The sequence below is a fragment of the Streptosporangium sp. NPDC053982 genome, assembly GCF_055585205.1.
On the sequence record NZ_JBVJKQ010000002.1, the window covers coordinates 255,077 to 482,760 of the forward strand.

General features: G+C 72.6%; 196 protein-coding genes, 3 tRNA genes, 3 pseudogenes and 2 riboswitches (2 of these 204 running past the window's edge). Of the genes and pseudogenes, 107 read left to right on the top strand and 95 right to left on the bottom strand.

Going from position 1 to position 227,684, the window contains the following annotated elements:
• Window positions 1-544 carry the 3' portion of a TetR/AcrR family transcriptional regulator gene (locus ACZ6W9_RS04010; RefSeq protein WP_389961439.1) on the top strand. It extends 131 nt beyond the left edge of the window, so the window shows 544 of its 675 coding nt (coding positions 132-675); the start codon falls outside the window, past its left edge; the stop codon is at window positions 542-544.
• A gap of 214 nt (window positions 545-758) precedes the next feature.
• Window positions 759-1,532 (top strand): bestrophin-like domain, encoded by a 774-nt coding sequence (locus ACZ6W9_RS04015; protein ID WP_362932593.1) that lies wholly within the window; start codon window positions 759-761, stop codon window positions 1,530-1,532.
• Between the two features lie 79 nt (window positions 1,533-1,611).
• Here the strand turns inward: ACZ6W9_RS04015 and ACZ6W9_RS04020 are convergent, their stop codons facing one another.
• Window positions 1,612-1,851, bottom strand: a complete 240-nt coding sequence (locus ACZ6W9_RS04020) for a hypothetical protein (protein ID WP_362932595.1) — start codon at window positions 1,849-1,851, stop codon at window positions 1,612-1,614.
• An 882-nt stretch (window positions 1,852-2,733) separates the two neighbouring features.
• Between ACZ6W9_RS04020 and ACZ6W9_RS04025 the strand changes: the two genes are divergently transcribed.
• Both ACZ6W9_RS04025 and ACZ6W9_RS04030 read left to right on the top strand, forming a co-directional pair.
• The gene (locus tag ACZ6W9_RS04025) at window positions 2,734-3,678 is read left to right on the top strand and encodes an LLM class F420-dependent oxidoreductase (protein WP_362932597.1); all 945 of its coding nucleotides are present in this window, start codon (window positions 2,734-2,736) and stop codon (window positions 3,676-3,678) included.
• Between the two features lie 243 nt (window positions 3,679-3,921).
• Window positions 3,922-4,293 carry a YkvA family protein gene (locus ACZ6W9_RS04030; RefSeq protein WP_389961436.1) on the top strand — a complete coding sequence of 124 codons (372 nt, stop codon included), beginning with the start codon at window positions 3,922-3,924 and terminating at the stop codon, window positions 4,291-4,293.
• A gap of 122 nt (window positions 4,294-4,415) precedes the next feature.
• On the opposite strand, the gene ACZ6W9_RS04035 is transcribed toward ACZ6W9_RS04030, so the two are convergent.
• A complete protein-coding gene (locus tag ACZ6W9_RS04035; protein WP_389961434.1) occupies window positions 4,416-5,612 on the bottom strand; it encodes an amidohydrolase family protein in 1,197 nt (398 codons plus the stop codon).
• 549 nt (window positions 5,613-6,161) lie between these two features.
• Between ACZ6W9_RS04035 and ACZ6W9_RS04040 the strand changes: the two genes are divergently transcribed.
• Together ACZ6W9_RS04040 and ACZ6W9_RS04045 are read left to right on the top strand one after the other, a co-directional pair.
• Window positions 6,162-6,854, top strand: a complete 693-nt coding sequence (locus ACZ6W9_RS04040; protein ID WP_389961432.1) for a hypothetical protein — start codon at window positions 6,162-6,164, stop codon at window positions 6,852-6,854.
• 39 nt (window positions 6,855-6,893) lie between these two features.
• Window positions 6,894-7,598: a hypothetical protein gene (locus ACZ6W9_RS04045; RefSeq protein ID WP_389961430.1), complete on the top strand. Its 705-nt coding sequence runs from the start codon at window positions 6,894-6,896 to the stop codon at window positions 7,596-7,598.
• Window positions 7,599-7,703: 105 nt separating this feature from the next.
• On the opposite strand, the gene ACZ6W9_RS04050 is transcribed toward ACZ6W9_RS04045, so the two are convergent.
• Window positions 7,704-8,513, bottom strand: a complete 810-nt coding sequence (locus ACZ6W9_RS04050) for an SURF1 family cytochrome oxidase biogenesis protein (protein ID WP_470116685.1) — start codon at window positions 8,511-8,513, stop codon at window positions 7,704-7,706.
• 163 nt (window positions 8,514-8,676) lie between these two features.
• Between ACZ6W9_RS04050 and ACZ6W9_RS04055 the strand changes: the two genes are divergently transcribed.
• Complete coding sequence (locus ACZ6W9_RS04055) at window positions 8,677-9,315, top strand: TetR/AcrR family transcriptional regulator (RefSeq protein ID WP_470116686.1); 639 nt, start codon at window positions 8,677-8,679, stop codon at window positions 9,313-9,315.
• 102 nt (window positions 9,316-9,417) lie between these two features.
• Here the strand turns inward: ACZ6W9_RS04055 and ACZ6W9_RS04060 are convergent, their stop codons facing one another.
• Window positions 9,418-9,747, bottom strand: a complete 330-nt coding sequence (locus ACZ6W9_RS04060; RefSeq protein ID WP_389961424.1) for a hypothetical protein — start codon at window positions 9,745-9,747, stop codon at window positions 9,418-9,420.
• Between the two features lie 228 nt (window positions 9,748-9,975).
• Here ACZ6W9_RS04060 and ACZ6W9_RS04065 point away from each other — a divergent pair, with 228 nt between their 5' ends.
• Window positions 9,976-11,418, top strand: a complete 1,443-nt coding sequence (locus tag ACZ6W9_RS04065) for a DUF7059 domain-containing protein (protein ID WP_470116687.1) — start codon at window positions 9,976-9,978, stop codon at window positions 11,416-11,418.
• A 484-nt stretch (window positions 11,419-11,902) separates the two neighbouring features.
• Here ACZ6W9_RS04065 and ACZ6W9_RS04070 read toward each other — a convergent pair whose 3' ends face one another.
• Window positions 11,903-15,178 carry an AfsR/SARP family transcriptional regulator gene (locus ACZ6W9_RS04070; RefSeq protein ID WP_470116688.1) on the bottom strand — a complete coding sequence of 1,092 codons (3,276 nt, stop codon included), beginning with the start codon at window positions 15,176-15,178 and terminating at the stop codon, window positions 11,903-11,905.
• 316 nt (window positions 15,179-15,494) lie between these two features.
• On the opposite strand from ACZ6W9_RS04070, the gene ACZ6W9_RS04075 reads away from it, so the two are divergent.
• Window positions 15,495-16,013, top strand: coding sequence for a hypothetical protein (locus ACZ6W9_RS04075; RefSeq protein ID WP_389961418.1), 519 nt, complete (start codon window positions 15,495-15,497; stop codon window positions 16,011-16,013).
• A 239-nt stretch (window positions 16,014-16,252) separates the two neighbouring features.
• Here ACZ6W9_RS04075 and ACZ6W9_RS04080 read toward each other — a convergent pair whose 3' ends face one another.
• Window positions 16,253-16,897 (bottom strand): GNAT family N-acetyltransferase, encoded by a 645-nt coding sequence (locus tag ACZ6W9_RS04080; protein ID WP_362932619.1) that lies wholly within the window; start codon window positions 16,895-16,897, stop codon window positions 16,253-16,255.
• 165 nt (window positions 16,898-17,062) lie between these two features.
• A complete protein-coding gene (locus ACZ6W9_RS04085; RefSeq protein WP_470116689.1) occupies window positions 17,063-18,340 on the bottom strand; it encodes a pyridoxal phosphate-dependent aminotransferase in 1,278 nt (425 codons plus the stop codon).
• A 95-nt stretch (window positions 18,341-18,435) separates the two neighbouring features.
• On the opposite strand from ACZ6W9_RS04085, the gene ACZ6W9_RS04090 reads away from it, so the two are divergent.
• Both ACZ6W9_RS04090 and ACZ6W9_RS04095 read left to right on the top strand, forming a co-directional pair.
• On the top strand, window positions 18,436-19,374 hold the full coding sequence (locus tag ACZ6W9_RS04090) for a LysR family transcriptional regulator (RefSeq protein WP_470116690.1): 939 nt from the start codon (window positions 18,436-18,438) through the stop codon (window positions 19,372-19,374).
• A 10-nt stretch (window positions 19,375-19,384) separates the two neighbouring features.
• Window positions 19,385-20,053, top strand: a complete 669-nt coding sequence (locus ACZ6W9_RS04095; RefSeq protein ID WP_362932625.1) for a ribonuclease HII — start codon at window positions 19,385-19,387, stop codon at window positions 20,051-20,053.
• Between the two features lie 44 nt (window positions 20,054-20,097).
• On the opposite strand, the gene ACZ6W9_RS04100 is transcribed toward ACZ6W9_RS04095, so the two are convergent.
• A complete protein-coding gene (locus ACZ6W9_RS04100; protein ID WP_389961412.1) occupies window positions 20,098-20,223 on the bottom strand; it encodes a hypothetical protein in 126 nt (41 codons plus the stop codon).
• Between the two features lie 170 nt (window positions 20,224-20,393).
• Here ACZ6W9_RS04100 and ACZ6W9_RS04105 point away from each other — a divergent pair, with 170 nt between their 5' ends.
• A complete protein-coding gene (locus ACZ6W9_RS04105; RefSeq protein WP_470116691.1) occupies window positions 20,394-21,434 on the top strand; it encodes an LLM class flavin-dependent oxidoreductase in 1,041 nt (346 codons plus the stop codon).
• Here ACZ6W9_RS04105 and ACZ6W9_RS04110 read toward each other — a convergent pair.
• Entirely contained in the window at window positions 21,431-21,817 is a 387-nt protein-coding gene (locus tag ACZ6W9_RS04110) for an SCO5389 family protein (protein ID WP_389961408.1), read from the bottom strand. The genes ACZ6W9_RS04105 and ACZ6W9_RS04110 overlap by 4 nt on opposite strands.
• Window positions 21,818-21,888: 71 nt before the next feature.
• Window positions 21,889-22,854, bottom strand: coding sequence for an ATP-binding protein (locus tag ACZ6W9_RS04115; protein WP_389961406.1), 966 nt, complete (start codon window positions 22,852-22,854; stop codon window positions 21,889-21,891).
• A 105-nt stretch (window positions 22,855-22,959) separates the two neighbouring features.
• Here ACZ6W9_RS04115 and ACZ6W9_RS04120 point away from each other — a divergent pair, with 105 nt between their 5' ends.
• On the top strand, window positions 22,960-23,280 hold the full coding sequence (locus ACZ6W9_RS04120) for a DMT family transporter (RefSeq protein ID WP_389961404.1): 321 nt from the start codon (window positions 22,960-22,962) through the stop codon (window positions 23,278-23,280).
• Between the two features lie 39 nt (window positions 23,281-23,319).
• Here the strand turns inward: ACZ6W9_RS04120 and ACZ6W9_RS04125 are convergent, their stop codons facing one another.
• From ACZ6W9_RS04125 to ACZ6W9_RS04145, 5 genes are all read right to left on the bottom strand, one after another.
• Window positions 23,320-23,796 (bottom strand): RrF2 family transcriptional regulator, encoded by a 477-nt coding sequence (locus ACZ6W9_RS04125; RefSeq protein WP_389961402.1) that lies wholly within the window; start codon window positions 23,794-23,796, stop codon window positions 23,320-23,322.
• Between the two features lie 4 nt (window positions 23,797-23,800).
• A complete protein-coding gene (locus tag ACZ6W9_RS04130) occupies window positions 23,801-24,838 on the bottom strand; it encodes an ABC transporter permease (protein ID WP_470116692.1) in 1,038 nt (345 codons plus the stop codon).
• A complete protein-coding gene (locus ACZ6W9_RS04135) occupies window positions 24,828-25,556 on the bottom strand; it encodes an ABC transporter ATP-binding protein (protein WP_470116766.1) in 729 nt (242 codons plus the stop codon). Before ACZ6W9_RS04135 ends, ACZ6W9_RS04130 begins: the two co-directional genes overlap by 11 nt.
• 260 nt (window positions 25,557-25,816) lie before the next feature.
• Window positions 25,817-26,884, bottom strand: a complete 1,068-nt coding sequence (locus tag ACZ6W9_RS04140; RefSeq protein ID WP_389961398.1) for an ABC transporter substrate-binding protein — start codon at window positions 26,882-26,884, stop codon at window positions 25,817-25,819.
• Window positions 26,885-27,193: 309 nt separating this feature from the next.
• Window positions 27,194-28,537: an LCP family protein gene (locus ACZ6W9_RS04145; protein WP_389961396.1), complete on the bottom strand. Its 1,344-nt coding sequence runs from the start codon at window positions 28,535-28,537 to the stop codon at window positions 27,194-27,196.
• Between the two features lie 287 nt (window positions 28,538-28,824).
• Here ACZ6W9_RS04145 and ACZ6W9_RS04150 point away from each other — a divergent pair, with 287 nt between their 5' ends.
• From ACZ6W9_RS04150 to ACZ6W9_RS04160, 3 genes are all read left to right on the top strand, one after another.
• A complete protein-coding gene (locus ACZ6W9_RS04150; protein WP_470116693.1) occupies window positions 28,825-29,709 on the top strand; it encodes a hypothetical protein in 885 nt (294 codons plus the stop codon).
• Between the two features lie 40 nt (window positions 29,710-29,749).
• Complete coding sequence (locus ACZ6W9_RS04155; protein ID WP_389961392.1) at window positions 29,750-31,207, top strand: MFS transporter; 1,458 nt, start codon at window positions 29,750-29,752, stop codon at window positions 31,205-31,207.
• Between the two features lie 273 nt (window positions 31,208-31,480).
• Entirely contained in the window at window positions 31,481-31,849 is a 369-nt protein-coding gene (locus tag ACZ6W9_RS04160; protein ID WP_362932658.1) for an ArsR/SmtB family transcription factor, read from the top strand.
• Window positions 31,850-32,006: 157 nt separating this feature from the next.
• Here the strand turns inward: ACZ6W9_RS04160 and ACZ6W9_RS04165 are convergent, their stop codons facing one another.
• The 3 genes from ACZ6W9_RS04165 to ACZ6W9_RS04175 all read right to left on the bottom strand — a co-directional run bounded on the left by ACZ6W9_RS04165 (window position 32,007) and on the right by ACZ6W9_RS04175 (window position 37,894).
• A complete protein-coding gene (locus ACZ6W9_RS04165) occupies window positions 32,007-33,437 on the bottom strand; it encodes a sensor histidine kinase (RefSeq protein ID WP_470116694.1) in 1,431 nt (476 codons plus the stop codon).
• A gap of 95 nt (window positions 33,438-33,532) precedes the next feature.
• On the bottom strand, window positions 33,533-36,325 hold the full coding sequence (locus tag ACZ6W9_RS04170; protein ID WP_389961387.1) for a helix-turn-helix transcriptional regulator: 2,793 nt from the start codon (window positions 36,323-36,325) through the stop codon (window positions 33,533-33,535).
• Window positions 36,326-36,457: 132 nt separating this feature from the next.
• Window positions 36,458-37,894, bottom strand: coding sequence for an LCP family protein (locus tag ACZ6W9_RS04175; protein ID WP_470116695.1), 1,437 nt, complete (start codon window positions 37,892-37,894; stop codon window positions 36,458-36,460).
• A 371-nt stretch (window positions 37,895-38,265) separates the two neighbouring features.
• On the opposite strand from ACZ6W9_RS04175, the gene ACZ6W9_RS04180 reads away from it, so the two are divergent.
• Both ACZ6W9_RS04180 and ACZ6W9_RS04185 read left to right on the top strand, forming a co-directional pair.
• On the top strand, window positions 38,266-38,778 hold the full coding sequence (locus ACZ6W9_RS04180; protein WP_362932666.1) for a GNAT family N-acetyltransferase: 513 nt from the start codon (window positions 38,266-38,268) through the stop codon (window positions 38,776-38,778).
• A 123-nt stretch (window positions 38,779-38,901) separates the two neighbouring features.
• The gene (locus tag ACZ6W9_RS04185; RefSeq protein WP_389961382.1) at window positions 38,902-40,662 is read left to right on the top strand and encodes an ABC transporter ATP-binding protein; all 1,761 of its coding nucleotides are present in this window, start codon (window positions 38,902-38,904) and stop codon (window positions 40,660-40,662) included.
• A gap of 192 nt (window positions 40,663-40,854) precedes the next feature.
• On the opposite strand, the gene ACZ6W9_RS04190 is transcribed toward ACZ6W9_RS04185, so the two are convergent.
• From ACZ6W9_RS04190 to ACZ6W9_RS04220, 7 genes are read right to left on the bottom strand one after another with little or no spacing between them, the layout of a single operon-like run.
• Window positions 40,855-41,703 (bottom strand): glycoside hydrolase family 16 protein, encoded by an 849-nt coding sequence (locus ACZ6W9_RS04190; protein WP_470116696.1) that lies wholly within the window; start codon window positions 41,701-41,703, stop codon window positions 40,855-40,857.
• Window positions 41,700-43,565, bottom strand: a complete 1,866-nt coding sequence (locus tag ACZ6W9_RS04195) for a hypothetical protein (RefSeq protein ID WP_470116697.1) — start codon at window positions 43,563-43,565, stop codon at window positions 41,700-41,702. The genes ACZ6W9_RS04190 and ACZ6W9_RS04195 overlap by 4 nt, the downstream gene beginning before the upstream one ends.
• Window positions 43,566-43,611: 46 nt before the next feature.
• Window positions 43,612-44,388 (bottom strand): hypothetical protein, encoded by a 777-nt coding sequence (locus tag ACZ6W9_RS04200; RefSeq protein ID WP_470116698.1) that lies wholly within the window; start codon window positions 44,386-44,388, stop codon window positions 43,612-43,614.
• On the bottom strand, window positions 44,388-45,380 hold the full coding sequence (locus ACZ6W9_RS04205) for a MinD/ParA family ATP-binding protein (protein WP_362932676.1): 993 nt from the start codon (window positions 45,378-45,380) through the stop codon (window positions 44,388-44,390). Before ACZ6W9_RS04205 ends, ACZ6W9_RS04200 begins: the two co-directional genes overlap by 1 nt.
• Window positions 45,381-45,430: 50 nt before the next feature.
• The gene (locus ACZ6W9_RS04210; protein ID WP_470116699.1) at window positions 45,431-47,488 is read right to left on the bottom strand and encodes a hypothetical protein; all 2,058 of its coding nucleotides are present in this window, start codon (window positions 47,486-47,488) and stop codon (window positions 45,431-45,433) included.
• The gene (locus ACZ6W9_RS04215) at window positions 47,485-49,539 is read right to left on the bottom strand and encodes a hypothetical protein (protein WP_470116700.1); all 2,055 of its coding nucleotides are present in this window, start codon (window positions 49,537-49,539) and stop codon (window positions 47,485-47,487) included. The genes ACZ6W9_RS04210 and ACZ6W9_RS04215 overlap by 4 nt, the downstream gene beginning before the upstream one ends.
• Before the next feature lie 30 nt (window positions 49,540-49,569).
• Window positions 49,570-50,511, bottom strand: coding sequence for a DUF8094 domain-containing protein (locus ACZ6W9_RS04220; RefSeq protein ID WP_470116701.1), 942 nt, complete (start codon window positions 50,509-50,511; stop codon window positions 49,570-49,572).
• Between the two features lie 43 nt (window positions 50,512-50,554).
• On the opposite strand from ACZ6W9_RS04220, the gene ACZ6W9_RS04225 reads away from it, so the two are divergent.
• Window positions 50,555-50,917 (top strand): hypothetical protein, encoded by a 363-nt coding sequence (locus ACZ6W9_RS04225; RefSeq protein ID WP_389961368.1) that lies wholly within the window; start codon window positions 50,555-50,557, stop codon window positions 50,915-50,917.
• Window positions 50,918-51,492: 575 nt separating this feature from the next.
• On the opposite strand, the gene ACZ6W9_RS04230 is transcribed toward ACZ6W9_RS04225, so the two are convergent.
• Window positions 51,493-53,061 carry an MFS transporter gene (locus ACZ6W9_RS04230; protein ID WP_470116702.1) on the bottom strand — a complete coding sequence of 523 codons (1,569 nt, stop codon included), beginning with the start codon at window positions 53,059-53,061 and terminating at the stop codon, window positions 51,493-51,495.
• A 162-nt stretch (window positions 53,062-53,223) separates the two neighbouring features.
• Window positions 53,224-56,895 (bottom strand): AfsR/SARP family transcriptional regulator, encoded by a 3,672-nt coding sequence (locus ACZ6W9_RS04235; RefSeq protein ID WP_470116703.1) that lies wholly within the window; start codon window positions 56,893-56,895, stop codon window positions 53,224-53,226.
• Between the two features lie 202 nt (window positions 56,896-57,097).
• On the opposite strand from ACZ6W9_RS04235, the gene ACZ6W9_RS04240 reads away from it, so the two are divergent.
• From ACZ6W9_RS04240 to ACZ6W9_RS04250, 3 genes and pseudogenes are all read left to right on the top strand, one after another.
• On the top strand, window positions 57,098-57,499 hold the full coding sequence (locus ACZ6W9_RS04240) for a DUF7144 family membrane protein (protein ID WP_389961362.1): 402 nt from the start codon (window positions 57,098-57,100) through the stop codon (window positions 57,497-57,499).
• Between the two features lie 171 nt (window positions 57,500-57,670).
• Window positions 57,671-58,621: pseudogene (locus tag ACZ6W9_RS04245) on the top strand (NAD(P)-dependent oxidoreductase); the annotation flags it as partial.
• Between the two features lie 61 nt (window positions 58,622-58,682).
• The gene (locus ACZ6W9_RS04250) at window positions 58,683-59,666 is read left to right on the top strand and encodes a DUF5996 family protein (RefSeq protein WP_362932692.1); all 984 of its coding nucleotides are present in this window, start codon (window positions 58,683-58,685) and stop codon (window positions 59,664-59,666) included.
• Here the strand turns inward: ACZ6W9_RS04250 and ACZ6W9_RS04255 are convergent.
• The 4 genes from ACZ6W9_RS04255 to ACZ6W9_RS04270 form a co-directional block, all read right to left on the bottom strand.
• Window positions 59,650-60,708, bottom strand: a complete 1,059-nt coding sequence (locus ACZ6W9_RS04255; protein ID WP_389961358.1) for a glucose 1-dehydrogenase — start codon at window positions 60,706-60,708, stop codon at window positions 59,650-59,652. The two genes, ACZ6W9_RS04250 and ACZ6W9_RS04255, sit on opposite strands and share 17 nt — an antisense overlap.
• Entirely contained in the window at window positions 60,705-61,352 is a 648-nt protein-coding gene (locus ACZ6W9_RS04260; protein ID WP_470116704.1) for a MarR family winged helix-turn-helix transcriptional regulator, read from the bottom strand. The genes ACZ6W9_RS04255 and ACZ6W9_RS04260 overlap by 4 nt, the downstream gene beginning before the upstream one ends.
• Window positions 61,353-61,506: 154 nt before the next feature.
• Window positions 61,507-64,545 carry an FAD-binding and (Fe-S)-binding domain-containing protein gene (locus ACZ6W9_RS04265; RefSeq protein ID WP_470116705.1) on the bottom strand — a complete coding sequence of 1,013 codons (3,039 nt, stop codon included), beginning with the start codon at window positions 64,543-64,545 and terminating at the stop codon, window positions 61,507-61,509.
• A 5-nt stretch (window positions 64,546-64,550) separates the two neighbouring features.
• Complete coding sequence (locus tag ACZ6W9_RS04270; RefSeq protein WP_470116706.1) at window positions 64,551-66,317, bottom strand: thiamine pyrophosphate-dependent enzyme; 1,767 nt, start codon at window positions 66,315-66,317, stop codon at window positions 64,551-64,553.
• Between the two features lie 243 nt (window positions 66,318-66,560).
• Between ACZ6W9_RS04270 and ACZ6W9_RS04275 the strand changes: the two genes are divergently transcribed.
• On the top strand, window positions 66,561-67,658 hold the full coding sequence (locus tag ACZ6W9_RS04275) for an enolase C-terminal domain-like protein (protein WP_362932700.1): 1,098 nt from the start codon (window positions 66,561-66,563) through the stop codon (window positions 67,656-67,658).
• Window positions 67,659-67,882: 224 nt separating this feature from the next.
• Window positions 67,883-69,682, top strand: a complete 1,800-nt coding sequence (locus ACZ6W9_RS04280; RefSeq protein ID WP_470116707.1) for a glycoside hydrolase family 15 protein — start codon at window positions 67,883-67,885, stop codon at window positions 69,680-69,682.
• A 144-nt stretch (window positions 69,683-69,826) separates the two neighbouring features.
• Here the strand turns inward: ACZ6W9_RS04280 and ACZ6W9_RS04285 are convergent, their stop codons facing one another.
• On the bottom strand, window positions 69,827-70,687 hold the full coding sequence (locus ACZ6W9_RS04285) for a 3-methyladenine DNA glycosylase (protein WP_389961346.1): 861 nt from the start codon (window positions 70,685-70,687) through the stop codon (window positions 69,827-69,829).
• A gap of 296 nt (window positions 70,688-70,983) precedes the next feature.
• On the opposite strand from ACZ6W9_RS04285, the gene ACZ6W9_RS04290 reads away from it, so the two are divergent.
• The gene (locus tag ACZ6W9_RS04290) at window positions 70,984-71,316 is read left to right on the top strand and encodes a hypothetical protein (protein ID WP_389961344.1); all 333 of its coding nucleotides are present in this window, start codon (window positions 70,984-70,986) and stop codon (window positions 71,314-71,316) included.
• A gap of 159 nt (window positions 71,317-71,475) precedes the next feature.
• Here the strand turns inward: ACZ6W9_RS04290 and ACZ6W9_RS04295 are convergent, their stop codons facing one another.
• A complete protein-coding gene (locus ACZ6W9_RS04295; protein ID WP_389961342.1) occupies window positions 71,476-72,492 on the bottom strand; it encodes a YeiH family protein in 1,017 nt (338 codons plus the stop codon).
• A 71-nt stretch (window positions 72,493-72,563) separates the two neighbouring features.
• Here ACZ6W9_RS04295 and ACZ6W9_RS04300 point away from each other — a divergent pair, with 71 nt between their 5' ends.
• The 3 genes from ACZ6W9_RS04300 to ACZ6W9_RS04310 all read left to right on the top strand — a co-directional run bounded on the left by ACZ6W9_RS04300 (window position 72,564) and on the right by ACZ6W9_RS04310 (window position 75,646).
• Entirely contained in the window at window positions 72,564-73,481 is a 918-nt protein-coding gene (locus tag ACZ6W9_RS04300; RefSeq protein WP_389961340.1) for a LysR family transcriptional regulator, read from the top strand.
• 193 nt (window positions 73,482-73,674) lie between these two features.
• Window positions 73,675-74,889 carry an ammonium transporter gene (locus ACZ6W9_RS04305; RefSeq protein ID WP_389961338.1) on the top strand — a complete coding sequence of 405 codons (1,215 nt, stop codon included), beginning with the start codon at window positions 73,675-73,677 and terminating at the stop codon, window positions 74,887-74,889.
• 19 nt (window positions 74,890-74,908) lie between these two features.
• The gene (locus ACZ6W9_RS04310; protein ID WP_470116708.1) at window positions 74,909-75,646 is read left to right on the top strand and encodes a YoaK family protein; all 738 of its coding nucleotides are present in this window, start codon (window positions 74,909-74,911) and stop codon (window positions 75,644-75,646) included.
• 42 nt (window positions 75,647-75,688) lie between these two features.
• Here the strand turns inward: ACZ6W9_RS04310 and crcB are convergent, their stop codons facing one another.
• From crcB to ACZ6W9_RS04360, 10 genes are all read right to left on the bottom strand, one after another.
• A complete protein-coding gene (gene crcB, locus ACZ6W9_RS04315; protein WP_470116709.1) occupies window positions 75,689-76,045 on the bottom strand; it encodes a fluoride efflux transporter CrcB in 357 nt (118 codons plus the stop codon).
• A complete protein-coding gene (locus tag ACZ6W9_RS04320; RefSeq protein ID WP_470116710.1) occupies window positions 76,042-76,557 on the bottom strand; it encodes a FluC/FEX family fluoride channel in 516 nt (171 codons plus the stop codon). The genes crcB and ACZ6W9_RS04320 overlap by 4 nt, the downstream gene beginning before the upstream one ends.
• Window positions 76,558-76,626: 69 nt before the next feature.
• Complete coding sequence (locus ACZ6W9_RS04325) at window positions 76,627-77,592, bottom strand: urease accessory protein UreD (RefSeq protein WP_470116711.1); 966 nt, start codon at window positions 77,590-77,592, stop codon at window positions 76,627-76,629.
• Window positions 77,574-78,209 (bottom strand): urease accessory protein UreG, encoded by a 636-nt coding sequence (ureG, locus tag ACZ6W9_RS04330; protein ID WP_470116712.1) that lies wholly within the window; start codon window positions 78,207-78,209, stop codon window positions 77,574-77,576. Before ureG ends, ACZ6W9_RS04325 begins: the two co-directional genes overlap by 19 nt.
• A gap of 25 nt (window positions 78,210-78,234) precedes the next feature.
• The gene (locus tag ACZ6W9_RS04335; RefSeq protein WP_362932732.1) at window positions 78,235-78,945 is read right to left on the bottom strand and encodes an urease accessory protein UreF; all 711 of its coding nucleotides are present in this window, start codon (window positions 78,943-78,945) and stop codon (window positions 78,235-78,237) included.
• On the bottom strand, window positions 78,942-80,663 hold the full coding sequence (gene ureC / locus ACZ6W9_RS04340) for an urease subunit alpha (protein ID WP_362932734.1): 1,722 nt from the start codon (window positions 80,661-80,663) through the stop codon (window positions 78,942-78,944). Before ureC ends, ACZ6W9_RS04335 begins: the two co-directional genes overlap by 4 nt.
• Before the next feature lie 6 nt (window positions 80,664-80,669).
• On the bottom strand, window positions 80,670-81,110 hold the full coding sequence (gene ureB / locus ACZ6W9_RS04345) for an urease subunit beta (RefSeq protein ID WP_470116713.1): 441 nt from the start codon (window positions 81,108-81,110) through the stop codon (window positions 80,670-80,672).
• Window positions 81,100-81,930, bottom strand: a complete 831-nt coding sequence (locus ACZ6W9_RS04350; protein WP_470116714.1) for a sirohydrochlorin chelatase — start codon at window positions 81,928-81,930, stop codon at window positions 81,100-81,102. The genes ureB and ACZ6W9_RS04350 overlap by 11 nt, the downstream gene beginning before the upstream one ends.
• Window positions 81,927-82,235, bottom strand: coding sequence for an urease subunit gamma (locus ACZ6W9_RS04355; RefSeq protein WP_470116715.1), 309 nt, complete (start codon window positions 82,233-82,235; stop codon window positions 81,927-81,929). The genes ACZ6W9_RS04350 and ACZ6W9_RS04355 overlap by 4 nt, the downstream gene beginning before the upstream one ends.
• Window positions 82,236-82,269: 34 nt before the next feature.
• The gene (locus ACZ6W9_RS04360; protein ID WP_470116716.1) at window positions 82,270-83,253 is read right to left on the bottom strand and encodes an urea transporter; all 984 of its coding nucleotides are present in this window, start codon (window positions 83,251-83,253) and stop codon (window positions 82,270-82,272) included.
• A gap of 365 nt (window positions 83,254-83,618) precedes the next feature.
• Between ACZ6W9_RS04360 and ACZ6W9_RS04365 the strand changes: the two genes are divergently transcribed.
• A complete protein-coding gene (locus tag ACZ6W9_RS04365; RefSeq protein WP_470116717.1) occupies window positions 83,619-85,472 on the top strand; it encodes an APC family permease in 1,854 nt (617 codons plus the stop codon).
• Between the two features lie 208 nt (window positions 85,473-85,680).
• On the opposite strand, the gene ACZ6W9_RS04370 is transcribed toward ACZ6W9_RS04365, so the two are convergent.
• Window positions 85,681-85,766, bottom strand: a tRNA-Leu gene (locus ACZ6W9_RS04370).
• Between the two features lie 164 nt (window positions 85,767-85,930).
• Between ACZ6W9_RS04370 and ACZ6W9_RS04375 the strand changes: the two genes are divergently transcribed.
• The 3 genes from ACZ6W9_RS04375 to ACZ6W9_RS04385 all read left to right on the top strand — a co-directional run bounded on the left by ACZ6W9_RS04375 (window position 85,931) and on the right by ACZ6W9_RS04385 (window position 90,471).
• On the top strand, window positions 85,931-87,238 hold the full coding sequence (locus ACZ6W9_RS04375; RefSeq protein ID WP_389961317.1) for a M20/M25/M40 family metallo-hydrolase: 1,308 nt from the start codon (window positions 85,931-85,933) through the stop codon (window positions 87,236-87,238).
• A gap of 111 nt (window positions 87,239-87,349) precedes the next feature.
• On the top strand, window positions 87,350-87,970 hold the full coding sequence (locus tag ACZ6W9_RS04380; RefSeq protein WP_389961315.1) for a hypothetical protein: 621 nt from the start codon (window positions 87,350-87,352) through the stop codon (window positions 87,968-87,970).
• 239 nt (window positions 87,971-88,209) lie between these two features.
• A complete protein-coding gene (locus ACZ6W9_RS04385) occupies window positions 88,210-90,471 on the top strand; it encodes a chaplin family protein (protein WP_389961313.1) in 2,262 nt (753 codons plus the stop codon).
• 203 nt (window positions 90,472-90,674) lie between these two features.
• On the opposite strand, the gene ACZ6W9_RS04390 is transcribed toward ACZ6W9_RS04385, so the two are convergent.
• Window positions 90,675-90,860, bottom strand: a complete 186-nt coding sequence (locus ACZ6W9_RS04390) for a DUF5703 family protein (protein WP_362932750.1) — start codon at window positions 90,858-90,860, stop codon at window positions 90,675-90,677.
• A gap of 157 nt (window positions 90,861-91,017) precedes the next feature.
• Here ACZ6W9_RS04390 and topA point away from each other — a divergent pair, with 157 nt between their 5' ends.
• The 10 genes from topA to ACZ6W9_RS04440 all read left to right on the top strand — a co-directional run bounded on the left by topA (window position 91,018) and on the right by ACZ6W9_RS04440 (window position 104,821).
• Complete coding sequence (gene topA / locus ACZ6W9_RS04395; RefSeq protein ID WP_389961310.1) at window positions 91,018-93,681, top strand: type I DNA topoisomerase; 2,664 nt, start codon at window positions 91,018-91,020, stop codon at window positions 93,679-93,681.
• Between the two features lie 360 nt (window positions 93,682-94,041).
• A complete protein-coding gene (locus tag ACZ6W9_RS04400) occupies window positions 94,042-95,388 on the top strand; it encodes a metallophosphoesterase (protein ID WP_470116718.1) in 1,347 nt (448 codons plus the stop codon).
• Window positions 95,389-95,655: 267 nt separating this feature from the next.
• Window positions 95,656-97,749 (top strand): dTMP kinase, encoded by a 2,094-nt coding sequence (gene tmk / locus ACZ6W9_RS04405; protein WP_470116719.1) that lies wholly within the window; start codon window positions 95,656-95,658, stop codon window positions 97,747-97,749.
• A 21-nt stretch (window positions 97,750-97,770) separates the two neighbouring features.
• Window positions 97,771-98,952, top strand: coding sequence for a DNA polymerase III subunit delta' (locus ACZ6W9_RS04410; protein WP_389961305.1), 1,182 nt, complete (start codon window positions 97,771-97,773; stop codon window positions 98,950-98,952).
• 780 nt (window positions 98,953-99,732) lie between these two features.
• A complete protein-coding gene (locus tag ACZ6W9_RS04415) occupies window positions 99,733-100,476 on the top strand; it encodes a hypothetical protein (protein WP_389961303.1) in 744 nt (247 codons plus the stop codon).
• Complete coding sequence (locus ACZ6W9_RS04420) at window positions 100,473-101,627, top strand: glycosyltransferase family 4 protein (protein WP_389961301.1); 1,155 nt, start codon at window positions 100,473-100,475, stop codon at window positions 101,625-101,627. The genes ACZ6W9_RS04415 and ACZ6W9_RS04420 overlap by 4 nt, the downstream gene beginning before the upstream one ends.
• Window positions 101,628-101,738: 111 nt before the next feature.
• Window positions 101,739-102,293, top strand: coding sequence for a SigE family RNA polymerase sigma factor (locus ACZ6W9_RS04425; protein ID WP_470116720.1), 555 nt, complete (start codon window positions 101,739-101,741; stop codon window positions 102,291-102,293).
• Window positions 102,290-102,973 (top strand): permease-like cell division protein FtsX, encoded by a 684-nt coding sequence (locus ACZ6W9_RS04430; RefSeq protein WP_389961299.1) that lies wholly within the window; start codon window positions 102,290-102,292, stop codon window positions 102,971-102,973. The genes ACZ6W9_RS04425 and ACZ6W9_RS04430 overlap by 4 nt, the downstream gene beginning before the upstream one ends.
• 153 nt (window positions 102,974-103,126) lie before the next feature.
• A complete protein-coding gene (locus ACZ6W9_RS04435; protein ID WP_389961297.1) occupies window positions 103,127-103,975 on the top strand; it encodes a PSP1 domain-containing protein in 849 nt (282 codons plus the stop codon).
• A gap of 69 nt (window positions 103,976-104,044) precedes the next feature.
• Window positions 104,045-104,821, top strand: a complete 777-nt coding sequence (locus tag ACZ6W9_RS04440; RefSeq protein WP_362932768.1) for a class I SAM-dependent methyltransferase — start codon at window positions 104,045-104,047, stop codon at window positions 104,819-104,821.
• A gap of 70 nt (window positions 104,822-104,891) precedes the next feature.
• Here the strand turns inward: ACZ6W9_RS04440 and ACZ6W9_RS04445 are convergent, their stop codons facing one another.
• Window positions 104,892-106,169 (bottom strand): DUF4407 domain-containing protein, encoded by a 1,278-nt coding sequence (locus tag ACZ6W9_RS04445; RefSeq protein WP_362932770.1) that lies wholly within the window; start codon window positions 106,167-106,169, stop codon window positions 104,892-104,894.
• 494 nt (window positions 106,170-106,663) lie between these two features.
• Here ACZ6W9_RS04445 and ACZ6W9_RS04450 point away from each other — a divergent pair, with 494 nt between their 5' ends.
• The 5 genes from ACZ6W9_RS04450 to ACZ6W9_RS04470 all read left to right on the top strand — a co-directional run bounded on the left by ACZ6W9_RS04450 (window position 106,664) and on the right by ACZ6W9_RS04470 (window position 111,482).
• Window positions 106,664-108,169, top strand: a complete 1,506-nt coding sequence (locus ACZ6W9_RS04450; protein ID WP_389961291.1) for an alpha/beta hydrolase — start codon at window positions 106,664-106,666, stop codon at window positions 108,167-108,169.
• Window positions 108,170-108,300: 131 nt separating this feature from the next.
• Complete coding sequence (locus ACZ6W9_RS04455; protein ID WP_470116721.1) at window positions 108,301-109,395, top strand: NBR1-Ig-like domain-containing protein; 1,095 nt, start codon at window positions 108,301-108,303, stop codon at window positions 109,393-109,395.
• A gap of 258 nt (window positions 109,396-109,653) precedes the next feature.
• Window positions 109,654-109,998 carry a hypothetical protein gene (locus ACZ6W9_RS04460; protein ID WP_362932777.1) on the top strand — a complete coding sequence of 115 codons (345 nt, stop codon included), beginning with the start codon at window positions 109,654-109,656 and terminating at the stop codon, window positions 109,996-109,998.
• A gap of 248 nt (window positions 109,999-110,246) precedes the next feature.
• Window positions 110,247-110,323 (top strand) — tRNA-Thr (locus tag ACZ6W9_RS04465).
• 118 nt (window positions 110,324-110,441) lie between these two features.
• Window positions 110,442-111,482, top strand: a complete 1,041-nt coding sequence (locus tag ACZ6W9_RS04470; RefSeq protein ID WP_389961287.1) for an RDD family protein — start codon at window positions 110,442-110,444, stop codon at window positions 111,480-111,482.
• 466 nt (window positions 111,483-111,948) lie between these two features.
• Here the strand turns inward: ACZ6W9_RS04470 and ACZ6W9_RS04475 are convergent, their stop codons facing one another.
• Entirely contained in the window at window positions 111,949-113,031 is a 1,083-nt protein-coding gene (locus ACZ6W9_RS04475) for a hypothetical protein (RefSeq protein WP_389961285.1), read from the bottom strand.
• A 164-nt stretch (window positions 113,032-113,195) separates the two neighbouring features.
• Here ACZ6W9_RS04475 and ACZ6W9_RS04480 point away from each other — a divergent pair, with 164 nt between their 5' ends.
• Together ACZ6W9_RS04480 and ACZ6W9_RS04485 are read left to right on the top strand one after the other, a co-directional pair.
• A complete protein-coding gene (locus ACZ6W9_RS04480; protein WP_389961283.1) occupies window positions 113,196-114,422 on the top strand; it encodes a sensor histidine kinase in 1,227 nt (408 codons plus the stop codon).
• 172 nt (window positions 114,423-114,594) lie between these two features.
• The gene (locus ACZ6W9_RS04485) at window positions 114,595-115,230 is read left to right on the top strand and encodes a response regulator (RefSeq protein ID WP_470116767.1); all 636 of its coding nucleotides are present in this window, start codon (window positions 114,595-114,597) and stop codon (window positions 115,228-115,230) included.
• A 73-nt stretch (window positions 115,231-115,303) separates the two neighbouring features.
• Here ACZ6W9_RS04485 and ACZ6W9_RS04490 read toward each other — a convergent pair whose 3' ends face one another.
• Window positions 115,304-115,744: a nuclear transport factor 2 family protein gene (locus tag ACZ6W9_RS04490; protein WP_389961281.1), complete on the bottom strand. Its 441-nt coding sequence runs from the start codon at window positions 115,742-115,744 to the stop codon at window positions 115,304-115,306.
• A 206-nt stretch (window positions 115,745-115,950) separates the two neighbouring features.
• Window positions 115,951-116,619: a class I SAM-dependent methyltransferase gene (locus ACZ6W9_RS04495; RefSeq protein WP_389961279.1), complete on the bottom strand. Its 669-nt coding sequence runs from the start codon at window positions 116,617-116,619 to the stop codon at window positions 115,951-115,953.
• A gap of 374 nt (window positions 116,620-116,993) precedes the next feature.
• Here ACZ6W9_RS04495 and ACZ6W9_RS04500 point away from each other — a divergent pair, with 374 nt between their 5' ends.
• Complete coding sequence (locus tag ACZ6W9_RS04500) at window positions 116,994-118,142, top strand: alpha/beta hydrolase family protein (protein ID WP_389961277.1); 1,149 nt, start codon at window positions 116,994-116,996, stop codon at window positions 118,140-118,142.
• Between the two features lie 185 nt (window positions 118,143-118,327).
• Here ACZ6W9_RS04500 and ACZ6W9_RS04505 read toward each other — a convergent pair whose 3' ends face one another.
• Window positions 118,328-119,680 carry an erythromycin esterase family protein gene (locus ACZ6W9_RS04505; protein ID WP_389961275.1) on the bottom strand — a complete coding sequence of 451 codons (1,353 nt, stop codon included), beginning with the start codon at window positions 119,678-119,680 and terminating at the stop codon, window positions 118,328-118,330.
• A 222-nt stretch (window positions 119,681-119,902) separates the two neighbouring features.
• The gene (locus ACZ6W9_RS04510) at window positions 119,903-120,688 is read right to left on the bottom strand and encodes an SDR family oxidoreductase (RefSeq protein ID WP_389961273.1); all 786 of its coding nucleotides are present in this window, start codon (window positions 120,686-120,688) and stop codon (window positions 119,903-119,905) included.
• A 104-nt stretch (window positions 120,689-120,792) separates the two neighbouring features.
• On the opposite strand from ACZ6W9_RS04510, the gene sigJ reads away from it, so the two are divergent.
• Window positions 120,793-121,677, top strand: a complete 885-nt coding sequence (gene sigJ, locus ACZ6W9_RS04515) for an RNA polymerase sigma factor SigJ (RefSeq protein WP_389961271.1) — start codon at window positions 120,793-120,795, stop codon at window positions 121,675-121,677.
• A gap of 50 nt (window positions 121,678-121,727) precedes the next feature.
• On the opposite strand, the gene ACZ6W9_RS04520 is transcribed toward sigJ, so the two are convergent.
• Window positions 121,728-122,504 carry a class I SAM-dependent methyltransferase gene (locus ACZ6W9_RS04520; RefSeq protein WP_389961269.1) on the bottom strand — a complete coding sequence of 259 codons (777 nt, stop codon included), beginning with the start codon at window positions 122,502-122,504 and terminating at the stop codon, window positions 121,728-121,730.
• Between the two features lie 175 nt (window positions 122,505-122,679).
• Between ACZ6W9_RS04520 and ACZ6W9_RS04525 the strand changes: the two genes are divergently transcribed.
• On the top strand, window positions 122,680-123,189 hold the full coding sequence (locus tag ACZ6W9_RS04525) for a COG4315 family predicted lipoprotein (protein WP_389961267.1): 510 nt from the start codon (window positions 122,680-122,682) through the stop codon (window positions 123,187-123,189).
• A 143-nt stretch (window positions 123,190-123,332) separates the two neighbouring features.
• Here ACZ6W9_RS04525 and ACZ6W9_RS04530 read toward each other — a convergent pair whose 3' ends face one another.
• Complete coding sequence (locus tag ACZ6W9_RS04530; RefSeq protein WP_389961265.1) at window positions 123,333-123,905, bottom strand: hypothetical protein; 573 nt, start codon at window positions 123,903-123,905, stop codon at window positions 123,333-123,335.
• Window positions 123,906-124,329: 424 nt separating this feature from the next.
• On the opposite strand from ACZ6W9_RS04530, the gene ACZ6W9_RS04535 reads away from it, so the two are divergent.
• A complete protein-coding gene (locus tag ACZ6W9_RS04535) occupies window positions 124,330-125,547 on the top strand; it encodes a sensor histidine kinase (protein WP_389961264.1) in 1,218 nt (405 codons plus the stop codon).
• Window positions 125,544-126,293 carry a response regulator gene (locus tag ACZ6W9_RS04540; protein ID WP_470116722.1) on the top strand — a complete coding sequence of 250 codons (750 nt, stop codon included), beginning with the start codon at window positions 125,544-125,546 and terminating at the stop codon, window positions 126,291-126,293. Before ACZ6W9_RS04535 ends, ACZ6W9_RS04540 begins: the two co-directional genes overlap by 4 nt.
• Before the next feature lie 177 nt (window positions 126,294-126,470).
• Here the strand turns inward: ACZ6W9_RS04540 and ACZ6W9_RS04545 are convergent, their stop codons facing one another.
• The 6 genes from ACZ6W9_RS04545 to ACZ6W9_RS04570 all read right to left on the bottom strand — a co-directional run bounded on the left by ACZ6W9_RS04545 (window position 126,471) and on the right by ACZ6W9_RS04570 (window position 133,104).
• Entirely contained in the window at window positions 126,471-127,580 is a 1,110-nt protein-coding gene (locus ACZ6W9_RS04545; RefSeq protein ID WP_389961260.1) for a C45 family autoproteolytic acyltransferase/hydolase, read from the bottom strand.
• Window positions 127,577-128,455 (bottom strand): ATP-binding cassette domain-containing protein, encoded by an 879-nt coding sequence (locus ACZ6W9_RS04550; RefSeq protein WP_470116723.1) that lies wholly within the window; start codon window positions 128,453-128,455, stop codon window positions 127,577-127,579. The genes ACZ6W9_RS04545 and ACZ6W9_RS04550 overlap by 4 nt, the downstream gene beginning before the upstream one ends.
• Window positions 128,452-129,453: an ABC transporter ATP-binding protein gene (locus ACZ6W9_RS04555; protein WP_470116724.1), complete on the bottom strand. Its 1,002-nt coding sequence runs from the start codon at window positions 129,451-129,453 to the stop codon at window positions 128,452-128,454. The genes ACZ6W9_RS04550 and ACZ6W9_RS04555 overlap by 4 nt, the downstream gene beginning before the upstream one ends.
• Window positions 129,454-129,523: 70 nt before the next feature.
• Window positions 129,524-130,408 (bottom strand): ABC transporter permease, encoded by an 885-nt coding sequence (locus ACZ6W9_RS04560; RefSeq protein WP_389961254.1) that lies wholly within the window; start codon window positions 130,406-130,408, stop codon window positions 129,524-129,526.
• Between the two features lie 46 nt (window positions 130,409-130,454).
• Window positions 130,455-131,402, bottom strand: a complete 948-nt coding sequence (locus ACZ6W9_RS04565; protein ID WP_389961252.1) for an ABC transporter permease — start codon at window positions 131,400-131,402, stop codon at window positions 130,455-130,457.
• Window positions 131,403-131,457: 55 nt separating this feature from the next.
• Window positions 131,458-133,104, bottom strand: a complete 1,647-nt coding sequence (locus ACZ6W9_RS04570) for an ABC transporter substrate-binding protein (protein ID WP_389961250.1) — start codon at window positions 133,102-133,104, stop codon at window positions 131,458-131,460.
• Between the two features lie 189 nt (window positions 133,105-133,293).
• Here ACZ6W9_RS04570 and ACZ6W9_RS04575 point away from each other — a divergent pair, with 189 nt between their 5' ends.
• On the top strand, window positions 133,294-134,328 hold the full coding sequence (locus tag ACZ6W9_RS04575; RefSeq protein WP_389961248.1) for a LacI family DNA-binding transcriptional regulator: 1,035 nt from the start codon (window positions 133,294-133,296) through the stop codon (window positions 134,326-134,328).
• A 156-nt stretch (window positions 134,329-134,484) separates the two neighbouring features.
• Here ACZ6W9_RS04575 and ACZ6W9_RS04580 read toward each other — a convergent pair whose 3' ends face one another.
• Complete coding sequence (locus ACZ6W9_RS04580; protein WP_470116725.1) at window positions 134,485-136,074, bottom strand: glycosyltransferase family 39 protein; 1,590 nt, start codon at window positions 136,072-136,074, stop codon at window positions 134,485-134,487.
• Window positions 136,075-136,225: 151 nt separating this feature from the next.
• On the opposite strand from ACZ6W9_RS04580, the gene ACZ6W9_RS04585 reads away from it, so the two are divergent.
• A complete protein-coding gene (locus ACZ6W9_RS04585) occupies window positions 136,226-136,558 on the top strand; it encodes a cupin domain-containing protein (RefSeq protein ID WP_362933848.1) in 333 nt (110 codons plus the stop codon).
• A gap of 174 nt (window positions 136,559-136,732) precedes the next feature.
• Here ACZ6W9_RS04585 and ACZ6W9_RS04590 read toward each other — a convergent pair whose 3' ends face one another.
• The 3 genes from ACZ6W9_RS04590 to ACZ6W9_RS04600 all read right to left on the bottom strand — a co-directional run bounded on the left by ACZ6W9_RS04590 (window position 136,733) and on the right by ACZ6W9_RS04600 (window position 138,456).
• Complete coding sequence (locus ACZ6W9_RS04590) at window positions 136,733-137,140, bottom strand: CGNR zinc finger domain-containing protein (protein WP_389961244.1); 408 nt, start codon at window positions 137,138-137,140, stop codon at window positions 136,733-136,735.
• A gap of 29 nt (window positions 137,141-137,169) precedes the next feature.
• The gene (locus ACZ6W9_RS04595) at window positions 137,170-137,595 is read right to left on the bottom strand and encodes an uL11 family ribosomal protein (RefSeq protein WP_389961242.1); all 426 of its coding nucleotides are present in this window, start codon (window positions 137,593-137,595) and stop codon (window positions 137,170-137,172) included.
• Window positions 137,596-137,709: 114 nt separating this feature from the next.
• Window positions 137,710-138,456 (bottom strand): MBL fold metallo-hydrolase, encoded by a 747-nt coding sequence (locus ACZ6W9_RS04600; protein ID WP_389961240.1) that lies wholly within the window; start codon window positions 138,454-138,456, stop codon window positions 137,710-137,712.
• A 364-nt stretch (window positions 138,457-138,820) separates the two neighbouring features.
• Here ACZ6W9_RS04600 and ACZ6W9_RS04605 point away from each other — a divergent pair, with 364 nt between their 5' ends.
• The 5 genes from ACZ6W9_RS04605 (at window position 138,821) to ACZ6W9_RS04625 (ending at window position 146,575) form a co-directional block, all read left to right on the top strand.
• Window positions 138,821-139,786, top strand: a complete 966-nt coding sequence (locus ACZ6W9_RS04605) for a DUF8094 domain-containing protein (protein WP_389961238.1) — start codon at window positions 138,821-138,823, stop codon at window positions 139,784-139,786.
• A 163-nt stretch (window positions 139,787-139,949) separates the two neighbouring features.
• Window positions 139,950-141,560: an ABC-F family ATP-binding cassette domain-containing protein gene (locus ACZ6W9_RS04610; protein ID WP_389961236.1), complete on the top strand. Its 1,611-nt coding sequence runs from the start codon at window positions 139,950-139,952 to the stop codon at window positions 141,558-141,560.
• 84 nt (window positions 141,561-141,644) lie between these two features.
• Window positions 141,645-142,448, top strand: a complete 804-nt coding sequence (locus tag ACZ6W9_RS04615) for a hypothetical protein (protein ID WP_389961234.1) — start codon at window positions 141,645-141,647, stop codon at window positions 142,446-142,448.
• A 224-nt stretch (window positions 142,449-142,672) separates the two neighbouring features.
• Window positions 142,673-144,514 (top strand): RNA polymerase sigma factor, encoded by a 1,842-nt coding sequence (locus ACZ6W9_RS04620; RefSeq protein WP_470116726.1) that lies wholly within the window; start codon window positions 142,673-142,675, stop codon window positions 144,512-144,514.
• A 126-nt stretch (window positions 144,515-144,640) separates the two neighbouring features.
• Window positions 144,641-146,575 carry an NlpC/P60 family protein gene (locus ACZ6W9_RS04625; protein WP_470116727.1) on the top strand — a complete coding sequence of 645 codons (1,935 nt, stop codon included), beginning with the start codon at window positions 144,641-144,643 and terminating at the stop codon, window positions 146,573-146,575.
• Between the two features lie 76 nt (window positions 146,576-146,651).
• Here ACZ6W9_RS04625 and ACZ6W9_RS04630 read toward each other — a convergent pair whose 3' ends face one another.
• Window positions 146,652-147,143 carry an inorganic diphosphatase gene (locus tag ACZ6W9_RS04630; RefSeq protein ID WP_362933445.1) on the bottom strand — a complete coding sequence of 164 codons (492 nt, stop codon included), beginning with the start codon at window positions 147,141-147,143 and terminating at the stop codon, window positions 146,652-146,654.
• Window positions 147,144-147,284: 141 nt separating this feature from the next.
• On the opposite strand from ACZ6W9_RS04630, the gene dacB reads away from it, so the two are divergent.
• The 11 genes and pseudogenes from dacB (at window position 147,285) to ACZ6W9_RS04685 (ending at window position 157,711) form a co-directional block, all read left to right on the top strand.
• Window positions 147,285-148,628, top strand: a complete 1,344-nt coding sequence (dacB, locus tag ACZ6W9_RS04635) for a D-alanyl-D-alanine carboxypeptidase/D-alanyl-D-alanine endopeptidase (RefSeq protein WP_389961227.1) — start codon at window positions 147,285-147,287, stop codon at window positions 148,626-148,628.
• Window positions 148,629-148,819: 191 nt separating this feature from the next.
• Window positions 148,820-149,875, top strand: a pseudogene (locus tag ACZ6W9_RS04640) (zinc-dependent metalloprotease); the annotation flags it as partial.
• Between the two features lie 398 nt (window positions 149,876-150,273).
• A complete protein-coding gene (tilS, locus tag ACZ6W9_RS04645) occupies window positions 150,274-151,287 on the top strand; it encodes a tRNA lysidine(34) synthetase TilS (protein ID WP_470116728.1) in 1,014 nt (337 codons plus the stop codon).
• Window positions 151,288-151,298: 11 nt separating this feature from the next.
• Window positions 151,299-151,856, top strand: coding sequence for a hypoxanthine phosphoribosyltransferase (hpt, locus tag ACZ6W9_RS04650; protein WP_362933454.1), 558 nt, complete (start codon window positions 151,299-151,301; stop codon window positions 151,854-151,856).
• 282 nt (window positions 151,857-152,138) lie between these two features.
• On the top strand, window positions 152,139-154,115 hold the full coding sequence (gene ftsH / locus ACZ6W9_RS04655; RefSeq protein ID WP_389961223.1) for an ATP-dependent zinc metalloprotease FtsH: 1,977 nt from the start codon (window positions 152,139-152,141) through the stop codon (window positions 154,113-154,115).
• A 2-nt stretch (window positions 154,116-154,117) separates the two neighbouring features.
• On the top strand, window positions 154,118-154,702 hold the full coding sequence (gene folE / locus ACZ6W9_RS04660; RefSeq protein WP_389961221.1) for a GTP cyclohydrolase I FolE: 585 nt from the start codon (window positions 154,118-154,120) through the stop codon (window positions 154,700-154,702).
• 382 nt (window positions 154,703-155,084) lie between these two features.
• Entirely contained in the window at window positions 155,085-155,936 is an 852-nt protein-coding gene (gene folP, locus ACZ6W9_RS04665) for a dihydropteroate synthase (RefSeq protein ID WP_389961219.1), read from the top strand.
• A complete protein-coding gene (locus ACZ6W9_RS04670) occupies window positions 155,933-156,373 on the top strand; it encodes a nuclear transport factor 2 family protein (protein WP_362933464.1) in 441 nt (146 codons plus the stop codon). The genes folP and ACZ6W9_RS04670 overlap by 4 nt, the downstream gene beginning before the upstream one ends.
• Window positions 156,370-156,756 (top strand): dihydroneopterin aldolase, encoded by a 387-nt coding sequence (gene folB, locus ACZ6W9_RS04675; RefSeq protein WP_362933467.1) that lies wholly within the window; start codon window positions 156,370-156,372, stop codon window positions 156,754-156,756. Before ACZ6W9_RS04670 ends, folB begins: the two co-directional genes overlap by 4 nt.
• Window positions 156,753-157,250 carry a 2-amino-4-hydroxy-6-hydroxymethyldihydropteridine diphosphokinase gene (gene folK / locus ACZ6W9_RS04680; protein WP_389961217.1) on the top strand — a complete coding sequence of 166 codons (498 nt, stop codon included), beginning with the start codon at window positions 156,753-156,755 and terminating at the stop codon, window positions 157,248-157,250. The genes folB and folK overlap by 4 nt, the downstream gene beginning before the upstream one ends.
• Window positions 157,247-157,711 (top strand): DUF3180 domain-containing protein, encoded by a 465-nt coding sequence (locus ACZ6W9_RS04685; RefSeq protein WP_389961215.1) that lies wholly within the window; start codon window positions 157,247-157,249, stop codon window positions 157,709-157,711. The genes folK and ACZ6W9_RS04685 overlap by 4 nt, the downstream gene beginning before the upstream one ends.
• Window positions 157,712-157,856: 145 nt before the next feature.
• Here the strand turns inward: ACZ6W9_RS04685 and ACZ6W9_RS04690 are convergent, their stop codons facing one another.
• Window positions 157,857-159,083: an NADH-quinone oxidoreductase subunit D gene (locus ACZ6W9_RS04690; RefSeq protein WP_389961213.1), complete on the bottom strand. Its 1,227-nt coding sequence runs from the start codon at window positions 159,081-159,083 to the stop codon at window positions 157,857-157,859.
• 17 nt (window positions 159,084-159,100) lie between these two features.
• Window positions 159,101-160,381, bottom strand: a complete 1,281-nt coding sequence (locus ACZ6W9_RS04695) for an aminotransferase class V-fold PLP-dependent enzyme (RefSeq protein ID WP_389961832.1) — start codon at window positions 160,379-160,381, stop codon at window positions 159,101-159,103.
• 242 nt (window positions 160,382-160,623) lie between these two features.
• Window positions 160,624-160,739: riboswitch (SAM riboswitch) on the bottom strand.
• 123 nt (window positions 160,740-160,862) lie between these two features.
• On the opposite strand from ACZ6W9_RS04695, the gene ACZ6W9_RS04700 reads away from it, so the two are divergent.
• Window positions 160,863-162,062: a cytochrome P450 gene (locus ACZ6W9_RS04700; RefSeq protein WP_389961211.1), complete on the top strand. Its 1,200-nt coding sequence runs from the start codon at window positions 160,863-160,865 to the stop codon at window positions 162,060-162,062.
• Between the two features lie 155 nt (window positions 162,063-162,217).
• Here ACZ6W9_RS04700 and ACZ6W9_RS04705 read toward each other — a convergent pair whose 3' ends face one another.
• Window positions 162,218-162,571, bottom strand: a complete 354-nt coding sequence (locus ACZ6W9_RS04705; protein ID WP_389961209.1) for a hypothetical protein — start codon at window positions 162,569-162,571, stop codon at window positions 162,218-162,220.
• Window positions 162,568-163,038 (bottom strand): hypothetical protein, encoded by a 471-nt coding sequence (locus ACZ6W9_RS04710; protein ID WP_389961207.1) that lies wholly within the window; start codon window positions 163,036-163,038, stop codon window positions 162,568-162,570. Before ACZ6W9_RS04710 ends, ACZ6W9_RS04705 begins: the two co-directional genes overlap by 4 nt.
• A gap of 1,711 nt (window positions 163,039-164,749) precedes the next feature.
• Between ACZ6W9_RS04710 and ACZ6W9_RS04715 the strand changes: the two genes are divergently transcribed.
• The 3 genes from ACZ6W9_RS04715 (at window position 164,750) to ACZ6W9_RS04725 (ending at window position 167,840) form a co-directional block, all read left to right on the top strand.
• Entirely contained in the window at window positions 164,750-165,529 is a 780-nt protein-coding gene (locus ACZ6W9_RS04715; RefSeq protein WP_389961205.1) for a GntR family transcriptional regulator, read from the top strand.
• Window positions 165,530-166,438: 909 nt separating this feature from the next.
• Window positions 166,439-166,942, top strand: a complete 504-nt coding sequence (locus tag ACZ6W9_RS04720) for a hypothetical protein (protein ID WP_389961201.1) — start codon at window positions 166,439-166,441, stop codon at window positions 166,940-166,942.
• A 391-nt stretch (window positions 166,943-167,333) separates the two neighbouring features.
• Entirely contained in the window at window positions 167,334-167,840 is a 507-nt protein-coding gene (locus ACZ6W9_RS04725) for a DinB family protein (RefSeq protein WP_389961199.1), read from the top strand.
• A 26-nt stretch (window positions 167,841-167,866) separates the two neighbouring features.
• On the opposite strand, the gene ACZ6W9_RS04730 is transcribed toward ACZ6W9_RS04725, so the two are convergent.
• Window positions 167,867-168,370 (bottom strand): pyridoxamine 5'-phosphate oxidase family protein, encoded by a 504-nt coding sequence (locus ACZ6W9_RS04730; RefSeq protein WP_389961197.1) that lies wholly within the window; start codon window positions 168,368-168,370, stop codon window positions 167,867-167,869.
• 272 nt (window positions 168,371-168,642) lie between these two features.
• Complete coding sequence (locus ACZ6W9_RS04735; RefSeq protein WP_470116729.1) at window positions 168,643-169,740, bottom strand: SAM-dependent methyltransferase; 1,098 nt, start codon at window positions 169,738-169,740, stop codon at window positions 168,643-168,645.
• Window positions 169,741-169,981: 241 nt separating this feature from the next.
• Here ACZ6W9_RS04735 and ACZ6W9_RS04740 point away from each other — a divergent pair, with 241 nt between their 5' ends.
• The 3 genes from ACZ6W9_RS04740 (at window position 169,982) to panD (ending at window position 172,415) form a co-directional block, all read left to right on the top strand.
• A complete protein-coding gene (locus ACZ6W9_RS04740) occupies window positions 169,982-170,872 on the top strand; it encodes a Rossmann-like and DUF2520 domain-containing protein (RefSeq protein WP_389961193.1) in 891 nt (296 codons plus the stop codon).
• A complete protein-coding gene (gene panC, locus ACZ6W9_RS04745; RefSeq protein ID WP_389961191.1) occupies window positions 170,863-171,720 on the top strand; it encodes a pantoate--beta-alanine ligase in 858 nt (285 codons plus the stop codon). Before ACZ6W9_RS04740 ends, panC begins: the two co-directional genes overlap by 10 nt.
• 257 nt (window positions 171,721-171,977) lie before the next feature.
• Window positions 171,978-172,415 carry an aspartate 1-decarboxylase gene (gene panD, locus ACZ6W9_RS04750; protein ID WP_362933509.1) on the top strand — a complete coding sequence of 146 codons (438 nt, stop codon included), beginning with the start codon at window positions 171,978-171,980 and terminating at the stop codon, window positions 172,413-172,415.
• A 205-nt stretch (window positions 172,416-172,620) separates the two neighbouring features.
• On the opposite strand, the gene ACZ6W9_RS04755 is transcribed toward panD, so the two are convergent.
• The 5 genes from ACZ6W9_RS04755 to ACZ6W9_RS04775 all read right to left on the bottom strand — a co-directional run bounded on the left by ACZ6W9_RS04755 (window position 172,621) and on the right by ACZ6W9_RS04775 (window position 176,331).
• Window positions 172,621-173,178, bottom strand: coding sequence for a TetR/AcrR family transcriptional regulator (locus ACZ6W9_RS04755; protein ID WP_389961189.1), 558 nt, complete (start codon window positions 173,176-173,178; stop codon window positions 172,621-172,623).
• Window positions 173,171-174,034 carry an alpha/beta fold hydrolase gene (locus ACZ6W9_RS04760; RefSeq protein ID WP_389961187.1) on the bottom strand — a complete coding sequence of 288 codons (864 nt, stop codon included), beginning with the start codon at window positions 174,032-174,034 and terminating at the stop codon, window positions 173,171-173,173. The genes ACZ6W9_RS04755 and ACZ6W9_RS04760 overlap by 8 nt, the downstream gene beginning before the upstream one ends.
• A 144-nt stretch (window positions 174,035-174,178) precedes the next feature.
• Complete coding sequence (locus ACZ6W9_RS04765; RefSeq protein WP_389961185.1) at window positions 174,179-174,814, bottom strand: hypothetical protein; 636 nt, start codon at window positions 174,812-174,814, stop codon at window positions 174,179-174,181.
• A gap of 52 nt (window positions 174,815-174,866) precedes the next feature.
• Window positions 174,867-175,490, bottom strand: a complete 624-nt coding sequence (locus ACZ6W9_RS04770; protein ID WP_470116730.1) for an RNA polymerase sigma factor — start codon at window positions 175,488-175,490, stop codon at window positions 174,867-174,869.
• Between the two features lie 112 nt (window positions 175,491-175,602).
• Entirely contained in the window at window positions 175,603-176,331 is a 729-nt protein-coding gene (locus ACZ6W9_RS04775) for an SDR family NAD(P)-dependent oxidoreductase (RefSeq protein ID WP_389961181.1), read from the bottom strand.
• A 207-nt stretch (window positions 176,332-176,538) separates the two neighbouring features.
• Here ACZ6W9_RS04775 and ACZ6W9_RS04780 point away from each other — a divergent pair, with 207 nt between their 5' ends.
• The 4 genes from ACZ6W9_RS04780 to ACZ6W9_RS04795 all read left to right on the top strand — a co-directional run bounded on the left by ACZ6W9_RS04780 (window position 176,539) and on the right by ACZ6W9_RS04795 (window position 182,342).
• Window positions 176,539-179,088, top strand: a complete 2,550-nt coding sequence (locus ACZ6W9_RS04780) for an L-aspartate oxidase (RefSeq protein WP_470116731.1) — start codon at window positions 176,539-176,541, stop codon at window positions 179,086-179,088.
• Between the two features lie 5 nt (window positions 179,089-179,093).
• Window positions 179,094-179,876 (top strand): type III pantothenate kinase, encoded by a 783-nt coding sequence (locus ACZ6W9_RS04785; RefSeq protein ID WP_362933530.1) that lies wholly within the window; start codon window positions 179,094-179,096, stop codon window positions 179,874-179,876.
• Between the two features lie 24 nt (window positions 179,877-179,900).
• On the top strand, window positions 179,901-181,403 hold the full coding sequence (gene lysX / locus ACZ6W9_RS04790; protein WP_470116732.1) for a bifunctional lysylphosphatidylglycerol synthetase/lysine--tRNA ligase LysX: 1,503 nt from the start codon (window positions 179,901-179,903) through the stop codon (window positions 181,401-181,403).
• Window positions 181,404-182,174: 771 nt separating this feature from the next.
• Window positions 182,175-182,342 carry a helix-turn-helix domain-containing protein gene (locus ACZ6W9_RS04795; RefSeq protein WP_362799447.1) on the top strand — a complete coding sequence of 56 codons (168 nt, stop codon included), beginning with the start codon at window positions 182,175-182,177 and terminating at the stop codon, window positions 182,340-182,342.
• 218 nt (window positions 182,343-182,560) lie between these two features.
• Here the strand turns inward: ACZ6W9_RS04795 and ACZ6W9_RS04800 are convergent, their stop codons facing one another.
• On the bottom strand, window positions 182,561-183,610 hold the full coding sequence (locus tag ACZ6W9_RS04800) for a C40 family peptidase (protein ID WP_389961174.1): 1,050 nt from the start codon (window positions 183,608-183,610) through the stop codon (window positions 182,561-182,563).
• A gap of 5 nt (window positions 183,611-183,615) precedes the next feature.
• Window positions 183,616-183,769, bottom strand: a riboswitch (cyclic di-AMP (ydaO/yuaA leader).
• A gap of 337 nt (window positions 183,770-184,106) precedes the next feature.
• Between ACZ6W9_RS04800 and ACZ6W9_RS04805 the strand changes: the two genes are divergently transcribed.
• The 5 genes from ACZ6W9_RS04805 to ACZ6W9_RS04825 all read left to right on the top strand — a co-directional run bounded on the left by ACZ6W9_RS04805 (window position 184,107) and on the right by ACZ6W9_RS04825 (window position 192,078).
• Window positions 184,107-184,751: an amino-acid N-acetyltransferase gene (locus tag ACZ6W9_RS04805; protein WP_389961172.1), complete on the top strand. Its 645-nt coding sequence runs from the start codon at window positions 184,107-184,109 to the stop codon at window positions 184,749-184,751.
• Window positions 184,752-184,839: 88 nt separating this feature from the next.
• The gene (locus ACZ6W9_RS04810) at window positions 184,840-186,237 is read left to right on the top strand and encodes an RDD family protein (protein WP_389961170.1); all 1,398 of its coding nucleotides are present in this window, start codon (window positions 184,840-184,842) and stop codon (window positions 186,235-186,237) included.
• Window positions 186,238-187,580: 1,343 nt separating this feature from the next.
• On the top strand, window positions 187,581-187,910 hold the full coding sequence (locus tag ACZ6W9_RS04815; RefSeq protein ID WP_362933544.1) for a histone-like nucleoid-structuring protein Lsr2: 330 nt from the start codon (window positions 187,581-187,583) through the stop codon (window positions 187,908-187,910).
• Between the two features lie 289 nt (window positions 187,911-188,199).
• The gene (locus tag ACZ6W9_RS04820) at window positions 188,200-190,707 is read left to right on the top strand and encodes an ATP-dependent Clp protease ATP-binding subunit (RefSeq protein ID WP_389961168.1); all 2,508 of its coding nucleotides are present in this window, start codon (window positions 188,200-188,202) and stop codon (window positions 190,705-190,707) included.
• A 420-nt stretch (window positions 190,708-191,127) separates the two neighbouring features.
• Window positions 191,128-192,078 carry a TIM barrel protein gene (locus ACZ6W9_RS04825; RefSeq protein ID WP_389961166.1) on the top strand — a complete coding sequence of 317 codons (951 nt, stop codon included), beginning with the start codon at window positions 191,128-191,130 and terminating at the stop codon, window positions 192,076-192,078.
• Window positions 192,079-192,290: 212 nt separating this feature from the next.
• On the opposite strand, the gene ACZ6W9_RS04830 is transcribed toward ACZ6W9_RS04825, so the two are convergent.
• The gene (locus tag ACZ6W9_RS04830; protein WP_389961164.1) at window positions 192,291-193,166 is read right to left on the bottom strand and encodes an HhH-GPD family protein; all 876 of its coding nucleotides are present in this window, start codon (window positions 193,164-193,166) and stop codon (window positions 192,291-192,293) included.
• Between the two features lie 342 nt (window positions 193,167-193,508).
• On the opposite strand from ACZ6W9_RS04830, the gene ACZ6W9_RS04835 reads away from it, so the two are divergent.
• Window positions 193,509-194,195 (top strand): hypothetical protein, encoded by a 687-nt coding sequence (locus ACZ6W9_RS04835; protein WP_470116733.1) that lies wholly within the window; start codon window positions 193,509-193,511, stop codon window positions 194,193-194,195.
• A gap of 67 nt (window positions 194,196-194,262) precedes the next feature.
• On the opposite strand, the gene disA is transcribed toward ACZ6W9_RS04835, so the two are convergent.
• The 3 genes from disA to ACZ6W9_RS04850 all read right to left on the bottom strand — a co-directional run bounded on the left by disA (window position 194,263) and on the right by ACZ6W9_RS04850 (window position 197,582).
• On the bottom strand, window positions 194,263-195,345 hold the full coding sequence (disA, locus tag ACZ6W9_RS04840) for a DNA integrity scanning diadenylate cyclase DisA (RefSeq protein ID WP_362933559.1): 1,083 nt from the start codon (window positions 195,343-195,345) through the stop codon (window positions 194,263-194,265).
• A 132-nt stretch (window positions 195,346-195,477) separates the two neighbouring features.
• Window positions 195,478-196,878, bottom strand: coding sequence for a DNA repair protein RadA (radA, locus tag ACZ6W9_RS04845; protein WP_389961159.1), 1,401 nt, complete (start codon window positions 196,876-196,878; stop codon window positions 195,478-195,480).
• Window positions 196,879-197,030: 152 nt separating this feature from the next.
• The gene (locus tag ACZ6W9_RS04850; RefSeq protein WP_470116734.1) at window positions 197,031-197,582 is read right to left on the bottom strand and encodes a TetR/AcrR family transcriptional regulator; all 552 of its coding nucleotides are present in this window, start codon (window positions 197,580-197,582) and stop codon (window positions 197,031-197,033) included.
• A 97-nt stretch (window positions 197,583-197,679) separates the two neighbouring features.
• On the opposite strand from ACZ6W9_RS04850, the gene ACZ6W9_RS04855 reads away from it, so the two are divergent.
• Window positions 197,680-198,420 (top strand): SDR family oxidoreductase, encoded by a 741-nt coding sequence (locus tag ACZ6W9_RS04855; protein ID WP_389961155.1) that lies wholly within the window; start codon window positions 197,680-197,682, stop codon window positions 198,418-198,420.
• A gap of 253 nt (window positions 198,421-198,673) precedes the next feature.
• On the top strand, window positions 198,674-200,014 hold the full coding sequence (locus tag ACZ6W9_RS04860; RefSeq protein WP_389961153.1) for a hypothetical protein: 1,341 nt from the start codon (window positions 198,674-198,676) through the stop codon (window positions 200,012-200,014).
• 164 nt (window positions 200,015-200,178) lie between these two features.
• On the opposite strand, the gene trxA is transcribed toward ACZ6W9_RS04860, so the two are convergent.
• From trxA to ACZ6W9_RS04875, 3 genes are all read right to left on the bottom strand, one after another.
• On the bottom strand, window positions 200,179-200,493 hold the full coding sequence (gene trxA, locus ACZ6W9_RS04865) for a thioredoxin (protein WP_362933574.1): 315 nt from the start codon (window positions 200,491-200,493) through the stop codon (window positions 200,179-200,181).
• Entirely contained in the window at window positions 200,490-200,885 is a 396-nt protein-coding gene (locus tag ACZ6W9_RS04870; protein ID WP_362933577.1) for a MerR family transcriptional regulator, read from the bottom strand. Before ACZ6W9_RS04870 ends, trxA begins: the two co-directional genes overlap by 4 nt.
• A gap of 183 nt (window positions 200,886-201,068) precedes the next feature.
• A complete protein-coding gene (locus ACZ6W9_RS04875) occupies window positions 201,069-201,770 on the bottom strand; it encodes a class I SAM-dependent methyltransferase (protein ID WP_389961150.1) in 702 nt (233 codons plus the stop codon).
• A 238-nt stretch (window positions 201,771-202,008) separates the two neighbouring features.
• On the opposite strand from ACZ6W9_RS04875, the gene ACZ6W9_RS04880 reads away from it, so the two are divergent.
• From ACZ6W9_RS04880 to ACZ6W9_RS04905, 6 genes are all read left to right on the top strand, one after another.
• On the top strand, window positions 202,009-202,821 hold the full coding sequence (locus ACZ6W9_RS04880; RefSeq protein WP_470116735.1) for a sugar phosphate isomerase/epimerase family protein: 813 nt from the start codon (window positions 202,009-202,011) through the stop codon (window positions 202,819-202,821).
• Between the two features lie 38 nt (window positions 202,822-202,859).
• Window positions 202,860-203,516, top strand: coding sequence for a TetR/AcrR family transcriptional regulator (locus tag ACZ6W9_RS04885; RefSeq protein WP_389961146.1), 657 nt, complete (start codon window positions 202,860-202,862; stop codon window positions 203,514-203,516).
• A gap of 161 nt (window positions 203,517-203,677) precedes the next feature.
• Window positions 203,678-205,852 (top strand): (Fe-S)-binding protein, encoded by a 2,175-nt coding sequence (locus ACZ6W9_RS04890; protein ID WP_389961144.1) that lies wholly within the window; start codon window positions 203,678-203,680, stop codon window positions 205,850-205,852.
• A 311-nt stretch (window positions 205,853-206,163) separates the two neighbouring features.
• The gene (locus ACZ6W9_RS04895) at window positions 206,164-206,958 is read left to right on the top strand and encodes a hypothetical protein (protein ID WP_470116736.1); all 795 of its coding nucleotides are present in this window, start codon (window positions 206,164-206,166) and stop codon (window positions 206,956-206,958) included.
• Window positions 206,955-208,112, top strand: a complete 1,158-nt coding sequence (locus tag ACZ6W9_RS04900) for a glycosyltransferase (protein WP_470116737.1) — start codon at window positions 206,955-206,957, stop codon at window positions 208,110-208,112. The genes ACZ6W9_RS04895 and ACZ6W9_RS04900 overlap by 4 nt, the downstream gene beginning before the upstream one ends.
• An 18-nt stretch (window positions 208,113-208,130) precedes the next feature.
• The gene (locus tag ACZ6W9_RS04905; RefSeq protein WP_362933598.1) at window positions 208,131-208,412 is read left to right on the top strand and encodes a metal-sensitive transcriptional regulator; all 282 of its coding nucleotides are present in this window, start codon (window positions 208,131-208,133) and stop codon (window positions 208,410-208,412) included.
• A 504-nt stretch (window positions 208,413-208,916) separates the two neighbouring features.
• Here ACZ6W9_RS04905 and ACZ6W9_RS04910 read toward each other — a convergent pair.
• Together ACZ6W9_RS04910 and ACZ6W9_RS04915 are read right to left on the bottom strand one after the other, a co-directional pair.
• Window positions 208,917-210,323, bottom strand: coding sequence for a hypothetical protein (locus ACZ6W9_RS04910; RefSeq protein ID WP_389969751.1), 1,407 nt, complete (start codon window positions 210,321-210,323; stop codon window positions 208,917-208,919).
• A 196-nt stretch (window positions 210,324-210,519) separates the two neighbouring features.
• A complete protein-coding gene (locus ACZ6W9_RS04915) occupies window positions 210,520-211,071 on the bottom strand; it encodes a gamma carbonic anhydrase family protein (protein WP_389969749.1) in 552 nt (183 codons plus the stop codon).
• 138 nt (window positions 211,072-211,209) lie between these two features.
• Between ACZ6W9_RS04915 and ACZ6W9_RS04920 the strand changes: the two genes are divergently transcribed.
• The gene (locus ACZ6W9_RS04920) at window positions 211,210-212,643 is read left to right on the top strand and encodes a hypothetical protein (protein ID WP_389969747.1); all 1,434 of its coding nucleotides are present in this window, start codon (window positions 211,210-211,212) and stop codon (window positions 212,641-212,643) included.
• Window positions 212,644-212,857: 214 nt separating this feature from the next.
• On the opposite strand, the gene ACZ6W9_RS04925 is transcribed toward ACZ6W9_RS04920, so the two are convergent.
• From ACZ6W9_RS04925 to ACZ6W9_RS04940, 4 genes are all read right to left on the bottom strand, one after another.
• A complete protein-coding gene (locus ACZ6W9_RS04925) occupies window positions 212,858-213,076 on the bottom strand; it encodes a hypothetical protein (RefSeq protein ID WP_389969745.1) in 219 nt (72 codons plus the stop codon).
• 126 nt (window positions 213,077-213,202) lie between these two features.
• Entirely contained in the window at window positions 213,203-213,955 is a 753-nt protein-coding gene (locus tag ACZ6W9_RS04930) for a GntR family transcriptional regulator (protein ID WP_470116738.1), read from the bottom strand.
• 150 nt (window positions 213,956-214,105) lie between these two features.
• Complete coding sequence (locus ACZ6W9_RS04935) at window positions 214,106-214,600, bottom strand: VanZ family protein (protein ID WP_389969741.1); 495 nt, start codon at window positions 214,598-214,600, stop codon at window positions 214,106-214,108.
• Window positions 214,601-214,866: 266 nt separating this feature from the next.
• Window positions 214,867-215,565, bottom strand: coding sequence for a dienelactone hydrolase family protein (locus tag ACZ6W9_RS04940; protein ID WP_362933619.1), 699 nt, complete (start codon window positions 215,563-215,565; stop codon window positions 214,867-214,869).
• Window positions 215,566-215,966: 401 nt separating this feature from the next.
• Between ACZ6W9_RS04940 and ACZ6W9_RS04945 the strand changes: the two genes are divergently transcribed.
• Entirely contained in the window at window positions 215,967-216,197 is a 231-nt protein-coding gene (locus ACZ6W9_RS04945; protein ID WP_389969739.1) for a kynureninase/PvdN C-terminal domain-containing protein, read from the top strand.
• Complete coding sequence (locus ACZ6W9_RS04950; protein ID WP_470116768.1) at window positions 216,086-217,843, top strand: kynureninase/PvdN C-terminal domain-containing protein; 1,758 nt, start codon at window positions 216,086-216,088, stop codon at window positions 217,841-217,843. The genes ACZ6W9_RS04945 and ACZ6W9_RS04950 overlap by 112 nt, the downstream gene beginning before the upstream one ends.
• A gap of 262 nt (window positions 217,844-218,105) precedes the next feature.
• On the opposite strand, the gene ACZ6W9_RS04955 is transcribed toward ACZ6W9_RS04950, so the two are convergent.
• Together ACZ6W9_RS04955 and ACZ6W9_RS04960 are read right to left on the bottom strand one after the other, a co-directional pair.
• A complete protein-coding gene (locus tag ACZ6W9_RS04955; RefSeq protein WP_362933628.1) occupies window positions 218,106-218,483 on the bottom strand; it encodes an MmcQ/YjbR family DNA-binding protein in 378 nt (125 codons plus the stop codon).
• Between the two features lie 184 nt (window positions 218,484-218,667).
• Entirely contained in the window at window positions 218,668-220,401 is a 1,734-nt protein-coding gene (locus ACZ6W9_RS04960; protein ID WP_389969735.1) for a pyruvate dehydrogenase, read from the bottom strand.
• A 338-nt stretch (window positions 220,402-220,739) separates the two neighbouring features.
• On the opposite strand from ACZ6W9_RS04960, the gene ACZ6W9_RS04965 reads away from it, so the two are divergent.
• Window positions 220,740-221,087 carry an STAS domain-containing protein gene (locus ACZ6W9_RS04965; RefSeq protein WP_389969733.1) on the top strand — a complete coding sequence of 116 codons (348 nt, stop codon included), beginning with the start codon at window positions 220,740-220,742 and terminating at the stop codon, window positions 221,085-221,087.
• Between the two features lie 109 nt (window positions 221,088-221,196).
• A pseudogene (locus tag ACZ6W9_RS04970) lies at window positions 221,197-221,625 on the top strand (SDR family oxidoreductase); the annotation flags it as partial.
• A gap of 61 nt (window positions 221,626-221,686) precedes the next feature.
• Here ACZ6W9_RS04970 and ACZ6W9_RS04975 read toward each other — a convergent pair.
• The gene (locus ACZ6W9_RS04975; RefSeq protein WP_470116739.1) at window positions 221,687-222,628 is read right to left on the bottom strand and encodes a glycosyltransferase family 2 protein; all 942 of its coding nucleotides are present in this window, start codon (window positions 222,626-222,628) and stop codon (window positions 221,687-221,689) included.
• 179 nt (window positions 222,629-222,807) lie between these two features.
• Between ACZ6W9_RS04975 and ACZ6W9_RS04980 the strand changes: the two genes are divergently transcribed.
• A tRNA-Sec gene (locus ACZ6W9_RS04980) sits at window positions 222,808-222,901 on the top strand.
• 195 nt (window positions 222,902-223,096) lie between these two features.
• Window positions 223,097-223,591, top strand: coding sequence for a GNAT family N-acetyltransferase (locus tag ACZ6W9_RS04985; RefSeq protein WP_389969729.1), 495 nt, complete (start codon window positions 223,097-223,099; stop codon window positions 223,589-223,591).
• A 9-nt stretch (window positions 223,592-223,600) separates the two neighbouring features.
• On the opposite strand, the gene ACZ6W9_RS04990 is transcribed toward ACZ6W9_RS04985, so the two are convergent.
• From ACZ6W9_RS04990 to ACZ6W9_RS05000, 3 genes are all read right to left on the bottom strand, one after another.
• Entirely contained in the window at window positions 223,601-224,005 is a 405-nt protein-coding gene (locus ACZ6W9_RS04990) for a YbaB/EbfC family nucleoid-associated protein (RefSeq protein ID WP_470116740.1), read from the bottom strand.
• 65 nt (window positions 224,006-224,070) lie between these two features.
• A complete protein-coding gene (locus ACZ6W9_RS04995) occupies window positions 224,071-225,069 on the bottom strand; it encodes a hypothetical protein (protein ID WP_389969725.1) in 999 nt (332 codons plus the stop codon).
• Entirely contained in the window at window positions 225,066-225,581 is a 516-nt protein-coding gene (locus tag ACZ6W9_RS05000) for a hypothetical protein (protein ID WP_470116741.1), read from the bottom strand. Before ACZ6W9_RS05000 ends, ACZ6W9_RS04995 begins: the two co-directional genes overlap by 4 nt.
• Window positions 225,582-225,837: 256 nt before the next feature.
• Between ACZ6W9_RS05000 and ACZ6W9_RS05005 the strand changes: the two genes are divergently transcribed.
• The 3 genes from ACZ6W9_RS05005 to ACZ6W9_RS05015 form a co-directional block, all read left to right on the top strand.
• The gene (locus tag ACZ6W9_RS05005; protein ID WP_470116742.1) at window positions 225,838-226,767 is read left to right on the top strand and encodes an SseB family protein; all 930 of its coding nucleotides are present in this window, start codon (window positions 225,838-225,840) and stop codon (window positions 226,765-226,767) included.
• Window positions 226,767-227,153: a hypothetical protein gene (locus ACZ6W9_RS05010; RefSeq protein WP_470116743.1), complete on the top strand. Its 387-nt coding sequence runs from the start codon at window positions 226,767-226,769 to the stop codon at window positions 227,151-227,153. The genes ACZ6W9_RS05005 and ACZ6W9_RS05010 overlap by 1 nt, the downstream gene beginning before the upstream one ends.
• Window positions 227,154-227,596: 443 nt before the next feature.
• On the top strand, window positions 227,597-227,684 hold the 5' end (the start) of the coding sequence (locus tag ACZ6W9_RS05015) for a YbaB/EbfC family nucleoid-associated protein (RefSeq protein WP_389969717.1). The gene runs 320 nt beyond the window's last position; only the first 88 of its 408 coding nucleotides appear in the window; the start codon lies at window positions 227,597-227,599; its stop codon lies off the right edge, out of view.

A 227,684-nucleotide genomic window follows, 5' to 3' on the forward strand; every position in this document is an offset into this window, starting at 1 on the left:
CGTCTCGGTGGGGAACGCCTACTACTACTTCGCCTCCAAGGAGGCCCTCGTCCAGGCGTACTACGACCGGGCACAGGACGAGCACGAGACGGCGTGCGAGGAGGTGCTGCGCCGGGAGAGCGCCTTCGCCGCGCGGCTGAGCGGCGTGCTGCGGGAGTGGGTGCGGGTCTCCGAGCCGTACCACGAGTTCGCGGTGAAGTTCTTCAAGCACGCGGCCGAGCCGAACAACCCCCTCAACCCCTTCAGCGCCGAGACCTCGCCCGCCCGGGACTCCTCGATCGCCGTCTACCGCACGGTGGTGGAGGGTTCGGCCGAGCGCATGGACGCCGAGCTGCGGGCCGAGCTGCCCGAACTGCTGTGGCTGCTGTCGATGGGGGTCGTGCTCTTCTGGGTGCACGACACGTCGGAGGGGTGCCGGAGGACGTACCGGCTCATCGAGCTGGTCGTCCCACTGGTGGACCGGCTGGTCGGGCTCTCCCACCTGCCGGGTCTGCGCGGCGTCGCCCGCGACTTCATCGCGGGGCTCCACGAGCTGCGGGCGTGACCTCGCAGCGGAGGTCCGTGTCCTTCCCGCGGAGCTCTGTCATGGGTCCGCGGCCTTCCCGCGTGATCTCGTCACGGGGTCCGCGGCCCTCTCCTGCGGTCTCGTCGCGGGAATTCACGGATTCCGCGTACGACGGCGGGCCCGAACCCGAGAATTTCGGTAACCGATTCATTACCCTCGGTAGTTATTCTCATGACTACTCCGAGGGGGTCCCATGGCCTGGGTAACCGTCCTGGTGGTCTCGACCACCGCCGTCACGCTGCTCACGCTTCTCGCGCTTCGCCGGAGAGGCAGGCCGGACGAGGAGCGGGGGGCGACCTCGGTCGACTTCTCCGCCAACCTCGCCCTCGCCGTCTATCTCCTCGTGCTGGCCTACGCCGCGGTGCTCTGCCGCGACGCGATCTCCACCTCGCAGGCCGACGTCCAGGCGGAGGCGGAGACCCTGACCGAGATGTACTGGTCGGTGGCCCCGATCCCCGAGGCGGCGCAGATCCGGACCCAGATCCGCGAGTACTCGGCGCAGAGCGCCAACCTCGACTGGCCGTTGATGGCCGAGGGCGAGATGTCCCCCGTCCCGTCGAGGATCCTCGAGGACATGCGTGCCGCGACCCTCCGGCTCCGGCCGGCCGGGAAGGAGGCCGAGAGCCTCCGCCAGGACGCGCTCCTCCGGGCCTCCGAGGTCGCGCACGCGCGCGCCGTACGCGCCGACGACGCCGAGGGCGGTCTGGAGAGCATCTTCGTGATCTCGATGATCGTCTCGGGGGCACTGGTCATCGCGCTGCCCTGGACGCTCGGGATGAGGCCCACGCGTCAGTCCGTGATCAGCGACGCCGTACGGGTGGGCGTGGTGGTCATCGGCATCGGCTTCATCATGCTGATCAGCCATCCCTTCACCGGGATCGGCGCGGTCGGGCCCGACGCCCTGCGGACCGCCCAGCATCAGTACGACCGGATCGACGGACAGTTCCCGCAGCCCTCGCAGGGGTGAGCGAGGCGCCGTCCGGGCTCGCCGCCGGGGTCACGGCCCCGGCGGCGGCCTGTTTCCGTGCGTGCTCCCCGGTGTCCGCTCAGCGGCGGGAGCGGCTCTTCAGCGCGGCGGCGGCGCTCACCGAGATGACACCGGTGAAGACCACCAGGATGACCAGCCTGCGGTCGGTGCCCCGGCGCCGGTCGGCGAAGCGGTCCAGCACCATCGGCCTGCGCGCGGCCAGGGGTGCGAAGGAGGGTACGGCCGGCCGGGGCGTGGCGGACGGCGACGGGGTGGGCTCGGGCGCCTCCGGCGGGACGACGGCCTGGCGGAAGCGCACGGCGGGCTCGACGGGCCGGGGCTCGGGCCGCCGCGGCGGATGGGAGGGCGGGGCGGGGGCCCGCGTCTCCGGTGGCTCCGGCGAGGCCGGTGGCTCCGGTGGGTCCGGCACGGCGGGCATCGCCGGCACCGCCGGCGTCACCGGAGCCACCGGTGTCGGGGCGGGTGGCGTCGGAGGCGCGGGCTCCGGAACCGGAACGGGCGGCTCAGAGGGCCGTACAGGACTCGGAACGGGGTGCGCCGGGACGATGACCGGGGGGCAGGGTTGCGGGCACGCCCCGCATGTCCCCAGGCGTACGCCCAGGATCACCTCCACGAGTCCCGGCCCCACGCTCACCCGTGCCGGGCCGCTCGGGTCGTTTCCCACGCTCACCCGTGCCGGGCCGTTCGGATCGCTCGGGTCGTTTCCCACGCTCACCCGTGCCGGGCCGTTCGGATCGTTCCCGCCGGTCGCATCGAGCGGGCCGGTCGGAGTGTCCCGCCCCGGAACACCCGATCGTGCGGCGGCGGCCGCGCAGTACGGCCGAGCGGCGGTGCCGGGCAGGCCGCCAGGCCGCGCTCCGGCGGCCGCGTCACCGGCCCAGGCCGGCGCGAGGGCCGCCAGGCAGGCCGCGGCGGCCACCGAGACCGCCGCCCGTGGCCCGCGTCCTCGTCTTCCGTGCCGTCTTCCGTGCCACTTCGTCGTCACCATAACGTTCTAACATCTCACTCAGCGTCACGGAGGGGTAAACGGCCACCCCGGGAAGATCTTCTCCGGTCGTCGGCCGTACGGCCGAGGCGGGCGGACGGTTGACGGGGCCCGGGGCCGATGCGGCAAGCTGTTTCAGAACATCGTTCTAGTAACTGCGGAGGCGGCATGATGGCCACGGGCACACGGTGGGGAATGACGCTCCCCTTCTCGGACCGCACACTCGCCGGGTCGCGGGAGCTGGTGGCCGAGCTGCCGAAGCTCGGCTACACCGACGTCTGGTCCGCCGAGGTGAACGGCGCCGACGGCTTCGTGCCGCTGGCGCTGGCCGCCGAGTGGGCCCCCGGCGTACGGCTCGGCAGCGCGATCGTCCCCGTCTCCACCCGTGGGCCCGGCCTGCTGGCGATGTCGGCCGCCACGCTCGCCGATCTCGCCCCGGGGCGGTTCGTCCTGGGCATCGGGGCCTCCTCCCCCGTCATCGTCGAAGGCTGGAACGCCGGAGAGTTCACGAAGCCGTTCGCCAGGACGAGAGACACGCTCCGTTTCCTGAGGGCGGCGTTGTCCGGCGAGAAGGTCACCGAGCGGTACGAGACGTTCGAGGTCAGGGGTTTCCGGCTGGAGCGCGCCCCCGAGACACCGCCGAAGATCGTCCTTGCCGCGCTGCGGCCCCGCATGCTCCGCCTGGCCGCCGCCGAGGCCGACGGCGCGATCACGAACTGGCTCTCGCCGCAGGACGTCCGGAAGGTCAGGGCGGAGATCGGCCCGGACGTCGAGCTGATCGCCCGGCTGTTCGTGTGCGTCAGCGAGGACGCCGCCCGGGTGCGCGAGTTCGCCCGCCGCATGCTCGCCGGATACCTGACCGTCCCGGCCTACGCGGCGTTCCATGAATGGCTGGGGCGCGGTGAGACGCTGCGCCCGATGCGCGAGGCGTGGGCGGCCGGCGACCGGAAGGGGGCACTGCGCGCCATCCCGGACGAGCTCGTGGACGCGCTCGTGGTGCACGGCGACGCGGCGACGTGCCGGGCCAGGATCCGCGAGTACGTGGACAACGGGCTCACCACCCCGGTGCTCGCGCCGATCCCGGTGGGCGGGGTCCCGCTGGAGCGGGCCGTACGGGAGCTGGCGCCGGCCGGGGACTGACGGGACACGATCTCCGTCGCGGAAGCGGAAGCGGAAGCGGAAGCGGGGGTGGGGGTGGGAACGGAGTGGAGGCGAGGGACGGAGGCGGGGCGCCGGATCCCGGGAGCCTGGGCCGGGGAATCGTGAGGTCCGCGTACGGGACGGGACCGCGCGGGAACCGGCCGGAGGAATCACGCGTTATATCGTGTGGCGGCCGGGTAGATGACCCCCGCCAGAAGAGCGTGCTTCCGAGGAGGTTCCCCCATGGCGAAGGCGGCGCGTGCGGCACAGGCGTGGCGGGTCTACAGGCAGGTGTCCGGGCCGGGTTCCCCCGGCGTCGCCACCCGCCTGCGCGCGGTGCCGAAGATGATCGGCGCGGTCATGCGCGGTCAGTATCCGGGCATGACCAAGGGCAAGCTGGCGATGCTGGGTCTCGGCGTCGCCTACATCATCTCTCCCATAGACCTCGTCCCGGACTTCCTGGCGCTCATCGGGGTCGCCGACGACTTCGGCGTCTTCCTGTGGCTGATGGGCTCCCTGCTCGGCGAGAGCGGCCGCTACGTCGACTGGGAGCGGCACGGCGTCAGGGCGTTCCCGTCCGCGACGGGTCCGTTCCCCCACGGACGGCACGACTGAGCCGGCCCGTCACGCGGACCGGAGCCGTTCCGTCCCCAGCCGGGCCCGCGAGGGCGGCGGGTGACAGAGCTTGAAGCTGCGCCGCCCTGAGCCGGGCCCGTGAGGGGGCGGCGGGACAGAGCCTAGAGCTGCTCCATCCTGAGCCAGGCCCGCGAGGGCAGCGGGTGGCCGAACAGGCGGGCGGCGTTGCCGTAGGCCACCCGGGCTATGTCGGCGGGCGGCAGCCTGCCCAGGCTCGTCGCGACGGCCTGCTGGGTGTCGGGCCAGGTGGAGTCGGAGTGCGGGTAGCCGCTCTCCAGCAGCACGTGCTCCAGGCCGACGGCCAGGCGCACCCCCGACAGGGCGTGGTCGTTGAGCGTGCCGAAGTAGAAGTTGCGGCGCAGCACCTCGCTGGGCTTCAGGCCGCCCTCCCACTGCGCCTCGCCCGCCACCGGGTGGTCCAGCGCGTAGTCGGCCCGCTCGGCGAGCATGGGCAGCCAGCCCACGCCGCCCTCCACGATCAGGATGCGCAGGGCCGGGAACCGCAGCGGGACGCCCGACCAGAGCCAGTCGGCGCAGGCGAACATGGCGCTGGCCGGCATCAGCGTGGTGATCGCCTCGATGGGGGTGTCCGGGGACGGCACCGGGGCCCACGAACCGGCCCCGGCGTGCAGGCAGACGACGGTGCCGGTCTCCTCGCACGCCTGGAAGAACGGGTCCCAGTGGTCGCTGTGGACGGACGGCAGGCGCAGCCGGGTGGGGAACTCGGGGAAGAGCACGGCCTTGAAACCTCGGGCCGCGTTGTCGCGGACCTCCTTGGCGGCGATCTCGGGATCGGCCAGCCAGGGGAGCTGCAGGGCGATGATCCGCTCGGGGTAGGTGCCCGCCCAGACCTCCACGTGCCAGTCGTTCCAGGCCCGCGTGACGGCCAGGCCCAGCTCCTGGTCACGGGTCTTGGCGAAGAGCATCCCGGACTGCAGGGCCAGCATGCCGGGGAAGCACAGCGACGCCCAGACCCCGGCGCGGTCCATGTCGTCGATCCTGGCCTCGATGTCATGGCAGCCCGGCCGCATGTGCTCGAAGCGCACCGGGTCGAGCGTCCACTGCTCCCGGGGCAGACCCGCGCCCACGTCGAGACCCGCGCACGGGTAGGTCGCGCCGCCGTACCGCCAGACCTGGTGTCCGGCCTCGGTCTCCACGACCTTGGGGGCGAGCTCGGCGTACTTGCCGGGAAGCCGGCCCTCGAACATGTCCGGCGGCTCGATCAGATGGTCGTCGACCGAGATGATCACATAATCCCGCCGCCTGGGCTCGGGGTCGGGGAGCAGCGGCGTCGTCACGCGGTAAACCGTACGTCCCCGCCATAACACTGGACAAGCCAGAGGGTCACGGTTTGACGCGCGTGGTCCGAAAGCCCGCGCCGGGGTCATGACCTCGCGACTTCGCGGGGCGGCGCGCAGGGGCTCGGCCGGGCCCGGCCGAGCCTTCCGGCCCTCGCGTCCCGGGCCCGGGACCGCCGTCCGGGGGATGGCAGCGGCCCCGGGAGGGCGGGCCCGCCGATGAGGGTGCCACTCGTGGCGGGCCCTGAGAAATGCCCCTACCCGTAGATCGTCGGGATAACGGCATTCCCCGAAAAAGATCCGTTCCGCGCTGAACGGGCGACGAGAACCGGTGGAGCAACGGGTGAGCCTGACAAGCGGGACGGGGCGGGGCCCGGCGGGCCAGGGCGTGGGGACCGGCGGGGTGCCGTGCGGTGAGGCGGGGCCAGGCGGGACGGGGCGAGGTGGGGGCCGGCGGGGCGGGGTGCCATGTGGTGAGGTGGGGCGGGGCGGGGGTGCGGGTCCGCCGGCCGTAACCTGTCCGGCGGGTCCGAGAGCGGGAGGGGCGGCATGCCGACGGTGGTTCCGGCGCGGGACGGTCTGGAGCACGGCGCGCGCCTGGTGCTGCTGTTCGTCCTCGCGCTGTCCTTCGTCGTCGTCCTGGCCGACCAGGACCTGCCGCGCCGTGACGCCGAGGAGCTCATCGCGGACCTGCGCGCGGGGAGGGTCGCCACGGTCGTCTACGACCGTGACTGGCCGGCCTACGGCACCCTGACGTGGTCACGCGGCCCGCTGTCCTGGACCCAGGCCACCCACCGCCAGCCGGACGACGTCTGGGACCACCGGACGGGTGAGCTGGTCCGCCCGGCCCTGGAGCGCCGCCAGGGCGCGTTCCTGGCCCGGGTGCGCGCCGCCGCGGGCCCGTCGGTGGAGATCGTGCGTGGCGGGCCCGCGTGGCTCCGGGCGGGCTCACCGGCCTACGCGCGGTGGTGGCCGCCGTTCGCGCCGTTCGCGGTGGCGGCCGAGGTGCTGGTGTGGATGATGATGCTCACCCGCGGGGACCACCGCCTCGCCGGCCGCCGGGCGTGGTTCTGGATCCTGCTGGCCGGTGGTTCGCCGCTCTACGCGCTGCTGGAGCCGTACCCGCTGTGGCGCCGGCCGTACGAGGTGCTGCCGCCGCGTGCGAGGCTCGGCGGCCCGGCGGCGTTCATCCTCGCCGTGACCGCCATGCTCACCCTGACGATGCTGACCACCCCCGCCTGATCGCCCCCAACGGGCGGGCCGCTGAGGTATGAAGGAAAGGTGACCCCCTTTCCCGCCGAGGTACGGAACGCCTGGCGGATCGCCGGCCTGGCCGTCCGGATCGTGCTGCTGGCGGTCCTCCTCACGGGCGCGCTGGTGGCGGTGCTGAGCTACGCGCCCACCGCGCGGACCCTGACCGATTTCCGCGCCGCCGTGGCGGCGGACCGGGTGTCGGCCGTCCTCTACCGGGAGCACGGCGGCCTGATCAGGGAGGTCAGGTGGTCCGAGGGACTCCTCGTCTGGCACCAGCTCGTCGACCTGCCGGTCTCCCGCGGGAAGCAGGGGTACGCCGCGGCCGAGTTCTGGCCGGAGGTCTCCAGGGTGCCCCCGCGGGCGGTGTCCTCCTTCGGCGACCGGGACGACCCGTCGAGGATCCTCCCCGACTGGCCGTTCCGGGTCCTGCGGTACGGCGGCATCCCCTGGCTCGCGGGCGCCTGGGGGATCTCTTTCCTGATCATGCTCGGCTCGACGCCCCGGCTGGCCAGTCGGTGGGCGTGGATCTGGCTGTTCACCGTGGGACAGGTCGGCGCGATCGGCTTCCTGTTGCTGGAGCCCCGGCCGCTGTGGTTCCGGGGCGACCGGCGGCCCGCGCCGATGAAGAGGATGAACGGCTGGCAGGGCTTGGCGATGTCGATCGGCCTGGCGCTCGTCGCCGTGCTCGTCGCGATGGGCGTCGGCATGCTGGCGAGGCTGCTGCTGGGCTAGGTTCCGTGGGCCGCCTGACCGGCCGCGGCAGGCGAAAAGGTCCACGGAACGGAACCCGGGCCCTGCCCGGGGAGGCGGCCGGGCGCCGATGGGCGTGGGAGCCGGTCAGGCGTCGATCGGTTCGGCGGGCTCCTTCGTGTCCCGCTCCGATCCGTCCGCCGTCCGGCCGGCACGGATGTCGGCGGCCTCGCGGCGGATCAGCAGGATCCAGCCGCCGATCGCGACGGCGATGAACAGCCACCACTGCACGCCGTACGCGAGGTTGAGACCGCCGCCCTCGCCGACGTCCGGCGCGGGCACCGGGACGGGCGCGGCGGCCGCCCGGGGGGACTGGTCGGTCAGCTCCACGAACCCGCCGTAGAGCCGGTACGGCAGGCCGTCGCCGATCCGGCCGGTGTCGATCAGCATGACCTGGCCCGGGGGAAGTCCGGGCCGGTCCTTGATGCCGCTGGTGTCCTCGGTCTCGGCGGGGCGCAGCCGTCCGGTGACGGTCACCCGGCCCGGCGCCGGGGCCGGGACGTCGGGTACGGCGTCGGCCGACGCGCCGGCCTTGACCCAGCCCCGGTTCACCAGCACGGCCTGGCCGTCGCCGGTGACCAGCGGGGTGAGGACGTAGAAGCCGAGTACACCCTCCTGGGGGCGGCGGCGCACCAGGAGCTGGTGGGCCGTGTCGAACGCCCCGGTGGCCGTGACGATGCGGTACTTGTCCTGGGCGCGCACGGCTCCGCCGGGCGTGGTCAGCCGGTCCACGGGCACCGGGCCGGCCGCCAGGTTGGCGGTGGTCTGGTGGCTGGTGGTGGACCGCTCCTCGTAACGCCCGAACTGCCACCGGCCCAGGAACACGAAGGCGGGTATGACCAGCAGCACCACCACGTGCAGGGCGATCCAGCGAGGGGTCAGAAGAAACCGGTACACGCATTCAGGGTAGGCACCGCGGGCACCGCCCCGTCCTTCCGGGTGGGCGGTGACGTGGGACGGCGGCTTGGTGCCGTGAGACGGAGGCGTTAAGATCGGCCGGGCCGGAGCCGTTTCCCGAATCGTTTGCGGAACAAGGTTCTGTTGCCGCACCATGGAATCCGTGAAGACTGCCAAGAGCGGACGTGACGGCCGCTCCCGCATCATCGAGGGCGCCCTGCGGCGGTTCAGCCAGGACGGCGTGTCGGCCACCACTCTGGCCAGCCTCCGCGACGAGAGCGGCGTCAGCGTCGGAAGCTTCTACCACCACTTCGCCAGCAAGGAACACGTCTTCGGCGTGCTCTACGCCGACACCCTGCGCATGTACCAGGAGGCGTTCCTCGCCGAGCTGCGGCGTCACGAGACCGCGCGGGAGGGCATCGAGGCCATCGTCGCGATGCACATGGCCTGGTGCGGCGAGAACCGCGAGCGCGCCCATCTGCTGATCAGTGAGCGGCCGCCCCGGCGCGACGAGCCCGGCGGCACCGAGGTCTCGGAGTCGCGGCGGGCCTTCTTCCGCCAGGTGTCCGACTGGTGGCGCCCGCACATGAAGGAAGGACTGCTCCAGCCGGTCCACCCGACCATGTGTTACGTGCTGTGGCTGGGCCCGGCCACCGAGATGTGCCGCCTGTGGTTCGCCGGCGCCCACCAGCCGACCCAGGACGAGATATCGGGTCTGTGCGACGCCGCCTGGCAGAGCCTGCGCCAGCGGTCCTCCTCGGAGCCCGCGCAGGCGGAGGCCGCGCAGGAGGAGCCCGCGTAGGAAAGGCCCGCGCAGGAAGGGCCGATGGAAGGACCCGCGCAGGAGGAGCCCGCGCAGGGGTCCCGGACGGTGGACCTCGTCCGCCGCGCGGCGCGGCTCTCCTCAGGGCTCGCGAAGAGGCCCCGGAGCCTTCGCCGGCCGCCGTGCACGGGCGGCGACCCGCCAGGTGGTCCCGTCCAGGGTGATGTCCAGCCGCGCGTCGTGCCGCCTGCGGCGCAGGCCGGGGACGGGCACCCGGTCCTCGGCGTCGAACCCGCCGCGCCGGGCGTGGCCGTACACCAGTTCGCCGGTGAAGACCCGCAGCTCGTCCCGGTTGCCGCACCGGGGGCAGGTCCAGGCCACCAGGTCGGCGCGGCGGTCGTAGTCGTGGCAGGCGGGGAAGTACTCGTCGGGCCGGAAAGGGGTGTCGCAGGCGAGGCAGGGGATCGGCATCCAAGTCCTCCAGGGGCCGCTGTGCCGGCCGGTCATGGTCACTCACCGTGATCAACGGCTATCCTGCCGCGCTTGACCTGCACTTTCATGGCGCTTGCCACTCTCCGTGGCCCATCGGCACTTTCCGTTTCCGCCGTTGTCCCGGCCGTACGGCCCGCTCCGCCCGGAACACCGGACCGAAACACCGATCCGTCCGGTACGGCCGGGCCGCGGTGCGAGGATGGGCCGGTGAACGATCTGTTTGACCGGCTCAGGGAGCTGCTGCTCGACGCCGGATACACCATCGACGGCGTCCGGGAGCGCCTCGGCGAGGTCGCCGCCACCGCGCTGTCCCGGGAGGAGACGGTGCCCGCGCTGCGCGCCACCCGCGACGGGGACCCGCTGGGCACACTGATCCGGCTGTGGTGGCTCGGGGTGCCGGTGGACGCCCCGGCGGGCCTGCCGGTGGCCGAGCTGGCCGCCGCGGGCCTGGTGGCCGCCGACGGCGACCGGGTGGTCTCCACGGTCCACCTCCAGCCCTGGGAGACCGGCGGCTACGTCGTCTCCGACCGCAAGGTCCGCCCCGGGGACCCGGCGCTGCGCCCCGACCACGTCGTCGGCGCGGGCGGCGCGTCGGCGAACCTGGCCCAGCTCGTGACCCGCCGCCCGGTGGAGCGCGCCCTCGACCTGGGCACCGGATGCGGGGTCCAGGTGCTGCACCTGGCCGGGCGGGCCCGGGAGATCGTCGCCACCGACGTCAACCCGCGCGCCCTGGAACTGGCCCGGATCAGCTGGGCGCTCTCCGGGGTCCGCGACGTGGACGCCCGCGAGGGGTCGCTGTTCGAGCCGGTCACCGGGGAGCGGTTCGACCTCGTCGTCTCCAACCCGCCGTTCGTGATCTCCCCGGCCGGACGGTTCACCTACCGCGAGTCCGGTTTCGAAGCCGACGGCTTCTGCCGCGAGCTGGTACGGCAGGCCCCCCGGTTCCTGGCGCCCGGCGGCACGTGCCAGCTCCTGGCCAACTGGCTGCACGTCCGGGGCGAGGACTGGCGCGACCGGGTGGGCGGCTGGCTGACCGGCACCGGATGCGACGGCTGGGTGGTCCAGCGCGACGTCCAGGACCCCGCCGAGTACGTGGAGCTGTGGCTGCGGGACGCCGCCGAACAGGGCACCGCCCGCTACCGCGAGCTGTACGACGGCTGGCTCGGGTGGCTGGAGTCCATGGACGTCACCGGGATCGGGTTCGGCTGGATCACCCTGCACGACTCGGGCAGCCTCGACCCGGTCGTGCGGGTGGAGGAGCTCGGCCAGCGGGTCGAGCTGCCGGTGGGCGGCTACGTGGACGAGGTGCTCGGCTCGATCGCGGCGGCGCACCGGTTGTCCGGCGCGGAACTTCCGGGTGTACGGCTCGCGCTGGCGGGGGGCGTGCTGGAGGAGCGGATCGGCCCGCCCGGCGCCGAGGACCCGTCCGGGATCGTGCTCCGGCAGACCCGGGGGCTGCGCCGTACCGCGCGGGTGGGGACGGTGGAGGCGGCGCTCGCCGGGGTGTGCGACGGCGAGTATCCACTGGGCCCGCTGCTGGCGGCGATCGCCGAACTCACCGGCGAGGACGCCGATGACCTGCTGGAGAAGGCGCCGGAGGCCATCCGGCCGCTGGTCGCCGAGGGGTTTTTCCACATATCCACAGGGTGACCGTCCACAGCCTGTGGACATTCCCCGGCGATCGGTTGTTGATCGGATGTTGAACCCGGTGGGAGAGGCTCTGACCACGGACGCGGCACCCGGGGGGAAGGGACCGCGTCCGGTCCGGCCGGTCGCCGGCATGAGGCGGCCGGCCGTCGGGAGACGCGCCGGACAACCGGGCCCCCTATGCGTCCCCGGCGGTCAGCGACCGGCCGGACACCTGCCCTCGCTGTCCGACCGCCCGGTGTCAGGTCCCCGGTGCGGGAACCAAGACGGGAACCCGATGAACAACCACGCCTGGATGACGCGGCTCGACGACGGCCTGTACGACGGGCTGGAGCCGGTGGCCCCGGCGGCGGACGGTCCGGCCCCGGCCGCCTCGGCGGGCGGGAAGGGAGCGCTGACGGACGGCTCGCCGGTCACGGCGGGCGACGCGGCGGTCTCGACGGACGGTCCGGCGGCTTCGGCGGCCCCGGTGGACGGTCCCGCGGTCTCAGCGGGTGGCGGGGTCGCCGTCGGCGGCGGCCCGGTCGAGCAGCGCCCGCAGGTCGGCGGCCTCGGGGGCGCCGAGCCGGGCGAAGACGTCATGGGCGCGCCGGAGGCAGTCGCGGCTGCGGGCGGCGTCCCCGAGGCCTTCGAGGGCCCGGCCGAGCACCCACAGTGACAGCGCCTCGCCGTACGGGTGGCCGATCTCGCGGCTGACCGTCAGCGCCTGCTCGGCGTGCCGGGTCGCGTCGGCGAACCGCCCGGCGGCGATCAGGGTCTCGGCGAGCCGGGAGCACACCCGCTGCTCCCACACCCGCTGCCGGCTCGCCCGGAAGAAGGCCAGGCACTCGGCGTGGTGGTGGACGGCCTCGTTCAGCCGCCCGACGCGCGACAGCACCATCCCCAGGTGGTAGCGGGCCCGTGCGGTGCCGGGACCGGAGCCGATCTCGGTGAAGAGGGCAAGGCCCTGCTCGGCGGCGGCGATCGCCTCCTCGGCCTGGCCGAGGAACAGGTGGTCGCGGGCGGAGTAGCTCAGCGTCAGGGCCTCGCCGCCGCGCGCGCCCGCCTCCCGGAACGCGGCCCGCGCCGCCTCGAACCAGGACAGCGCCTCGGTGTGCCGACGCCGGCGGCCGGTCACCACGGCCAGGGCGTTCATCGTCTCGCCGGTGACGATCCCGTCGCCCGCGCCGGCCAGGTCCAGCGAGGCGCGGAACTCCTCCTCGGCCTCGGCGAGCCGGTTGGCGTTGAACAGCACCCGGCCGAGCACGTAGTGGCAGCGCATCCGGCAGGAGGCGTCCCCGAGCCGCCGGGCGGCGGTCAGCGTCTCCCTGGCCCGCTGCTCGAACTCGCGGACGTGACTGCCCGACTCCAGCAGCGGCTCCATGGCCAGCAGCAGGTCCGCGCCGGGCAGCAGCCCGCAGACGTCCTGACCGCCGGAGACCTGGGCGCCGGACGCCTGGGCGCCGGACGCCTGGGTGATGGCCGCGAACAGCGACTCCGCCTCGGCGGACAGCCAGGCCACGGCCTCGTCGGCGGAGGTGAACGCGTGACCTGGCGCGGCCACCGCGATCCGGTCGGCGACCGTGCTGCCGTCGTAGGCGAGGCGGTGCGCCGACCGCGCGGAGGCCAGGTAGAAGTCGAGCAACCGGCCCAGCGCGGCGGCCCCCGTGCCGGCGGCCCCCGCCTCGGCCTCGGTCCGTTCCGCGATCCGGCGGGCGAAGAGCCTGAGCAGGTCGTGGAAGCGGTAACGGCCTGGCGCCGGGGCCTCCAGCAGGCTGGCGTCCACCAGGGACTCCAGGACGTCCTCGGCGTCGGCCTGACCCAGGCCGAGCAGGGCGGCGGCCGCCCCGACCGAGATGTCGGGTCCGCCGGGCAGGGAGAGCAGCCGGAAGGCGCGGGCCTGATCGGGGCCGAGGTGGCCGTACCCGAGGGCGAAGGTGGCCTCCACCGCGAGGTTGCCGACCCGCATCTCGTCGAGGCGGCGGCGTTCGTCGGCCAGCCGGGGCACCAGCGAGGCGACCGTCCAGGACGGGCGGGCCGCCAGGCGGGCCGCCACGATCCGCACCGCGAGGGGCAGGAATCCGCAGGCGGCGACGACGTCCATGGCCGCGGCGCGTTCGGCCGCCACCCGGTCCGCGCCCGCGACCGTGCCGAACAGGGTGAGCGCCTCGTCGGGCTCCATGACGTCGAGGTCGAACAGCCGGGCCGCCGTCAGGTCGGCCAGCTTGCCGCGGCTGGTCACGATCGCCGCGCAGCCGGGCGTGCCGGGGAGCAGGTGGGCGACCTGCTCGGCGTCCCGGGCGTTGTCCAGCAGCACCAGCATCCGGCGTTCGGCCAGCAGCGAGCGGAACAGCGCCGACCGCTCGGCCAGGCCGTCCGGGATGACGTCGGGCGGCAGTCCCAGCCCGCGCAGGAACGCCGCCAGCGCGGAGTCGGGCGCGACCGGGTCCTCGCCGTAGCCGCGCAGGTCGGCGTAGAGCTGGCCGTCGGGGAACAGTTCCTGGAGGGTGTGCGCGACGTGTACGGCGAGTGTCGTCTTGCCGACGCCGCCGATGCCGGAGATGGCGGCCACCGGGACGCCGTCGGCGCCGTCCCCGGCCGACAGCAGGGCGCGCAGCCGGGAGATGATCCGGTGGCGGCCGGTGAAGTCGTTCACGGCCGCGGGGAGCTGCGCGGGCCGCGGCAGCTCCGGGGGACCCGCCGGGCCCGGCGGGTGCGGCGGCGCGGCCGGATGCGACGAATGCCGTGAGTGCTGGGGGTGCTGTGGGTGCTGCCCGGCGGTCTGCGGCCCGTCGCGGTCCGGGCTCCCGGCGGGTGCGGAACCCGCCGCCCCGGCCGCCGGCGGGTTCGGCCCGGCGGACGAGGCGGACGCCGGGGACACAGTGGGTACGGAGGACGCGGTGGGCCCCGCGGAGCCGGTGGTGGGACCGGCCGGTTCCCCGGCGCCCGGCGGGGCCGGGACCCGTGCCGGGCCCGGGACGGGAACGGGCGGCGGCGGGACCAGGCTCGGGTCGCCGCTGAGGACCCGCCGGTGCAGCGCGGTCAGCTCGGGTCCCGGCTCGATGCCGAGCTCGCCGACCAGCACGGTCCGGGTGTCGGCGAAGACGGCGAGCGCGTCCCCCTGCCGCCCGCACCGGTAGTAGGCCAGCATCAGCTGGGCGCGCAGCCGCTCGCGGAGCGGGTGCTCGGCGGTCAGCGCGATCAGTTCGGAGACGACGTCGGCGTGCCGGCCCAGCTCCAGGTCGAGGTCCAGCAGGGTCTCCAGCACGCTCATCCGGCGTTCGGCGAGCCGGTCGCGCTGGTGCTCGGCGTAGGGACCGACGGCTCCGGCCAGCGGCTCGCCGGTGTGCAGCGCCAGGCTCGCCCGCAGGTGCCCGGCGGCCGCGGCGAGGTCGCCGGAGCCCCGGGCCGCCTCGGCCTGCCGTACTCCGTGTTCGAAACGGGCGAGGTCGAGGGCGTCGTCGGCCAGGCGCAGCGCGTAGCCCCGGCCCACCGAGGTGAGCAGCTCCGGGCGGGTGCGTGGCGACCTGCCCGGTTCCAGCACGGACCGCAGCCGGGAGACGTAGGTGCGCAGCGCCCCCAGCGCGCGGGGCGGGGCCTCCTCGCCCCAGACCCCGTCGATCATCTCGGCCGGGGTCACCGCCCGGTTCCCGCGCAGCAGCAGCATCGCGAGGATGGAACGTTGCAGGGGCGTGCCGAGGTCCAGCTCCCCACCGTCACGCCAGGCTTGGACGGGGCCGAGTACGGCGAAGCGCAACCCGCCCGCGCTGCCCTGATCAGCCATTCCGTGGATCTCCGCCCTAATGGGAAGTTTTATTCGCAAATAATAGATCCTTTATCCCCGATCCACAGGAGAGCGGTGGTTACCCCTCGGTGGCAATCGACATCGTTGATCGGGTATTGATCAACTGTTGAGCCTCGATGTCGATGATTCCCTATGTCGGGCATGGCGCCATACGGGGGCTGCCATGCCCGACATGTCAGTCAATTGCAGGTATGAAGAAAGATGCGGTAAGCGGGGTGCAGGCGGTCCGGCCTATCAATGAGCCATGGCTCCCCGAACGGAGACGGGAGCCACCTCACCCCCTTGGAGAACCGCAATGCGCACCACCGCCCGTACCCTCCTCGGCCTCGCCGCCGCCGCGGCCGTCCTCGCCGCCACCCCGGCGCTGGCCTCCCCCGCCTCGGCCGCCACGCTCGCCTCCGGCACCGCCGCGGCGACCACGGCGACCGCGGTGACGGCCCCGGGCCACGACTACGACGACCGCTGGGGCCCCTACTACTCCAAGTACTTCGGTCACTCCCGTGCCATGGCGGCCAGGGGCGGGGTGTGGACCGACGACTCCGACCGGGTCCACGTCGAGGGCAGGCTCTACGACAGGTACTCGCCGAGCTGGCTCTGCGGGTACGTCCAGGTCAAGTTCGAGGACACCGACGGCGACGAGTCGACCTACTGGGCCAAGAAGTGCGGCTCCAGCGGCTACCGCTCCTTCCACTTCGCCTCCGAGGACGTCGACAGCGCCCAGGTCCGGGTCTGCTACTGGCACCAGGGCGAGGGCCGGACGAAGATGTGCGGCAGGTGGAACTACGTCTACGAGGCCGACGGCGACGACGAGTGACGCCGGGTTCCGCTCCCGGGCGGATGTCCGGTCCGCCGGGTCCCGGACGAACCTCGGGCCCGCCCGTTCCCCGGGCGGGCCCTCCGTTCCTAGAAGATCGTCGAAGTGACGGACGGCGGGGAGGGGTCCCCTCCCCGCGGTTCGGCCGCGCGGCCCCGGCCGGACCGGGCGGGGCGTGCGGCCGTCGTGCTGTCACACGGTCCCGGCCGGACCGGGCCGGGCGTGCGGCCGTCGTGCGGTCAGGCGGCCTCGACCAGACCCAGCCGGGCGTGCAGCCGTTCTCGCACGAGCGGCCACTCGGAGCTGAGGATCGAGTAGTACGCGGTATCTCGGACCGTGTCGTCGGCGCCTCGGGATTCCGCCCGCCGTACACCGTCGAGGTGTGCGCCGAGGGCTTCGATGGCGGTCCGGGAGCGCGCGTTGCGCACGTCGGCCTTGAGGGTGACGCGGTGGACCTGCCACGTCTCGAAGGCGAGGGAGAGCATCAGGTACTTGCTCTCCCGGTTGACACCGGTGCCCTGGGCCGACGCCGCCAGCCAGGTGTAACCGATGTCCGCCACGGACGGGACCTCGCCCACCGCTCCATGTGCGCCCGGTGGCCAGGGCATGGGGCCCTGCCAGTACTCCAGGTTCATGAGACGGGTGGCACCGACGACGCGGTCGGTGTGCAGCCACCGGATGGCGAAGGGCATCGTGCGGCCCTCCGCCTGCTCAGCCAGGGCGGCCTCCACGTAGGAGACCACCTCGCCCCGACCATGGGGCACACGAGTGAAGCCGTAGGTGGAGCGGTCTTCACTCGCCGCGGCGACGAGGTCGTCGACGACCTCGAGGCTGAGCGGCTCCAGGCGCACGAGGCGCCCGGACAGGGTGACGAAAGCGGGCATGAGCACATGATGAGGGCTGCCGACGTGGGCTTTTGCCAAATGATGTGGGGTGTTTCGGTGTCCACCGGGTGAATCACCCTCTATGCCCCGTTTTTCGCGACAAAACCGCAGGTCAGGGACGTGCGGCCCACCCCTGGGGCGGTCGGCTCACAGGTAAATTTTCGGTCAAGCTCCCGCATCGCCGAACGCCCGCGGCGGCCGGCGTCCGGCGGCCGTTCCGGCACCCGCGCGAAGACGGCCCAGAACCTCGGACAGACGGTCCAGGGAGGCGGCGATCCAGGGCAGCTCCAGGGGGTCGGGAGCGGCCAGCGCGGCCAGCCGCCGCTCGGCCGTCCCGCCGTACAGGAGGCTGGTCGCCATCCGCACCCGCAGGGCCCGCGGGTCGTCGCCGAAGGCGTGGCCGGGGAGCACCCCGACGCCGTGCGCGCCGAGCAGGTGCGCGGCCAGTTCGGCGGAGTCGCCGAAGGGCAGCCCCGAGAAGTCGGGGTACAGGTAGAAGCCGCCGCGCGGCGCGCCGGCCGGGACACCCGCCCCGGCGAGCAGCCCGTGAACGGCCCGCGCGACCGCGCCGTGCAGCCGCCGGCTCCGCTCGATCCGCTCGGTGAGCTCGGGGGGCTCGGCGTAGGCGTGGGCCGCCGCCCGCTGGACGGGCGCCGCGGGGCTGGACCAGATCTCGCTCGCCACCGCGAGCAGCCGGTCGCGCAGCTCCCCCGGGGGGAGGCGGGCCACGCCGATCCGCCAGCCGCCCAGGGCGAGGCTTTTGCTGAGCCCGCTGGTGACGATCGTGCGCTCGGGCGCGACGTCGGCCGGGCTGAGGAACTCCGTCGCCGGGTCGTGGACGAGGTCGCGGTAGATCTCGTCGGAGACGATCAGAAGGTCGAGCTCGCGGGCCAGTTCGGCGATCCGCCGGACCGTCGCGGCGCCGGCCAGCGTGCCGGTGGGGTTGTCCGGCAGCGTGACCAGCAGAGCGCTCACCCGGCGTCCCCGGGACCGCGCGTCCAGGACCGCGCCGGCGAGGAGATCGGGATCCGGCACCCCGCCCTCGCCGGGCGGTGACGGGACGGGCAGCGGGCGCGCCCCGGCCAGCTCCGCCTGGGCGGCGTAGCTGACCCAGCTCGGCACGGGCAGCACGATGTCGCCGCCGATCGCCGGCAGCAGGCCGTACAGCAGGGCCTTGCTGCCGGGACCGCAGACGACCGAGTCCGGGTCGGTGGGCAGCCCCCTGCGGCTCCAGTACCCGGCCGCCGCCTCGCGCAGCTCCGGGATCCCGGCGACCGGGCCGTACCCGTTGTGCCCGGCGGCGTCGGCCAGCCGCTCCCGCAGCACCGGGTGGACCGGCAGACCCGCCTCGCCGAAGGCGAGGTTCAGCACGCGCTCCCCGGTGAGCCGCCTGCGTTCGATCTCCTCGTTGGCCGCCAGCGTGGCGGAAAGGGCGATGCCCATGGGTGCCTCCGGTCGTTGCGGAACGCTCCCCAGCATGGTGAGGTGAGTGCCCCGGAACAACCACCGGTCACCGTGGGAAGGCGTAAGGAAAACCGATGCTCGATCTGCGCCGCCTGACGGTGATCTGCGAGTTCGCCCGCCGGGGCAGCATCGCGGCGACCGCCGAGGCCCTCGGCTACAGCCCGTCCGCCGTCTCCCAGCAACTCGCGGTCCTGGAGCGTGAGGCCGGGGCCGCCCTGCTCGACCGGACGGCTCGCAGCGCCGCGCTGACCGACGCCGGCCGCCGCCTCGTCGAGCACGCCGAGCGCATCCTGGCCATGGTGGAGGCCGCGGAGTCCGACCTGTCCGCCCAGGCGGGGACGCCCTCGGGTCACGTCGCCGTCACCGCCTTCCCCACCGCCGCGGTCGCCTTCGCGCCCGCCCTGGCCCGGACGCTGCGCCGGCACACCGAACTGACCATGCGGATGCGGCAGGCGCCCGCCGGACGCGGAATCGGGCAGGTGCGGTCGGGTGAGGCGGACATCGCCCTGGTGGACGACTGGCACGGCGGGACGCGCGAGGAACCGGCCCCGCTGCGGGTCTTCCCGCTGCTGCGCGACCCCCTGGTGCTCGCGGTGCCGCGCCGGCACCGGCTGGCCGACCCGGAGAAGCCGGTCGACCTGCGGGAACTGCGCGACGAACCGTGGATGGCGACCCCCGAGGGGGAGCCGTCCCGCCTGGCCGTGGACCGCCTGCTGGCCGGCGTCGGCGGCGCCCGGCCGGTGCCGTGGGAGTTCGAGGGACTGGGCACCGTCCTCGGCCTGGTCGCCAAGGGCATCGGCATCGCGGCCGTCCCGGCCCTGACCCTGGCCGCCGGAGTGCGCGGCGTCGCCGTACGCGAGCTCCCCGGCTCCCCGACCGTCCGCGAGGTCCACGCCGTGGCGCGGGCCGGGAGCGTTCACCGTCCCGCCGTGGCCGTCACGCTGCGCGCCCTGCACGTCGCCGCGCGCCTGCTGTCCGCCGACCTCGCCCCGGTCCAGCCCGCCGACCGGTAACGTCGGGGCCGTGCCTCCCTCCTACGCGCTCGAACGCCTGCTCGCGGCCGGCGGCTCGAAGACGGTGGCCGGGATCGACGAGGTCGGCCGGGGCGCCTGGGCCGGGCCCGTCGCGGTCTGCGCCGTCGTCACCGACCTGTCGGAGCCGCCCGCGGGGCTGACCGACTCCAAGATGCTCGCCCCCGCCCGCCGCACCGCGATGGCCGCCGAGATCACCGGCTGGGCCGCCGGGATCGGGTACGGCGAGGCGTCGTGCGAGGAGATCGACGAGCTGGGCATGACCGAGGCCCTGCGCCGGGCCGCCCGCCGGGCGCTGGCCGAGCTGCCGGTCCGGCCCGATGTGGTCGTCCTCGACGGCAGGCACGACTACCTCGGCGCACCGTGGCCGGTGCGGTGTGAGGTCAAGGCCGACCTGTCATGCGTCTCGGTGGCCGCGGCGTCGGTGGTCGCGAAGGTCCGCCGCGACGCCCACATGGCCTCACTCGGTTTCGAGGAGTACGGCTTCGCCGACAACGCGGGCTACCCGTCGCCGGTCCACCAGCGGACGCTGGCCGAGCGCGGGCCGACGGAGCACCACCGCCTGTCGTGGTCCTATCTCGACGACCTCCCCCGCTGGCGCCACCTCAAGCGGCACCGCAACCCACTGGCGGGCGAGGGCCAACTGGGGCTCTTCGGCTGAAGGCTCACTGAGGCGGCGTGACGACGCCGGCGAGGTGGAGCCGGTCAAGCCGCGTAGAGGACTCGCGCGTCATGGAGGACCTGGTCCTTGATCGTTTCGTTGAGGTAGCGCTTGGCCACCAGGTCGACGGGGCGGCCGAAGAGGTCTTCCAGCTCCTCCTGGAGAGCCATGAGCTCGAAGAGGCCGAGGGAAGCGCCTTCGGTGTGGACGTACAGGAGATCGTGCCACGCCGTCCGGCTCGTGCCCGGGTGAACGACGATCTCGTCACCGGCCTCCGGGGACCAGAGGTAACGGTGGTCTGGTCTTTCCCGGGCGGGTCCGCTGATCCACAGTGGGCGGCATGCGGATGGGCGTCTTTCTGATCGCGGCGGGCTTTCCCGGACGGGACGCGGGAGAGGTGCTGCGGGACACGGTGGAGGCGGTCGCCGTCGCCGAGGAGGCCGGTTTCGACGACGCGTGGATCGCCGAGCACCACTTCATGTCGTACGGCGTGTGCCCGTCGGCGGCCACCCTGGCCGGGGTGGCGCTGGGCCGTACGTCCCGGATCGGGGTGGGGACGGCGGTGAGCGTGCTGTCGACCCGGCACCCGGTGGACCTGGCCGAGCAGGCGGCGATCCTCGACCGGGTCTCGGGCGGGCGGTTCACGCTCGGGGTGGGGCGGGGCGGCCCGTGGGTGGACCTGGAGGTGTTCGGCACGGGGCTCGCGCGGTTCGAGCGGGGGTTCGGCGAGTCGCTGGACCTGCTGTGCGCGGCCCTGGGCGGGGGGACGGTCTCGGCGGAGGGGGAGTTCTTCCGGTTCCGTCCGGTGCCGGTGGTCCCGCCCGCGCGGCTGCGGCCGGTGGTGGCGTGCACCTCCGCGGCGACCGTCGCGCTCGCCGCGGAGCGGGGACTGCCGATGCTGCTGGGGATGCACGTCGGCGACGCCGAGCGGGCCGCGATGATCGGTTCCTACCGTACGGCGAGCGAGGGCCTGGCCGCGGAGAACGGGGACGATGGTCCGGGGGCCGGAGGCCGGGACGGCGGCGGGGATCCCGGGCACGTGGGGGCGGCCGTCGGGTACGTGGCCGACACCACCGAGCGGGCCGTACGGGAGCTCAGGGAGGCCATGCCCGGGTGGCTGGGGCCGGGGCTGGCCGGTCACGTGGCGGTGGACGGCCGGCCCGGTCCGCGGCGTGACATCGGGGCGTACGTGGACTTCCTGTGCGACACGCACCCGGTCGGCTCGCCGGGACGCTGCGTCGAGATGATCGCGCGTACCGCCGCGGCCACCGGGTTGCGGCACCTGATCCTCATGGTCGAGGGTGCGGGCGACCACGCCCGCACCCTCGACAACATCCGGCGGCTCGGGGAGCAGGTGCTCCCCGAGGTCAGGGACCTTTAGCAGTCGACGAGTTCGGGTGACTGGTTGAGGATCTGGGACCTCGCGGTGACGAACTCGGCGAGGGCGCCGGTGGCCGCCGGGTCGAAGACCGCGACCCGGTGGCAGTTCTGGAAGGCGAGCCTCATGCCGAAGTGGCGCTCCAGGGCGCCGCGCATGGAGTCGCTGGCCAGGCAGCGCAGGAGCTGACCGCGGGCCTGCTCGTCCGGCGGTGGAACGGTGTTGTCGGCGAATTCGGCGCCGGTGCGTTCACGCCTCTCGACCAGCTCGGTGATCACCGACCAGGCGTAGGGCAGGGAGTCTCGGACGCAGGCGACGAACGCCTCGTCGTCGACCTCGCCGGTCCTGGCCTGGTCGAGAAGATCTTTCGAAACGGTCAGCGACATGCTGCGTTCTCCTCTCGCGGATCGCAAAGGGGACGTTTTCCGACACTAGGTCGGCTTGTCTGCCGCTCCACCTAGCGTGGGAGCGACACTCGTGTGGGTCCGAAGACGAACCCGGGGTCGACCTGGGCGGCCAGGTCCTCGCCGGTCGCCCGGTTCGCCCAGGCCCTGGCGTTGCGCAGGTGGAACTCGACCGCCTGCTGCCCGAACTTCCACCAGTCCTTCTCCTGGGCGTCCAGGCGTGCGAGAAGCGTGCCGAGCGCCTTCATGCCGGCCGGTTCCAGCTCGCCGAGGGTGAACGGACGGCCCTGCTCCATGGCCCGGACCGCCGCGGAGTGCTCCAGGCACACCAGCAGGTCGTCGCCCACGTGCTCGCGCAGGAACGCGACGTCGGACGGTCCGTGGATCTTGTTGCCGACCACCGCGACCGGCACGTCGAAGTCGGCGGCGTAGTCGCGGTACTGGCGGTAGACGCCCACCCCCTGCCGGGTGGGTTCGGCCACCAGGAACGTCAGGTCGAAACGGGTGAACAACCCGGAGGCGAAGGAGTCGGCCCCGGCGGTCATGTCGACCACGACGTATTCGCCGGCGCCGTCGACGAGGTGGTTGAGGTACAGCTCCACCGCGCCGACCTTGGAGTGGTAGCAGGCAACCCCCAGGTCGGTCTCCTCGAACGGGCCGGTGACCATCAGGCGCGGCCCGTCGGGTGTGATGGCCGAGAAGCGGGTGTGCACGGGGTCGTCGGGCTCCCCCGGGTGCAGCAGCCGCGACCCGCGGCCGGGCGGGGTGGTCTTGACCATCGCCGCGGCGGAGGAGATGAGCGGGTTGTCGCCGCGGAGGTACTCCTTGATCTCGGTCAGGTGCGCGCCCATCGGGCGTGGCAGCGCGTCCTGCGGCATCCCGAGCGCCATGCCGAGGTGCTGGTTGATGTCGGCGTCGATCGCCACGACGGGCCCGCCCCTGGCGGCGACGTATCTCGCGAACAGCGCCGACAGGGTCGTCTTGCCGCTGCCGCCCTTACCGACGAATGCCACCCTCACGTCGACCGTCCAATCATGATTATGAAAACCGTTTCACTCCGCTGGATCATCATGCCACGGAGGGTGGGTGAGCGGGGGCGGAAACACTGTGAGAGGCTCGGCCAGATGACGTTCGCATGGGTGTTGCTGGTGTTGTCGGGTCTGATGGAGACCGCGTGGGCGGTGGCCCTGGACCGGTCGGACGGGTTCTCCAGGCCGGTGCCCAGCGTCATCTTCGCGATCACGCTGGTGCTGAGCATGGCCGGGCTGGGGTACGCGCTGAAGTCGATCCCGGTCGGTACGGCCTACGCCGTGTGGGTCGGGATCGGCGCGGTCGGCACGGCGGTCGCCGGCATGGTGTGGCTCGGCGACTCCGCGTCCCTGGCGAGGATCGCCTGCCTGCTGCTGGTCGTCGCCGGGGTCGTCGGCCTGAAGGTCTTCCACTGAGCCGCGCGGCCGGTCCGGCGGGCCGGCCGGGAGACCGGGTCACCGGTTCGCGGGACCCCCGGCGGGATCCCCGGCCCACGGGACGGTCGGCTCGCGAGACCCGGCCGCCGGTTCCGCGCGGCCGCCGGGGACGGTGTTCCGGGTGATGTGGGCGATGGTGATCTCGGAGAGCAGGGTCTCCTCGTGCTCGCGCAGCACGCTCCAGACGTGCGCGATGGGCCGGGCGACGCCGGGGTAGTCGTCGTTCCTGAAGTGCTCGGGCCGGCCCTCGATCACCATGATCACATCGGCCAGGGTGATCTCCTCGGGGGGCCGGGCCAGCCAGTAGCCGCCGTCGGGGCCGCGCTGGCTGTGGATCAGACCGGCGCGGCGCAGTTGCAACAGGATGTTGTCCAGGAACCTCCGCGGGATGTTCTGCGCCGCGGCGACCTTCTCCGCGGGCACGGGCCCCGGGCCGGTGGCGGCCAGCTCGGCGACGGCCCGCAGCGCGTACTGGGTCCTGGCGGAGACGCGCATGCCGTCAGGCGCTCGTCCGCGCGAGGCCCCAGCGGCGGCGCAGTGAGGTGTCGGCCGTCTCGAACAGCAGGTCCACCCCGATGCCGATGGCCAGGATCACGATCATCGTGGAGAGCAGGCCGGCCGAGTCGGCGAGTTCGCGGTCGAAGAACAGCCGCTCGCCCAGCGACGACTGGTGAGCGATGATCACCACCAGCTCCCCGGCCATGAGCGACCGCCAGGCGAAGGCCCAGCCCTGCTTCAGCCCGGCCAGGAACGACGGCAGCGACGCCGGCAGGATCACGTGACGGTAGAGCTGCAGGCGGCGGAAGCCGAGCACGTGCCCGGCGCGCAGCAGGATGGGCGGCGTGTAGTCCACCCCGGTGATCAGCCCGTTGGCGATGGACGGCGTCGCGCCGAGGATGACCACGAAGGTGATCGCGCTCTCGGTCAGCCCGAACAGCAGGATGGCCAGTGGGAACCAGGCGATCGACGGCATGGTCTGCAGGCCGGTGATCAGTGAGCCGAAGGCGGCCCGCAGCACCCGGACCCGGGAGACCAGGGCGCCGACGACCAGCCCCACCGCCACCGAGACGGCGAAGCCCGTCACCGCGCGGCGCATCGTCACCCCGATCGCCTCCCAGTACTCGCCGCTGGTCAGCCGGTCGAGCAGGACCGGGGCGACGTCGGCGGGCCCGGCGAAGACGTACTCCGGCCAGAAACCGGCCCACACCACGCTCTGCCACACCGCCAGCACGATGGCCACGGCCAGCGCCATCGGCCACAGGCGGCCCCAGACGCGGGCGGCCGGGCCACCGGACGACTCGCCGCCCAGCTCCAGCGCGTCGAGTCCGGCGAGCTGCCGGGCGTGGGCGTCGGCGGGCACACCGTCCGCGCCGCCGGTGACCGCGGCGGCTCCATCGACCCCGCCGCCTCCGCCGGCCCCGTTGTCTCCGATGTCTCCGGGGCCGGCGGTGCTCCCGGGGCTCCCGGCGGTCGCGGCGGCGGTCGCGGTGTGACCGGCGTCGTCGACGCCGGTGGTGATCCTGGTGTCAGCGGCCATGACGCATGACCTCCTCCCGGAGCCGGCCCGTCACCGCGCCGGCGATCTCCGCCACCTCGGCGGAGTCGGTACGGCGGGGCCGTTCGAGCGTGATGGGGAAATGCTCGACGACCCGCCCCGGACGGCTGCTGAGCAGCACGACGCGGTCGCCGAGCCGTACGGCCTCGCGGACGTTGTGGGTGACGAACAGGACGCTGAGCCGGCGTTCCCGCCAGATCCGCTCCAGCTCGTCGTGGAGCAGGTCGCGGGTCATCGCGTCCAGCGCGCCGAACGGCTCGTCCATCAGCAGGACGTCGGCGTCCTGGGCGAGCGCGCGGGCCAGGGAGACCCGCTGGCGCATGCCCCCGGACAGCTCGTGCGGGCGCTTGCCGCCGAAACCGCCCAGATGGACGGTCTCCAGGAGCGCAGTCGCCCGCTCACGACGTTCCCGGGAGGCCACGCCCTGGACCCGCAGCGCCATCTCGACGTTGGCCGAGACGGTGAGCCAGGGGAACAGGGCCGGCTCCTGGAACATCATGGCGATCTTCCGTCCGCCGGTGCCGATCCGGCCGGCCGTGGGGCTGTCCAGCCCGGCGACCAGGGAGAGCAGCGTGCTCTTGCCGCAGCCGGAGGCGCCGAGCAGGCAGACGAACTCGCCCGGGGCGACGGAGAGCGTGACGTCGTCCAGGGCGTGCAGCCCTTTTCTGCCCTGGCCGTAGACCTTGGAGACGCCGTCCAGCCGGACGGCGGGGCCGGTGTCCCCGGTGTCTCCGGCGTCCCCGGTGGTTCCGGCGGTTCCGGCGTCTCCGGCGATCCCGGAACGGACGGTCCCCGGGGCCGGGGCGGTCCGGCCGTCCGGCGCGTCCCCGCCGCCCCGGGCGTGCGGGCCGTTCCGGTCGCCCCGGTCGTCCCGGGCGCGTTCTCCGAGCGGAGTCCTCACGTCCTCCTCCTTCCGATCTGCGGGTTCTGTGGTTTCGGCGGGTACGGCGGGCCCGGCGCTCACCTGTCGGCGATCTCCGGGCGGCCCTTGGCCTTGTGGATCTGGTTGAGGACCGACAGGTCGTAGATGCCGTTCAGGTCGACGGGCTGGAGCAGGCCGATCTTGATCGCGTGGTCGGCGCTGGCGGTCAGCGAGGAGGCGATGGGGTCGTCGGTGAAGGTGATGTTGGCGAAGGCGCGGTCCAGGACCTCCTGCTTGAGCGGTTTGCCGGTCAGCTCGGCGAGGGCCGCGTTCACGGTCTTCGCGGCGTCGGCCGGGTCGGCCTCGATCGCCGCGTTGGCCTCGACGTGCCCTTCGAGGAGCTGCCGGACCGTCTCGGGGTGCTCGGCGGCGAACTCCTGGCGGACGATGAGGTGGGTGATCACGAACTGCTTGCCCGGCCACAGGTCCCGCTCGTCGACGAGGACCTTGCCCTTGCTCTCCAGGACCAGCCGGCTGGCGAACGGCTCCGGAACCCACGCGCCGTCGATGTCGCCGGTGGCGAAGGTCTGCAGCGTCTGGGAGTTCTCCTGGGGGACGATGCTGACGTCGCCGCCGCCCTTGGTGTCGGCCTTCAGACCCTTCTGCTGCAGCCAGTAACGCAGGGCGACGTCCTGGGTGTTGCCGAGCTGGGGGGTGGCGATCTTCTTGCCCCGCAGATCCTCGACGCTCTTGATCTCGGGCTTGACGACCAGCGAGACGCCGCCCGAGGCCGCCCCGGCGACGATCTTTATGGCCTTGCCCTTGGACTTGGCCCACGCGTTGATGGCGGGGTTGGGACCGATGTAGGTGGCGTCGACCGCGCCCGAGAAGACCGCCTCGATCGCGGCCGGTCCGGCGTTGAAGGTGCTGGTCTTGAGCTTGGTCGAGCCGAGGTGCCTGGCGAAGAGACCCTTCTCCACGCCGACCAGCGCCGTGGCGTGGGTGATGTTGGGGAAGAACCCGAGCCGCACCTCGGCGAGCTTGTCTCCGCCACCGGAGGCGGTCGCGGTGCCCGCCGTCTCCGATCCCCCGCAGGCGGTCGCCAAGGTCGTGAGCACCAGTGCGGCCAGTGCCGCCACCACCCCGCGAGCCCTGCGAGCCTTCATGGCCACTCCTAATTCCTACTAAACAAGTCGGCTATGCGTATATAAAGGCCGAGTCTACCCACCTGTCAAGTAGGAAATTGGCACGAGCTGGTCACGACCCCCTCCGGCGGGCGCCGGGCGCGACGGGTTCCGCGGTGCGCGCTTCGAGGCGGGTCCTGTGCCGCGAGCTTCGAGATGGATGAGGACGGCGGGTCCGCGCGGTGCCCGCCGTCCCGGATCGCTCCCGGAGGGTCCGCGCGGTGCCCGCCGTTTCGGACGGGGCCCCGGGGGGTCCGTGCGGTGCCCGCCGTTCCGGACGCCCCCGGAGGGTCAGCCGCAGACCGTGTCGAGGACCGTCGCGGTGTTCGGACGGAACCGCTGGGAGTCTCCGCGGTGCGTCACGACGGCGGGGGCCGGCCTGGTCAGGGTGGCCTCGATCTTGTGCTTGATCAGGTCGTAGTCGGGGTACGCGGTGTTGATCAGCGGCGGGACGAACTGCAGGGTCCGGATCTTGGACCGCTTCACCTTCTCCGCCAGCTCGACCAGGTTCGGCAGCATCCCCTGCGGGATGTCGGTGGAGACGGCGTGCATCGTGGCGTCGGCCAGCTTCTCGAAGCTCCGGAGGACCGTCACCGGGTTCGCCTGCTTGGCGACGGCGTTCATCAGGCACTTCTGCCGGCCCATCCGGACGTAGTCGTCGCTGTAGGTACGGGCCCTGCCGTACCAGAGGGCCTGCTCGCCGGTCAGCCGGCGGGTGCCGGCGGGGATCAGTCCCTCGTTCTGCCGGCCGTACACGATGGGGTCCCGTACGGTGACCCGCACGCCGCCCATCGCGTCGATGATGTCGGCGAAGCCGAACATGTCGACCATCGCGTAGTAGTGGACCGGCAGGCCGGTGATGCCGCTGACGGTCCGCTTCAGCAGCGTGGGGCCGCGGTGTCCCCGGGGGACGCCCGGGACGACCTCGGGATGGTCCTCGGCGTACTGCCAGACCTCGTTGAGCAGGCCGGGGGTGTAGGGCGGCTCGCCGCCGAAGCCGTAGGGGAAGTGCCGGTGGGCCGGGCCGGGGGGCATCGGGACCTTCTCCAGGTTTCTCGGCAGGCCGAACAGCACGGTGTCGCCGGTGTGGGTGTCCACGCTGGCCACGGTCATGCTGTCGGTGCGCACCCCGACCCGGTTGGCCGCGGCGTCGGCTCCGATCAGCAGGATGTTGATCCGGTCGCGGCCCTGCCAGGGGTCCACCGGGATCGGCGCGCTGTCGGCGGCGAAGACCGAGGTCACGACGTGCTGGGAGACGTAGGCGAGCCGGGCCGCGTACGCCATGGGGGCGATGACCAGGGCGCACAGCACGCCCACGGCGAGGGCCGACAGCAGCCGGGCCGGGCCGGACAGCGACTCCGGCCGGACGAGCTGGTAGGAGCGCACGACCACGGCCACGGTCGCGGCGGCGAACAGCAGTGCGGCCAGCCCGAAGGCCCACAGCCAGGCCGGCTGGACGATCAGGGCGAGCAGCTCGTCCCGGGAGGTGAGGAGGAGGACCGCGACCCCTCCGACGAGGGTGACGTAAGTCCCCATCAGGGCGACGCCGACCGCGCGCCGCCCGGTCCACAGGTGGGCCAGACCCCACAGGACGGCCGACCCCAAGGTGATCGCCAGGCTCGGCCCAATGTTCAAACGACCCCGTTGACCTGCCATCTCTCTAACATCTCCTGTCCGTTGGCCCCAGACGTCACAGGTTAGTAACGGTTTTCGGATGAATGCGCTATGAGGCGATGCGACGCGCGGGGAAGTCCGAGTCAAGGTTCGTTGGGGGGTCCCTGCCGTTTCCGGTAATTGACCACGCTCAAATCACGGCCAAAAGAGCGACATATACGGTTTTCCGCGATGAATTCGGGGATTTCCCGCTAAGGGGCTAGTGAGGGAATCGGTCCGAGGGTGACCGGCGGGCGGTGGGGAGAGCGGTGCGGGGAGCGATAAGCGTCTTTTCGATCATGCTCGGCTGCGCGCTCACCCCGTTCGCGCTCGCCGGTTTCTGGGTGGCGGACGAGATATCCGGCTCCGGCCGCTATGTGGCGGACATCGCGCCGGCGGCGGCCGACCCCGCGGTCCGTGACGCCGTCGCCGACCGCGTCACCGCCGCGTTCTCCCGGCCGCTGCACGGCATGGACCGCCCGGCCACCGCCGACCTCGTCCACAGGTCCGTGAACGCGGTCGTCACCGGCCGAGACTTCCCCGCCGTGTGGGCCGAGCTGAACCGGGCGGCGCACCGGCGGGCGGTCTCCGCGCTGCTCGGCGGCCCCGGGCGGACGGTCCCCGAGCGGGTGGACCTGGACCTCACCCCGGTGTACGGCATGGCCCGGCGGGAGCTGGCCGCGGCCGGGCTGGCGGGCGCCTCACGCCTGCCCGTCCTGCACCCGCGGATCGGGCTGTTCCCCGTGCGGGCGCTGCACGACGCGCGGACGGTCTGCGGCTGGCTGGTCCGGCTGAAATGGGTGCTGCCGCTGCTGCCCGTGCCGCCGCTGGCGGCGGGGATGATCCTCGCGGGCGACCGCGGGGACGCGCTCACCGGCGCCGGGCTCGGGCTGGCCGCGAGCATGGTCGCGCTGACCGCAGGGCTGGCCGCCGTCCGTTCGCTCTGCCTGCCCGCCCTGACGGACGGCGGTCCCCCGTCCCCGGCCGTTTACCCGATCTTCGACGCGCTCGCCCTGTTCCCCAGGGTCGGCCTGCGCGTCGTCTTCGCGGCGGGCCTGGTCACGGCCGGGATCGTCGCCATCGTCCGCGAGCACCGGTCCTCACGTGAGCCGCCGCCGGACCCGGACCGTTCCGAGGCGTTCGCGCTGGTCTAGGGTGGCATGAGATGTTTTTCACGGGGTAGCCGGTGGCGCTATGAGCGACGTTGAGACGGGGACGGTGACCACGAAGGTCCCCGCACGGCTGGACCGGCTGCCATGGTCACGATGGCACTGGATGATCATCATCGGCCTCGGAACCGTCTGGATCCTCGACGGGCTCGAGGTGACCATCATCGGGAACCTCTCCGCGCAGCTCGCCAAGGAGGGAAGCGGCCTGGCGATCACCCAGGCCCAGGTCGCCGGCACGGCGGCGGCCCTCTACGTGGCCGGCGCCTGCGTGGGCGCGCTCTTCTTCGGCTGGCTCACCGACAAGTTCGGCCGCAAGAAGCTGTTCATCATCACGATGGTGGTCTACCTGGTCGCCACCGCGGCGACCGCCTTCTCGTTCTCCGCGTGGTGGTTCTTCCTCTTCCGCTTCCTGACCGGGTTCGGCATCGGCGGAGAGTACGCGGCGATCAACTCCGCCATCGACGAGTTGATCCCCAGCCGGCACCGCGGCCGCATCGACGTCGTCATCAACGGCAGCTACTGGCTCGGCGCCGCCGGCGGCGCGCTGCTGACCGTCCCCCTGCTCAACGACCTCCCGGTCAACATCGGCTGGCGCGTCGCGTTCGGCCTGGGCGTGTTCCTCGGCCTCGCCATCCTCCTCGTCCGGCGGCACGTGCCGGAGAGCCCCCGCTGGCTGTTCATCCACGGCCGGGGCCGGGAGGCGGAGGAACTGGTCGACGGCATCGAGGAGCGCGTCGAGACCGAGAAGGGCGAGCGCCTCTCCGAGCCCTCCTCCTCCATGACCATCCACCAGCGCCGGTCGATCGGGTTCGGCCAGATCGCGCACACGATGGTCGCCCGCTACCCCAAGCGCACCGTTCTCGGCTTCTCGCTCTTCATCGGGCAGGCGTTCCTCTACAACGCCATCACCTTCGGGTACGCCCAGATCCTGTCGACGTTCTTCAAGATCGACACCAACACCGGCTACTTCTTCGCGGTCATCGCGGTCGGCAACTTCCTCGGCCCGCTGCTGCTCGGCCACCTGTTCGACACCGTCGGCCGGGTGCCCATGATCTCCGGCACCTACATAGGGTCCGGGGTGCTGCTGCTCGGTACGGCCTGGCTGTTCAACCAGGGCGTGCTGACCGCCGTCACGCTGACCGCCTGCTGGTGCGTCGTGCTCTTCTTCGCCTCGGCGGGGGCGAGCGCGGCCTACCTGACGGTCAGTGAGATCTTCCCGATGGAGACCCGGGCCATGGCCATCGCCTTCTTCTACGCGATCGGCACCCTCGTCGGCGGCGTCGCCGGGCCCCTGATCTTCTCGAGCCTGGTCGAGAGCGGCCGGCCGGGTGACACGGCCCTGGCCTTCGCCATCGGCGCGGTCCTGATGATCGCGGCCGGGCTGGTCGAGGTGTTCCTCGGGGTGAAGGCCGAGGGCAAGAGCCTTGAGGAGATCGCGGAGCCGCTGAGCAGCGCGTCGGCCAAGAGCACCGCGGCGGCCTGATCCGGCCGAAGGGCACCGCGGTGGCTTGATCCGGCCGAAGGGCACCGCGATGGTCTGATCGGGGCGAAGGGCGCCGCTACGGCCGGATTCAGCCGAAGATCGTCGCAGCGGCCGGATCCGGCCGTTTCCGAGCCCGCCGGGCCTCACCCCGGCGGGCTCGGCCGTTCGCGGACGGAACCCGGCCGGCCCGCCGTGGCCGGCGGAACCGGGGAGACGGTGAAAGGCTTGGTACGATACCCATTATCACTTGAGCAGTTGTTCAGGAGTTTTCTCATGGATGTCCTCGCCGACCCGGACGCCTGCGCCGGCAGGGAGCCGGACGCGGACCGGGTGGCGGCGACGCGCGACCGGCTTCTCAGCGCCGAGGAGGCCACCCGGCTGGCCGAGCTGTTCCGGCTGCTGGGCGACCCGACCCGGGCCCGCCTCCTGTACGCGTTGCTCGACGGCGGCGAGCTGTGCGTCTGCGATCTCACCGAGACGGTGGAGGTCAGTGACACCGCCGTGTCGCACGCTCTGCGGCTGCTGCGGACCTCGGGTGTCGTGGCCGCCCGCCGGGCGGGCCGGATGGTCTACTACCGCCTCGCCGATCTCCACGTGCGGATGCTGCTCGACCTCAGCCGCGAGCACCTGCGCCACGCCTGACCCGCCCGCCCTCCGGCCGTGCCGCCCTCTTCGGCCCGTGCCTGATCCGCCCGTCCCGTCGGCCGTGCCGCCCCCTTCGGCCCGTGCCTGGCCCGCCGTCCCGCCGGCCTGTCCGCCGTACGATGGCGCCCCCTTCATCGGGTTTCGCTGGCTTGGTCTAGTTTTGCCGGACTTCGTCCGGTCTCCCCAGTCGGGGAGCGTCCTCCATGACGCCGGACGGCGCCTTCGTGTCATTGAAGAGCGGCAACTTCAGGACGAACCGGGCGCCCTCTCCCCGCGGCGGGTCCGTCGCGTACAGCGTGCCCCCGTGCGCCGTCGCGATGTCCCTGGCGATGGACAGGCCGAGTCCCGTCCCGCCCGCCTCCCGGCTGCGGGCGGTGTCCAGGCGGGTGAACCGCTGGAAGATCCGTTCCCGGTCGGCCTGCGGGACACCGCGGCCGTCGTCGACGACCTCCAGCACGGCGTCCTCTCCGGTCCGGCAGACGTTGATCTCGATCATGCCCGCGGCGTGCCGTTCGGCGTTGGCCAGCAGGTTGGTCAGGACCCTGCAGAGCTGGAGCCGGTCGCCCCGGACGGTCACGTTCGGATGCAGCCGCAGGAGCACCTCGTGCCGGGACGGCCGCTGCTCCATCTCGCTGGTGACCAGCTCCGCCAGGTCGACGCGATGGTGTTCGAGCCGTGCCCCGGCGTCGAGGCGGGCGAGTGTGAGCAGGTCCTCGATGACGGCCTGGAGCCGCTCGGCGTCCTTCAGCGCCGACCGCATCGCCGTCGCCGGGTCCTCGGCGTCCGGAGCGGCCAGCGCCAGCTCCAGCTTGGTGCGCAGGCCGGTCAGCGGGGTGCGCAGCTCGTGGGAGGCGTCGGAGGCGAAGCGGCGCTCCGTCTCCCTGGCGTGCTCCAGCCGGTCGATGGTCCCGTTGATCGACTCGATGAGCGTGCTCAGCTCGCTGCCGGAGGTGGGCACGGCTATCCGGCGGCTGAGGCCGGACACGGCGATCTCCGCCATCTCGGCGCGCATCCGCCGTACCGGTTCGAGGGCCCTGCCGACCAGCCACCAGGTGCCCCAGCCCACCAGGCCGAGGAGCACGAGGCAGAAGGCGGCCAGCGCGCCCTCCAGGGTGTGGCCGACCAGCAGCGGCGGTTTCCGCTCGGCCGCATAGACCATGACGTCGCCGTATGGGGAGGACCTGTCCTCCATGCCGACGACGACGAAGCACGTCCGCCCGGATCTAGAAACCGTCACGCAGGGGGTGTCCACCACACGGGTGTCATCGGCGCCAGGCCACACCCGGCTGATCGGCGGCCTCCTCTCCAGCATGGGGCTGGCCGCGACGACCCGGCCGGCGCGGTCGACGGCTTGCAGCCGGCTGACGGTGTCAGCAGGGATGACCCCGTCGGGCGCCCCCTGATGGACCTCCCTGACCGCCAGCCGGGCGGCCCGGGCGGCGCTGTCCGTCACGTCGTTCAGCGCTTTGTTCCGCAGGGCCGTCGACGTCGCGAGCGCGCCGATCCCCAGCACGAGGGCGAAGATCAGAACGGTGATGAGCGTCGCCCTCCCCTGCAAGGAGCGCGGGCCTCGCCAAACGGTCACGGACCTCCTCCGGTCTCCTTCCGGTCGGGCACTCACCAAACACTAGGAGCCGGACATTCGGCGGCGGGTAAAGCAGGAAGACCTTTCGCGACTTTTTACGTGAAAAGGACAATATCCGGCAGTTCGCCCCGAGAGGCGACGCCGAGCTTGGGATACGCCTTGTAGAGGTGGTATCCGACCGTGCGGGGGCTGAGGAAGAGCTGGGCGGCGATGTCCCGGTTGGACAGCCCGCGGGCCGCCAGCCGTACGATCTGCAGTTCCTGGGGGGTGAGCCGGGCCAGCACGCCGGGGGCGGGCGCCTCGGGCGCGGCGGACCCGGTCGCGCCCAGCTCCGTGCGGGCCCGCGCGGCCCACGGCGCGGCCTCCAGCCGCTCGAAGGTCTCCAGCGCGGACCGCAGGTGCGGGCGGGCATCCGATTTGCGCCGGGTACGGCGGAGCCACTCGCCGTAGAGCAGCTCCGTCCTGGCCTGCTCGAAGGGCCGCGCTCCGGTCTTCAGCGCCGCGGTGAAGCACTCCTCGGAGTCCTCCAGCAGGGCCCGGCAGCGCAGCACCAGGGCGTGCGCCCAGGGCCGCCCGGTACGGCGGGCCCAGTCGCGGTAACGGGCGAAGGGGCCGGCCGCCCGCTCCGGGTCGCCGAGCCGTACCGCCGCCTCCACCAGGTCGGGCACGCACCGCGTCTCCGACACCTGGTACCCGCCCGCCAGGGGCGCGAGCCGGGTGAGCGCCGCCTCCACGCGGCCGTGGCCCAGGTCGAGCGTGCCCAGCGCCCAGGCCGTCCAGCCCGTCCCGATCACGCCGTCGGCCAGGGCGTCGTTGACGAGCGCGTGGCAGCGCCCGTCGTCGCCCTCGACCGCGGCGAGATAGGCGAGGAAGGCGCTCAGCTGGCCGGCCCACTGCGCCTGGCCGGTGTCCCGGGCGATGCGCAGCCCCTCGTCGGCGGCGGCCAGCGCGTCGCGGTGCCGCCCGTGGAACAGTTCCGTCTCGGCGGAGAAGAACAGCAGCGTCGGCAGCACCCCGATGGTGCCCCGGGTGCGGGCCTCGTCCACCAGGGACCTGGCGACCTCGCCGACCTCGGCGTCCTGCCCGGCCGCCAGCCCGATCCCGCAGACCTGGACCAGGTCGCGCGGGCTGTCGGCGCCCGCCCGGCGGGCCTCGGCGACCACCTCGGTGAGCGGGGGGAGATCATCGGGCCCCGACAGCACCGCCGTGACGAAACCGGCGACCGGGGCCAGCGGGTCGCCCGGGGGCAGGGTCAGCGCGCGCAGCCGCTCCGTGACGCGCGCCACCTCGGGCTCCCCGAGGTACCAGGCGCTGTGGAACGCCTGGATCAGCATCCGGGCCGCCCGCGCGCCGTCCACCGGCGCGGCGCCGTCGAGCAGCGCGTCGTACGCCTCGCGCGGCGCTCCCCGCAGGAAGGCCGCCGTCGCCCGGACGTGCGTGAGCCGGGCCCGCAGCGCCGGGCTCCCGCCGCTCCCGTCGCTCTCGCCGGCCCCATCGCCCTCGCCGTCGTGGCCGGGGCCTCCGGGGTCGTGGTGGCCGTCCGCTCCGTCCGTACGTCCGGCGTCACCGGCGAGCGCGGCGAGCTGCCGGGCGCCCTGCTCGGCGAGCGCCCCGGCCCGGTCCAGCTCACCGGCCCAGATCGCCGCCTCGGCCGCCAGCGTGAGCCGCCGGGCCCGTGTCTCCGGCAGCGCGCTGAGCCGGGCCGCGCGGTCGTAGGCCGAGGTCGCGGCGGCGTACCCGCTGCGCTCGCTCGCCCGTGCGGCGGTGCGCTCCAGTTCCGCGGCCACCTCCTCGTCGGGGCCGGTCGCCGCCATGGCCAGGTGCCAGGCCCGCCGGTCGGCGTCGTCCTCTCCGGTGAGCGCCTCGGCCAGCGCCCGGTGCACGGCCAGCCGCAGGCTGGGCGGGATCCCCTGGTAGACGGCGGCGCGGACCAGGGGGTGGCGGAACACGACGGAACCCGCCTCGACCCGGACCAGCCCCGCGCTCTCCGCCGGGTGCAGGTCCTCCAGGTGGTCCCCGAACCTGGCCGCCGCCGGCAGCACGACGTCCAGGCCGCCGGTCCCGGAGGCCGCGGCCACCGCCAGCAGCCCCTGCGTCGCCTCGGGCAGCCGCCTGAACCGGTCGAGGAAGGCGTCCTGGACCCGCTCGGTGAGCGGCAGCGCCGTACCGTCGTCCGGGTCGCCGGGCGGGACGCCGGGGGTTCCGGCCCGGGAGAGGGCGGCGGGAAGCTCGATCAGCGCGAGCGGGTTGCCCCGGGCCTCGGCGAGCACGCGGTAGCGGACGACCGGGTCGATGGTCTCGCCCGCGACCGACCCCAGCAGCGCCGCGGCGGCGACGGGGTCGATCCCGCCGAGCGTCAGCTCCGCCACGCCCGGCGCGGTGAACGGCTCACGGGCGGCGAGGACCAGCGCGATCCCCTCGGCGTCCAGCCGCCGCGCGGTGAACAGCAGCGCCTCGGCCGACGCCCGGTCCAGCCACTGCGCGTCGTCCACCAGCACCAGCAGCGGGCCGTCCTCGGCCAGTTCGCTCAGCAGCGAGAGCACGGCCAGGCCGACCAGCAGCCGGTCCCCGGGCTCGGCGGCGGCCAGGCCGAACGCCGCGCGCAGCGCCCGTTCCTGCTGCGCGGGCAGCGCCCCCGCCCGGTCGAGCACCGGCCGCAGCAGCAGGTGCAGGCCGGCGAACGGCAGCTCGGACTCCGGCTCCACCCCGGTGCCGCGGATCACCCGCGCGTCCCCGGCGGCCTCGGCCGTCTCGGCGGCGTGGTCGAGCAGCGCGGTCTTGCCGATGCCGGGCTCGCCCCGGACGAGCAGGGCGCCGCTCCGGCCCTCGCGGGCGTCCGCCAGCAACCGGTCGATGACGGACTGTTCGGCCGATCTACCGTGCAACATGGGAGAAACCCTACTCATTCGCCCTGCTGGGCCGTGAAGTGTCATGCGGTCCGGCCGGCGGGGCGGCCACGGTCCCGGATCGGGACGACGGACCCGGCGCGTACCGGGGGCGGCGCCGGCCGGACGGAGAGGTCAGGCGCCCGCGCAGGAGTCGTGGGTGGCGTCGAACCCCTTCAGGCTGTCCGTGTCGTTCTTCCTGATCGGCTTGAGCCCCTTCCAGTCGTCGCCGACGGTCAGGATGAGCCTCGGCGTGGTCGCCCGGGGCACCGCCAGTCCGGTCGAGACGAGCAGGTCGCGGGTGAGCGTGGGGACGCCGGGCTCGCCGTTCGGCGAGTACGCGATCGTGGTCTTCGGGTACGGCTTGCGCGGCGCGTCACCGATCTTGTAGATGTGGTAGCCCCGTTCCTCCAGCTGGACGGCCACCTGCGAGCCCAGGCCGGAGCGGCTCGTCCCGTTGCGGACCTCGACCTGGATCTTCGAGCGGGAGACCTTCGTCTGCCCGCCCTTGATCCCGGAGCCGGCGAGCGTCCTGTCCCGCGCGACCATCTGGAACAGCGCCTTGCTCTGCGGCTGCGTCCACTCCACCCGGCCGGGATAGGTGGCCGAGTATCTCCAGGGCGTGGTGACGAAGCGGATCTGCCCGGCGGCCATGCCCTTGGCGCTCGTCGCCAGGTCCTTGATGACGCCCGTGGTGAGGCCGGAGTCGGTGGTCACCGACTTCGTGGCCGCGTCCAGGAAGCCGAAGAGCCTGGCGGGATCCGTGAGCGTGTCGCCGCTCATCACCTTCTTGACCATGGACGCGACGAACATCTGCTGCCGCTGGATGCGGCCGATGTCGGAACCGTCGCCGAGGCTGTAGCGGACGCGGACGTAGCCGAGGGCCTGCTCGCCCTTGAGGAGCTGCCGTCCGGCGGGGAGGGTGAGCAGGGCCTTCTTGTCGTGGATCGGCTCCGGGATGCAGACCTCGACGCCGCCGACCGCGTCCACCATGCTCTTGAAGCCGGTGAAGTCGACCTTCACGAAGTGGTCGATGCGGATCCCGGTGAGCGACTCGACGGTCTTCCAGGTGCAGCCGATCCCGCCGAAGTTGAACGATTCGTTGATCATGCCGATGTGTGCCCGCTGACCCTGGAGGCCCCCCGTGGCCTTGCAGTCGGGGAGCTGCACCATGGAGTCGCGGGGGAAGCTGATGATCATCGCGTTGTCCCGCTTCGGCGAGATGTGCGCCAGCATGATCGTGTCGGTCCGCTCGCCGACGGCCGGGCCGTACTTGGCGTTCTTGCCGTTGCGCTGGTCGGAGCCGACCACCAGGACGTTCAGCGCCTTGGTAGCGATCTTTGCGGGTCGCGGGCCCAGCTCCTCGGCTCCGACCTCGACCCGCTTGACGTTCCCGTTCAGCTTGACGTAGGCGGCGGCCGCCGTCCCGGCCACCGCCACCACGACGGCGGTGCCGCCGGCCACCGTCCACCGGAGCCACCGGCGGCGACGCGGTACGGCCCGCGCCGGGGGCTTCGCGGGCGCGGGCTGCGCGGGGGGCTCCGCGGGCGCGTCCATCGACCCGTTGCTCACGTGACTCCCAAGGGGACTGGCCGGGGCGCGCGCCCTCGGCTGGGGCCGGATTCCGGCAGAGGGAGTGTACTGATCCCAGGTAAAAGTCAAGTAAGGATTGCGCATATAGCCTTTTGCCCCATAGCTACGCTTTCATGACGCTCTAAGCGTTTCGGCTGGTCGTGGGCCCGGGCGGGACGGGTGCCGGAGGGCGGTCTCCGCGGGCCGGTGCGCCCGGTGAGGGTTCCGGGCGAATGCCGCCCGTGGGGATGCCCGGTGACCGGCTTGCCCACGCGGATTCCGGGTGGGTCGGCGTGCCCATGAGGGGCTTCCCCGTGCGGTGCGCCGATCGGGGGTGAGGCCGGGGAAGCCGGTCTTGTTATGATCCGCCGATGATTATCCGAGTCGGCGGTCTCGCCGATGTCCCGGCGGTGCTGGCGATGTTCGACGGTGCGGTGGCGTGGCTGACCGCGCGGGGCCGTACCGGGCAGTGGGGCAGCGAGCCCTTCTCCACCAATCCCGCCCGCGCCGAGAAGGCCGCCGAATGGGCCGCCTCGGGCGGGATGCGCATCGCCGAGATCGACGGCCGGCCCGCCGGCTGCCTCGTCGTCGGCCCCGCGATGGAGTACGTCCCCCAGGCCGCCGAACCCGAGTTGTACGTGCGGGTCCTGATCAACGACCGGCGGTTCCACGGCCGGGGCGTCGGCTCCGCGCTGCTGGAGCGGGCCGTGACGGAGGCGGCGGAGCTGGGCGTCTCGCTGGTCCGGGTCGACTGCTACGCCGGGGACGACGGCCGGTTGGTGCGCTACTACGAGAGCCAGGGGTTCACCAGGACCGAGACGTTCACGGTGGGCGAGTGGCCCGGTCAGATCCTGGAGCGAAGGCTTCCCGTCACGACGGGCTGACCGAGCGGCCGGGCGCACCCGGGTGCGCCCGCGGGCCGCCGTGTTTCCGCGGCGGGGCGGTCATGCGTAGGAAATATCGACAAGAGAGGATTGGGACTGGGTTTACCGTCTTATGGGGGTTTCGTGAACACTGCTCTCGATCATTCCTATCGGGGCGAACATCCCGTCCGTACCCTCGCCTACCTCTTCAAGGAAGACCGTCTCAAGCTGGTCGCCGCGGTCTTCGCCTTCCTCCTCAAGCACAGCCCCACCTGGCTGTTGCCGCTGATCACCGCCAACGTCATCAACATCGTGGTCGGCCACCGCCCCATCGTCGAGCTGTGGGCCAACACGGCCGTCCTGCTCGCCCTGCTGCTCCTCAACCACCCCTTCCACCTCCTCTACGTCCGCTGGATGCACGGCGCGATCCGGCGGGTGGGCGTCGACCTGCGCTCCGCGCTCTGCCGCCGCATGCAGCAGCTCTCGATCGGCTACCACTCCCGGGTCAGCGCCGCCGTACTCCAGACCAAGGTCATCCGGGACGTCGAGAGCATCGAGCAGACCAGCCAGCAGGCGAGCGACATGGGCCTCTCGGCCCTCACCACGCTGGTCGGCGGCCTCGCGGTGATCGCCTTCCGGGTGCCCGCCGCGATCCCGGTCCTCCTGGTGATCGTGCCGGCCGCCGCCTTCCTGGTGATGCGGCTCCGCACCCGCCTGCGGGAGGACAACGAGAGCTTCCGCCGCGAGGTCGAGACGCTCTCCAGCCGGATCAGCGAGATGACCACCCTCATCCCCATCACCCGGGCGCACGGCCTGGAACGCGACGCCCTGCACCGCGTGGACGGCACGCTGACCAAGGTGCTGAGCAAGGGACTCAGACTCGACCTGCTCAACGGCAGCTTCGGCGCCCTCGCCTGGATCCTGCTCAACGCGCTGGGCGTCGCCTTCCTGACGGGCTCCGCGCTCATCGCCTACTACCAGGTCATCCCGATCACCGCCGGTGACGTGGTCATGCTGACCACCTTCTTCACCACCCTCACCTCCGCCGTCACCTCCCTGCTCAGCCTGACCCCGGTGATCAGCAGGGGACTGGCGTCGGTCCGGTCGATCGGCGAGGTGCTCCAGGCCCCCGACCTGGAGCACAACGAGGGCAAGGTGAAGGTCGACTCGGTGCGCGGAGAGGTGGAGTTCCGCGACGTCGGGTTCTCCTACGGCGAGCCCGGCGAACCCCCCGCGGTCACCGGCCTCACCCTCAGAGCGGTGCCCGGCGAGACGATCGCCCTCGTCGGACCCTCGGGCGCGGGCAAGTCGACCGTGCTCAACCTCGTCATCGGCTTCCTGCGGCCGACCTCCGGACGGATCCTGCTCGACGGCCGCGACATGGAGACGGTGGACATGCGGACCTACCGCCGCTTCATGTCGGTCGTGCCGCAGGAGTCGATCCTGTTCGAGGGCAGCATCAGGGAGAACGTCACCTACGGCCTGGCCGACGTCTCCGAGGAGCGGCTGATGCGGGCCCTGCGGGACGCCAACGCGCTGGAGTTCGTCGAACGGCTGCCCGCCGGGCTCGACACGGTCGTCGGGGAACGCGGGGCCCGGCTGTCCGGCGGCCAGCGGCAGCGGCTGGCCATCGCCCGCGCCCTGATCCGCGACCCGCGCGTGCTGATCCTCGACGAGGCGACCTCCGCCCTGGACTCCCGGTCGGAGGCCCTCATCCAGCAGGCACTGGCCCGGCTGGTCGCCGGCCGTACGGTGTTCGTCGTCGCGCACCGGCTGTCCACGATCCGGAACGCCGACCGCATCGCGGTCATGAGGGACGGCGGCATCGCGGAGGCCGGCACCCACGAGGAGCTGATGCGGCTGCGCGGCGTCTACGCGGGGCTCCAGCAGGCCCAGCTCGCCTGACGCGGCGGAGCCGGGGAGAACGGCCGGGAAGAACGGAGCCTGCAACGGCGGAGCCGGGAACGGAGGGTTCCGGGAGTCCGGAAGAAGGAAGGGCGCGGGACGGTCTCGCCGTCCCGCGCCCTTCGCCGACCGGATCGTCCATCGGCCGGCCCGCCCGGCGGTGAGGTCGTCCGGTGAGGTCACCCGGCGGGATCAGCCCGTGCCGGCGGCGTTCAGCGGATAGATCCGCAGCCAGTCGACCTCCATCCACGCCTCTCCCTCGGTGCCTCCGCCGGGGAACCAGTCGAGCTGCAGGCACGGCTGCATCACACCGGTCGTGTGCCTGGCCGAGCGGAACCACTCCTTGCCGTCGATGTAGCCGACCGTGCCCTGCGGGCTGACCTCGACCGCGTAGGTGTGCCAGGCGGTCACCTCCACGTCGGAGTAGGACTGGTACTCACCCTGCGGGGTCTGCAGGTAGAAGTTGGGACGCCACTTGCCCGGATAGTCGTAGACCCCCAGGAAGTCGATCTCCTCGTTCGTGGTGCTCTGCACGTCGCCCCCGCCGTCGCGCGGCCACAGCAGGGCGAGGGGGCGGTAGGCGGTCGCCCCGCCCTCGTACATCCGGACCCGGGTCTCCCAGCGCCCGTACGCCTGCTCGTGACGCGCGCCGATCCCGGCCGTGGTGCCGTCGGCGCGGCCGTAGAGGTAGAGCGAGCCGTTGCCGATGTAGAGCTGGTCGGGGGAACGGCGGCCCTTGCCGGCATGGCCGGGCGAGTTGTAGACCACCCAGTCGGCCGGGTCGAGGACGCGGTCGAACTCCGCGCACCACGAGGGCGTGCCCCAGCCGAGGGTCCCGGCCGCGCTCGCCTGACCGGCCGCGCTCGTCTGACCGGCCGCGCTCGTCTGACCGGCCGTGTTCGCCTGGCCGGTCAGGGCCGGGCCGCAGACGGCTCTCGCGGCACCGGACGCCGCCTGACCGGGGGCGGCGCCGATCGTGCCCGCCGCCAGCACGGCCACCAGGCCGAGTACGGCCGTCCGCGCCGGTAATCGATGGATCATCGTTGCTCCTTGGAACTGGCACAGAGCGCCGAGGGGCTGAAGCCCCAGCAACCGGCCTTGACCGGGGTCGCGGGCCGCGGGGCGGACCCGCCCGGCGCGAGCGGAACGGAGTATGCGGGTGGTGCGAAGGCCCACCGGGGCGCCCAGGACGGCGCCTGACGGCCGGTGGCCTGCGGTGGCGCGGCAGAGCCGATCGTACGGCCATGCCAGGGCGCGAGACTCCAACATGCCGAATCCCGCCACGACGCGCAGTCACCGGAACCCGCGACCCCCGAGGTGAAGAAGGAACGCGCCAGCGGAGGCAGCGGCAGGACCGGCCTGGTGGCGGGGACTCCGAGGAGAGCCGCGGCCGAGTGGTCACCGGACTCCGTGGCCGGCTGACCGGTGGAGAACGCGGGGTCGGTGGGAGCCACGGCGGTGGGGGTCACGGCGGGGACGGGCGCCGCGGTCGGATCGGCCGTGGGACGTTCCGTACGCGCGGTCGGGGCCGGGTCGGGGACGGCGGGAACGTCGTCGGTGACGCCGGACTCATCGGCGGTCGGGACGGGAGAGGGCTTCGCCACGTCCCTGGGAGCCTTCCTGGGCGTCCTGCCGGACCTGTCCGGGGTGCCGTCCCCTGACGTGGCCTTCTTCGACGACTCCTTGGCGCCCTTCCCGGAGTCCTTCTTCCCGGACTCTTTCCCGGAGGACTCCTTCGTGCCCTTCTCGTCCTTCTTCCGGTCGTCATCCTTCGGAGCGTTCTTACCGGCGTCCTTGTCCTTCTCGTCCTTGCCCTTCTCCCCGGACTTCCCCTTCTCCTCGTCCTTCTTCCCCGAGTCGCCCTTCTCCGGGTCGTCCTTGCCGGTGGGACCCTCGCCGCCCTGGGACGGCTTGGTCTCCGGTCCCCGGGGCTGCTCGGGTGTCTGCGGGGCGGGGGACTCGCCTCCCGAGGACGGGGGCTGCGCCGTGGCCTCGGGTGCGGCGCTGGGCGCCGGAGCGGGGGAGTCCTTCCCGCCCTTGTCATCGGTGCCGGGCGCGTCCTTGGTCGTGACGTCGGGCGTGTCCTTGGTCTTGGAATCGGGTGCGTCCTTGCGCTTGGCGTCGGACCGCGGCGCGTCCTTGACCTTGTCATCGGTGTCGGGCGCGCTCCTGGTTTCGGTGTCGGGCTTGTCCCTGCGCCTGATATCCGGTTTTGGAGTGATTTTTCGGACTGTGGTGCCGGAGGAGTTCTTCCCTTCCCGCCCGGTGTCGCGGTCGGCGTCACGATCGGAGGCGCGGCCGGAGTCGTCCGTCCTCCTCTGGCTGGAGTCGGAGGTGCCGGAGGAGCCCTTCGCTCTTCTCGGCGCGGGCTCGGACCGGTCGGTCGGCTCGGACCGGGGCGCCGAACGGGACTCGGGTGCGGGACGGGACCGTGGCGCCGGGTCGGAGCCGGACCGGGACGCCGTGTCCGACTCGCGGGCCCCGCCTGACCCGCCGCCCTCGCGGGAGCGTGAGGACGTGCCGCTCTCATGGGAGCGCGAGGACGTGCCGCTCTCCGCACCGGAGGAGCCGCCCTCTCCGCCCCTGGGCGCCCTCTCGGCGGTGGGCTCGTCACGGGAGGAGCCGCCTCCTCCGCTCCGGGGCCTCCCCTCCACGGTGGACGACTCGTCGCGGGAGGAGTCGTCCTGAGGCGCGGGCGCGTGCTCCCGGCCGCCGCCGGGAGCGGGTTCACCCGGGGCGATGGCGGAACCGCCGGCCGGGTCGGACGACGAGGCGCCGGTCCACTCCTGGTCGGCCTTGGCGTACCAGGGCTGGGCGACGACCGCGCCGGCCGTCGCGGAGACCCCCGCCAGGAGGAGGCCGGAGACCAGGGTGACGCGGCGAGGTGAGCTGCGTGGGGACATGTGCGGTCTTCCTCGTTCCATGGGCGTTCTACGCGTTCTGCGTGTTCTACGGGGTGGAGTCGGGAGTGGGCGCGGAATCGGGTGCGGACAGGGACTTCCAGCCCGCGGCGGTGAACTCCGGGGTCCCGGGCAGGGCGACGGCGGGCAGGGCGCCGGGGGACGGGTCCGGGACGTTGACCCAGTCGCCCTTCCCGCCGGCCCGCATGTCGGGGTGCCAGGTCATGAGCAGGTTCATGGCGTACGGGCTGGAGTAGATCGGGTCGGTGTCCTGGGTGCCCTTGGTGGCGGTCACCTGCACCAGCACGGACACCTGGATCTGGTCCTGGGCGCGGACCCGCCACTGGACCCCGATCGTCCGCGTCCGCATGGCGGCGCCGTCCGGGAGCGCGCCGGTCTTCGGCAGGCCGAGCGTCTCACGCCAGCTCGCGACGGTGTCCCGGGCGCCGGCGCGGGCCGCCTCCTGCTGGTCGGGCGGGACGTACAGGACCGCGGCCCGCTCGGCCTGGGCGGTGTCCAGCGTCCAGGCCGCCTCCAGGGTGGCCGCCGCCGCCGAGACCGCGCCCAGCTCGGTGCGGGGGAACCCGACGGGGTAGCCGGCCTCGCCCTCGTACCCGGCGGGGGTCGCGAGCACGACGGAGTCGGTGGCGGCGTTCGTCACCCGCACCGTCGGGGGTTCGGCCTCGGGCCGCAGCACGTGCCACACCCAGACCGCCATGAGGATCGCCCCGACGATCGAGACGACCACGATGATCATCCGTCGGGGGGAGCGGGACGGCGGTCCGAGGTCCCAGTCGAGATCGACGTCCTCGGGAACGGGCGGCACTAGCGGCTCCGGTCGGGACGCTGGCCGAAGGACTGGCCGGCCGCCGCCGCCAGGCGCAGGTACGCCCCCCGGGTCGTGGGCCGCAGCCGGGCGAGATCGACCTCCGCGCCCTCCTTGAGATGAGGGTCGTAGGGGATGCGGACCACCGCGCGGCAGCGGGAGGCGAAGTGCCGTTCCAGCAGCGACAGGTCCACGTCGGTCTTCGGCTCCACGGCGTTCAGCACGACGATGGCGTTCCTGACCAGGTCGGCGTGCCCGTGGGCGGTGAGCCAGTCGAGCGTGGCGGCGGCCGAGCTGGCCCCGTCCACCGCGACCAGGGTGACCAGCACGATCTGGTCGGCCAGCTCCAGCGTCGCGTCCATGGCCCCGTGCAGCAGGCCGGTCCCGCAGTCGGTGATGCAGATCGAGTAGTAGCGCTCGATGATCCCGGCCACCGTACGGTAGTCGTCGGCGTTGAACGCCTCGCTCACCGCGGGGTCGGTGTCGGACGCGAGGACCTCCAGCCGGGCCGACGACTGGGAGGTGAAGGCGCGGGCGTCGGCGTAACGGAGGATGTGCGGGGCCTCGGCCAGCATGGTGCGGATGGTCGCGGCCGTCTCCGACTTGACCTTCAGCCCGAGGGTTCCGCGGTCGGGGTTGGCGTCGATGGCGATGACCCGGTCACCGCGCAGCGAGGCGAGCGTGTTGCCGAGGGCCACGGTCGTCGTGGTCTTGCCCACCCCGCCCTTGAGGCTCATGACCGCGATCCGGTGGTGCCCGCTCGCGACGGGGGTCTGGGCCTGGGCCATCAGTGTGCGGCGTTCCAGTTCGGCGGAGGATTCGGACGGGGTGATCCGGCCGCCGGACAGCCGCCAGACGAGCCGCCGCCATCCGCCCGCGGGCTCGGGGCGGCGGTTGGTGAGCAGGTGTTCCGCGGTGAGTGGGATCGCGTCCTGGAACTGTTCGGCCGGGCCGTGCGGCGAACGCTGCGTCCTCGGGGGCGTCTCCGTCATAGCCGGGGTCCTTTCGCGTAGAACTTGCACGAGGCTGGGGGACGGGGCGGTCAGCAGGTACGCCAGCGCACCGTCGTGGTCACCGAGTCGTCGGGGCCGAACACGGTCAGGGGAGCGGAGACGGAGGCGGGGACCCCGCACCACTGGCGGACCCTGAGGGCGCGCAGCACGATCACGCCCGTCTGGCCCTGCCGCAGCGTGCCGCTGGACGGGGTCACGGCCAGCCCGGGAGCCGAGATCCGCCATTCCAGCGGCTCGCCCGTGAGGGTGAGGAGCAGGCTTCCCTGGCCGAACTCGTCCAGTGTCACGACGGGCGGGACGCGCAGCCGGCCGGCGAGTCCGCCCGAGACGGCCGGGGCGGTTCCATCGGCCGTGGGCGGGGCGGTCTCGGGCCCGGTGGCGGCGGACGACTGCAGGGGCCCCGCCGGATCCTCGGTGCCGATGACCGGGCCGAGGAGGCTCATCCCGGCCAGCGTGCCGGCCGTGCCCGCGACCGCGACGATGATGACCTTGATCGTCGTGGTGCGGAACCTCCTCCCGGCCCATGACATCGCCTCGGCGAACCGGACACCGGCTCCGAACCGGATCCCCTCCGGCCCGTCGTCCGGTCCGTCGTGTCCGTCGTGCGTCCCGGAGCCCGTTCCCGCCCGCGCGCCACGCCCGCCCGGCGGGGTCCGGCGGGTGATCGCGGGCATGGAGGGGACGGTGGCCGCCGCGTCCTGTTCGCGGGTCTCCCGCGCCCTCGACTGGGAGAGCAGGGCGTTGTAGAGCGGGGTGTCCTGACCGGGCGTGGGCGGGGGCGGGGAGGGCGGCCGGGCCTTCGGTGGCGACGGCGGTGTGGTCGCCGAGCTGTCCGGGAGAACCGGCCGGTAGGGATTCCTGGAGCGGTCCTGGCGCGCGGGATACGGCGCGGCGCGGTCGGCGCGCGGCGTGGTGCGGTCGGGATACGGCGCGGTGCGGTCGGCGCGCGGTGCGGCGCGGTCGGCCTGCTGCCGTTCGGGGCCGGCCGGCATGTAGGGGGGCCTGGCACGACCCGGCCGGGGACGCCGTACGGCGATGCCGGGCATCGTGTCCTCCTGCGACCTCGACGCCGGGCCGGGGCCGGCGGCATCGGTTCCGGCGGTCTCCGCGGGCGGTGGCGTGGCGGGCGTGCCGGACACGGCCGGTACGGCGGGCGCGGCCGGTGCGGCGGGCGGGGTCGGCGCGGGCATGGGAACGGCGGGCGCCGTGGGCGCCGCGGGTGTCGTGGAGGCCGTGGGTGTCACGCCCGCCGTACCGGTCGTGGACGCCGTGGGTGTCGCGCCCGCCGTGGGCGTCGCGGTCCCTCCGCCCGGTGACGGGGGCGCGGAGGCGGTCCTCGGCGCAGGCGGCCGCGTGGCGGGCCGGAGGGAGTCCAGGAGCCGCTGCCTGACCTCGTCGGTCAGCGGCGTGACCCGGGGATGGGAGATCATCTGCGGGACGGTGTAGCGGATGTTGATCGGTCGCGTGCACACGGTGCACCGCACCATGTGGGACAGCAGGTCCTCGCGGGCCTCCGCGAACTCCGCGGCGGGTGGGACCGTTCCTTCGCCGGGGAACACGCGCTCGGCCAGCGGGGCGAGGTCGCGGCAGGTGGAACGACGATGGGCGAGGGCGTCCAGCCCGCTCACGAGGGTCTCGATCAGGTCCTGGGTGCGGGTCGTGAGCCCGGGGACCTCCTCGACGGAGATCGACAGCGCGTGGGCGAGGTCCTCGGTGGTCAGCTCGTGCCGGTACATCAGCCGGAGCGCCTCCGCGCCCAGCGGATCGACGATCGTCCAGGCGCGCTCGATCAGCCGGCGTTCCGGCATCCCCGGCATGTCGGCTTCCGGCACGTATCCCGCCCGGTAACCGGGCGAGATACGGCACTCCCGCCGGAGGAAGGCCAGCAGGCGTCCCCGGGGCGTCACGCCCCGGGGCGCCGGTCCGCTCCGGCACGCGGCCAGCGCGGACGCCGCCGCCGCCATCGCCCGGGTGGGCGGGAGGTGGCGGGCGGCGTAGTCGATCAGGTGTGCGCCGTGCTCGCCCACCCAGGCCGCGGCCTGGCCGGGACCGAGCACGGCGCGCCCCGCTCCGGGGGACGTGCTCATGAGCCCGAGTACTCGCCCTCACCTGAGCCTTGGTATTCGCCCTGGTCCGAGCCCGGATAATCACGCTGACCCGAGTCCGGGTATCCGCGCCGGCCCGAGCGCTGGTCCGAGTCCGGATACTCGCGCCGATCCGAGCCCTGGTCCGGGTCCGGATACTCGCGCCGATCCGAGCCCTGGTCCGAGCCCTGGTATCCGCCCTTGTCCGAGTTCTGGCCCGAGCTCTGGTCCGAGCTCTGGTCCTGCCCGACCTGACCCGGTTCGGCCTGGCCGGTGGCGGGCGGAGCCTGCCGGACGTCGGACGGATCGCTCACCACGAGCTCCAGGTTGCGTTCGGAGAGGCCGGTGAACTTGGTCCAGTTGCTGGCCTGACCGGGCGCCGGGTCGGCGTACAGCCAGCGGATGAACGCGGGCCACGCGCACGAGTCACGCGGAACGGAGAAGCCTCCCTGGGACGCGCCCAGGTCCGCGAGCTCGTCCTTGGAGTAGTTCCGGCACTCGGGGGTGCCGGGCGGGGCGATGTTGAGGTCCCACACACCGTTCTCGTCGGTGTACCGCATGTTCTTGTCCAGCCCCAGGGCCTCCTGGGCCCGCCGCATGAGCTCCGGGTCACGGAAGATCGGCAGGGTGGAGAGGTCGGGGGTCTCGGCGCGGGGCGCGGACCGGTCCGCCGGGGACTGTTCGGCCGGAGGCTGCGCGTCCTGGCCGGTGGGCGGGAGCGCGTTCTGGTCGACCGGCGGGAGCTGCGTGCCGTCGGCGGACGGAAGCCGGTCCTGGGGAGAGGGCAGGGGAACCGGGGTGATCCGGGCGGAGCTCGTCGGCTGCGGGGCCGGGTTCGCCGGCGCGGACGGGCCCGAGGGAACGAGCGGCTTCATGGTGCTGTTGGGCGCCGCCGGGGTGAGGATGCCGGTCGGCCGCGCGCCGATGGGCGCGTCGGAGGGCCGGGCCGCCGTACGCGGATCGGCCGGCGGCCGGGTCGCCATGCGGCGGTCGGCCGGCGGCTGGGTCTCCGTCCGGGGGGCGCTCGGCGGCTGGGACGCCGTACGGGGGTCCCCCGAGGGCCATGCCTTCACGCGCGGGTCGGCCGACGGCCGGCCGTGCCGCCGGTTCCACCGCGACCGGTCGTCAGGCGTCGGCTGCGCCGTACGGACCGAGTAACCGTCATGCGGGGAACGGGTCCGGTGGTCGTGGTCGCCCTTCCGGGGGGACCGCGGGTACGCCGACGGCGGTGGGGTCCGGGAGCCGTCGGACGGCCGCGCCGCGTCGGGTCCGTTCGAGGGACGGGTGGCGGGCCCGTTCGAGGATTGGGCGCCGGGTCCGTTCGAAGGACGGGCGTCGTTCCTCGGGGAGGGCGGCGGCGGAGGGGGTGCGACGACCTCTTGCTTCTGCTCGGCGGCGGGCTGTTGCTGCTGCTGGATCCGGCTGCCGTTCTCGGAGAGGTCGCGGCCCACCTTCTCCGTCGGGGCGGGTTTGGGAGCCGGCGCCTTGGGAGCGGGGGCCGGAGGCGGGGGAGCCACCTGGCGGGTGTTCGCGGGAGGCTGCTGCACCGGGGCGGCGTCCTGCTGCTGTGCGCGCGGGGCGGCCGGCGGATTCGCGACGGGCTGCGTCTTGGTCTTCTCGCTGGCCTTCGGGGCGGCGTTCTCCTTGGGCGGAGCGGCCGGTGTGTTTCTGGGGTTTCCAGGACGCAACAGGGCTCCGACCGCTCCCGCCACGGCCGGGAGGGCGACGCAGCCGCTCGCCCCACCGGCGATCGCGTGTCCGTCGGTGGTCGCGGCCAGGCAGACCTTCGTGCTGCCGGTGGCGGCGCCCCGGGCGGCCTGGCCGCTCCCGGAGAGCCGGCCCGCGCCGGACGCGCCCAGCGCCGTCCAGGCGCCTACCCGGTCGTCCAGGCGGTACGTGCCCGCGACCAGGCGCATCCCTCCTGCTTCGGGGGAGTCCGCGGAGTTGGACCGAGCGGCGATGACGGCTCCCAGCCCGGCGCCGGCGCCGAACACGCCGATCGCGACACTGGCGGTGACCACCGTCGCGCGTGAGGCCCTACGTGAGGGTGTCATCATGAACGTTCCTCTTCTTTCGGTGCTACGTCAGTCGCCGTGGCTATCCAGGACCTCGCTCCAGTCGCCCAGCACGCGGACGGGATCGGGGGAGCCGGCGGGGGGGATGTAGGTCACGTACAAGCGTCCGTAGGAGGCCGACGCCGAGTGCGCGAAGGATCTGTTGCGGGTGCGCACGGCCGCCGCCCCCTTGAGCCCGACCCGCGCCCCCGGCTGCTCGACCTTGCGCGTGTCGGTCGAGCGGGCCCCGTACCAGACCAGGGCGCCACCGTCGGCGGTCCGCAACGCGCGCACCGGGCCCTCGGGCAGGTACGACAGCGTCAGGCTCCACCCTGCGTCCTCCAACTGGGCGCGCTCCTCCTGCCAGAACAGGGCGACGTCGCTGGTCCAGGGCCCGTCGGCGAACATCGGGTCGGTCTCGGCCCGCTCCATGCTCGCCAGGTGGGCGTCGATGACCTGGCGCGGGGTGGCGACCAGGCCCGAGGCGTTCTCGGACAGGCTCATGGCGTAGCCGTCGTCGTCGGTCGCGATCACGGGGAACCGGTCGGGGGTGGCCCGCGTGTCGGCGGCGGAGGCCACCAGTCGCCAGCCGGCGGGGGTGGAGCTCATCACGTCGATCACCCGGGCCACTCCGGGCTCGGTGGAGACGGCCACGAACCAGTCGGGGCGGCCCTCGACGTGGCGGGGGATCCACACGCGCGGGTTGGGCCATGTCCCCGAGGCCACGGACTCCCCTTGGAGCTGGGCGGTTTTGAAACCGGCCCGTGTCATCTGCACCGCGAGACCGCTCTCCAGCTTGCCCATCGCGACCTGGTCGAGGTCCCGCTGGGCCACCGACAGCCCGCGCTGGTAGTCGCTGTGGATGCGGTACGCCTGTTTGGCGGTGAGCTGGGCCGAGCCTCCCTTGGCCGAGGAGTTCGCCGAGGAGTCGGCGGAGGAGGGAGAGGAGACGGGCGGAGGAGGAGGCACCACCGCCCTGGTCTCCGTCCGCTCACCGGCGCCGGTCCTGGGCGCAGTGGACGGCGGAACCGTGGGTTTCACGTCGGCCTTGCCGGGCTTGTCGTTCTTCTTCGGTTTCTCCGGCGCACCGGACGCGCTGGGAGCGTCCGGCTCCGGGGAGGAGACGGGGGCGGAGGGGGACGAGATGGGAGTGGACGGGGTGGCGGAGACCGAGGCGGAAGCCGAGGGGGACGCCGTCCTCCAGTCCGCGTCGGGTGGCGCGGATGACGGGTCCGCGGCCAGCGCGCCGGGGCTGGGGGCGTTCGAGGTGGTCAACCAGACCCCCGCGCCGATCAAGATCACCAGAATTGCGCTGAACAGAATGAGCTTCCGAGGGTCGAATGCGAGCAGCCGCGGTGGATGCCAGTCCGACAGGTGATCGAATTCGTCTGCCCGGGAAGATCCTGCGGGGTAGGCGGAACCAGCGTTCCTATCTGGGAAATCTGATGCGCGCCATGACATAGGTCCAAATATTAGACTGACCGTGATCCCTAGGGAAGGTAAAGGGGCCGGGTAATCATCACTTATGGTTATTAGGTTTTAATTAGCTTATAATCGCAATAAATGGCTGTCCGAAACCCCGGTCCGCTGGCCTGTTCCATGGATGGCGAGGCCGTCCGAATCCCTGCGGACGGCCTCGGCGGGTGCGTCATCCCCGGGGTCCGGCCTTTCTTGTTATCCAACATTCATCTACGACAGGTTTGACGTTGCTCTTGTGGTGAATTGCCGCTCTTGCGGGGGATCGCCGCGCCGGTGGACGACGTCGCATTCACGGTTCCGGCCTCGGCTCCCCGGCCGGTGGCCGATATGAACGGCCTTCGTATTCCGCTCCGCCGGCTGCGGACCGCCACCGCGCGGAGTCGCGGGGAAGCGGTCCGTCCCGAACCCGTGCGGAGCCGCAGCGGAGGCGGCCCGTCCGGGATCCCTGCGCCGCCGAGCACCTCGGCGGACCCGTCATCCCGCCGTCGCGGCTTTCTCGTGCGCCCCGCCCCGGTCGTCGAGGACCACCTCGGGGATCACCTTCGGGACACCGCGCAGGGCGAAGAGCACCGCCACCGCGAGAAGAGCGAGAAGAGCGGCGCCGGTCAGCACCGTCAGCTGCATGGCGGTGACGAACGTCCTCCGTGCCGCCTCGGCGACGGCTCCGGCCAGCGCCGGAGGCAGGGAGGCCGCCGTCTCCAGTGCCCCGCCGAGCGACTCGCCGATCTGACGCGCGTCCTCCGGCCGCACCCCGGAGGGCAGCTCCAGGCGATCGCGGTAGACGCCGTTCAGCACGCTTCCCAGTACGGCGATGCCCAGCGCGCCGCCCATCTCCTGGGCGGTCTCCGCGATCGCGGACGCCGCGCCCGCCCGCTCCCTGGGCACCGAGGCCAGAACGGTGTCGTTGGTCACCGCGAAGGCGAGACCCGTGCCGGCGGAGGCGACCAGCATCGCGGCCAGCATGTACGCGTAACCGGTGCCGGCGTCCATCCGGCTGTACATGAGGAACCCCGCGGCGGTCATCGCCAGTCCCAGGGCGGTGACCCGGGCCCGGCCGACGGCCATGATCAGGCTGGAGGCCAGGGCGCCGCCCAGCGCCGCCCCCAGGCCGCCGGGGAGGCTCGCCAGCCCGGAGACCAGGGGCGACCAGCCCCGGACGAGCTGGAAGTACTGGGCGAAGGCGAGGGACGACGAGAGCATCGCGAAGATCCCGACCATGTTGGCCCCGATCGCCCCGGAGAAGGCGCGGTGGCGGAAGAGCCGGACGTCGATGAGGGGCTCGGCCAGCCGCGTCTGGCGCCGGGTGAACATGACGAGGGCTGCGACGCCGAACGCCCCCGCCGCCCAGACGCCCGCACCGGTGACGCCGTCGTGGGCGGCGGTCTTCAGCGCGTAGATCACGGCGACGACGCCCACGGCGGACAACGGCACGCTCACCGCGTCGATTCGTCCGGGGCGGGGGTTGCGCGACTCGGGAAGCACGAAGGCGCCGGCCACCACGATCAATACGGCCACCGGAACGTTGATCAGGAAGACCGAGCCCCACCAGAAGTGGTCGAGCAGGAGCCCGCCGGCCAGCGGGCCGACGGCGAACCCCAGCGCCGAGACGCTGCTCCAGACGCCGACGGCGGTGGCTCGTTGCCTCGTGTCGGTGAAGACGTTCCGGATGATCGACAGCGTGGACGGCATGACGGTGGCGCCCGCGACGCCGAGCAGCGCCCGGGCCGCGATGAGCCATCCCGGGGCCGGCGCGTACGCGGTCAGCGCCGAGGCCGCTCCGAAGGCGGTCATGCCGATCAGCAGCAACCGCCGCCTCCCGATCCGGTCACCGATGTTGCCCATGGTGACGAGGAGACCGGCCAGCGCGAAGCCGTACACGTCGGCGATCCACAGGAACTGGGGGGCGGAGGGCCGCATGTCCTCGGCCAGCCTGGGCGCGGCCAGGTGCAGCACCGTGAGATCGATGGACAGAAGCAGTACGGCGAGGCAGGCGATCACCAGCGTGCCCCACCTGCGCGTCGTGGAGATCGTGGGGGAGGTCATGGACGCAGCGTCGCCGTTCTCCCCGACGGTTCGCTGACCGGACGCTGACGAGCTCCCGACGGGCGGTGCGGCTCATCGCCGGGGCGCGGACGCGTGGACGGCCGCCCGGGGACGGTGCGGCTCATCGTCGGGACATGGACGGCTGCCCGGCGCCCGTGCGGCTCATCGTCCGGGCGTGGACGGCTCCCCGGCGCCCGTGCGGATCCGGTCGAGGGCGTCGAGCGCCCGGCCGATGGTGAGGCCGCCTCCCCGCCGGTGGGCCGCCTCGAACACCGCGTCACCGGCCAGGGCGCGGGCTCCGGCTCCGACCCGGGCGACGTCCGGGTCGTCCGGACCGGCCGGTACGGAGACGCCGCGCAGGGCCTCGCCGAGACCCAGCAGGAAGGCGGCTCGTTCACCGTCCCCCTCCAGCAGGGCCACACCCGCCAGACCTTCCGTGGCGAGGGCGGCCAGCGGCGGGTTGCGCCGCCATGCCGTACCGGAGAGCGCCGAGAGGTGCCGGTCCAGTGCCTCGCGGGCGTCACCCTCCATCTCGGCGAGCCTGCCCAGGGCGACGCGCAGCCGCCCGCGCACCTCCTCGGCGAGGTACCCCTCCAGGTCGCATCCGGCGAGAGCGGTCTCGTAACAGGCGCGGGCCCCGGCGAGATCTCCGCGGATCCGGGCGACCTCGCCGAGACCGAGACGGGCGCCGGCCAGCGTCGCCGGATCGCCCGCCCGGCGGGCGAACCCGGCCGCGCGCTCGTACCCGTCCCGGGCGCCGTCCAGATCTCCCGCCCGTACGTCCAGCTCGGCACGGCGGCACAGCAGGTCGGCCAGGTCGGTGGTGGCGTCCAGCTCCTCCGCGAGGGACATGGCCTCGCCGACCAGCCCGGCGGCTCTGCCGTCGTCCCTTCGCCAGATGGCGAGCTCGGCCAGCGAGGTGAGCGCGGTGACCGTTCCCCAGCGGTCGCCGAGGGACCGGAACCTCTTCAGGGACGCCTCGAAGTCGTGTTCGGCCTCCACCGGCCGTCCGTTCGACCACCAGTGGTAGCCGTATCCGAAGTCGAGCAGCGCGCGGGTCCACGGATCCAGGCCGAGCCGGTCCAACCGCCGGATGGACCGCAGGTAGAGGTCCCCCTGCGGCATGCCCAGGACCACCGCCTGGACCACGAGGGTGAAGGGCTGCCGGGGCGGTCCGTCGAGACCGGCGATGATCGCCTCGGCGACCTCGACGTACGGCCTGAGCCGCGGATCATGCCTGCCCGCCGACGCCGCGAGGAACACGCACAGGGCGTACTCCTCCTCCGCGCCGGCCGGAGGGCGAAGGCCGATCCGATCGAGGAGCCGCCGGGCCGGGGCCGCCGCCTCACCCCGCAGCCCCCGCAGCCACCAGTACGGGGTCAGGGCCGACAGCAGCCGCAGCGCGAACACCGGCTCGAAGGGGCCGGAGGAACGCGTGGAACCGGAACCGGAACCGGAGGGGCCGGGGGATCCGAAGGAGCCGGAGTCATGAGCGGGGGTGGAGGGACCGGAAGCGCCGGGGGAACCCGGGGAGCCCGGGGAACCGGGAGATCCCACCGTCCCCGGGACCTCCGCGGGGAGGACGGCCCGGTGCACCGTGGCGCGCAGGTTCTCGTACTCCCGGTCCAGCCGCCGCAACCACTCGAGCTGCTCGGCGTCGCGCAGGTGCGGGTCGGCGGACTCGGCCAGACCGAGGAAGTACTCGCCATGCGCCCGGCGCAGCGCCTCCTCCTCACCCGCGTCGGCGAGTCGTTCGGCACAGAAGGCGCGGATCGTGTCGAGCATCCGGTAGCGGTCGCCCACCACCTCCACCAGCGACTTGTCCACCAGGCCGGCCAGCAGGTCGACCGCGTCCGGCATCCCGGTCACCCGCTCGACGGCCTCCAGCGTGGCGCCGCCCGCGAAGACCGTGAGACGCCCGGCCATCGTCCGTTCGTCCTCGTCGAGCAGGTCCCAGCTCCACTCCACCGCCGCGCGCAGCGTCCGGTGGCGCGGCTGGGCCGTGCGGCTGCCTCGGGACAGCAGCCGGAAACGGTCGTCCAGCCGGGCGGCGACCTCGGCGGCCGTCAGCGACCGCAGACGGGCCGCGGCCAGTTCGATCGCCAGCGGCAGGCCGTCGAGGGCCCGGCAGACGCGCAGGACCGCGTCGGCCTCGGACTCCACCGCGTACCCGGGCCGTACGGCCGCCGCCCGCTCGGCGAACAACCGGACGGCGGGGAAGCCGAGCGCCTCGGCGGCGGGGACATCCGGGGGCGGGAGCGGGAGCGGGGGGACGGGGCACAGCGCCTCACCGGTGATGCCGAGCGGCTCGCGGCTGGTGGCGAGGACGCGCAGCCCGGGGCAGCCGCTCAGGAGCCGGGCGGCCAGCGCGGCGGCGGCCTCGACCACGTGCTCGCAGTTGTCCAGGACGAGCAACGTCCGCCGCTCGGCGAGCGCGGCGACCATCCTCACGACCGGGTCGGGCACGGCTCCGCCCGGGGCGGGCAGCATCCCGGGCTCGTGGAGCCCCAGCGCGCCGAGAACCGCGCGGGGCACGTCGGAGCCGTCGGTGAGCGGCGCCAGCTCGACGAAGCAGACATCGTCGTGACCGTGCGCGGCCGCCTCGGCCGCCAGCCGGGTCTTGCCGGTACCGCCGGGCCCGGTGAGCGTGACGAGGCGGGACCCGGCGAGCAGACCGCCGATCCGCGCCAGTTCGTCCGTCCGGCCTACCAGGGGTGTGAGCTGCGCGGGAACGCCGGCCCGCGCGCTCGCGCCGTCTCCGGAACGCGGGCTCCGGTCCCCGGCCGGTGGGACGTCCGGTCCGGGAACGGGCAGGGTGCCCCGGAGCACCGAAAGGTGGATCGCCCTCAGCTCCGGTGACGGGTCGGCGCCGAGCTCGTCGGCCAGCCGCGCGCGAACGTCCTCGTAGACCGCGAGCGCCTCGGCCTGCCGGTCGCACGCGTACAGCGCGCGCATGAGCTGGCCGCGCAGCCGCTCGCGCAGCGGGTGGGCCGCGACCAGCTCATGAAGATCCGCGACCAGCGTACGGAGGTCCGCGGCCGGCGTACGGAGGTCCGCGGGGGGCGTATGGAGGTCCGCGGGGGGCGTATGGAGGTCCGCGGCCGGCGTATGGAGGTCCGCGGGGGGCGTATGGAGGTCCGCGACCGGTGCCTGGAGGTCCGTGACCAATGCTTGGAGGTCTGCAACGGGTGCTTGGAGGTCCGTGACCGGCATACGGAGGCCCGCGACCGGCTCGCGATGTCGCCCGAGGGCGAGCCGGGCCTCGGCGTGGTCCTCGGCGGCGGCGATCCGCGCCTCCTCCAGGCGGGCGGCCGCGGCGGTGGCGAACGGCGCGTTCAGGACGTCGGCCAGAGCGGGTCCCCGCCACAGGCCCAGCGCCTCGCCGAGCAGTTCCCCGGCCCGCTCATGACGCCCCGATGCCAGGGCGGCGCGGCCCTGCCGGGCGAGCCGTTCGAAACGGTGCGCGTCCACGGCCTCGGGAGGTACGGCGAGCCGGTAGCCCGCAGGATGGCGCGTCACCATTCCGCGGCCACCGTTCGCGCCGCCGCCCGCGGTGTCGTCCGCGTCGCCGTCCGTGCCGCCGCTCGCGGTTCCGGCCGCGCCGGCGGTGTCCAGCAGGTGGCGGAGCCGGGAGACCTGTGCCTGGAGCGCGTTGCCGGCGCCCGCGGGCGGGTCGTCGCCGTACAGGCCCTCGATGAGCCGGGCCGTGGTCACCACCCGGCCGGGGGCGAGGAGCAGGAGTGCCAGCAGCGCGCGCAACCGTGGTCCGCCGACGGGCACCGGACGCCCGTCGGCGGGCCGTACCTCCGTTGGGCCGAGGATGCCGAACCGCACGACTCCGATTCTCCGTCATGAGCGCCCGGACGGGTCGGACGTCAGGGAATCGGAAAGAACCCGACAAAACGGTGAAACGATGAAAAACGGGGGATTATCCCTTAGCAGATGCTGTTCACCGGCATCGACGTCTTCGTTGTGCCGGGGACGGACGCCGCGCGGGAACGGCCCTCACGGGGACCCGCGGGAAACGGGGGTCGGCATGGCATACGGCGCGCGGGCGAGCGGCTGGCTCGGCTGGATATGGTTCGCCGCGGTGATGATGATCCTGGTGGGCGTCTTCAACGTCATCACGGGCCTGTCGGCCATTTTCCGGGGCGCACTCTACGTGCAGACGGGCGACCAGGTGGTGTTCCTCAACCTGCCGGCGTGGGGGTGGATCCACCTGATCCTCGGCATCCTCCTGATCGCGGTGGGCATCGCCCTCGTCACCGGGCAGACGTGGGCCCGCGTCGTGGCGGTCGTGCTCGTCGCGCTGAACGCCATCGAGCACATGCTCTTCATTCCCGCCTATCCCTGGTGGTCCCTGATCGTCATCGCGATCGACGTCCTGGTGATCTACGCCCTGATCGTGCACGGGCACGAGGTGGAGAAGGCGGCCTGACGACCACCGGCGGTCACGGCGGGACGGGACGGCGGAACCCGGGAGCGGTGGCCGCCGGACGACGGAGCGACAGGTGACGGAACGGGCGGAACAGGCGGGACGACCGGACGGCAGGCGACGGAGCAGCGGGACGACCGGACGGCCGCGGAACCGGCGGCCTGGGGGGAGCGGCACATGCGGGTGGCGGTGCTGGGAGTGGGGCGGATGGGCACGGCGCTGGCCCGGCGGCTGCTCGCCCGCGAACACACGGTGCGGGTCTGGAACCGTACCCGGGGCAGGACCGGGGAGCTGGTCCGGGCGGGCGCCGAGGAGACGTCCAGCCCCGAGGCGGCCGCCCGTGACGCCGACGCCGTCCTGATGACGCTCACCGACGACCGGGCGTGCCGCGACGTCCTGACCCGTCTCGCGGCGCACATGGGCCCCGACCCGCCGGTCGTCGTCGACATGAGCACGGTGTCGCCGGACACGGCCCGGGAACTGCGGGAGATGACGCCGGAGCACCGGTTCGTGGCCGCTCCCGTCGTCGGGGGACCGGCCGCGCTCGCCGCCGGACAGGCCATGGGGCTGTTGAGCGGGGACCGGGAGGTCATGGACCGGATCCGGTCCCTGTGGCCCGACGTCTTCTCGGTCCAGTGGTACTGCGGGGAGGACCCGGGCGCCGGCCTGATCTACAAGGTCCTCAACAACCACCTGCTCATGTCCGGCGTCGCGCTGCTCTCCGAGGTGGTCGCCACCGGGCAGGCGGCCGGGCTCGACGAGAGGATGATGCAGGACTTCCTCTACCAGTGGCCGACGGTCGCCCCCGGCGTGCACAACCGGCTCGACGACATCTTCCACGGCGACCACGAGGGCTGGTTCACGACGCGCCTCGGCGCCAAGGACCTGCGGCTCGTGATCGGGCTCGCCCGGTCGCTCGGCCTCGACCTGCCGATCGCCCGGACGGTCGAGCGCCGTTACGAGGAGGCGGCCGCGAGCGGCTGGGGGGACGCCGACATCGGCGCGGTCGTGGAACTGCTCCGCGCGGAGCACGGCCCCGGACGCCCCGGGAACCCGGCCCCCGGCGCAGCGACCCCGGAACCTGGCCCCCCGGAACCCGAACCCCCGGAACCCGAGGCTCGGTGACGCGACCCCGGCGTCCCGGGCATTCGGGGCGGGCGGACGAGAGGAAGAGAGGAACGGTGCGATGGCCGAACGTGGGAACGGCTGGCCGGCGTTGCCGGTGAGCGGATGGCAGCACACCTACGACACGCTGCACATGTACGCGCAGGTGGTCGGGAAGATCTCGCTCGCCCTGCGGCCGATGGTCAACCACTGGTGGCAGGTGGCCTTCCACCTCACGGCCCGGGGCCTTTCCACCGGCCCGATCCCGTACGGCGAGCGCACCTTCGAGATCTGTTTCGACCTGCTCGACCACTCCCTGCACATCGAGACCTCCGACGGCGGGCGCCGCACGATCGCGCTGGGCGGTTCGGTGCGCGACTTCTACGCCGAAGTCCTGCGCTCCCTGGCCCACCTCGGGGTGGACGTCGAGATCCGCACGATGCCGGTCGAGTTCGCCGACCCCGTACGGTTCGACCGGGACGACCGCCACGCCACCTACGAGGCGGCGCAGGTCCAGCGGTTCTGGCAGGTGCTCCTGCGGGTGGAGGAGGTCTTCACCGAGTTCCGGGCCCGGTTCGCCGGCAAGTGCAGCCCGGTGCAGTTCTACTGGGGCGCGTTCGACCTGTCCACGACCCGCTACTCCGGCCGGCCCGCCGAGCCGCCGTCCGGCGCCGATCCCGTCACCAGGCTGAGCTTCAACGCCGAGCAGAGCGACCTCGGCTTCTGGCCGGGCGGGACATGGATCAACGGCGCCCGGATCGACCAGCCGGTGTTCTACTCCTACGCCTACCCCGAGCCTCCCGGCTTCCGTGACCGGCCCGTCCTGCCCGAGGCGGCCCGCTACGACGACGCCTTCGGCGAGTTCGTGCTGCGCTACGACGACGTCAGGAACGCCCCCGACCCTCGCGGGGCGATCCTCGACTTCGCCCAGTCCACCTTCGAGGCCGCGGCGAGCCTGCAGGACTGGCCGGCCGAGGCACTCCAGCGGGTCCAGCCCCCACAGCCCCGCAGGGCCGCGGGCCGGGCGCCCGCCGCCTCGGGTTCGCGGATCAGTCCTCGAAGGTGATGACCACCTTGACGTCCTCGGGTTCGGCGGTGAACGCCTCGGCGAACCGCTCCAGCGGCACCCGCCGGGTGATGAGCCGTCCCAGCCAGTCGCGGTCGGCCTTGGCCAGCGCCTCGGCTGCCGCGGCGTAGTGGCCGAGGTTGGCGTTGACGGACCCGATCACCGCGTCGTTCTCCAGGACGATCTCCCGGTTCAGGCCGCCCGCGTCGACCGTCAGCCGCCGCCCGTACGGGGAGACGCCCGTCAGGCAGACGACGCCGTAGGGCACGGTGGCGGTGATGGCGTCGAAGACGACCTTGCTGACCCCGGTCGCCTCGATCACGATGTCGGGCTTGGCGGCGGCGGCCGCGTCGGAGAGGTCGCCGGAGTGGTAGGTGGCCCCGAGGTCGGCCACGAGCCGCGGCTTGGGTCCCTCGGTGACGACGTCCAGGACGTGGACGTCCAGGCCGCGCTGCACGCCCAGCAGCGCGGCCAGCAGACCGATCGGCCCGGCACCGGTGACCAGCACCGTCTCCGGATCGAACCACGACCGGCCGCCGACCTTCTCGATCTGCTCCCACGCCTTGGCCACCACGCTGGTCGGCTCCATCAGCACGCCGGCCTCGCCGAGCCCCGGATCGAGCCTGACCGCGTAGTCGGCCTCCACGGTCCAGGACCGGCTGCCGTAACCGTCGAGATCCTTGATGCCGCGCTCGGTGTAGCGGCCGTTGCGGCACATGTCGAACTGGCCGCGCGCGCACGCGCCGCAGGGCACCGGGTCGGGGCGCCGCACCACGCCGACCACGAGATCACCCTCGGAGAACCCGCTGCCTTCCGGCGCCCGCCGTACGCGGCCCAGGGACTCGTGCCCGATCACGAGGCGGTCCCGTCCGTCCGGCGCCGTGCCGTAGTCACCTGCGGCGATCTCCCGGTCGGTCCCGCACACCCCGAGGGCGAGCGCGTCCACGAGGAGGTCGTTCTCGCCGGGCTCCGGGTCGGGGACGTCGGTCACCGCCAGCGAGTCCTTCTGCTGCGGTACGACGGTCAGCGCTCGCGTGGTCACTGGTTCCTCCTGGTGGTCCGGTCGGTACGCGTCGGGTCCGAGGCGTACCCGGCGGCGTCCTCGGGTGGCGGAAGCGGGTCCCGCGCGGCCCCGCCGCCGGGGTCCCGCGCGGTTCCGCCGCCGGGGTCCCGCACGGTCCCGTCACCGGGGTCCCGCGCGGTTCCGCCGCCGGGTTCCTCGCCGGTCCGCGCGGCGGCGGTGAACTCGGTGAGGGCTCCGGCGAGCGCCTGCCGGGTGCCGGGCGGCAGGCGGGTCAGCGCGGCGGCGATACGGCGACGGCGGGCGGCGCGCAGACGTCCGATGGCCCGGCGGCCGGCCTCGGTGACGCCGATGCTGATCTCACGGCGGCTGTGCGGGGCCAGCAGGCGGGTGAGCAGCCCGGCGTCGTCGAGCCGGGCGACCAGCCGGCCGGCGGCGGAGACCGACATGGCGAGGTGGGCGGCGAGCGCGCTGAGGTTGAGGGGGCCGTGCCGGTCGACCGCCAGCAGTACACGCAGCTGCGTGACCGACAGGTCGCTGTCCTCGGCGACGGCGTTGAGCGTCATCTCCACCAGGGCGAGCGACGCCTCCTCGACCCGCCAGACCGCCGTGGCCAGGCCGTTCCGGGGTCCGGCGGCGGCGTCGCGGGCTTCGTCGGTGTTCATCGCGCCTTTCTCGGGTGGTCCGCCGGTCGCGGGCGCCGGGGCCTCCCGGCGGATACGGCCCCGGGCGACCGTCCGCGCGGCGCGTTCTCCGCGGTCCCGGGGGCGCGGCCCGTGGCGGTCACTGACGTGGTGCGTTCCCCGTGGTCCACGGTTCTCACCTCCCGCCCCGAACCGGCCGTGTCCCGTCTGCCCGTGTCCCGTCCGGCGGCGTCCCGTCCGCCCGTACCCCCTCCGCCCGGTCCCGGCCCCGGTCCTGATTCCGCTCCCGGTCCCGACCGGCGGCGAGGACCTCCGCCAGGTGCAGCGCCCGGCGGCCGGTTCCGGCCTGTTCGAGCTGGGTCCGGCAGCTGAACCCGTCGGCCAGGATCAGCGTGTCCGGCCCGGCCGCGCGCACGGCGGGAAGCAGCTCCTGCTCGGCGCAGGCCATCGACACCTCGTGGTGGCCGGCGGTGAAACCGAAGTCCCCGGCGAGGCCGCAGCAGCCGCCGACCACGCCGAGGTCGACCCCGGCGCGTTCCAGCAGACGGCGGTCGGTGTCGTAGCCGAGGACCGAGTGGTGGTGGCAGTGCGGCTGGGCGACCGCCGTCCCGCCGATCCGCGGCGGCTCCCACCCCTCGGTCCCCGCGAGCAGCTCGGCCAGCGTGCGGGTCTGCTCGGCCAGCCGGGTCACGTCCCGGTCGTGCGGGAACAGTCCGGCGGCGTCGTCGCGGAACACGGCGGCGCAGCTCGGCTCCAGTGCGACGATCGGCACGCCGCGGCGCAGCAGCGGGGTGAGCGCGCCCACGGTACGGCGCAGCACCCGCCGGGCCACGCCGAGCTGGCCGGTGGAGATCCAGGTCAGCCCGCAGCACAGGGTGCGGGGCGGGACGAGGACGCGGTACCCGGCGTCCTCCAGCACGTCCACCGCGGCGAGGCCGATCCCCGGGGCGAAGTTGTCGGTGAAGGTGTCGGGCCACAGCAGCACCGGCCCGCGCTCCCCGTCGCCGCGCGGGCCGCGCCGCCGGTACCGGTCGCTGAAACGGGTGCCGGCGAAGACCGGCAGGCTCCTGGCCGGCTCCACACCGCCCAGCCGCTTGAGCAGCGCCGCCGTGCCGGGCCCGTGGGCGAGCGCGTTGGCCGCCCGCGGGGCGAGCGCGGCCAGGCGCGCCCACAGCGGCAGCCAGCCCATCGAGTAGTGGGCGGCCGGGCGGAGCCTGCGGGCGTAGTGGTGGGAGAGGAACTCGGCCTTGTAGGTGGCCATGTCGACGTTCATCGGGCAGTCGTGCTTGCAGCCCTTGCACGCCAGGCACAGGTCGAGGGCGTCCCGTACGGCCTCGGAGCGCCAGCCGTCGCCGATCGGCGAGTCGGCGTGGCCGCCGAGCATCTCGAACAGCAGCCGGGCACGGCCCCGGGTGGAGTGCTCCTCCTCGCGGGTGGCGCGGTAGGAGGGGCACATGACGCCGCCGTCGTGACTGCGGCACTTCCCGACGCCGACGCAGCGCATGACGGCGCGCTGGAAGCTTCCGTCGTCGTCGGGGTAGCCGAAGTGGACGCGCGGGTCGGCCGGGGTCCAGCCGGTGCCCAGCCGCAGGTTCTCGTCCACCCGGTAGGGGGCGACGATCTTCCCCGGGTTCATCCGGTCATCGGGGTCGAACACCGCCTTGACCCGGCCGAACGCCGCCATGACCGTGTCGCCGAACATCCTGGGCAGCAGCTGCCCGCGCGCCTGGCCGTCGCCGTGCTCCCCCGACAGCGACCCGCCGTAGGAGACGACCAGGTCGGCGGCCCGGTCGAGGAAGGAGGTGAAGGCGGCGACGCCGTCGGCGGTGACCAGGTCGAACGGGATGCGGGTGTGCACGCAGCCCTGACCGAAGTGCCCGTACAGCGAGGCGGCGCCGTACCCGTGTTCCTCCAGGAGGGCGCGCAGGTCCCGCAGGTAGCCGCCGAGCCGTTCCGGCGGTACGGCGGAGTCCTCCCAGCCCTCCCACGTCTCGTGCATGCCGGGGACGCGCGCGGTGGCTCCCAGGCCGGACTCGCGGAGCTCCCAGAGCTGCTTCTCGGTCTTCTCGTCGTCGAAGAAGGCGATGTGCGGTTCGTGCCCGGTGCCGCTGAGGTCGTCGGTGAGGGCGCGGGCCCGCTCGTCGGCCTCGCGCTGGGAGTCGGCGCCGAAGGACACCATCAGCCAGCCGCCGCCCTCGGGCAGCCGTTTCACCGCCTCGGGGTGCATGCCCTTGCGCCGTTCGTAGTCGATCAGCTTGTCGTCGACGCCCTCAAGCTGGAGCGGACGGTGGGCGGCGATGCGCGGCACCGCGTCGGCGGCGGTGACGATGTCGTGGTAGCCGAGGAGGACGAGGCTCTCGGCGGCCGGGGCGGGCACCAGGAGCAGTTCGGCCCGCAGCACGGTGACCAGCGTGCCCTCGGAGCCGACCAGTGCCCTGGCCATGTTAAAGTCGCCGCCGGGCAGGAGCTGGTCGATGTTGTAGCCCGACACCCGCCGCGGGATGTCGGGGAAGCGGCGGCGGATCTCCCCGGCGTCGGCGGCGACGATCTCCCGCAGCTCGCGGTAGATCTCCGCGCGCCGGCCGCCCCCGGCGAGGATCCGCGCGTACTCCTCCTCGTCGGTCGCGCCGACCCACATCCGGGCGCCGTCGTAGGTGAGGACCTCCAGGCGGCCGACGTTGTCGGCGGTCTTGCCGTACGCCTGCGCGGTCGATCCGCAGGAGTTGTTGCCGATCATCCCGCCGAGCGTGCACTGGGAGTGCGTGGAGGGCCGGGGCCCGAACATCAGCCCCGTCGGCGCGAGCCGCGCGTTGAGGACGTCGAGCACGATGCCCGGTTCGACGACGCAGGTCCGGGCGTCGGCGTCCACGGAGACGAGGCGGTCGCAGTGCTTCGACCAGTCGATCACCACGGCGACGTTGCAGGTCTGCCCGGCCAGGCTGGTGCCGCCGCCCCGAGAGGTGACGGGCGCGCCGTGCTCCCGGCAGACCGCGACCGCCTCGGCGGCGGCCTCGACCGTGCGGGGCACCACCACGCCCAGCGGCACCTGTCGGTAGTTGGACCCGTCGGTGGAGTAGGCGCCGCGGCTGCCGGGGTCGAACCGCACCTCGCCGTCCACCCGGGCGGTCAGGTCGCGCTCCAGGTCGCGCACCCGCACGTACGGCTGGGCCGGGCGGGCCGTGACCGGCGACGGCATCGGGACGACCGGACTCATCGCGCTCACCTCCCCAGCTGGGAGATCTTGTCCTTGAACAGGGTGGTGGCGATCGCCGCCCGGTGCGGCTGCCCCCTGAGGAACGCCTCGGCGAACTTGACCGCCTGGTCGTGGCCGACCTTTCCGGGCATCGGCGGCTCGTTGGGGTTGACGTCCACGTCCACCAGGGCGGGACCGTCGTGCGCGAGCGCCTGCCGTACGGCCTCCTCGACGTCGCCGGGGGCCTTCACCTTGCGGCCGTAGGCCCCGCAGGAACGCGCCCAGGCGGAGAAGTCGGAGGCCGGCTCGGCGAACCGCACGCCGTGCTCCGGGTAGCCGAGCACCATCTGCTCCCACAGGATCTGGCCGAGGGAGTTGTTGTTGTTGACCACGACCTTGATCGGCAGCCGGTGCTGCGCGGCGGTGAGGAACTCGGCCATCAGCATCGCGAAGCCGCCGTCGCCGACGAACGCGATCACCTGCCGCCCGGGGAAGGCGTGCTGCATCGCGATCGCGTACGGCAGGCCGGGCGCCATCGTGGCGAGGTTGCCCGACAGGTAGAAGCGCCGGTCGCCCCGGATCGTCCAGTGCCGCGCCGCCCAGGTGGCGATCGTGCCGGAGTCGCAGGTGAGGATCGCGTCGCCGACGGCGGCCCGGTCCACGCAGCCCATCAGGTACTGCGGGGCGATCGGGTCGCGGTCGGGCGACTCCAGGGCCGCCATGTCGGCGCGCCAGCGGTCCATCGCCCGCCGGTACTTCTCCAGGTGGCTCCGGTCGTCCTTGCGCCTCAGCAGCGGCAGCAGCGCGGCCAGCCCCTCCTTCGCGTCGCCGATCATCGGCACCTGGGTCGGCATGCGCACGCCGGCCCGCGACGGGTCGGCCTCGATCTGCACCACGCGCACCTCGCCCGGCTCGGGCAGGTGCTTGGTGTAGGGGAAGTTGGTGCCGACCATGAGCAGGGTGTCGCAGTCCTCGATGAGGTCCTCCCCGGGCCGGGTGCCCAGCAGGCCGATCCCGCCGACCGAGTAGGGCGAGTCGTCGGGGATGACGGCCTTGCCGGGCAGCGTCTTGATCACCGGGGCGCCCAGGACGTCGGCGGTGGCCAGCACCTCCTCCCGCGCGTGCAGGGCGCCGGCGCCGGCCAGGATCGCGACCCGCTCACCGGCGTCGAGCACCTCCGCGGCGGCCTCCAGGTCCTCGCGGCGGGGCACGCCGGGCGCGGGCAGGTAGATCGGCGCGGTCGCGGGGGGCCGCGCCGGGGCGACGTGCCGGTAGGGGTCGGCGTCGGCCGGGGCCACCTGCACGTCGTTGGGCAGGCACAGGTGGGCCACGCCGCGCCGGGCGTAGGCGGTGCGGATCGCGATGTCCACCACCCCGGGGAGCTGCGCCGGGTTGTCCACGACGAGGTTGTAGTCGGCGACGTCGGCGTACAGCCGGTCGAGGTGGACCTCCTGCTGGTAGCCCGTGCCCAGCACGCTGGTCTCCTGCATGCCGGTGATCGCCAGCACGGGCTGGTGATCGAGTTTGGCGTCGTAGAGGCCGTTGAGCAGGTGGATGCCGCCGGGCCCGGAGGTCGCCAGGCAGACCCCGATCCGGCCGGTCGCCTTGGCGTGGCCGGCGGCCATGAACGCGGCGGCCTCCTCGTGGTGCACGAGGACGAACCGGACCCGGTCGGCGTGGCGGCGCAGCCCTTCCATGATCCCGTTGATGCCGTCGCCGGGTAGCCCGAAGACGGTGTCGACTCCCCATGCGGCCAGCCGCTCGATGAGGACTTCCGAGGCGATGTCGGTCATACCCGCGAGCGTGCGCCGGGTGGGTGCCGCCAAACATTCACCGGATGGAAAATCTCGCTTTTTACTGAAATTTGCCGTTAATCAAATATTCCGGGGATATGGCGGCTCGGTCTCCGGCGGGAGGCTCGGCAGAGAGGGGTCCGCCGCGACGCTCACGAAGGAGGGCGCCCGGCGGAGAGAGCGGCCATCGCGACGCCCACGGAGGAGGACGTCCGGTGGAACGCCCGGCGGAGAGGGGGCACGATGACGGCGATCAAGGAGATACGCGCCGCGGCCTACCGCGTGCCGGCCGACCGCCCCGAGGCGGACGGCACGCTGGCCTGGGACGCGACGACGCTGGTGGTGGTCGAGGCCGGAGCGGAGGGCGCCGTCGGCACCGGGTGGACCTATGCGCCCGCGGCCGCCGCGGCCTTCGTCACCGAGGTCCTGACCGATACGGTGACCGGCTCCGACGCGATGGACATCCCCGCGGCCTGGACGGCGATGACCCGCCGGGTGCGCAACGCCGGCCGTCCCGGGATCGCCGGATACGCGATCTCCGCGGTGGACGTCGCCCTGTGGGATCTCAAGGCCCGGCTGCTGGGCACGCCGCTCACCCGCCTGTTCGGCGCCGCCCGCCCGGACGTGCCGGTCTACGGGTCGGGCGGGTTCACCACCTACGACGACGACACCACCCGCGCCCAGCTCCGGCACTGGACCCACGAGCTGGGCATCCCCCGGGTGAAGATCAAGATCGGCGAGTCCCGAGGTGCCGCTGCGGACCGCGACCTGCACCGCGTCGCCGTCGCCCGGGAGGCCGTCGGCCCCGGAGCCGAGCTGTACGTCGACGCCAACGGCGGCTACACCGCCAAGCAGGCCGTACGGCTGGCCCCGCTCCTCGAGGGCCAGGGCGTGAGCTGGTTCGAGGAGCCGGTCTCCTCCGACGACCTGGCCGGGCTGCGCCTCGTGCGCGAACGGATCGGCGCCGACGTCGCCGCCGGCGAGTACGGGAGCGACCTGACCTACTTCACTCGGATGTGCCAGGCGGGCGCCGTGGACTGCCTGCAGGTCGACGCCACCCGCTGCGGCGGCTACACCGGCTGGTTCGGCGCCGCGGCGATCGCCGCCGGGCACCACCTGGAGGTGTCCGCGCACTGCGCGCCCAACCTGCACCTGCCCGCCGCCGCGGCCACCGCCGGCCTGCGCCACGTCGAGTGGTTCCACGACCACGCGCGCATCGAGGCCGAGCTGTTCGACGGCGCCGCCGACCCCGCGGGCGGGACCGCGCGCCCCCGCGCCGACACGCCCGGCCACGGCCTGACCCTGCGGCCCGGCGCCGCCGCCGGCCACCGTGTCGCCTGACCATCGGAGCCATCGGAGCCATCGGAGCCGTCGGAGCCATTGGAGCCGTCGGAGCCGTCGGAGCCGTCGGAGCCGTCGGAGCCGTCGGAGCCATTGGAGCCGTCGGAGCCGTCGGAGACCGGCTGGAGGCACAGGACGGAGCCGCGGGAGGAACCGGACGAACCGGTAGGACGCACAGAACGGAGCCGCGGGAGGCAGAGAGACGGATCGGTAGGGAGCACGGGATGCGGATCGAGGACTACGCGCTGATCGGCGACATGCACACCGCCGCCCTGGTCGGGCGGGACGGCTCGGTGGACTGGCTGTGCCTGCCGCGGTTCGACTCCGGGGCCTGCTTCGCCGCGCTGCTGGACGGCCCGCGCGCCGGACGCTGGCTGCTGGCGCCGGCCGGCCGGGAGACCTGCACCGGGCGCCGCTACCGTGGCGACACCCTGGTGCTGGAGACGACATGGGACTCCCCGGACGGGTGCGTGCGCGTCCTGGACTTCATGCCGGCCCGCGGCCAGGCGCCCGACCTGGTGCGTATCGTCGAGGGCGTCCACGGCCGGGTCGAGATGCGCACCGAGCTGACGCTGCGCTTCGACTACGGCCACATCGTGCCCTGGCTCCGCCATGAGGGCGGCCGGCTCGCCGTCGTGGCCGGTCCGGACGCCGCCTGGCTCCAGTGTCCCGTCCCGCTGTGCCCCGACAAGGAGGCCCACCGCACCGCCGCCGCCTTCACCGTCTCCGCCGGGGACCGGGTGCCGTTCGTGCTGACCTGGCGGGAGTCGTGGCTGCCCCGCCCCGAGCGGACCGACGCCGAGGAGTCCCTGACCGCCACCGAACGGATGTGGAACCGCTGGCTGACAGGCTGCCGCTACGACGGGGAGTACGGCGAGGCCGTCCGGCGCAGCCTCCTCACCCTCAAGGCGCTGACCTACGCCCCCACCGGGGGCCTGGTCGCCGCCCCCACCACCTCCCTGCCCGAACGGCCCGGCGGCACCCGCAACTGGGACTACCGCTACAGCTGGCTGCGGGACGCGACCTTCACCCTGCAGGCGCTGATGCGCGCCGGGTACGACGACGAGGCCACCGCCTGGCGCGACTGGCTGCTTCGGGCCGTCGCCGGAGAGCCCGCCGACCTCCAGACCATGTACACCCTCGACGGCGGCCGCCGGATCCCGGAGTGGAACCCCGACTGGCTCGCCGGCTACGAGGGGGCGCAGCCGGTGCGGATCGGCAACGCCGCCTCCGCCCAGTTCCAGCTCGACGTCTACGGCGAGATCATGGACTGCCTGGAGCTGGCCCGCGACGCCGGGCTCAGACCGGACGACGACGCGTGGGACCTCCAGCTCGTCCTCATGGACTACCTGGAGGGCGCCTGGCGCAAGCCCGACAACGGGCTGTGGGAGACGCGCGGCCCGCGCCGCGACTTCGTCCACTCCAAGATCCTCGCGTGGGTCGCGGCGGACCGCATGATCTCCGCCGTCGAGAACCATGGCCGCGACGGCCCCGCGGACCGCTGGCGGGCGCTGCGCGAGGAGATCCACCGGGACGTCTGCGAGCGCGGCTACGACCCCGGCCGCAACACCTTCACCCAGTACTACGGCTCGACGGGACTGGACGCCGCTCTCCTGCTCATTCCCAGACTCGGCTTCCTGGCGCCGGGCGACCCCCGCGTCGCCGGGACGGTGGACGCGGTACGGCGCGAGCTGTCCGAGGACGGCTTCGTCCATCGCTACCGCTCCGACGAGGAAGCGGACGGCCTGCCCGGAGGAGAGGGGGCCTTCCTCGCCTGCTCCTTCTGGCTGGCCGACGCCCTGGCACTGATCGGCCGCCGGGAGGAGGCCCGGGAGCTGTTCGACCGGCTGCTCGCGGTCCGCAACGACGTCGGCCTCCTCGCCGAGGAGTACGACGCCGCCCGCCACCGCCAGCTCGGCAACTTCCCGCAGGCCTACAGCCACGTGTCGATCGTCAACACCGCGGCCGCGCTGGCCGGCGACAACCGCACCCGCCGCGCCCGCGGACACCCGGGCCGCTCCTGATCCCCCGGACGGCCCGCTCCGACCGGCGGGCCCCCGCTTTCCGTACGGCCGGCGCCAGCCGTACGGGCACGCGGAGCCGGAGGGCCGGCACGCTCCGCCGCACCGGCTGGAGGCACCGGCCTTACAGGCGCGGAGCCGGAGGAGTCAGGTACGGCCGGCGCCGGACAGCAGCCGCTCGCAGGCGTCCAGCAGCCGGCGGCGCAGCGGCCGGGCCCGCTCGGCGAACCCCCGCTGCTCGGCGGCGTACTCGGCCCGCCCCTCGGCCGTCTCGATCCGGATGGGCCGGTAACCCAGCCGGCCCAGGTCGTACGGGCTGGCACGCATGTCCACGGCGCGCACGTCACGGGCCAGCTCGAAGCAGTCGGCGACCAGTTCCCCGCAGACCAGCGGCGACAGCTTGTAGGACCACTTGTACAGGTCCATGTTGGCGTGCAGGCAGCCCGGCTGCTCCAGCTCCGGCTGCCGCTCCCTCGTCGGCTGCAACGCGTTCAGCGGACGGGCCTCGGGGGTGAAGAAGCGGAACGCGTCGTAGTGGCTGCACCGCACCCCGCGCTGCTCCACGATCCGCGCGATCTCCTCCCCGGGCAGCCGCAGCGGCCAGGCGCCGTGCCGTACCTCCTCCGCCCGGTAGACCATCGCCCACTCGTGCAGGCCGAAGCAGCCGAGGAACGCCGGCCGCGACGCGGTGGCGGACAGCAGCCGCGCGGTCCACTCGACGGAGGAGCCGCGCCGGTCCATCAGCGCCGCCACGTCGAGCGTCGCCCCCTCGGGGGTGTCGACGTAGTCGGGGCCGAGGTCGCGCGCGCCCCTGAGCAGGACGTCCGCGCCCGGGTGCCAGCGGCGCAGCCGTCCGGGCCGGTGCCCGTAGTAGGTGAACAGGAAGTCCTCGACCGGGTGCGCCTCGCCCCGCGACCTGCGCGCCAGGTGCGGCGCCACCCACGCCTCGACGCGCCGCTCGTAGGCCGCCGCCCGCGCCCGCCACTCCTCCGGCTCCAGAACCTCCACCGCTGCATGGTATGCGCGCCCGGACGGCGTCCGGACAGTGCCCGCCGCGCGGCCCCGGGGCCCCACCCGCCGCATGGCCACGGGCTGCGCCCGCCGCGCCGCCCCGGCCGCGTGCCCGCCGTACGCTTCCGGGTTCGCCTCCACCACGGCGCCGGGTCCCGGAGCACCGTCGCGGACATCGTCCATATCGCCGTCATTGATTGCCGGACGTTGACCCGCATGTCCGGCTTCCCGATGAACGGTTCGATAACCTGGCGATTGTCACAGAGAGTGATCATATATGGACAGGAGGTTATATGACCATGATCCGTCAGCTTCTTCTGGCCGGTTCCGTCTGCGCCGCGCTCGCCGTCGCGGCACCGGTCGCCGCTTCGGCGGCCACCGCCGTTCCGGCTCGTCCGGTCGGTCTCACCCAGGCGGGCTTCGTGGCCGGCGGCCCCGGCTGGGGCGGTCCAGGTTGGGGCGGCCCCGGTTGGGGCGTTCCCGGGGGCGGCTTCATCCGGCCCGGTTTCGGTTTCGTCCGTCCGTGGGGCGGCTTCGTCGGCTGGGGCGGCCCGACCTTCGTCGGGGGCGTCGCCTGTACGCTCCCGGCCTTCACCACCTTCACCACCGCCGCCGTGTGCTGCTGATCCGGGATCGGCCCGCGGGTGACCGGGCCCGGAGGCCCGTGTCCCCCGTCCCCTGTCCGCCGGTGATCCTCGCCGGCGGACAGGGGACCCGCCCGGCGCGAGCGGCCTACGGCGACGCGCCGGGCCACCGGTGATGGCGGCGCATCGGCGCCGGGACGATCAGCCCGGGGACGTCAGGATCAGCACGCCGCCCAGCGCCACCAGCGAGACGAGGGCCGTCGACAGCGCGCCGAGCACGACGGCCCGGCGGCCGGTGCGCGTCAGCGCCCGCAGGTCGACCGCGGCCCCCATGGCGAACAACGCGGCGGTGAACAGCAGGGTCTCGGCCGTCCTGAGCGGATCCAGCCAGGCGTCCGGCAGGGCGCCGAGGCTGCGCAGCGCGACCATCCCGAGGAAACCGGCCACGAAGAGAGGGACGAGGGGCGGCTTCCCGCCCGCCTGGGGCCCGGCCGTACGGCGGCGCAGGACGCCGACGCCGGCGATCAGCGGGGCCAGCAGCACGACCCGGGTCAGCTTGACGACCACGGCCGTCGCGAGCGCCGCCGTACCGGCCGTCTGCGCCGTGGCGACCACCTGGGCCACCTCGTGCACGCTCGCCCCGCTCCAGACGCCGAAGCCCTCCGGGGGAAGGCGGAGGAACCCCTGGGCCAGCGGGAGGGCGACGATGCAGAGGGAGCCGAACAGGGTGACCAGGGCGACCGCGGTCACGACGTCCTCCTCGTCGCCGTCGGTGACCCCGTTCATCGCGGCGACCGCGGCCGCGCCGCAGATGGAGAAGCCGGTGGCCGTCAGCAGCGAGAGGTCGCGGCCCAGCCCGAGCCGGCGTCCGAGCCACCACGTGCCGGAGAAGGTGACGGCCACCGTCGCCACCACCAGCAGCACCACCGGCAGCCCGAGGGCGAGGACGTCCCGTACGGCGAGCTGCGCGCCGAGGAGCACGACGCCGAGCCGGAGCAGCCGCCTGGAGGCGAACGAGAGACCGGGCCGCAGGGCCGCCGGGCGCGCTCCGAGGTTCGCCATGAGGGCGCCGAGCACGACCGCCGCCATCAGCGGGCTCACGGCGGGCAGGAGGGCGTTGACCCCGGTGGCCGCCGCGACACCGGCGGCCGACACGACGAGCCCTGGCAGGAGGGAGCGGACGCCGGTGGCCGGCGCCGGCACGGTGGACGGGGTCATGCCAGCATTTCTGCCAGGTGCACGATCGGCCCGGTAGCCACCGATTTCGTAGCAGGTCATACGGTGACCGCATGAGCAACACGCGCTGGCCCGACCTGGCGAGCCTCGAACTCCTGCTCCTCGTCGCCGAGCAGGGCAGCCTCGGCAAGGCGGCCAGGCTGCACGGCATCACCCAGGCGTCCGCCAGCCGCCGGCTCGACACCCTGGAGCGGGAACTGGGCCTGCCCCTGCTGCGCCGCTCGACCACCGGCTCCCGCCTCACCCCGCAGGGCCGGATCGTCGCCGACCAGGCCCGGACGGCACTGGCCGCGGCGGACGGCCTGCTGGCGAGCGTGCGGACCCTGCGCCGGGAAGGCGACGCGCTCGTGCGGGTGGCGGCGAGCATGACGATCGCCGAATACCTCATGCCGGGCTGGCTGGCCGCGCTCCGCCGTACCCTTCCCGGCGTCGAGGTGAGGCCGCGCGTGGTCAACTCGGACATGGTCTGCGGACTGGCGCGGGACGGTGAGATCGACGTGGGCTTCATCGAGTCGCCGTTCCTGCCGCGGGGGCTGAGCACCCGGTACGTCGCCTACGACCGCCTCATCGTGGTCGTGGGACCCCGCCATCCATGGGCGCGCCACCCGGTCCGCCTGCGTTTCGCCGACCTGGCCGCCACCCCGCTGGTGGTACGCGAGCCGGGCTCGGGCACCCGCTCCGCCCTCGACCGCGTCATGGCCGGACGGGTCACCGTTCCGCCCGCCCTGGAGCTGTCGTCCAACGCCGCGGTGAAGGTGGCGGTGGAGGCCGGGGCCGCTCCGGCCGTGCTCAGCGCGCTCGCCGTCGCGGCCGAACTCCGCGAGGGACGGCTGGTCGAGGTCCCCGTCGAGGGCTTCGACCTGCGCCGGCCGCTGCTGGCGGTCTGGCGCAGGCGGACGCGCCTCTCCGGCGCCGCCGCCGAACTCGTCCGCCTCGCCGCGGCCTCCGCCCGCTCCGCCCCGCCCCTCTGACCGTGACTCCCCGGAGTCATCCGAGGGGGAAAGCCCGTGGCCCCATCAAAAGACAAACAAGGCATTCGGGCGATATCGGGAGGGGTAAAGACCCGATGAACGAAGCTTTGTTCGAAACGCTTCGCGAGAATGTTTCATGGGTTCATTGAATGCTCATTTCTAATGGTATCGATCGAATACCAGGAGCTCGGGCATGAAATATGGGCTGAATACCGGAGATTCCGCATGGGTGCTCGTCAGCTTCGCCATGGTGCTGCTCATGACACCGGGCCTCGCCCTCTTCTACGGCGGGATGGCCCGGGCGAAGAACCTCGTCAGCGTTCTGTACATGAGCTTCGTCGCGATCGCGGTGGTGACCGTCATCTGGTTCGTCTACGGGTTCGGCCTGGCGTTCGGCGACGACGTGGGAGGACTCGGCCTGATCGGCTGGGGCGAATGGGAGTTCTTCAGGACCACGCCGTCGGTCCTGCGGGGCGTCATCCCGATGTATGTCTTCTCGCTCTTCCAACTCGTCTTCGCCATCATCACGCTCGCGCTGGTCAGCGGTTCGGTCGCCAACCGCGTCAGGCTCGGCCCCTGGATGGTCTTCGGTGCGGTCTGGGTGACCCTGGTCTACCTGCCGGTCGCCCACTGGGTGTTCTCCAAGGACGGCTGGCTCAACAGGTGGGGGGTGCTGGACTTCGCCGGCGGCCTGGTCGTCGAGCTCAACTCCGGGATCGCCGGCCTGGCGCTGGCACTGGTGCTCGGGCCGAGCCTGTCCTTCCGCAGGGAGGGACCCCCGGAGCCGAAGAACATCCCGCTGGTCATGGCGGGCATGGGGCTGCTGTGGTTCGGCTGGTTCGGTTTCAACGGCGGATCGGCCCTGACGGACGGCGCCCTGGCGGCGAACGCGGTGGTCAACACCATGATGTGCGGCTGCGTCGCGATGCTGGTCTGGATGATGTTCGAACGGATCCGGTTCGGGCGGTTCTCCCGGCTGGGCGGCACGACCGGCGCGCTCGCCGGTCTGGTGGCCATCACCCCGGCCTGCGGGTACGTCAACCTCTTCGGCGCGACGATCATCGGCATCGTCGCCGCCATCGTCTGCACCTACGCCGTTGAGGTCAAGACGACCGTCGGATACGACGACACCCTGGACGTCGTCGGCATCCACGGGGCCGGCGGCATCGTCGGCGTGGTGCTCCTCGGGCTCTTCGCCACCGGCAAGTACGCCAAGCCCATCGCCGGTCTCTTCTACGGCGGCTCGGTCTCCCTGCTGGGCAAGCAGGTGGTCGCCGTCCTCGCCGTCGCCTGCTACACCTTCGTGCTCACCTACCTCATCGGCAAGGCCGTGGAGGCCCTGTGCACCTTCCGCCCGAGCCCCCGGGAGGAGACCGCGGGCCTCGACACCGAGCTGCGGATCGGATGAGACCCGCCGGCGCGAGGCCGTGACCGGCGGAGGCCGGCGGGCCGCCGCCGGCGGCGGGCGGAACTGCGGAACGCGGGGCGGTGGCGGAACGCGGACCGACGGGCCCCTGCCGTACGTGCTCGCCGCGCTCGCCTTCACCACCGGGATGATCGACGCGTCGAGTTTCCTGGACCTCGGCCAGGTCTTCGTCGCCGCCATGACGGGGAACGTCATCATCCTCGGCCTCGGCCTGGCCGGCCACGGCACGCCGTTGCCCTCCGCGCTGTCGCTCGTGTCCTTCGCGACGGGAGCGACCGGCGGTGGCGTCGTCGTCCTGTCGTGGTCCGGGCGCAGGCACCGCGGCCTGCTGCTGGCCGCGGGCACCGCGGTCCAGGCGGCGCTGGTCTGCGGCGCGTCGATCCTGGCCTCCCGGTACGGGTTCGCCGACCTCCGGACGCGGTGGCCGGTCATCATGACGCTCGCCCTCTCCCTGGGCTGGCAGTACGCGGTCGTACGCGGGATCAGGGTGCCCGACCTGAACACCACGGTCGTCACGACCACGCTCACTTCGCTGTTCGCCGAGTCCGTCATGCCCTCCAGGCAGGGCCGGAGACTCGTCTCGATCTGCGCGCTGCTGGCCGGTGCCCTGGTCTCGGGCCTGCTGCGGTGGGCGCTCTTTCCGACGGCCCCGCTGTGGACGGCCGTTCTCATCCTCACCGGATGCACCTTGATCGTGTACGTCGCCGCCAGGCGTCCCGGCGCGGAGCGCTGGCGCTGAGGGCGCCTGCCCGCCGACCGGCGCGGGTCCGCCCGGAAGCCGTCACACCGCCCGGAACACGGTGAACAGGAGCGCGAGGACGGCGAAGCCGAGCACCAGGGAGACGAGCACGTTCGCCGCCGCTCTGGCGTACTTCCCGTCCTGGAGGAGGTGGACGGTCTCCAGCTCGAAGGTGCTGAACGTCGTCAGCGCGCCGCAGAAGCCCGTGCCGGCCAGGGCCTCCGCCCCGATCCCCACGCCCGCTCCGTGCAGCGCCCCCAGAATCCCCGCGCCCAGGAGGTTGACCGTCAGGGTCCCCCACGGGAACGCCTTGCCGAACCGCGCCTTGACCGCCCTGTCGAGGATGTAGCGCAGCACGGCGCCGAACGCCCCTCCGATGAGCACCAGCAGGAGGATCATGACGGCGCACCGCCCTCGGACCCGCCCGCGCGGTGCGGCACCAGCTCCCCGAGCCGGAGCCCCGCCACGATCGCGATCCAGCCGCCCACCACGCTGACCACCGCGTAGGTGACGCTCAGGTCCCAGCTCCCGGCGCGGCCGAGGGCGTGTACCCCGTCGATGAGATGGGAGAACGTGGTGAAACCGCCCAGGTAGCCGGTCACCAGCAGCGGACGGGCGAAAGCATGCGGCCGGCCCTTGAGCAGGTACGTCGTCAGCACCCCTATGAACAGGCAGCCGAGGACGTTCACCAGGAGGGTCCCCCAGGGGAAGCCTCCCTCCGCCCCGGGCATCGCCTCGGTGATCAGATAACGCAGCAGGGCCCCGACCGCTCCTCCGACGGCGATGTCGAGGAGCGCGCCGGGCCGGACCCCCGGATGGCGGGGCGACCCCTCCCCGCGCCGGTCCAGGACGGACGCCTCGGCTCTTTCACGATGGAGCAGATGCCCCTCTGCCCTTCCCGGGGACTCCATGGCCTCCTCCTCCAGGTCTTCTCACCGTCTCCTCCAGGCCTTCTCGCCGTCGAGAGCGCCGGACCGGTGTCAGCGTCCGCGCGGGGCGGACGCTCCCGGCAGCAGCCCGCGGACGGTGTCCAGGGCCTGCCCGAAGGCGCCCTCGACCTCGGGTGACCGCTCCCCGAGGACACGCGCCCAGGCGCCCCGCTCGCCCGGCAGGACGCCGGCCCCGGCCCGCGATCCGGTGCGGGTGAGCACCTCGTGCATCGCGTCGGCCAGGATCCGCGCGGGTCGCGCCCCGGTGACGACGTACAGGGACGCCAGGACCCCGTACCGGTCCATCACCGCCGGTCCCGTCACCGCCCGTTCCTCCGGCACCAGGCGGAGCGGGTCGGCGAACAGCAGCCGACCCGCGGTGTCGTGTACCTCGACGTCGCCGCAGTACGCCGTGTACGCGTGCCGTTCTCCCCGGGCGAGCCGGCCGGCCAGCAACGTCTCGCCCAGCACGACGGTGGAGTCGGGGTGGGCGGTGACGTCGATCCGCTGGTAGTACCGCGTGCCGCCGAACGGGATCGTCTTGTCCGGCAGGTACTCCAGGTGACCGCCGGGCCCCACGGTGAGGCGGACGAGCTGCGTGGCGTAGTCCTGCTCCATCCGGTAGAGCCGGGTGGCGCCCTGGGTGGTCAGGTGCACGGCCGCTCCCGGCCCGCAGGAGACGTCGACGCGGTAGCGGTCCCCCTGGAGGACCCCGCCTCCGGACGACATGATCATGACGTACGGCAGGCCCGGATTCTCGGGGTCGCGGTAGAGCGGCCGGGTGATGTGCAGCGGCGCCTTCTGGTAGTGGCCGGTCAGCTCCGTCCGGTCACCGATCCGCTCGAACTCGAGGTCGAGGATCCCGACCTTGCCGGGGCTGCCGACCGGCAGCATGTCCGGGACGCCGGCGTGCCGCCGCACCGGTTCGGGCACCCAGCCGGGGAGGTACCACTCCGGGGAGAGGCGGTCGCCGGTTCTTCGCGAGCCGTCCACCGTCCCTACGCCGGCGAGGTGCACGCCGCTCCCGCCCGTGCCTCGATGAAGTCGACGACCTGGGGGACCCCGGTGCCGGTGAGGCAGTCGGTCAGCGCGACCGGACCGGCGCCGCGCACCGCCCGCGCGTCCCGTTCCATGACCCTCAGGTCGGTGCGGACGTACCGGGCGATGTCGATCTTGTTGATGATTAGCAGGTCGGAGTCCGTGGTGCCCGGGCCGCGCTTGCGCGGCATCTTCTCGCCCTCGGCCGTGTCCAGGACGAAGATGTACACGTCGGCCAGCACCGGGCTGAAGGTGAGCGTCAGGTTGTCTCCGCCGCTCTCGAACAGCAGCATGTCGAGATCGGGGAAGCGGTCGAGCATCTCGGCCGCCGCCGCCAGGTTCATGGTCGGGTCGTCCCGGACCGCGGTGTGCGGGCAGGCCCCCGTCTCGACACCCACGATCCGCTCGGGATCGAGCGTCCCGGCCAGCGTACGGCGGACGTGCTCGGCGTCCTCCTGGGTGTAGATGTCATTGGTGATCACACCGATGCGGTGCCCCCGGGCCTGCAGGTGGGGGACCAGCGCCTCGATCAGCGCCGTCTTGCCGGATCCGACGGGGCCGCCGATCCCTACCTTGAAGACCTTCTCCAGCTCCATCTCGTTCCTCTCACGTACGAACGGATCAGGTGGCGAACAGGCGGGCCTCCGCCCGCTCGTGCGCGGCTGAGACGATGTCGGCGAGGGGCGCCGCGCCGTGCAGGTCCCGCGGATCCCCGGCGGTGAGCGCCGTCCGCGCGACCCGCGCGAGATCCGGGCGGATCTCGCGCAGCAGCCCCTGCGCGCGGCGGAAGTCGGTACGGCCCAGCCGAACCGCCGCCGCCGTCCAGCTCGCGGCGAAGGCGTACAGGTCGGCGCCGACCGCGTGTGCCACCGGCACTCCGAGCCCCGCGTAGAGCGCGCCGACCACGACCGCGTGATTGCCCGGTGTGGTCTTCTCCGCCACCAGCTCCGCCAGCCGGGCGGCCTCCGGCACCGGGAAGGCGAAGGCCGCCGTGTCGAGGACCTGCCGGCCGGTCCGCACCGAGGCGGCCCGCTGCTCGCGGTTGAGCTTGATCGCGTGCAGCCGCCGGTCGACCTGGACCAGCCGCTCCCAGTCCTCCTCGCCGGCGGCGCGGTGCGCCAGCACCAGGGCCGCCGCGTCCGCCGGGCCCACGGCGTTGTACAGCAGGTCGGTCAGCAGTTCACGCAGGTTCTCCGGACCGGTGATCCGGAGCTGGACGTACCCCTCCAGCCCGTGCGACAACGTGTACATCCCGCTGGGGAAACCGGAGTCGGTGAGCTGGAACTGGGCCAGCAGCGGGTCCAGGTCGCCGGTGCCGGAGGTCGCGCTCATGCCAGGAAGTACAGCCGGTTCAGCGGCAGCTTCTTGGCCGGTTCGATGTGCGCGGGCTCCCCGTCGACGGTCACCCGGTAGGTCTCGGGGTCGACCTCGATCCGGGCGAGCGTCGTGTTGCGGATCATGTGGCGCTTGTCGACGGTCCTGCACTGCCGTACGGGTCGGATCAGCCGCTGCAGCCCGAGTCTCTCCGGCACACCCGCCTCGATCCCGGCGGCGGACATGAAGGTGACGCAGGTGCTCGACAGCGCCCTGCCGAAGGCCCCGTACGTGGGGCGGTAGTAGACCGGCTGCGGTGTCGGCAGGGACGCGTTCGGGTCGCCCATCTGGGCCCAGCTGATCAGGCCGCCCTTGACGACCATGGCGGGCTTGGCCCCGAAGGAGTGGATCGGCCACAGCACGATGTCGGCGAGCTTCCCGTCCTCCAGAGAGCCGATCGTGTCCGCCATCCCGGAGGCACGGGCCGGGTTGATGGTCACCTTGGCCAGGTAGCGCAGCACCCGGAAGTTGTCGTTGCGGGCGGAGTCCTCCGGCAGCGTCCCCCGCTTGTCCTTGTTGTGGTGGGCCACCTGGAAGGCCCGGGTGAACGTCTCGCCCACCCGGCCCATCGCCTGCGAGTCCGACCCGATGATGCTGATGATGCCCAGGTCGTGCAGCACGGTCTCGGCCGAGATGGTCTCGGCGCGCACCCGGCTCTCGGCGAACGCCACGTCCTCGGGCACGTCGTAGCTGAGGTGGTGGCAGACCATCGTCATGTCCAGCAGTTCGTCCACCGAGTCAACGGTGTACGGCAGCGTCGGGTTGGTGGAGGCCGGGAGCACGTTGGGCTCGCCGGTGACCCGCAGGATGTCGGGGGCGTGCCCGCCGCCGGCGCCCTCGGAGTGGTAGGTGTGGATCGTGCGGCCGTTGATCGCGTTGATGGTGTCCTCGACGTAGCCCGCCTCGTTCAGCGTGTCGGTGTGGATGTTGATCTGGATGTCGAGCTCGTCGGCGACCGACAGCGCGCAGTCGATGACGGCGGGGGTGGTGCCCCAGTCCTCGTGCACCTTCAGGCCGGCCGCCCCGGCCCGGATCTGCTCCTCCAGCGGGGCCGGCAGGCTGCTGTTCCCCTTGCCGTACACCGCGATGTTGATCGGGATGGCCTCGTAGGCCTGGAGGATGCGGGAGATGTTCCACGGGCCGGGCGTGGTGGTGCAGCCGCGGGAGCCGTCCGCCGGGCCGGTGCCGCCGCCGACCAGCGTGGTGATCCCGTTGCTCAGCGCGTGCTGGGCCTGCTGGGGGGTGAGGAAGTGGACGTGCGTGTCGATCCCTCCGGGCGTGGCGATGAGGTTCTCGCCGGAGAGCACCTCGGTGCTGGCGCTGACGATCAGGCGCCGGTCGACCCCGTTCTGAGTGTGCGGGTTGCCGGACTTGCCGATCCCGGCGATCTTCCCGTCCTTGACGCCGATGTCGCCCTTGACGATGCCCAGCACCGGGTCGATGATCACCGCGTTGGTGATCACCAGGTCCAGGGCGACCGCGCTGTCCGAGGCCGGATCGGCCGACATCCCGTCCCGGGCGGTCTTGCCGCCGCCGTACTGGGTCTCGTCCCCGTAATGCCCCTCGGTGTAGTCCTTCTCCACCTCGGCGATGAGGTTGGTGTCCCCGAGATGGAGCCTGTCGCCCACCGTCGGCCCGTACATCGTCGCGTACTGTTTGCGGCTCATCGTGGCCATGGCGGTTCAGCCCTTCTTCCCGGAGCTCTGGGATTTCGACTTCCTGGCCGGCTTCTCCTCGGACGTGCCGGACGTGCCGGGCTCGTCGTGGTAGCCGCGTTCGCGCATCCTCTTCAGCGCCTTGCGGTGCGCCTCGCCGGAGCGGACGCTGCCGTTGAGGAGACCGCCGAAGCCCACCAGCCGCTGACCGCCGCCGTACTCGACCAGGGTCACCTGCTTGGTGTCCCCGGGTTCGAACCGGACCGCGGTCCCGGCGGGGATGTCCAGGCGTTTGCCGAACGCCTGGTCGCGGTCGAAGCTCAGCGCCCGGTTGACCTCGAAGAAGTGGAAGTGGGAACCGACTTGAACGGCGCGGTCGCCGGTGTTGTGGACCGTGATGGTCACCCTGGGCTGGCCGGCGTTCAGCTCGATCTGCCCTTCGCCGTACATGTAAACGTCATCCGACATGGGACGCCGCCTCCTTCAGGTTCGCCGTCACCGGCACGGACGGGTTCCGGTGACGATCTGTGTGGTCGTGCTCGTCGCGATGGCCGTGTTCACGGCCGTGTTCGTGTTCGTGGCCGTGGCCGTGGCCGTGGCCGTGGTGGACGGTCGCCAGCCCGTCGTCGCCGTACCGGTCCCACCGGTGTTCCGCCTCGGCCACCCGCTCGCGGACCAGCGTGGCGAGCGAGGCGGGCCCCAGGAGCGGCCCCGCGGTCCGGACGCCGGGCCGCGGGGCCACCGGGACGAACGAGGCGGGCACCAGCACGACGCCGTCGGCCCCCAGCCGCAGGCAACGTTCCACGCCCTCGTCCACGTCCGGGTCACCGCCGATCAGCGCGACCTCCACCCAGCGCACGGAGGTGTACTGCCGCACCAGCCGCGCCACCCTGAACAGTTCCGCGTCAGGCTCGGGCCCGGCCGCCGGCGCCACCAGCAGCACCGCCTGCCGCGGCGGCCCGTCGCGCAGCGCCCGGGTCACCGCACCCCTGATCCAGCCGACCAGATGCCCGGTCGTGCCCAGCGGCCCGGCCAGCAGCAGGTCCCCCGGCGCACGCTCACGAGCCACCCACCTCAGGGTCTGCGCGGCGACGGCCGTCAGTTCCGGATCCCGTCCGAGCGTCATCGGCACCGCCACGATCCGGTCGCGGCCGACGAGCGCGGCGTGCAGGTCGCGGCCCACGGCGCGGACCTCGGGACCGTCCGGCCCCACCAGGCCGGGCAGGCACCGGCCGTCCCGGCTCTCGTGCCCGCCGACCAGCAGGACCCTGCGACGGTCCGGCCTCACTTCCCGCCCACCGGGTCGTGGCAGGAGACCAGCTTGGTGCCGTCGTCGAAGACCGCCTCCACCTGGATCAGCTTCATCATGCCGCGCACACCGGGTAGGACGTCGTCGGGTCCGACGATCTGCTTGCCCAGCTCCATGCACTCCGCGACGGACTTGCCGTCCCGGGCCGCCTCCACGATCGCCGAGCTGATCAGCGCCACCGCCTCGGCGTAGTTGAGCTTCAGGCCCCGATCCCGGCGCTGCTGCGCCATCTGCGCGACGGTGAAAATGATCAGCTTGTCCATCTCTCGCGGTGTGAGGTTCATTGACGGTCCTTTCCGCGCCCGCGGCCATCGACGGTCACCCGGCGCGCTTGATCTTGTTGAGCATCGGGACGGCGGCGAGGAACACCCAGCTCACGAGTACGAACGGCCAGGTGAGAGTGTGGCCTCCGACCACCTGGAACAGATTGCCGACGGCGGCCGTCAGCCCCGCAGCCGACACCGTGCCGATCACGGCGTAGGCGGCGCTCACCGGGGTGACCGCGATGAAGGTGCCGAACAGCGCGAGCCCGGTCAGCACGGAGTTGTAGCCGTACAGTCCCGCTCCCAGGTCCGCGGCCTGCGCGCCCAGCGCCCAGCCGGTGAGCAGACCGATCAGGCTGGACACGAGCGCCACCAGTCCGGTCATCCATCCGCTGACGAACAGCCCGACCAGGAAGATCACGCCGACGTACCACTTGTTCTGGAAGAACACCTGGCCGACGCCGTTGAACGTGCCCTGCCAGAAGTGGTTCCAGGTCATCGCGATGCCGGGAGCGGTGGCGGACGGCGGGGCCGCGCCCGCGTGGCCCGCCCAGATCCGGTGGAAGGACGGCCCTCCGACCACCATCACCGTGGTGATCACACAGAAGGGCGCGGTGAAGGTCGGCAGGCGGTACGGCGCGAGGAGCACGCTCAGCGCCGAGGTGAGCACGCTTCCGGCGATCGCGCCGACGACGACGAGCACGACCGTCATCCACCGGACGTCCAGGTAGAGCACCAGGCTGACACCGATCAGCGTGCCGCAGAAGCCCTCCAGGCCCGGCGAGACCCGGTCCGGCCAGGAGGCGCCGAGCAGGTAGGCGGTGAGCGTGGCGACCACCGTCCCCAGCAGCCCGAAGACACCGAACTGCCAGCCCCCCGCGAACAACGCGACGAGGAACACCAGGCCGGTCCAGAGGTTCGACTGGAAGTCGACCTGTGCGACGCCCCTCGGAACGGTGCGCAGCAGGTCGAGGACTCCTGGCCTCTCCGGGTGGGTCGTCTGCTCCGCCGGATCCGGTGGTGCGGGTGCCGAGGACAAAGACGTCAACCCCTTGGACTCCGACGGTGTGACAGGACGCGGGGACCCTACGCGCTGCGGCGATGATTCCCGCACCCTCGGATCAACAAAAACCATAAAAGGTCATGCTCTGGTCAATGATTTTATTCGTGGCATTGACCGGATATGTGGGCATTAACCACTACTGAGGCCACCGAAGAATTCAAATAATCCGGGCGGACGTCGAAACGTAAGTGGGAAGATGTCAACCAGCGAAAAGCCAGGAACGCCCGTGCCGACGGGAAACGGATGCTCTTCCCGGGCCCCCTCCTCTGCCGCCGGTCCCACGATCAGGAGAACGGCCGGCCGGAGGACGGGCTCCGGGGCGTGCATGAAGGCCGCGTGACATGCCCTCACTGCCGCGGTGGAAACACCAGGACTCCGGGACCCCGGCCGCACACCGCAGGCTCCAACTGCGCCACGGCGAAGGGGACAGGGGGCATCTGACCAGCCTGGAGGGACTGGCCGCGCTGTCGCTGGACGCGCTCAGCTCGGTCGCCTACGGACCCGAGGAGATCGCCCTCGTCCTGGCGGGCGCCGGAGCGCTCGCGGTGGGCGCCACACTGCCGATCACTCTGGTCATCGTGGGACTGCTCATGGTGCTCGTGCTCTCCTACCGCCAGGTGATCGCCGCGCATCCCCAGGGCGGCGGCTCCTACGGGGTGGCCAAGGAGAACCTGGGTGAACGGATGAGCATGCTGGCCGCCGCGGCGCTCATCGTCGACTATGTGCTCACCGTGGCGGTCAGCCTCGCGGCCGGGGCCGCCAGCCTGGCCTCGGCCTTCCCCGTTCTGGCCCCGTACCTCACGGAGACCTGCCTGGCGGGGCTGGCGCTGCTGACGGTCGTCAACCTGTACGGGATCTCCGACAGCGCGCGGGTGCTGATGGCGCCGACCATCCTGTTCGTGGTGTGCATCGTCGGCGTCGTGATATTCGGACTGATCCGCTCCAGTCCGGCGGCGGTGGTGGGAGCGCCCATGACCGTTCCCGTGACCGAGACGCTGGGGGTGCTGCTGATCCTGAAGGCGTTCTCCTCCGGCTGCTCCTCGCTGACCGGCGTCGAGGCCATCGCCAACGGCGTCCCCATGTTCCGCGAGCCCAGGACCGTGCGGGCACGGCGGGCCGAGCTGATCCTCGGACTGCTGCTCGGCTCGATGCTGCTCGGACTGGCGCTGCTCATCCACCGGGACCACGTGCTGCCCCGGGAGGGGGTCACCATCCTCTCCCAGCTCGTGGCCGGCTCCTACGGGACCGGCTGGGCGTACTACGTGACCAATATCGTGGTCACACTCGGCCTCGCCCTGGCCGCGAACACCAGCTTCGGCGGCCTGCCGGTCCTGCTGAGCCTGCTGGCCCGTGACGACCGCCTGCCGCATCTGTTCGCACTGCGGACCGAACGCCCCGTCTACCGTTACGGCGTCGCGGTCGTGGGGGTCCTGGCCGCCGTGCTGCTGATCGCGGTGGGCGGACTGACCCACAAACTCATCCCGATGTTCGCCATCGGGGTGTTCATCGGCTTCACCATCAGCCAGGTCGGCATGGTCGAGCGCTGGTGGCGCCTGCGTCCGCCCCGCTGGCTCGGCAACGCGGTGCTCAACGGCATCGGCGCCCTGCTCACCTGCGTCGCCGCCCTGGTGCTGCTCGTCTCCAAGTTCCGGGAGGGCGCCTGGGTCGTCGTCATCGTCGTCCCCCTGCTCATGCTGCTGTTCACCCGGATTCAGCGCTACTACACCGAGGTCGGCGCCGAACTGGGGACACGCCGGACACCGGCCAAACCCTCCGGACCCGCCGGGACGGCCGGCCCTGAGAAGCTGGTCATCATCCCGGTCGCCGCCGTCACCGCCATGACGGAGCGGGCCCTGAGCGCGGGCCTGGCGTTCGGCGGAGAGGTCGTCGCCGTCACGGTGTGCTTCGACTCCGCGGGCGCGGACCGCATGCGCGAACAGTGGGCGAGGTGGGATCCGGGCGTCCGGCTCGAGACCATCGTGAACCCCCACCGCACGGTGGTGCATCCCGTTCTGGAGTACGTCCGCGCGGCGGACGCCACGGGCAGGCGGGTGATCGTCCTCATCCCTCTCATCGAGCCGAGGCATTTCCGCTACCGGATACTGCACAACCAGCGCGGCCTCTTCATGGCCCTCGTGCTGCGGGAGCACCTCGACGTGGTCGTCGCCCTGCTGCCCTTCCGGCTCAGGATGTGACCGGACGGAGAGCCGGCGGCTTCCCGCCATGAGCCGCCCCTCCCGGTGCGCCCGCCCCGCCGGACGCCGCCGGAAACGCTCCGGGCGGCGGGCCCCGTCGGAAAGACCGTGACCCACGGCATCCCGGGTCCTCGACCGGTTCACGACCCGGGAAAACACGAAACCCTGGTCGCTCTTCCAGCGACCAGGGCTCCTGAGCCATCGAATGTGTCCGAGGGGGGACTTGAACCCCCATGCCCCGCAAAGGGCACTAGCACCTCAAGCTAGCGCGTCTGCCTATTCCGCCACCCGGACGTGGTGCCTGCACGAGAGACCGTCATCGCTCGTCGGCGGACTTAGGTTAGCAAACTCTTGGGCGTGCGTCATATCGGTTGTCCGGCGGCCCTCCCGGTGGTGCCCTGGCGTCCCGGCGGCGGCAGGATGGGGAGGGCAAGCCGTACCAAGCGTAAGGAGCCGACATGACCGTGCTCAATGGTGAGGACGAGGTCGCCGGGCTGTGTCGTGACCTGATCCGGATCGACTCGACCAACACCGGGGACAACACCGGCCCCGGGGAGCGGGACGCCGCCGAGTACGTCGCCGGGAAGCTGGCCGAGGTGGGGCTGGAGCCCCGGATCCTGGAGTCGGACGACCGGCGGGCGAGCGTGATCGCCCGCATCGAGGGGGAGGACCCCTCCCGCGGCGCGCTCCTCCTGCACGGACACCTCGACGTCGTCCCCTTCCACGCCGAAGACTGGACCCACCACCCGCTCAGCGGGGAGATCGCCGACGGCTGCGTCTGGGGACGCGGCGCGGTCGACATGAAGAACATGGACGCGATGATCCTCGCGGTCGTCCGGCAGCGGCTCAGCGAGGGCCGCCGCCCGCCGCGGGACGTGGTGCTGGCGTTCACCGCCGACGAGGAGGCCGGCGGCGCGTACGGCGCGCAGTGGCTGTCCGACGAGCACCCCGAGTTGTTCGAGGGCTGCACCGAGGCGATCGGCGAGGTCGGTGGGTTCAGCGTCTCCATCGACGGCGACCGCAGGCTCTACCTCATCGAGGCGGCGGAGAAGGGCATCGCCTGGATGCGGCTGACCGCCCGCGGCCGGGCCGGTCACGGCTCCATGCTCAGCGCCGAGAACGCGATCACCGAGCTGGCCGAGGCCGTCGGCCGGATCGGCCGCTACGAGTGGCCGGTACGGCTCACGCCCACGGTCGAGACCTTCCTCACCGAGACCTCCCGGGTGCTGGGGGTGGAACTCGACCTCGACGACGCCGAGGCGACCGTGGCCAAGTTCGGACCGCTGGCCCGGATGATCGGCGCGGTGCTGCGCAACACCGCCAACCCGACCATGCTGCAGGGCGGCTACAAGGCCAACGTCATCCCGCAGACCGCGACCGCGCACGTGGACGGGCGCTTCCTGCCCGGCTACGAGGACGAGTTCTTCAAGACGATCGACGAACTGCTCGGCCCCAACGTGACCAGGGAGTTCGTCTACCACGACATCGCCCTGGAGACCGGGTTCGACGGGCCGCTGGTGCGCGCGATGGCCGACGCGCTGGCCGCGGAGGACCCGGGGGCGCTGGCGGTGCCGTACACGCTGTCGGGCGGCACGGACCTGAAGGCGTTCAGCAGGCTGGGCATGCGGGGGTTCGGCTTCGCGCCGCTGAAGCTCCCGGCGGACCTGGACTTCTCCGGGATGTTCCACGGAGTGGACGAGCGGGTGCCGGTCGACTCCCTGCGGTTCGGGGTGCGGGTCCTTGACCGTTTCCTGGACGCCTGCTGATCCGATCCTTGGAAAAGCATTGCGATGACACTGCGTAGTGCTAACGTAGCTTTCCGTTGATGGGGGCGGGCCATGCGGAAAGCAGGCCCACCAGGGCTTCGAGGAGGCTGCGTGGCACGCGTGCCGTATGGGCGGTGGGGGGCGTTCTCGCCCGCCGCCCGGCGCGTGCCCGCGGCCGTCTCCGCCGACGGCGCGGTCTTCGCGCGGGATGACCGGATGGCGCGGTTCGCGGCCGGCTCCCGGCTGATCGTCAGACGATTGCTCTCCATCGGCGGCCTGCTGGCCGCAGGATGGCTGCTCGCGGTCGTCTTCGGACTTCTCGGCGCCGCTCCGGCCGCTGCGGACACCACCGCGGTGGCCGGAGCGGACGGTTCCCCTGCCCCCGTCCCCGCCGCTTCCGGACCGGCCGTCAGGGCCGGTGTCTTCCCCGCGGAGAGCGGCGTGCCGTCGGCGTCGGGTGACGCCGAAGCGATGGCCGGGCGAGGCGTGGACGGGCTCACCAGCCAGTCCGGGCCGGTGTCCCCGGCTCCCGCCGTCGTTGACCACGGCTCAGGTACCGACGGGTTCCTGCCCCAGGGCAATGGTGGCTCCGGCCCCTCCGGGCCGGGCATGGGGGATGTCGCGAGGTTCGTCTACGACCCGCGGCCGATGGCGCGGCGCGCCCCACTGGCGTGCGTGCTTCCCCCTGTCGTCCGCACAGCGGCGGACGATCCCTCCTTCTCTCCTGACTGACGCCGTGTCCCGCGTGCCCGGGTTTCCCCACCGGACACGCTCATTGGTCGCGGAGCGCGTCATGGCCTCCCCCCGGTGGGGAGTCGCTCCGCACGCCGGATGACCGGCGATCTCCAGTTCCTCGTGACGGCCGTCGGGGCTTTCCGCTGCACGCGTTCCCGTCAGGTTCTCGCGCGGCCTCGCATGCCCGCCACGAGACGTCAGGTATTCCCCCCGAACAACCGCAAGGAGCATCAAACATGCGTACGTGGGTTAAGGGCTCGACCCCCGCGGCACTGCTCGCGCTGGGTGTCATGACACTCGGCAGCGGTACGGCCTTCGCGGACACCTCCGGCGACCACTCGATCGGCGGCGGCAACCAGGTCAACCTCCCGATCACCCTGCCGATCGACATCAGCGGCAACGCCGCCGCGGTCGCCGGGAAGTCCCGGGCGGGCTCCATGGGCGGTGCGTCCGCCGGCACCGCGGGCACCCCGGGTTCCGGTTCCGGCGGCGTCCCCGGCGAGACGTCCGGCAGGGGCAGCGTCCTGGGCGGTAACCAGGTCAACGCCCCGATCACCGCGCCGGTCGACGCCTGCGGCAACGCGCTCTCCCTGTTCGGCCGCTCCGAGGCCGGCTGCCGGGGCGGCGCGTCGGTCTCGCACGGTGGTGGCGGTGGTGCGGGTGGCAACCGTACGAACGGTGATCACAGTGTGGCAGGTGGTAACCAGGTGGTCGCGCCGATCACCGCTCCGGTCAACGTGTGCGGCAACTCCGTCGCGGTCGTGGGCAGGGCGGTGTCGGGGTGTCAGGGTGGTGCGTCCGTCCACGGTTCCGGTGGGGCCGGGGGCGCGGGGGGCAATGTGACCTCCGGGCGCGGGTCCGTGCTGGGCGGCAACCAGGTCGTGGCCCCGATCACCGCTCCGATCAACATCTGCGGCAACGCGGTCGCCGTCCTCGGCGGAGCCTTCGCCGGTTGTGCCGGCGGCGCCGAGGTGGGCGGCGGACCCGGCCGTCCCGGTGGTCCCGGTCACCCGGGTCAGCCCGGTGGTCCGGGTCAGCCCGGTGGTCCGGGTCAGCCGGGCGGTCCGGGTCAGCCGGGCGGTCCGGGTCAGCCCGGTGGTCCCGGTCACCCCGGCGGTCCGGGCAAGCCCGGTTACCCGGGTGGGCACGGTGGTCCAGGTAAGCCTGGCGGCCACGGCAAGCCTGGTTACCCGGGTGAGCATGACGGTCCCGGTAAGCCGGGCGGGCACGGCCGTCCCGGTGGTCCGGGTCAGCCCGATGGTCCCGGTCACCCTGGCGGTCCGGGTCAGCCGGGCGGTCCGGGTCAGCCCGGTGGTCCGGGTCGCCCTGGCGGCCCCGGTCAGCCGGGTGGTCCTGGGCGTCCCGGTGAGCCGGGGCTTCCGGGCGGTGACGGCGGCTCCGGTCCGCGTCCGGGTTCCGGCGGTGACCACACCGATGGCCGGTCCGGCGTCGGCGGCGGCAACCAGGTGGTCGCGCCGATCACCGCTCCGATCGAGACCTGCGGCAACGCCGTCGGCAACGCCACGGCCGGTTGCCCGGGAGGGGTGTCCGTCCCCGGCTCCGGTGGGGACCGCGGCACCGGGGGCGCGGGGGGCAACGTGACCTCCGGGCGCGGGTCCGTGCTGGGCGGCAACCAGGTGGTCGCCCCGATCACCGCTCCGGTCAACGTGTGCGGCAACGCGATCGCCGTCATCGGCAGGGCCTTCGCCGGATGCCAGGGCGGCTCCTCCGTCACGGGCGGTGGTGGCGGTGGTGCGGGTGGCAACCGTACGAACGGTGATCACAGTGTGGCAGGTGGTAACCAGGTGGTCGCGCCGATCACCGCTCCGGTCAACGTGTGCGGCAACTCCGTCGCGGTCGTGGGCAGGGCGGTGTCGGGGTGTCAGGGTGGTGCGTCCGTCCACGGTTCCGGTGGGGCCGGGGGCGCGGGGGGCAATGTGACCTCCGGGCGCGGGTCCGTGCTGGGCGGCAACCAGGTCGTGGCCCCGATCACCGCTCCGATCAACATCTGCGGCAACGCGGTCGCCGTCCTCGGTGACGCCGCCGCAGGCTGCCTGGGCGGCTCCCACGCCGGCGGGCCGGGGCGCTCCGCGGCCGTCGCGATGCCGACCGCCGGCCGGGCGGGCCGTACCGCGCTCCTGCCGGAGATCCCGGTCCTGCCGGGCGCCCGCGGGGCCGCGCGTCCGGGCCGCGGGACCGGCCTGAACGCGGGACGCGGGTCCGAGCTGAACACGGGTCGCGAGGTCGCCCAGCACCCGGGCCGCAAGGCCGGTGCTCCGGGCGCGGTCACCTCCGCTCCGGGTGAGGTCACCTCCGCGCCGGTCGGCCGTACGCTGCCCGTCGGCGACCTCGGCCTGATGAGCGCCGCCCGACCGGCGGGCGTGGCCGGCATGAACTCCGGCGCGCTGGCCGCCCTTCTGGTCGGCGCCATGGCCGCCCTCTCCGCCACCCTGTTCGCGGCCACCCGCCGCTTCCGGCTCGGTCGAGCCGACAGGTAATACATCAGTAACTCTTTGGTCATGTCCCCTCGGAGCCACCGGGGGAGACGCGCAGGCGCTCCGCCGCCGGTGAGAGGGACCGCGGGCCCAGGTGGCCCGGGTTCCGGTCGCCGGGCGGAGCGGCAGTGCTCTGCCCGTTCCGGGGGCGCGGCCCGGGGCGGGCAGAGCCATGTCCGTCCACGGCCTTCGCGGGCCGCGGCCGGTCACATCGTCCTGGTCGCACGTATGATCTTGCGACGCAGCCGGACGTCCCTGCGGCCGTCGGGATACAGTCTCAGGCGGTCGAGCTCCCAGCCGCCGTATTCTGCGTGTTCGGTCAGGATCTGGCGGGCCGTGTCCCGGGTCGTACCGCGCGGAAGGTGGAGAACCAAGTAGGAGTAGTCGAGCACAGCGATTAGTCTCCGAGGATGGGCTGGGGGACGTCAGCACTCATAGGGCTTTATTGTGCGTCCTTGCGGCTCTCCTTGGGAGTGCGCCCGATCTGGATCGGGTAACCCGAGGGGAAGTGAACGGGGAACGAATGCGAACAGCGAGGTAGGAAGCAGCGTGCCAGCCAAGAACGGCAACGCCGGCGGAACCCGCCTGGTGATCGTCGAGTCGCCTTCCAAGGCGAAGACCATCGCCGGGTACCTCGGCCGCGGCTACGTCGTGGAGTCCAGCATCGGGCATATTCGCGACCTCCCCGAGAAGGCCGATGACATCCCTGAGAAGTACAAGGGCAAGTCGTGGGCCCGCCTGGGCGTCAACGTGGAGCATGAGTTCGAACCACTCTACGTGGTCAACCCGGATAAGAAGGCCCAGGTCAGCAAGCTCAAGCAGCTGCTCAAGGACGCCGACGAGCTCTACCTCGCCACCGACGAGGACCGGGAGGGCGAGGCGATCGCCTGGCATCTCCGCGAGGTGCTCAACCCCAAGGTCCCTGTGCACCGCATGGTGTTCCACGAGATCACTCCGCGGGCGATCCAGGAGGCCGTGGCCAACCCCAGGACGCTGAACCTCCGGCTGGTCGACGCCCAGGAGACCCGGCGCATCCTCGACCGCCTCTACGGTTACGAGGTCAGCCCCGTCCTGTGGAAGAAGGTCAAGCCCCGCCTGTCCGCCGGGCGGGTGCAGTCCGTGGCGACCCGGCTGGTCGTCGAGCGCGAGCGCGAGCGCCTGGCCTTCACCAGCGCGACCTACTGGGACCTGCAGGCGCTGTTCGGCACCGGCCGCGACGAGTCGCCGAACGAGTTCACCGCCACGCTGACCGGCGTGGACGGCAAGCGCGTCGCCCAGGGGCGTGACTTCGCATCCAACGGCACGCTCAAGAGCGCCGGCGTGGTCCACCTGGACGAGGCCGCCGCCCGCGCCCTGGCCGCGCGGCTGGACGGCGCCGCCTACCGGGTCGGGTCCGTCGAGCGCAAGCCGTACACCCGCAAGCCGTACGCGCCGTTCCGGACGACGACGCTGCAGCAGGAGGCCAGCCGCAAGCTGGGCTTCTCGGCGAAGTCGACCATGCAGATCGCCCAGCGCCTGTACGAGAACGGCTTCATCACCTACATGCGCACCGACAGCATCACGCTGTCGGAGACGGCCGTGGCCGCGGCGCGCAACCAGGCGATCAACCTGTACGGCGCCGCCTACGTCCCCGACAAGCCTCGCGTCTACACCAGCAAGGTCAAGAACGCTCAGGAGGCGCACGAGGCGATCCGCCCCTCCGGCGAGGTGTTCCGCACGCCGGGCGAGACCGGGCTGACCGGTGACATGTTCCGGCTGTACGAGCTGATCTGGCAGCGGACCGTCGCCTCGCAGATGAAGGACGCGGTCGGCGAGTCGGTCACCGTCAAGGTGGGCGGCACGTCCAGCGCGGGCGAGCGGGTGGAGTTCAGCGCCTCCGGCCGGACGATCACCTTCCACGGCTTCCTCAAGGCCTACGTCGAGGGCGCCGACGACCCGGCCGCCGCCCGCGACGACGCCGAGCGGCGCCTGCCCAACCTCACCGAGGGCGACCGTCTCACCGTGGCCGAGCTCAAGGCCCTGACGCACGCCACCAAGCCGCCGGCGCGGTACACCGAGGCCACGCTCGTCAAGGAGCTGGAGGACCGGGAGATCGGCCGGCCCTCGACCTACGCGTCGATCATCGGAACGATCCTGGACCGCGGCTACGTGTTCAAGAAGGGCACGGCGCTGGTGCCGTCCTTCCTGGCGTTCGCCGTGGTCAACCTGCTGGAGCGGCACTTCGGTCACCTCGTCGACTACGACTTCACGGCCGACATGGAGAAGGTCCTCGACGACATCGCCAACGACCGGGCGGAGCGGGTGCCGGAGCTGCGCCGCTTCTACTACGGCGACGGCGGCGAGGGCGACGAGGGGCTCAAGGAGCTGGTCACCGACCTCGGTGAGATCGACGCCAGGGAGATCAGCTCCTTCCCGATCTCCGGCACCGACATCATGATCCGGGTGGGCCGATACGGTCCCTACCTGGACCGCGACGGCGTCCGGGTGAACGTGCCGGAGGACCTGGCGCCCGACGAGCTCACCGCCGAGATGGCCGAGGAGTTCTTCTCCCGCCCGACCGGCGTCCGCGAGCTGGGCCGGGACCCGGTCACCGGCCACCCGATCGTGGCCAAGGACGGCCGGTTCGGACCGTACGTGACGGAGATCCTCCCCGAGGAGCCCCCGGCCGAGGGCGCGAAGAAGCGGACGAAGAAGGCCGACGCTCCCAAGCCGCGCATCGAGTCGCTGTTCAAGACGATGTCCCTCGACACCGTCACCCTCGACGACGCCCTGCGCCTGCTGACGCTGCCCAGACTCGTCGGTGAGCTGGACGGCGAGGAGGTGAGGGCGCACAACGGCAAGTTCGGGCCCTACCTGAAGAAGGGCTCCGACTCGCGGTCGCTGACGTCGGAGGACGACCTGTTCACGGTCACCATCGAGCAGGCCAAGGAGCTGTTCGCCCAGCCGAAGACCAGGGGGCGCCGCGCCGCCGCCGCGCCGCCGCTGCGCGAGCTCGGCGCGGACCCGGTCTCCGGCAAGCCGATCGTGGTCAAGGAGGGGCGGTTCGGCCCCTACGTGACCGACGGCGAGACGAACGCCTCGCTGCGCAAGGGCGACGAGGTCGAGCAGATCACCACCGAGCGGGCCGCCGAGTTGCTGGCGGACCGCCGTGCCCGGGGCCCGGCGCCGAAGAAGCGCCCCGCCGCCCGCCCGAAGGCCAAGACCAAGACCTGACGGCCTGGGTCGCGCCACCGGGGCCGCCGCGTACCTGAGGGGGCTCTCCGCGCCCTCGCTCACCGAGTTCCGCCGCATCGGGGGTCGCCGCTTACCTGAGGGGGTTCTCAGGTAAGCGGGAACGCGCCGCCCGCGCCCGGCGTTCTCGAAAGCACGCCGGGCGCGCCGAGCCGCGGCGCGATCCGGTGCGAACGCGATGGCCGCCCGGGTCGCGGTGCGGTACGGCGCGGGCCCGCCGGGCGTGCCGGTCACGGTGCGGCCCGGCGTGGGCACGGCGGGCGCTGCCGGGACGATGTGACCCGGTGCGGGCACGGCGGAGTACGGCGGCGCGGCGGGCGCGGAGGGCGAGCGGTGGCGGGCGTGGGTTTCATAGCGGTGATCGTGACGGTGGTCGTGCTGGTCCACTACTACCTGTGGCGCCGTCTGGTCAGGGACACCACGACCCCCGGGCGGGCACGCGTCGCACTCACCGCGGTGCTGCTGGGTCTGGCCGCCCTCATCATCGTGATGCGCGCCGGTGAACGGCTGTCGTGGGGCCACCTGCTGGCCTGGCCGGGCTACCTCTGGCTCGCCGTGATGTTCTACCTGTTCGTCTTCCTGGTGGTGCTGGAGATCCCGCGGGCGCTGGCGCTGCTGACCGTACGGCGGGCCGGGCGGAGAGCGCCGGAGCCGGAGCGGGAGCCGGAGCGCGTGGCCGTACCGGCGAGCACGGGGTCCGCGGCCGCGGGGTCCACGGGGTCCGCGGACGTTCGGGACGCTCGGGACGCGTCAGGCCACCCGGGCGCGGCGCGGGAGCCCGGCGCGGCGGGCGTTCCGGATGCCGAGGGGGACGCGGCCGGGGCTCGCGGTCCGGGCGGGGCGCCGGTGGGGCGGAGGCTCTTCATCGGCCGTACCGTCGCCGCCGTCGCCGGGGTGGGCGCGCTGGCCGCCGTCGGAGGCGGCGTCCGCACCGCGCTCGGCGACCCGGTGATCGAGACCGCCGGGGTCGGGCTGCCCCGGCTCGACCCGCGGTTGAGCGGGCTGCGTCTGGCCGTGGTCAGTGACATCCATCTCGGACCGCTCACAGGGGTCGGGCACACCGAACGCATCGTCCGCATGATCAACTCGCTGGAGGCCGACGTGGTCGCCATCGTCGGCGATCTGGTCGACGGGACGGTGGCCGAGCTCGGCCCGCAGGCCAGGCCGTTGCGGAGCCTCGAATCCCGTTACGGCTCCTACTTCGTCACCGGCAACCACGAGTACTACACCGCGAACGGCCCCGGCGAGTGGATCGAGGAGCTCCGGCAGCTCGGCGTCCGGCCGCTGCAGAACGAGCGCGTCGAGATCGCCCACGCGGGGGCCGTACTGGACCTCGCGGGGGTCAACGACGTCTCCGGCGGCCCGGCGTCCGGCGCGTCCGGCGGCCCGGACTTCGAGCGCGCGCTGGGCGGCCGGGACCGCTCCCGTTCCACGATCCTGCTGGCCCACCAGCCGGTCCAGGCGACCGAGGCGGCCCGGTACGGCGTCGACCTCCAGCTGTCCGGTCACACCCACGGCGGGCAGATGGCGCCCTTCAACCTGCTCGTCTCCCTCCAGCAGCCGATCGTCTCCGGGTTCGGCCAGGTGGGCGGCACCCGGGTGTACGTCACCCGGGGCGCGGGCTTCTGGGGGCCGCCGGTCCGGGTGGGAGCGCCGCCGGAGATCACGCTGCTGGAGCTCCGCGCCTGAACGGGCCGCCGGACGGGCGAAAGCGGTCATGCCAGGCGGGACGAAAGCGGTCGCGGCGGGCGGAGTGGAAGCGGGTGGAGCGGGAGCGGTCGCGGCAGGCACGATGAAAGCGGGCGCGGCGGGCGGGACGAGAACGGTCACGCTGCGCGGGACGAAAGCGACCGCGGCGGACGAATGGTGCGTATCGCCCGGCTCATCGCTCAGATGGGCATATCGGCTCGACCGGTGTTCGCCCCAGCCAGGCGGGCGCCTCGATACGCTGGGACCATGACCACCCCTGGCCCGAGCACCGCACGACGCAAGCCGCCTCATGTGCTTGCCCACACGCCGTTCCGAAAGCTGTGGACGGCGATGTCGGTGTGCAGCCTGGGAGACTGGCTCAACATCATCGCGCTGACCGCCCTGGCGGGAAACCTCACCGCCGGGCAGGGGTACACCACGCAGAGCCTGGCCATCGGCGGCGTGTTCGTCGCGAAGATGCTGCCGGCGGTCCTGCTCGGTCCCGTCGCGGGCGCGTTCGCCGACCGGTTCGACCGCCGCCTGACGATGTTCACCTGCGACCTGCTCAGGTTCGCGCTGATCCTGTCGATCCCGCTGGTGCTGTCGCTCACCTCGGTCGGCAACTACCAGTGGGTGCTCATCGCCACCCTCCTCGTCGAGTGCGTCAACCTCTTCTGGGTCCCGGCCAAGGACGCCACGGTCCCCAACCTGGTGCCCAAGGACCGGCTGGAGTCGGCCAACCAGCTCAACCTCCTGGTCACGTACGGCACCGCCCCGGTCGCCGCACTGCTGTTCGCGGTGCTGTCGGTCGCCGACGACGCGCTGGGCCGGTTCATCCCGTACTTCTCCGGCCGTGACACCTACCTGGCGCTGTTCATCAACGCCGTCGCCTACCTGGTGTCGGCCGTCATCGTCTTCACGCTCAAGGAGATCCGGAAGGTCCCCTCCGGGGACATCGTGATCTCCACGCCGTCGGTGCTGCGGCAGATCGTCGAGGGCTGGCGGTTCGTCGGCGGCAACCGGGCCATCCGGGGGCTGATCATCGGCATGCTGGGCGCGTTCGCGGCCGGCGGCGCGGTGGTCGGCGTGGCCAAGATATACGTGGGGGCGCTGGGCGGCGGCGACGCCGCCTACGGCGTGGTGTTCGGCGCGGTCTTCCTCGGCATGGCCGGCGGCATGTTCTTCGGGCCCAGGCTGCTGCGCGAGTTGTCGCGGCCGAGGCTGTTCGGGCTGTCGATCGTCGTCGCGGGGCTGGTGCTCGCCGCGATCGCGGTCGTCCACAACCTGGTGATCGTGGTGCTGCTCACCGTGGTCCTCGGGGCGTGCGCCGGAACCGCCTGGATCATCGGCTACACCATGATCGGGATGGACGTGGAGGACGGCCTGCGGGGCCGTACGTTCTCGTTCCTGCAGTCGCTCGCCCGGGTCACCCTGCTGCTGGTGGTCGCGGTGGCGCCCACCCTGGCCGGCCTGTTCGGCAGGCACGTGGTCCGGGTGCGCGGCGAGACGGTGTACCAGTTCGACGGCTCCAACCTGGTGCTGCTGGTCGGCGGGCTGCTCGCGACGGTCGTCGGGTTCCTCGCGCTGCGCCAGATGGACGACCGCAGGGGCGTCCCGATCCTGACCGACCTGCTGGCGGCGGTGCGCGGCGAGCGGTTCGTCCCCGAGGCCTCCGGGGCCCACGAGCAGCCGCGCGGGATGTTCGTCGCGTTCGAGGGCGGCGAGGGCTCGGGCAAGACCACCCAGTCCCGGCTGCTGGCGATCTGGCTGCGCGACCAGGGCTACGACGTCGTGCAGACTCGCGAGCCCGGTTCCACCAAGGTCGGCATGCGGCTGCGGGCGATCCTGCTGGACGCCGTGCACCAGGGGCTGTCGGCCCGCTCCGAGGCGCTGCTGTACGCGGCGGACCGCGCCGAGCACGTCGAGAAGGTCATCCGCCCGGCCCTCTACCGGGGGTCGATGGTCGTCTGCGACCGCTACGTCGACTCCTCGCTCGCCTACCAGGGCGCCGGGCGGTCCCTGAAGCAGGAGGACGTGGCGAGGGTCAACGAGTGGGCCACCGGCGGGCTGGTCCCCGACCTGACCGTGCTCATCGACACCCCGCCGTCCATCGGGCTGACCCGGCTCGGCGGGGCCGCCGACCGGATCGAGTCGGAGCCTCTGGAGTTCCACGAGCGGGTGCGCCGCGAGTTCCGCGCGCTGGCCGCCGCCCACCCGGACCGCTACCTCGTCGTCGACGGCACCCTCGACCAGAGGATGATCTCCGAGATCGTGCACGACCGGGTGCGTGAGATCCTGCCCGACCCGGTTCCCCGCGAGGCGGAGGACGCCACGAGCACCATCCCGGTCATCCACGACTGACCCCGGCGGTAGGTTGTCCGGGTGGGAGTCTTCGATGACCTGGTGGGCCAGGAGCGGGCGGTCGAGACGCTCCGCAGGGTCGCCGCTTCGGCGGCCGAGGTCCTGACCGGAGGCCGCGGGGCGGGCATGACCCACGCCTGGCTGTTCACCGGTCCGGCCGGGTCCGGCAAGGAGGAGGCCGCGCGGGCGTTCGCCGCCGCGCTGTTCTGCCCCGACCAGGGGTGCGGCCACTGCGACATGTGCCACCAGGTGGCCGTCGGCTCCCATCCGGATCTGGAGGTGGTCCGCCCGCAGGGGCTCTCCTACGGGATCAAGGACACTCGCCGGCTCATCCTCCGCGCGGCCGGCGCCCCGACGCTGGGCCGCTGGCGGGTCGTGCTGTTCGAGGACGCCGACCGTGCCACCGAGGGCGCCTCCAACGCCCTGCTCAAGGCGATCGAGGAGCCGCCGCCGCGGACGGTCTGGCTGCTGTGCGCGCCCTCCCCGGACGACATGATGATCACTATCAGGTCCCGCTGCCGGGTGGTCACGCTCGTCACCCCGCCCACCGCCGCCGTCGCCCACATGCTGGTCACCCGCGAGAACGTGCCGCCGGCGACGGCGGAGTTCGCGGCCAGGGCCGCCCAGGGGCAGATCGACCGGGCCCGCAGGCTGGCCCTGGACGCCGAGGCGCGCGGGCGCCGCGAGGCGGTGCTGTCCATCCCCGCCTCGCTCACCGGCGTGGGAGAGTGCGTGACGGCCGCGGAGCGGCTGGTCAAGACGGCCGAGGAGGAGGCCGCCGCTGTGACCTCGGCGCTGAACGAGTCGGAGACCGCCGAGCTGCGCAAGGCCTACGGCGAGGGCTCCTCGGGCAAGGGGCTCAACAGGGGCCTGATCCGCGGCGGCGCCGGGGCGCTCAAGGATCTGGAGGACCGGCAGAAGTCCCGGGCCACCCGGACCAAGCGCGACGTCATCGACACGGCCCTGCTCGACCTGGTGGTGTTCTACCGCGACGTGCTGGCGTTGCAGCTGGGCGCCCCCGTCGAGCTGGCCAACGACGACCGCCGCGCCGACCTGGAGGGCCAGGCTCGCTCCGCCGCCCCCGAGGACACCCTGCGCAGGATCGACGCGATCATGTTGTGCCGGGAGCGGCTGGCGGCCAACGTCAACCCGCAGATGGCGGTCGAGGCGATGACCCTCTCGCTGCGCCGTCCCGTTCCCTGATCCGGTCCGGGTCTCGAACCGGATCCTGATCCCGGCTCGGGACCGGAGCGGGGTCCTGATCCCTACCCCCGCCCCCATCCGGGTGCCGGTCCCGGGTCTCCGGTTCGGTCGCCGATCCCGCCGCCCGGCGGTCGTCTCAGGAGCGTCTCTCCGTTTTTGACCATATTTCCGGTTTTTCTATCTATGTCGGGCTTGCTCGTTATTTTCGAGCTGAGACGGTTTCGCTGTGATTCAGGCGGTCTCGTCATCGTTTTCGCAGGTCAGCGGCTGGGGCTGATCGTGTGGCCGGGTGACGTCCGTTTCAAGTTCGCCGGGACGTGCAACGTTATGGATGGTTTATGAGTCTTTAAGGGTATGCAGCATGACTTTCCGGGCTTCCCGCCCCGGGAAACCGGGGCCGCGGCCGGCGCGTGCCGTGCCGTGGGGAGCACCCGGCCTCGACGCGAGACGCCCGGCGGCACGGCGCCGCCCCGCGGTGTGCGGCGCGGCGGTGTGCGGCTCCACGGTGTGCGGCCTGGTGGTCCGGGTGCCGCATCCGGGCTTCGGGATTCCGCATCCGGGCTTCGGGGTTCCGCGCAGGCAGGGGACCGGTTCGCGGCGCCGTACTGTTCGACGGCATTTTTTCGCGTCGAATCCCCTCGAAGGGGAAGCATGGATCGTTAGAATTCCCAGCGAATTTATACAGACTTGTTGTCATTTTAATCTCTATGCGTGCTCTACGGGGTGAGCGGGCAAGACGGGGGTTCCTCAGTGGGTACGGGAACACGGGGCGGAGCGGCCTTGGCCGGAGTCAGGAGGGCCGTCACCGGCAGGGTGGACGGCGACGACGTCCTGAGGGTCGAGTGGCCGGGCCCGGACGGCGGACGGTCCGCGGCGGAGGACGGGGACATCGTCCTGCGGCACGCGGAGACCGGTGAGGAGCGTGCCGGCACCGTCCTGGCAGGGCTGGCGCCGGGCATCTGGGTGGCGTCGTACCGGGGGGAGCCCATCGCCACCGACGATCCGGGCTTCTCGCTGGACGGCCTGATGGACTACGCCGCCATGCCCCGCGAACGGGAGGTCCGCGCCTTCCGCACCTCGGTCGGCACGCTCGCGCTGGCCGTCAGGGAGGTCCTGCCGTACGTCGAGGTGACCGGTGTCGTCTCCGACGACGGCGTGGTCGGGGTGACGGGCGTGATCGCCTACGGTGAGCCGGTCGAGGGCCCGGCCCGGCTGGTGGCCGTGCCGAGGAAGGGGGCCGAGCCGGTCTCCGGTCCGGGAGCGTTCCACGGCCGGAGCTTCGAGGGAAGCGTCCGGATCGAGCCGATGGCCGAGGGACAGAGCCGGCGCCGGACCTTCTGGGACCTGTACGCCGAGGCCGGCGGGGCGCGGCTGCCGCTGGCGGCCCGCCTCGACGACGTCACCGACAAGAAGACCAAGGTGCGCTTCCCCGCCCAGCACGTGGAACGGGTGCGGGTGCGGCCGTACTACACCGACACCGACAGCCTGGCCGTGGCCCTGACCATCGAGGAGGAGGAAGCGTGAAGATCTCCTTCCTGATCCTCAACGCCTACGGCATGGGCGGGACCATCCGCGCCACCTTCGACCTCGCCACCGAGCTGTCCCTCCGTCACGACGTCGAGGTGATCAGCGTCTTCCAGCACGCCGACCGGCCCTTCCTGCGGCTCGGCCCGCGGGTGCGGCTGCGCTCGCTGGTGGACCTGCGGGAGGGGGCCAGGGTCCGCTGGCCGTACACGAAACGGGCGGAACGGCTGAGCGGACAGGAGAGCGAGCTGATCCACCCGGAGGAGCGCGCCTACGCCTCCTTCACCGCCTGGAGCGACGACGTGCTCAGGCGCGAGCTGCGCCGGCTCCGCACCGACGTGCTGGTCACCACCCGGGCCGGGCTGAACATCATGGCCGCCAGGTTCGCGCGCCGGAAGGTCGTCACCATCGCCCAGGAGCACCTGCACTTCGAGGCGCACAGACCCGGCATCTTCCAGGAGATCCGGGAGTGGTACCCCAGCCTGGACGCGGTCGTCACCCTCACCGAGGCCGACGAACGGGACTACCGCGACATGCTTGGTGAAGGCCGGACACGGGTGATCACCATCGGCAACGGCCTGCCCGCCGCGCCGCGGCCCCGCTCCCGGCAGGAGAACAGGATCGTGCTGGCCGCTGGGCGGCTGGTTCCGGTCAAGGGCTACGACCGGCTGCTGAAGGCGTTCGCCCAGGTCGTCCAGAAACGGCCCGACTGGAAGCTGCGGATCTACGGCGAGGGCCGCTCCGGCGACAAGCTGGTCCGGCAGTCGGTCAAGCTGCGCCTGCACAACAACGTCACGTTCATGGGGCCGACCGAGGACATCGAGGGAGAGCTCGCCAAGGCGTCGATTCACGCGGTCAGCTCCCGGTTCGAGGGCTTCGGCATGACCATCATCGAGGCGTTCTCCTGCGGGGTGCCGGTGGTCAGCTTCGACTGCCCGAGGGGACCGCGTGAGATCATCACCTCCGGTCACGACGGCCTGCTCGTCCCGCCCGACGACGTCGACGCGCTGGCCGAGGGGCTGCTCCGGATGATCGACGACGAGGAGGGCCGGCACCGCATGGCCCGCAACGCGCTGGAGACGGCCGCGCGCTACGACATGTCCGTGGTCGCCGAACGCTGGGAGCGGGCCTTCGCCGAGCTCACCGGGTGACACGGAGCCGTACGGCGGGCGGTCCGCCGGGGACCCGCCGGGAAGAACGCCGGAGAACGTGCGCCGGACCGAGCAGCAGACGGCTCGGTCCGGCGTCTCTGTGATGTGATCGTGTCATTCTCGGGGACGACCCCTGAACCGAAGATCGAGGCCTCTCCGCACGCGGAGCGCCTGGCGAGGGACCGTGTCGACATCGCGGGACTGTTCGCCGAACACCACCTCGGCCTGGTGAGGCTGGCCCTGCTCATGGTGGGTGACCAGGCCACGGCGGAGGACGTGGTGCAGGAGGCGTTCGCCCGGACGCACGCGGGACGGCGCCGCCTGCGCGACCCCGGGCGCGCGCTGACCTACGTCCGTTCGGCGGTGCTCAACGGGGCCCGTTCCGTGCTGCGGCGCCGGGCGGTGGCGTTCCGGCGGGCCGTGCCGTACGAGCCGCCCGTCTGGTCGGCCGAGCACGCGGCGCTGCTCGGCGAGGAGCGCCGCGAGGTCCTGACGGCGCTGCTCGGGCTGCCGAAGCGGCAGCGCGAGGCGTTGATCCTGCGCTACTACCTCGACCTGCCCGACCAGGAGATCGCGGATGTCATGGACATCCGAGCCGGTACGGCCCGGTCCACCATCGCGCGCGGGCTGGCCGCCCTCGCCCGGACGCTTGGGGAGGAGTCATGACCATGAAGACCACCGAGGAGCGCCTGCGAGGCGCCCTGTCCGCTGCCGGCGACACCGTCACCGACGTCCCCCCGCTGGTCGTTCCCGCCCGCCGGCGCACGCGGCTCCCGCTGCGGGTGAGCGCCGCCGCGCTGGCCGTCGCGGCCGTCGCCGTCGGCGTCACGAACCTCGCCGCTCCCGTTTCCCAGCCGGGGGATGACGTCGTCCTGGCCATGGCCGCGGGCGGCGCCGGGCCGTGGGGGAGGGCCGAGGTCTCGGTCTTCCTGTGCAAGAGGCAGGACCCGTTCCCCTCCTGCGGGGGCAAGGGGATCACCGAGGCGGAGCGGGAGGAACTGCGCCGGACGCTGGCGGGCCGGCCCGAGGTGGAGGGCGTCATCTTCGAGGATCAGCAGAAGGCGTGGGAGAACTTCCGGCGGCAGAACACGAACGACACCGCGCTCATCGACGCGATCCGCCCCGAGGACATGCCGGAGTCCTTCCGGGTCGGGATCAGGGAGGACGCGGACTCCGGAGCCGTGGCCAGGGCCGCGGGGGAAATGCCCGGAGTGTCCAATGCCATCGACCAGCCCTGCCTTCTCAGGAGGACCTCCCGGTGGGAGGCGATCAAGAGCAGGCTTCCGTGGTCGGACGGTCCGCAGCAGTGCTTCTTCCCGGACTCCCCTCCTCTGGGCGGTGGGTGATCGTCCGTCCCGGCTGAACGGAGGAGTACGGCCCGCGCCCCCAAGCCGCTGGCGAGACCGGCGGCGCGGGGGATCCGGGGGTCCGCGGCGGCGGTGCGGCGCGTAGGGTGGCGTGAGTGGGCGCCAGCCGTACCCCCTGCCGTTTGGAGCCACATGAGCATGATCATGGCGGTGAGTTTCACCCGCTACGGCCGTCTTTACTACCTCGACCCCGGCGAGCACAGCCCCAAGATCGGCGACAAGGTGCTCGTGCCGACCGACGCCGGGCCCGAGGTGGCCGAATGCGTGTGGGCTCCGCAGTGGACCAGCGAGGAGATCGGCGACCTGCCGGTGTGCGCGGGCATCGCCGGCGAGGAGCATCTGGCGCGCGACGAGAACAACAGAAGGCGGCGCGCCGAGGTCAGGAGCGTCTCCAAACGGCTCATCAAGCGGCACGCCCTGCCGATGAAGGTCGTCGGCGTCGACTACCTCGACGCCGACAACGTCTACACCGTCTACTTCTCCGCCCCGCACCGCGTCGACTTCCGCGCCCTCGTCCGCGACCTGGCCCGCAACCTGCGCGCCCGGGTCGAGCTGCGGCAGATCGGCCCGCGCGACGAGGCCCGCCTGCAGGGCGGCATCGGCCCGTGCGGCCGCGACCTGTGCTGCGCGACCTTCCTGAAGGACTTCGAGCCCGTCTCGGTGCGGATGGCCAAGGACCAGGGCCTCCCGGTCAACCCGATGCGGATCGCGGGGGCGTGCGGGCGGCTGATGTGCTGCCTGAAGTACGAGCACCCCCTCTACATGGAGGCCAACCGCACGATGCCCCGGGTCGGGTCGAAGGTGGACACCCCCGAGGGGACGGGCACCGTCGTCGGGCGCAACGTCCCCTCCGACTCGGTGACGGTCCGCCTGGACGAGGGCGGCCGCCGCTGCGCCTGCCCGTCGGCCTCGGTCTGCTCACCTCGCAAACAGCACGACGCGATGTACGGCACGGCGGCGGAGCCGGGCTCCGGCGGCTGAGGCGCGTCCCGAAAGCCGGCGCGGGAAATCCGCTGGACGATCCGCCCGGAAGCCTGTCAGCCTCGAACCATGGTTGCGGAGGCGGCGAAGCGGTCGTTCGACGATCTGGTGGCGGAGGCCGAGTCGGTCTCGGTCGACGGCTGGGACTTCTCCTGGCTGGACGGCCGGGCGACCGAGGAACGGCCTTCCTGGGGATATTCGCGGCTGATGGCCGGGCGCATGGCGCGCGCCGACGCCGCGCTGGACCTCCAGACCGGTGGGGGCGAGGTGCTCGCGGGCGTTCCGCGGCTGCCCGCCGTGACGGTCGCCACCGAGTCCTGGCCGCCGAACATCGCCCGCGCCGCGGCGAGGCTGCGCCCGCGCGGGGTCGCGGTCGTCGCCGACGACGACGAGCCGAGGCTCCCGTTCCGGGACGGCGCCTTCGACCTGGTGACGAGCCGCCACCCGGTGACCACCTGGTGGGAGGAGATCGCCCGCGTGCTCCGGCCCGGCGGGACGTACTTCTCCCAGCAGGTCGGTCCGCGGAGCGTCGTGGAGCTGACGGAGTTCTTCCTGGGGCCGCAGCCGCGCGACACCGCCCGCGATCACGAACTGACCCGGGCCCGCGCCGAGGACGCCGGCCTCACGGTGCTCGACCTCCGGCCGGAGCGGCTGCTCACCGTCTTCCACGACGTCGGCGCGGTGATCTACTTCCTCCGCAAGGTGATCTGGATCGTCCCCGGCTTCTCCGTCGACCGCTACCGCGCCGAGCTCCGGCGGCTCCACGACCGCATCCAGGACGAGGGGCCCTTCGTCGCGTACGCGACCCGCTTCCTCATCGAGGCCCGAAAGCCCCTTCCGGCCTGAGGCACGTCCCACCGAGCCGAGCCGGCCGGTCGACCCCGGGACCCGGCATGGAGCCCGAAGGCCGCAGGGGTCAGGGGAGGAGTCCGGCGCGGGTGCCGGCGACGGCGTCCAGTGCGCGGTGCTCCCGGCGGCGCCGGTCCGCGCCGCGTCGCGCGCGCAGCTCCAGCTCCTCCAGGCGCGCCTCGGTGTCGAGCCGGACACGCCTGTTGTAGACCGTCTCCTGAGCCTGGTTCGTCCGGTCCACCATGCGGTCGTAGGCGGTCGTCCCACTCATGATCTTGACGAGGACCGGCAGGCAGTCGACGAGGATCAGGAAGAGACGGAGCAGCCACGTCGCCTGCCTGAGATAGACGTTCGCCGCGGTGACCTCGTGCAGCGCCCGCATGCGCTCCAGCAGGCCGACGGGGTCGTCCTTGCCGGGCATCGCGGCCAGCCGCTCCCCGACGCGCGCGTCCAGCCGCCGCTCGAAGTCGGACTGCCGCTCGGCGAGCGGGCCGCGCAGGGCCGACACCCGGCCCTCCAGTTTCTGGAGCTTCTTCTGGTTCTCCGCCAGCCCGCTGCGGTCCATGAATCGCTTGGCGGCGGCGTCGAGACGCCTGCAGAGCGGTCCCATGCCCTTCCTGCCGCTCAGGCCCTCACCGCTTTCCCCGGCGCACTCGGCCGTCGCCTGGTCCACCAGCCTGTCGTACCGCTTCCGGTCGGCGGCGACCTGCGTCCGCAACGTGTCGGCGTCGCGCTCCAGGTTGCTCAGCCGGGTGAGGTCGGCGTCGGCCGTCGAGGTCAGAAGCCTGGCGTTCGCGCAGTCCCGGCGGCCGGGCGTCCTGCCGGGCACCCGCGAGTTGCACTCCAGCAGCCGGGCGCGCTCCGCGACCAGCGCGGCCTCGCGGCCACTGATCACGTGCTGGACCACGGCCGTCTCGAAGACCCGCAGGACCAGGGGCTCGGCGATGATGAAGCCCAGCACCACGGCGACGAGCAGTCGCGGGACCAGCAGCATCAGCCTGGCCCGCCAGGTGCCGGTGACGGTCGAGACGAGCCAGCGGTCGAGGTTGAGCACGATGAGCGCCCACACCACGACGGGGATGAGCATGGCGACGTGGGCGCCGCCCAGGACCTGGCTCAGCGCGAACCACATCGAGATCCCGGCGACGACCGCGGTTCCCAGGACCACGCCGCCGAGGCCGACGTAACGGGTCCGCTCCAGCGGTATCTGGCTCAGGACGCCCTCGTCCACACCCGCCAGCGTCCGCAGCCGCCGGCCCAGGCCGCGCCGTCCGGGGACCACCTCTTCCGCGGCCCTCGAACCGCCCGGAGTGGCGAGGGGGCGTGTGAAATGGCTGCTTCCCATGGACTCTTTCCGGTTTCCCGCGCGCCGCCGCTGCCTGGTCGGAGTCACCCGGATGGGGTGACGGGCGGGACGCTCCGCGTCAGGGGGAATGTGTCCCGCCGGTTATGAAGAATGAGGCTCAGAATGCATTAGTTCATGTTCGTACCACGGTCATCGTTATCGGCCCAGGGTGACCCGCGTGGCTGGGGAAAACCTTACTTTGGGCCGAACAAGCGCCTCATCGCTCGACAAACAGGGGATCGGCCGGGATACCCGCCGTACGGCGCCGCGTTCGTCGCCGTGGTGGGCTCCGCCCGGCCCGCCGTACGGCGCCCTCTCAAGGGGTGGTCCGGAAGGCGGGTGCGCGGGCGGGTGTTCCATGGCGTCGCGGGCGGGTTAGCGTGGTCCTCGCCGCCCGTCCGGGCGGGTGCGGACGCGGCGCGGCGATCCTCCTTCCCCGAGGGCGGGCGCGGCTCGCCGGGTGACCCGGCGTCCCAGTTCTGGAGGACGAAGCAGTGCGTAGACGCGCCGGGCGCCCGCCCTTCGAGGTTCCAGCCGCCTCCCGCGCCGCCACCGCCGTCGTCGCGGTCCTCACGGCGCTGGCCGTCCTCGCCACCGGCTGCGCCGGGACGACCAGGCCGGACACCGGCCTCGCGTGGAACGACTGCGGCGACGGCTTCGAGTGCGCGAAGCTGCCCGTGCCGCTGGACTACGGAAAGCCGGGCGGCGAGCGCATCGAGATCAGTGTGATCCGGCTCCCCGCCACCGGCCGCCGCATCGGCTCGATCCTCGTCAACCCCGGCGGTCCGGGCGCCTCGGGCGTCGAGTACGCCCGCAGCGCGCGCTCCGTGCTGAGCGACGCGGTCCGCGCCCGGTTCGACGTGGTGGGATTCGACCCGCGCGGGGTCGGCGGTTCCTCACCCGTACGGTGCCTGTCGTCGGGCGACCTCGACGCCTACACCGGCCTGGACGCCTCGCCCGACTCCCCGGCCGAGGTCGCGGCCCTGGAGGAGGGCTCGCGGAAGTTCGCGGCCGGCTGCCGGGCCAGGTCGGGACGGCTCCTGCCGCACGTCGGCACGGCCGACGCGGCCCGCGACATGGACCGCCTGCGCGCGGTACTCGGCGACAGCCGCCTCACCTACCTCGGCAAGTCGTACGGCACGCAGCTCGGCGCGGTCTACGCCGACCTGTTCCCCACCCGGGTCCGCGCCCTGGTGCTGGACGGCGCCGTGGACACCTCGCTGTCCCCGATGGCGATGAGCGCCGCCCAGGCCCACGGCTTCGAGGTCGCCCTCGACGCCTTCCTGGCCGACTGCCTCACCGCCGACGACTGCCCGTTCACCGGTACGGCGGAGTCCGCCCGGCGGGAGGTCGCCGACCTGCTGCACCGCGCCGACCGGCATCCGCTCGCGAACCGGAACGGCGACGACCGCCAGGTCAACGAGGCGTGGGCCGTACTGGGCCTGATCACCCCCCTCTACGACCGGCAGGCGTGGCCGGTGCTCCGCCAGGCGCTGGGCGAGGCGCGCAGGGGTGACGGGAGCCTGCTGCTGCGCATGGCCGATCTGCTGATCGACCGCAAGGAGGACGGCGACTACTCCAACCAGACCGAGGCCAACATGGCCGTCAACTGCGTCGACGCCCGCTACCCCGCCGGTCCGGCCGCGTTCGCCAGGGCGGCGGACCGGGCGGCGGAGAAGGCGCCGCTGTTCGGCCGCTACGTCACGTGGGGGTCGCTGCCCTGCGCCTACTGGCCGGTCAAGGGGAAACCCCTGGACCGGACCGACGCCCCCGGCGCCGCCCCCATCATGGTCATCGGCACCGAGCGCGACCCGGCCACACCGTACGAATGGGCCAGGGCACTGGCCGACGAGCTCTCCTCGGGCGTGCTGGTCGGCTTCGACGGTGACGGGCACACCGCCTACCTGACCGGCTCGTCCTGCGTCGACCGTCTGGTGGACGACTACCTGATCGACCTGAAGGTCCCCCGGGACGGGACGCGCTGCCCGCGGATCGGCTGAACGCGGGAGCGCCCGCCCTCAACCGGTCGGCGGTGATCTGCTGTAGTGCTCTGGAGGCATTCCCCGCCGGGGCGGCCGCAGCCGCGTCGGCGAGTATGGGTGCGGATGGTCGGCGGTGAACGGGGTGGAGCGTGAAGCCGGAGGAACGGAATCAGGGCCGGGGGAAGCGGCGAGGGCGGCAGGCGAGGCGACCGGATCCCGGTGCGGGCGCGGCGGGGGCGTTCGCCGACCGGCTCTGGCGGCTGAGGCGGGAGGCGGGCGACCCCTCCTACGCGGAGATGTCCGCCCGGCTCGGGACGGCGGCTTCGAAGTCGTCGCTGGCCAGCGCCGTACAGGGGCGGAAGCTGCCGAGCTGGGAGACGACCTGGGAGTTCGTGCGGGTCCTCGCGGTCGACCGGCTGGGACGCGACCCCGGAGAGACCGAACGCGAGTGGCGGGAACTCTGGGAGCGCGCACGGGATGCCGACTCCGATGAAGCCGGCGGCACCGGCGGTTCCGGCGCCGATGCCACCGATGACGGCGCCGCCGATGACGCGGCCGGCGCGGAGACGGCTGACGGGCTCGTGAGGGCGGACGGCGGATCCGTGAGGGGGGCGGACGACGGGTTCGCGGAGGACACGAGGGATATGGGGGACGCGGAGGACGTGATGAACGCGGCGGCTCCGGCCGCGTCCACGCGTTCGCCGAGGCTCGCGCGGCGCGGCCGTGTCATCCGGGTCGTGGCCGCGCTCACCGTCGCCGCGGCCGTCGCCGCCGTCGCCTTCGTGATCGACCTGGTGGTCTCCCGGCCGGCGACGAACGGCGGCGACGGCGACCCTCCGCCGGTTCCGACCTCGGCACCGGCCGCGCCGCCGACCATGGTCCCGACGGAGGGCGCGATCGCCGGGGACGACTCCGCGTTCATGGGCGACATCACCTATCCGGACGGCTCGACGGTACGGCGGGGCTCCTACTTCAGGAAGGTGTGGCGGATACGGAACACCGGGCGGATCCCCTGGAAGGGGAGACGCCTGGTGCGGATCAACTCCGGGCCGTGCCGGACCCCGGAGACGGTGGACATGCCGTTCACGGCTCCCGGGCAGAGCGTGGACATCGCGGTGCGGGTGCGGGCCCCGGAGGAGCCGGGAAACTGCCGGATCTACTGGAAGGTGGTCGACGCGCAGGGGCGGGCGCTGTTTCCGGCCAAGCGGCCGATCTTCCTGGATGTCCAGGTGGAGGGCTCCTGACCTGCGGCTTCTTTTGTCCAATGTCCACGGTCCGGTGGCGGGGCCGAATTGGACAAAGATCCTTCCCGTGGGCGGCGGATCGCGTGCCACGATGGTCGGCATCCCGGACCCCAAGGTTTCCGGGATGCCGTGCGACGTGACCCGGAGCGTGCTCCCGGCCGTGCTTCCCGCCGTGTTCCCGGCCGTTCCACCGGTCGTGTGAGATCGAGCGCCTCCGGATCGCAGACGTCGTCATCCGACCACGAAGGAGAATCTGTCATGACCAAGAAGATCCGTTCGCTGGCCGTCGCGGCGGGTGTCATTTCCGTGCTGGTGCCGCTCGGCGGCACCGCCCAGGCCGCGGAGACCGGCGCGTCCACCGCCAGGGCCGCGAAGGTGTCCTGCAACTCCCCCGGGACCGGCAACACCACCGTCTGGGGCAAGTGCAAGAACAAGGGGAACAAGACCGGCAAGGCGCGCCTGGTCTACTGGTGCGTCAACGCGATCGGCAACGGTTCGAAGCAGTACCACACCGGGTGGAAGAGCATTAAGCCCGGCAAGACGGTCAAGTTCGTGGGCGAGTGCACCTTCAAGGCTCGTAACCCCTACTTCCAGATCGGCTGATTCCCCCCGGTTCTCGCGACACATGCCTGTCGCGGCGGCGTCCGGATGCCTCCCACCGCACCCGGACACCGCGCCGGTCCGCCGCGGGCCCACCCCCCGCGCCGGACCGGCGCGGCCGGCGGATCCGCCATCCGTGCCGAACCGGCCCGGACGGTGTCGACGACGCGTGAGAGCCGGCCGAATCGGCGGGCGCGAGAGCTCCGCGAAACCTGTAGACTGTCAAAGGTCATGCGATCCCTGCGTGACATGCCGCCTTAGCTCAGTCGGCCAGAGCACTTCACTCGTAATGAAGGGGTCTCGGGTTCGAATCCCGAAGGCGGCTCCAGGTCAGAGGCCCTCACCGGTATCCGGTGGGGGCCTCTTGCTAATACTGTGGTGCCAGGCCCGGTCACCGTATGTCTGCCGCATCGGTAAGGTGTCGCTCCCAGAGCGAAAGGATCACCTTGCCGCAGTTGTCCCGGCTATCGTGGCCAGCGCTGTCGGCGTGGGTGACGGCTGCCGCCATCGCCGCCTTCCCGACCTGGGAGCTGCGGTCTGAGCGGCTCGAGCTCGAAGAGCTCACTCGGACCCATGAAAACGACATCTACGGGCTCGTGTGCCTGTACAACGGTGGAGCGACGCTGTCGCCGCTTGCTCCGCTGCGCCGTGATCTCGAAGCGGTCATGGAGATCACGGAGGGCTGGGCGTTTCCGGCCCTCGTGATCCTTATCGGCCTCCTCGCGTGTCTGGGCCACAGGGAACCCGGGTTGACGGGCCGGCGGGTCGCGGGGCTCCTCGTCCTGATCGCGGTCATCGAACCTCTCGCCTCGTTGCACAGCGATCGGAGAGGCTGTGATGACACCCCGCTGTTCAGCGCCGACTGGTTCACAGGGGTGGCCGATGGGTGGGGGATCAACCAGCTGTGTCTTCTGGTGGCCGCGGCGCTGGTGTTCGCCGCGTCGCGGACGGTGCGGTCCGTCACCGCGGACGAGCCGGGTGAGTCGCAGGCCGGGACGGTGTGGCGGCGACCGGTGGCGGCCCTGGCCGATTATTTGATCGTTGTCCTGTTCCTCAGCGTCGTCGTGGGGGCGGCCTGGCCCTTGATCGGCATGGGCTTCAAAGCCCATATGGGAGCCGGGCTTCTGGAGCGGGCCGACGCGTACGTGTTCCGGAGCAACCCGAGATCCGCGGAGCTGGCTGTCCTGGCTGGAGTGTTCCTCTATGTCTGGATGCAGCATGCTCTGTGGGGGCGGACGCTCGGAAAGCGACTGCTGGGCCTTCGCGTCGTCGCCGCGCGGACGGGCAGACGGCTGGGTGCGGGCAGAGCTGCGCTCCGCACGCTGGTCTTCCCCCTTCTCGTCTTCGTTCCCGACGTCGGGCTGTGGTGTCTCCTCGCGGTCGGGCTGTGGACGCTCTTCGATCCCGAAGGCCGGGTTCTTCATGACCGCTGGCTGGGCGCCGCGGTGGTGCGCGACCGGGTGAAGGACGCTCAGCCTCAGACCTGACCCGACATCATCTGCGTGACCTTGCTGACGCGGATGCCGACCGCAGGTTTGGACGGCCATGAACCGACAGTCCTCACAGAGCCTGTCCGGCCAGGACCGGAAGACGGCGGTGGACGCTCCCGAACGATCGTGTGCCAACTCGTGATGAAGGGACCTCGGGTTCGAAGCCCGAAGGCGGCTCCAGGCCAGAAGCCCTCCGCGGGATCGCGGGGGGCTTCTGGGCGTTCAGACCCTCTGATCTCATCTCCTGAGGGTCCGACCTCCGGCCATGTGCGCTCTCCCGGGGTACGGGGCCGCACCTGCTTCCCGCTTCCCGCGGACCGGTTCGGTCACCGCCGCGCCGTCCCGGCCGGCCGACGGGGAGATCCCATCCAGGCGTACGCCCTGATCCGGAGCGGGACGCGAGGCCGTGATTGGCGGGGTGGTCGTCACCCGGGGTCCGGGGTGTCCGGCGCCGTCGCAGTGGTCACCGCGTACGCCGGGCGAGCAGGGCCAGCAGGCCGACCATGACGAGTCCCAGCGCGGCCAGCGACACACGGTCGGTGGTGGTCTCGCCGTTGGCGATCACTCCGAACGCGGTGTGCGCCACGAGTGCCCCGGAGGCCAGCGCAAGGCTGTGCCGGTCGCGCCATTCGCCGCGCGCCGTCCATCGACGCAGCAGCACCCCCGCCGCCACCGCCAGGAGCGCCGCCGCCGCCATCGGGACCACCACCCAGCCGCCCTCGGTGAAGGCCGGATGCCGGGCGCCGCCGAAGGGGAACAGCAACGCGAGGTATCCGAACGCCGCCACCCCCGCCAGGCACGCCACGATCGGCGGCGCGGGAACGACCCGGGGCGCGACGGCCGGCGGCGCGGGAACGACCTGGGGCGCGACGGCCGGTGACGCGGGAATCGTCCGGGGTGCGACGGCCGGTGACGCGAAAACCGTCGGAGGCGCGGCGGGCGGCGGGCCCGGCGGGCGGGGGACGAACCGCAGCGCGAGCAGCGTGAGTACCGCGATCGCCAGCGCGAACGCCGCGAGTACCGGCGGCGGCGCCTGATAGCCGGGGTCGATGAAGACCGTCGTCCACCGCAGCAGCAGGGCGCCCAGCACGAACACCGCCCCCGCCACGACCAGTCCGGTACGCCCCAGGTAGGGCCGACGGCGGAGATCCGGGACGACGAGATCCACCAGCAGGATCGGCAGCGCCACGCTGAAGACCGCGTGGTAGGGGATGTTCAGTTCGATGTAGGCGCTGTTGAGGCCGAGGATCCTGGGCGCCCAGCCGGCCACGCCGTAGATGGTGGGGCTGGTGAGCGCCTGCAGCGCCAGCCCTTCCTCCACGATCCCGTACGCCGCCCCGAGCAGCAGGACGGCGGCCCGGCCCCGGCCGGTACGGCGTACCAGCTCGCGGATCAGTACGGTGCCGGCGCCGTAGATCGGCACCCACAGCAGGAGCAGCCACGCCTGGCGGAGGGGCGGATTGCCGAGCGTGAGCTCGGCGACGACCGGGGTGAGCCCGGCCAGCAGGAGTGCGGCCCACCGGCCGCGTGCTCGTGAGGAGACCATGCGTCCACGGTCTCCCGCGGCGGGTACGGCGCGCTGCTGCCGTCAGGCCGGTCCTCGGCCTCTTCGGTCGTTCCCGGACGGTGACTTTGGTTGCCATGACGGGGGCGGCGACGGCGACCTTGGTTGCTTACCAGGCGGAAGGGCGGCGAATACGATCTGCGGTTGTGTTCGCAGCGCAGGGCAGGAATGAGAGCCGCGGCGAGGCCGGGAGCCGCCTGCGCCCGGGGGAGGACTGGCGGCAGGGGCCGGGGCGGTCGCGGCGTGACCTGACGGTCAGGGTCGGCGGCGTGGTGCTCGCCGTGGCCGGGGCCGTCGCGGTGGTGTCGGGAGATCTGACCCCGGGGGCACCCGGCTGGCACCTGTGGGCCGACGTGGCCGGCGGGGTCCTGGCGTGCGCGGGGATATGGCTGTGCCGCCGGTGGCCGGTGGCCGCCCCGCTGGCCGTCATCGCGCTGTCCGTCCCGGCCGCGGCCGCGTCGGTGGCCGCGGGGATCGCCACGATCTTCACGGCGCTGTACCGGCGACCGCCCGCGGCCGTCGCGGTGGGAGCGGCGTGGGTGGCGGCGACGCTGGTCAGGTTCGCCTGGCGGCCACCCGGGCTGGCGCCGTACCCGGTGTGGGCGCTGGTCGGCGTGCTGTTCGGCGGGGCGATCACCGGCTGGGGCATCCTGGCCAGGACCCGGCGGGAACTGCTGGCGTCACTGGCGGAACGGGCCCGCCGCGCCGAGGCCGACCAGCGGCTGCGCGAGGAGGAGGCCCGCCACGCCGAACGCCTCGGCATAGCCCGCGAGATGCACGACGTGCTCGCCCACCGGTTGTCGCTGCTGGCGGTGCACGCCGGGGCACTGGAGTTCAACGCCGGCGCCAGGCCGGACGAGGTCGCCGACGCGGCCGGAGTGATCCGGGCCAGCGCCCACCAGGCCCTACAGGAGCTGCGCGCGGTCATCTCCGTGCTGCGTGGGAGCCCGTCGGCCGAGCTTCCGCTGACCGGGCTCGCACCGCTGGTGGAGGAGTCGCGGCGGGCCGGGATGCGCATCGAGCTGCGCGAACACGACGTACGCTTCGCCGACCTGCCGGAGACGACCCGGCGCACCGCGTACCGCGTCGTGCAGGAGGGGCTGACCAACGCGCGCAAGCACGCGCCCGGCAGGCCCGTCACCGTCGTGGTCTCCGGCGCGGCCGGCGGCGAGCTGACGGTCGAGGTGCGCAACCCGCTGCCCGCCGGATGGGAGGCGGCGGGGCTGGCCGCCACCGGGGCCGGAGCCGGGCTGGCCGGGCTGGAGGAACGGGTCTCGCTGGCGGGCGGGCGCCTGGAACGGGGACGCACCGGCGACGGCGGGTTCCGGCTGGCGGCGCGGTTACCATGGCCACGTGAGCGGCCCCATGAGTGAGCCGGTGAACGGTCCCGCGGTCTCGTCCGGGAGCGGATATGCGAGCGGGTCCGTGGATGAGGTCGCGAGCGGATCCGCCGGTGCGTCCGTGGGTTCGCCCGCGAGCGGATCCGCGGGTGCGTCCTCCGGCGGGCCCGGAGACGGGCCTGGAGGCGAGCCCGCCGCGATCCGGGTGCTCATCGTCGACGACGACGCGCTCGTCCGCGCCGGGCTGGCGCTGATGCTCAGGGGTGCACCCTCCCTCCGGGTGGTGGGCGCGGTGGCCGACGGCGCGCAGGTCCAGGCCGCGGTCGGCGAGCACTCTCCCGACGTGGTGCTGATGGACATCCGGATGGCCGGCGTCGACGGCATCGACGCGACCCGCAGGTTGCGCGCCCGTCAGGACGCGCCGGAGGTCATCATCCTGACCACGTTCGACGCCGACGAGCACGTTTTCCGGGCGCTGCGCGCGGGAGCCAGTGGGTTCCTGCTGAAGGACACGCCGCCCGAGGGGATCGTCGAGGCGATCCGGCGCGTGGTCGCGGGCGAGCCCAGCCTGTCGCCGAGCGTCACCCGGCGGCTGATCGACCGTCTGCTGCCCGAGGAGGACGACCACCGGCGGGCCGACGCCCGGCGGGTGCTGGCGACGCTCAGCGACCGCGAGCGAGAGGTGGCGCTCGCGGTCGGGCAGGGCAAGACCAACGCCGTCATCGCCGGTGAGCTGAACATGAGTGTGGGCACGGTCAAGGGCTACATCTCCCGCATCCTCACCAAGTCGGGCCTGGACAACCGCGTCCAGCTGGCCCTGGTCGTCCACGACGCCTCATAGGATGACCAGCCGCTCATCGCGGCGGTCACGCGGACCGCCGCGATGAGCGGCGGGCCGGGGCGGTGGCCGTCCGCTACGCGGGCGTGTCCGTACGGAGTGCCGCCGCCAGGGCGTCGACGCGACCGCGCGCCCGGGCGGATCGGATCGGGTCGATGTAGTCGCGTGACTCGATGATCTCGCCGTTCCGGACGCGCATGACGAAGACGCAGGGGACCTTGGTCGCCGAGCCGTCGGCCTTCGGGAACTCGTAGGCGAACTCGGCGACGATCACCTCGGGGTCCGCGGTCTCGTGAACGACGACGTCGACGACCCGCCTCTCGGGGAGCGACACTCCGGCCGGGATGGTGAAGTGTTCCCGGAGCGCACTCCGGCTCGTCAACGGCTCGGACTCAGGTGTCGCCATCGGGTGCCGGACGTCGGTGACATCCGCATACAGGTCCGGCAGTTCATCGGAGCGGCCTTCGGCCACACCGTGGACGAGACGGAGGAAGACCTCGCGCGGACTGGGACTCATGAGGGCCTCCCGATCGTGGAACGGTTGGTTCGGTGTGCCGTCCCCAACATGGCAGAACCTGATCCTTTACCCAAACGAGAATTCGGTCCCATGGGCGCCTGGTGCCTGTACGCGGATGAAAGTCATCGTGCGGCTCTGCGCGGGTGAGGGGATGAGGGCCGGAACCCACGCGGCGGAGTCCTTTTCCGGCCCTCCCGCCGGCCGGTTCATGCGGCGGGCCCCGGGTGAGCGATCACGACGTACCTCTCGTCGTCGATCGGCTTGCCCCACAGTGCCGGATCGGTGAGCTGCTCGACGTGGACGACCCGGGCCCGAGGCTCCAGCGTCTCGACCAGCCGTGAGGCGGGGACGCCGCCGAGCCAGGGCAGCGGCGGGGAGTCGGACGCGTAGGGGGCGTCGCCGCCCGAGGCGTTCCAGCGGCCCTCCACGAGGATGAGCCGCCCCCCGGGGGCGAGCAGGCCGAGCCAGCGGTCGAGGGCCTCCCTCGGGTCGGGGAGCGTCCAGACGAGGTGCCGGACGAGGATCGCGTCGAAGGTGTCGTAGGCGGCGACGGGCGGGTTGCCCGCGTCACCGACCATGAAGGGCACGTCGAAGCCCGCCGCGGACAGCTTGCGCCCGGCCTGCTCGATCATCCGGGGCGACAGGTCGACCCCGGTGGGACGGTGCCCCAGCTCGGCGAGGAGCAGGGTCAGCGAGCCGGTCCCGCAGCCCAGGTCGAGGATGTCGGCGGGGCCGTCGGGAAGCCACTCGGCGAGCCGCCGGGTCCACGCGTCACGCACCCGCCGATCCCGGAGACCGTGGTCGGCCTCGTCGTCGAAGGCGTCCGCCACGGTGTCCCAGAAGGCGGCGATGGGTGCGAGGTCTGTCGTCGGCATGGGGAGATCCTCGCAGGCGGCACCGACAGAACCGAGGATTCCGACTCCGGCGGGCGGACGGAACGGCCTCGGGGCGGACGTGCCGCCGTCGGTGCCGGTTCCTGCCCTGGCGGGGGCCGGGGCGCCGGCGGCGGGCCGCCGGAGTGGCGGCGCATGATCCCGGCCGTCCGATCCCTCGGAGGTATACGTCGTTAACCATATGGTGTACGTTGTATACATGGCGGAACCCGGCGTACGGATGTTCCGCTGGAGGCCGCCCTGGCATTGACCTCGGCCACCCAGGGGCTGGTCCGGCTCTACCTCGGGGGGCGCATCGGACCGGACGAGCCCGCCTTCGCAAGACCTGTGCGAGCGGAACATACGGAGGAACCTCAATGGCCTCAGCGTCTAGGAAGGCCCTGGTGTTCAGGGGGGCCCTGGTCGTCGTGCTGGTCCTGGTGGCAGGCGCGGTCGCGTCCGGCGCCTGGTTCGGCAGCGAGGCCGGCGTGAAGGTCGTCCACTACGGCGAGAGCAACACCAGCGTTCTCGCCGTGGGGGACGGAACCGTGGGGGGCGGGACGGTCACGCTGACCGAGACGCACCAGACGACCAAACCCGGCACCTACTGGCTGGAGTGGACGGGCGCGCACACGATGCTGGGCGACATCGTGGCGCGGTCACCCGGGAAGGTCACGCGCCGGGTGCTGCGCGGACCCGTGCCCTCCCTGGGGACGCCGGGATACTTCGGCAACGTCCCACCGGGCGATCCCGAAGTGGCCTGGGGCATCGGCTTCTCCGAGATCATGGTCCCGACCGAGCTGGGCCCCGCCCCCGCCTGGTACGTGCCCGGCAGGGGGACCACCTGGTTCGTCGCCGTGCACGGGCAGAACGGGCGGCGCAAGGCCGAACTGAAGGTCCTTCCCGTCGTGCACGACCTCGGACTGCCCTTCCTGGACATCAGCTACCGCAACGACGAGGGCGCGCCGCCCTCCCCCGACGGGCTCCTCCACCTCGGTGACTCGGAGTGGCGCGACCTGGAGGCCGCGCTGCGCAGGGCGCGGCAGCTGGGGGCCAGGCGGTTCGTGCTGTACGGAACGTCGATGGGCGGACAGATCATCGGCCAGTTCCTGGCCAGGTCGGGACTGGCCGGCCTGGTCAACAAGGTGATCATGGACGCGCCGATGATCGATGTGCGGATGACGGCCGAGCAGGGTGCGAAGAACCACCACCTGCCCGCGTTCGTCGTCCCGCTGTCGAACCAGGTCACCCGGTGGAGGACCGGTGTGGAGGTGGACCGGCTCAGCCTCATCCGCCACCCGCCGAAGGTCAGGCCGCCGCTGCTGCTGATCCACACCACCCCTGACACCGATCACCCGATCGAGGAGGCCCGGGGCCTGGTGGCCACGGGCCGCCGGCTGAACTGGGACATCACCTTCGAGGAGTTCGCGCGGGGCGAGCACACCGAGGCGTGGAACGTCGACCGGGCCCGCTACGACCACGCGGTACGCGCCTACCTGACGGCGGAGCGGCCCGGCAGCGATTGAACGGTCCGGCGACGGTTGAACGGCCCGGCAGTGGTTGAACGGCCCGGTGGAACGGCGCCGGCCGCCGCCCGGCTCCGCCGTGGTCCGAGGCGGTACGGCGGGGCCCGGCCTCCCGCGCCCCCGAAGCGGGAGATCTTCTCCCCGCACGTCAGGAGGGGCCGGACGGCTCATCCGGAAGCGGGCCGTCACGGCTTCGGCTTGTCGGCCTCCCTGACGTCGTGGAGGTGGATGAGGGCGTCGAAGGAGCGGGCGGCCGCGATGTCGACGAGCGGGTAGGGGTACTGCGTGCCGATGTTGCGCGTGGGGCGGGCGACGTCCAGCCAGGCGCGCGCCGCGGCCGGGGCGTCGCGGATGTCGAGGTAGTAGTCCTGGTGACGGACCTTGTCGAGGGTGTACTCGTTCATGCCGGGCTTGGCCGCGCCCACGGTGAACTTCTTCCAGTCGCCGCCGAGAGCGGCGTCCTTCGACAGGAAGGAGCCCCGGCCGAAGGTGAAGCCGACGGAGAGGTACTTCCCGCCCAGTGTGTCGCGCAGGAACGACCCCTGCGTCTTGGGATACAGCTTGGGATCGCCGGCCGCGTATCCGACGTGGTCGTTCTGCGCCGACAGAAGGATCCTGTCGCCGGTGCGCCGCTGCCACCAGATGATGTTCCGGGCCATCACCTGGTCACGGAAACGCTGGGAGGCGGCCACCGAGCCCGGGTCCTTGACGTCCATGGTGAGGAATTCAGCGGTCTGGGCGATGGATCGGGCGTTCTGCTCGGCCCATTCGAACTCGTCCCCGCCGGGGCCCTTCCGGCTGCTGATCAGTTCCAGAGCCCGCTGTGCCCTGGCGGCGAGCCGCTGTCGTTCCGCGAGCGGCTTGCCCAGGTAGGCGAAGACGTCGTCGATCGGGCGCAGGCCGGTGTAGAGCTCGTCGATCCGCGGCAGCGACTCCGGGTGGTGCTTTCGCACGTAGCCGGTCACCCGGCCGAAGAACTCGTCGCCCAGCCTGGGGGCGCCGAGGTCGTCGCCCATGAAGTGGACGGTGCGGCCGGGGTGGCGGCGGTTGTGGTCCCGCATCCACTCGATGAGGCTCACGAACTCCTCCCGGTCCCACGGCGAGCCGGCCAGCGCCTTCTTCGCGATCTCGCGTGCGTTCCCCCTGCCGGTCTGGAGGTAGTCGTCGATCTGGAGTCCCGCTGACCAGCTCAGCTCCAGGGCGAAGGTGGTGAAGCCCTTCTTCTCGACGAGGTAGCGGAAGACCCGCTCCTTCATGGTGAAGAACTCGTGCGAGCCGTGGGTGGCCTCGCCGAGGCCGACCACCTCGGCGTCACCGATCATCGCGCCCAGGGCTCGCAGGTCGGCCGTGTTCCTCCCGGGCTCGGTCGAGCGCAGCGGGTGGGCCGCCCGCTCCAGCGCGCGGACCGGGTCCTGCTGCCCGCCGGCCGTGCCGGCCGGAGCCGCGTGGGCCGCCACGGGGGCGAGGACCGCTCCCATCGCGATCGCGGTCGTGACCAGCAGCCCCCGCCGGCTGACGCGTTTCCGGTTACCTGACATGGTGTTCATCCCTTGACGTATGTGTTCTCGCTTGAGTTCTCAATCGAGGTGGAGCAGACCTCACGGCCGACTCCACACGTCGAAGGTATGGGCGTGCGAGCACGCCTCCCATGACGCTGACCAGCGTCTTTCGATCGGGCGGGCCGGTGCGTCCCGGGTGGGGCAGGCACCACCCCCGGCCGCCGCCCACCTGATCCCGGCCCGACCCCGGCGGGAGCCCGCCTAACCCACCCGCTCCGCCAGGAAGTCCTCCCAGGTGCGGCGGCCGACGGCTCGGTCGGGGGCGAGGTTGGCGCCCTCCCGGTAGGCGGCCGCGGCCTTCCCGGGGGTCCTGACCTCCATGATCAACCGGCGCTTGCCGCTGGCCCGCAGGTAGTCGCGGGCCAGTTCGGCCATGCCGTACACGCGGGGGCCGGCGATGTCGGGCACGAGACCGGAGGGCCGGCCCAGCGCCAGTTCCACCAGCCGGGCCGCCACCTCGCCCGCGTCGACCGGCTGGAACCGGGCGCCGGCCCAGAGCGGCATCACCGGCAGCTTGGCCATCTGCCCCAGCGTCATCAGGATCCAGTCGTGGAACTGGGTGGCGCGCAGCGTGGTCCACGGCACGCCGGACCCGGCCACGACGCGCTCGGCCTCCCGCTTGGCGGCGAAGTAGCCGAACATGGCGCGGTCGAGGCCGCTGACGACCGGGACCCGGTCGGCGCCGACGACCGAGATGTACACCAGGTGCCCGGCGCCGGCCGCGGCCGCCGCCCGCGCCAGGTTCCGGGCCTTGACCTCGTCGCCCTTGGCGCTCCCGGCGCAGTGCACGATGGTCCCGCCCCCCTTCACCGCCGCGTCGAGCCCCTCGCCGGTGCTCACGTCGCCGGTCACGTACTCGACGCCGTCAGCGGGCTCGCGGTCGCGGCGGCTCAGCACCCGCACGTCGCGGCCCGCGTCGCGCAGGAGCGGCACGACGAGGCGTCCGAGCGTGCCGGTGCCGCCGGTGACCAGGATGGGTGACGTCATGATCTCTCCACGTTCGTCCGGTCCGGAAGGCGATCTCCCGGGCGTTTCGGCCCGCTTCCGCGGGTCTACTGTGGTGACACGCCGCGAGGAAGGAATGTGACACGGTGGACGGGCGCGATCTGCTGGCCGAGCGTTTCGAGGAGCATCGGCCCAGGTTGCGGGGGGCCGCCTACCGGATGCTCGGCTCGGTGAGCGAGGCCGACGACGCGGTGCAGGAGGCGTGGCTGCGCCTCGACCGCGACGGCGCCGACGGCGTGGATAACCTCGGCGCGTGGCTGACCACGGTGGTGGCGCGGGTGTGCCTGAACGTGCTGCGCTCACGCGGGCAGCGGCGCGAGGACCCCTTCGAGACGCACATGCCCGACCCGATCGTCGGCCCGGAGTCCGGGACCGATCCCGAACGCGAGGCGGTGCTGGCCGACTCGGTCGGGCTGGCGCTGCTGGTCGTGCTGGAGACGCTGTCACCGGCCGAGCGGCTCGCGTTCGTGCTGCACGACATGTTCGCCGTGCCGTTCGAGGAGATCGCCCCGGTGATCGAGCGGTCTCCGGCCGCGGCGCGGCAGCTCGCGAGCCGGGCCCGCCGCCGGGTGCGCGGGCAGGCCCCGGCGCCCGACCCCGACCTCACCCGGCAACGCGACGTGGTCGACGCGTTCTTCGCGGCCGCCCGCGACGGCGACTTCGACGCGCTCGTCGCCGTGCTGGACCCGGAGGTCGTGTTGCGGTCCGACGGCGGCACGGCACGCACCCGCCACACCGTCACGTTCCGCGGTGCGCGGAACGTGGCCGGGCAGGCGGTCACCTTCGGACGGTTCTCCCCGTTCGTACGGCCGGCGCTGGTCAACGGGGCCGCCGGGGTGGTCGTCGCCGCGAACGGGCGGCCGCTGGCCGTGATGGCGTTCACCGTCACCGGCGGGCGCGTCGCCGCCATCGACGTGCTGTCCGATCCCGACCGGCTGAACCGGCTCGACCTTCCGCTCCTCGGCGGCTGATCCCCCGGATCCCCGGCAGGGACCGTGGCGGCCGGGGACCGCGGGGCGCGTCAGGGCCTGCGGGCGATGAGGACGTTGGTGATGTCCTCATCCTCCCAGTCCGCACCGCCCGGGTTCGCCGCGGCCAGCGCCTCACGCAGCGCCTCGGTGAACGCGGGCAGCCGGTCGCCGAGGAGGGCGGGCGAGGAGTAGGAGAACGACAGCTGCAGGCCCACGACGTCCTCGGTGGAACGGCGGATCACGCGGGTGAAGCACCGGGACTCCATCCGGCGGAACGGAGACCCGCGCAGCACGTCGTCGTGGTGCCGCCCGGTCTGCTCGTACGACTCGCTGTTCGCCCGCCACTCCAGCCCGAAGTCCCGCCGTACGGCCCGCACCACCGGTTCCCAGGAGGGATCCTCCGGGTCGTGGACGGGACCGACGACGACGACCGCGCCGTGCGGGGGCAGGAGCCGGTCGAGGTCGTCGAGCACCCGTTCGCGGTCCATCCAGTGGAAGGAGCGGCCCATGACGACGTGGTCGATCCGGCCGAGCGGCAGCCCGCCGAGCATCGAGGAGTCGCCTCGCACCCAGCGGATCCCGGGGACGCCGTGCCGGGCGCCCTCGGCGAGCATCTCCTCGCTGGGATCGACGGCCACGACCTCGCCGGCCCCGGCCGCGAGGGGGATGGCCAGGGTGCCGGGCCCGCAGCCCAGATCCAGAACCCGCGACGCGGCGTCCAGGGGTAACGCGGCGGCGATGTGGTCGATGACCTCCGGCCCGTAGTCCGTACGGTGTCGCGCGTAGTAGGCGGCGGTACCGGCGAACAACTCAGCCTTGGAGATCATGCATTCAGGGTAGATGCGCAGGCCGCGTGGGTTGCTTGCCGATTGCCGTATCCGCGGGGGAGCGGTGGCGGGGCCGGGCAAAGGCATCGCCAAGCGGTTCGTGTCGCGGCTCCGGAGACGGATGATCACCTGTGTCCTGGCGGGAGTGTCCACCACGCTCTCCTGGAGGCCGGAGATGAAGAGAACACTCCCCATCGGCGTGCTCGCGCTCGGACTGCTCGCGACCGGCTGCGGCGCGGGCGAGGCCGGGGCGACCGGGCCGGACGCCGCGGTACGGGCCGAGGCGTCACCCACCTACGGCGGGCCGTCCGTCTCGCCGGCGACCCGGTCCCTGGTCGGCCTGGGCGACACGAGGCTCGGGAAGGTGCTGACGGATTCCGGGGGCCGCACCCTGTACCTCTTCGAGAAGGACCGGAGGGGCAGGTCCGCCTGCTACGGCGACTGCGCCACGGTGTGGCCGCCGTACCTCACCGGGGACCGGCCGCGGGCCGGAAGCGGAGCCAGGGCGTCGCTGCTCGGCACCGTCCGGCGGACGGACGGCACGCGGCAGGTGACCTACGGAGGTCACCCGCTCTACCGCTACGTCAGGGACCAGAGGCCGGGTGACGTCACCGGTCACGATGTGGAGAGCTTCGGCGACGAATGGTACGCCGTCGGCGTGAACGGCAGGAAGGCGGAGGACTGAGGACGGCCCGAGGTTTCACGTGAAACCTCGGGCCGCGTCCTGCCGGCGGCCCCGCGCCGAGTCCGGGCGGCGGCTCCGCCCCGATTCCTGCCGACGGCTTCACGCCGCGTTCGGGCGGCGACCCTGCCCCGGTCCCCCGCGGATCACCCGGCGGGGACTCCGCGCCGGTCCCGGACGGTCCCTCCGGTGGGCGCGGTCACCCGGTTCCGGTACCAGCGCAGGAACCCCGTGAACGTCAGCGCCGAGGTCACCGCGCCGCCCGCGACCCGTACCCAGTGCCCGGCGACGAACTCGGCGGCGACGGCGCGGAGGTAGCCGGCGGGGTGGGTGCCGACCGGGTCCACGAACATGATCGTGTTGCGCGGCCAGAAGAAGACGGCGGAGAAGACGAACTCCGCGCACACGAACGCCACGGTGGCGCCGATGATCCACCAGCGCACCGCCGGCGTCCGCCAGGTGAGCAGCGACGTCACCACGGCGCCGAGGATGAAGGCCATCCCGAGCGGGGGGAAGAAGTCGGACGGCCCGCCGGCGACGATGAACTCGCGGGCGAGGTCGAGCGAGGCGGGCGGATCGCGGAAGATGTTCGGGTAGAGCATCACCGTCTCGCCGAGGATGCCTCCCCACGAGATCAGCGACGTCCATACGAGGACGAGCAGGATCACCGTCGTGACACGCGGAGGGACGCGTGACAGGAGGTCGAAGAGGCGGGTCATCGGGAGCTCCGTTCGTGGTGTTCGCCTGCGTCTCCGGCACGGGAGGACGCCGGGTCCGGGTCCGTGGGCCGTCCGGCCCGTTCCGTCTGTCACGGCTGGTCAGGCGGGTGGCCCACGGAACAGAACCTAGGCGTCACGGGGCTCGCGGTCGTCCGGCTCGGAGCGTCATCGGGTGTCGTGTCCGGACGGCTCGGAGCGCCGCCGGGTGTCGCCTCCGGGCGGATCGGAACGTCATCGGATGTCGTGCCCGAGCGGGCCGGACGCGACAGCCGGTGTCGCACCCGGACGGCTCGGAGTGCCGCCGGGTGTCGCCTCCGGGCGGCTCCGATCGCCGTCCGATGTCGCCTCCCGGCGTATCCGGCCGGTGCCGGAATACGCCTCCGGACGGCGGCGGCACCCGGAGTGACCTCCATAAACTGCACGCATGGGGAGATCCCGGATGCGCGCGGTCGCCGTCGACGCCGGTATCGGGGCGGCCGTCGCCGCGGTGAACGCCGTCGCGATCAGCGCCGACGTCGGCGGCGAGACGGCGCCGCCCGTGACCGCCTACCTCTTCGCGGTGACGTTCGGCGCGCTGATGTTCGCGCGCCGGCGGTTCCCGGTGGCGGTCCTGCTGGTCACCGCCGCCGGGCTGGTGGCCTACTACGTCCTGCGGTTCCCCCCGGTCGGCCTGGCGCTGCCGCTGGCGGGCGCCCTGTACTCCGCCGCCGAGGACGGCCGGTGGAGGTGGGCGGCCGGGACGGCCGCGGCGGTGACCGCGCTGTCCACCTTCTTCCGGTTCCGCGAGGGAGACGACCCCGCCTACCTGTTCGGGCTGGAACTGGCCTCGACCGTGGCGCTGATGGTCGCGATGATCGCTCTCGGCGACGGCATCAGGGCGCGCCGGCTGCTGCGCGCCGAGATCCGCGACCGGGAGGCGCGGGCCGCCGCGGAACGGGAGCGCGCGGCGGCGCTGCGGGCGGAGGAGGAACGGCTGCGGATCGCCCGTGAACTGCACGACGTCCTCGCCCATACCGTCACGGTCATCTCGGTTCAGGCCGCGGTCGCGGCCGAGGCGCTGGAGGACGACCCGCCCGCGGCGGCCACCGCCCTGGGGGTGATCCGGGAGGCCGGCGGGGAGGCGATGAGGGAACTGCGCGCGACGCTCGGGCTGCTGCGCGGCGACTCCGGAGACGGCCGGGACGGCGGGACGGACGGGAACGGCGTCCTCGCGCCGGTCGGCGGGCTGGCCCAGCTCGACCGGCTGGTCCGTACGGCCGGCGACAGCGGCCTGCCCGTACGGCTGCGGATCGCGGGCGAGCCGGTGGACCTGCCGCGCGTCATCGACACGGCGGCCTACCGTGTCGTACAGGAGGCGCTGACCAACGTGCTGCGCCACGCGGGCGCAGCCTCAGCCGAGGTGCTGGTCCGCTACGGCGCCGAGCTGGTGATAACCGTCACCGACGACGGCCGGGGCGCCACCGGGCACGGGAGCAGGCCCGGGGAGGGCCGCGGGCTGCTCGGCATGGCGGAGCGGGTGGCGGTGCTCGGCGGCGCCCTGCGCACCGGGAACGGCCCGGACGGAGGGTTCCGGGTGGCCGTCACGCTTCCGCTCGCGCCACGGGGACGGATCGGCGCGGACGCCGCCGGGGCCGCCCGATGATCGCCGATCGGGCCGGCGGCGGGCAGACCGGTGATGGGCGGGCCGGTGATGGACGGGCCGGCGGCGGGCGGGCCGGCGGTGGGCAGGTCATCCGGGTCGTGCTCGTCGACGACCAGTACCTCGTCCGCACCGGTCTGAGGGCGCTGCTGGAGCGGGCGCCGGACATCACGGTCGTGGGGGAGGCGGACGACGGCGCGTCCGGCGTGGCGACGGCGCGGGCGCTACGGCCCGACCTCGTGCTGATGGACGTGCGCATGCCCGGTGTGGACGGGATCGAGGCGACCCGGCGGATCGTCGCGGACGACCGGCTGCGCCCGGTCCGGGTGGTCGTGCTCACCACCTTCGACACCGACGAGTACCTGTTCGCGGCGATCCGGGCGGGCGCGGTGGGGTTCCTGCTGAAGGACACCGGCCCCGAGGAACTGCGTGAGGCCGTGCGCACCGTCGCGTCCGGTGACGCGCTCCTGTCCCCGGCGGTGACGCAGCGGGTCCTGAACGCGGTGGCCGAGGCGTCGGGGCGGCTCGATCCGGGCCTGGTCGCGGGGCTGACCGAGCGGGAGCGCGAGGTGCTCGCCGAGATCGCGCTGGGCCGCTCCAACGCCGAGATCGCGGAGGCGCTCTTCATCAGTCCGGCCACGGCCCGTACCTACGTGAGCCGGCTGCTGACCAAGCTGGACGCCCGCGACCGCGCCCAGCTCGTCGTCATCGCCTACCGCAGTGGCCTGGTCCGCCCGGGAAACCCCTGACCGCGCCCCGGCGGAGTCCAGGCGACCGCGTTCCCGCTCGTCCCGCCCCCGCCCGCCTGCTCCCGCCGGATCGGTACGGCTCGTCCGGCGCGATCCGCCGTGCCGATCACCTCGGGACGGCGGCTCGTCCGGCGTGATCCGCCGCACCGATCACCTCGGGACGGGCGGCCGGCCGGATCACCGCGCGGGGACGGCGAGCGTCTCCCATGTCCCGGGTCCCGCCGTGCAGGGGCCGCCGTCGTGCACCTGGAACAGGCCGGCTGCCGGCTCCACCAGCACCGTGGCGAGGGTCGCCCACCGGGTGCCGAGCCGTCCGTCGGCCGGGGCGTGACAGCAGACCTCGGCCCCGTCGCCGGGGTGGACGGTGAGCAGCGCGGCGAGGTCCCCGGGGCCGCCGATCCCGTCGCGCCCGCGGACCCGCTCGCCCAGCACGCGCAGCCGGTCGTAGGTCTCCGGCTCCAGCCGTCCCCGGTGCTCCCCGGCTGCCAGCTCCGGGTCCTGGAAGTGGTTGGTGCGGACCAGCCAGCCCCCGGCGTCCGGACGGACCACCGCGGCGCCCGCCGGGCTGACCTCGACCGACGCGGCCCGGCCGGCGGTCACGACCGTCATCACGGTGGAGGCGGAGACGGGGGCGCCGGTGATGAGGTCGATCGCGTCGTCGAACGACGCCGCGGAGCCGAGCACCCTGCGGGCGACGAGGTGGACGGGCACGCCGCCCGCGCCGTCGCCGGTGTGGCCGAGGATGTTGAACAGCACGCCCACCCCGGCCTCGTTGAGCCCGATCTTCCCCAGGATGCCGTACTCGGTGATGCCGGTGAACGCCAGCGTGCCGCCGTCCGCCGGGTCGCCCGCCGCGCCGCGGACCGACTGCGGGTGCCAGCCGCCGGCCAGCTCCTCGTGCCAGTCCCAGCTCTGCCCGCCTGCGGTGCGGGAGGTCCCCACATGGACCAGCGTGGAGCACTCGCCCGCGCGGACCGCGGCGGCCTCGGACAGGATCTCGGTCCGGGCGTTGAGCGCGGCGACGACCCACAGCGGCACACCCGCGCCCTCGGCCACGCCCTCCATCTCCTCGGCGAGGTCCGGCGCCCACGCGCGGGTGGCCGCGACGCTCGCCAGCGCGAGCGCGGGGACGTCGAGCGACCTGCCGCCGGTCGCGGCGGTCGCGTCGAAGAGGTCGGCGTACGTCCGCCATGTCCGGGCCATCCCGGCGGCGGTCCGGCGTCCCCGCTCCCGGCCGCGGGCACGGGGGCCGGTCTCCTCCAGCAGCGGATGCGGGCGGTGGTTCACGCCTCGACCTCCGTGGCGTCACGCCCCTCCGCGGCGTCGCGTCCGTCCGTGGCGTCGCGTCCGGCGGCGCGGACCGGCCGCCATCCCGGCCGGGGAGCGCTGTCGCGCAGCAGCCTGGTGTAGGGGTGCCGCGGGTCGTCCAGCACCTGGGCCGTGCTCCCGCGTTCCACGATGCGGCCCTGTCGCATGACGACGACCTCCTCGCTCACCTGCCGTACGACGGACAGGTCATGGGTGATGAACAGATAGGTGAGCCGGCGGTCCCGCCGGAGCTCCGACAGGAGGTTCAGGACCTGGGCCTGCACCGACACGTCGAGCGCGGCGACCGCCTCGTCGAGCACGAGGACGCGGGGCTCGGCGGCCAGCGCCCGCGCGATCGCCACCCGCTGCCGCTGGCCGCCGCTCAGCTCGCCGGGCAGGGACCGGGCGTGCGCGGGGCGCAGGCCGACCTGCTCCAGCAGCTCCTCGACGCGGCGGCGCGCCTCGGCGCCGGTGACCCGGTGGTGGGCCGTCAGCACCTCGGCGATCGCCGATCCGGCGGTGCGGCGGCGGTTCAGCGACCCGTTGGGGTCCTGGAACACCATCTGGACGTCCCGGGCGCGGGCCCGCCGTTCCGCCCGGCGCGGCCGCCGGGCCACGGGGCGTCCGGCGAGGACGACCTCTCCCTCGTCCGCCGCCTCCAGCCCGACGAGGATCCGGGCCAGGGTCGTCTTGCCCGACCCCGACTCGCCGACCACCGCCAGGCAGCTTCCGTCGGCCACGGTGAGGCTGACGTCGTCGAGGGCGTCGACCGTACGGCGTCCCGCGCCCCGGCCGGTGGCGAACCGCTTGCGCAGCCCGCTGATCTCGATGACGTTCCCGTCCGAAGCGCTCACGCCGTCGCCTCCGTCCCCGTCGCGTGGGCCAGCTCGCCCGCCAGTTCCTCCTCGCGCGCGCACCGTACGGCGCGGTCGCCGTCCCGGACGAGCGGGATCTCACCGCCGGTGCATCGGGGTTCCGACCAGGGGCAGCGGCCTGCGAACGCGCAGCCCTCGCCTGTTTCGTAGGCGGCGACCGGCCGTCCAGGGATGACCGGGAGCACCGGGGCCCGCGCGGTGAGGCTGGGCCGCGAGTCGAGCAGCAGGCGCGTGTACGGGTGCCGCGGCGCCGCGTGGAGCCGTTCCGGGGTCGAGACCTCGACGATCTCCCCGGCGTACATCACGGCGATCCGGTCGCACACCGCCGAGGCCAGCTCCAGGTCGTGGGTCACGAAGACCATCGACATGCCGTGCTCGCGCCGCTGCTCGTCGAGGATCGCCATGACCTCCGACTGCGTGGTCACGTCGAGCGCGGTCGTCGGCTCGTCGGCGAGCAGCAGCCGCGGCGAGCCCGCCACGGCGGCGGCGATGACGACCCGCTGGAGCATGCCCCCGGACAGCTGGTGGGGGTAGGAGTTCATGCAGCGGTCCACGTCGGTGATCCCGACCTGCGCGAGCAGGTCGCGGGCCAGGCGGGTGGCCGTCCGCTCGTCCTGCCCCCGCGCGTCGCACAGTCCCTCGACGAGGAACCGCGAGACCCGCAGCAGCGGGTTCAGCGCGGCCCGGGGGTCCTGGCTGATCATCGCCATGGACTCGGCGCGCACCCGGCGCAGGTCGGCCGGGCCGAGGCCGCGCACGTCCCGGCCGTCCAGCAGCACCCGGCCGGTGACGCGGGCGCCGCGCGGCTCGGTACGCAGCACGGTCCGCAGCGTCATCGACTTGCCCGAGCCGGACTCGCCGACCAGGCCGAGCGCCTCACCGGGCGCCACCGACAGCGAGACGCCGCGCAGCAGCGTCCGGTCCCCGGAGGGGTGCGGTACGGCGAGACGGACGTCATCGAGTTCGAGAAGGCTCATGCCGCACCTCCCGGGGCGCCGGATGCGGGAACGCGCGTGCCGCGCTCCGCCGTGCCGGGTTCGAGAACGCTCATGCCCTGCCTCCCGCGGCGCGGCCGCCGAGCCGTTCGCCGATGACGCTGAACGCGGCCACCGCGACGACGATGCACGTGCCCGCGAGCAGGCTCTGCTGCGGATGTCCCTGCAGCAGGGAGTCCTGCCCCTGGGAGACCATCAGCCCCCAGTCGGCGGTCGGCGCCTGGACGCCGAGGCCGAGGAACGACAGCGCGGCCAGGTCGATCATCGCGTAGCCGAAGTTGATGGCGGCGCCGGTGAGGATCTGCGGCGCGATGTTGGGCAGCAGGTGCCGCCCGCTCACCGTGACCCCGGACAGACCCTGCAGCTCGGCCGCCTGGACGTAGGGGAGCCGCCGTTCCCGCAGCGCGACGCTGCGCAGTACCCGCGCGGTGTAGGGCACGTACGCCATGGCGAGCGCGACCGTGGCCTGCGCCATGCCGGTGCCGAACACCGCGACGACGATGATCGCCAGCAGCAGGTTGGGGAAGGCGAACAGCAGGTCCAGCACCCGGCCGACGAGGGCGTCCACGCGCCCGCCGAACCAGGTGGCGACGAGCGCCAGCAGGGTGCCGCCGACCCCGGCGATCACCACGACGGCGGCCGCGCCGAGCAGGCTGGTCCGCGCGCCGTACAGCAGCCGGGACAGCAGGTCGCGGCCCGACTGGTCGGTGCCGAGCAGGTGATCGGGACCGGGCGGGAGGTAGCGCTGGACGATGCTGCCGATGTCGGGGTCGTACGGCGCGAGCACCGGCGCGAGCAGCGCGGCCAGCACGAGCAGCGCGGCGACCGCGACCGCGGCGACGCCGAGCGGGCCGAGCCGCCCGGCCGGACCGCCGAGCCGCCTGCCGACCAGGCCGCCGGGCCGCCGGGTGGGTGGGGCGAGGGTCGTGGTCCTCACGCGGCCCCACCTCCGTCGTACGGACCCGGTACGGGGGACACGGCGCTCACGCGCTCTCACCTCCGAGCTGGACGCGCGGGTCGATCACCGCGTAGAGGACGTCGATCACGAGGTTGACCACGCCGAACACCGCGACCAGGACCAGGGCGACGGCCTGGACGACGGCGAAGTCCTTCTGCTGCACGGCGTTGATGAGCAGCGCGCCGACGCCGTCGAGGGTGAAGGCGTGCTCGACGACCGTCGCGCCCGCGACGAGCGCGGCGATGTTCACCCCGACGATCGTCGTCACCGGCAGCATGGCGTTGCGGACGATGTGCCGGCGGGCCACCGTACGCCAGGGGACGCCGCGGGACAGCGCGACGGAGACGTGTTCGGTGTCGCGCTCCTCCACCACGGCGGTGCGGGTGATCCTGGCGACCACCGCCGCCGCGGGCAGCGCGAGCGCCACCGCGGGCAGCGTCAGGTGCAGCACCCGGTCGGAGAGGCCGGAGCCGGCCCCGAAGACCGGGAACCAGCCCAGCGTCACGGAGAAGACGCTCATCAGCAGCAGCGCCGCGAAGAAGGTGGGAATCGCGAAGCCCACGCTGGAGCCCAGCAGCACGGCCGTGTCGGCGAGGCCGCCGCGCAGGCCCGCCACCACCCCGGCCACGACGCCGAACACCACGATCAGCAGGGCGGCGTAGGCGGTGAGCCAGGCGGTCGTGGGGATGCGGGAGGCCAGCAGCGAGGCGACGTCCTGGCGGGTGGTGAGGGACTCGCCGAGGTCGCCGGTGAACACGCCGGTCAGCCAGTGCCAGTAGCGCAGCAGGAAGGGGTCGTCCAGGCCGTACTGGGCGCGGATGGAGGCGAGGACCTCGGGGCTGACCGTCCGGCCCTGGACGAGGAAGCTCTCGGGGGTGCCGGGCGCGAGGTACATCGCACCGTAGATGACGAAACTGGAGAACAGGAGGGTGACGGCCAGCGCACCGAGCCGCCGGATCACGAAGCGTTGCACGAGGACTCCGTTACGGGGGTCCGGGGCGCGCCGCCGCGCCCCGGGCCGGTCGTGGTCAGGCCGCCCCCAGGCTCGCCGCCCAGGGGTAGTAGAGGTAGACGAACGAGGCCGGGACCCCGGTCACCCGCTTGTTGAGGAACAGCTGCACGGCCGGGGCCGCGATCGGGATCCAGGGCGTCTGCTCCATGACCTTCGCCTGGATCTCCGCCGTGATCTTCGCGCGTTCGGTGTCGTCGGCGGTGGCCGCCGCCTTCCCGATGAGGTCCTGCACCTGCGGGTCCTCGTAGCCGTTGAAGTTCTGCGACCCGCCCTTGGCGGCGATCGTGCGCAGGAAGGCGAGCGGGTCGGGGATGTCCATGTAGTTCGTCGTCATGAACCCGTCGTATCCGGCGCGCGCCTTGGCGTCGGAGAAGAAGGCGCCGTACTGCGCGCTCGGCACGCCCTTGGGCTGGATGGTGAGGCCGAGCTCGCGGCCGGCGTTGGCCACCTCCGACAGGATGTCGGCGTAGAACTGGCGCTCGCTGGGGTAGGCGATCGTGATCGGCGCGCCGCCGGTCTTGCCCGCGACGAGCTTCTTCGCCTCCTCGACGTTCTTCTTCGTGTCCGGCAGGGCGTCGTAGGCGGGCCCGAACACCTCGTCGCCGTAGGACCAGCCGCCGCGCGGCACCAGCGAGCGCGACGCCTGGGCGGTCCCGGCGAACACGGTCTGGGCGATCGCCTCGCGGTCGGTGGCCGTCGCCAGCGCACGCCGTACCGCGGGGTCGCCGAGGAGGCCGTTGCCGGTGCTGATGACGGCGACCGTCTGCAGCGACCTGCCGAGGTAGAGCTTTCCGTTCTGCGACGCCGACAGCCGGTCCAGCGCGCCGACGGGCACGTCGTAGGACCCGTCGATGGCGCCGGTGTCAAGCGCGCTCGCGATCGCGCCCGGGTCGACGATGAACCGCAGGTCGAGCTGCTTCGTCCTGGCCTTGCGGGCCGCGTCCCAGTAGGCGTCGTTGCGCTCCAGTGTGATCTTGGAGCCCTTCTCCCAGGAGGCGGCCTTGAACGGGCCGGTGCACATGACCGATCCCTCGGGCGTGCCGTACTTGGAGCCCGCCTTCTCCCGCTGGGCCTTCTCGACGACCACGCCGACGGGCGTGGCCATGTAGGAGTTGAGCGTTGCGTCGGGCTTCTTCAGCCGGATCGTGACCTCGTGCTCGCCGGTCTTGCCGATCGAGTCGATGTTGCCGGTGATCTGGTCGGACGCCCAGTAACTGCCCTCGTCGGGGTCGAGGTGGCGGCGGAGGCTGAACACCACGTCGTCGGCGGTCATGGGCTCGCCGTCCCAGAAGGTCACGCCCTCGCGCAGGGTGTAGACCCAGGTCTTCGGGTCGGGGGTGGCGACCTTCTCGGCGAGGTTGGGCTTCACCGAGTAGTCGGGGTCGAGCCGCATCAGGCCCTCGCAGAGGTTGGCCACGACCGTGTTCTCGGGGTAGTTGAACGCCTTGATCGGGTCGAGCGACGCGGGCTCGCCGAACGGCAGGTTCCACGTGGCCCTGTCCAGTTCGCCCTTCGCCGCGGGGGTGGTGACGATCAGGTCGCCGGTCTTCTGCGCGGCCGCCGGACCGGCGGGGGCGGCCGGGCCGCCGGATCCTCCGCCGCCGCACGCGGTCAGGCCCAGGCCGAGCGTGACGGCGAGGGCCGCCGTCGCACGTATACGCATCCTTGTCCTCCGAACACTTCAAAGGGGGTCTGGCCCCGCGGCGGGACGGCGGGTGACCGTCCGCGCCTCGGGGCGGTGGGTGGCCCCTGCGACGCGATCGGCGGCGGTACCACGCACAAAACGTTTTGGAAACTGGACCGTATCGGAGAAAAACCCCTAGTAAAAGGTTTTGTGTCCTACTCTTTACCTATGTCGAAGGAGGCGCTCCCCGCCGTGCGCGCGACGATCAGAGACGTCGCCCGCGAAGCCGGAGTCTCGGTCACCACGGTCTCCCACGCGCTGAACGGCAAGGGAACGGCCTCGGAGGAGACCCGCCGCAAGGTGCTCGCCGTCGCCGAGCGGCTGGCCTACCGCGCCCACCCCATGGCGCGGGGCCTGCGCCGCGGGCGCACCGGCGTGCTCGGCCTCGACATGCGCCCCCTCGACTCCATCGGCTCCTACATCCCCGAGGGCGTCGACTACTTCGTCCGGTTCGCCGGCGCGGCGGCGGTCACCGCGCTCGACCACGGCCTCGGGCTCATGCTGGTGCCCGACCTGACGCGCTCGGACGTCTCCCGGGCCGCCCTCGGCGTGGACGGCTACGTCATCGGCGACCCGACGCGCGACGACCCGGTCCTCACCCGGCTCCTCGACGCGTCCATGCCGGTCGTCACGGTGGGCCGCGACCCCGGGCGGCCGGACTTCACCGACTGGGTCGGCACCGACGACGCCGACGAGACCGGGCGCATGCTCGACCTGCTGCGCTCGCGCGGCGCCCGGCGCGTCACCTTCCTGGCCGGTACGGACGACAACGCCTGGAACGTCGACTCCGAGGACGCCTACCGGAAGTGGGCCGCCCGCCACGCCATGGCGGCGCGGGTGCTGCGCGTCCCCGAGGCGGCCGGCGAGGACGGCGGGCGCGACGCCGCCCGGCGGCTGCTCACCGGCACGGGGGAGCGGCCGGACGCCGTCCACTGCCAGACGGGCCGCCACGCGGCGGGCCTGCTCGCCGAGGCCCGGCTGCTCGGGGTGGCCGTGCCGGACGACCTGCTCGTGACGGCCGGGTCGGACGCGCAGCAGACCCGCATCGCCTCTCCCGCGATCACCGCGCTCGACCTCGCGCCGGAGGAGACCGGCCGGGCGGCCGTCGAACTGCTCATCGCCCGCCTGTCCGGCGAGCCGGCCACCGGGCCGGTGGTCGTCCCCGCCCAGCTCCACGTCCGCGCCTCCACCGGCCCGGCCTGACCGCCGTCCCCACGCCGCCGGGACCGGCCGGACCGCCGCGCCGTCCGGTCGCTTCCGAGCCGGTCGCCGGTACCCGTCGCCCGGACCGGTCACCCGGGACGGTCACGCGGTGGACGGGTGGCCCTGCCACGGGCCCGGAGCGGTCGTGGACCGGGGTCAGCTGTAGTGGCGGAACCGCGGCCACAACCGGTCCCACGGCGCCACGGGGTCGTGGCAGACGAGGATCGGCAGGTGCTGCTCCTCGTTGGACAGCCCGACGCCGTTGTCGATCCGGCCGCGCCGCTCGCACGAGGCGAACGACCGCCCGTAACGGACCGGGGCGTCGGTCACGACCACCGCGACCCGTGCCGAGGCGGGCGGCGGGCCGTACCGGTACAGCTCGTTGTGGCCGCTGTAGACGGCGGGCAGACCGTACTGCCGGGCATAGCGGGCCAGCACCCCGGCCTCGCCGTAGTTCTCGGTGAGGAGCACGGCCCGCGCGCGGTCCGCCGGCGGCAGATCCCGGACCACGGCGGCGACCCGCGCGGCGAACTCCGGCCAGCCGACCGACTCGCGCGCCACCTCGTTCAGCGCGGCGACCGGGCTCCCCTCCAGCGACGCGGGCGGAACGACCGGCAGTGCGACGACGGCCGAAACGAGCGCGCCGGCGGCCAGGAACCCGCCGAGCAACGCGCGCCGCCCCGCCCGCCCCACCGGGCGCCCCACCGCCCGCTCCACCGGGCGCCCCGCCATCTGATCCGCCGGCCGCCCCGTCCGCTCCGGCGTCCGCTCCACCGGCCGCCGCGCCGGATGCTCCGCCGTACGCCCCGCACCGGACATCCACCGCTCGGCGGGGCCGCAGCCCGCCGCGAAGAGCAGCACGAGCATGCCCACGACGTAGTCGGCGCGCCCTCCCGAGTACAGCATCAGCGCGCAGGCCACCGCGTAGGCCAGGACGAGGCACCGCAGGCGGGGCTCCCGCCACAGCCGTACGGCGCCGGCCACCTGGAGCACCGCCTGGACCGGCCCAAGCAGCAGGACCTGCAGCGGCACGAACATGACCCGGTTCTCCGCGCCGTCGTCGGCTTCCAGCGCCGCGGCCATCTGCACCTGCGGCCAGCCGTGCGTCGCCTGGTAGACCAGGTTGGGCGCGGCGAGCGCCAGAGCCAGCAGCGCGCCGAACCAGATCCGGCGGTCCCGCAGCACGTCGCGCGGGCCGGCGGCCAGCACGCCCACGCCCACGGCGGCCAGGAGCAGCACGACGAGCTGCCGGTTGTAGGTCGCGACGCCCGCGACGGCCCCCACCGCGAGCCACCAGCGCCCGTCACCCCGCAGTGCCCGGACACAGAACAGGACCGCCGAGACCCACAGCGGCAGGTCGATGCTCAGGGTGAGCAGGGTGTGCCCGGCGACCAGGACCATGGTCGCGGTGGCGACGCCCGCCGCGGCGAGGACCTGAGCGGTCCGTCCCCCGCCCAGCTCCCTGGCCAGCAGGGCCGTCAGGACCACCACGAGGGCCGCGATCAGGGCCGGAAGGACGCGCAGCGAGGTCACGCCGTCCCCGAACAGCCCGATCGAGACGCGGGCGATCATCGGGGTCAGCGGCGGGGTGTCGAAGTACCCGAGTGCCGGGTGCTCGCCCAGCAGACGGAAGTACAGCTCGTCCCGGTGGTAGCCGTAGCGGGGGCTCACGGCCAGCAGCACGGCGGAGACGGCCAGGGCGGTCACGACGACGGGCACGCGGGCGAAGCGGGGGGTTTCCGGCACCCCGCCATCATCCGCCCCCGGACCCGTCCCCGGAACCGTCATGACCGCGGGGCACGGCCGGCCCGGCGAAGGCGCCGGGAGGCCGGGCCGGTCACGGACGCGGCGAGCCGTGTCCCCGGCCGCGTCACCCCCCGGTGGCAGACTGATGACCATGCAGAAGCTCTCGCTGGACGCCCTGGCCCGGGAACACCTCGAACGCGCCGCGACCGCCGCCACCGGCCGCAGCGCCGCGACCGTGTACGGCGGGCACGAACACGTCCTGCGGCAGACCGTCCTCGCCCTGACCGAGGGCACCACCCTGGCAGAGCACGACAATCCCGGCGAGGCGACGCTGCTCGTGCTGCGCGGACGGCTGCGGCTGGACAGCGGCGAGACCTCCTGGGAGGGAAGCGCCGGCGACCTGATCATCGTCCCGCAGGCCCGGCACAGTGTGACGGCGCTGGAGGACGCGGCGGCCCTGCTGTCCGTCGCCAAACGTCCCTGATCCTTCCGCCACCTCGCGGCCGGTTCCCGGCGCCGGTGAGCCGGAGCACGGACCGGGACGGCCGTGGGACGGGCGGCCGGTCACGCCATGGGTCGGGGTCGGCTGTGGCGGCGCGCCTGCGGCCACAGCCGGTCCCACCCGGAGCCGACGGTCTCGCGGCATGTCGCGCGGCGGTCAGAGGGGACCGGAGCCGGTATGTCGGACGTGCTCGCCGCAGCGGTGCCGGGTGCGGCCGTTGGTGCGGTCCACGAACGGCCGGCCACAGCCGGTCACCACACACCTCTTGACCCGCTCCCACCCGGCGGCGGCCACCAGCGCGGCGAGCGCCGCGGCTGCCGCGGCCGTCTCCCCGGACGGCGACCGCTCGGTGAGGACCACCAGCCGCCACCGTCCGCCCTCCCTCCGCAGCCTCGGCACCGCGCCGTAGCGCGCCAGAGTCTCGTTCAGCTCGCCGGCGGCGGCGTCCTCGTCGGGCAGTGCGGCCAGCACGGACGCCAGCCCGCCCCGGCCGAGGGAGCCGGCCTCCAGCAGCCGCTCGGCCCGCTCCAGCTCCGGGTCCAGTTCACGGAACGGCGGCAGCACGGGTGGCCGGGGCCTCCTGGGCACGGCCGCTATCCCGCTTCGACCGCCACGCCCATCGAGCGTGCCGTACCGGCGATGATGCGCATGGCGGCTTCGACGTCCGTGGTGTTCAGATCGGGAAGCTTCCGTACGGCTATGGCCCTGAGCTGCTCGACGGTCAGCGTGCCGGCCCGGTCGTGGCCGGGCCGGGCCGAGCCCTTCGTCCCCAGCGCCTGCCGGATCAGGAACGCCGTCGGCGGCGTCTTGTACCGCAGCCGGAACGATCGATCCTCCAGCACGGTGATCACGACCGGTACGACCTCGCCCCGCCGCGCCGCGGTGTTCTCGTCGTACTCGCGTTTGACCGCGACGAGGTTCACCCCGGTCGGGCCGAGCGCCTTTCCCAGCTCGGCCACGGCCGCGTTGCCCGCGTCGAGATGGATCGTGGTCTCGAACAACGTGTTTCTCGGCGGCATGCTCCACCCCTCGGTCCTGATCGGTTCGTCGGGTGGACGCTACGAATTCCAGCCGCTGGAGACTCAAGCGGGAAATCCGGGGACCCGGGCGGGGAACGGCCGCGTCACGCCGGATCAGCGGCCGAGGTCGATGACCTGTCCGGGTTCGGCGACGCCGGTCTCGCCGTCGAACCGCGCCTCCGCCGCCCGCCGGGCCGCCTCGCGACCGGTTCCCGGCCACAGGTGGGTCAGCAGCAGGCGGCCCGCGCCGGCCCGGGCCGCCTGCGCGCCGGCCTGCCGGGCACTGGTGAGGTAGGGCGCATCCCCGCCGGGCACCTCGTCGACGTAGGTGGCCTCCGCCACCAGCAGGTCGGCGCCGCGTGCCAGCTCGACCACCTCCGGGCTCGGCCCGGTGTCGCCGGTGTAGGCCAGGACGGCGCCGTCCGCCTCCAGCCGGATGCCCGCGTTGGGAACGTGGTGGGGCAGCGGGCGGGTGCCGGCTCTGAAAGGCCCGATCTCGAACGCGTCGCCGGGGACGACCTCGTGGAGGGCGTAGGAGGCGGCCAGCATCCCCGGCTTGTCCAGTGCCAGTACGACGTCCAGCGCCCCGGGCGGCGCGAACACCGGCAGCGCGGGAACCGGCTCGTCCCCCAGGGCGCGGGCGCGGAGCAGGGGGTTGAGGTCCACGCAGTGGTCGGGGTGCCCGTGACTGATCCACACCGCGTCCACCCGCCCGGCCGCCACGTGCTCCAGCAGGCGGGGGAACGTGGCGTAGCCCAGGTCCATGACCAGCCGGAACCCGTCGTGCTCGACGAGGTGTCCGCTGCACGCCGACCCCGCCTCCGGCCACGCCCCGCACGCTCCAAGGACGGTGATCCTCATTCCGCCGACCCTACAAGCATCTCTGGGAAGACCGCCGGGTCCGGTGCCGGGAAGCGCGTTAGATGTCCTCGCGCGCGGCGCGGACCGTGTCCTGGACGGTGGCGGGACGTCGGCGCCTCCCTCCGCGGACCGCGGGTCCATGGCGGTACCGGCCCTCCGTCCCGGGGAGATCGGCCTGTCCCCTGCCCGGAGACCTCAGGAGGGCGGACGCCGTGGGACGGGCCGAGGCCGGGCGGCGTTTCTTCGTCCGTGCGGTCCTCGGGGTTTTCGTCCGACGAGAACTGATAGCTTTGTGCACTTTAATCATTAAATACACGGGGTGGAGTTAATGCGGCGATTGGTGTGTTTGGTTGGATGCTTGGCCGTGGCGGGATGCGCCGGCCTGCCGGGGGCCGGCCCGGAGCAGGCGTCGCCCACACCGGTCACCGGCACCCCGACACCCTCGGCCGCACCCGTCACCGCACAGGAGACCGCCTCGGTCCTGAAGAACTACATCAAGCGCAACAACGCCGCCAACAAGGCCATGAGCGACAAGCTGCTGGCCGGGTACGAAGGCGGATCCAGCTTCGCCATCGACAAGGCGGGCTACGCCTCCCAGCGCAAGCTCGGCGGCCGCGGCTATCTGCCGTTCGCCTACACCAAGCTCACCCACACCGTGCCGTCCGCCGAGAAGGGCCGCTGGTTTCTGACCACGGCGTACTGGAAGAGCAAGGACAAGACCGCCAAGAAGCCGACGTACCTGCTGTTCGCCCATGACGGAGAGTCCTGGCGGCAGATGTACGCCCCCGACGTCTCCGACGGCCTGACCACGGACGAACTCCCTGAGATCAGGACGGACGCCTCGGGAACGACCGCGGAGGTGGCCCAGTCCGACAGCGCCGGACTGATGATGTCCCCCGCCGCGTTCGCCAGGAGCTACGCCGTCCACCTGGCCGGCAAGGGCACCGCGACGTCCAAGAGGCGCTTCGCCGCCGACCGGCTCACCGCCAACGCCGCGTCCAGCCGTATCGAGATGAACCGGTACGCCAAGCTCACCGAGAGCGTCCGCCCGGCCACCGCGTACCCCTCCTACGCTCTGCGCACGGCCGACGGCGGAGCGCTCACCTTCACCACCGTCGAACGGACCAGACTCTACAACGTGCGCCAGGGGCCGGAGCGCTACTACGTCCAGCAGCGCGACAACGGGCTCCTGCCCGGCAGGTACCACACCTACATGAAGCTCACCGACCTGATCCAGGTCGCCGCCCACATTCCGCCGAAGACCGCCGAACCCGGCCAGGTCAGGGTGATCGGTTCCTACAGCGGCGTCATCTCGGGCAGCGGCCGCTAGGTTCTGTGGATCCCTTCGCCCGCCGCGGTCGTCCGGGCGACCCCTCGCCGTGTCGTCATGAGCGCGACCACCGGACCGTCAGGCCGTACCGGCCGAAAATCGGAATGTCCGCCGGACCGGTTGGCGGGTACCCTTCCCGGGGACTTGAGAGAGGGAAGACGCCGTGGGACACGTCGAGGTCGGGCATCTGACGTATGTGCTGCCGGACGGGCGGCCGTTGCTGAACGACGTGTCGTTCCGGATCGGCGACGGGGTCAAGGCCGCGCTCGTCGGCCCCAACGGAGCCGGGAAGACCACGCTCATGCGGCTGATCGCGGGCGACCTCCAGCCGGTCGACGGAAGCGTGGCGAGCTCCGGCGGGCTCGGGATCATGCGGCAGTTCATCGGCGGCATCCGCGACGGGCGGACCGTCCACGACCTGCTCCTCAGCGTCGCCCCCGAACGCGTACGGGGGGCCGCCGAGCGCCTGGAGGCCGCCGAGCTCGTGATGATGGAGCGCGAGGACGAGAAGGCCCAGATGCGCTACGCGCAGGCCATCACCGACTACACCGACGCGGGCGGCTACGACATCGAGGTGCTCTGGGACACCTGCACGATGGCCGCGCTCGGCGTGCCGTACGACCGGTGCAAGTACCGCGAGGTCAACACGCTGTCGGGCGGCGAGCAGAAACGGCTGGTGCTGGAGGCGCTGCTGCGCGGGCCCGATCAGACGCTGCTGCTGGACGAGCCGGACAACTACCTCGACGTGCCGGGGAAGCTCTGGCTGGAGCGGGCGCTGCGCGAGACGCCCAAGACCGTGGTGCTGGTCAGCCACGACCGGGAGCTGCTGGCCAACGCCGCCGACCGGATCATCACCGTCGAGTCGGGCAACATCTGGGTGCACGGCGGGGGCTTCCGCACCTACGCCCAGGCGCGCCGGGAGCGCAACGAGCGCCTCGACGAGCTGAAGAGGCGCTGGGACGAGGAGCACGCCAAGCTCAGGCAGCTGGTCAACACGCTGAAGAACAAGGCGAAGTACATGGACACCATGGCCGCCGCCTACCACTCCGCGCAGACCCGGCTGCGCAGGTTCGAGGAGGCCGGGCCGCCCGAGGCCGCGCCCAAGGAGCAGTTCATCAGCATGCGCCTGGCGGGCGGCCGGACCGCCAAGCGGGCCGTCATCTGTGAGGGCCTGGAGCTCACCGGCCTGATGAAGCCGTTCGACCTGGAGATCTGGTACGGCGAGCGGGTCGCCGTCCTCGGCTCCAACGGCTCCGGCAAGTCCCACTTCCTGCGCCTGATGGCCGGTGAGGACGTCCGGCACGCCGGCGTGGCCAGGCTCGGGGCCCGGGTCGTGCCCGGTCACTTCGCCCAGACCCACGCCCGTCCCGAGCTGACCGGCCGGACGCCGTGCGAGATCGTCATGACCGAGCACGCCCGGCTGAAGAACGAGGCGATGAAGGCGCTGGCCCGCTACGAGCTGGCCGGGGACGTCGCCGAGCAGCGGTTCGAGACGCTGTCGGGCGGTCAGCAGGCGCGGCTGCAGATCCTGCTGCTGGAGCTGTCCGGCACGACGCTGCTGCTGCTCGACGAGCCGACCGACAACCTCGACCTCGCCAGCGCCGAGGCGCTGCAGGAGGGGCTCGACGCCTTCGACGGCACCGTGGTCGCGGTCACCCACGACCGCTGGTTCGCCGATGACTTCGACCGCTACCTGGTGTTCGGCTCCGACGGCAAGGTCTACGAGACCCCCGAGCCGGTCTGGGACGAGAGCCGGGTGGTCCGCGCGAGGTAGGGGCCGCCGGGGCGGAGTAAAGAATGCCGCCGTTCCCCGCGTGTCCCCTGGGGGTGCGTCCCGAATACGGGTTATCACCATGGGGTGACGCACAGCACCCGAATCGTCGGCGTTATAGCCCTGCTGCTCCTGGCCGGATGCTCCTCCGGCACGGAGAAGCGGCAGGCGGCACCTCTGCGGCCGCTCACGGTCAGGGAACAGGTCTCCTCCGTCGTCAAGGGCGACGACGGCTACGTCGTGAACTGGGCCGGCGTGCTCTCCAACGCCAACCCCTGGCACTTCGGGGAGCACGTGGTGGCCACGGTGGTCGCCAAGGACGCCCTGGGCCGGGAGGTCGTGCGGACCGAGCAGCAACTCGACGCGGTGCCGCCGGGCGGGACGCTCCCCTTCAGCGGCCAGACGACCGCCGCGCGCAAGCCCTCACAGGTCAGCGTCACCTACAGCTCCGCCCAGTGGCACCCGGCCGCCCGGATCGCCTCGGCGTTCGAGCGTTTTCCCGTCACGGGCGTCCTGACGGCCCGGCAGGAACACGGCTACCTCGTCACCGGGTACGTCGGCTCGCCGTACCACCTTCCGGCCGGGAACCTGGTGGTCACCGCGCTCCTGCGGGACCGGAACGGCAGGCTGCTCGGCGGGGGCAGCACGTTCGTGGACGACGTCCGGGCGGACGCCAAACGCAGGTTCATCCTGAACATCCAGAGCGTCCCGGACACGGGGAAGATCGACCGCGCCGAGGTGCACGCGGGCACCTGGGGATCGACCAGCCGCCCGTACGATGTACTGGCCCTCGGTGGCATCGCCCCGGTCAACACGGCCAAGCCGACCACGGCGCCCTTCGCCAAGGACCGGGGCAGGCCCGCCACGCTCACCGCCGACGCCCGCCCTTGACCGCGGGGCCGGGCCCGGTCCCGACCGTCCGGGCCCGGCCTCGGTGACCGGGGCCCGGCCGCGCCACGGATCCGGCGGATCACCGTGAACCCCCATAAGCCAGAGAAATCCACCCCGGTGCCGAGCGAACCGTCTGCCCGCCTCGCAGACGGAACGCTGACAACGGCCGTCAACGTGCAAGAATCGGTAGAACTTTAAGTTACCAATCATTTACCGTCTGTCACATGGACAACGGTGTTCTGGTCGAAGCCCTCCGCCGGCGCGAGCCCGGCGCTCTCGCCGCGCTGTACGACTTCCACGCCCCGGGCCTTTACCAATACTGCTGGTTCATGCTCGGCGGCCCCGACGGGACTCAGGTGGCGCTCCGCGACACGTTGATCACCGCGGAGGCCCGCATCCACGAACTCGCCGACCCCGCCCGCCTGCGGGCGTGGCTGTACGCACTCGCTCGGGGGGAGTGCGTACGGCGACGCCCCGCGGCGGTCCCGGAGCCGGGGATGCCCGATCCGGGGGCCGCGGACCGGACGTCCTCCGGGCCGGCGTCCCCGGGGCGGGAGACGGCGCGGCCAGGCTCCCCCCGACCCGGAACGGCCGCTCCGGCGTCCCCGGGCGGCGGCGCCGCTCCGGTCCTCCCTGGAGACGGCGCCGCCGGCCTGGCCGCGTCGGCGTGGAACGCCGTCCGGAGTCTGTCCCCGCAGGATCAGGAGGTCCTCGAACTCCTTAACCGGCACGGCCTGTCCGTCCCCGACCTCGCGCGGGTGCTGGGAGTGTCGGCCAGGAAAGCCGGCGCGATGGACGACGCGGCACGGGAGCGGCTCCGCGACGCGATCACGATCGAGGTCCTCGCCCGCCGGGACCACCACGACTGCGCGGACCTGGCGCGGTCGCTGGACGGCCCGCCGGGCCGCCTCACCCCGCAGGCCCGGCGGCGGGCCGCCCGCCACGTGAGCGGCTGCGACGCCTGCGCCCCGCACCGGGCCCGGCAGGTCTCCGCGGGCAAGGTCCTCGCGGTCCTGCCGCCTGTCGTGCCGCCCGGGACGCTGCGTGTGCGGGTGATGAGCTCCTTCACCGACCCCGAACTCGTCCCCTACCGCCGCTACGTCGCCCGGAGGGCCGGCCTGCTCGACGCCGCCGGGTTTCCCGGCCGCCCGGATCTCCGGAAAGGCCGCAGGGCTCGCGCTGTGGCCGGCGCGGTGGCTGCGCTCGCGGCGACGGCCGCCGTGGCGCTGATGTCCGTCCAGCTCATCGGTGAGTTCCGGGAGGACGCCGCCGGCGCCCCGGAGGCACGGCCGGTGACCGGGGAGCCGTCCGGACTGCTCCTGCCGCGGGCCTCGGGCCAGGCCGGACCCCCGGCGGCCCTGGGCTCCCTGGACGGACGGGAGGTCGCGCACCCGGCCGGATCCGGACCGGCCCGGCCGATCGCGCCGATCGCCTTCACCGGGCTCGGCGGAGCGGACGGCCGGCACCTCGGCGGCCCCGTTCCGGAGCCCCTGCCGCCGCCGGTCCCCACCCCGGCTCCCACCCGGGGCCGCGAGCCGGTCCCCGCGCCCACGACCGGACCCACCTCGGCGCCCACGACAGGGCCCACGACAGGGCCTACGACAAGGCCCACCGCGGCGCCCTCCGCTCGGCCCACCCCGACCGGCGTGTCCGGTGAGGACCCGGCCGGCGGACCGGTCACCGGGCCGGGCGGCTCTGGCGGCTCTGGCGGCCACGGCGGCTCGGGCGGACGGCCCGGAAGTCCCGGAGGTCCGGGAGGCTCCGGTGGGTCGGGCGGGCGGCCCGATCCTCCCGTGTCCGGCCCTCACCGGCCCGGTCCTCCCGCGTCCGGGGAACGCCCTCCTCGCCACGACGGGTCGCGGGAGCCCCAGCGGCGAGGGCATGACCACCCGGCCCGGCCCGACCTGCCCTGCCCGCCCGGCTCCCGGCCCACCCCGTCCACGCCGCCCACTCCGCCTATTCCGCCCACCCCGCCCACCCCGGCCACGCCGGCCCCGTCCGGGGCGGGCCCCGCGGGCACCCCCGGGCCATCGGCCCCCGGTCCGCCCCACGGGTCTCCGGAATGATCGCAGTGTGTGAGTGAAATGTGTGCACAGAGTGACGAGTGGGAATCCTGAGGCAATCGGTGATCACGCTGATCACGCTGTGACGTGCATCGCACAGCGCCACACGGTGATTCGGAGATTGGACGCATGCGTTCCGCGGGGAAGAGACGACGACGCTGCCACGCCGTGGCCGTGGCGGGCCTGGCCTGCTGCCTGATCACCGGCGCGGGCCTGCCCGCCCACGCGCGACAGGGCAGGCCGGGCCCGTCCGCCGACGAGGTGGCGGAGGCCCGGTCCAGAGCCGTCGAGCGAAGTAAACAGGCGCGCGCGGCCGCCGACCGGCTCGCGAGCGCCCGGAAGAGATCCGCCGGACTGGCCGCCAGGGTGAAGACGCTGACCGAGATCCATGACGGCGAGCTGGCCGAGGCGGCCCGGGCCCGGACGCTGGTCGAACAGGCGGGCGAGCGGGTCCGCGAGGCCGGGGCCGAGCTGGAACGGGCCGGGTTCCCCGACCGGTACGGGGCTCTCGCCCCGGCTCTCCTCCCCTCCCGGTCCGCCTTCCCGGCCCTCTCCCCGACGGACCCCGCCCGACCCCCGGTGGGCCTGTCGTCCCGGTCCGCCTTCCCGGTCGCCTCCCCGACGGACCCCGCCTCACCTCCGGCGGGCTTCCCGCAGCGCCCTTCCCTCTCCTCGGGTCCGGGTCCCTCGTCGTGGCCCGTCCCCTCCCGCGCGGACCTCCCCGCGCGTGCCCTTCCCACCGGCGCGGCCCTTCCGGCGTCGCCCGCCGCTCCCCTCGCGGACGACTTCCCGGCCGGGTTCACCGTTCCCCTTCTCCGGGAGGTCCTTCCCTCCGGGACGGGTGACGCGCCGTCGTCGCCCGGGAGGCTCGACGGGCTACGGCGGGCCCTGGACTTCTTCCTCGCGCTCGAAGCCCGCGCCGAGGAGGTCCACGCGCGGCACCGCTCGGCGGCGAGCCGGACCGCCGCGGAGCGGGCCGAGGCCGAGACGGCCGCCGCCGCCCAGCTGGCGGAGGTACGGCGGATCGCCGCCGAGCGGACCCTTCTGCGTGACCGGGCCTCCGCGGCCAGGAGCGCCGCGGCCCGCCTCTCCGGACGGTGGCGCGCCGCGCGGAGCCGCACCGGGCACACCGGATATGCCGGATATGTGGACCCGGGCCGCACCCGGCACGCCGGTCATGCGCGGCCGGGCCGTACCGGGACCGTACGGCATGCGGCACGCGGCGGTGCCCGAGGCACGGCAGCGGCGATGCGCGGCCGTGCCGGCGTGGGGCCGGTGGGTCCCCTGGGGTTCGTCCGGGGTGGATCCGCGGGCCCGTGGGCGTACGGCGGGATCAGGCTCGTGCGGCGCGCGGTGCTGGGCCGTACCGGGGGTCCGGCCGGATGGGCCGGGGCGGACCGGTGGGTCCGACGGCCGGCGGGCGCGCTCAGGACGGGACGTCCCGCCGGAGCCCACGCCGTCGGGAACCGTCTCGCGGGAGGCCGCGTGACCGGAGCCCACGCCGCCGGGAGCCGCCTCACCGGGACCCGGCTGACCGGGGAGCGTGTCGCCGGGGAGCGCGCCATCGGAGGCCGTGGCCTGCGGGAGCGTGCCGGGGGCGGCCCCTGGGGGCGGGGCGCGGACGGCGGGTGGCCTGAGCCGGACTGGTGGCTCGACCCCGCTCCGTGGCAGACGGCGGGCGACGTCGTCGCCGACTGGGCGCTCACACAGCTCGACAAGCCGTACGTCTGGGCCGCCAGCGGGCCCCGCGGCTACGACTGCTCGGGGCTCGCCATGCGGGCGTGGGAGCGGGCCGGGATCAGGCTGGACCACTGGACGGGATCCCAGTGGTCGTCGGGACGGCGCGTGCGGCTCGACCGGCTCCACCGGGGTGACCTGCTGTTCTTCGGCCGGCTCACCGGGAACCCCGCGGACGTCCGGCACGTGGGGATCTACATCGGCGGCGGGCTGATGGTGCACGCCCCGCAGACCGGGGACGTCGTGCGGATCGCGCCGATGTGGCGCGGTGACCTCATCGGCGCGACCCGCCCGGCCGGCTCGTCCGGCGTGACCCGCCCGGTGTGACGACCCGGCGTGACGCTTGACGGCCGCCGGCCCGGTGGTCGCCGGACGGGCGACCGCCGGGCCGGCGACCGTCCGGTCAGTGCTCGCCGGAGGTCTCGGCCCGCTTGATCGAGCGTGCGATCTCCTCCTCGGCCTCGACCCGGCCGACCCAGTTGGCGCCCTCGACGGACTTGCCGGGCTCCAGGTCCTTGTAGACCTCGAAGAAGTGCTGGATCTCCAGGCGGTCGAACTCCGCCACGTGGTGGATGTCGCGGATGTGCTCCATCCGGGGGTCGGTGGACGGGACGCACAGGACCTTGTCGTCACCGCCCTTCTCGTCGGTCATGCGGAACATGCCGACCGCGCGGCACCTGATCAGGCAGCCGGGGAAGGTCGGCTCCTGGAGCAGCACCAGCGCGTCGAGGGGGTCGCCGTCCTCACCGAGGGTGTGCTCGATGAAGCCGTAGTCCGCGGGGTACTGCGTGGAGGTGAAGAGCAGCCGGTCCAGCCTGATCCGTCCGGTCTCGTGATCCACCTCGTACTTGTTCCGTTGTCCCTTGGGAATCTCAACGAGAACGTCGAACTCCACCGCTGTTCCTCCGCTCAAGCCCCCGGGTACACCCGGATGGGCATTAGTGTCTCGTAGGCGTTGAACCTGTTGGGTACCGTTTGGCGAAAGGTCGGCGACGTGATGCGGCGCGAGCGGTCAGTGGCCTTGGTCACTCTCGTCTTGCTGCAGCTTTTCGTCGTCGCGGCCGGTGCCCACCTGCTCACCAGCGACCTGCTGACCAAGAAGGCGCCCGAATCGACCGCTTCGGCCGAGCCGCCTCCCGTCCCGGTCGTCACCGCGGGTCCGGTGTTGGTCGCGGGGGGGAACGGACCTCTCCCTGCCAAGGGTACTTTGACCGGGGCTCTCACCGAGGCGCTGGGGGACCCCGCACTGGGCAAGAGGGTGGGTGCAGCGGTCCTCGACGTCCGGACCGGTGGCGTGATCTTCGACGGCGACGCCGAGGCGGGCGTCACCCCGGCGTCCACCACCAAGGTCGCCACCTCGGTCGCCGCACTGGCCTCCCTGGGGCCCGACACCAGGCTGAGCACGCGCGTGGTGCGGGGGGCGACCGCGAACTCGATCATCCTGGTCGGCGGGGGCGACCCCACGCTCGCCGGTCCCAAGCCGCTCGCCGGTCCGGTCTACCCCGTGCCGGCGTCCCTGCCGGTCCTCGCCCGGCGGACGGCCAAGGCACTCAAGGCGGCCGGGATCACCAAGGTCTCGGTGGCCTACGACGACAGCCTCTACACCGGCCCGCGCGTCCCTCCGACCTGGAAGCCCAACTACATCCCCGACGGCGAGGCCGCCCCGACCACCGCCCTCATGATCGACGAGGGCAGGGTCAGGCCGGGCGTCCGCCAGCGGGTCGCCGACCCCTCCCGGACGGCGTACCAGGCGTTCACCGCCCTTCTGCCCAAGTACGGCGTCGCGGTCTCCGGCGGCGGCGCCACGCGGGCCAGGGCCCAGGCCGGCGCCCAGGAGATCGCCAGGGTCGACTCCGCGCCCGTCTACGCCCTGGTCGAACGGGCGCTGACGCTCAGCGACAACGACCTCGCCGAGGCGCTGGCCAGGCAGGTCGCCCTCAAGGAGGGCATGCCGGCCTCCGTCGACGGCGCGTCGGAGGCCGTGCGCACGGTGCTGGGCAGGCTGGGCGTGGAGGGCGTGCAGGTCTTCGACGGCAGCGGGCTGTCGCCCAAGAACCGCATCGCCCCGGCGAGCCTGGCCCGGCTGGTCGCGCTGGCGGCCTCCCCGGCCAACCCCCACCTGCGTTCGGTGATCAGCGGCATGCCCATCGCCGGGTTCACGGGCACCCTCGGCCACCGCTTCACCAAGGACCACTCCGTCTACGGCCTGATCCGCGCCAAGACCGGCACCCTCAACGGCGTCAACGCGCTGACCGGCGTGACCACCACGCGGGAGGGCCGGCTGGTGGCGTTCGCCTTCATGGCGGACGACGTCCCGCCCGGATGGGGCAAGGCGGAGGCGGCCCTCGACAGGCTCGCCGCGACCGTCGCCGCGAGCTGACACCCGCCGCCGGCCGCGGGCCGACGCCTGCCGCCGCCGGCCGTGTTCCCGCGGCCGGGGCGTCCCCGGCGGCCGGTGCGTGGCCGCCCGGGGACGGCCGGGCCGACGCCGGCGGCCGGCTTTCACGGCTTCCCGCGGCGCGGACGACTCGGATGGCGCGCTCGGGACGCTCACCACGTACGGTGGACGGTATGCAGGTGATCGACTGGGATCTTGCCGTAGCGACCGGAACGCGCCTGGTGCGCCCCGGGCCGCAAGTGAGCCGAGAGGAGGCCCGCCAGGCCGTCGCGCAACTGCGGCGGCTGTCCCGTGAGGCCGAGGGGCACGTCCGCGAGTTCACCCGAATCGACACCGAGACCGCGCCGCAGCCCGCGACGATCGTCGACCGTCCCGGCTGGATCAAGGCCAACGTCGACGGTTTCCGGGTGGTGCTGGAGCCGCTGACCGAACGGCTGGCCGCCCGAGGCGCCCAGACCCCGGCGATCGTGACCTCGATGGGCGCGCGCGTCACCGGCGTCGAGGTCGGCGCGGTGCTGGCCTTCCTGGCGTCCCGCGTCCTCGGCCAGTACGAGCTGTTCCTCCCGCCGGATCCCAGGGGTGAGGCGCCCACCGGCCGCCTGACCCTGGTCGCCCCCAACATCGTGCACACCGAGCAGGAGCTCGGCGTCAACCCGGACGACTTCCGGCTCTGGGTCTGCCTGCACGAGGAGACCCACCGGGTGCAGTTCACCGGCGTCCCGTGGCTGCGCGAATACGTCCGCTCCCAGACCACGCAGTTCCTGCTCGCCTCGGACATCGACCTGAGCACGCTCCTGGAGCGGTTCCGCTCGGCCGCCGACGCGGTGGCCGACGCCGTCCGGGGCGGTGAGGGCAACCTGATCGACGCGATCCAGACGCCCGAGCAGCGGGCGATCCTCGACCGGCTCACCGCGGTGATGACCCTGGTCGAGGGGCACGGCGACTACGTCATGGACGCCGTCGGGCCGTCGGTGGTCCCCTCGGTCGCCGAGATCCGCGCCAAGTTCCACCACCGCCGCGAGGGCGGCTCCCGGGTCGATCGCACGATTCGCAGGCTGCTCGGGATCGACCTCAAGATGAAGCAGTACGCCCAGGGCTCCGCCTTCGTCCGCGCGGTCGTCGACCGTGTGGGCATGGACGGTTTCAACAAGGTCTGGACGTCTCCCGAGACCCTCCCCACCACGGACGAGATCGCCCACCCCGAGCGGTGGATCGCCAGGGTGGCCGAGGTGAGGGCCGTCTCCGGGGCCGGCGCTGTCACGCCCCTTCCCGCGGGCGGCGACGGCGCCGCCTCCGAGGCGGGCGACACCGGGGTGAGCGCCCCGGGCGGCGGAGACGGCGCCTCTGGCGGCGGAGGCACCTCGGACACCGCGAGCGCCTCGAAGCCCGCCGACATCCCGAAGCCCGAAAGCACCCGGGAGCCCGTGGACACCTCTGAGCCCGGCGGCGCTCCGGACGCCGGAGACGCCTCGAAGCCCGGCGGCGCCGAGGACTGACGGCGGACCCGGCGAGGCCGGCTCCGGCGGGACAGGCCCGCCGGGCGGACTCCGGCGGGCCGGGCCCGCCGGGCGGACTCCGGCGAGGCCGATGGCGTCGCCGGTCGTCCCGAGGCCGGACAATGGCGGGCATGGGTCCGCCTCCGGCCGTCGCCGACGTCCGCCGTGCCGTACGGCACGCGCTGGGCGACCTCGCGCCCGGCTCCCTCGTGCTCGTCGCGTGCAGCGGCGGCGCCGACTCCCTGGCGCTGGCCGCCGCGACGGGTTTCGCCGCGCCCCGCGCGGGCCTGCGCGCCGGTCTGGTGACCGTCGACCACGGACTGCAGGAGGGCTCCGCCGCGCGGGCCGCCGACGTCGTACGGCTGGCGCCCGCCCTCGGGCTCGACCCCGCCGAGGCTCCGGCCGTCCGCGTCGGCACCGCCGGGGGGCCGGAGGCCGCGGCCAGGGAGGCCCGGTACGGCGCGCTGGCTGAGGCGGCGGGGCGGCTGGGCGCGGCGGCCGTGCTCCTCGGGCACACCAGGGACGACCAGGCCGAGACCGTGCTGCTCCGTCTGTCCAGGGGCAGCGGCACCCGGTCGCTGGCGGGCATGCCGGCCCGCGCCGGGCTGTACCGGCGGCCGTTCCTGGAACTGGGCAGGCGGACGACCGCGGCGGCCTGCGCCGCGCTGGGCCTCACTCCCTGGGAGGACCCGCACAACCTCGACGACCGCTACGCCCGCGTCCGGGTCCGGCGGCGGCTGCTGCCCGCCCTTGAGGAGGAGCTCGGCCCCGGGATCGCCGAGGCGCTGGCCCGGACCGCGTCCCTGTGCCGGGACGACGCCGACGCCCTGGACGGCTGGGCGGACGAGGTCTATGCCCGCGCCGTCGTCACCGATTGCGCTCTTAGCGATATCGGCGGGGTCGCGCTGGCCGTACCGGAGCTGGAGAAGGCGCCCGCGGCGGTCCGCCGGAGGGTGCTGCGGCGGGCCGCGGTCGAGTCGGGCTCGCCTCCGGGCACGCTCGCGGCCGGGCACATCCTGCGGATCGACGGCCTGGTCACCGGCTGGCGGGGACAGCGGCGCGTGGAGGTCCCCGGGGGGATTGCGGTGGTCCGCCGGTATGGCACCCTGGTGTTCGCCAGACAGCCAGCCAGTCCCGCTTCGTAAGGAAATCCCAGGTGGACGCAGCCGACATGGACAAGGACCTCGCGCGGGTCCTCATCTCCGAGGACGAGCTCCAGGCCAAGATCAAGGAGTTGGCGGCCCGGATCGACGAGGACTACGCGGACCAGGACCTGCTGATCGTGGGCGTGCTCAAGGGGGCGGTCATGGTCATGGCCGACCTGGCCAGGGCGTTGCACCTGCCGGTCCAGATGGACTGGATGGCCGTGTCGTCCTACGGCGCCGGCACCAAGTCCTCCGGTGTCGTGCGGGTGCTGAAGGACCTCGACACCGACATCGCGGGCCGTCACGTGCTGGTCGTCGAGGACATCATCGATTCCGGTCTGACCCTTTCGTGGCTGGTCCACAACCTGAAGTCGCGCAACCCCGCCTCCGTGGAGATCTGCGCCGCGTTGCGCAAGCCGGACGCGGTCAAGGTTCCGATCGATGTGAAATACATCGGTTTCGACATCCCCAACGAGTTCGTGATCGGGTACGGCCTGGACTACGCCGAGCGCTACCGGAACCTCCCTTTCATCGGGACCCTTGCGCCGCACGTGTACGGAGAGGCCTGAAAAGTACGCCCTGCGCGAAGCGGGCCGTCCGAAAAGGCGACATCGCCCACCGCGGCAGGGAACACACACCCACCTGACGTACGTTGGTAGGGCAAAGCCGGTGCTGCCACAGCGGTTACCCCGCACGGCACGTCGGTGTACCTTCGGACTTCTAAGAGAAGGTCTATAGCGCCGTCTCTGGGTAGTCAGTTGGAAGCGGTTAGGGATGCCGCAACCCCGGGCTCGCCCGGGGTCTCCAGGCCATGGTCAGGAAGGGACGGGCCCGCCGGGGTTCCGCATCGGATGGATCTCAAGCGATTTACACGTGGGCCACTGCTGTGGATCCTGGGCATCGTCGTCTTGCTCTTGCTCGTCAGCACCATGTGGGGTGGCGACGGCAGCTTCGAGAAGAGGGACACGTCCCAGATCGTCAGCTGGATCAACGAGGGCAAGGTCGCCAACGCCAAGATCATCGACAAGGACCAGCGCATCGAGGTCACACTGGCCGACGGCAAGCGCTACTACTCCTCGTGGGTGACCGGGCAGGGCGTCCAGCTCGCCGACCAGCTCCAGACAGCGCAGAACGCCGGAAAGCTTTCCAAGGGCTACACCGTCGACGTGCCGAAGGAGAACATCCTCGTCGGCCTCGTGGTGAGCTTCCTGCCGATCATCCTCATCGTGCTGATCTTCCTGTTCGTCATGAACCAGATGCAGGGTGGCGGCTCGCGGGTGATGAACTTCGGCAAGTCGAAGGCCAAGCTCATCACCAAGGACACCCCCAAGACCACCTTCTCCGACGTCGCCGGCGCGGACGAGGCCATCGAGGAGCTCCAGGAGATCAAGGAGTTCCTGCAGGCCCCGGCCAAGTTCCAGGCGATCGGCGCCAAGATCCCCAAGGGCGTCCTGCTGTACGGCCCGCCCGGAACCGGCAAGACCCTGCTCGCCAGGGCGGTCGCCGGTGAGGCCGGGGTGCCGTTCTACTCGATCTCCGGTTCCGACTTCGTCGAGATGTTCGTCGGCGTCGGCGCCTCCCGGGTGCGCGACCTGTTCGAGCAGGCCAAGGCGAACGCCCCGGCGATCATCTTCATCGACGAGATCGACGCGGTGGGCCGTCACCGCGGCGCCGGTCTCGGCGGCGGTCACGACGAGCGCGAGCAGACGCTGAACCAGCTCCTCGTCGAGATGGACGGCTTCGACGTCAAGGGCGGCGTGATCCTCATCGCCGCGACCAACCGGCCCGACATCCTCGACCCGGCGCTGCTGCGTCCCGGCCGGTTCGACCGCCAGGTCACCGTCGACCGCCCGGACCTGGAGGGCCGCAAGGGCATCCTCAGGGTCCACGGCCGCGGCAAGCCGTTCGCCGAGGGCGTCGACCTCGATGTCATCGCCCGCCGTACCCCCGGCTTCACCGGCGCCGACCTGGCCAACGTCATCAACGAGGCGGCGCTGCTCACCGCCCGCGCCGACCAGAAGCTGATCACGATGGAGACCCTCGAGGAGGCCATCGACCGCGTCATGGCCGGCCCCGAGCGCAAGTCCCGGGTCATGTCGGACCAGGAGAAGAAGATCATCGCGTACCACGAGGGCGGTCACGCCCTGGTCGCGCACGCGCTGCCCAACTCCGACCCGGTCCACAAGATCACGATCCTGTCCCGCGGCCGCGCCCTCGGTTACACGATGACGCTGCCCATGGAGGACAAGTTCCTCGCGACCCGCTCGGAGATGATGGACCAGCTCGCGATGCTGCTGGGCGGCCGCACGGCGGAGGAGCTCGTGTTCCACGAGCCCACCACCGGCGCCTCCAACGACATCGAGAAGGCCACCTCCATCGCCCGGCGCATGGTCACCGAGTACGGCATGAGCGAGCAGCTCGGCGCCCGCAAGTTCGGCAGCGGCCAGGCCGAGGTCTTCCTGGGCCGTGAGATGGGTCACGAGCGCGACTACTCCGAGAAGATCGCCTCGGCGATCGACGAGGAGGTCCGCCGCCTCATCGAGTCCGGGCACGACCAGGCGTGGGAGATCCTCGTCGAGTACCGCGACGTGCTCGACAACCTCGTGCTGGAGCTGATGGAGAAGGAGACCCTCTCCCGGGAGCAGGTCCTCCAGATCTTCGCCCCGGTGGTCGTCAGGGAGAAGCGTCCCTCCTATTCCGGTTACGGCAAGCGGCTGCCGTCCAACCGCCCGCCGATCCTCACTCCCAAGGAGCAGTCCGGTAACGGCGCGCTCCCGGCGGGCACCTCGGGCGCCTACCCGGACACCGCCCCGAGGGACGGTAGCTGAGCGTGGAGCCCGAACAGTCGGCGAGCATCGACTCGGCCAGGATCGAGAAGGCCGTCCGGGAGATCCTCATCGCGATCGGTGAGGACCCGGACCGGGACGGCCTTCAGGAGACCCCGGCCCGGGTCGCCCGCGCCTACGCCGAGCAGTTCGCCGGGCTGCGGCAGACGCCGGAGGACGTGCTGACCACGGTCTTCGACGTCGACCACGACGAGATGGTGCTCGTCAGGGACATCGAGGTGTACTCCACCTGCGAGCACCATCTGGTGCCGTTCCACGGCGTCGCCCACGTCGGTTACATCCCCAACCAGAAGGGGCAGGTCACCGGCCTGTCCAAGCTGGCCAGGCTGGTCGACGTGTACGCCCGCCGCCCGCAGGTGCAGGAGCGGATGACCTCCCAGATCGCCGACGCGCTCATGCGGGTGCTGGAGCCCCGGGGGGTCATCGTCGTGATCGAGTGCGAGCACCTGTGCATGACCATGCGCGGGGTCCGCAAGCCCGGAGCGAAGACGATCACCTCGGCGGTGCGCGGCGACTTCCGCAACAGTGAGAAGACCCGCGCCGAGGCGATGGCGCTCATCATCCGCTGAGTCCGTCGGACCCACTGGACCCATCGGGCCGCCCGTCCACCGGGCCCGGCCCTCGAAGCCCCGCCGGCGCCGCTCTCGCGGTTCCGGCGGGGCTTCGCCGTACGGGCCGGGCGGAAAGACCTGTCGGGCCTCCCCGGATCGGGTTAGTATCGCCACACTTGCCGGCCGTCCGGCATGCTCCGAGTTCCTGTTCCGAGCGCTTCCTCGATCGGCTGGCCGGGAAAGGCGACCCACGCGGGAGATGATCGCGAGAAGTGCCGTCCACCGCTCCGTGCGCCGTCCCGGCGCCGCCCGTCCCCCCGACCGGCCGGAACGGACCCGTCCTCTCGCAAGCCGGACCCACGATATGGGCGAAGCATGGGGAACGCCTAGGCTTGTCGGCATGACTACGTGGAAGGTGCCGGGGGTGCCCGGTCGCGGCCGGTGCCTGGTGATGGGCGTGGTCAACGTGACCCCCGACTCGTTCTCCGACGGCGGCCGCTGGTTCGACCCGAAGGTCGCCGTACGGCACGGTCTCGAGCTGGTCGAGCAGGGCGCCGACATCGTCGATGTGGGAGGGGAGTCCACCAGGCCCGGCGCGGCGCGCGTGCCGCTCGACGAGGAGCTGGCCCGGGTCGAGCCGGTCATCCGGGAGCTCAGCCGCGCGGGCGTCACGGTCAGCGTCGACACCATGCGGGCCGAGGTCGCCCGCGCCGCGGTGGACGCCGGGGCCGTGCTGGTCAACGACGTCAGCGGCGGGCTGGCCGATCCGGAGATGCCGAGGGTCGTCGCCGCGACCGGCGTTGCGTACGTGGTCATGCACTGGCGCGGCCACAGCCACGCGATGAACGACCGCGCGGTCTACGGCGACGTCGTGACCGAGGTACGCGAGGAACTGGCCAAGCGGGTGGCCTCGGTGCTGGCCGAAGGCGTCGCCGAGGAGCAGATCGTGCTCGACCCGGGACTGGGTTTCTCCAAGAACGCCGAGCACAACTGGGCCGTGCTCGGCGGGCTCGACCGGCTCGCCACGCTCGGCTACCCACTGCTCATCGGAGCGTCCCGGAAGCGTTTCCTGGGAAGGCTGCTCGCCGATCCGGACGGTACGCCACGGCCCTTCGACCGCAGCGACGACGCCACGCTCGCCGTGACGGCCATCGTCGCCCGGCAGGGGGCGTGGTGTGTGCGGGTGCACAACGTACGCCCGAACGCGGACGCCGTCCGCATCGCCGCAGCCGTCCAGGGAGCGAGAGCATGAGCGTCGACACCACCGCCGTCGAGACGGTCAACCAGTCGTTCTACACCGCGATCGAGAACGCCGACCTCGACCGGATGACCGAGATCTGGGCCGAGGACATGGACGGCCGGCAGGTGAGCTGCGTGCATCCCGGGTGGCCGATCGTGTCGGGCCGCCCGGAGGTGCTGCGCTCCTGGGCGCTGCTCATGGCCAACACCCCCTACATCCAGTTCGTGCTGACCGACGTCCGGGTGATGGTCATGGGCGACGTCGCCATCCTCACCTGCGAGGAGAACATCCTCACCGCGGGCGACGAAGGTGATTCCAGCTTCGCCGCGGGCAAGGTGGTGGCGAGCAACACCTTCGTCAGGACGGCCGAGGGCTGGAGGCTCTGGCTGCACCACGGTTCGCCCGTGCTGCAGAGCGACGACGACGAGGAGGAGGACGAGGCGGCGTGACAGATCCGACAGGCACCGACCGGATCAGCGTGCGGGGGTTGCGGGCGAGAGGACGGCACGGCGTGCTCGCGGCCGAGCGGGAGCTGGGTCAGGAGTTCGTCGTGGACGTCACGCTCTTCCTCGACACCGCCCCCGCGGCGGCAGCGGACGACCTGACGAGGACCGTGCACTACGGTGAGCTCGCCCAGGAACTGGTGAAGGTCGTGGAGGGCGAGCCGGTAGACCTGATCGAGACGCTCGCCCGGCGTCTGGCCGACGTCTGCCTGGCGTACGAGCCGGTGGAGTCGGCCGAGGTGAGCGTCCACAAACCGGCCGCGCCGATCCCGCTGCCGTTCGACGACGTGGTCGTGACGATCAGGAGAAGCCGGGAGGGCCGCGGATGAAGGTCGTGCTGGCGCTCGGCAGCAACCTGGGCGACCGCTTCGACACCCTGCAGGGCGCGCTGGACGCGCTCTTCGACGCGCCGGGGCTGGCCTTCGTCGCGGTGTCGCCGGTCTACGAGACCGACCCGGTCGGCGGCCCCGAACAGGGCCCGTACCTCAACGCGGTGGTGATCGCCGAGAGCTCCCTGGACCCCCGGACGATCCTCGAACGCGCCCAGAACGTGGAGAACGCCTTCGGGCGGATCCGGATGGAACGCTGGGGCGCCCGCACCCTCGACGTCGACCTCATCACGGTGGGGGACGTCGTCTCCGGCGACCCGGAGCTGACGCTGCCGCACCCCCGGGCGCACGAGCGGGCGTTCGTGCTGGTTCCGTGGTCGCGGGTCGATCCGGAGGCGACGCTGGCCGGGCGGCGGGTCACCGACCTGCTGGCCGGGCTGGACCAGGAGGGCGTGCGGCCGCGCGCGGATCTGACGCTGCAGAGGCCCGAGTGAGGCCCAGCCGCCCCGACGTGATCGTCGGGCTCATCGTCGTGTTCGGCGTCCTCACCTGGGTCGCGCTGAAGCCGTTCTACTCGTCCCTGCCGACCGTGCCGTGGACGGCGATCCCGACCGTCTTCCTGCTGGCGCTCGGCGAGGCGTACACCGGATGGATGACCAGGGCCCGGATCGAGCGCAGGCCGGACACCAAACCCGTCGAGCCGATGGCGGTGGCCCGCCTGGCCGCCCTGGCCCAGGCGTCGGCGTACGGCGGAGCCGTCTTCGCGGGCGTCTTCGCCGGGTTCGCCTTCTACACCGCGGACCTGCTGGAACAGGGCGTGCCACGCCGTGACTTCTTCATCGCCGGCGGCTCGTTCGTCGGCTGCGTGGTGCTGGTCTGCGCGGCGCTGTACCTGGAGCACTGCTGCCGGGTGCCCAAGGACCCCACCGAGAAGGGCCGGGAGGCCGGGCACTGAGGAGTCCCGGCCTTTCCCGCCGGTCGGCCACCCGGTGACCGTCCGGAGGCCGGGAGCGGCCGGGGAGCGGTGACCGGCCGGACCGTCTCCGGGGTCCGTCTTTCACCGGGGACGCCGGACCCGGACGCCGGGTCCGGCGGCGGCGTCACTTGTCGATGTCGCCGACCACGAAGAACATCGAGCCGAGGATGGCCACCATGTCGGAGACCAGGTGGCCGGGGAGCATCTCGCGCAGCACCTGGACGTTGTTGTATGAGGCCGAGCGGAGCTTCAGCCGCCACGGGGTCTTCTCGCCGCGTGAGACGAGGTAGTAGCCGTTGAGGCCGAGCGGGTTCTCCGTCCAGGCGTAGGTGTGGCCCTCGGGGACCTTGAGCACCTTGGGCAGGCGCTGGTTGATCGGCCCCGGCGGCAGCTCGCGCAGCCGTTCCAGGCAGGCGTCGGCCAGGTCGAGGGAGACCTTCACCTGCTCCAGCAGCACCTCGAACCGGGCGTGGCAGTCGCCGGCCTCCCGGGTGACGACCCGCACCGGCAGCTCGCCGTAGGCGAGGTAGGGCTCGTCCCGGCGCAGGTCCATGTCCACGCCGGAGGCACGGGCGATCGGGCCGCTCACGCCGTACTGCATGATCGTCTCGCGGTCCAGGACGCCCACCCCGCGGGTGCGGGCGAGGAAGATCTCGTTGTCCACGATCAGGTTCTCGATGTCGGGCAGCCGCCGCCGCACGTCGGCGACGGCCCGCGCCGCCCGCTCCGACCAGCCCTCGGGCAGCTCCTCCTTCAGGCCGCCGACCCGGTTGAACATGTAGTGCATCCGCCCGCCGGAGACCTCCTCCATCACGGCCTGGAGGGTCTCGCGCTCACGGAACGCGTAGAAGACGGGGGTGATCGCGCCGAGCTCCAGCGGGTAGGAGCCGAGGAACATCAGGTGGCTGAGCACCCGGTTCAGCTCGGCCAGCAGCGTGCGGGTCCAGACGGCCCGGGGCGGCGTCTCCATGCCGATCATCCGTTCCACCGCGAGCACCACGCCCAGCTCGTTGGCGAACGCCGACAGCCAGTCGTGCCGGTTGGCCAGCACGATGATCTGCCGGTAGTCGCGCACCTCGAACAGCTTCTCCGCGCCGCGGTGCATGTAGCCCACGACGGGTTCGGCCGAGCTGATCAGCTCTCCGTCCAGGGTGAGCCGCAGCCGCAGCACCCCGTGGGTGGAGGGGTGCTGCGGTCCGATGTTGAGGACCATGTCCTCGGTGGCGAGCTCCTTGCCCTGCGCGCCGGGAGCCACCGGCCCGTCAGCCGGGGCCGGCCGTACGGCCTCCGCCCCGGCCCCGATGCCCACGTGCAGCTCCCGGGACGCCCCTTCGGTGCGACGCTCACTCATAGGGCTATGCTCCCACGTCAGCGTCGCGCGGCAATCTCCCGCAGGGCGGACACCAGGCGGTCCACGTGCTCGTCGACGGTGCCGATGCCGATCGACGCGCGGACGGCCGAGGCGGTCCCGTCGTCGCAGCCGCCGTCGGCGGCGTCCGGCCGCCGCGGGTCGCGGTCGGCGTCCGGGCGGTGGGCGTCCAGGAGGTGCCGGACGAAGGGGTGGGCGCAGAACCTGCCGTCCCGGACGCCGATGCCGTACTCGGAGGACAGTATCTCGGCGACCTCCCGGGCGGTACGGCCGGCCACGGTGAAGGAGACGATGCCGACGCGGGGATGGGCGGGGTCCCACAGGGACAGCTCACGAACCCCCTCGATCCCGGCGATCCCGGCACGCAGCCGGGCGAGGAGACGCTCCTCCTCGCGGACCAGCGCGGTCCAGCCGGTCGCGGTCAGCGCGTCGCAGGCGGCGGCGAGGGCGACGGCGCCGAGGACGTTCGGGGTGCCGGCCTCGTGGCGGGCCTCGGGGTCGTCGTGCCAGTCGGCCTCCCCGCCGTCCGCGACCGCCCGCACCGCACCCCCGCCGCGCAGGTACGGCTCGGCTCCGGACAGCCAGTCCGGGCGGCCGATCAGCGCGCCCGTGCCGAACGGCGCGTAGAGCTTGTGACCGGAGAAGACCACGTAGTCCAGGTCGAGCGCGGTCAGGTTGACCGGGCGGTGCGGGACGAGCTGGGCGGCGTCCACCAGGACGCGGGCGCCGTGCCGGTGGGCGATGTGCGCCAGCGCGGCGATCGGCCACAGCTCCCCGGTGACGTTGGAGGCGGCGGTCACGACCAGCAGTTTGGGGCCCTCGATCTCGGCGAGCGCCCGGTCCGCGGCGCGGACCGCCTCACCCGGGAACGCCGGCGGCGCCAGCCGTACGGCACGCCGCCACGGCAGCAGCGAGGCGTGGTGCTCGGTGTCGAAGACCACGACCGTGGTCCCCTCGGGCAGGCAGCGGGCCAGCAGGTTGGTGGCGTCGGTGGTGTTGCGGGTGAAGACCACCGCGTCGTCCGGGCGGGCCCCGGCGAAGGCGCGGACCGTGTGCCGGGCCCGCTCGTAGCGGGCGGTGGTGAGCTGGGAGGCGTAGCCGGCGCCGCGGTGGACGCTGGAGTAGGCCGGGAGCGCGGCGGCGACGGCGGCGCTCACCGGCTCCAGACAGGGCGCGCTGGCGGCGTAGTCGAAGTTGGCGTAGGGGACCAGCCGGCCGCCGCGGACCGGGACTTCGAGGTCAGCGCCGAGCACCGCCGGGATCCGCCGGGCCTCGGGCACGCGGGTCCCGGGGAGGGTGCTTCCCGGTACGGCGGTTCCCGGGACGGCCGGGGTGCTTCCGGCGGCGGGGGCGGCGGTTTCCGGGGCGGCCGGGGCGTTTCCGGCGGCGGTTCGCGTGGTGCGGTCGGCCACGTCGCCGGAAGCGGTGTCGGCGGGGGCGGTGGAGGCGAAGATCGTCAGGGTGGACACGCCCGTGCTCCTTAGGAGGTCATCGGACCCCAAGCCACGGCGTCGATGCGTGGAGTCCGCGCTTGCCCGGCGCACCTCGCGCCGGACCAGGTCCTCACCCGGGGCACCCCGCCGCGGACGCGAGGGTTGCCGGCCAGCTAGCCGGGGCTTGTCGCTGGCACTCATGACCTACCGGGGACTATAATCGACGACAGCGGCCCCGCCGCAAGCTCCGTGTCTCGGAATGCGGACAGATGTCTCGTGGATCTCCGGGGCCTTGGGGCCCGGCCACCTGGGACATTACGATGTCTACGTGCGCTTTGATCCTTGGAATCCGGAATTCGTCGCCCACCCTTACGACGTCTACGACGAGCTGCGACGCGAGCGGCCGGTCGGCTTCTTCGAGCCGACGGGCCAGTGGCTGATCGCCCGGCACGCCGACGTCAACGCGCTGCTGCGTGACCGCCGGCTGGGCCGGTCCTACCTGCACGTGGCGACCCACGCCGAGTTCGGCAGGCCGGACGACCCGGAGTTCCAGGACCCGTTCTGGCGGGTGATCAGGGCCGGGATGCTCGACGTCGAGCCGCCGGTGCACACCCGGCTGCGCCGGCTGGTCTCCAAGGCGTTCACCCCGCGCATGGTCGAGACGCTGCGCCCCAAGGTCGCCCGGATCGCCGGAGAGCTGGTCGAGGCGTTCGCCGAACGCGGCGGCGGCGACCTCATCTCCGAGGTGGCCGAGCCGCTCCCGGTGACCGTGATCGCCGAGATGCTCGGCGTGCCCGAGGCCGACCGGCACCTGCTGCGGCCCTGGTCGGCCGACATCTGCGGGATGTACGAACTCAACCCCTCGGTCGAGGCCCAGCACACCGCCGTACGCGCGGCCGAGGAGTTCTCCGCCTACCTCGTCGAGCTGGCGCGTGCCCGCCGTACCGACCCCGGCGACGACCTGATCAGCGCGCTCGCCCAGGTGGCCGACGAGGGCGACCGGCTCACCGAGGAGGAGCTGGTCGGCACCTGCGTGCTGCTGCTCAACGCCGGGCACGAGGCCACGGTCAACGTCACCGGCAACGGCTGGTGGTCGCTGTTCCGCAACCCGGCCGAGCTGGAACGGCTGCGCGCCGACCACGGCCTGCTGCCCAGCGCGATCGAGGAACTGATGCGCTGGGACACCCCGCTGCAGATGTTCGAGCGCTGGGTGCTGGAGGACATCACCGTGGGAGGGATCGACATCCCGCGCGGCTCGGAGGTGGCGCTGCTGTTCGGCTCGGCCAACCGCGACCCCGAGGTCTTCGCCGACCCCGAGCGCCTCGACGTGGGCCGGGTGGACAACCCGCACATCTCCTTCGGCGCGGGCATCCACTTCTGCCTCGGCGCGCCCCTCGCCCGGATCGAGCTGATCGAGTCGTTCGGCGCCCTGCTGCGCCGGGCCCCGAAGATGGAACTCACCGCCGAGCCGACCTGGGGCCCCGGCTACGTCATCCGCGGCCTCACGGCCCTCGACGTGAGGATCTGAACCCGTCCGTACGCCCTGCGGAGGTCGAACCGGACTCGCACCTTCACGGAAGGGCGGGACCGGCTTCGGTCCGGAGACTCGGCCCAAGGACATGAACCGACTCGGATCAGGCCGACTGCCTGCGATGACGTCTGGTTTCGCCCGGCGGTCGCCGACTACTCGGTGTCCTTGGGATGTCGAGGTGAGGCGTAGATCACCCATACGGTGCGGGTGTCGTCATCGATGGCATAGCGCACCCGCCCGCCGCTGGTGACTTCGAATTCCCACTGTTCCAGATCCTTGCCGTTGTGGCGATGAGTCGCGAGATCACCGCGTAGGCGATGCTGACGATCATGACTGGATCGCGAACGGGGGTCGGCCCGCAGTACCTCGAAGCATCGGCGCGTATTGGCCAGAGCGTGGCGGCACAGCTCTTCCCAGCCCCTGACCGCGTCACCGGTACCGAATCGAACATCCCACTCACCATCCGGTGGTGGCACCGTGACCCGGTCTCCGCGCTTGGGGCTCACGCCGAAACCCGCACGGGGCCGAAGTCGCCGCTCGTGGGCTTTCGGGCTTCGGCGTGGAGTGCGGGGTCGGCCTTGATCCTGGCGGTGGCCCGCCAGCCCGCGATGACCTCCTGGCTTGTGGTGTCGACATCCAGCTCAGCCGCGTCGGACAGCGCTTCGACCAGTTCCAGGGTGAAGGCGCGAAGCTCGTCCACCGACAGATGGCGAACCCAGGGGAAGACCTCCGGCATGGCGATGACCAGTGCGCGTGCGGTGGGGTCATGCTTGATCAACGCAAGGAACAACCGGGACGCGGTGGCCAGCGTTTGTTCGCGCTCTTCTTCGCGGTCCGCCGCGGTCAAGTAGAAATCCGGGGCGTCCCGATGCGTGACGCGCACGCGCCCCAGGCGCGCCGCGCGCTCGGCGACCGCGCGGGGATTCCGTGAGAGATCGGAAAAGGTCACCGCGTCGGCCTGGCTGGTGCTCACCTCTCGAATGTACATCAGAACGTATTCTGATGTCAGTCGGTCAACCCGGGAGGTCGCCTGTTGATCGGTGCCGAGTTCTGGGAGCGCGTCCCTGCGGAGGGTGAACCGGCCGGGAGCCCCCGCTCCTGCTGGCTGCGGGGTTACTCGGCTCGGATCGGTGATCGACTACCTGGGCCGGTCGATTGTCCTGCGGCTCTCCGCGCAACCCTTTCGGCATTCGGTATGACCGAAGATGTATTCGCTCTATGCGAAGCATGGCGCCGCCCATTGTTCCGACCATCCGCTGGCTGAGCCCCTGACTGAGATCCTCCGTTATGTGTACGGGCCCCACTGGAGTACCAGCGGCCCGGACCGTGTTCTCGGACCGGCCGCCAGGGCATGGCGGTGCGGGACGGGGGCGCTCCGCACCGCCATGCCGGTTCAGGGTGCGGCCACGTCATCCCGGCGGTTCGGTACGGCGTGCCGCCGCGCCGATCCCCGGATCGGCGCGCTGGAGCGGGAGCCAGGGAGTCGGCGGCGGGTGCGGCCCGGAGCCCCTCCGCCCCAGGCCGCACGTCGGCGACGCGGTGACGCGCACCCGAAGGCCGGCCCGCCGCCGCGTCCGTTCATGGGTGGCATCACGCCGGTGGAGCGGGCGCCAAGCCCACTCAAGGGGTCGTGGAACCCGCCGGGGAAGGCGGAAGGCCCGTTCCGGGAAGCCCACGGCCCGTAACACCTCGGAGCGGGCCGGATGACTCGGCCGTCCCTTCCGCGATGCCGCGCGGGCCGGGCATCCGAGCCGCCTCCTCCTGCCGGGCGACCTCGGCCCGAAGCTCCTCGAAGGTGTCGGCGTCCACGGTCCGGTACGGCGGGCCGTCCCACCGCGACCCCTCGGCGAAGGGGCGCTCCCGGCTGGCCCAGAACCGTCCGGCGTCGCTGCGGATGATCCGCCACCCGGGAATCGCCGGTCGGGATCGTGCGGTCTCGGGCTGTTCCACGGGTCGGACCTCCGTCATCGCGTCCAGGGCCTGTCCGCACGTCGGTGACGCCGGACGGATCGGTTCCAGGGGTCGTGCGGGTCCTGCTGCTCATGCGGGTCTCACCGTTCGTGTCGGTGGTCGCATTGGTCTCGCCGTTCCCATCGGCACGGGGAGGAACGGGGACCTCCGGGCTCCGGGACTCCTGCGGGACGGGTTCCTGAAGGACGAGCCGCGCATCCGGGGCGCGCCCGGCCGTCGGGGCCCGCCGTACGGGGGCCGGGGGCCGTCGGACCGCCGGGACGCCCGGCTCGGGGCGGCGCTGGGCGGGGACCAGGGGGATCACCTCGGCCGGCGCCACGGCGGAGGGCGGCGCGAAGCGCGGAACGCGCCTCGGCCCCAGCCGGTGACGCGCCTCCATCCGCGCGGCCATCAGCTCACCGGACGGCTGCGCGTAGTCGTGGTCGGCGGCTCGGCCGGGGCAGCCATGCGCGTACGGCGGGTGCCCGCAGTGGGCACACCCCATCGGCATCGGCGGCCCGTCGGCGAAACAGCCGCATCCGCTTACCGCGACCCGGTCGAGGACCGGAGCACTAGTGTTCGTCATGGGTCAGGAGCCACTTCCTGATCAAGGGCTCGTCAGACGTTGCGAGCGTCCTGGCGGGCCCGTCTAAGTGTCGTAGGACACATAAAGTTAAGGCCGGTCAGGCTTGTCGTCAAGAAAATGGCCTACGACACTTCGGTAGGGTGCTCATATGCATCCAGATCCTCAGTCACCCGCGCAGCGCATCGTGGCCGATCTGCGCGACGACATCGCGGCTGGTCGCCTGCCCGCCGGAGCCAAGCTGCCCTCCGTCCGGGATCTCGCCGAGCGCTACGACGTGTCACGCAGTACGGCGAGCAAGGCGCTGATCCTGCTCAGGAACGAAGGGTTGGTGGTCACCCGGCATGGCTCGGGCGCCTACGTGCGTGAGTCGTATCCGATACGCCGGTTGGGGCCGGATCGCTACGCGCGGCACCGCTGGGAGCGGACCGACGTCGAGGCGTTCGCCACCGGCGCGCCGGGCAGCGATTCCACCCGGCAGCAGGGGCGCCAGACACAAGACGTGTCCCTGGTGACCGCCGACGAAACGGTTGCCGTCGCGCTCGGTGTCGAGGCGGGCTCTCCGGTGTACGAACGGGCACGCGTCATGACCCGTGACGGCGTCCCCACCCACACGATGACCTCGTACTATCTCCCCGCCCATGTCGAGGGCACGCCCCTGGTCGATCCCGCGCCCGGGATCGCCGGTCCGGGCGGCGGGTTCCGCGTGCTGGCCGACCGGGGTCTTCCCCCGCATGAGATCACCGAGGACATCCAGGCCCGCATGCCCACGGCCGAGGAGACCCTCCTCCTCGATCTCCCGTCAGGGGAACCGGTCGTGGAGGTGCGGCGTGTCACCCGTACGGCCGACGGTCAGGCGGTCGAGTACGCGCGTGGTGTGCACGCGGCGAGCCGGTTCGTGTGGTCGTACACCTATACCATCCCCGACTGAGCTCCCGGGATGGTGCCGGAACGGCGTTCGGGCCGGATGGCGCGGTGGTGTGCCGCCATTTGCTCCTGAAACGGTGCGCGGGCGCGTGCGGGGGCCGGCGTCGGTGCGGCCCGGCGCCGGTGGATGCCGAAGCGAAGCAGCATGTGGGTACCCAGCAGCCGTTGATCGCTCTTTGCCTGCGATGGTCCCGGGAAGCAAATCGCATGCATCAGAGTTTCAATCAGTAGTATTTTGGCAACTGAGAGTAGTGTCGCCACTGATAATCCTCTATTATTTGGCAATAAGTGCGCGTATGCTAACAAGAGGTTGAAGTTGTAATAAACGGACAAACTTCGCAAAATGATACAAATACACCTAGAAGACTTTAAATATCCTGTTTGGAAATAACGATTTGAGTGATCCATGGAGATTCTTCAGTGATTCTAGCCATCGCTGGCTAACGTTCACGGCATGGGTCAGGCAGGTCAGGGTTATGTGCGCCAAGGGGCATGTCGATGTGGACCACCCTCGGATGAGTGTGTAGCGGATGATGAAGTGTTGACCCATCATGCGAAGGTTGCGGGCGAGTTTCTTAATGCGCCCCGCATCGAGACTGAACGCGAGGTATCCGTTCTTCGGGGGAAGCTGACCGTTGAAGAGGCTACCCGTTACCGCCGCAGGCGAGCCAGTGCCGCAGCCATACAGGCGGCAGCCGACAAGGCGGGTGCCCGCTACACCACAGCCGGTCGATTGCGAGAGGCGGGCTTCGCGGTGGTGCATACACCGGGAAGTGAGGTCAATGGCCCCCATGTTTCAGTGGTATGGCCAGCCGACGACCCGTTGGAGAGGCAGGACATTCCCTGGCCGGATCATGTGGCCGCAAGGTTCGCTGACTGTTTTATTGGGCATTTTTAGGCGGAGGTGGTTCCCATGAACCTTGACTCCCTGGTGAAGGGAGGCCGTCTGCCGTGGCGCCCGAACGCTCGGTCAGAGGGCCTGGAGGTCTTCCATCGGTATGAGATTCCCCTCACCGGTACCTTCCAAATGGACCAGGAGACGGTTCTCTTCACGATGGTCTTCGAGGGGGATGGAGAGCTATCGATCTGGGCTTACGTCAAGTTGGACGAAGAGGTGGTAGCCGGTCTGTCCGGTTTGACCTTCGAGTCACTTGAGACGTTGGACGAGTGGGTCGATGATCAGTTTCTGGGTCGAGAGGCTGTCCTCGCGATCGTCCGAGAAGACAGAATCGGATCCCGTTGGACACGGATGCACGTTGGCTCTGGCCTGCTGGAGGCGGCAGATGCGTTCCTTACCGCCGTCATTCAAAGTTTAGATCGTGTCGAAGACACCGCCAGTAGAATCCGCGCCAAGATGGCCGGACTTGACGCTGCGCGATCGGAGCTTCCCGGTGGTCCGGAGCTTTTGAAGCTTTGACATCGGCGCGTGTTAATTCCTCCTTCCTTTTCGGTTTCTGCGGTCGAAAAGGAAGGAGCGTTCATTCAAGCATTTGATTTCGCCGCTGAGCGGCATAAGAGCAGCCTGAGCGGCTGTATCAGCGGCGACTGCGCCGAGGCCGCCACGAACCTGCCCGGTGTCGTCGCGAGCCGCGACAGCAAGGACCTCTCCAGCCCGCGGTTCCAGTCGCCGCCCTCGAAACGGCCCTAACGGTCCTCTGCCCCTGTCACCCAGGCCGAGCCCCGAGCCCCGGGCGGCGTGGCGGCGTGGCGGCGTACCCGCTATGTTCCCCGGAGCAGCACGGGTGCCTGCCGGAATGCGACGCCGGTACGGCCCGGCGCAGGGAATCGCCGATCGGAGGGGACAGGCAGTGACCACGGAGCGGATCGGACCGCCGTTGACCGCGGGGGAGCGTGAGACGCTGCGCGCCTTCCTCGACTACCACCGCGCGACCCTCGCCATGAAGTGCGACGGCCTGTCCGACGAGGAACTTCGGCGGCGGTCGATGCCGCCCTCGACGCTCTCGCTGCTCGGCCTGGTGCGCCACATGGCCGAGGTGGAGCGCACGTGGTTCCGCAAGATCATAAACGGCGAGGACATCCCGCTCGTCTGGTCGGACGAGAACGACTACCAGGTGGCCTACGACGCGAGCGCGTCCACCCGCGCGGAGGCGTTCGCCGCCTGGCAGGCGGAGGTCGAGCACTCCCGCCGGATCGAGCGGGAGGCCGAGTCGCTCGACGTGACGGCGTACAACCCCAGGTGGGACGAGAAGGTGTCGCTGCGGCTGGTGATGCTGCACCTGATCCACGAGTACGCCCGCCACAACGGGCACGCCGACCTCCTGCGCGAGGGCGTGGACGGGACCGTCGGCGCCTGAGCCGCCGCCGGGGGAACCGGTGACGGTCAGGCGGGGAAGCGGTAGCGGGTCTGGCTGTAGGGCGCCTTGCCGAAGGCCAGCACCTTCGCCGGGGTGACGCCGAAGACCAGGGCCCGCCGGCCGTCGCCGCCGCGGAACGCCCCGTCGGCGACCGCGTAGTCCCAGTCGAGCTTGCTCTTCCATCGTTCCGCGAGCCTGCCGAGCAGTCCCTCGTCGGTCACCCGGACGGCGGTCCCCTCCACCACGACGTCGAGCCCGGACCTGAGCCGGTCGGTGCCGGTGGTCAGGACGCAGCGGGGCTCGTGCTCCAGGTTCCTCGCCTTCTGCTCGCCGGGGCCGGTGCTGAAGTGCAGCGCCCCGTCGAGCCAGATCGCCGGGAGCGGCGTGACGTGCGGACGCCCGTCACGGCGTACGGTCGACAGCCAGAACATCTCCGCCGCCGACAGCACGCCGGCCACCTCCCGCCACGGCCGCGCCTCGGCGCCGGGCTCGCTGAACCCCTCGTGCAGCTCTGTGATCGGCTCGAACATGGGAATGTCCTCCTTCTCCGGGCGTGTGCGTCCCTACCCGGGGACAGACCGCCCGGCGGAGGAGAACTCATCGTTCCAGAGCGGCCCCCTGCCCGGCAGGCTCCGTATCGATCATGAGTCATGGCGTCGAATCCGCGGTTCACCGACCGGTCCGCTCAGGGACGGGCCACAGCCGATCGGTCCGTTCGGGAGTGGGTCAGAGCCGACCGGTCCGTTCGGGGACAAAGGTCTGACCGGCTCAGCCGGAGGCGAGCCAGGGCCGGTCGGCCCGTTCAGAGGCGTGACTGGGCCAGCCAGCCGAAGTCACCCAGGCCGCCCGTGGCGATCAGTTCCGCCTCCTGGGACGCCCTGGCGAGGGCCCGGAGGTAGCCGCGCGGGTCGGTGCGGGCGAGCTCGTCAGGCGGGCGGGTACCGGTGACGCCGAGGGCGAGGAGCGCCCGGCGCTGGGTGGTCAGCGTCGTGACGACGCCCTCGACGCCCTCGACGCCCTCGACGCCCCCGACGCCTCCGCCACCCCCGGCGTGTGTGCTCCGCGCCCCGGCGGTGGTCCCGGCTTCTCCGGTGCCCCCGGCCTTCCCCGTGTCGCCGGCATCCCCGCCGGCCCCGGCGCGTTCACCGGCCACCGCGCAGGCGTCCAGGGCCACGTGGGCGGTGACGTCGCACGACCCGTCCGGCACCGGCGGGACCAGGGACCCGTCGCGGTAACCGGTCAGCGTGCCGTACGGCGGGCGCTCGGCAAGGGAGTGCGCGTAGTCGATCGCGACGGCCTCCCCGGCGGCCAGCCGTACGATCACCGAGGCCCACGCCTCGTCGCGCGGCCTGCCGATCTCGGCCCGCTCGCCGGGCGACCGCATCGGCCACCAGCGGTTCAGCCAGGCGAGGTCGGCGTCGCAGGGGGCCTCCCCGAGGCGTTCCGCGCCGTCCACGGGGTCCACCAGGACCAGCCGGGGGCCGTCCGCCGTCTGCTCGGCGACGTCCAGGGGCACGTTGTCCAGCCACTCGTTGGCGATCACCAGGCCGCGGACGCCGTCCGGTACGGCGTGCGCCCACCGGATCTCCGCCGGCAGCGAGGGCGGCCGGGACGCGAGGTCCACCCCGGTCGCCCGCAGCCGCTCGCGGAGGCCGGGTGGCGCGGCGGCGAGCACCCGGGCGGCCAGCTCGCCCTCACCGGCGCCGACGTCCACCAGGTCGATCACCGGCGGGTTGCCGAGCGCGTCGTCCACCGTCACCAGCCGGCGCAGCACCGCCTCGGCGAAGACGGGGGAGGCGCCCACGGAGGTCCGGAAGTGCCCGGAGGGACGCTCTCGCAGGTAGAAGCCGTTCTCTCCGTAGAGCGCTTGCTCCATCGCGACGCGCCAGGTGAGCCACACGCCCACGACGCTACAGGTCCGGCGGGGTTCCACGAGGGCCGATGACAGGCCGGGCGCGACGGCGGCGCCGGGCCGGTGGACCGGTGATCGGCCGGTGCGGGCCGGTAGCCGATGATCCACCGGGCGCACGGCCGTACGGCGCGGGCGTTCCTGAATGTGCCGGTGCGTGGCCGGGAAAGCCGGGCCCGTTACTCTGGTCAACTGGACACGGAGCCCCCGATGCGGTCAAGGACAGGACAACATGGACGCAGGTGATCATCCGGCGCGCCTTGCCGTCGGGGTCGTCGGGGCCGGCCGGGTCGGCTCGGCCCTCGGTGCGGCCCTGGCGCGGGCGGGCCACCGGATCGTCGCGGCGAGCGGCGTCTCCGACTCCTCCAGGGAACGGGCGGTCGAGCGGCTCGGCGTCACCCCGTGCCGTCCGGAGGAGGTGGTGGCGCAGTCCGACCTCGTCCTGCTGACGGTCCCCGACGACGTCCTGCCGGACCTGGTCTCCGGCCTCGCCGGCACCGGCGCCGACCTGCGCGGCAAGATGGTCGCCCACACCAGTGGCGCGTACGGCCTGGGCGTGCTGGACCCGGCCGCCAAGGCGGGCGCGCTGCCGCTGGCTCTCCACCCGGTGATGACCTTCACCGGCCGGGACGACGACCTGCGCCGCCTCGTCGGCATCTCCTACGGGGTCACCGCGCCCGGCCCGCTCCGCCCGGTCGCCGAGGCGCTGGTCATCGAGATGGAGGGCGAGCCGGTCTGGATCGAGGACGCCGACCGGCCGCTCTACCACGCCGCCCTCGCCGGCGCCGCCAACCACATGGTCACGCTCGTCGCGGAGTCCGCCGACCTCCTCGGGCGGATCGGCGTGGAGCAGCCGGGCAGGATGCTCGGCCCGCTGCTGGGCGCCGCCCTGGACAACGTGCTGCGGCTCGGCCTCGCGGGGCTGACCGGGCCCGTGGTGCGCGGGGACGCCGGGACGGTGCGCAAGCACATCGACGCCCTCATCCTGGCCGCTCCCGAGGCGGCGGACGCCTACGTGGCGCTCGCTAGGCTCACGGCGGACCGGGCGCTGGCGGCCGGGCTGCTCAAGCCCGAGACCGCCGAGCGCCTCCTGGACGCGCTGGGAGGCAACATATGGACGTGATCGTGGCGCGCAACCGCGCCGAGCTGGCCGAGGCGCGCCGGGCACTCGGGGCGCACGGCGGGATCTCCCGGGGTACGGCGGAGCTGGCGCTGGTGCCGACGATGGGCGCGCTGCACGAGGGGCACCGCTCGCTCATGCGGCTGGCCCGGGAGCGGGCGGACCACGTCGTCGTGAGCGTCTTCGTGAACCCCCTGCAGTTCGGCCCGGCCGAGGACTTCTCCCGTTACCCCCGGACGTTCGACGCGGACCTTGCGGTGTGCGCCGCCGAGGGGGTGAGCGTGGTGTTCGCGCCCTCCGCCGACGACATGTACCTGCCGGACCGGCAGGTCGGCGTGTCGGCGGGGCGGATGGGCACGATCGCCGAGGGCGCCTTCCGGCCCGGCCACCTCGACGGCGTGCTGACCGTGGTGCTCAAGCTGTTCAACCTGGTACGGCCGGACGTGGCGGTGTTCGGCCGGAAGGACGCCCAGCAGCTCGCGATGATCCGCCGGATGGTCGCCGACCTCGACGTGCCGGTCGCGGTCGTCGGCGGCCCCACGGTCCGCGAGGCCGACGGCCTGGCGCTGTCCAGCCGCAACCGGTACCTGTCCGGCGACGACCGGCGGGCCGCGCTGAGCCTGTCCCGGGCGCTGTTCGCGGGGGCTGGGCGGCGGACGCCCGCGGAGATCCGCCGGGCCGCGCGGGAGGTCCTGGACGGCGAGCCCGCGGTGTCCCTCGACTACCTCGTCCTGGTCGACCCGGCCACCTTCGAGGAGGCCGGCGACGACCACGAGGGGGAGGCGATCCTGGCCGTGGCGGCGAAGGTCGGCTCCACCCGGCTGATCGACAACGTGACCGTCACGCTCTGACGCCTCCGCGCGTCTCCCTGCGTCTCCCCGCGGTGGTCGGGGCGGCGGCGCGGTGGGTGCGGGAGATCTCCGCGCGTCTCCCGAGCACGGCCCGCGGTCCCGTCACGTGACGGGACCGGACGCCCCTGCGGAATCCGATGGGAATCCGGTGGGAACGGAGCACACGGCGAGCAGATCCCGGGACGGGCTCGGATATATTCCGCATCAGGCGTGCACGCCACGGGGCGGCGCGACCACACGGAAGGGCTTCTTCAGGCATGTTCCGGACCATGCTCACCTCCAAGATCCACCGGGCCGTCGTCACCCAGGCCGACCTGCACTACGTGGGATCGGTGACGATCGACGAGGACCTGCTGGACGCCGCGGGACTGCTCCCCGGCGAGCAGGTGCACATCGTCGACATCGACAACGGCGCCCGGCTGGTGACCTACACGATCCCGGGCCCCCGCGGCTCGGGGGTCATCGGCATCAACGGCGCCGCCGCCCGGCTCGTCCATGTGGGCGACCTGGTGATCATCATCGGGTACGGCCAGATGGAGGACGCCGAGGCCAGGAGCTTCCGGCCCCGGATCGTCCACGTCGACAGCGGCAACCGGATCACCGGCCTCGGCCACGACCCCGCCGAGGCGCCGGAGCCGGCCGTCCCGGGGGCCGGGGACCTCCTGCGCGGCGACGAGCGGTACGTCCCGGCGTAGGCGTTCCGGCCGGTTCCGGGACCTCCGTTCCCGCGGATCCCGGGACCGGTCGCCCGCACCGCTGAGCACGCGGTACGCCGACGCCCCGTCCCCGCGGGTCCCGTGACCGGCTCCGGGCTCTTCCGCGCGGCGGCGGGCCGTACCTCCCGATGCGGGTGTTCCGGCCGGCCTCGGGGTCCCGATCCCCGCGCGGGACGTCCCGGGGTCAGGGCCGGGGCTCGCGCAGGCCGGCGATGACCATGCGGGTGAGCAGCTCGTAGGTGTCGTCGAGCGACTCGGGCAGGCCGAACGCGTCCGCGGCCTCCAGCAGGGTGAAGCCGTGGACGACCGCGCGCAGGCAGCGGACCGCGTGGACCGTCTCGGAGTCGGTCAGGTCGTAGGAGCGCACGGCCGCGAACAGGACGTCCACCAGGTGTTTTCCCGCCTCGGCCACGCCCGGCTGCGGGCTCTGGATCATGGCCGCGTAGCGGCCGGGGTGGGTCCGGACGTACGAGCGCCAGGCGGTCATCAGGGCGCGCAGGGCCTCGTCGCCCGACCGGCCGAGCACGGCGTCGCCGACGCGGGCCGAGATCTCGCCCATCACGTGTGCGGAGAGGAGCTCGCGCAGCTCGGCGAGGTTCCGCACGTGCTTGTACAGGGACGGCGTGGCCACCCCGGCGCGGGCGGCCACCGCCGCCAGGGTGAGCGCGGCGGGGCCCTCCTCGTCCACGACGCGCAGTGCGAGGCCGACGACGGCCTCCCGGGACAGGGAGGCCCTAGGCACGGGTGTGCTCTTCGAGGAAGGGCAGCACCGCGGCGGCGACCTCCTCGGGGAACTGGGCGTGCGGGTAGTGCCCTCCGCCGTCGATCATCACGTACGACCCCTGTCCCTCCGGCATGGTGGCGACGATGGCGCGGGCCTCGGCCTCGGGGTCGGCCCAGTCGGGGTCGAGGGCGCCCATCACGACGAGGGCGGGCCGCCGGAGTTCCGGCAGGGCCTCGCCGGCGTCGTTCGGGGCGGCGAAGCCCATCGCGGAGACCACGGCCATCCGGCCCGGCCTGCTCAGGTCGGCCTCCAGGGCGGCGAGGTAGTCCGTCCAGTCGGCGGGCTTGACCCCGGGGACGGCCACGTCGAGGTAGCGCTTCCACAGGCCGGGGCTTTTGAACATCGCGGCGCCCATGAGCCGCAGCATGCCCGCGCGGTGGCGGCGGACGCGCAGCAGGCCGCCGAGGTCGAGCTTCTGCGGGCGGGTGAACGGGCCGATCTCGACGACGGCGCCGACCAGGTCGGGCCGCCGTACGGCGGCGATGGTGGCCGCGCCGCCGGAGAACGAGTGGCCGACGATCACCGCGGGGCCGCCCAGGTGCTCGATCAGCGCGATCAGGTCGCCGGCGGTGTCGGTGCGGTTGTAGGAGGACCAGCCGAGCGTGGAATCGCCGTGCCCGCGCAGGTCGGCGGTGGCGACCCGGTATCCGGCGGCGGTGAGCCGCGGGATGAGGAAGCGGTACGCCTCTCTGCTGTCGCCCATGCCGTGCGACAGGACGACCAGCGGGCCCTCTCCGGCCACCCGGTACGCGATCTCGCCACCGTCGATCTTCAGCGTCTCGTCCATCGCCCGTCCCTGTCGGCTAATCTCCATAGCCTGAAAGCTAATGCAATTAGCCGACAGGGTCAAGCAGCGATTTTCACTGAAAAATCCGTCCATGTCGGCTACGGCGGCGCGTGGATCCCGCCGGGCGGACCCGCCGGCACGGCCCTGCGGGCCGCACCGGCGGCCGGCCGGTCAGCGGTACTCGTCGAACCCGGGGGTCGGGGAGTCGACGAGGACGCACGGCGCCACGGTCCCGTTCGTGATCCGGGCCAGGGACGCCATGACGACGCCGTGGGGGTTGCCCCGCATCTCGGCGAACTGCAGCATCGCCGTCTGGCCGGGCTTGAGGACGGACGGGTGGAGCAGTACGGCGGTCTCGTCGAGGGTGTCGACGGTCCCGGCCTGCTCACCGTCCAGGGTCAGGAGGTCATCGGCCTCGCTTCTCGGCAGGAAGTCGCCGCGCGTCCCCTCGCACCGCTTGCCCGGCGGCACATAGTCCACGACCGCGTTGAGTCCGAGGTCCTTCAGGTCGGCCTCCAGCTTCTTGGCGTCCCTGAACTCCTTGATCTGCACCCGGATCGAGCCGTCCGGGGTCCTGTCCACCGCGTAGGCCGGGGCCCCGCCGACCACCAGCGGTACGGCGACCGCCGCGGCGGCGGCCACGGCGGCGGCGAGGGCGAGGACCGGGCGGCGGAACGGGAGACGCCGGGCCGGAACGGGCCGCGGGTCCTGCTGGATCTCCTGCATCAGGAACTCCTTGATCTTTTGATGGCGGTCCGCCGGAAGCGCACGTTCGGCGTTCGCCCAGGGGCCGGGATCGGCGTTCATCGGCTCTCCTCGAAAAGGGCGGGGACCCCCGCCTTCGGACGTGGGAAGGGGGTCATGCGGTGTTCTCCCGGACGGACCGGACCGCGGTTCCGCGGTCACCATCTGTCTGTCCGCGGCCGGCGCGCGGTTCCGGGGGCTTCGCCGTACCGGTGAGGGCGGCGAGCTTCCTGCGGGCCCGGGACAGCCGGGAGCGCACGGTGCCCACCGGCAGGCCGAGTGCCCGCGCGGCCTCGGCGTAGCCCAGGCCGGCCCCCACGCACAGGGCGAGGACCTCCCGCTCGGAACGGCGCAGCCCGGTCAGGGCGGCCCGTATCTCGTCCAGGGATCGCCGGTCGTCCAGGCGGCCCGCTACCTCGTCGGCGATGTCCGGCTCCGCCGTGCCCGGGGGGAGTCTGGCGAGGGCGGCCCGGTACCGGCGGGCGGCGCGGGTGGTGTTGCGCGCGACGTTCGTGGCGATGCCCAGCAGCCAGGGGCGCAGCGAGCCGCCGACGGCGTCGACCCTGGCCCGCAGCCGCCACGCCTCCAGGAAGGTCAGCGAGACGATGTCCTCGGCGGCCGACCAGTCGCCGGTCAGGCGGAAGGCGTGGCTGTACACCGATCCGGCGCACTGGTCGAAGAGCTGCCCGAACGCGTCGGCGTCACCGGCGCGCACCCGGGCATGCATATCTGTTTCCACGCCTATGTACTGTCCGGCGGGAACGTCATGGTTCGGCAATCGGGCGGTTTCCGTGCCCCCGGTGTCCCTCCGCGTCCCCGGCGGCGTGCCCCTCAGGGGCCCGGTGGGGGGCCTACATGCCTCCCGCCACCCGCAGGACCGCCCCCGTCGTGTAGGAGGCGTCGGCCGAGAGCAGCCAGGAGACGGCTCCGGTGATCTCCTCCGGCCTCCCCGCGCGGCCCATGGGGATGGTTCCGGCGAGCTTCGCCGGGCGCTGCGGGTCGGCGTGGAACTCCGTCCAGATGATGCCGGGGGCCACGCAGTTGACCCGGATGCCGTCGGCGGCGACCTCCTTGGCCAGGCCGACGGTCATGGCGTCCACGGCGGCCTTGGTGGCGGCGTAGTGGACGTACTGGCCGGGGCTGCCGAGGGTGGCCGCGGCCGAGGAGATGTTCACGATCGCCCCGCCGCCGGTCCGCGCCATGTCCCGTACGGCACGGCGGGCGCACAGCAGGTAGCCGAGCACGTTGACCTCCAGCGCGCGGCGCATGCCGTCGGCGTCGGCGTCCGCGAGGCGGCCGTTGCCGCCGCTGATCCCGGCGTTGTTGACCAGCCCGGTGACCGGGCCGAGCTCGGCGGCGGCGTCGAAGAGGCGTTCCACGGAGGTCTCGTCGGCGGTGTCGGCCGGGACGGTGAGGCAGCGGCGGCCGGCCGCGCGGACGGTCCCGGCGACGGCCTCCGCGGCGTCGGTGTCGGAGCGGTAGCCCACGACGACGTCGTGGCCGTCGGCGGCGAGACGGGCGCAGATCGCGGCGCCGATGCCGCGACTGCCCCCGGTCACGACGGTGACGGGCTGGTGCATGTCGGACCTCCAGGACGACGGACCGCGCCCGGACTCTCCGAGGCGGCCTCGATGAAAAAAGATCATCTGATCATCCCATGAAAGACCTTCTGTGGGCCAGGGTCCGGGGCGGCCTGGAGGCACCCCGGGGAAGAAGCGTCATCCGGCAGGCGTTATCGTCACATTGACGAAATCAGGTGCCTCTACCCATCCCACAAGGAGGCGGCAATGACGATCCCGGCCATCCCCCAGAGGCTGACCGCGCCCCCGCCCGGCTGGACGGTCGAGGCCGACGTGGTCGTGGTGGGCTCCGGCGTCGCGGGCCTGACCCTGGCCCTGCGGTACGCGGCCCTCGAACCCGCCGCCCGGGTCCTGGTCGTCACCAAGGACGTGCTGTCGTCGGGATCCACCCGCTGGGCGCAGGGCGGGATCGCCGCCGTGCTCGACCCCGCCGACACCCCGGAGGAGCACCTGTCCGACACCCTCCTCGCCGGGGTCGGCCTCTGCGACACCGAGGCGGTGCGGGCCATGGTCACCGAGGGCCCGGACGCCCTGCGCCGGCTGATCGCCACCGGGGCGCGGTTCGACACCGACGCCGCGGGCGAGCTCCAGCTCACCCGCGAGGGCGGCCACCGGCGCGACCGCATCGTCCACGCGGGCGGCGACGCCACCGGAGCCGAGGTGCAACGGGCCCTGGTACAGGCGATCCGGGAGTCGGCGATCGAGGTCATCGAGCACGCCCTCGTGCTCGACCTGCTCAAGGACGCCGAGGGCCGGACCGCCGGGGTGACGCTCCACGTCATGGGCGAGGGCGAACGCGACGGCGTGGGCGCGGTCCGGGCCCGCGCCGTGGTGCTGGCCACCGGCGGCATGGGCCAGGTCTACGCCGCGACCACCAACCCCGTCGTCTCCACCGGCGACGGCGTGGCCCTCGCGCTGCGGGCCGGAGCCGTCGTGCGCGACCTGGAGTTCGTCCAGTTCCACCCGACCGTGCTCTGGCTGGGAGAGGACGCCACCGGCCAGCAGCCGCTGATCTCCGAGGCGGTCCGCGGCGAGGGCGCGGTGCTCGTCGACGCCGACGGCACCCGCTTCATGCGGGGGGTCCACGAGCTGGCCGACCTCGCCCCCCGCGACGTCGTGGCCAAGGCGATCATGCGGCGGATGCGCGAGACCGGCGCCGCTCACATGTACCTCGACGCCCGCCACTTCGGCGAGCACAAGTGGCGCACCCGCTTCCCGACGATCCACGCGGTCTGCCTGGAGCACGGCATCGACCCGGTGACGCAGCCCATCCCGGTCGCGCCCGCCGCCCACTACGCCAGCGGCGGCGTCCGCGTCGACCTGCGCGGTCGTACCGGCGTGCCGGGCCTGTACGCCTGCGGCGAGGTGGCCTGCACCGGCGTGCACGGCGCCAACCGGCTGGCCTCCAACTCGCTTCTCGAAGGGCTGGTCTTCGCCGAGCGGATCGCCGCCGACATCTACGCCGTACGGCCGGCGCCCGGCGACTCCGTCCCCCCGCCCGTGCCCGTGCCCGACGGGCGGCCGGCCGGCCTCGCCGACCCCCGGACCCGCCCCCGGATCCAGGCGCACATGAGCCGGGGCGCGGGCGTGCTGCGCGGCGAGGAGTCGCTGGCCGAGGTCGCCAAGGCCCTGCTGGGCGCGCGGTGGACCCCGGTGGCGGTCGAGCCGTGCACCGAGTCGTGGGAGGCCACGAACCTGCTGACCGTCGCGTCGGCACTGGTCGCGGCGGCCCGCAACCGGGAGGAGACCCGCGGCTCGCACTGGCGCGAGGACTTCCCCGACCGGAATGATGCCTGGTGGCTGGGCCACCTGGACCTGACCCTGACATCGGAGGGAATCACGATGACGTACGTGCCCCACGAGCGGCGCACGACCGGGCTGCCGCCGCGGGCGGCGGCCGAACTCGCCGAGGCGGGCCTCGACCCCGCCGGGGTGGAGGCGGTCGTGGAGGCCGCGCTGCGGGAGGACCTCCAGGAGGCCGGCGACGTCACCAGCGCCGCCACCATCCCCGCCGGCCGTACCGACACCGCCGACGTGGTGGCCCGCGCGGACGGGGTGGTCTGCGGGCTGGCCCTCGCCGAGGCCGTCTTCTCCCGCGTCGGCGGGGACGGCGTCGTGGTCGAGCGCCGCGTCAAGGACGGCGAGCGGGTCTCCCGCGGCGACGTCCTGATGACGGTCACCGGCGCCACCCGCGACCTGCTGACCGCCGAGCGGACCGCCCTCAACCTGCTCACCCACCTGTCCGGCGTCGCGACCCTCACCGGCCGCTGGACCGAGGCCGTGGCGGGCACCGGCGCGCGGATCAGGGACAGCCGCAAGACGCTGCCCGGCCTGCGGGCCCTTGAGAAGTACGCCGTCCGCTGCGGCGGCGGGGTCAACCACCGCATGTCGCTTTCGGACGCCGCCCTGATCAAGGACAATCACGTCGTGGCCGCCGGCGGGGTGGCGGAGGCGTTCCGGGCCGTCCGCGACGCGTACCCCGGGCTGCCGATCGAGGTCGAGGTCGACCGGATCGACCAGATCGAGCCGGTGCTCGCGGAAGGAGCCGAGGAGATCCTGTTGGACAATTTCAGCGTGGAAGACCTGGCGCGGGCCGTACGGCTGGTGGGCGGCAGGGCACGACTGGAGTCCAGCGGAGGGCTGACCTTGGATTCGGCGCGTGAGGTGGCCGCGACCGGCGTCGACTATCTCGCCGTGGGCGCGCTCACCCACTCGGCGCCCGCGCTGGACATCGCCATGGACCTTCGAGGGAACTGATACTGATGCTGCTCGCCATCGACGTCGGCAACACCCACACCGTTCTCGGCCTGTTCGAGGGCGAGGAGGTCATCGAGCACTGGCGCATCGCCACCGACGCCCGGCGCACGGCCGACGAGATAGCCGTGGTGCTGCAGGGCCTGCTCGGCCAGTCACCGCTGCTCAAGGGCACCGACGTCAATGGCATCGTCATCTGCTCCACGGTGCCGTCGGTGCTCAACGAGATGCGGGAGATGTGCCGCCGTTACTACGGCGACGTCAACGCCGTGATCGTCGAGCCCGGCGTCCGCACCGGCGTGCCGGTCCGGATGGACAACCCCAAGGAGGTCGGCAGCGACCGCATCGTCAACGCGCTCGCCGCCATCAACCTGTACGGCGGGCCCTGCGTGATCGTCGACTTCGGCACCGCGACCTCCTTCGACGCCGTCTCCGCCAAGGGCGAGTACGTCGGCGCGGTCACCGCGCCCGGCATCGAGATCTCGGTGGACGCCCTGGCGGCGGCCGGCGCGCAGCTGCACAAGGTGGAGCTGGTCCGGCCGCGTTCGGTGATCGCCAAGAACACCGTCGAGGCGCTCCAGGCCGGCATCATCTACGGCTTCGCCGGCCAGGTGGACGGGATCGTCGAGCGGATGGCGGCAGAGCTGGCCGACGACCCCGACGACGTCACGGTCGTCGCCACCGGCAGCGCGGCGCAGCTCGTGGTGGGGGAGGCCCGCTCGATCGACGTCCACGAGCCGTGGCTCACTTTGATCGGGCTCAGGCTGATCTATAACAGAAACGTTCCGTAGCCGGACATCGGTACCCTTGGCTCTGTGACCGCTGACCTGACGAACCCGGCCGACGATCTGCCCGAGCAGATGCGCGTGCGCCGGGAGAAGCTCGATCGCCTCCGTGCCGAGGGTGTCGACCCCTACCCGGTGACCTTCCCGCGCACCGCGACCAACGCCGAGATCCGCGAGAAATACGCCGATCTCGCCGCTGACACCGCGACCGGCGACAAAGTGGGCGTCACCGGCCGCGTCATGCTGTCCCGGACCGGTGGCAAGCTCTGCTTCGCCACCATCCGCGACGGCTCGGCCGATCTCCAGGTCATGATCTCCCTGGACAGGGTCGGCGAGGAGTCCCTGGCCGCGTGGAAGCGCGACGTCGACCTCGGCGACCACGTCGGCATCGAGGGCGAGGTCATCACCTCCCGCCGGGGCGAGCTGTCCATCCTCGCCGACCGCTGGGCGATCACCTCCAAGTGCCTGCGCCCGCTGCCGGAGAAGCACGTCGGCCTGACCGACCCGGAGGCCCGGGTCCGTCAGCGCTACCTCGACCTCGTCGTCAACGACGAGGCGCGGAGGATGGCCTACGTCCGCAGCGCCGTCGTGCGGGCGATCCGCGACTTCTGGCACGGCGAGGGCTACCTCGAGGTCGAGACGCCGATGCTGCAGCGCATCCACGGCGGCGCTTCGGCCCGGCCGTTCAGGACGCACATCAACGCCTATGACATGGAGCTCTACCTCCGCATCGCGATCGAGCTCTACCTCAAGCGGCTCGTGGTGGGCGGCATCGAGAAGGTCTTCGAGATCAACCGCAACTTCCGCAACGAGGGCGCGGACGCCACCCACAACCCCGAATTCACGATGATGGAGGCCTACGGCACCTATCTCGACTACAACGGCATCGCCGACCTGACCCAGCGGATGATCCAGAACGCGGTCGTGGCCGCGCTCGGCCACTCCGTGGTGGTCCACGAGGGGCAGGAGATCGACCTGGGCCTGCCCGAGTGGCCGCGCGTCACCGTCTATGGATCGGTCTCGGAGGCGCTGGGCGAGGAGGTGACGACCGAGACTCCGCTGGAGCACGTGCGCAAGCTCGCCGACGCGCGCGACATCCGCTGGGACCCCAAGTGGGGCCAGGGCAAGCTCGTCCAGGAGCTCTTCGAGGAGCTGGTCGAGCACACGCTCATCCAGCCGACGTTCGTCATGGACTACCCGCTGGAGACCTCACCGCTGGCCCGGACGCACCGGGACAACCCGTTGCTCACCGAGAAGTGGGACCTCATCGGGTTCGGCACCGAGCTCGGCACCGGCTACTCGGAGCTGAGCGACCCGATCGAGCAGCGCCGCCGCCTCACCGAGCAGTCGCTGCTCGCCGCGGGCGGCGACCCCGAGGCCATGCAGCTCGACGAGGACTTCCTCACCGCCCTGGAGTACGGCATGCCGCCCACCGGCGGCGTGGGGGTCGGCGTGGACCGCCTCGTCATGGCCTTCACCGGCAAGAACATCCGCGAGACCATTCTGTTCCCGCTGGTGAAGCCCACCGGCTGAGCGTCACCGGGCCCGCCCCGCGGGCCCGGTCCGCCAGGCCCTCCGGCCTCGCCTGACGAGCCCTCGGTCCCCGTGGACCGCGGGCTCGTTCCGTTCCTCCCGCTGAGCGGAGACGCCATTTCCCCGATGATCCGGGCGGCCGGCGATCAGCTCCCCGCGGAATGCCGGAAAGCCGGTTTCATCCGACGCCCATTGCATGATGATTTTCTCGGCGCCGTCAGGGGCGCGGCCGGGGGCCGTGGTCGACGGGATGCGCGACGCCTGCCGGACCGATCGTTTTCTGCGGGAAATGCGGCGGGCGCCGGCCGTGCGGCTCGTCCCGGCGGAGGACCCGCGGTGGTCCACGGAATGGTCCACGGCTTGGCCCCGTGGTGCGGCTCCGGGGTGCATCATGGCGATGACCTCGGCTCATGCCGCGGGCAGGCTGCGGACAGATCGCGGACACGCCTGGCGCGGGCCCCGGGCGCGACGGCGGTCCGGCGGCGCGCCCTCCGGCTCGGCCGCCACTTAATCACAATGGGCCCGACATATCATGAGTACTTCATGTAACGCCCACTCTGTCAATAGTGTGGGCCATCTCTATGAAGAGCAGAGCTTGACGACCTTTGAACGGGGCGTTTACCGTTCCTGACGGGCGACATCGATTCCAGCGTGCTCACGCCTGAGTCCCGTTTCGGGGGGAGTTGCTAGATGGCATATCCGGAAGTGGATTCCCGCCGCGGCGAAAGTCTTCCGGGCACTGAGGATATCGATCTCAGCGAGGAGGACCTCGTGCTCCTGGCCGAGCTGGCCAAGGGCGTCACCGTCGACAGGGTGGGCCGCCGCCTCGACATCAGCGGCCGGACGGTCCGGCGCAGGCTGCGCGGGATCTGTGACCGCATCGGCGTGGCCACCGCGATCGAGGCGGTGGCCTGGGCCGCCCGCCGCCGCCTGATCTGACGCCGTACACCCGGCCGGTCCGCCGTGCACCGGCCGACCGGTCGTGGCCCGCCCGGTCAGGCCGTGCACCCTGCTGATCGTGTGTCCGTGTCCGTGTCCGTCCGGCCCGGCCGGTTCGTGCACCCGGCCGGTCATACGCCCGTCGGGTCAGGCCGTGCATCCGGCTGATCGCGTGCCCGTGCCCATGCCCGTCCGGCCCGGCCGTACGCCGGCCGGATTCAGTCGGCGACGCGCACGCCCCCGGCGAAGGGCCGGTTGCCCATGGGGGCGATGCGGACCACGTCACCGGTCTGCGGGGCGTGGATCATCAGGCCGGCGCCGAGGTAGATCCCGACGTGATGCAGGTCGCTGTAGAAGAAGACCAGGTCGCCGGGGCGCAGCTGGTCGCGGGAGACGTGGGTGCCGGCGGTCCACTGGTCACCGGTGTAGTGGGGCAGGCTGATGCCGACCTTCTGGTAGGCCCACAGGACCAGCCCCGAGCAGTCGAAGGAGTTGGGTCCCTCGGCGCCCCAGACGTACGGCTTGAGCTGCTGGGTGAGCGCCCAGCGCACCGCCTCGGCCGCCTTGCCCTGGCCCACGACCGGAACGGTGAGCCTGGTCGCCCGGCCCTGCATGCTCTGGGCGCGGTCGCGGACCTCCCGGTAGAGGTTGCCCTCCAGTTTGCCGACCAGGCGTTCGATCTTGGAACGCTTGTCGCCGAGCTCGCCCAGCAGCTTCTTGACCTCGGTGGACCGGGCGCTGGCGCTGGCCCGAGCCTGCTCGGCGACCTTGAGCGCCTGGGCGACCTGGGCGACCTCCTCGCTCTGCCGCTGCTGGAGGGCGTAGCTGGTGGCGGCCTGGTCGAGGAAGGTGTCGGGGTCGCTCGACTGGGTGAAGGCGAGCGTGGAGCCCAGGCCCCCCGACATGTAGGTGCTCTGCGCGAGGAGGGTCGCCTTGGTGCGCCGGGACTCCAGCTCCGTCTCGCTGGTGGACAGGTTCTTCTTGGCCACCTCGGCGGCGCGCTGCGCCTGCTTGAGCTTCACCCGTGCGCCGTTGTACTGCTCGGCGAGCGTCTCGACCTCGACGTGGAGCTTCTCGACCTGCTTGGCGAGCTGCCGGAGGTCCGGTTTCGGGTCCGCACCGGCGGACGTCATGGGAGCGCCGACCGCGAGGAGGGTGAACGCGAGCCCGATGGAGGCCGTCCGGCCGGAAAGGCGACGGGAGGCGCGCTCCCGCATCGGGACGGGTCCGGCTGGACGTCCACTGCCACGGCGCGGCGTGCGCTTCACCAACGGGCTCCTCTCTCGGCCGCCTGCCGGGTTAGCTGACGGGTTCGGGCCGGAGGCAGCCCTACCGAGCACGCCGGTGACGGCTCGGATTCACCCCTGGGGACGCGTGGAGGGTGGGTCCCCGGCTCCCCGGGTCCGGGGATTCGGCGGGTCAGCTTTTCGGGGAAGCTGACATCGAGCACGGACATTAGTGCAATTGGAGGTTCATGCTCAACCAGAACCACAAAGTCGGTAGAGCTTTCACAACCGGAAAGTCACAGGCAGATCACATACTTTCATGATCCTCATGCCTGTCAACCTGGATCCATGTCGCTATGAGCGGCATACCACCCATGTAGCCGCAGGCCCCGGTCCATGCCGAGGGCGAACGGCCGCCGTCACCGGGGTTTCCGGCCGGGCGCGACGGGGGTGACACCGGGAGCCGGGCGGTGCCGTTGTGACCGAAGTTACGGCTGGGCCGTAATGGGGGTGCGCCGAGGACGTACGCTGATCGGTCATGGAGCAGGTTGCGGAACCCTCCCCGGCGGACGCCCTGACGGACGGGACCGGGGCGACGGCCGGGTCGGCGAGCGGGGTCACGGCCGGGGCCACGGGCGAGGTCACGGTCCGGCGCGCCCGCACGCCGGACGTGCGGGCGATCCGGCGGCTGGTCGACACCTACGGCGGCGCCGGGCCGCGACTGCTGGAGAAGGCCACGGTCACCCTGTACGAGGACGTCCAGGAGTTCTGGGTGGCCGAGCGGGACGGGGCCGTCATGGGGTGCGGGGCGCTGCACGTCCTGTGGGAGGACCTCGCCGAGATCCGCACCGTCGCCGTCGATCCGGCGTGCCGGGGCCAGGGCATCGGCCACATGATCGTCTCGGCGTTGATCCGCACGGCCGGCGAACTCGGCCTGCGCAGGGTCTTCTGCCTCACCTTCGAGGTCGACTTCTTCGCGCGCCACGGCTTCCGGCGGATCCAGGGCACGCCCGTCTCGCCCGAGGTCTACGCCGAGTTGCTCGCCTCCTACGACGAGGGCGTCGCCGAGTTCCTCGACCTGGAGCACGTGAAGCCGAACACCCTGGGGAACACGCGGATGCTGCTTCATCTACCGCCCCTGGTCAAGCGTGATGACCGCAGTTGTGACTGTGACAAAAGGTGACTCTCGGACGACTATCTCGATACCTTGTGCTTCAACGTGCATGTGAGTCTCGAATGCGCCGCATGCGTAGTCGAAGTGAGGTGACGCGGTGACCAACGGACAGCCGCCGTATCCGCAGGATGATCCCGACCGCGATCGCACCCCGTCGGGACACTCCGGATACGGCTCGCACGACACGGGTCAGGGCCCCGGGGGTCTCGACCCCGACGCGACGGTGGTGGGGTACCGGACGGACGGCACCGGACCCGGGCAGAACCAGCCCGGTTACGGCCAGCCCGGCGGTTACGGCCAGCAGGGCGCGCAGCCGGGGTACGGGCAGCAGCCGTCGTACGACCAGGGCGCCTACGGCCAGCAGGGGGCGCAGCCGGGTTACGGCCAGCAGCCCTCCTACGACCAGCAGCAGGGCTACGGTCAGCAGGCCGCCCAGCCCGGTTACGGCCAGCAGGCCGCGCAGCCCGGCTACGGGCAGCAGCCGTCCTACGACCAGGGCGCCTACGGCCAGCAGAACTCCCAGCCGGGCTACGGCCAGCAGGGGACGCAGCCGGGGTACGGGCAGCAGCCGTCCTACGACCAGGGCGCCTACGGCCAGCAGGGGGCGCAGCCGGGTTACGGCCAGCAGCCCTCCTACGACCAGCAGCAGGGCTACGGCCAGCAGGCCGCCCAGCCCGGTTACGGCCAGCAGGCCGCGCAGCCGGGGTACGGCCAGCAGGGCGCGCAGCCCGGTTACGGCCAGCAGCCCTCCTACGACCAGGGCGCCTACGGGCAGCAGCCGTCGTACGACCAGGGCGCCTACGGCCAGCAGGGCGCGCAGCCGGGCTACGGCCAGCAGCCCTCCTACGACCAGCAGCAGGCGTACGGCCAGCCCGGCTACGGCGGCGCCCAGTACGGCCAGCAGCCCGGTTACGGCGCTCAGCCGCAGGGCTACGGCCAGCAGGGCTACACCCCGCAGTGGGGCGACGGCGGCCACGCGCCGGGCGTGTCGGCCCCGCTCGCCGAGTGGTGGCAGCGCCTGGTCGCCCGCATCGTCGACGGTGTGATCCTGGCGATCCCCACGTTCATCGTCACGCTCGTGCTGACCGGGATCCTGGTCACCCAGCCGTCCTTCAACATGGAGACCGGGGAGTACAGCCTCGGCAGCGGGTTGTTCCTCGCGACCTTCCTCATCGGTCTCGTCGGCGGGCTGATCTATTTCGTCTACGAGTTCCTGATGCTGAAGGCGACGGGGCAGACCGTCGGCAAGATGGTCATGGGCATCCGGGTCGTCCCGATCGGCGGGGCGCCCCAGTCCCGCGGGCTCCCCTCGAACAAGGCCATGAGCCGGGCGGGCGTCCTGTGGGGTCCGAGCATGCTGCGCGGCATCCCCGTCGTGGGTTACATCATCGGGATCTTCTCTCTGGTGAACGTGCTCTGGCAGCTGTGGGACAAGCCGCTGCGCCAGTGCCTGCACGACAAGGCGGCCGCGACGACGGTCGTGAAGACCAAGTAGTTCCGGAACTTCCCCAAAAACGGGGCCGGCGGGTTGAACCGCCGGCCCCGTTTTTTCGTGTGTGGAGGGAAACGAGAGGGGTAGCGGTACCCCCGGAAGGGACGGTAACGGCGTTCGGAGACGACTGCGGCGGGCCATGAACCCGTACGCGCCCTCGAGGGCGTTATGGCCTTCTTCCGGCCACTTCTCGGGCGGGATCCCCGGAGAGGGCGTTATGGAGCCTTCCAGGGGTGCTTCCGGGTCACGACAAACCCCGCGGATCGGCTGTGCCGTCACTCCGGGTGCCTATAGGACGTCAATGGGGTGACAGTTACCCGGGCAACTTCCGTGACATCCGGCGAATGGCGTCCGGCGGGCGGGCCGCACCGTGGCCTCCGGCGACTTCCCGCGTCTTCTCCCGGAGCGGCGGGGAATGCGGGTTCGCCTTCCCTGCATGCCCGGGAAGGCGTTCTCGCGGATCCGGCCCGGGTTAGCCGGTACACCGCCTGCCCGGTGGTTTGGTGGTTATAAGGGCTACGACTATGTTCCTTGCGCCTGAGGGCCGTAGGCTTGGGAAGAAAGCGACGAAGATCCGTCTTGTTCCGCGGGCCGAAGGCGTGCCGCGGAACCCGCCGCCCGCCGAAGAGGGCGAGGTCCGACGGGGCTCCACCCGAGCGTTCCCGTCCTCTTGACATTACCGCCGCCGACCCGGCGATGATGATCCGGAGCTTCAGCAAGATCTTTTCTGTTGCGGCCGAAAAACCCTTGTGAGCAGGGGGTTTCCGGGGCTGCCGGGAGGGGGCGGCTGTCAAGTGGCCGCAGTTGACATTGGTTTTTCGGCAGAGTGATCATCAGATGATCGCCCTGTCGGTTTTTTCCCAGGGGCTTTACAGACGGCAACCGGTAAGACGGCTGGAGAGAAGCATTAAGGTGGAGACGGGCGGTCCCGGGGGCCCGTGCCGCCCGCCGGTGACGCTAAGGTCGTGCCTGGGCGGACGCCCATGGCCCGAGCGGCTTCCCGGCCCGCGGGCGGGCACGCCGCCCCCGGAATTCCACGGTCCCCAAAAGTCACCCACGGTGCGGAGCGAGGACGAATGAACGACGTATTGTCCGCGTTGATACCCCCGGTGGTCGTCGGCGGGGCCTTCATCTACGGAGTGGTCAAGCTTCTTCGCAGTGAAGCCGCCGGTCGGCGCCCGGCAAAACGGGAGGACGTCCCCGGCCCCCAGGACGGATGATCGCCCGCCGTCCGGTTCCGGTCGGGTTCCCGGGAGAATCGCCGGGGTCCCGGAATTGCCGCCCCCCGATGGCGGGTATATGTTTGGCTAGCGAATGAAACAATACTCCGCGAAAGGATTGCGTAGATGGCCAAGCAGATCCAGGAGATTCTCATCGACGACCTCGATGGGGGCGAGGCCAATGAGACGGTCGCCTTCGCGATTGACGGCACGAGCTACGAGATTGATCTCAGTGAAGTAAACGCGAAGAAGCTCCGCGACTCCCTGTCGCCTTTCGTGCAGGGCGCCCGCCGTTCCGGTGCGGCTCCGCGTCGCCGCCGCGCGGGCGGCAGCAGGGCCCTCACGCGGGAGAAGAGTGCCGACATCCGGGCCTGGGCGAAGTCGCACGGCCTTAATGTCAGCGAGCGCGGCCGTATCGCCTCCAAGATCGTCGAGCAGTACGAAGCGGCTCACTAGCGGGAGTCGCGCGACTGCTCGCGGGATCGTTGAATCATGCGGTTATGGCGGCCACGGTGGGGTCCGGTGGCGGCCATGACCGCATGACGCGTTTGATCGTCTATAAACGGCGTTCGCTTGCGGCGTAGCGGGAACATCTCACCCCCGTTAAGTAGTTGGATGGAGGGTGAACGCCCTGCTCCCGGGGAACGTCTCGTTCATAGAGCGGTCGTCTGGGCAGGGCTACCATGCGGGATGACAGGGCCCGGATATCCCGGACCTGCCTGACCGCTCTGTGAGGAGCGACGAGATGTTCGAGAGGTTCACCGACCGCGCACGGCGGGTTGTCGTCCTGGCCCAAGAAGAGGCCCGGATGCTCAACCACAACTACATCGGTACGGAGCACATCCTTCTTGGCTTGATCCATGAAGGTGAAGGCGTTGCCGCCAAGGCTCTGGAGAGCCTCGGCATCAGCCTCGAAGGTGTGCGTCAGCAGGTCGAGGAGATCATCGGCCAGGGACAGTCCGCGCCTTCGGGGCACATTCCCTTCACCCCGCGCGCCAAGAAGGTCCTTGAGCTGTCGCTCCGTGAGGCCTTGCAGCTGGGTCACAACTACATCGGCACAGAGCACATCCTGCTCGGCCTCATCCGTGAGGGCGAAGGCGTCGCCGCCCAGGTGCTGGTGAAGCTGGGGGCGGACCTCAACCGCGTCCGGCAGCAGGTCATCCAGTTGCTCCACGGTTACCAGGGCAAGGAGCCGGCCGCCGCGGGCGGCCCGCAGGAGTCGGCGCCGTCGACCTCCCTCGTCCTGGACCAGTTCGGCCGCAACCTGACGCAGGCCGCCCGCGAGGGCAAGCTCGACCCGGTCATCGGCCGCGACAAGGAGATCGAGCGGGTCATGCAGGTCCTCTCCCGGAGGACCAAGAACAACCCGGTCCTGGTGGGTGAGCCCGGCGTCGGCAAGACCGCCGTCGTCGAGGGCCTGTCCCAGAAGATCGTCAAGGGCGAGGTTCCCGAGACGCTCAAGGACAAGCAGCTCTACACCCTGGACCTCGGCGCGCTGGTGGCGGGCTCCCGCTACCGCGGTGACTTCGAGGAGCGCCTCAAGAAGGTGCTCAAGGAGATCCGCACCCGCGGCGACATCATCCTGTTCATCGACGAGCTGCACACGCTCGTGGGCGCGGGCGCCGCGGAGGGCGCGATCGACGCCGCCAGCATCCTCAAGCCGATGCTGGCCCGCGGCGAACTGCAGACCATCGGCGCCACCACCCTCGACGAGTACCGCAAGCACCTGGAGAAGGACGCCGCGCTGGAGCGCCGCTTCCAGCCGATCCAGGTGGCCGAGCCCAGCCTCAGCCACACGATCGAGATCCTCAAGGGCCTGCGCGACCGTTACGAGGCCCACCACCGGGTCTCGATCACCGACGGCGCACTCGTCGCCGCCGCGCAGCTCGCCGACCGCTACATCAGCGACCGGTTCCTGCCCGACAAGGCGATCGACCTGATCGACGAGGCCGGCTCGCGCATGCGCATCCGCCGTATGACCGCGCCGCCGGACCTGCGCGAGTACGACGAGAAGATCGCCAACGTGCGGCGCGACAAGGAGTCCGCGATCGACGCGCAGGACTTCGAGAAGGCCGCCGCGCTGCGCGACCAGGAGAAGCAGCTCCAGCTCAAGCGCGAGCGCCGGGAGAAGGAGTGGAAGGCCGGCGACATGGACGTCGTCGCCGAGGTCACCGAGGAGCTCATCGCCGAGGTGCTGGCGACCGCCACCGGCATCCCGGTCTTCAAGCTCACCGAGGAGGAGTCCCAGCGGCTGCTCCGCATGGAGGACGAGCTGCACAAGCGGATCATCGGCCAGGACGACGCCATCAAGGGTCTGTCCCGCTCGATCCGCCGTACCCGCGCCGGTCTGAAGGACCCGCGCCGCCCGGGTGGCTCGTTCATCTTCGCCGGCCCGTCCGGCGTCGGTAAGACCGAGCTGTCCAAGACGCTGGCCGAGTTCCTGTTCGGGGACGAGGACGCGCTGATCATGCTGGACATGTCCGAGTTCATGGAGAAGCACACCGTCTCCCGGCTGTTCGGCTCGCCTCCCGGCTACGTCGGATACGAGGAGGGCGGCCAGCTCACCGAGAAGGTGCGGCGCAAGCCGTTCTCCGTGGTCCTCTTCGACGAGATCGAGAAGGCCCACCCGGACATCTTCAACTCGCTGCTGCAGATCCTGGAGGACGGTCGCCTGACCGACGCCCAGGGCCGCGTGGTGGACTTCAAGAACACCGTCATCATCATGACGACCAACCTCGGCACCCGGGACATCTCCAAGGGCATCGGGGTGGGCTTCGCGAAGTCCAACGACGCCGAGTCGAACTACGACCGGATGAAGGCGAAGGTGCAGGAGGAGCTCAAGCAGAACTTCCGGCCCGAGTTCCTCAACCGCGTCGACGACATCGTGGTCTTCCACCAGCTCACGCCGAAGGAGATCATCAGCATCGTGGACCTGATGCTGGCGCAGGTCGCCGAGCGTCTGAAGGACCGCGACATGGGCCTGGAGGTCTCGCCGGAGGCCAAGCAGCTGCTGGCCGAACGCGGTTACGACCCGGTGATGGGCGCCCGGCCGCTGCGCCGGACGATCCAGCGCGAGCTGGAGGACACGCTGTCAGAGAAGATCCTGTACGGCGAGCTCCGTCCCGGTCAGATCGTCAAGATCTCGATCGAGGGTGAGGGTGACGCCGCCAAGTTCGTCTTCGCCGGCGAGGCCGCGCCGGCCGACCGGGTCCCCGACTCGGCGGCCGCGATCGCGGAGCCGATCCAGCACTGATCCGGTCCGGATCGGCGTCGGCCCGGCGCCGATCCGGCGGTGGTGCGACGACGCGGCGTGACAGCGCGGCGTGATGGCACGACTCTGAGCGGACCCCCCGTGAGCAGTCTCACGGCGGGGTCCGCTCATTTGTTTCCGAAGAAGGTGTGCCACCACCGTAGGTAGTACTACACTCTGTAGAGTGATTCGGCCGGCTCACCGGCGTGACCCGGTTCGGTGGTCACGGCGAGACCGGTCCCGACGTCACCCCGCCGGCGTACCGACGAATCGGCTCCGGGGATGACGCGGGGACCGGTGCCCAGGCGGGAAGCTCGGCGGATCCGGTCGAACCCTCGGCGGCAAAGGACCCGCCGGCCCGTGGCCCGGGTTTCCACGCGGGCGTCCGGGATCGCCGTACAGAGCACGCCTTGGAGGCATCGGATGCGTTTGCGGCACGAGGACGGGACACTCGTTCACCTGTCCTACAACGCGGGCGTGCATCCCGCTGAGGACCTGGAGAACCTCATCGCCCACCTGACCCGGTACGCGGTCCCGGTGCGCAAGCGCCTGGGCGTCGACCGGATGGGCGTCGGCCTCTGGCTGTCGCCGGCGGTGGCCGACCATCTCATCGCCGACCGGATCGAACTGGTACGGCTGCGCCGCTCGCTGGAGGAGCGCGGCCTGGAGGTCGTCGGCCTCAACGGCACCGGCGGGCGCAACCATGAGGCCCCCGGTCCCGACTGGGCCAAGCCCGAGCGCTACCGTTACACGATGGCGCTGGCCAAGATCCTGGCCTTCTTGCTCCCGGAGGACGTCCGCTTCGGCAGCATCTCCACCATCCCCATCGGCTGGCGCCGCGACTGGCCGTCCGACCTGCACGCGATCGCCACCCGCCGCCTGGAGCGCCTCTCGCGTGAGCTGCGCGGCCTGTACAGCGTCACCGGCAAGACGATCAGGGTCGGCTTCGAGCCGTGGCCCGGGTGCGTGCTGGAGACCACCAAGCAGGCCCTCGACCGGGTCTGCGACATCGACTCCGAGCACCTCGGCGTCTGCCTGGACGCCTGCCACCTCGCCGGTGGCTCCGAGGAGCCGGGCATGGCGCTGCGCGGCCTGGCCGCCGCCGGCGCTCCGGTGGTGAAGCTCGGTCACGTCCACAACCACGTGAGCGACGCCTGCCGGGAGCTTCCGAGCACCCGCCCGGTCCTGGAGGACACCCTCACCGCGATGCTCTCCGGCGCGGTGAACGGCACCGCCCACATCGAGGTCGAGACCCACGACCTGGCCGTTCCGGTCCGCGCCAAGGGTCCCGGCGCGCTGGTCACCGCGCTCGCCGACGAGCTCGACTGGGCTCGCACCAACCTCACCGCGCTCGGCCTGCGCCTGGCCGCCTGAGGGCCGTCCGGGAAGCCGTCCCGTCCGGATCCCGCCGGGCTCCCGTCCGAATCCGTCCGAACCCCATCGGACCCGGCGGGTCTCCCGGTCCCGGCGCCTCCCGCGCCGGCCGTTCCACACAGGTCGGCTCCACCGGCTCCACCGGCCCCACCGTCTCCGCCTGCCCGGTCAGCTCGGCCGGCGTCGCCGACCGGCTCCGGCCGGTCGGCGGTTCAGCCGGGCAGGCGGTAGGTGCCGTCGTCCAGGACCTCGGCCAGGCCGTCGGCGACGAGGCCGTCCAAGGCGCGCTCCCGCTGCGTGTCGTTCTCCCAGACCGCGTCCAGGGCGGTCTTGGGGACCGGGCCGTGGGCCTGGCGCAGGACCGCCAGCAGTCGTCCCCGGCACTGGCGGTCGGTGCCCGCGTAGGACTGCCCCCGGCGGGCGGGCCCGTCGTAGGGCGGCTTGCCCGCCAGACGCCAGGCGCACAGCGCGCTGACCGGGCAGTCGGCGCAGCGCGGGGCTCGGGCCGTGCAGACCAGCGCGCCCAGCTCCATGACGGCGACCGCCCAGACGGGCGCCTCGTCCGGGCCGGGCAGCAGCGACTCGGCGAGCCTGCGCTCGGGCGGCGTGGTCGCCTTCGGCGGATACTCCTCACCACGCACGGCCCGCGCCAGGACCCGCCTGACGTTGGTGTCCAGGACCGCGTGGCGGCCCCCGAAGGCGAAGCTGGCCACCGCGGCCGCGGTGTACTCGCCGACGCCCGGCAGCGCCAGCAGGGTGGCGTGGTCCGACGGCACCTCCCCGCCGTGCCGATCGGTGATCGCCCGCGCGCAGGCGTGCAGGTTGAGGGCGCGGCGCGGGTAGCCGAGGCGCCCCCAGTGGCGTACGGCCTCGCCCGCGGACTCCTTGGCGAGCGCGGCGGGCGTGGGCCAGCGCTCCATCCACTCGGTCCAGACGGGCAGCACCCGGACCACGGGCGTCTGCTGCAGCATGATCTCGCTGACCAGGATCGACCAGGGGGAGGCCCCGGGGGCCCGCCAGGGAAGATCGCGGGCGTGGTCGGCGTACCAGCCGAGCACGGGGTCCAGGAGAGGGTTCGACTCGGGCACGCCTCGACGATAGTGCGGGACGACGACCCCCGCTCACCCCCGCGGCCCCTTGCCCGCTTCCCACGTCCGCGTGCCTGCGTCCGCGTGCCTGTCTCCCGCGGCCCTCTGCCTGCCTCCCGCCACCGCCTCCCTGCCTCCCGCCACCGCCTCCCTGCCTCCCGTCACCGCCTGTCCACCTCCGGCTACCTGGTGGCAGCCTGTCCGCTTCCCACGGCCGCCTCCCTGCCTCCCGCCACCGCCTCCCTGCCTCCCGGGGTCGCCTTCCTGATTCCCGGCGACGTGAAACGCGGGACAGCGGCGGGTCGCCCCTGCCGCTCCATCGGGGGTCCCCATACTGTACGCATGGACCCGGACACTTTCCGTAGCGGAATAGGGGCGGACGTCTACTGGCGGCGCCGGGTGGTCGCGCTCATCGGCGTGCTCGTGGTGGTCGCCGTCGTGGCCTGGGCCTGCTCGTCGAGCAAGCCGGAGCGCCCACGGAAGGAAGGCGCGGCCGACCGGCCGGCCGGTCCGGACGCGGTGTCGGCCGCGCTGCCGACCGTGACGGTCACCTCCTCCCCGGGAACACCGTCCCCACCATCACCGTCTCCGTCTCCGTACGCGTCGCCGTCGTCCTCGGCCGCGGCGGACGGGAGGCCCGGCGGCTCCTGCTCCCCGGCCGATCTCGTGCTGAGCGTGCGCGGGACGGGGGAGATCTACGGGCCGGGCGATCGGCCGAGGTTCCTGCTCACCCTCGTCAACACCGGCGAGGCGTCGTGCCGGGCCGACGTCGGGCCGCGGGCGATGGAGGTGCGGATCACCTCCGGCGCCGACCGGGTGTGGTCCTCAGCCGACTGCGTCAGCGGCGGGACCGACGACTTCCACCGGCTGGAGCGGGGCGTGCCGTACGTCCGGGAGGTCGTCTGGGACCGTCGGCGGTCGGACACGGAGTGCGCGGCCGCGGGCGCCGCGGCCCGGCCGGGCACGTACGTCGCCGCGGTCGGCACCCCGGGCCTCAGGGGCGACAGGACGGTCTTCCACCTGAGGTGACGGAGAAGTGTCCTGGGGCGACGGAGAAGCGTCAGCCGTAGGGCTCCAGGACGGCTCCAGGACGGCGTCAGACGTAGCGCTCCAGGATGGAGGATTCGGCGAGGCGGGAGAGGCCCTCGCGGATGTGACGGGCCCGCGCCTCACCGACGCCGCCCACCTCCTGGAGGTCGCCGATGCTGGCGGCCAGGAGCTTCTGCAGGCTGCCGAACTGGTCGACCAGGCGGTCGACGACCGTGCCCGGCAGCCGGGGGACCTTGGCCAGCAGGCGGTAGCCCCGGGGGCTCACCGAGGCGTCCAGGGCGTCGCTGCCCGGGTGGCCGAGGACCCGCGCGACGACGGAGAGGTCGAGCAGGTCGCTGGAGGAGAGCTCGTCGAGGTCGTGCAGGGCCTCGGCGAACCCGCGCCGGCGGCCCCCCGTGGGGAGGTAGTCGCGCACGATCAGCTCGCGGTCGGTCTCGGTGCCGGCCACCAGCTCGTCGAACTGCAGGGAGAGCAGGCGGCCGTCGGTACCGAGCTCGACGACGTATCCGGCGATCTCCTCGGAGATGCGCCGGACCATCTCCAGGCGCTGGGCGACCACCGCGACGTCGCGGACCGTCACCAGGTCCTCGATCTCCAGGGCCGAGAGCGTGCCGGAGACCTCGTCCAGGCGGTGCTTGTAGCGCTCCAGCGTGGCCAGGGCCTGGTTGGCCCGGGAGAGGATCGCCGCGGACTCCTCCAGCACGTAGCGGACGCCGTCGAGGTAGAGGGCGATGATCCGCATGGACTTGCTGAGGGTGATCACCGGCAGGGACGTCTGCACGGCCACCCGCTGGGCGGTGCGGTGCCGGGTGCCGGACTCGTCGGTCGGGAGGGACGGGTCGGGCATCAGGTGCACGGCCGCGCGGACGATCCGCAGATCACCGGAGTTGAGCACGATGGCGCCGTCCATCTTGGCCAACTCACGCAGCCGCGTCGCGGAGAACTCGACGTCGAGCTCGAAGCCGCCACTGCAGATCTCCTCGACCGTGCGGTCGTAGCCCAGCACGATCAGGCCGCCCGTCTGACCGCGCAGGATGCGCTCCAGGCCGTCGCGGAGGGCGGTGCCCGGTGCGACGGCGGCCAGGACGGCTCTGCGGCGCTCGTCCAGTCCTTTGTACGTCGTTGCCACTTGACCCCCGTGGTCTGCGCGTCAGCCCCAGCTTACCCACGAAGCCTCTCCGGAACCCGGGATGCGGGTCCTCACCGGGGGCCTCAGGCACCGGCCCGCACCGAAGCCTCAGGTGGAGGCCGCGAGGGAGCCTCAGGTGACGTGGGTGAGGGCGTCCCAGACGTTCTCCGCCTCGATGACGTCGAAGCCGGGCGCGAAGCCCGCGGCCCGGCCGCCGACCGGGACGAGGGAGCGGTCCGCGCCCTTGCGCCGCCCGCTGTCCAGGGAACCGGCCGGGACGAGGGCGCGGGTGAAGCCCAGCCGGGCGGCCTCCGACAGGCGGCGCCGTACGTCGCGCACCGGGCGCAGCTCCCCGGCCAGGCCCACCTCTCCCATTACGACCAGCCCGGGTGGCAGCGCCTTGTCTCCGGCCGCGCTCGCCACCGCGAGCATCACCGACAGGTCGATCGCCGGGTCGTTGAGCTTGATGCCGCCCACGGTGGCGGTGAAGACGTCGCAGCCGCCCAGCTTGGCGTTGAGCCGCCGCTCCAGCACGGCCAGCACCATCGTGACGCGGTAGGCGTCGAGCCCGGAGGTGGAGCGGCGCGGCTGCTGGGCCTCGGTCCGGGCGACGAGGGCCTGGACCTCGGCGGGCAGCGGCCGGGTGCCCTCCAGGGTGACGGTGACGCAGGTGCCGGGCACGGGGTCGGTGCGGTGGGAGACGAACAGGCCGCTGGCGTCGGCTATGCCCTCGATGCCGTCCTCGTGCAGGTCGAAGCAGCCGACCTCGTCGACGGGGCCGTAGCGGTTCTTGATCGCGCGGACCATGCGGAGCCGGGAGTGGCGGTCGCCCTCGAAATGGAGCACGACGTCGACCAGGTGCTCCAGCGTGCGGGGGCCCGCGATCGAGCCCTCCTTGGTGACGTGGCCGACCAGGACCGTGGACATGCCGCGCTCCTTGGCCAGCCGGACGAGGTTGCCCGCGACCTCCCTGACCTGGGTGACGCCGCCGGGGACGCCGGTGGCCTGAGCCGAGCCGATGGTCTGCACCGAGTCGACGACGAGCAGGTCGGGACGGACCTTCTCGACGTGCGTGACCAGCGCTCCCAGGTCGGTCTCGGCCGCGAGGTAGAGGTGCTCCTGGATCGCCCCGATCCGGTCGGCCCGGACCCGAACCTGGGCGGCGGACTCCTCTCCCGTGACGTACAGCACGGTCTGCTGCCTGGCCATCTTCGCCGCGGCGTCGAGCAGGAGCGTGGACTTGCCGATGCCGGGCTCCCCGGCCAGCAGGATCACCGCGCCGGGCACCACGCCGCCGCCGAGCACCCGGTCGAGCTCGGAGACGCCGGTGCCGCGGGCGTGCGCCACCTCGGCCTTGACCTGCCCGATCGGGACGGCCGGGGACGACACCGCACCGGCGGAGGCCACGTGCACGCCGGCACGCGCGTTCTCCTCCTCGACGGTGCCCCAGGCCTGGCACTCACCGCAGCGACCCACCCACTTGGCGGTCTGCCAACCGCACTCACCACAGCGATAGCCGACCTTCTTAGCCATGGCCGCACGCTACCGGCATCGACCGACAACTTTCACCCGTCCGCGGCACGCGCCGTACGGGAGCGGCTTCGCCGTGGTCGGCGGGAGCGGCGCCGCCGCCGGGTGCGGGAGCGGTTCCGCCGGGTGCGGGAGGCGTCCGGCCGTGGGCCCGCTCAGGCGTGACGGCGCAGGCCGTCGAGGACGACGCCCAGGAGTCGGTGGGCGCGGGTGTCCCACTCCGCGGGTTCCAGGCGGGTCAGGCAGCCGATGAGCAGGATGACGTCACGGGCGCCCACGTCGGGGCGGACGACGCCCTCCGCCTTGCCCGCGTCGAGGAGCGTGGTCAGGGCCTCGCCGATCGGGCCGAGGCTGTGCGCGGACAGGTCCTGCCACACCCCCACCTCGACGGCCGCGAACACCTCGCGCTTGACCTTCGCGTACTCGGCCACCCGGTCCAGCCAGCCGGCCAGGGCGGGAAGCGGCGGGTGCGCGGCGAGCAGTTCCGGCGCGGCGGCCACGAGGTCGTCAACGTCCTTGCGGTAGACCTCGGCGAGCAGGGCCTCCCGGGTCGGGAAGTGGCGGTAGAGGGTTCCCTGGCCGACGCCCGCCCGCTTGGCGATCTCGTTGAGCCTCACCTCGTCCGCGTTCGCGACGACCTCTCGTGCGGCCTGGAGGATCCGCGCGCGGTTCTCGGTGGCGTCGGCTCGGCGACGGGGTGCGTTCATCGGTCCTCCGCAGGACGGATTGGCTAAGCGGACACGTGTCCGTTACGGTGGGGGCATCCAAGCGGACACGTGTCCATTTTATTGCGGAGGAAATCCCATGTCAGCCATCAGGGGCAGGGTCGTGGCCATCACCGGGGCGAGCAGCGGGATCGGCGAGGCCACCGCGCGCCTGCTCGCCGAGCGGGGCGCCGCCGTCGTGCTCGGCGCGCGGCGGACGGACCGGCTCGACGCGATCGCCCGGGAGATCCGCGCCCGTGGCGGGCGCGCCGTCACCCTCGCCGTCGACGTCACCGCCCGCGAGGACCTCGAACGGCTCGTCGGCCTGGCCGTGGCGGAGTTCGGACGGCTCGACGTGCTGGTGGGCAATGCCGGAATCAGCAGGATCGGTCCCGTGGCCGACCTGGACGTGGCCGGCTGGTCGGCGATGATCGACGTCAACCTGCGCGGCGTGCTGCACGGCATCGCCGCCGCGCTGCCGGTGTTCCGCGAGCAGGGGCAGGGCCACCTCGTGACCACGGTGTCGACGGCCGGGTTGAAGATCACGCCCACGATGGCGGTCTACGCCGCGACCAAGAACGCCGTGCGCACCCTCCTGGAAGGGCTGCGGCAGGAGTCGACCGACGGCGTGCTGCGGACGACGGCGGTCTCCCCGGGCTACGTGCGCACGGAACTCGCCGGCTCCATCGACGACCCCGGGATCCGCGAGGAGATCCGCCGCAACATGGACCGGTACGCCATCGCGCCGGAAGCCGTCGCCCGCGCCGTGGCCTTCGCCGTCGAGCAGCCGCGTGACGTGGAGATCGGTGAGATCGTCATCCGTCCGACGGTCCAGGGCTGAGCCGGCCGCCCCGCGTCCGGACAGGCTCCGCCTGGGACCGCCCTTCGGGAGGGTGCTCCACGTGGCCGCCCCGCGTCCGGACCGGTCCCGTACGGCCGGCCGCGATGACGAACGGCTCCGTCGCGGTGGGCGAGTGGGCAGGCGCCGGGCCGGAAACGGCTTAGCCGCGGGAAACGGGCGGGTAGGTGCCGATCGGGGAGCGGGAGGACGGCCGGGGCTGCCGCGGCCGGGTGGCGGCGCGTACGATCTGGCCATGTCCGGACGGTTGGTGACGATCGTGACGTTGGTCGTGCTGCTGGCGGCGTGCGGTTCGGCCGACCGGCGGCCCTCGGCCGGGGAGACGCCCGGCGCGACCGGCTCGGGCCGGGGCTCGCCCGGCGTGACGGCGGCCCCGTGGACCGAGGTCGCGTCGCCGTCGCCCGACCCTTCCGCGCCCCCGTGGGCCCAGACCCCGGTGAGCGAGCGGGGCGGGTCGATGACGAGCACGGTGGCGTTCGCCGCCGACGACGCCTGGGCGGTCGGCGGGGTGGACGAGGGCGACACCCTGATCACCCGCTGGGACGGCCGTGCCTGGCGCGAGGTGGCCCCGCCCGTCAGGGCGTCGGAGGAGGTCCGCTTCCGGTTGCTGGCGGCGTCGTCCCGCGACGACCTGTGGGTGTTCGCCGACGACGCGCGCGCCTGGCGCTGGACGGGCGCCGGGTGGGCCCCCCGGGGCGGCCTGGCCCGCACCGACGGTACGGCCCGCCCCGGTGCGAACGGTACGGCCGGCACAGACGGCACAGACGGCACAGACGGTACGGCCGGCCCCGGTACGAACGGCCCGGGCGGTACGGCGGGCACGAACGGTACGGCGGGCACGAACGGTACGGCGGGCACGAACGGCACGGCCGGGGCCGGCGGGCTCTGGTTGCGGGCCGCGGCCGTCGCGGGACCGCGCGACGTGTGGGTGGCCGGCACGACCCGGGGCGACCCCGCACGCCCGTTCCTCGGCCGGTGGGACGGCTCGGCCTGGTCGGAGCTCCCGCTGCCGCCCGGCGCGGAGGTGAACGATCTCGGCGCGCCGTCGCCCCGCGACGCGTGGGCCGTGGGCCGGACGGGCGGCCAGGCCATGATCATGCACTGGGCGGGGGAGCGGTGGGATCCCGTGCCGGCGCCGCCCGTGCCGGGCGCGCGGGGCACGGTCCTGGACCGCGTGCTCGCGGTGTCACCGGACGAGGCGTGGGCGCTGGGCACGGCCGAGGTGTCCGACAGCGAGAGGCATCAGCTCCTGCTGCGCTGGGACGGGAGCCGGTGGAGCACGGCCGGACCGCTCCCGGAGGACACGCGCCTCACCGCCCTGGAGTCCGACGGGCGCGGCGGGATCTGGGCCGGAGGCGAGAGCCGGGGCATCGGGGACGGGAACGAGGACGACGGGGAAAGGACGATCCTCCACTTCGACGGCGCGGTCTGGACGTACGGAAGGACGCCCGGCACCCAGCCGGGCCCCGTCGTGAACGACCTCGCGCGGTCCCCGGACGGCGACCTGATGGTCGCGGTCGGCGGCAACCCGGACTACGACGAGGACAGCGAGGCCTGGATCTGGACGCGGCGCTGAGTCATCCGGCCCGCCGAGTCACCTGTCCCGCTGAGCCGCCCTGTCCCGCTGAGCCGTCCGCCTGCGCTGAGCCGTCCGCCTGCGCTGAGCCGCCCGGCGCGCGGGGCCGCCCGGCGCGCGGGGCCGTCCCGGTCGTGACGGCCCCGCGGAACGCGATGAACGGGTCAGATGTGGCCCTCCAGGTCGGCGAGGAGGAGGCGCTTGGGCTTGGCGCCCACGATCTGCCGGACCACCTCGCCGCCCCTGTAGAGGTTGAGCGTGGGCAGGCCCGTGACGCCGTAGCGGGCCGCGATCTCCGGGTGTTCGTCGGAGTTCAGCTTGGCGATCGTGAGGCGGTCGCCGTACTCGGCCTCGATCTGCTCCAGGACCGGCGCGATCATCCGGCACGGCGGGCACCACTCGGCCCAGAAGTCCACCAGGACGGGCTTGTCGCTCTCCAGCACCTGCTCGGCGAAGTTGTCGGCGGTCAGATTGATCATGATTCTCCCTCGTTCCGGTCGGGAGGCGGCCCGAACATGCATCCCGGGCACGCCGCGCCGAGCTGGGCGGCCACCTCGGCCCGGCGCGTGAGCAGCGTGCGGATCTCGTCGTCGATCTCGGTCAGCTTGCGCCGGTAGACCTCCACCGACTCCGGGCACGAAGCCCCCGACTCGTGCCCGGCCCGCAGGCACGCCACGAACGGCCGGGCGTCCTCCAGCGTGAAGCCGACGGTGAGCAGCGACCTGATCTCGGTGACCAGTCGCAGGTCCGCCTCGCTGTACTCGCGGTAGCCGTTGGCCGCGCGTCGCGCGGTGATCAGCCCCTGCTGCTCGTAGTAGCGCAGTGCCCGGGTGCTGACCCCGGCACGTCTGGCGAGCTCTCCGATCCGCATCCGGACCTCCTCACCCCGTCACGGTAGGCGTTGACGTCAGCGTCAAGGTCAAGCCGTACGGCGGGCGATCCCATCCCGGTTCCCCGCCTCCGTTCGGTCACGGTTCCCGTTCCGTCGTGGTTCCCGTTCCGGCACGGGGCCGGTCCCGCCGAGGTCTCACTCCTCGTTCTCACCGGCCAGGGGTCAGAAACGCCGCCAGCGCAGCACGTTGGGGTAGTCGATCTCCAGACCGGGGGTCTCGGCGATGGCCTGAGCGGCGACCTCGGGGGTGAACTCGATGCGCAGCACCGCCTCCAGGTCGGCGCGGCGCTCGAAGGACATGCGCAGGTCCAGCGGCCTGCTCTGCCATCCCTGGCGGGTCCAGAAGCGTTCGACGGCCTCGGCGGAGTAGCCGGCGGGGACCGACCGGCCGAACCAGCGGCCGAACGCGCCGCGGCCGGCGTCCAGGTCGATGACGAAGGCCGCGCCGCCCCGCCGTACGACGCGGGAGAGCTCGGCGAGGCCGGGCTCGCAGCCGGGGCCGAAGAAGTACGCCCAGCGGGCGAAGGCGACGTCCACCGACGCGTCCGGGAGCGGCAGGTCCTGGGCGGCGGCCACGTGGACCTCGACGCCGGGCAGGGCCCGGCAGCGGCGGCGGGCGAGCCGGGCGAGTCCCTCGTGCGGCTCGACGCCGATCACGCGGGAGGCCGTGGCCGCCAGGGAGGGCAGGTGGTAGCCGGTTCCGCAGCCGATGTCGAGAACCGTCGCGCCGTCCCACGGCCGGATGGCGGCCATCGCCGCCTCGGCGCGCCCCTCCGGGTCCACGGCGCGGTTCTCCAGCTCGTAGACGTGCGGGGTGTTCCAGATGTTCGGGCTGGGGACGACGCCCCTCAACGGCCTGGGCATGCGTTCACGGTAGCGGTGTGTTCTCCGTCGCATCCGCGAGGCCGACTCCACAGGTCGCCCGGCGCGCTTAGGCTGGCAAGGTGAGCGAGCGAAGCGGACGGGACACCGGGCGCGGGGAGGCAGGCCCGCGCGCGTCCCGGGCAGGCGGCCCGGAGACCCCGGTGGACGTGCGGACCGGCGGACGCCGCGACGCCCGTTCGCGCGAGCTCCGCGAGCTCCGAGCCGGAGGGAAAGACAGATGAGCGTTGTCCGGGAACCCAGTGCGAAGATCGCTTTGTCCACCGCGTCGGTTTACCCAGAACGCACCCCGGACGCCTTCGAGCTGGCCGCGCGTCTCGGATACGACGGTGTCGAGATCATGGTGGGCGCCGACCCCGTGAGCCAGGACGTCGACGTCCTGGAGCGTCTGTCCGACCACTACCAGCTGCCGATCCTGGCCATCCACGCCCCCTGCCTGCTGGTGACCCAGCGGGTGTGGGGCAAGGACCCCTGGGCCAAGCTCCAGCGGGCGCAGCGGGCCGCCGAGCGGGTCGGGGCGCGGACGGTCGTGGTGCATCCGCCGTTCCGCTGGCAGCGCGACTACGCGCGTGACTTCGAGATCGGCCTGGCCCGGATGCGCGATGAGACCGACGTTGCCTTCGCGGTGGAGAACATGTTCCCGCTGCGGGCCCGGGGCAACGAGGTGGTCCCCTACTCGCCGGGCTGGAACCCGGTCGACTACGACTTCCCCCAGGTGACCCTGGACCTGTCGCACACGGCGGTGTCCGGTGTCGACGCCATGGAGATGTTCGGCAAGCTCGGCGACCGGATCGCGCACCTGCACCTCGCCGACGGGCTCGGGGTGGCGAACAAGGACGAGCACCTGGTCCCCGGCCGGGGGAACCAGCCGTGCGCGCCGATCCTGGAGCGCCTGTCGGCCGGCGGCTTCGGCGGCCTGGTGGTGCTGGAGATCAACACGCGCAAGGCGGCCAGCCGTACCGAGCGGATCGACGACCTCACCGAGGCGCTGGCCTTCGCCCGCCGCCACCTCGCCGCGCCCTCGAAGGCCTGAGGGGCGCGGGGCCGGGCGGAGGGCGCGAGGACATGGGCGTGGAGGGCGCGGGACGCGCCGGCGGTGAGGGCGGCGTGGCGGACGCGGCGGCGGTCAGGCGGCGTCCGGGGCGCAGGCCGGGGTCGGCCGACACCCGGGGGCAGATCCTGGCGGCCGCGCGCCAGATCTTCGCGGAGAAGGGGTTCGACCGGACGACCGTCCGGGGCATCGCCCGGCAGGCGGGGGTGGACCCGGCGCTGGTCCACCACTACTTCACGAGCAAGGCGGGGGTCTTCGTCGCCGTCATGGACCTGCCGATGAACCCCGAGGAGGTCGTCCCCGTCCTCGTCGGCGGGCCGCGCGGGGAGGTCGGCGAGCGGATCGTCCGGTTCGTCCTGGGGCTGACCGCGGACCCGGAGGCGCGCCAGCCGCTGCTGGCCATGATCCGCACCGCGATGACCAACGACCAGGTGGCCGCCACGGTGCGGGAGTTCTTCACCGAGGAGCTGCTGGATCGGGCCGCCCGGGGTCTCGGCATTCCGCGGATCCGGATGGAGGCGGCCTTCTCCCAGATGTTCGGCCTGATCGTGATGCGGCATGTGCTGCGGCTCGATCCGCTCGCCTCGGCCGGGGTCGAGGAGCTGGTCGCGCTGTTCGCGCCGACGATCCAGCGGTATCTGGACGAGGACCGACCGGCTCGCCCGACACTTGCGTAGAGCATTGTTCTGGACGCGGATTGACCGTATGGTGGCCACGGTCGCCGCGGGTCCGGGACCGACAACATGTTACCGATGGGTAGGATCTGTGGTAACCCGTCGTCACCGTGGATGACCGGCGGTCGTACGCTGGCAGCCAACGCCGTCTGTGGGAGGACCCCGTGCTCTGGGTAGCGGTCATCGGGCTGGTCATGACAGCCGTCGCGGTCACGCTCGCCGCGCGTCGCGTGCTGTTCCTGTACAACCTCGCCACCGTCGGGCCACCCGCGCCCGAACGGATCGAGTACGCCAGGAACAACGTGGGCGCGGAGATCAAGGCCCAGCTCGTCGAGGTCTTCGGGCAGAAGAAGCTGCTGAAGTGGACCCCGTCGGGCACCGCCCACTTCTTCGTCATGTGGGCGTTCTTCATCCTGGCCACCGTCTACCTGGAGGCGTACGGCGCGCTGATCCAGGGCGGCGTCACCGGCAGGCCGGACTTCCACATCCCCCTCATCGGGACCTGGCCCGTCCTGGGCTTCCTGCAGGACTTCATCGCGGTCGCCGCCCTGCTCGGGCTGGTGGCCTTCACGGTCATCCGGATCAGGAACTCCCCCAGGAAGCTCGGCCGCAAGTCGCGTTTCTCCGGCTCGCACCTCGGCGGCGCCTGGCTCGTCCTCTTCATGATCTTCAACGTGATCTGGACGATGTTCCTCTTCCGCGGCGCCGCCTTCAACACCGGCAACCTGCCCTACGCCTCCGGGGCGTTCGCCTCCGAGGCGGCCGCCGCGCTGCTGCGGCCGCTGGGCGAAACGGCCAACGAGGTGCTGGAGGGCGTCGGGCTGCTGCTGCACATCGGCGTCATGCTGGTGTTCCTCGTCATCGTGGTGAACTCCAAGCACCTGCACATCTTCACCGCGCCGCTGAACGTGATGTTCTCCCGCCGCCCCGACGGCAACGGCCCCGCCCAGCCGCTGCGGATCGACGGCCAGGTCGTCGACTTCGAGGACGAGGACCTCGACGGTGACCGGCTGGGCCGCGGCAGCATCAAGGACGTCGGCTGGAAGGGCTTCCTCGACTTCTACACCTGCACCGAGTGCGGCCGCTGCCAGTCGCAGTGCCCGGCCTGGAACACCGACAAGCCGCTGTCGCCGAAGATGCTGATCCTCGACCAGCGCGACCACGCCTTCAAGATCGCTCCCTACCTCATGGCGACCGAGGAGCAGCGCGCCGACCTGCACGAGGACGTGCTCGCCCTGCTGGACAAGCCGCTGGTCGGCGAGGACGGCGTCATCCACCCGGACGTGCTGTGGTCCTGCACCAACTGCGGCGCCTGCGTCGAGCAGTGCCCGGTGGACATCGAGCACATCGACCACATCCTCGACATGCGCCGCTACCAGGCGATGGTGGAGTCCAACTTCCCCACCGAGGCCGGCGTCATGGTCCGCAACCTGGAGAACAAGGGCAACCCCTGGGGGATGTCCGAGATGAAGCGGGCCGACTGGATCGAGGAGCTCGCCTCCCGCGAGGAAGACCCCATCGAGATCCAGCTCGTCGACGAGAAGATGCCCGAGGACACCGAGTACCTCTTCTGGGTCGGCTGCGCCGGCGCCCTGGAGGACCGGGCCAAGAAGACCACCAAGGCGGTCGCGGAGCTGCTGCACGTCGCGGGCGTGAAGTTCGCCGTGCTCGGCCCGATGGAGGCGTGCTCCGGTGACCCGGCCCGCCGCCTGGGCATGGAGTACCTCTTCGACATGCTGGCCAAGCAGAACATCGAGACGCTGAACGAGGCCGGGGTCAAGAAGATCGTCGCGACCTGCCCGCACTGCTTCAACACCCTGGCCAACGAGTACCCGCAGCTCGGCGGGACCTTCGAGGTCGTCCACCACACACAGCTGCTGGCCAGGCTGGTGGACGAGGGCCTGCTGGTGCCGGTCACGCCGATCGACGAGAAGATCACCTACCACGACCCCTGCTTCCTGGGCCGGCACAACAAGGTCTACTCCCAGCCGCGCGACATCATGGCCAAGGTGCCCGGAGTGCGGACCCAGGAGATGCACCGGCACAAGGACCGTGGTTTCTGCTGCGGCGCCGGTGGCGCGCGGATGTGGATGGAGGAGCGGCTCGGCAAGCGCATCAACACCGAGCGCGTGGACGAGGCGCTGACCACCGACCCCGACACCATCTCCACGGCCTGCCCGTTCTGCCTGGTCATGCTGGGCGACTCGATCAACGAGAAGAAGAACGCGGGCGAGGCCAAGGAGAGCCTGGAGGTCGTGGACGTCTCCCAGCTCCTGATCAGGTCCATCAAGGGACAGCCCGCCGAGCCGCCGGCCGAGCCGGCGGGGACGGCGGTCTGAGGCGCGGCGCCGCGGTTCTCCGGCTCCGGAGAGGTTCCGGGTCACGCTCCGAAGAGTCTCCGGGGGACTCCGGGTCACGCTCCCGGGCCTTTCCGGATCATGCTCCGTGGAGGCCCGGGACCCCGCTCCGGCGGGGTTCCGGCCTTCACCGTCTGAGAGCGACGTGACCACGGTCCGTGTTTGCCGGTCGCACTGACAACCGGTCAAGGTGGTGAGAAAAGGACATCAGGTCCTAAACTCTTTCTCCACATAACGGGTAAATCACGGTAACCTCAACGTCGCACAGCTCATTCGACGGGAGGGGGCTAGTGATGCGCGTCATCGTCACCGACGCCGAGGTCACGCTGGCCGACGTCCTCTCGTTACGCGTGGCCGCCGACGCCCCGCTCACCGGCCACGCCGACCTGGTCCTGCGTCACCGGGCCACCGGGACCGAGCGCCGGGTGGCGCTGGGGCCCTTCGGTGAGGAGACGCGGGACGCGACGCTGGCGGTCTCCCTCGCCCCGCTGACGCTGGATCCCGGCCGCTGGGACACCTACCTCGAACGCGGCGAGACGCGCGACCGGATCCACAGCGTCGACCCGGGTTTCTCCCTCGATCGTCTGGAGACCTACGCGCTGGGCCGCCGTACCCTCGCCTACCGTTCCTACCGCACCCGCACCGGGTTCCTGGCGCTGCGGGTGGAGCGGGCCGCGCCCGCGGCCGAGGTGCGGGCGGTGTGGTTCCGGGAGGGGCGCTTCGAGGTCACCGGGGTACTGACCTTCACCGGGCTCGACGACGACGAGTCACGGCACGAGGCGCGGCTCGCGCTTCGCCGCAACCGGCCCGACGCCGCGCTGACGGTCGGTGCGACGGTCCAGGGGGTGCGCTTCCACGCCGCGCTGTCCCTGTGCGACGTGCTCGCCGCCGCGCCCGAGCACCCCGGTACCTGGGAGCCCTCGCTGGAGGTGGACGACCTGGCCGAGCCGCTCCGCCTGGGATCCTGGCTGGACGACGTGGACGGCAAGCGCCGCCGCCTGCACTACCCGGCCGCGCGGATCGACGGGGTGCCGATCCGGCCCCGCTACACGCTGGACGACGAGCTCAGGATCGAGGTCGGCGGGTGAGGATCTGCCTGCTTGTCCCCTCCGTCTACGGCATGCGCGGCGACGCCCGATCGGTCGTCAACCTCGCGGAGGCGCTCTCCCCGCGGCACGAGGTGGAGATCCTCAGCGTCCGCCGTCATCGGGAGCGGCCGTTCTTCCCGGTGCGGGCCGGGGTGCGGCTGTCGTGGGTGGTCGACGACCGGCCCGGCGTGCGGCACCTGCTCCCGTCGGGACAGGTCCGCACCGACGTCGCCCTGTGGCGGCGGCTGCGCTCCCTCAAGACCGACGTGCTGATCAGCACCAGGCCGGGCCTGAGCGTCCAGGCGGCCAGGCACGCGCCCCGCGACGCCGTACGGATCGCCCGCGAGTGGGGCCGTCCGCCGGCCGTCGCGTCGATCAGGCGGTTCTACCCCCGGCTGGACGCGGTCGTCGCCGCCACCGAGGCCGGCCGCGCCGAGTGGGAGGACGTGGCCGGGGGGACGGCCACGGTCACCGTGATCCCGGACGCGCTTCCCGGCGGCCCCTGGCCGCGCTCGCGGATGGACAACCGCCTCGTCGTGGCGGGCGGACGCTGGGTGCCGGCGAAGTCCTACGACCTGCTGATCCGCGCGTTCGCCACCGTCGCCGACAAACGCCCCGACTGGCGGCTCCGCCTGTACGGCGGGGGCCCGGAGGACCGGCGGCTGCGCGCCCTGGCCGCCGAACTGGGCCTGCACAACCACGTGTACTTCATGGGCACCACCCCCGACCTCGCCGGAGAGTTCGCCAAGGCGTCGATCGTGGCGACGACCGCCAGGACCGAGGGACTCGGGATGACCGTGATCGAGGCCCTGGCCAGCGGGGTGCCGGTGGTCGGGTTCGACGGCCCCGGCGGGGCGGGGGAGTTCGTGACCGACGGCCGCAGCGGTGTGCTGGTCCCCCCGGGAGCGGACGGGGACCAGGACGGCGCCGGACCCGCCGGGGAGAACGGGGACCGTGAGCCCGCCGGATCCGCCGGGTCCGCCGGGGAGAGCGAGGTCCGGGCGTACGCGTCCGCGCTGCTCGCCCTCATCGACGACGAGCGGCGGCGCAGGGAGCTCGCGGCCGGCGCGCTGGCCGCGGCCGCCCCGCACCGGGCCTCCTCGGTGGCCGAGCGCTGGGAGAAACTGATCGCGGACGCCGCCCGCCCCGCCTGACGCGGGTACCGTTGGGACATGCATGGGTACAGCGGAGACAAGCAGGCCTACCTGACCCGCCTGCGGCGGATCGAGGGGCAGATCCGGGGCCTGCAGCGGATGGTCGAGGAAGACTCCTACTGCATCGACATCCTGACGCAGGTCTCTGCGGCCACCCGGGCGCTCCAGGCGGTGGCGCTCGGCCTGCTGGAGGACCACATCCGTCACTGCGTCGCCGACGCCATCAACGGCGGGGGACCCGAGGCGGAGGAGAAGGTCAAGGAGGCATCGGCGGCGATCGCCCGTCTCGTCCGGTCGTGACTAGTCACCCGGCGGCCCGGACGGTCATCCGGACGAGGGCGTCCCGGACCCCTCCGAGGGAGCCCGGGACGCTTTCCGGTCTTCCAGACGGTTGGTAAACCCAACGGCTTCAGCAGATCGCCGAAGCGCTCAATCCGAGCGCGTTGTCGAGCTCCGCCAAGGTAAGCGGCCGTTCGCTGATGGCGACGGCGGTAAGCACCTCGGCATAGAGCGCGATCTCGTCCAACGCGACACGGTCGTGGACCCTAGAGTCCAGGTCGTCGTGCCCCACCGCGTCGTCCTTCCTTCCGCAGCCCACACCCACTTCGAGGTTACGGCGGAGGGTCCCCGCGTTCCCATGGCCCATCGGGACCATTCCTGGCGTCCCCACCACACCCTCGGAGGGGTCATTTCCCGGCTGCGAGATCACAATTCAGCCAATCGGCGGTACCGGTCGTCTGAGAACGCTATAAGCGGAGTAAGCGAGGAATAACTCCATTCGTGGTTTAACCGAGTGGATCTTTGTCAGAAGTGACGGAACGGGGTTCCAGGGACGTTCGGGGCTCCCGGGCTCCTCGGGGTCTCCGGTCCCGTAGAGCCCGCCGGGCCGTCCTGGTCGTTCGGTTCGGGATCGTCGCGCTCGTGGATCAGCCGGTGCACGACCGCCGAAGCCGTCACGAACCCCCGTCCGGGAACCGGGGTCCCGGTGAGGCGGCACCACGCGAGCCCGGCGGCGTAGGCGGTGCCCAGCAGCGCCGCGGCCCCCGCCCGGTCCGGCGGGTGCAGGGCCGCGGGCAGCTCCCCGGCGCGGGGCCAGCACTTCCGCAGCGGGTGCGACGGGTCGTCCAGCGCCACCCGCAGCATGTGGCGCAGCTCCGGCTCCAGCCACGGATACAGCTCACCGGCCGCCCCGGGAGCGGCCTCGGACAGGTCGGCGGCGAGCAGAGAGGCCGCGACGGCCCGGGGGTCGGCCCCCTTGGCGGCGACGAACCCGAGCGCCACGACCAGGTCGTAGAGCACGTGCTGGAGGTGCTCGCCCGGCGAGGTCTCCGGCAGCATCACGTGGGGCGGGCAGCGCTCCAGCCACGCCCGCCGTACGGCGTGGTCGCCGGTCTGGGCGGCGGAGGGATCCACGCCCGTACGGCGGAGCACCGGCTCCAGCATGGCCAGCAGGGCGTCCGCCCGGGGCCGGAAACGGGGGTCGTCGCGGATCACCTCCGCGGTGTCCGCCATGAGCGCCACCAGGCGGCGCCCGGCCTCCGGATGGCCGGCCCTGACCCGCTCGCCGTACAGGGCGGCCAGGTCCTCCAGGGAGAAGGGGGACAGCCACCGGACCCACTCGTCGCCGGGCAGCGGCCGGGCCAGGAACTCGCCGAACATCGACAGCAGCACCTCGTTGCCGTCGAAGGCGGGGGCGTAGGCGCACCACATGAGCGTGCCCCAGACGGCGGCCACCGGGCTGGCCACCTCCTCGGCGAAGACCTCGGTGAACGGGCCGGTGAGGGGGAAGTCCTCGCGGCGCCTGCCGCGCTGGGCGGCCAGCAGCTCGCGTACCCGGCCAGTGATCCGGGGAGGAACGTCGGGGCCGACGAACCCCTGGACGGAGCCGCGGCCGACGGTGACGTCCGGGCCGTGCGGGACCACGTGCCGCGGGATCACCGACGTGTCGTGGGAGACCCGCGACGCGGCGCGGAACTCCGGGTCGACCGGCGGCGCGGCCGGGTGCCAGCGGCCTCCGGCCGGGTCATGGCGGTGCCACCGGGCCTGCGCGCCGAACAGCCAGCGCCCGCCGTCCGGGGCGGTCAGGACGCGCGACGCGATGGCCTGGGCCCGCGCGGGGCCCGGGAGCGCCGCCCACCGCGGATCGGCCACCATGGTGCGCACGTCGCCCTCGATGGCGTCGAAACAGTCCCAGCGCGACACGGCGGCCATGTTACCCGCGGCCTCCCCCGCCGTCCCGGGCCCCGGGGCGGCCGTTCCCGGCCGTGAGCGCCGTGGACGCCGTGAGCGCCATGGAGGCCATGGAAGACGCCGTGGACGCCGTGGACGCCGGACGCCGGCAACGCGGTACGGCGCCGCGCCTCCCGCGGGCCGGTGTCTCCGGCGGGACGGCGGCGCGGGGTGGTGGTCAGGGGAGCCGGCCGGGCGGGACGGGGACGGCGGCGCGGTGCCGGGCCGCCTTGGCCGCGTAGTTGTCCGGGGTGCGGGCGAAGGACGCGCGGTCGTCGTCGGTGAGCTCGCGGACGATCCTGCCGGGGACGCCCGCGACGAGCACCCCCGCCGGGATCTTCTTGCCGGGACCCACCAGCGCCCCCGCCGCGACCAGGGAGCCCGCGCCGATCCTGGCCCCGCCGAGCACGATGGCCCCGATGCCGACCAGCGCCCCGGTCTCCACGTGGGCGCCGTGCACCATGGCCTTGTGGCCCAGGCTGACCCGCGGTTCGAGCACCGTGGGCTCGCCGGGATCGGCGTGCAGGCAGCACAGGTCCTGGACGTTGCACTCCTCGCCGACCTCGATCCGCTCGTCGTCGCCGCGGAGGACCGATCCGTACCAGACGCTCGCCGCGCGGCCGAGCCGTACGCGGCCGACGACCACCGCGCCCGGGGCGACGTAGGCGTCCGGATGGATGCTGGGGGCCGCGTCGCCGTCGAGGGAGGCGATGTACGGGTCGGTAGTCACGCGTCCGATGTTACGCGCCGTGAAGCTGTCCGATATTTCCGCAAGCAGGTGAGGCGTTCCGGTTGCGGACTTGGCCGGTAAGCAGGAAAGTCGTCTACCGACGTCTCCTTTCCGCCACCAACCTCCACGGGTAGCAGCATGACAAACGAGCACGACAGCTTTCCCGATCTGATGCAGGAGAACCTGTTCGAGGTCGCGATGCGCGGTTACAGCCGTCGCCAGGTTCACGAGTACATGAACCGCACCCGGGCGCAGATCCGCGACCTCGAGGAGCGACTCGCCCGGGCGGCCGAGCAGGTAGAACGGAGCCGGATCGAGCTGGCCGACGCCCGGCGCAGGATCTCCGACGCCCCCCAGGACTACGACGAACTCGGCCAGCGGCTCAGCCAGATCCTGAAGCTGGGCGAGGAGGAGGCGGCCGCCAAGCGCGATACGGCCATCGCCGAGGCGAACAAGCTGCGTGACGACGCCGCGACGGAGGCGGAGCGGCTGGTGGGCTCGGCGCGGGAACGCGCGGAGGCGATCCTGACGGCGGCGCAGCAGGAGGCCGAGCGCAGGGTCGCCGACGCCACCGCCACGGCCGAGAAGAGGCTCACCCAGGCGGGGCAGGAGGCCGACGAGACCATCGGCGCGGCCCGCGCCGAGGCCGAGGAGGCCCTGCGCGGCGCGCACGCCGAGGCCGAGCGGATGCTCACCGCGGCGCGGAACGAGGCCGAGCGGATGGTCGAGGGCGCCCGCGCCGAGGCGGAGTCCACCCTGGGGCACGCCAGGGCCCAGGCCGAGGCGGCCGTGTCCTCCGCCAACGCCGAGGCGCACTCGACGCTCACCGCGGCCCAGCAGCGGGCCGCGGTCCTGGACGAGACGACCGGCCGCCGGGTGACCTACCTCACCGACACCCACCGGGAGGTGGTGCGCCGTCTCACCGAGATGGGCACCGTCCTGGGCGACCTGCTCCACCGGGAGGGCGCGGCCGGGTCCCTGATCGACGAGGACGCCGTCCTGCCGCCCGCGCCCGTGCGGCCCGCCCCGATCCCGGTCCCGGCGGACCAGGAGACGCAGGCGCTCCCCGGGGCGCCCGTCGCGGCGCCGGGGGCCGAGCCCCACCACGGAGCCGGGCCCGGCTCCGGTCCTGACGCCGGGGCCGGCCGTGACTCCGGGCCCGGTTCCGGCCGTGGCTCCGACCGTGACTCCGGCTCCGGTCCCGGTCCCGGTCCCGAGCTCGGCTCCGGCTCCGGTGACGAGGTCGTGGACATCGCCGGTCCGGATGCGGAGACCGGTGCCGACGGGGACGCGGGCATCGAGGCGGACGTCGAAGCCGTCCGGGTGATCGTGGCCGAGGACGACGAGGAGAACGAGGCGACCGGGGACGCCCGGGACGTCGGGGGCCGGGCCGGCGCGGGTGACGGGTTCGGTTCGGGCCGCGCAGACCGCGCAGACCGTCCGGACCGTGTGGACGCTTCGGATCGTGCGGACGGTTCGGACAGCGCGGACAGCATGAACGACGCGGACGACGCGGACGGCGGCCGTGCCGACGGTCACCGCGCCCCGGCCGCGCCGATCGCCCGGCTCTGACCCGGCGCCGGGCTCCGGTACGGCCTGCCTGTTCGTGAGGATCGATCGCATGCGATCCGGCCGCACCCGGACCGCGGATCGGTCCGGGCGGATCGGTCGGCGCGGAGCCGTCAGGGCGGAAGCCCCCGCCCCCGATAGGGCCCGGGGGCTTCCGCGATTGGGGGCCCGGTACCGGGACCGCGGAAATCGCTGGCCCCGGCACCGGGCGGCTCTCTCAGTGACCCGTTCCGCCGGAACGTTCCTGTTGGTCGAGTAGTTGTCCGCGTAGTCCCTCGGGCTCGTCGGCGTCGATCGTCATCGCGCAGCCGGCCTCGCGTTGCGCGGACGTCAGCGGGTGGTGGCGGGTGGCCCACCACCGCCCCGCGTCACTCCGCCAGATCGTCCAGTCGGGAAACTCCCGGGCGATTTCCGCTAGATGCCGGTCGAATGACATCCCCGCACCTTCCCCGCGCCCGGTCCCGACTGTGTGACGCTCCACCTCCGACGGTGCGGCACCTCTCTAGAGAAATCAATGATCGTGAGGGACAGGTCAACCTATCGGTTGACAGAACGGCTTGATCTATGCGTCGAAGTCGTACTGGAGTACATAGGAGGCGGCGTCGAGGATCATCTCGTTGACCTCCACGGGTCTTCCGTCCGCCGTGTAGGCGGTCCGGAAGATCACGATGATCGGGGTGCCGGCCGGCAGGTCGAGGAGGACGGTCTCGTGGGGGTGGGGCATCCGGGCCCGTACCTCCTCGCTGAAGTGCGCCGGGGCGTGGCCGAGGTCGCGGAGGCGCGCGTACACGCCGCCCTGTCCCGTGTCCTCCCGCGTGATCGCGGTGCCGTCCACCAGATCGGCGGGGAAGTGGGAGGCCGACAACTGCACCGGCCTGCCGTCCACCGAGTAGCGTCGTCGCCGGACCCACACGTCCGCGCCGCCGAGCACGCGGGCCACGGCCTCCTCCGCGGTCTCCCGTTCGATGTTCATGTCGTCCACGGTGTAGGGACGGCCTCTGGCGTCGGATTCCCAGATGGCCCGCCCCCGTCCCCATTGTTCGTGGGAGAGCCGGCGGGAACCGTGCCGTCTGATCGGCCGGAACTGCCGGACGTACACCCCCGAGCCGCGTCTGGGCACGGCGAGTCCTTCGTTGATGAGCACGGACAATGCCTGTCTGGCGGTCGCACGGGCTATGCCGTGCCGCCCCATGAGGGCGTTCTCGCCCGGAAGCCGGTCCCCGTCTCGGAGTTCGCCGGACAAGATCGCTTCGCGAAGCTCGTCGGCGATACGCCGGTAGATCGGGGGCTCGGGAGGTACCGGGGATTGCTGCACGTTTGATCACCCTCTGTCACCAACCGGGTTTGGCGTCTCCAGAGAACTTGCCCCGTCTTGTCCACGATCGCACAGATACAGAGGTTGGTCGCGTGCTTCTTTTGAGAGGAACGTGCCCGTGTGGCGATCTCCGCGCGTTTCACCGGGCCGTTACCGAGGAACGGTTCCGCCCGCTATTCGGGAGGCCTGCCACCGGCGGGTGATCGCCGCCGCCAGTACGGCACCCGCCGTGTTCACCAGCACGTCGTCGACGGAGGTCACCCGGCCGAGGCGCAGGCCGTACTGGAGGAGTTCGACGGTGAGTGAGGAGGCGGCGGCCACGGCCGCGACCGCGGCGAGGGAGGAGAACCGCGCCGACCGCGCCGGGAGCAGGGCGCCGAGCGTGGCGAAGACCAGAAGGTTCCCTCCGACCTGCACGAACGCGGTCTGCGGCGGTCCGTGGAGCACGGCCGCGAGGTCCCGGAACGGGATGAGGCTGACGCCTCCCTCGCCGCCCGTGGGGGTGAGGATCATCCACGCCCAGGGGGCGGTCCCGGCGACCATGGCGACGTCGGCCAGGGCCGTGCGGACCGGATGGGGGCGTCCGGCCCGGGCGCGGCGGAGGGCCAGGAGGCGGGCGGCGACGAGGGCCGGTGGAATCGCCAAAAGCGCCGCGACGATGATATTTCCCCATTGCTCCCATGCCTGCCGCATGGGAGCAATGATGCCGGGTGCGGCCCCGGGCGGGCGGTCCCCCGGACAGGGGCCGGATAGGGAAAGGTGACCCTCCGGCCAGGTCCCCTTCCGCGACCCGCGCCCTGATCAGGAGCCGCCGGACGGGATCCGAGGCCGTACGGATCCTCCCCGCTCCACCGCGCCCGATCCGGGTGCCGAGGTCGTCTCGCGCGCGGTGCCCGATCCGGGCGCGGCGATCATCCCAGGTGGCGCCGGAGGAACTCCACGGCCCGCTCCCAGGCGACCGGTGCGGCCGCGGGGTCGTAGAACTGCGGGGCCTCGTGGTTGTGGAAGGCGTGTCCGGCCTCCTCCGCGACGTGCATCTCCACGTTCGGCCGAGCGGCGGCGGCCTGCTCCACCCTGGCGACCTGGTCGCGCGGGATGTAGGGGTCGGAGCCGCCGAACACGAACAGCAGCGGGGCGGTGATCTTCTCCATCATGCCGGTGGCGTCCGGCACGGCCGAGCCGTAGAACGACGCCACCGCGTCCACCTCGGCGGTCGCCGCCAGGAGATAGGCGATCGAGCCGCCCAGACAGAACCCGACCACCCCCGCCCGGCCCCGCGCCTCCGGCAGCGCCCGAAGGTGCGCCAGCGCGATCGCCGAGTCGGCCACGCCCTGCGGCAGGTCGAACCCGGAGGCCAGTTCGAGCGACGCCGCCGTTCCGGCCTCGTCGTGACCGGACACCCACCCGGGCCGCAGCCGCCAGAACAGGTCCGGCGCGCCGACGACGTACCCGAGCGCCGCCAGGTCCTCGGCGACCTTCCGGATGTACGGCCCGACACCGTAGATCTCCTGGATCAGCAGGACGACCGGGCCCGAACCCCCCTCCGGCAGCCACAGGTGCATGTCGAACGAGCCGTCGGCGACGGCGACCGTCTCGGTGCGGGTCTTCATGGGTCCTCCTGCTTGTCGTCCTGGTACGGCGGCATGCCGGCACGGCGTCCCCGATGCGGCGGCCCCGCCACAGAGGTTTCCTGGGACAGAGGCGTCCTGGGACAGAGGCGTCCTGACGCAGCGGCCAGAGAACCGTATGCCCGCTGGAGCGCCCGACCCACGGCGGAGATGACCGCCGCGCCGCCGGGGACACCGGGGACCCCCGGACGAGGGCGGCCGATGCGCGGCACGGCCCGCGGCCGGGGCGCCCGGCCCGCGGCCGGGGTGGCCGGGGTAGCCGGTGTACCGGCGGGCGCCGAGCCCATGCTGACCGGCCGGCACGGGCACGCGGCGCCGTTCGTCTCCGAGCCCGCCCACCGTCCCGCCGAGGGCGTCCGGCGCTTCGCGGTGAGCACCCCCACATGCTGTCGTTCGCCCCGCTCAACGCGTCGCCGGACATCCGGGAACGGGTGGACACGGCGCGGGCCCGCGCCGAGAGCGTGGCGCTGACGTCGCTCTTCAGCGACCCGGTCGAGGAGCTGTGCGTGCCGTACGGCCTGGAGCTCGCCTCGCCCCGCGACCCGGAGCGGCGCGGCGCGGCAGCCAGGTCGGCTTCGGGCGCCCGGAGGGCCGTCCCGCGATGCGGGCGCTGATCGGCCGCGGCGTCCACGGCGATTTCCGCGCCCCCGACCCGCTGCGCTTCGGCTTCGCCCCGCTCGGCATCGGCTCCGCCGACGTCCACGACGCGGCCATGGCCCTGGCCGAGGTGCTCGGCCGGGAGCCGTGGCGCGACGAGCGTCACCGACGGCGGCCGGCCGTCACCCGATCAGGGGTCGATCCCGCGCCGGCAGCCCTTCGTGTGGCAGTCCCACAGCACGTGCCCGTGGAAGACCGGTCGCGTGGTCTCCCAGTACTTCCAGCCCTCCACCCTGGCGGGCACGTTGGCGATGCCCGCGACGACCTTGTGGAAGCCGCAGGTGCTGGTGCGGTACCACGCCGAGAACCCGACCCGGTAGCCGAAGACGCGATACCACAGGTGGCCGTACATGTCGTCGGAGATCTCGTGGGTGTACTCGTGCCCGGCCTCGACGATGTACTCCTCGGCGATCAGCGGGTTGAGGTTGTTGCGCAGCAGGCGGAGGATCTCGTCCCGGTCGATCCGCGGGCCCCTGGTGAACTCCAGCTCCCTGCGCTTGTGCTCGATCTTCTCCCGCTCGAACTCGACCTCGTAGTACACCCGGTGCTGCCGGGTCACCGTCGCGGTCACCGAGCCGCCCGGTCCGTCGATGAAGTGGGTCCGGGCCAGGAAGAAGTTCCTCGGGTGGAAGTTGTCGATCCTGAAGAGGAAGCGGGGCCGGCAGATGTCGTCCCAGCCCCGGCGCAGGCGGGGCCTCGGGGTCCGCCGGGGGTTCGGGCTCACCACGGACCTCGACAGGGCGAAGGAGGTGGCGGTGGCGCTCGCGCTGGGAGTGGCCTCCGCGGTCTCGGAGACCGAGGGGACGGGCGTGGCCGTGGCCGTCGCGGTCGGCGTGGGCGTCGGCTGCCGGAGCGCGGCGGGACGGGCGAAGCCCAGCTTGATGAAGCCGCCGCGCCTGCCGGGTGCGACGAACCGCTTGGTGGGACTGACCGGCTTGTTCATCGGGCCGAGGGCGGATCCGCCGTTCCCGCCCCTGCCGCCCCCGCGGGCGTCACCCTCGCGGGCGTCGTCTCCGTGAGCACCGTTTCCGTGAGCACCGTTTCCACGGGTGTCGTTTCCGAGTGCGCCGTTTCCACGGAGGTCGCCGCGGTCGCCGTTTCCACGGTCGTTCCCGCGGGTGTCGTGCCGGCGGGCCTCGTTTCGGCGGGCGTCGCCTCCTCGGGCGTTCTCTTCCCGGGTGTCGTTCCCCCGGGCGCCGTTCCCGCGGACGCCACTTCCCCGGGCGCCGTTCTCACGGGCGCCGTTCCCGCGGGCGTCGTCTCCGCGGTCGGGGCCGCGCTCCGGCCGCCGGTCGTTCCTGAGCCCGCGTGCCGTGCCGGAGTCGTCCGCCCTGGCCCCCCGGTGCGGGGCCTGCCCGGACGCCCAGGGGCCGGGCGAAACGGCGGGCCGTGGATAGGTGGCGGAGACCGGGGACGCGCCGGAGGAGGGCTGGGCGATCGCGGCGACCGCCGCGACGAGCGACCCGGCCACCCCCAGCGCCGCCACACCCTTCACCGGGCGCTGTCCCTTCGGCCGGGCGGGCCGGCCCGTGGCGTCTTCGGAGTTGGGCGTGACCATGGAGATACCGTTCCTTCTGGAACGCGGCACTGCGGCCGCGACTGACCCGCCGGCCGGAACGGTGGTTCCTGCTCGCACAGATCGCTCAGCGTTACAGGAAAGATACTTACAGTCGCCTTATGTCGTTGTGTGGAGGCACGCCGACAGAGTGGGGATCCGGTCAGCCGGGTGGCGTATCGACCGGATTTCCGTGGTCGTCCTCCGCCGCGCACGCGACATCCCGGCCGGCTGCGACCGGCCGGGGGCGTCGGGCGAGGTCACCAGCCGGGGACGTCGGGCGAGGTCACCGGCCGGGGGTCGGGCGCGGCTACGGGCCGGGGGCGTCGAGCGCGGCCACGAGCCTCTTGGGGGCGACGGCGCGGTAGCTCTCCTCGACCCAGTCGAGCAGCACCTCGGTCTCCGGCGGCGCGCCGCCGTCCAGCGGGATCGTCACCCAGTGCGCCCGGCCGAGGCCGTACCGCGACGGCTCGGCGCCCGCCACGCTGAGCGCGTGGCCGTGTGACTCCGGCAGCTTCAGCCAGACGGCGGGCCGCCGGCTCTCGCCCGGATCCTCCGCGCCGAGGAACGCGAAAATCTTCTTGTTGACCTTGACGACGGTGTCGCCCCATGGGTGGTCCTCGTACGCCTCGGGCAGGCCGAGGGCGAACTCACGCAGTGTCCGGCGGGTCTCGCGCCACTCATCCATGGCGGTCATCATGGCCGGGACCGCCGACAGTTCCGCACCGACGGTTCCGCACCGACCACTGACCGCCGACCGCCGACCGCCGACCGCCGGGCGCCCGGCCGCCACCCCACCGCCACCCCACGGCCCCGCCGAACCGCCACCCCACCGCCCCACGGCCCGGAGCCGGCGGGGCAGACCGGTGAGGTCAGGGGCGCGGGATGTTCCGCAGGTTGGCCCTGGCCAGATTGATCATGCGGCCGACCCCGCCGTTGAGCACCACCTTGCCCGCGGCCAGCGCGAACCCCTTCACCTGCTCCTGGGTGACGCGCGGGGGGATGGACAGCGCGTCGGGGTCGGTGAGGACGTTCAGCAGGTACGGTCCCGGCGTCGCGAGCGCTGTGGCCAGCGCCTTCTGGACCTCGGCAGGCTTCTCCACCGTCGCCGAGGGGATGCCCATAGCGGCGGCGACGGCCGCGTAGTCCACCGGCGCGGAGTCGGTGCCGAAGTCGGGGAAGCCGTCCACCAGCATCTCCAGCTTGACCATCCCGAGCGAGGAGTTGTTGAAGAGTACGACCTTCACCGGCAGGTCGTGCATCCGGACGGTCAGCAGCTCGCCGAGCAGCATGCTCAGGCCCCCGTCGCCCGAGAGCGAGACGACCTGCCGTCCGGGGGCGGCGAACGCCGCGCCGATGGCGTGCGGGAGGGCGTTGGCCATGCTCCCGTGCCAGAAGGAGCCGATGACGCGGCGGCGGCCGTTGGGCGTGAGGTAGCGGGCGGCCCAGACGTTGCACATGCCGGTGTCCACCGTGAAGATCGCGTCGTCGTCGGCCAGCTCGTCCAGGACGTCCGCCACGTACTCGGGGTGGATCGGCACGTGGCGCTCGATGTTGCGGGTGTAGGCGTCCACGACCTGGTCCAGCGTCTTCAGGTGCCGGTTCAGCATCCTGTCGAGGTAGCGCCGGTCGGACTTCTGCCTGACGGAGGGCAGTACCGCCCGGAGCGTCGCGCCGACGTCGCCGTGGACGCCGAGTTCGATCGGGGTCCTGCGGCCCAGGTGCGCCGGGTCATGGTCGATCTGGACCGTCTTGCGGCCGGGCAGGAAGTCCGGGTAGGGGAAGTCCGTGCCCACCAGCACCACCAGGTCCGCCTCGTGCATGGCCTCGTAGCAGGCGCCATAGCCGAGCAGCCCGCTCATCCCCACGTCGTAGGGGTTGTCGTACTGGATCCACTCCTTGCCGCGCAGCGCGTGGCCGACCGGCGCGAGCGTGCGCCCTGCCAGCTCCATGACCTCGGCGTGGGCGCCCCGTACCCCGGCTCCGCAGAACAGCATGACCTTCTGCGCGGCGTTGAGCGCCGCGGCCAGCTCCTCCACCTGCTCCGGCGGGGGCGCGAGCGTGCCGGTCCGGGTGACGAAGCGGTGGTGCCCGGTCTCGTTCGGGGCCTGCTCGCCCGCGACGTCGCCGGGAAGGACGACGACCGACACGCCGCCGTCGCCGACGGCCTTCTGGACGGCGACGCGCAGCACCCGGGGCATCTGCGCGGCCGTACTGATCATCTCGCAGAAGCCGCTGCACTCGGTGAACAGGCGCTCGGGATGGGTCTCCTGGAAGAACCCGGTGCCGATCTCGGCGCTGGGGATGTGTGAGGCCAGGGCGAGCACGGGGGCGCCGCTGCGGTGGGCGTCGTACAGTCCCTGGATCAGGTGGGTGTTGCCCGGTCCACAGCTTCCCGCGCAGACCGCCAGGCGGCCGGTGACCTGCGCCTCGGCCGCGGCGGCGAACGCCCCGGCCTCCTCGTTGCGCACGTGCGCCCACTCGATGCCGGGCGTCCTGCGGATCGCGTCCACCACGGGGTTGAGGCTGTCGCCCACCACCCCGTAGACCCGTTCGACGCCGGCCTGGCGCAGTACCTCGATGAACTGCTCCGCGACGGTTGCCATGATCTCGTCTCCCCCTCGCTTCTCGCCTCATCGGATACCTGACCCGATTCGACCGGGTCACTCGCGGGGGAGAGTGATTCGTGGTGGCCCCGGCCGCTCACGATCTTTCCCGTCGCGGCCGGGAGGGCACCGTACGGCCTCCAGGGCCCCCGTACGGCCGCCGTACGGCCCCGGGAACGGCCGTACGACCTCGGGAGGGAGCCCTGTGCGGCTCCGGGGACGGCCGCCGATGTGTCTGTGCCGGTGATTTGTCTTATCTTGTGCGTGATAGATGCCCGATAAGGCGACTTCGTCGTGGGGAGCTTGAGCCGATGGTGCAGCCACCTGAGGGAACGACCTTGAGTTCCGACCTCGAACCGCACGGCAGGATCGGCGTCGTCCGGGTGGGCGACGCCCTGGACTGGAGCACCGCCCCGGACGTGCGGACCGTGGTCGCCACGATGTGGGACGGCCTCGCGGGCGGGTGCCTGGTCCTGGACCTCGGCGCGACGACCTTCTGCGACTCCACGGGACTGGGGACGCTGGTGTCGATCTGCACCGACAGCGGGGACCGCGGGGTCCGCCTCATCGTGGCCGCGCCCCCTCCGGGCGTGCTCCGCATGCTGCGCATCACCGGCCTGAGCGCGTTCTTCGAGCTGTGCGACAGCGCGGAGGAGGCCCTGCGGAGCGCACGGGCGGATCTCTGACGCGGGCCGCCGGTTTTCCTTGCCGACGTTTGGGTGATCCGGTGCGTCGGGGGAACCCCGCCGGGTAGGGCGCCCCGTATGTCACAGGAACAGAGCAGCGCGCCTCCGCAGAGCCACGTTCTCCGTCAACATCGACAGCTACTTCCGGGTCACCAAGGCCGCGCTCCGCCACATGCCGGACGGCGGCGCCACCGTCAACACGTCCTCGATCAACGGGTTGCGCGGCAACAAGTCCCTGATCGACTACTCCGCGACCAAGGGAGCGATCAACGCCCTGACCTACTCGCTCGCCCAGGTCCTGGTCGAGCGGCGGATCAGGGTGAACGCGGTGGCGCCCGGACCGGTCTGGACGCCGCTGATCCCCGCGACCATGCCGGAGGAGAAGGTCGAGAAGTTCGGACAGCAGGTGCCCATGGAGCGTGCCGCGCACCCGGACGAGATCGCGCCGTCGTACGTCTTCTTCGCCGCCGACCGGCTCTCGTCGTACTACACCGGGGAGGTCCTGTCCCCGATCGGCGGCGAGACCCTTCCCGGCTGAGCCGTCCGGTCCTGTCCGGTCCCCTCCGGTTCCGCCCGGTTCCGCCCGGTCCCGCTCGCCGTCATGGCCGGGGAGCGTCCAGCGACGCGCGCGCCTCCTCCACCCGCCGCGGCGGGACACGGCGGCGCGCCAGCGCCCGGGGCAGCCGGGGTACCGCATCCCGCAGGCCCCGCCGCCCCGGCGGGCCGCCGCGGGCGGCGGTGAGCACGGCACGCGCCACCACCGGCCACGGCCGGCGCATGACGGCCGTCAGCACCGCGTTGCGGACGGCCAGCGCCCGGCGGCCCTCCGGGTCCCGGGACGGCGAGGGATGGTGGTGGGCGACCACGCCGTCGACGTAGGCGAGCCCCCAGCCGGCGGCGGCCAGGTCCAGCGCGAGACGCTCCTCCTCGCCGAAGAAGAAGACGACGTCGTCGAAACCGCCGGCGGCGAGATGGGCGGCCCGGCGCACCACGGCCCCGCACGCCAGGAACCCCAGCACGCTCGGTCCGGGAAGGTCGGGTTCGGCGGGGAGGGGGGACGCGGCCATGCCGTGGCAGATCGGATCCGGACGCTCCTCCGGTCCCACCAGCACGCGCCCGGCGAGCACCGCCAGGCGGGGATGGGCGTCCAGCACGTCCACGGCGCGGGCGAGCGCGCCCGGCGCCCACCAGGAGTCGTCGTCGGCGAAGGCGACGTAGGGGGTCCTGGCGAGCCGGACGCCGAGGTCACGGCCCGGCGCGCCGAGGTTGCGCCCCGCCTCGACCACCTCGACGTGCGGGAACCGCTCCCGGACGAAGGCCGGGGTGCCGTCGGTGGAGCCGTTGTCGACCAGGATGACCGGCGCCTCGTGACGCGGCAGCGACCGCTCCAGGTCGCGGCGGCGGTTCCGGGTGGCCACCACCACCGTCACGCGGTGGGCGGCGCCGTGGCCGCCGGGCGGGCTCACCGGGGAGCCCGTGGATCCGGCCGGCTTGTCCTCGGTCATCTTCTCGTCGGCCGGGTACGGCCTGCTCCTCCGCATACGTCGGGTCCGTCACGCGTGGGGGCCGCCGGCCGCCCGCCGTATCCGGAGGCGTCGCCGTCTTCCGGCCATCGTAATCGGCACGATCCGGAATGCTCCTTCCCGCACGCGTGTCGCCCGGGGCGGGGCGGGGCGGGGCGGCGCGGCCGGTGGAGCCGGAGGCCGGTAGCATCGCCCGCGGAGGCGTCAAGGTGTCTGGTGGCCCTCCCGGTCTTCAAAACCGGTGGCGTCGAGCATCTCGGCGCGGCGGGTTCGATTCCCGTCCGCCTCCGCGGCGATGCCCCGGGGCTCCGCGCCCCGGGGCCTGCCCGGGTCCTCCGGGGCCCACGTGGTCCGCGCAGGGGACGATGCGGAACACGCCGGGGACGGTGCGGTACGCGCACGAGCCGGTCGGCGTGGGACACGGGACAGGCGTGCCGGGGCCGAATTCGGTTGACCGCTTCGGACGGCCCTGGGAAGACTCCCGCCATGGAATCCGATGAGCGCGTGGAACTGTGGCCGCTGGACGAGGAACGGCTGGAGGCGCTGCTGGACGCCGCGGTCGCCGACGCCGACCCGTACGAGGTGATGCCCCCCGTGGAGGGCCCGGAGGGCTGGACGCCCGCTCGGCGCCGGGCGTTCCTGGACTTCCACCGGTCGCGGTCCCTGGCTCCCGTCCCGGTCGAGGCCACCTACGCCATCGCGGTCGGCGGCCGGGTGGCCGGCGCGGCCCGGCTGCTCCTCCACCAGGGCGGCGACGCCGTCGAGACCGGCGTCTGGATCGGCCGCTCCCAGCGGGGGCGGGGTGTCGGCGCCGCGGTCGTCGGCCTCCTGCTCGCCGAGGCGGCGAAGACCGGGGCGCGGCGGCTGGTCGCCACCACCACCGTGGACAACGGGGCCGCCCGGCGGCTGCTGGCGGGCGCGGGGGCCGAGCTCACCGAGGACGGCGAGGGCGGGGTGGACGCCGTGGTCCGCCTCGGGTAGCCCTCCGGGTCAGAGCCGGTCCAGGTTTCCCAGCCGGCGGGCGAGCTCGGCCTCCTGTTCGGCCATCGACCGTTCGAAGTCCTGACGCATCCTCCCGAGCCCGTCCCAGAACCGCGCGTGGTCGAGGGGTTCCCCGGGGGCGTCACCGGGCTCCGCCGGGCCGAGCGTGCCGTCGACCAGTTCCCGCGCCCTGCGCTCGCCGTCCTCCTGGGCCCGCCGTACGGCGGCGCCGACCTCCCGGGCCAGCTCGTGGCTGTCCAGGCGCATGACACGCGGGTCGAAGGCGATGTCCAGCAACCGGCCGGACGGCCCGGTGACGGCGCGGACCAGCCCGCCGGCAGCCTCGCCCTCGCCGATGATCTCGCTCAGTCCCTCTTCCATCCGGCGCAGGGCCGCGTCGTCGGGGTGTCGCACGGGTCGTCCTCTCGTGGTCGGATCCGAGCCGGGGCAGGCGGGTCCCGCCGGGTCTCCGGCGGCGCCTACCTGAACTTCCAGCCGGGCGGGAAGATGGCGGCCCGCAGGCCGTGCCCGGTCAGCTTGGCCGCCCACTGCTCGGGCGTGGGCAGGACCTCCTCGCCGTCGTCGCTCATCAGGTTGTAGGCGGGGGTGTAGCCGAGGCCGGAGCCGGACAGGCGGGCGATCAGCTCGGTGACACGGGTGGGCGCCGCCCCGCGCAGGGCCGTCGCCTTGACCCCGTCGTAGACGAGGGCGTAGGCGCCGTTCGCCGCGGCGATCCTGCCGAGCTCGGTGGTGTTCTCCCCGGCGGAGCCCGTCGGCAGGCCGTGCGACGCCTGGACGCCCCGGGTGATGCCCAGCGAGACGGAACCGTAGGCCGCGCCGTCCAGGACCATGTAGAGGAGCGTCGTCATGGCGTACTTCGGGAACGCCATCGCCATGATCCTCCCGGCGCTCAGTGCGAAGGCGGACTTCATGCCCTGGGCCACCTTGATCAGCGCGGCGATCCGGGCGGCGGCGAAGCCGTACAGGGCGGTGGTCATCGGCTGGAACATCACCAGCCACAGGATCTGCAGGAGCAGGTCCTCGATGTCGGCGAGGTTCTTCCGGGTGGTCTCGACGAGCTGGGCGTACGCCTCGCAGCCGACGGCCACGACGCGGCAGTCCCTCGCGAGCTGCGGCGCGTAGCCCCGGACGACCCCCTGGTAGAGGGTCTGGAACGCCTCGACGGCCTCGCCGCCGTTGCGGGGGTTGTTCCACACCGCCTCGGCCAGGGCGTCGGCCCGGCCGGAGACACCCCCGCCCGAGCCGTTCCGGTTCGGGTCCCCGCCGTCGATGTCGTCGGCGAGCCGGTTGAAGATCCGCGCGATCTCCCGCAGCCGTTCCGGCGGGATCTCCGGGGCGGTCACCCCGGCGTAGATCTTCAGCGCGGCCAGGGTGGCGGTGCCCGTCCCGAGGAGGAGCATCATGCCGCGGGTGGGGGACAGCGCGGACACCGGCGACAGCGACAGCGGCGGCGTCACCGGCCGTCCCGTTCGGGCACCGGGCCGGGCGCCGGGTCGGGGACGGACGCGGGAGCCCCGCCGGAGGACGGAGCCATCGGAGCGGCCGGGGGCGCGGGCGTGGGCCCGGGGACCGGGCCGGGCGCGGCCGTGCCCGGCGGAGGTCCCAGCGGCGGGCCGCCGGCCGTGTAGTCGGGAACCTTCGCCAGGTCCTCGGCGAGTCCCCAGTCGACGTTCCAGACGTTGCGTCCCGCCATGAGCAGCCCCTCCCCGATGTCGCCGTAGGCGCCGGCGAGATCGCGGGTGAGCTCGATCATCTGGTCGCGCTTCGGGGTGAACCACCGGAGGAACCGCTGGTCCGTCTCCTCGCCCTCGGGCAGGGGCCCGAGGGCCGCCAGGGCGCCCACGGCACGGGCGACCGCCTCGCCGAGGTCCTCGCCGGCCACCCGGAATCCGGGGGCCACCACGTTCTCCAGCTGGTCGTGGTCGACCTTCATGGGGGCGGCCGGACCGCCGGGAGATGGCTCCGTCAAGCAACGGCTCCTAACCGGGAACGGGACGAAGATGTCGGGCGACGAAAGTTTCGTCCGTTTATATTCCTGATCGGATACTTTGCGGTTAAGGCCCTATTAATACAGCGGTATCCAAGATCCTGTACATCGTCGGTGAGCAGGACGTACGGGGGCGGCGGTCCTTCGGCGCGGCCGGCCCCGCGGTCCGGGTCCTCCGGCGGTGATCCGCCGGGCGGGCCCCGCGCCCGGCGGCGGCGGACGTCCTAGGGTGGTCGTCGTGCAGGAGTGGCGGCCCGAGAGCCCGTTCGAGAAGCGACTCCAGGCGGCGTTCGCCGCGGGAGACCTCGCGGTCTGCCTGGGACTGATACGGCAGACCGAACTCGGCCTGCCGGTCAGCCAGGCCGCCGCGGAGGGAAGGGAGCCGGCCGCCTGGCCGACCTTCGAAGCCGACGGGCGCACCTGGCTGGCCGCCTACACCTCGACCGACGCCATGCGCGCCGTCCTCGGGGAGACCGCCGAACACGTCCGCGTCGTCACACTGGCCGAACTGGCCGCGGGCTGGCCCGACCCCCGATGGGGGCTGGCGGTGAACCCGGGCCTTTCGGCGCCCTTCTTCCTGGAGGCCGGTACGGTGGCCAGGCTCGCCGTGCCGTCCCTCGTCCAGGAGCGCCTCGCCGAGCCCGGCTCCGGCCCGCCGATGGTGCAGAAGCTGCTCCGTCCCGCCGACCTGTACGCCCATGTCGCCGGGGGCGAGTCCCGGGTCTCCGGATACTGCCACCGGGCCCGGGACGTCGCGCACATCGCGACCCCGGCCGTCCTGGCGGACGCACTCGGGCAGGCGCGGGAGGAGGGGGTGGTCACCGATCAGGGGTCGGTGAACATCCTGCGGTGGCGCGCGGTCGGGCTCGACCTGTACCGCACTCCCTACGGCGGCGTCGATGAGGCGTCGCGGGCCGCGGTGGCCGGGTGGGTCGTCGAGGAACCGCCGTTCGTGGGCATGGGGCTCGTGCCGAACGCCGAGCAGGTCATCCGCGAGTACAGGGTGGACGGTCTCGGGTTGCCCCACGGCGCCGAGATCTGGGAGCTGACCGTGGACGGGGTGGAGTACCGGCGCGCGGTCTACGACGGTGACCTCGGACGCTGGATGCTGGTCGGCGTCGCGCCGGCGGGCGGGGCGCCGGTGGACGGCGCGGAAGGGGCGGCGTGATGTGGCATTCCTACCGGGCGCGCTGGCGGGGGACGGAGTACGCCGCGAGTCCCGACCCGCGCCCGGACGCCGTATGGGTACGGCTGCGCGTCACGGAACCCGCCGAGGGGTTCGAGGAGGTCGAGCCGGGCTGTTTCGTGCGGCCGGTGCCGGCCGGGGAGTGCGAGTCGATCTCCTTCGTCACGACCGTCTGCGAGTGGCGCGGCGCGCCGTTCCAGGTGCGCGACAGGCGTGGTGACACGCTGCTCCTCGAATACGTCGGGGGACTGCTGCCGGTCGCCCGCGAACTGGAGCTGGAGCGGATCGAGCGCGGTGTCCACCGCCGCTGGGTACCCGGGCACGAGGTGACCGATCTCCGGGAGAACGTCGTCTTCCTGGAACCCTGACGGCGTCCCCGGCTCGCGTCTCCACGCTCCGTCCCGCTGTTCCGTCCCGCGTCCGGTCTGCCCGTCCCGCCGTTCCGCCCGCTGTTCCGTCCCGCGTCCGGTCTGCCCGTCCCGCCGTTCCGCCCGCTGTTCCGGCCCGCGTCCGGTCCGCCCGGCCTCCGCCCGTCCCGGTCCCGCCCCTCGTCCCGTCCCCGGTCGCTCTCGGAGAGGGCCGCGGGAGTCCACGACGCCTCGGTCTTCCGCGAGATGACGTCGTTTATGGCGTTGTATGAGCGCTTTCAGTGGCATTTGGTGCTTGCCGTACCACAGGGGCGGATGTCAGGATGATCGATAATTCACGAAGATTTAACGTGCGAATCGTCCAGACGTCGGCGGGAGCACAGGAGGCGGAGCGGTCGCGGCGGCCACCGCCACCGGTCCCGCGCTTCGAGGGGGAGGTCGATGTGGAACCTTTCGCGGTCTCGGACGAGGCGAGGAGCATGCAGGCCTACGCCGAGGAACTGCGCGCCACCTTCACCCGTCTGCAGGAGC

Excerpts from the sequence above, each read along its gene's own strand:
- ACZ6W9_RS04895 (WP_470116736.1), top strand. The coding sequence starts at position 206,164 with ATGCGCGTCATCGTCACCGACGCCGAGGTCACGCTGGCCGACGTCCTC.
- ACZ6W9_RS04110 (WP_389961408.1), bottom strand. The coding sequence starts at position 21,817 with ATGTCGCTGACCGTTTCGAAAGATCTTCTCGACCAGGCCAGGACCGGC.
- ACZ6W9_RS04505 (WP_389961275.1), bottom strand. The coding sequence starts at position 119,680 with ATGTCAGGTAACCGGAAACGCGTCAGCCGGCGGGGGCTGCTGGTCACG.
- ACZ6W9_RS04500 (WP_389961277.1), top strand. The coding sequence starts at position 116,994 with ATGGCCTCAGCGTCTAGGAAGGCCCTGGTGTTCAGGGGGGCCCTGGTC.
- ACZ6W9_RS04600 (WP_389961240.1), bottom strand. The coding sequence starts at position 138,456 with ATGAGGATCACCGTCCTTGGAGCGTGCGGGGCGTGGCCGGAGGCGGGG.
- ACZ6W9_RS04585 (WP_362933848.1), top strand. The coding sequence starts at position 136,226 with ATGCAGAAGCTCTCGCTGGACGCCCTGGCCCGGGAACACCTCGAACGC.
- ACZ6W9_RS04740 (WP_389961193.1), top strand. The coding sequence starts at position 169,982 with ATGGACGCAGGTGATCATCCGGCGCGCCTTGCCGTCGGGGTCGTCGGG.
- ACZ6W9_RS04275 (WP_362932700.1), top strand. The coding sequence starts at position 66,561 with ATGACGGCGATCAAGGAGATACGCGCCGCGGCCTACCGCGTGCCGGCC.
- ACZ6W9_RS04525 (WP_389961267.1), top strand. The coding sequence starts at position 122,680 with ATGAAGAGAACACTCCCCATCGGCGTGCTCGCGCTCGGACTGCTCGCG.
- ACZ6W9_RS04880 (WP_470116735.1), top strand. The coding sequence starts at position 202,009 with ATGAGCGTTGTCCGGGAACCCAGTGCGAAGATCGCTTTGTCCACCGCG.
- ACZ6W9_RS04625 (WP_470116727.1), top strand. The coding sequence starts at position 144,641 with ATGCGTTCCGCGGGGAAGAGACGACGACGCTGCCACGCCGTGGCCGTG.
- ACZ6W9_RS04190 (WP_470116696.1), bottom strand. The coding sequence starts at position 41,703 with ATGATCCATCGATTACCGGCGCGGACGGCCGTACTCGGCCTGGTGGCC.
- ACZ6W9_RS04085 (WP_470116689.1), bottom strand. The coding sequence starts at position 18,340 with ATGGGCATCGCCCTTTCCGCCACGCTGGCGGCCAACGAGGAGATCGAA.
- ACZ6W9_RS04355 (WP_470116715.1), bottom strand. The coding sequence starts at position 82,235 with ATGAACCTCACACCGCGAGAGATGGACAAGCTGATCATTTTCACCGTC.
- ACZ6W9_RS04290 (WP_389961344.1), top strand. The coding sequence starts at position 70,984 with ATGACCATGATCCGTCAGCTTCTTCTGGCCGGTTCCGTCTGCGCCGCG.
- ACZ6W9_RS04335 (WP_362932732.1), bottom strand. The coding sequence starts at position 78,945 with ATGAGCGCGACCTCCGGCACCGGCGACCTGGACCCGCTGCTGGCCCAG.
- ACZ6W9_RS04210 (WP_470116699.1), bottom strand. The coding sequence starts at position 47,488 with ATGAGCACGTCCCCCGGAGCGGGGCGCGCCGTGCTCGGTCCCGGCCAG.
- ACZ6W9_RS04215 (WP_470116700.1), bottom strand. The coding sequence starts at position 49,539 with ATGACACCCTCACGTAGGGCCTCACGCGCGACGGTGGTCACCGCCAGT.
- ACZ6W9_RS04435 (WP_389961297.1), top strand. The coding sequence starts at position 103,127 with ATGAGCATGATCATGGCGGTGAGTTTCACCCGCTACGGCCGTCTTTAC.
- ACZ6W9_RS04280 (WP_470116707.1), top strand. The coding sequence starts at position 67,883 with ATGCGGATCGAGGACTACGCGCTGATCGGCGACATGCACACCGCCGCC.
- ACZ6W9_RS04080 (WP_362932619.1), bottom strand. The coding sequence starts at position 16,897 with ATGCCCGCTTTCGTCACCCTGTCCGGGCGCCTCGTGCGCCTGGAGCCG.
- ACZ6W9_RS04940 (WP_362933619.1), bottom strand. The coding sequence starts at position 215,565 with ATGAAGACCCGCACCGAGACGGTCGCCGTCGCCGACGGCTCGTTCGAC.
- trxA (WP_362933574.1), bottom strand. The coding sequence starts at position 200,493 with ATGATCAATCTGACCGCCGACAACTTCGCCGAGCAGGTGCTGGAGAGC.
- ACZ6W9_RS04670 (WP_362933464.1), top strand. The coding sequence starts at position 155,933 with ATGAGCGTCGACACCACCGCCGTCGAGACGGTCAACCAGTCGTTCTAC.
- ftsH (WP_389961223.1), top strand. The coding sequence starts at position 152,139 with ATGGATCTCAAGCGATTTACACGTGGGCCACTGCTGTGGATCCTGGGC.
- ACZ6W9_RS04925 (WP_389969745.1), bottom strand. The coding sequence starts at position 213,076 with ATGTCATTCGACCGGCATCTAGCGGAAATCGCCCGGGAGTTTCCCGAC.
- ACZ6W9_RS04070 (WP_470116688.1), bottom strand. The coding sequence starts at position 15,178 with ATGGCTGATCAGGGCAGCGCGGGCGGGTTGCGCTTCGCCGTACTCGGC.
- ACZ6W9_RS04305 (WP_389961338.1), top strand. The coding sequence starts at position 73,675 with ATGAAATATGGGCTGAATACCGGAGATTCCGCATGGGTGCTCGTCAGC.
- ACZ6W9_RS04155 (WP_389961392.1), top strand. The coding sequence starts at position 29,750 with ATGAGCGACGTTGAGACGGGGACGGTGACCACGAAGGTCCCCGCACGG.
- ACZ6W9_RS04715 (WP_389961205.1), top strand. The coding sequence starts at position 164,750 with ATGCATCCAGATCCTCAGTCACCCGCGCAGCGCATCGTGGCCGATCTG.
- ACZ6W9_RS04780 (WP_470116731.1), top strand. The coding sequence starts at position 176,539 with ATGACGATCCCGGCCATCCCCCAGAGGCTGACCGCGCCCCCGCCCGGC.
- ACZ6W9_RS04365 (WP_470116717.1), top strand. The coding sequence starts at position 83,619 with ATGCCCTCACTGCCGCGGTGGAAACACCAGGACTCCGGGACCCCGGCC.
- ACZ6W9_RS04730 (WP_389961197.1), bottom strand. The coding sequence starts at position 168,370 with ATGTTCGAGCCGATCACAGAGCTGCACGAGGGGTTCAGCGAGCCCGGC.
- ACZ6W9_RS04540 (WP_470116722.1), top strand. The coding sequence starts at position 125,544 with ATGATCGCCGATCGGGCCGGCGGCGGGCAGACCGGTGATGGGCGGGCC.
- ACZ6W9_RS04910 (WP_389969751.1), bottom strand. The coding sequence starts at position 210,323 with ATGGCCGCCGTGTCGCGCTGGGACTGTTTCGACGCCATCGAGGGCGAC.
- panC (WP_389961191.1), top strand. The coding sequence starts at position 170,863 with ATGGACGTGATCGTGGCGCGCAACCGCGCCGAGCTGGCCGAGGCGCGC.
- ACZ6W9_RS04230 (WP_470116702.1), bottom strand. The coding sequence starts at position 53,061 with ATGACCTCCCCCACGATCTCCACGACGCGCAGGTGGGGCACGCTGGTG.
- ACZ6W9_RS04300 (WP_389961340.1), top strand. The coding sequence starts at position 72,564 with ATGAGCAACACGCGCTGGCCCGACCTGGCGAGCCTCGAACTCCTGCTC.
- ACZ6W9_RS04445 (WP_362932770.1), bottom strand. The coding sequence starts at position 106,169 with ATGGGAAGCAGCCATTTCACACGCCCCCTCGCCACTCCGGGCGGTTCG.
- folP (WP_389961219.1), top strand. The coding sequence starts at position 155,085 with ATGACTACGTGGAAGGTGCCGGGGGTGCCCGGTCGCGGCCGGTGCCTG.
- ACZ6W9_RS04430 (WP_389961299.1), top strand. The coding sequence starts at position 102,290 with ATGACCATGAAGACCACCGAGGAGCGCCTGCGAGGCGCCCTGTCCGCT.
- ACZ6W9_RS04295 (WP_389961342.1), bottom strand. The coding sequence starts at position 72,492 with ATGACCCCGTCCACCGTGCCGGCGCCGGCCACCGGCGTCCGCTCCCTC.
- ACZ6W9_RS04690 (WP_389961213.1), bottom strand. The coding sequence starts at position 159,083 with ATGAGTGAGCGTCGCACCGAAGGGGCGTCCCGGGAGCTGCACGTGGGC.
- ACZ6W9_RS04250 (WP_362932692.1), top strand. The coding sequence starts at position 58,683 with ATGGCCGAACGTGGGAACGGCTGGCCGGCGTTGCCGGTGAGCGGATGG.
- ACZ6W9_RS04555 (WP_470116724.1), bottom strand. The coding sequence starts at position 129,453 with ATGAGCCTTCTCGAACTCGATGACGTCCGTCTCGCCGTACCGCACCCC.
- crcB (WP_470116709.1), bottom strand. The coding sequence starts at position 76,045 with ATGATCCTCCTGCTGGTGCTCATCGGAGGGGCGTTCGGCGCCGTGCTG.
- ACZ6W9_RS04595 (WP_389961242.1), bottom strand. The coding sequence starts at position 137,595 with ATGCCGCCGAGAAACACGTTGTTCGAGACCACGATCCATCTCGACGCG.
- ACZ6W9_RS04875 (WP_389961150.1), bottom strand. The coding sequence starts at position 201,770 with ATGCCCAGGCCGTTGAGGGGCGTCGTCCCCAGCCCGAACATCTGGAAC.
- ACZ6W9_RS04130 (WP_470116692.1), bottom strand. The coding sequence starts at position 24,838 with ATGGCCGCTGACACCAGGATCACCACCGGCGTCGACGACGCCGGTCAC.
- ACZ6W9_RS04180 (WP_362932666.1), top strand. The coding sequence starts at position 38,266 with ATGATTATCCGAGTCGGCGGTCTCGCCGATGTCCCGGCGGTGCTGGCG.
- ACZ6W9_RS04205 (WP_362932676.1), bottom strand. The coding sequence starts at position 45,380 with ATGACGGAGACGCCCCCGAGGACGCAGCGTTCGCCGCACGGCCCGGCC.
- ACZ6W9_RS04520 (WP_389961269.1), bottom strand. The coding sequence starts at position 122,504 with ATGATCTCCAAGGCTGAGTTGTTCGCCGGTACCGCCGCCTACTACGCG.
- ACZ6W9_RS04955 (WP_362933628.1), bottom strand. The coding sequence starts at position 218,483 with ATGGATGAGTGGCGCGAGACCCGCCGGACACTGCGTGAGTTCGCCCTC.
- ACZ6W9_RS04570 (WP_389961250.1), bottom strand. The coding sequence starts at position 133,104 with ATGCGTATACGTGCGACGGCGGCCCTCGCCGTCACGCTCGGCCTGGGC.
- ACZ6W9_RS04920 (WP_389969747.1), top strand. The coding sequence starts at position 211,210 with ATGACAAACGAGCACGACAGCTTTCCCGATCTGATGCAGGAGAACCTG.
- ACZ6W9_RS04975 (WP_470116739.1), bottom strand. The coding sequence starts at position 222,628 with ATGCGGAGGAGCAGGCCGTACCCGGCCGACGAGAAGATGACCGAGGAC.
- ACZ6W9_RS04100 (WP_389961412.1), bottom strand. The coding sequence starts at position 20,223 with ATGGCTCTCCAGGAGGAGCTGGAAGACCTCTTCGGCCGCCCCGTCGAC.
- ACZ6W9_RS04805 (WP_389961172.1), top strand. The coding sequence starts at position 184,107 with ATGGAGCAGGTTGCGGAACCCTCCCCGGCGGACGCCCTGACGGACGGG.
- ACZ6W9_RS04385 (WP_389961313.1), top strand. The coding sequence starts at position 88,210 with ATGCGTACGTGGGTTAAGGGCTCGACCCCCGCGGCACTGCTCGCGCTG.
- ACZ6W9_RS04270 (WP_470116706.1), bottom strand. The coding sequence starts at position 66,317 with ATGACCGACATCGCCTCGGAAGTCCTCATCGAGCGGCTGGCCGCATGG.
- ACZ6W9_RS04030 (WP_389961436.1), top strand. The coding sequence starts at position 3,922 with ATGGCGAAGGCGGCGCGTGCGGCACAGGCGTGGCGGGTCTACAGGCAG.
- ACZ6W9_RS04820 (WP_389961168.1), top strand. The coding sequence starts at position 188,200 with ATGTTCGAGAGGTTCACCGACCGCGCACGGCGGGTTGTCGTCCTGGCC.
- ACZ6W9_RS04495 (WP_389961279.1), bottom strand. The coding sequence starts at position 116,619 with ATGCCGACGACAGACCTCGCACCCATCGCCGCCTTCTGGGACACCGTG.
- ACZ6W9_RS04375 (WP_389961317.1), top strand. The coding sequence starts at position 85,931 with ATGACCGTGCTCAATGGTGAGGACGAGGTCGCCGGGCTGTGTCGTGAC.
- ACZ6W9_RS04170 (WP_389961387.1), bottom strand. The coding sequence starts at position 36,325 with ATGTTGCACGGTAGATCGGCCGAACAGTCCGTCATCGACCGGTTGCTG.
- ACZ6W9_RS05010 (WP_470116743.1), top strand. The coding sequence starts at position 226,767 with ATGTGGCATTCCTACCGGGCGCGCTGGCGGGGGACGGAGTACGCCGCG.
- ACZ6W9_RS04090 (WP_470116690.1), top strand. The coding sequence starts at position 18,436 with ATGCTCGATCTGCGCCGCCTGACGGTGATCTGCGAGTTCGCCCGCCGG.
- ACZ6W9_RS04015 (WP_362932593.1), top strand. The coding sequence starts at position 759 with ATGGCCTGGGTAACCGTCCTGGTGGTCTCGACCACCGCCGTCACGCTG.
- ACZ6W9_RS04835 (WP_470116733.1), top strand. The coding sequence starts at position 193,509 with ATGGACCCGGACACTTTCCGTAGCGGAATAGGGGCGGACGTCTACTGG.
- ACZ6W9_RS04720 (WP_389961201.1), top strand. The coding sequence starts at position 166,439 with ATGAACCTTGACTCCCTGGTGAAGGGAGGCCGTCTGCCGTGGCGCCCG.
- ACZ6W9_RS04530 (WP_389961265.1), bottom strand. The coding sequence starts at position 123,905 with ATGACCCGCCTCTTCGACCTCCTGTCACGCGTCCCTCCGCGTGTCACG.
- ACZ6W9_RS04265 (WP_470116705.1), bottom strand. The coding sequence starts at position 64,545 with ATGAGTCCGGTCGTCCCGATGCCGTCGCCGGTCACGGCCCGCCCGGCC.
- ACZ6W9_RS04905 (WP_362933598.1), top strand. The coding sequence starts at position 208,131 with ATGCATGGGTACAGCGGAGACAAGCAGGCCTACCTGACCCGCCTGCGG.
- ureC (WP_362932734.1), bottom strand. The coding sequence starts at position 80,663 with ATGGCCACGATGAGCCGCAAACAGTACGCGACGATGTACGGGCCGACG.
- ACZ6W9_RS04510 (WP_389961273.1), bottom strand. The coding sequence starts at position 120,688 with ATGACGTCACCCATCCTGGTCACCGGCGGCACCGGCACGCTCGGACGC.
- ACZ6W9_RS04960 (WP_389969735.1), bottom strand. The coding sequence starts at position 220,401 with ATGGCAACCGTCGCGGAGCAGTTCATCGAGGTACTGCGCCAGGCCGGC.
- ACZ6W9_RS04490 (WP_389961281.1), bottom strand. The coding sequence starts at position 115,744 with ATGAGTCCCAGTCCGCGCGAGGTCTTCCTCCGTCTCGTCCACGGTGTG.
- ACZ6W9_RS04825 (WP_389961166.1), top strand. The coding sequence starts at position 191,128 with ATGCGTTTGCGGCACGAGGACGGGACACTCGTTCACCTGTCCTACAAC.
- ACZ6W9_RS04535 (WP_389961264.1), top strand. The coding sequence starts at position 124,330 with ATGGGGAGATCCCGGATGCGCGCGGTCGCCGTCGACGCCGGTATCGGG.
- ureB (WP_470116713.1), bottom strand. The coding sequence starts at position 81,110 with ATGTCGGATGACGTTTACATGTACGGCGAAGGGCAGATCGAGCTGAAC.
- ACZ6W9_RS04785 (WP_362933530.1), top strand. The coding sequence starts at position 179,094 with ATGCTGCTCGCCATCGACGTCGGCAACACCCACACCGTTCTCGGCCTG.
- ACZ6W9_RS04125 (WP_389961402.1), bottom strand. The coding sequence starts at position 23,796 with ATGCGCGTCTCCGCCAGGACCCAGTACGCGCTGCGGGCCGTCGCCGAG.
- ACZ6W9_RS04120 (WP_389961404.1), top strand. The coding sequence starts at position 22,960 with ATGACGTTCGCATGGGTGTTGCTGGTGTTGTCGGGTCTGATGGAGACC.
- ACZ6W9_RS04855 (WP_389961155.1), top strand. The coding sequence starts at position 197,680 with ATGTCAGCCATCAGGGGCAGGGTCGTGGCCATCACCGGGGCGAGCAGC.
- ACZ6W9_RS04075 (WP_389961418.1), top strand. The coding sequence starts at position 15,495 with ATGCGCACCACCGCCCGTACCCTCCTCGGCCTCGCCGCCGCCGCGGCC.
- folK (WP_389961217.1), top strand. The coding sequence starts at position 156,753 with ATGAAGGTCGTGCTGGCGCTCGGCAGCAACCTGGGCGACCGCTTCGAC.
- ACZ6W9_RS04850 (WP_470116734.1), bottom strand. The coding sequence starts at position 197,582 with ATGAACGCACCCCGTCGCCGAGCCGACGCCACCGAGAACCGCGCGCGG.
- radA (WP_389961159.1), bottom strand. The coding sequence starts at position 196,878 with ATGGCTAAGAAGGTCGGCTATCGCTGTGGTGAGTGCGGTTGGCAGACC.
- ACZ6W9_RS04985 (WP_389969729.1), top strand. The coding sequence starts at position 223,097 with ATGGAATCCGATGAGCGCGTGGAACTGTGGCCGCTGGACGAGGAACGG.
- ureG (WP_470116712.1), bottom strand. The coding sequence starts at position 78,209 with ATGGAGCTGGAGAAGGTCTTCAAGGTAGGGATCGGCGGCCCCGTCGGA.
- ACZ6W9_RS04320 (WP_470116710.1), bottom strand. The coding sequence starts at position 76,557 with ATGGAGTCCCCGGGAAGGGCAGAGGGGCATCTGCTCCATCGTGAAAGA.
- ACZ6W9_RS04815 (WP_362933544.1), top strand. The coding sequence starts at position 187,581 with ATGGCCAAGCAGATCCAGGAGATTCTCATCGACGACCTCGATGGGGGC.
- ACZ6W9_RS04860 (WP_389961153.1), top strand. The coding sequence starts at position 198,674 with ATGTCCGGACGGTTGGTGACGATCGTGACGTTGGTCGTGCTGCTGGCG.
- ACZ6W9_RS04775 (WP_389961181.1), bottom strand. The coding sequence starts at position 176,331 with ATGCACCAGCCCGTCACCGTCGTGACCGGGGGCAGTCGCGGCATCGGC.
- tmk (WP_470116719.1), top strand. The coding sequence starts at position 95,656 with ATGACCACCCCTGGCCCGAGCACCGCACGACGCAAGCCGCCTCATGTG.
- tilS (WP_470116728.1), top strand. The coding sequence starts at position 150,274 with ATGGGTCCGCCTCCGGCCGTCGCCGACGTCCGCCGTGCCGTACGGCAC.
- ACZ6W9_RS04460 (WP_362932777.1), top strand. The coding sequence starts at position 109,654 with ATGACCAAGAAGATCCGTTCGCTGGCCGTCGCGGCGGGTGTCATTTCC.
- ACZ6W9_RS04620 (WP_470116726.1), top strand. The coding sequence starts at position 142,673 with ATGGACAACGGTGTTCTGGTCGAAGCCCTCCGCCGGCGCGAGCCCGGC.
- ACZ6W9_RS04760 (WP_389961187.1), bottom strand. The coding sequence starts at position 174,034 with ATGGAGATTAGCCGACAGGGACGGGCGATGGACGAGACGCTGAAGATC.
- ACZ6W9_RS04160 (WP_362932658.1), top strand. The coding sequence starts at position 31,481 with ATGGATGTCCTCGCCGACCCGGACGCCTGCGCCGGCAGGGAGCCGGAC.
- ACZ6W9_RS04195 (WP_470116697.1), bottom strand. The coding sequence starts at position 43,565 with ATGTCCCCACGCAGCTCACCTCGCCGCGTCACCCTGGTCTCCGGCCTC.
- panD (WP_362933509.1), top strand. The coding sequence starts at position 171,978 with ATGTTCCGGACCATGCTCACCTCCAAGATCCACCGGGCCGTCGTCACC.
- ACZ6W9_RS04870 (WP_362933577.1), bottom strand. The coding sequence starts at position 200,885 with ATGCGGATCGGAGAGCTCGCCAGACGTGCCGGGGTCAGCACCCGGGCA.
- ACZ6W9_RS04025 (WP_362932597.1), top strand. The coding sequence starts at position 2,734 with ATGACGCTCCCCTTCTCGGACCGCACACTCGCCGGGTCGCGGGAGCTG.
- ACZ6W9_RS04475 (WP_389961285.1), bottom strand. The coding sequence starts at position 113,031 with ATGGTCTCCTCACGAGCACGCGGCCGGTGGGCCGCACTCCTGCTGGCC.
- ACZ6W9_RS04060 (WP_389961424.1), bottom strand. The coding sequence starts at position 9,747 with ATGCCGATCCCCTGCCTCGCCTGCGACACCCCTTTCCGGCCCGACGAG.
- ACZ6W9_RS04765 (WP_389961185.1), bottom strand. The coding sequence starts at position 174,814 with ATGAACGCCGATCCCGGCCCCTGGGCGAACGCCGAACGTGCGCTTCCG.
- ACZ6W9_RS04240 (WP_389961362.1), top strand. The coding sequence starts at position 57,098 with ATGGCATACGGCGCGCGGGCGAGCGGCTGGCTCGGCTGGATATGGTTC.
- ACZ6W9_RS04440 (WP_362932768.1), top strand. The coding sequence starts at position 104,045 with ATGGTTGCGGAGGCGGCGAAGCGGTCGTTCGACGATCTGGTGGCGGAG.
- ACZ6W9_RS04260 (WP_470116704.1), bottom strand. The coding sequence starts at position 61,352 with ATGAACACCGACGAAGCCCGCGACGCCGCCGCCGGACCCCGGAACGGC.
- ACZ6W9_RS04945 (WP_389969739.1), top strand. The coding sequence starts at position 215,967 with ATGCTGTCGTTCGCCCCGCTCAACGCGTCGCCGGACATCCGGGAACGG.
- ACZ6W9_RS04040 (WP_389961432.1), top strand. The coding sequence starts at position 6,162 with ATGCCGACGGTGGTTCCGGCGCGGGACGGTCTGGAGCACGGCGCGCGC.
- ACZ6W9_RS04140 (WP_389961398.1), bottom strand. The coding sequence starts at position 26,884 with ATGAAGGCTCGCAGGGCTCGCGGGGTGGTGGCGGCACTGGCCGCACTG.
- ACZ6W9_RS04575 (WP_389961248.1), top strand. The coding sequence starts at position 133,294 with ATGTCGAAGGAGGCGCTCCCCGCCGTGCGCGCGACGATCAGAGACGTC.
- ACZ6W9_RS04105 (WP_470116691.1), top strand. The coding sequence starts at position 20,394 with ATGCGGATGGGCGTCTTTCTGATCGCGGCGGGCTTTCCCGGACGGGAC.